The organism is Idiomarina sp. PL1-037, from assembly GCF_034422975.1.
Lineage (GTDB): Bacteria > Pseudomonadota > Gammaproteobacteria > Enterobacterales > Alteromonadaceae > Idiomarina.
In genome coordinates this window covers 342,910-573,595 of sequence record NZ_CP139873.1, presented here as the reverse complement: position 1 = coordinate 573,595, position 230,686 = coordinate 342,910, and the positions used below count along the sequence as shown (strand labels likewise).

Genomic DNA, 230,686 nt, shown 5'->3' with positions numbered 1-230,686 from the left:
TACGCCACAGTGAACGGGCCTTGGGCTGCTTTATTATTGCCACCTCGCTTACCGACAAAAACGCATGGGCTTTGTACACCGAGTGCGCCACCAGATGCAGTAGGGCTAAGTCGTAATAACCCAGACCAATTTCCAGCAGCATAAGCCCCATTTGCGCGCTGGTAGACCAGGCTAAGCGCACTTTTATACTAATGCGGGTAGCCATAATAAGCGCGGCAAAGCAGCAGGACGCCGCCGATACCAGACACAGCAGCCACACCGCCGGTGCACTGTTGCTCCACAGCGGTACCGTTGCCAGCAGCAAAAAACCACCCAAGTTAATAATGCCGGCATGCAGTAAAGCAGAAACCGGGGTCGGCGCTTCAACCACCTGAATAAGCCAGCCGTGCAAGGGTAGCTGAGCGCATTTAATCAGTGCCGCCATAACCAGGCACAGCGCGGCAATGTGCTGAGAGAGGTGCGCAGGGGCAGTGCCGAACTGCTGCAAAGACGTGTCCAGCTGCAGACTGCCGGTTGTTAAGTACATAATAATAAAGGCCGTGCCAAGGAAGGTCTCAGAGCAGCGTGCCAGAATGAATTTTTTATGGGCCGCCAGTACGGCGCGGTCGCGTTCGGGGTAAAACATGAGCAGGCTGTGCAGCTGCAGGCTTATTGCCATCCAGGCGGCGAAAAACACAATAAGGTTATTGCTGACAATAAGAATGAAGACCGCTATAAGACAGCCAACCAGCTTGGTGACGAATGCGCGGCGGCGCGGGTCCAGCCGAAAGTTTCTAAAGGCGTAGCGCGTAACAACCCACGCTAATACTGCAACCAGCACCAGTAAAACCGGTCGTATGCCCGATAGTGTCAACCATTCCGCCATGAATGCGCCTCGTGTGTCTTGTTTGGAGCAATTATGGGCGCTGGCTTGATGTTAAGTAAAATAGATATAAACTATAAATTCATTCGTTTTAAGTGAACGGTTGGTAAGCCCGATGAATTATAAACACCTTTATTACTTTTGGCACGTGGCAGAAAACGGGCATTTAACCCAAACAGCACAGAAGCTTCATGTGTCGCAGTCGGCGTTGTCGGCGCAAATAAAGCAATTGGAAGAGTGGCTGGGTACGCCACTGTTTGAGCGCACAGGCCGTAAGTTAGTACTGACTCAGGCCGGGTACATTGCGCGCCAGTATGCCGACCGCATTTTTCACGAAGGTGAAAACCTGGTTAACCAACTAAAGCAAGGCATGGAGGGCAGTGATTTGGTTGTGCGCATTGGTCATGCCTCGACCATGTCGCGTAACTTTGTGGAAGCTTTTATTCATGAGTTGATACACCAGCAGGATGTTCAGTACCGGCTGCATTCGATGACACCCGACCAGTTATTTAACGAGCTGGCGGATCACCAAATTGATATTGCGCTGGCCAATACCAGTGTGCGCGGCAGCGATAAGCAACTGTGGCAAAGCCGCTTACTGGCGCGGCAGCCGGTGTCGATTATTGGGCCACTGGGGCGCGACATAGAACAGTTAACCGACGCGGCTTTGCGTGACAATAACTGGGTGTTGCCGCCGGAAAACATGCCGCTGCGGGCGGCATTCGATATGCTCAGTGCGGAATACAACTGGCAACCGCGGGTGCTGGCCGAAGCCGACGATATGGCGATGCTGCGCCTGTTAGCCAGGGATACCGGCGCGCTGGCGGTGATTCCGGACGTTGTGGTTCGGGACGAGTTGACCAGCGGGCAATTGAAGCGCTATTTAACCCTGCCCAATGTGTTCGAACATTTTTACGCCATAACTCTGAAGCGCCCGTTCGAACACCCCATGGTTGCCAAGCTGCTGCAGCGCTTTGTGTGATCTTGGGTATACCAGTTGAGGCCGGTTATACCCACCGTATGGGTTGGCGTCCGTGCTGCTGTAAATAGTCGTTGGTTTTGCGGAAATGGTTGGCGTCGAAGAACCCGCGATGCGCTGACAGCGGCGACGGGTGCGGTGCGGTCAGTATGCAGTGTTTATTGCCGTCAATAAGCGGTATTTTTTTCTGCGCGTGGGCGCCCCAGAGCAAAAACACCACATGATCGGTCGCTTCCGACACTCTCTTTATAACGGTGTCCGTAAAGGTTTCCCAGCCCCAGCTGGCATGGCTGTGTGCGTTGCCCTGCTCTACCGTAAGTACTGTATTCAGCAGCAACACGCCCTGCTCGGCCCAATGGGTTAAGTCGCCATGCTGGGGCAATTCCGCATCCGGGTAGTCTATGGCGATGGCTTTAAACATGTTGCGCAGCGACGGCGGAAACTTTACGCCCTCAGGTACGGAAAAACTCAAACCGTGCGCTTGCCCGGGACCGTGGTAGGGGTCCTGCCCCAGAATAACCACTTTGATGTTTTCCGGGTCGGTCAGCTTCATCGCGTTAAAAACATCCTCTTTCGGCGGGTACACCAGGGTGTCCTGCCGCGCCTGCTCTACGCGCTGCCACAGCTTCTGAAAATAAGGCTTCTGCTTTTCTTCGGCTAAAAGAGTGCTCCAGGGCATGATCTTCTTCCTTTGTTTTGTGTCAGGCTACAATTCCTGATAACTCAACTGTTTTACGTCGACTTCGCTTAGTAATTTAGCCAGTGGTGCTGAAAAATGTTCGGGGGTTTTCTGCTCTAGCTTCACGGCTATTACATTCTGTTTGTTGCTCAACCAACGGATGGTAAACAGAGTTGAGCTGACATCGCCGACATAAGTACAGGACTCGGGAAACTGCGGTAGCAGCAGTTCAAACCCAACCCGATTGTCAATATGCACCAGCTCCGGGTGCTTTTGTTTAAAGTGCTCAATATAGTTTGACCGCGGGTGAGCTTTTAACGCAATACGGCTTTTCTCGGTTTTGCGGCTGAAAATATCCACCATTCTGTCGAGGTGTTCATTCACGTCTTTATAGAAGGAATCACCCGTTAATATAATAACGTAATCGACATTCTTTAACGGCTCTATGTCGATATCTGCCAACGCCAGCAAGTTCTTATTAAACTCATCGAACTCGGGCAGTTTAAACGCCGCTTTTGAAATAGGCTCAACGTTCTTGTTCCGCAAAACTGGGTGTATCAGCTCCGGGAAGGTAGCGTGAATGGTCGATATCCACTTAGACGCACCTATCATTTGCGGGCTGCTCCACCACATGCCGTAAGCCAGCTTCTTCAATAAAGGGTCGACGTAGTTGTGCACGAAGCTGTGCATGTGCCGGTGGCCCAGATAGGTTTGGGTTCCTTCATCCAGATAATGGCCTTCAGCACTGTTTTTACCCCGGTTCGCCAGATGCATGGTGTATTGAAACTCGACACTACGATCGGAGCCGGTATAAACCCGTGACGGAGGCATTTCTTCAACCAGATCGGCCAGCCTTTTCAGCCGTGCTTTACGCTTACTGAGCTTACTTTTTATGTGCGCATCGCTGAAGCTAATAACGGTTTCAAAAATAGAGCTGTTTTCCAGCGCCTGCGTAAATAACAGACGATTGCTTTCAAGGTAATAATCGATAACCGCAACATTAATGTCGTCTTTATGACTCAGGGCCGTGGTGACACTGAACAGCAGGTGCAGCGGCGATGAAATAAAATAGTAATTAACTTTTTTCACGTTTGTCCCAGTCTACAAAAACTTTTTGTTTGGATATTGCCCAGAACGCTTCCAAGCGCAAGGTACTGATAAAACCCTCGGCGCTATTGCCCTCACCAAATTCTGACGATGGCTCAAAGCGTTTGGTTTTAAAGGTTTTTATGGCCTCTAAAATGGCCGGCGTCTGTTCTTCCACATTTAAGATAGACCCGGCTGTAGCCCGGCTTTGCTGTCTGCTGCCCAGGTTAATGGTGGGTATGCCGTAAAACGGCGCTTCGCGAACACCCGCGCTTGAATTACCGATGATCATATTGGCGTTTTTCAACAGCACCAAAAAGTATTCGAACCGAATACTGGGGTAAATGCGGAAACGCGGATGGTTCTCGCAGCGTTTTAGCTCCGCCAGAATGGTGTCGGTGCCGTGGTCGTTATTGGGGTACACCACCACAAAGTTTTCATCACTTTCCAGCATGGCATCAACAGTCGACTTGATGTTCGACTCCAGCGACTCAAGCTCGGTGGTCACCGGATGGTACATAAACACCGAGTAGTCTTTAAACGCAATGTCGTACTTTTCTTTTACCGTGTCCAACGACGGCAAATTCGGTGAATTCATCACATCGAGGTCGGGCGAGCCGATGGTAAAAATGGACGACTTAGCCTCGCCCAGCTGCACCAGTCGCTCCTGCGCTTCGCTGTTGGACACAAAGTGCGTGTGCGCCATTTTGGATATGGAATGACGGATAAGCTCGTCAATGGTACCCGACACCTCGCCGCCTTCAATATGGGCAACCAGAATGTTGTTCAGGCTACCCACAATGGCACCAGCCATGGCTTCTACCCGGTCGCCGTGAACCACAATAACGTCCGGGTTATTCTCGTGAATGTAGTCCGACAAACCGGTAATGGTTTTCGCCAGAACCACGTCCATGGTGTCGTTTTTGGTCTGATTAATGTACTTATAGCTCGAGGCTATTTTCAGGCGCTCGACTTCTATGGAAGTCATGCCGTAGCGGGACATCATGTGCATGCCGGTAATAAACAGCTGAACTTCAAAGTCATCCGCTTTATCGGTGACTTCAATTAAACTTTTCAGTTTGCCAAAGTCGGCACGGGTACCGGTTACGAAAAGCACCTTTTTTTCATTACTGAACATCCTCGGAGCGCAATTGAACATCGTTTTCTATGTCTTGAGCGGCGGTTTTACCCATTAAGTTTTCGTAGTCGTCGGCCAGAAACTGGCCAGTTCCCGGACGCTTAACCCATAAATTGTCCTGACTAAAGGTTTCGCCTTTTTTAATGGGCTTAATGGTGACTACGCTGGCGTAAGCAAAGTCGATGGTCACCTGCTCTTCAGCTACCGCGCCTTTCTGGCCGCCACGCATGGCTTTCATGCGCTTTGACTCCTGAATGAGCGAACGACACTCTTCGGTGTCCATAGAGCAGTTAATGTCCGGCCCGGTACGCTGTTTGTGGTCAGTAAAGTGGCGTTCCAGAATAGAGGCACCAACGGCTACAGCCCCCAGGCAGGCGAGGTTATCAATGCTGTGGTCAGACAAACCAACAACCGCGTCGTCAAAAGCGTCCTGCAACTGGTTCATGGCACCTAAACGGATCAGGTTATCCGGTGTTGGGTACACGTTAGTGCAATGCAACAGGGCATACTGCACGCCGTGCTTTCGGAAAATATCTACCGCTTTAGCAATAGACGGAATGTCGTTCATGCCGGTGCTGAGAATAATCGGCTTTTTGTACGACGCCACAAGCTCCAGCAACGGATAGTTGTTACATTCTCCGGAGCCAATTTTGTAGCCTTCAACACCCATACGCTCTAAACGCTCGGCGGCGGCGCGTGAAAACGGCGTACTGATGAATATGGCGCCTTTACTTTCGACGTATTCTTTCAGCTTGGTTTCGTCTTCTTCGTTCAGCGCGCAACGCTCTATAATTTCGTAGATAGACACATCGGCATTACCCGGAATGACTTTCTTCGCGTCGGCACTCATTTCGTCTTCAACCACGTGCGTCTGGTGCTTAATAATTTCAGCGCCCGCAGAGACAGCTGCGTCGACCATTTCATAAGCGGTTTTCAGGCTGCCTTCGTGGTTAATGCCTATTTCAGCCACCACAACCGGGTCGTGGTCGTAACCAATTTCGCGCGAGCCAATTTTCATTACTGGGTGTTTTTCCGGGGTGTTAGCCATGTTGCGCTTTCTCCATAATCTGTTCGGCAAGTTGCAGGTCACTTGCTCTGTCAATGTCGACAGACGCCTCTTCGCTCATAATGTAAGGGTAGACATTTTGGCGCGGAATACCGCCCCCAGCTTCAAAGGCTGCTGTACTAAATATATAAATGGCACCGTTGGGATGAACGGTACGAGGAAGGTCCTGACGGCGCATATAAGGCGCGTCCAGACTCAAAAGGCCCGATAAAGACCCGTCTGAATTCAATTTGTAAGCTTTCGCAGCAGAATGTGCCGGTTCAATAACACTTAAAACACAGTTGGCGTCGCTGTCCGCATAAATACGGTAGGCTTCGTCAATATGCTGTGCGGCTCTTAAAGGGGATGTCGGTTGCAGCAACGTTACGCTGTTAACCTTAAGCGACTGCTTTTTTAAGTAATTAATGGCGTGTTCAATAACCGGTTCGCTGCTGGTGTCGTCCTGTGCCAGCTCTGCCGGCCGCGGAATAACCTGAGCTCCGGCCTGCTTGCTGACCTCAGCAATGGCCGCATCTTCTGTCGACACATAAACGGCGTCAACCGACTCGGCTTTTTGTGCAGCCAGTATAGTCCAGACAATAAGCGGCTTACCGTTAAGTAACGCGATATTTTTCCCGGGTAGCCCTTTCGAGCCACCGCGGGCGGTTATCAATGCAACATTCATTCGTTTTATTGACCTGACGACTTAAAAATATCGCGTAGTTTATCACGTTCTACGGTGACTTAGTCTACCTGAGTTATTCGTCCCGGTATTTTTCAAACCAATGCAGAATGTAAGCGACTTTATTCATCAGGTTACTGGGCCGCGCGTAAATACCATGGCCTGAGTCCTGAATGCGCACCATAGCGGTGTCCACACCTTTCAGTTTCAGTGCCTGATAATACTGCTCGGTTTCGGACATGGGCGTACGGTAGTCGTTTTCACCAGTTAACAGCATGGTTGGCGTAGTCACATTGCCGACGTAGCTGATGGGTGAATACTTCATGTAATGTTCCATATTCTCCCACGGCAGACCCGGGAACCAGTACTGATAGAAAAAGTTATACATATCGGCAGTGAGCACAAAGCTGTACCAGTTAATGACCGGCTTAGCCACCACCGCGGCTTTAAAACGGTCGGTATGGCCGACTATCCAGGCAGTTAGCACGCCGCCGCCACTACCACCGGTAACGTAAAGCTCGTCTTTGTCGATAAAGCCTTTGTCGATAACCGCGTCTACACCGTCCATTAAGTCGTTGTAGTCGTGGCTGGGGTAGTTGTGGTGAATTTCATTAGCAAAGTCCGAGCCGTAGCTGGTGCTGCCGCGCGGATTAGTATAAAGCACCACGTAGCCTGCCGCTGCGAACAACTGAATTTCAGCCGCAAACCGAGGACCATAGTTGGTATGCGGACCGCCGTGAATTTCCAGCATTAGCGGGTAGTCTTTGTCTTTATCGAAACCCGGTGGGTAGGCTATCCAGCCCTGCAGGTCGATGCCGTCAACGCTCGATTTATAGCGAACTTCTTCTACTTTGGCTAATTGCTTGTGCGCCAGTGCGTCCTCGTTCAAACGAGTTAACTGTTGCACGTCACCGTCGTCCCACAGTGCCAGCTCCGCAGGACGCATTGGGTTAGAGATAGTGAACGCTAAACGGTCGCCTTTGGCTACGCTGAAGTCACCACCGCCGTATGGACGGGCATAAGACAGACCGCCGACTCTGTTGGTTAGTTGGCTATGCTCTCCGTCTAAGTCGGTGCGCGCCAGCTGTCCGACCCCGTTGTCGTCGTAGGTAAAGTACACACCCTGGCTGTCGCTGTCCCATTCAAAGCCTGTAACGCCGCGGTCTAAGTCTTCAGTCAGCAGTTCGACGTCGGAACCGTCTAAGTCCATTACGTACAAATTAGAGGCCTGAAAGCTCATTTTGGTGTCGTCATAACCGGTAAAAGCAATTTTTTCGCCGTTTGGAGACACTTTTGGCGAACCATCGGGCCCATCGCGCTCCGTCATTGCCGTGATTTTCTTGCTGCTTAGAGTTAAACGATAAATTTCGCTGTTAACCGGCTGGCGAAAAGCGTCGTCACGACGGTTTGCCGAGAAGAAAATATGCTTACTGTCCGGCGACCAAGAGAGTTGCCCACCGTGATTAAATTCTTCGTCTGTTAGCTGACGTGGGGAGCCACCGGTTGCCGGTATCACGTAAATTTGCTGGTGTCCGTCTTTGGCGTAACCACCGCCGTCATAGCGATAGTTGCCTTTGTCGATATATTTAGGCGCAGCAGTCCAGTCCGCACTCTCAGGTTTGCCCGGCAAGCTGACCGGTGCAGGCTGTGATTTCGGCGTAAACATGGAAAACGCAATTTGACTGCCATCGGGTGACCAGCTCAAGCCTGACGGTGCTTGCGTTAACTGGGTAACCGCCGCGCTGTCACCGGAGTCGACCCAATAAATATGAACCTGCGGCGAGCCGGTTTCGGTTGAGACGTAAGCTAAACGGTCGCCACTGGGTGACCATACCGGCTGGCTTTCACTGCCCTGGCTGCCGGTTAACGGCCGAATATCACCGTCTGGCAGGCTGGCCCATAAGCGCCCGACTTTGCGGTCGTTATTTATATCCATAGACTGACGAACAAAGACCGTCCACTCGCCGCTGGGGTGAATGGTCGGTGATGATGCGTATTCCAACGTAAAGATGTCTTCTAACTGGAGTTTTTCCTGGGCTGCCGCTGTGCCCGAAAGCATCAGCGCAGCCGCTGTTATTATCCATTTTTTCATTGTTTTTCTCCCCGGAAATTGCATAAACCTGACGCATGGAGCCTGACATTTATGTCAGGTGAGATATTGTTCCTGACATAAATGTCAGACTACAAAAACTAAAAAACCGCCTCAGTAGAGACGGTTTTATCGTAATTCACACCTTGAATCAATGTACTAGAACGCGTACGAGAAGCTAACTGACGCATAATCGCGGTCGGACAGCGGATCCAGTTCTTCGTCAGAGTACATGGTGTAGCCTAAGCTGACTTTGTACGTTGACAGATAATCTGCAACCAAATTCAGACCCAAAGACTTCCGACCTTCAATGAAATTACTGTTTGTCGAGTAACCATTCACATCATGATTAAACTGAATAGTCGGGTTCAGACCCCAGCCCTGCCATACGTTTGAGTACTCAAACTGGAAGCGGGTGCGGTAGCCCCAGGACGTTGACGTTGCAAAACCTTCGCAGTTGCCCACCCGGCTTTGCAGAAAACCAGCAAGTTTTCCCTCACCAGCTTGCTCAGCCGCACCAATTAACGGGTTCATGTCAGTTTGAGTTAAGCACTTACCGTATAACGGCAAGCGTCCGTAGCGCTGTTCCTGAAGCCCCGGCAGGTCGTGTACGCTGTTCATGGCCAGTTCGCCCACGAAAGTCATGCGGTCAGAACCCCACAGACGGTCAACGAAACGCACAAAACTCACCTGAGCCTGGCTAACATCTAAGCGGTCATAGCCATGTGCAACTTCTTCACCGCCTATGGCCACGTTATTAAAGCGGTCAGAGAACGTACTTGGCACGTTAGGTCGCAGACCCGTGGTGAGCAGTTCAGTGGTATTAATTTGCACCGGCACACCGTCGCGGTAGCTGTATTCACCCGCGATGGTCCACAAACCAATGTTTGAACTGAAGCTCAAGCCATAAACACTGGTGTCTTCAGGGTATTCAAGTACTAACCGTGGACCATCAATTGGATAGCCGTTGCTATCAGGTGAGGACCAGGTAAAACCAAGGTTTAATGGTGATACACCCTCTTCACTCGGACGTGGATCCACTGCCCAGTTATAAGCCGAAATAATAGGCGTGTTGTTATGCAGGTTCAGGTAATAAACACCAAACTCTGTGTCTAAGTCCATTGAGTAGTAACGCAGGTTTGCACCCCACTGACCACTGTCTGAGGCTTCTAAAACAGGATTGCTACCAATATAAGCGCCAGCTTGTACCGACTCAAAGTCGCTTAGGTAACTGTCAGGATCTCCCGGAATACCCTCGACTGGGTCGCCTGGAATCAATTGAGGGTTAAGCGTCACTTTACCACAACCGGGGCCACCGATAATATCAACGCTTGAGAAGTAAGTACCGCAGCCATCCAGCTTGGTGTTGTCCCACTCGTACTGGTAAAAAGCTTCTAAGTTCAGCGTATTGGTTAAACCAATGCTGGTGCTGAACATACCAACCGGCAGCAAAGCTTCTTTAACTTCAGCGCCCGGGCGGCGTGATGCGTTCACGTCTAACGGGTTAATGTCATTAATGCCGTTGAAAACAAAGGTACTTTCGCCCCAGCTTAATACCTGACGCCCCAAACGTACGTTAGTTGGCATGCCGCCTAATTCAAAGTTGGCATAAACGAACGCATCGAGTAATTCGACACCTTTGCCCTGCGAGTAATTGTCAAAGATATCGTCGTTTAACTTGGTGTCAGGGTAGTAATTATTACCGGCATGGCCATGCGGCATGTTTTCTTCCGAAACCACATAGTCGTACCAATAGTTGAAACGAATAAAGGCACCGTGGTCGCCACCATCAATGCTTAAATCGTGTACGCCTTTAAAAACCGATGACACTAAGTCACCTTTATCGAAGTTCAGGTTGCCGTCGTCGCCGACACTGGAGCCCGCCGTGCCTCCGGCCATGTTACCCGGGTGTACAAGGTTGCTCGCCTGATCTTCCATACGCCACGAGGCGCCGTAAGACAGAATAGAATCGAATTTAATTTCATAATCGCCGACTTCGAAGTCAGCTGCCTGGCTTGGTACTGCGAAGCTCAGTGCAATGGCCGTAGCCAGAGGAAGTTTTTTTAGCATAGTTGTTCTTCTTTTCATTGTGAGCCACCTAATCTTTTTAACTTGTTTGGCGGTTATGTCTGAATCATGTCCGATGAGTTAAAAATATGCAAGTATATGAACACGAAAATATAACAAGTTGTCAGAAAAAGTGCGGGGAAATGTCGCTACTGACGGCTAAAACTGCGCGCCAGCAGCGATTTTTAACAGCTAAATAGAAGTTAAATTTTACTGTTTAATTCCGGTAGTACGTCGAACAAGTCGGCGACTAATCCGTAGTCTGCTACCTGGAAGATAGGCGCTTCTTCGTCTTTGTTGATAGCAACAATGACTTTAGAGTCCTTCATACCGGCTAAGTGCTGTATAGCACCACTAATGCCAACCGCAATATAAAGCTGCGGCGCAACAATTTTACCGGTTTGACCAACCTGCATGTCGTTTGGCACAAAACCCGCGTCTACCGCAGCGCGTGATGCACCCACTGCAGCGCCTAGTTTGTCGGCTACGTCTTCCAGCAGGTGGAAGTTTTCGCCGTTCTGCATACCACGACCACCAGAAATAACGATTTCTGCCGATGTCAGGTCAGGACGCTCAGACTCTGCCAGCTGCTCGCCGACAAATTCCGATTTGTCGTTGTTAAAGACCGAGTCGATGTTTTCAACGTCGCCGCTACCGCCTTCTTCTGCGACAGCATCGAACGCCGTTGCACGAACAGTAATGACTTTTATGTTGTCTTCTGACTGCACAGTGGCAATGGCGTTACCGGCATAGATAGGACGCTTAAAGGTGTCTTCGCTTTCTACCGAGATAATGTCAGAAACCTGTGCTACGTCTAGTAGTGCAGCAACGCGCGGCATGAAGTTTTTGCCGGTGGTTGTGGCCGGCGCCAGAATGTGGCTGTAGTTTTTGCCTAAATCGGCAACCAGTTCGCTGATGTTTTCAGCTAATTGATGCTCGTAAGCTTCATTGTCGGCCAGCATGACTTTTTTCACGCCGTCGGCTTTTGCTGCGTTCTCAGCAACGGTTGAGCACCCTTTACCGGCAACCAGCACCTCGATGTCGCCACCGATTTTCTGTGCAGCGGCTAACGTTTTCAGGGTTGATGGATCAACCGCGTTATTGTCGTGTTCTGCTACCACTAAGATGCTCATAATACTTTCGCCTCGTTTTTCAGTTTGTCGACCAGCTCATCTACGTCAGCTACTTTCACACCGGCACTACGTTCAGCAGGCGTTTCAACTTTCAGCAGCTTAATAGTGCGCTTAACTTCCACACCCAGCTCGTCCGGGCTTGTGGTTTCCAGCGGCTTACGCTTAGCTTTCATAATGTTTGGCAACGACGCGTAACGCGGCTCGTTCAGGCGCAGGTCGGTAGTGACAACCGCCGGAAGATTCAACTTAACCGTTTGCAAGCCGCCGTCGATTTCCCGAGTGACATTAACAAAACCGTCGCCTACTTCCACTTTAGACGCGAAAGTACCCTGTGGCATACCGGTTAAGGCGCCCAGCATTTGGCCAGTTTGGTTGTTGTCTGAGTCGATAGACTGTTTGCCCAGAATGACCATGTCAGGGCTTTCTTTCTCTACGACGCCTTTTAAGATTTTGGCAGCAGATAAAGAGTCTGGCATGTCGTCGGTTTCAACCTGAATGGCACGGTCAGCGCCTAATGCTAAGGCGGTGCGAAGCTGCTCCTGCACCGCTTTAGGGCCAATAGAAACAACAACCACTTCGTCTGCAGTGCCCGCTTCTTTCAGGCGCACGGCTTCTTCTACCGCAATTTCACAGAATGGGTTAAGTGCCATTTTGACGTTTGCCAAATCGACATCGGACTGATCTGGTTTAACACGCACCTTGACGTTGTAGTCAATGACGCGCTTAACCGCGACAAGTATCTTCATGTTGCCTTCCTTTTTCTGGAATGTTCTGAATGTTGGTTTTTATTATGTTGCCATTATCCTAGACTGGCGTCGATCTCACAAGTTATGGGAGAATAAAACTCTATTTCCGTAAGGGAGAGTTTACATGGCCAGCTGGGAGCAGCTTTTTCGTCACTTAGTTCAACAAGCCAAAAGTCTACCAGAATATCCGCAGGAATGTCGTGATGACGATCATCTGGTGGGTGGCTGCGAGGCTAAAGTATGGCTGTGGCTGGATACTTCTGACCCGCAAGCGGTCGTTATTCGCTTTGATTCTGAGTCACGCATTGTGCGCGGCTTACTGGCGCTGCTACAGCAGCGGCTGGATGGCTGCTCAGTAGCGGAAATAGCGGCCTTTGATATTGACGCCTTTTACCGCGCCGAAGGCCTCGACAACGCCCTAAGCCCTTCGCGCAGCAACGGCCTGTACCAGGTAGCCAAAACCTTGAAGTTGCGGGTTATTGAGGCGTGAGAGAGCGCTGAGGTTATAGTAACTACTGCGGAGGACGCCCGTGAATACATCCCTGTAGGGCTTGGGCAGCGCCATCCTTGGCGCTGCACACCTCCGCAGTAGCTCCCATAACCGTCGGGCGCGCTCACGATACCTTCAATGTACGGCGCTTTAACCGAGCGGATCCCGGAACCAGGCCAACTTTTAGTCCAAAAGGCTTAAACAGTCTATTAATGACATCACTAGAATAATTACCCAAGTCATTTTCCACTTCCGAAACGGTCTTTCGGGAAGTTCTTGTGAGCTTGGCATAGTCGCTTTGATTCATTGCAGTAATTTTTTTTCTAAACTCCTGCAACGCTTGTCCCTGGCTTATTTCACCCTGTAATAGCTGTAGCGCAATGCGCTCAATAAGAGCTTCTCGCTCTTCGCCGCTAAGCCGGTTATTTTTGCTCATAGCAGCCCCCAGCGTTTCAGTTTTTCTGGAATATTTGCCAGTCCGACTTTGGGCATGGTCATAATACTGTCTGGAACGCCCCGCTTTCTTAATCTGCTTTCCAAGCCAATAAGTTGCTCAGCCGTCGTATTCAGGTCACTGAGCAATTGTTCAGGTTTTATTAAGTCAGAAAGCTCCTCGCAGATGGCGCTAAAGTTATATTCGCCGCCGCTTTCCATTGGCTCTCCCCAAACGGTCGATCTTGGTACACCTTCGGGGTCTGCTCGCATTGGAGCAAAATCATAAATTGGAGTGAGCTTTATGCCGCTTTCATCTCTGAAAAATGCCGTGTTGCGACCGTGATTATCCGAGTTACCAAAAGCGATATTCAATAGATCCCGCCGTACCCATTCGGTTACGAACGCCTCTACATTAAAATAAGCTCCCTGCTCTTTCACCATGTATGAGTTTTCAATTTTGCTGACTAACTCACGTATTACATCGGCATGACGAAGACGTACACCGGGCGCTCGCTTTAATATTGAATAGACAGACTCCATAGCCTTACGAGTAACGACGCCATTAACAGCTTCAACGTCGAAACGAGGAAGCCAAAGTGACGGAAAGTTATCTCCTTCTTCAAGCCTCATCTGTTCGGTTGCTATGGTGCTAACTCCTATTTCCTCGAGCTCGCAATAAAAGTGATATTCCGCGCGCAGGATATCGCAGTCAATTTGCTTTCGTTGACCCCGGGGAAATTTCACCAGATAAAATGCGTCCTGAGTATTGGTTCCGTCTTGAAACGTATCTATCCAAACTTCGTCATTATTATTGCATCGCAGCAACAGTTTTGGCGCTTCCCCGCCCGGCTCGTTCAGTAAAAGTTAACATGGCTATGTCCTGCCATTGGCTTTGCAAATAAGCCTGTATCGTCAGACTATTCATGAAGCACCTGAAGTTGAGTGATATTACACTCAAAATAGACAAATAAATCTATTTTTGCAACCTATACCACGCAAAAGGTTATTTTTTGGATGTCAACCGCTTCAATAACGTAGCAGTAGCTTGCATGGCGAAGCTGCAGGTGACCACCATGGCGGCACCGAAGCCGGAGCTGCAGTCCATGCGCATGGTGCCGGAGCCGGGTTTTTGCAGTGTGACTTCACCTTCTTGCTCACCGGAAATTATTGGATAGCGCAGTTGCTCTTCGGAATAGACACAGTCGACGCCCCATTTACGTTTGGGGTTCTTGGAGAAGCCGTAGTCGCGGCGCAGTTGTGAGCGTACTTTGGCCAGTAACGGGTCTTGTTTGGCTTTGGCTAAATCACCGACACGGATCATGCCAGGGTCTATCTGCCCACCGGCGCCGCCACACACTACTAAGCGTAGCTTGCGGCGTTTACACCAGGCCACCAGCGCCGCTTTGGTGTTAACGCTGTCTATGGCATCGAGCACGGCATCGGCGCCGGTCAAGTATTCTTCAAAGTTTTCCGGCAACAAGAAGTCATCAATAACCTTTACTTCGCAGTTGGGGTTAATGCTTTTCACTCGCTGTGCCAGTACTTCTGTTTTGAGTTGCCCAACAGTGTCATCGGTAGCCGGCAACTGACGATTAATATTGGTGGTGCAGACATCGTCTAAGTCAATGAGTGTGAGCTTGCCAATGCCGGTGCGCGCCAGTGCTTCCACCGCCCAGGAACCAACGCCGCCAAGCCCGGCGACCACAATGTGTAACTGCTGAAAATGCGTTAACGACGCTTGCCCGTATACACGGCTTACGCCGCCAAAACGCTGATCAGGTACTGCTTCACTCATGGCTGGGTTGTTCACTCACATCGTAAATAATAATGCCCACCTGGTGCACTTCACCACGCGGGTTCTTAAGCGGAATTAACGTGACGTTTTGATACATCCATTCACTTTGGCCGCTAATTGGCCGGCTGTGACGAAAACGAAACACATAAGGGCGCTGCTGCCAGGTAATAAATACCCGCGAACTTAACTCTCGCACCCGGTCAATTTTACGCTGAAACCAGACCTTTTCGATACCCGGACAGCAATGAAATAAATTTTTATCGCGCACTTCACTCGGACGCAGGCCGCTGTGGTTCTGCATAAACTCGTTCCACATCTGAATGTTATTGTCGTTATCAATAACCACAATACCAACATCAATAGCGCCCAAAATGCTCAGCTTGCTGTGCAGTTCGTCCATATCGTCTATCATTCGTCGTCTCCCTGAAGCCAATGAGCCAACTGCTGGTCAAGAATTTTCACCGCGTCGGCAGGGAATAACAGCAGTAAATCGAAGGCCAGTTTGTGTTCCGGCAACTGATAACCAATTTCTATTGCAAGAATTTTCTGCCAGCGATGTTCGCCGTGCTTAATCAATTCCTGCATTGACTGATGTTCGCCTAGGAGCACCGGCTGCGAAGCCGCAAATTCCACATGCAACTGCTGGCCTAAGCCGTTTAAACACGCCGAGGACAAAATGGACGCGACATCCATTAACGATTCGATGCGTTGTTGCTTAATTGAGCCACTCTCGCCAAACTTAGCCCCCAACAGCTTGCCAATATCGTCAATAGAGGCCTCATTGAACAAGGTTAGTGCTTCGCCCAGTATACCGCTGCCGGAAAACCCCTGACTTACCGCCGCGACCTGCTTGTTTGTGTCGATAGACTCTATTGCCATGTGCAGTTCAGACGGAGCAATGAAATTGACGTTAGGCACAGGCAGTTCAATAAAAGTATCCAGCACCCGGGCTAAATGGTCACCGGCTTGTCCCATAGCAACGTTCGATACTTCACGGTACACATCCAATGGATTCGCCGGAGCCTGTGATGTTTCATCGGCCAGTTTCAGCTGACCGGCGGCCGGTTGGTACAAACCAAACTGCTGCAACAGAGTTTGTATGTCCTCTGGCTTCATCGGTTTTTTCACAAAAGCCATAGCGCCCAGAGCCTGAACGCGCTTTTGAGCCTCGGGCTGAATGTCGCCGGACACGACAATAACCAGAGTTTCTAATTGCTCTTCTTTTATTGCCTGAAGGGTTTCATAACCGTCTTTTACCGGCATGTTTAAGTCCAGAAACAGTACTTCAGCACGGCCTTCGCGCACGCACGTCAGCGCCTGCTCGCCATGCTCCGCCTGGTGAACCTCAGCATCCCAGTCATCTGGCAGCGTACGCAGTAGCTGCTTACGCGCCATTTTGGAATCATCGCACAGAGTGACTTTTAAGGTCATAGTTCAAGGCTCCCGACCATTGGTGAATGCTTTTATTCTAGCGCAGGCCACAATCTGACGCGAATGCACCAGTTGTTATATTGCTTCGTGAAGTAGCCTGACCTTAGCGTCAGACTACACGGCGAATGGGTATTTAATGGGTTCGTGGCACTGGTAACCGCTGACGGTGAAATCGTCTTTGCTGACCCAGGTTTCAATGTCTTCCAGAGATTTAATGTCTGGGTTTATGTGAAGCTGAGGCGATGGAAAAGGTTCGCGTTTCAGTTGAACATCACGCATTAACTCTAACTGGTTTTCGTAAATGTGAGCGTTCACTATCTTGTGGTAGGCCTTGCCTGGCTTGTGACCGGTAATTTGTGCCACCAAAGCTAAAAGAACAAAGCACTGAATTTGATTAAAATTAAGCCCCAAAGGTACGTCACAGCTGCGTTGGTACGACGTCAGATACAACGTGTCACCTAACAGCGAAAAGTTGTGGGTATGCATGCACGGACGCAAACAACCCAGTTCAAGTTCGCCTGGGTTATAGAAGGTCACGATTTCTCCACGGTCATCAATGCCTTTCGACAGGTTATTAATAACCTTTTTCAACTGATCTAAGTGGTTTCCATCCGGCTTTTGCCATGAACGCCCCTGCACGCCGTAAACGCGTCCCATGTCGTCTTCGCCTTTGCGATTCGGGTTATTCAACCATGCCTGGTTTTCGTTGGCATTGGCGTCCCAGGTTTTGCAGCCAATATCACGGAATTGGGCGGCGCTGTCGTAGCCTCGCAAGTACCCTAGAAGCTCAGCAATAGCCGACTTGTAATAGCTTCTCCGAGTGGTAATTAGCGGGAATTGGTTGTTGGCAACGTCGTATTCTAAATCAGCGTTTATGACCGTCAGGCAGTTAATGCCTGTACGTTCATTGTTAACCCAGACCCCTTCGTCGACAATGCGTTGGCACAGTTGTAAATATTGTTTCATTTTTTATGCAGAATCATCTCGTGCGTAATGTTTTATATCGTACCTGATGCTGTAGCCTGATGCTATTGCATCAGACCGTAGGCGATTGTTTCTTGGCGCGCACCATCAGAATGATACCCAGAATGATCATTGGCAGGGTCAGCCATTGCCCCATGGACATACCCAGAGACAGCAGGCCTAAGTGCGCATCGGGTTCGCGGAAAAACTCTACTATGAAACGAGCCACGCCGTAACCTAACAGGAACAGTCCACTAACCGCACCAACGCCACGGGGTTTGCGCTGGAACCACAAAATAACGGCAAACAGCAATAAGCCTTCAAGCAAAGCTTCGTAAAGCTGCGATGGATGCCGCGGCACTGGCCCACCGCTGGGAAAGTATATAGCCCACGGCACTTCTGCCGCACGCCCCCAAAGCTCGCCGTTAATAAAGTTACCAATGCGTCCAAAAAATAGTCCCATAGGCACCAACGGCGCAACAAAGTCGCCTACCTGCAAAAACGAGCGCTGTTTTTTGCGGGCATACAGGTACATAGCCGCAATAACACCCAGCAAGCCACCGTGGAACGACATACCGCCTTCGTGAATGTAAAACAGGTACAACGGGTTATCGATAAAGTAGTCAAAGTGATAGAACAAGGTATAACCAATACGGCCACCCAGAATAACGCCAATAAAGCCCCAGAACATCAGGTCGCTGAACTCTTCTTTGCTCCAGTTGGGGTCTGTTTTGGTCTGACGCATACCCCAAAAATAAGCGAAGGCAAAAGCCGCTATATAGGCAAGGCCATACCAGCGAATGTCCAAAGGTCCCCAAATATGAAAAAGAACAGGATCAATGGCGGGAAATTGCCAATAGTCATTAGACGGCACTGCTTGTACTCCCTGCTTTATGGTTAATTAAAAATAAGTTGTATAGCGACCAGAATTAAAAACGCCGCAAAAACGCGCTGTAACTGTTTCACTGGTAATTTGTGCGCCAGTTTAGCACCCAGTGGGGCGAATAACACCGACGCAACGGAAATCCCCACCCAGGCGGGCACGTGAATTAAACCTAGAGCGCCGGTTTCCCTACCCGACAACCAGCCATTTAAAATAAACATCACGACCGAGCTGCAACCGATAACAAAGCTGCCGAGCGAGGAAATAGCAATAGCCTGGCGTACCGGCAACCGCATGCGACTTAAAAACGGCACAGTCAGCGCACCGCCGCCAATACCAACCAGCCCAGAAATAGTACCAATAATGTAACTGCCCAGCGCCACTAACCGTTTGGACACCGACGTTAATGGCTCACCGGTTTTCTGCGGCAACGCCATACGAAACGCGAGTGCTATTAGCACCACGGAGAAAATGATTTTTAACCAGTCAGGGTCAACGACAGTCACCAAAAAAGCGCCCGTCATTGCACCAACAGACAAGCCCGGCAACACTCGAATGAGCCAGAACTTTTCCATCAAACCATGCTTCGCGTGCGCGCGCGAGGCACTGGCGGTTGTCATACAAATAGTGGCCAAGCTGGTGGCGATAGCGCTGGGCACAACCAACTCCGGCGGCACGCCAATAATAGGCAGTAAATAAATGAGCAGCGGCACAATAACCAGACCGCCGCCAATACCCAGCAGGCCGGCTAATAAACCCGCTACGGCTCCGCCCCCAATACACCAAATCCAGGTGGTGAGTAACATGCTTATTTCCCTGCTCTGACAAAACCACCGAGTCCGATGCTTTCCAGCTTCTCGGCAATCATTTTGCGAATTTGACCGGGGTTACGTGCCTGCAATGCCTTAGCCAGCATCACGTTCAGCGTGCTGGAGCGAACATTACGCAGTATCCAGCGCACCCGGTCGACGTTGTAGCTGTTCATGCTGAGCTGCCGATACCCCATGGCAACCAATAATAGAGCACCGCCCGGGTCACCAGCCAACTCACCACAGACACTAACGGGTTTGCCAATTTCTTCACAGCGCCGGGCAATTTCATCCAGACTGGCTAATACTGCAGGGTGATAGGCGTCGTAAAGGCTCGCAACCCGGCGGTTATTTCTGTCCACCGCCAGTAAATACTGCGTGAGATCGTTACTGCCAACCGAGAAAAAGTCGACTTTATTCGCCATAGCCGACAACTGATAAATGGCGGCAGGCACTTCAATCATAACCCCCAGTTGCGGCTGAAACAGGTTAACACCCACTTCGCAGCCTTGCTCTTCGGCCACCTCAAAATACGCTTGTTTAATAAGCCGCGACGCTTCGTCTACCTCGCTGGTACTGGTTATCATCGGTAGTAAAATACGTAAATTGCTCTTGCCAATACTGGCCCGCAGCATTGCACGAATTTGAACGAGAAAAATCTCGGGATGGTCCAGTGTTAACCGTATGCCGCGCCAGCCTAAGAATGGGTTATCTTCTTTTAGAGGAAAGTACGGCAGTGGTTTATCACCACCCACGTCCAGGGTCCGCATAACGACTGGCTGATCAGGGAATTGCTCCAGCACCTCCTGATACATTTCGGTTTGTTCGTCTTCGGTGGGCAGCTGGTCGCGCATCATAAATGGAATTTCAGAGCGGTACAGGCCCACGCCATCTATGTTCAGCGTTTTCAGATAGTCGTGCGTAACGTCCAGCCCGAGATTCAGATGCAGACTGACGCGCTGACCGTCTTGCGTTTCTGCCGGCAAATGACTGTGCTCAGTAACAATGTCGCGCAGCTCTTGTTCTTCTTCAGCTAACTGATGAAACTGAGTTAATACCTGCGGTGGCGGATCAACATAAATCTCACCAGTGTAACCATCCACAGCCAGCAACCGGTCCGAGAAGAAATGCAGTTCAATGTCGTCGACACCCAGTACCGCCGGAATGTTCATGCTGCGCGCCATTATGGCGGCATGCGAGTTACTGGAGCCGTTTAAAGAAATAATACCGGCAATTTGTTCGTGTGGCAGCTCAGCCAACATTGAAGCAGTGACTTCGTCGGCGATAAGAATAAAATTGTCTGGCAACGGCTTGCGTTTGCGCTGACGGTTTTGTAAGTGCAAGAGCACCCGTTGGCCTATGTCACGCACATCGGTGGCGCGTTCCTGCAAATAAGAGTCTTCCAGAGCCTCGAACTGAGCAACAAACTGCTCGACCACATATTTCAACGCGGTCTGGACAGCCCACCCCTCTCGTATCGTATTTTCTACAGCATCCCCCATGCTGGCCGCGTCCAGCATGCCCTGATACACCTCAAATATGGCCAACGTGTCGTCAGGAACCTGACCTGCCATACGTCTGGACAGTTCTTTTAAGTCGGCACGGGTACGTGCAACTGCCTGACGGAACTTGCGAATTTCGTGAATGGGTTTGTCAGAGCGCCGCGGAGTCACCTCATCTATACGCGCCTCTGGTCGAGACACATAAGCCTCTCCCACGGCCACACCCGGCGAGCCAGGCAGACCTCTTAAGCTGTGTATCCAGGGTGAGTGCTCACTGACCAGTAAGCCTTTAGCATCGGCATGCGCTATAACTGCCGCCAGCTGCGCTGCCAGGGTGACAATAAAAGCTTCTTCTTCACGACTAAAACTGCGCGCCACACTTTGATGCACCACCACAATGCCCAGCACTTTACGGCGGTGAATAATAGGTGCGGCTAATAAGCCCTTATAAATATTCTCGTTGGTGTCGCTGAGCTTTTTGTTGGCGGGATGCATACTGGCATCGGCAATGTTTAACGGCTCTTCTCGTTGTGCCGCTAGACTGATAATGCCTTCGCCAAAGTCGACCCGAACGGGGTTGCCGTCCTCGGCGCGGAGGCCGTCGCTGGCCGCCATAACAAACTGACGCTGGTCGTTGTCGGCCAAAAATACACTGCAACTGTCGGTTTCTAAGGCTTCGCGCACCTGACTCACCATGGTAGTTAATGCCATGTTGAAATCAGGCGCTTTATTGACGCCCTGGACTATCCTTTGCAGTGTAACCAACATCATTTTTAACGTTTGCGCCTGTGCTGACGCCCTCCCGAAGCTCGAAATGGCATCGCCTGAGTGGCAAACTCTTTCATCACCCGACGGTAAACATCGCGCTTGAAGGATACGACCTGCCGTACCGGGTACCAATAACTGACCCAGCGCCAGCCATCAAATTCAGGGTGGCCTGAATGTAAAACATCTACGTCTTCTTCACGGCATTTTAGCCGTAACAAAAACCACTTTTGCTTTTGTCCAACACACATGGGCCGTTGTTCACGTCGAATTAAGCGCTTTGGCAAGCGATAACGCAACCATTGACGGCTGGTGTACAGAATTTCAACCTGCTCTGGCTTTAACCCGACCTCTTCGTAGAGTTCGCGGTACATTGCCTGTTCAGGGGTCTCGCCTTCGTGAATTCCTCCTTGCGGAAACTGCCAGCTTTGCTGGTTAATTCGACGAGCCCAAAATACCTGCCCATGCCCGTTACAGATGACGATTCCTACGTTTGCCCGGAACCCTTCTGCATCTATCACGCGAGCATCCTCAATTATTCTCTGTTACAGTGGATTCTTCCATAAAGCCCGGTTGCGGGCAAATGCTGATTCACTATTTACGAAGATTTAAGTCATGACCGACAAGCCACAACGCCCTCAGTCCATAGATGAATTGTTTCAGCGCGCAGCGGCTTTAGCCGGCCGCTCTTTTGCAGACTTGGCCGCCGAAAGCGGGTTGCCAGTACCTAAAGACCTGCGCCGTGACAAAGGCTGGGTGGGCCAGCTGCTGGAGCTGCAACTGGGCGCCACCGCAGGTTCTAAACCCACGCAGGACTTCCCTGAACTGGGTGTTGAACTCAAAACTCTGCCGGTAACGCCCGAAGGTGAGCCGCTGGAAACCACGTTTGTCTGTACCGCGCCTTTAGTGAATATTCGGGGAGTCCAATGGGACACTTCTAACGTACGAAATAAATTACAACAGGTATTGTGGTTGCCTATTGATGGTCGCCGCGAAGTGGCGTTGGCGGATCGCGTGGTTGGCAGTGCCTTTTTATGGATACCCAGCGAGCGGGAAGAAGCCTTGCTGCGCACCGACTGGGAAGAGCACATGGATCGTATTGCGCTGGGTCAGGTAGAAAGCATCACCGCTCGCCAGGGCGAAGCCATGCAAATTCGGCCCAAAGCCGCAGACGGCTCGGCACTAACAGAAGCAATTGGTCCGGAGGGTACTATTATTGAAGTACGCCCACGAGGCTTTTATCTTAAGAAAGATTTCACCCGGCAGATATTGCAACGGATGTTTGCGTAATGTTTGTAGTCTGACGTTTACGTCAGGAGCTGTGTCTCACCTGACATAAATGTCAGACAACGTCTAGGAGGAACTATGCAATTTAATGTCAGCCCTCAAGCTAAACGCAACGCGTTAACCTTTTGCGGGTTGGCGGTATTGTTGTTTGCGCTACTGGTTTTTCTTCATCTGGTGCGGGATGATATTCCAGTTGGGCTTTCTGTGTTGCTCGGCGCAACCTCCGGCATATTTTTGTTGTTAGGCGTTGGTAAAGTGATCGAGCCTCCGGTGTCACTGGTGATCACCGAAGAAGGTATTCGTTATTTGCACCGCCGTGGACAATGGCAGATTCACTGGGAGAATATTATTCGTTACGACGTTCCCCGCGTGAACCGGGTGCTGGAACTTGAAGACGCCCCCTTTCTGGGGTTTCGGTTGTACCGAGTTGAAGAAGTACTGGATGATATTTCTCCCCGGCTGGCTTCTGCTCTTTTGTTCGAACAACGCCAACTGCTGACGATGGCGTTAAGGCACCAGGCGCCGGAGCGTGAAGACTATACGCCGTACTTTGATATTCCGGACAGTTACATCAGCCCCAACGGCACGGTTTACAAGGGGCTAATTGGCGTGTTTGGTAAGCGCATGGAACAAATGCGGGAGCTGCTTGGTTATGATCTGTACGTAAGTGCCAACGCGCTGGACCGCGATATTTACGACTTTAAAGCCCATTTACAGAAGTTGCAGACATCGCGTGCGTAGCCAGACGTTTACGTCTGGAGCGATACCTCACCTGACATAAATGTCAGGTTACGGGAAGTTAATGTCCTGGAAGGCTTCCACCATGGGCTTTTGGAAAAAGTAGCCTTGCATTAGGGTGATGCCGGTATCGCGCAGGTACTTGTATTCTTCCTCGGTTTCAATACCTTCGGCTATAAGCTGAATACCCAGCTCTTCACCAATTTGCTGAATGGATCGAACCAGAGTTTGCTTCACCTTATTCTGGTTAACATCACGAACGAGCTTCATGTCAATTTTCAAAATATCCGGCTGAAAGTCAGCCAATAGATTGAGCCCGGCGTAACCGGAGCCAAAGTCGTCAATAGCGGTTCTGAAGCCTTCTTTACGATAAGCTTCGAACACATCTACCAGAAACTCCTGGCTTACAACCTGTTCCTGCTCAGTCACTTCAAAAATAATTTTATTGCGGTCGAAACCCGTTTTGCGGGCGGTCGCTAAGGTCATTTCCAAGCAAGTTTCGGGATCGTAAATAGCATTAGGCATAAAGTTGATACTTAAATTACCCGGTAACTGAATACGAGAGGCTGTCTCTATAGCTTTAACCCGGCAAGTTTGATCAAACGTGTACTTGTTGTCCTCAGTTACCTGTCCCAATATTCGTCCGGCGCCCTCGCCGTTTTCTCCGCGAACCAGAGCCTCGTGTGCAAATACACTTTTCCTGGAAATATCGACGATGGGCTGAAAGGCCATTTTTATGCCAAAATCCCAAAGGTTTTCGACAATCGCAAGATGAGCAAACAGACATAGGCTATCCTTAAGTTGAGTCTTATTGCTAAGTATCTTACTAAACCTAGCAGTTTTCAAAAAAAACGTAAAAATTAGAAGTGTCGATCAATAAAAATTGCGTTTTACCAAAAACACTGTATTAAACATCTGAAATTTATAACAAGGTAGTGCAATGACAACAATTGGCTGGCAAGAGTGGGGAGCGCTCCCTGAACTCAATATTAACCAAATTCATATGAAAGTCGATACTGGCGCGAAAACCTCGTGTTTGCACGCGTTCAAACTTGAACCTTTTGAACGCGAAGGACAAGAATGGCTGCGTATTTTTGTTCACCCAGAGCAAAACTCTTTACACGAGCACGTTTGCGAAGCGCCGGTATTTGATAAACGTGAAGTGACCGATTCAGGCGGTCATACCGAAATCCGTTACGTGATCCGAACCCGGTTACAACTGGGTACGGTTGACCAGACGGTTGAACTGACATTAACTAACAGAGACACGATGAAGTTCCGTATGCTATTAGGCCGACAAGCCATGCGCGGACACTTTACCGTGGACCCACAAGCCTCTCACTTATTAGGAGAAGAGCAATGAGAATTGCGATTTTATCGCGTAACGCCTCGCTTTATTCAACCCGTCGTTTAGTAGAAGCGGCTGAAAAGCTTGGCCATGAGGTTGATGTACTGAACCCACTTAGATGTTATATGAACATCAATGCGCGTGAGTCATCCATCCATAAGCATGGCAAGGAACTGCCTCACTACGACTGCGTTATTCCACGAATTGGTGCCTCAGTGACCTTTTATGGCACCGCTGTTTTGCGCCAGTTTGAAATGGTAGGCAGCTACCCGTTAAATGAGTCGGTTGCTATTTCCCGTAGCCGTGACAAGTTGCGTTCATTGCAACTGCTTTCGCGAAAAGGCATCGGTCTGCCGACAACCGGTTTCGCCAGTCAGCCGCAGGACATTCCTGACCTAATTGATATGGTTGGCGGCGCACCGCTGGTCATTAAGTTGCTGGAAGGTACTCAGGGTATTGGTGTGGTATTAGCCGAAACCCGTCAGGCCGCTGAAAGTGTTATTGAAGCCTTTATGGGTCTGCACTCCAACTTTATGGTGCAGGAATACATTAAGGAAGCCGGTGGCGCGGACATTCGCTGCCTGGTGATTGGCGACAAAGTCATTGCTGCCATGAAACGTCAGGCAAAAGCTGGTGAGTTTCGCTCCAACCTTCATCGTGGTGGCAGCGCGTCGTTAGTTAAGCTCACCCCGGCAGAGCGCGCGACGGCAGTGAAAGCAGCTAAAACCATGGGCTTGAACGTGGCCGGTGTAGACATTTTACGGTCTAACCATGGTCCTTTGGTTATGGAAGTTAACTCATCGCCCGGGCTGGAAGGAATTGAGCAAGCAACCGATAAAGACGTTGCCTCGCAAATTATTACCTTTCTTGAGAAAAACGCCAAAGCGCATAAAACCCGCACCAAAGGGCAGGGATAAAATGAACGGTTTTGAACTGGCAGGACAATGGGTAGAACCCGGGTCGCATCAGCATATTACTCTGCCTGCGTTGCGGCTGTATAACGACGCACCGCTGGACTTACGCATCGATGTGTTTCATGGCACCAAGCCCGGCCCCGTGTTGCTGGTTTGCGCCGCCATTCATGGTGATGAGCTAAACGGCATTGAAGTTTGCCGTCGTTTAATTAATACCACCGACGCCCGCACGCTGAGCGGCACGTTAGTTGTGGTTCCTATAGTGAACTTGTTTGGTTTTATTCAGCAGTCTCGCTACTTGCCTGACCGGCGTGACTTAAACCGCTGTTTTCCCGGCTCTGAACGTGGTGCTCTGGGCAGTCGCATGGCGTACTTGTTCAGTGAGGAGCTGGTCAAGAAGTCGACCCATATTGTCGACTTACATACAGGGGCAATTCACCGCAGTAACCTGCCGCAAATTCGGGTGGACGTTGAAAACGAAGACGCTCTGGCAATGGCGAAGGCCTTCAGCACACCCGTTATTCTGCATTCGAAAGAGCGCGACGGCTCGCTAAGAGCATTAGCCAACGAACTGGGTATTCCCTTAATTTTGTACGAGGCCGGTGAAGCACTGCGTTTTGACGAAGCATCGATAAGTGCCGGCGTTATTGGCGTACAGAATGTCATGAAACACTTAAAAATGATGAAAGGCCGACGCCGTGGCCGTCGTATCACCCCCGTCCTTGCCCGCCGCTCTACTTGGGTTCGGGCAGAACGGGATGGCCTTATTATTCGCAAAGTTGAGCTGGGGCAAACCATTCAGAAGCAACAAGTATTAGCCTTGAGCGTTAACCCACACGGTGGTGACGGTGATGCGATTGAATCTCCGGTGCGAGGCATTATTATAGGCTGTAGCAATATACCGGTGGCTAACGAAGGCGAAGCGTTATTCAATGTTGCTCAGTTTGACAAAGACGCCATGTCGGACGCTACCGAAAGTGTCGATTCATTTACGGAGGTTTACGAGAACAAGCCTTATGAGCAGTCATTCAGCACCGATTGATTTTAGTCGCGGTCTGCGCCATTGTGATAACCAGCACGGCCTGTATCGGGAAGTGCTGAACTGTTATCTGGAACAGTTTGCTCCTTTGCTGAATACAGAGGACTTGTTAAGAAATGTGGAGACTGCGCACTTACAGTTACATACGTTAAAAAGTTTAAGTGCTACTATTGGCGCGGCTGACTTGAGCCTTTTGGCTGCACAACTTTTCAAAGACTGGCAGCATAAGACGCAAAAGCAGCGGACTGAAGCCGTTACACAAGTTAACCTTGAATTAGCTGAAGTGAACAAAAAAATAGCAAGCTACTGTAATGAAGTTATCCCGGACGATTAAAGTTGATACAAAAAAGGGTAAACATTCGTTAAAATAGCCCGATAAAAATTATAATAACCGTTAGAGTACAGGCGTCCTATGTCCAGTCCGGTCACTTTCCGGGTTTCTGAAAGAGAGGTTTACATCAGCATTGACGCTGGCACCCCTCCTTCAGAGGTCAAAGTAGATAAACTTCAGAGAGCGTGGCAGGCCTCTAAGTTTTCGACTGCAAAATTACTTGATCCACAAATGCTGCTGCAAACTGCAACAAAGTACGCTCAGCATTACAGTAAAGACTCGACCAGCAGCATTCCCTTTCAAGTCGCTATTGCGGAGATTTTTGACGCTGATTTAACTTTACAGATAAGCGACGATGATATGACAGTCACTGCAAGCGGCATTGTCGGTTATGGCGGTGACGCACTGACGCAGGAATCTATCATTGCCAAGCTGAAGGAAAAGAAAATCACCTCCGGCATTCAGCGTAAGGCTATAGATGCCCTGGTTCAGCACACAAATGAAGCTCCTCCGGGTGCTGAGCTGTCGGTTACTGTAGCAAAAGGTAAACACCCTATTAATGGCAGCAATGCCAAATTTAAACCCCTGACAGACGATGCCCGAAAGCGCGTGCTGCGCCCTCAGTTGCGCGAAGACGGTACGGCAGACATGCGCGATTTAGGTGCTGAAGTCACGGTTGATCCTGACCACCCCCTACTGCAGAAGATACCTCCGAGCAAAGGTCGTGCTGGCTTTACTGTTTTTGGACAAGAGCTGGAAGCCAGAGACGGCGAAGACAGGGACTTTAAACCCGGTGACGGGACACATATCAGTGATACCGATGCCAATTTAATTGTTGCAGACCGGACCGGCATGCCCAGCTTTAACGAAAATAGCGTGCAGGTTGATGATGTTATGCAGCTAAGCAACGTCGATGTATCAACTGGTCACGTTAAGTTTAAGGGCAGCGTGATTGTCACCGGCAATGTCAGTGAGGGCATGAAAATCACCTGCACAGGCGACATTACGGTTGGAGGCTATGTTGACTCTGCCGAGCTGCGCGCCGACGGCAATATCACTGTGCGTAAAGGCTGTATTGGTCACCTGATTCAGTCAGGTGACAACGCCGGGCAGGACGAAGATGACGATGAATGGATACCCGATGTTTCCACCAAGCTTATTGCCGGAGGCTCCATCTGGTGTGCCTATGCCCAATATTCCTATTTTGAAGCGCAAACCGGAGTCAATACCGACAAACAGCTAACCCATTGCCATGTTATAACGAAGGGCCCCTTGGCCATTGGTGGTGAAGGCCGTAATGCCCGCGGCAAACTTATTGGTGGTACGATTGAAACCTGTGATCACATCTATTGTGGACAGCTTGGCGCTCCGGCTGGCACTAAAACCCGTATTTACTGGTCACTACCGCCTGCTGACCCTCAGTCGCTTGAGCACTTAAACAGTATGCGGACGCTGCTGGCAAAAACCCTGGCTCGGGTAAAAGTGGTGCAGCAAGGGCTAAACCGTTGCGACAAACTGGAAGATGGTGTGAAAAAACTGGAGTACCAGAAAAAGCTCAAAATTGAGTTACGCAAACTTAAGGTGCGCATTATTAACACCCGAACCAGTATAGACTCAGTACTGGAAGCTTTCGAACACCACCCGGTTTTGCGCGCTATGGTCAGCAAAGAAGTCTTCCCTGGTATTTTGTTTATCTTTAAAGAGAAAAGTCTGCGCATAAAAGAACGTCGAAATGGTACAATGTTCTTACTTCAGGACAAACAATTACGAGTAGACAGCTTACTCTAAGCCGTTAAATATCACTATGTCAGCTGCAATTTTATCCATGCTTGGACGTCAGTCCGGGCAACCCTGGGCTCATGGCTCATTACTGGTTATTCATCCGGGTGGTGGCGAGTTGGCTGCTTTACCGAATGCCTCAGCCTGGAGCTTTCACGCAGGTCACGCGGCCTGCTGGGAAGCGGCCGGGCGTCCGGTTTTTTGTCAAATTCAGCCACCGGACTTTAGTCATTACGACGGTATTTTATTTCTGGTAGCGAAGGAAAAAGAGCTGAACCAGTATTTACTGGAACAGTTAGCGTCATTGCCAGCCGGAACTCCAGTATGGTTTGCCGGTGAAAAACGCTCCGGCATTCAACCTTTAATGAAGCACTTGCCTGACTGGTTACAGCCAGCACAGAAACTGGCATCGGCAAACCATTGCCTGCTGTTTGCCAGTGAACGCAATGAGCAGGCTCATGAAAGCGCCTCGATTAAAGACTACGCCAAAACCATTCGTTTTGAGTTAGGTCAGCAACAAGAATCCTTTGTTACCTTGCCGGGCGTATTCAGCCGTGAGCATATTGATCCGGCAACCTTACTGTTACTGCAACATATTAACGATCTGCCTCAAGGTCGGGGCATGGACTTTGCCTGCGGCGCGGGAGTTATTGCTAAGCAGCTAGCGTCGGTGGCCACTGAACTTATGGCCTGTGATGTGAGCCCCATTGCCATTGCCGCCAGTGAGATAACACTCGCCGATGAACCAGTAAAAACCGAGTTGCGTTTAGCCGACGGCATACCGGACAATGCCGGACAGTTTGATTTCATTGTCAGTAACCCTCCGTTTCATACGGGTCAGAGAACCGACTATGAAATTGCCCGTGAATTCATTGGCAATGCTCGTCAACATCTTAATAAAAAAGGTGTTTTTAGAGTCGTCGCGAACCGCTTTCTGCCCTGGCCAGAGGTCATTGAATCGGTGTTTGGCAACTGCAGTATTATAGCCGATGATGGTCGTTATCGTGTTTACCATGCAACTTGTCGATAAATAAGCCGTTTTTTTGTTTAATCAATGCCCTTTTTATTAACGATTTGCTAACATTAGTAAGCATATAATTTTTTCAGAAACTGAGCCGTAGACTGAATGCATACCATTTCACTGAAGCGCATATTGATTTATATCGTGTTGTTGGTCACCAGCTTCGCGCTTCTCGTTGGTTTTACGGTTAATATTGTAAGTCAGGTTGCACAATATCAGGAATCATTGCATGAGCAGGCCTTGTCTTATTCCCGCATTGTGGCCGGCAACGCTGCCAGCAGCTTGGTTTTTAATGACAATGCGAACGAAAAACAACGGCTGAGTTCATTAGAAAACACCTCTTTTATTCAGCATGTTCATGTCTACAAAATGGATGAAACCAGTAACGAACTGACTTTTTTCTCAAGTTACAATAAAAAAGGCCTGCCCCCTATTCCGGCGCGGTTCGCTAAACTGGATAAGCTGACAACACCGCAAACTAACGATGATTACATTGAAGTTTCTCAGCCTGTGGTGCTGGACGACGAAGTCATAGGTTACGTGTATTTGCGCGGTTCACTGGAACAGGCCCGCTTATTTATGTGGCGCTCAATTGGTATTGCCAGTGTGGTTTTTGTACTGACTTTGTTACTTTGCTGGCTCATTACTTTGCGTTTGCGAAAAACCATTGTGACACCACTCGATGGAGTGGTAGACGTTATATCTCAGGTTGCCCGTGACAAGAATTATTCACTGCGTCTGGCACCATCAAAGTTGGTTGAGTTTGATATGATGGCACACGCTTTCAACACTATGCTCGACCGCGTGCAGCAACACATAAGTCGCCAGCGCCGGGCTGAAGAAGAAGCCAGTCAGTTAAATACCGAACTGGAACGTCAAGTTACCCAGCGCACTCAGGCACTAAAAGAATCCAACGGTGAGCTACTTAAAACTCTGGAACAATTACACCAGTATCAGGGACAACTGGTTGAGTCGGAAAAAATGGCGTCGCTGGGGGACATGGTTGCCGGGATTGCCCACGAAGTTAATACACCAATAGGCCTGTCAGTTACCGCTTCCACTTTGCTGCAGGACAAATTAACGATAATGCAGGAGAAATTTGACGAGAAACGAATTTCAACCTCAGAGTTTGAACGCTTTTTAAGTGACTGCGACGAAAACCTGCAAATTATTTACCGTAATTTGGGTCGGGCGGCGGATCTGGTGACCAGCTTCAAGCAAGTGGCAGTCGATCAGTCATCAGAAATTGATCGGGATATTCATATTCCGTCCTTCATGAACGATGTTCTTATTTCAGTTAAGCCCAGACGCCTGGACCCTGAGAAATTTCCTATTCGTATTTCATGCCCTGAAGGGCTGACTGTGCGCGCTAAAGCCGGGCCGTTAAATCAGGTATTGATTAACCTTATTGTCAATTCGATGCTTCATGCTTTTGACGGGTACAGCAACGGCCAGGTTAATATTAGTTTCACTATGCTGGGTGATGACAAGCTGGAAATGATTTATACCGACAATGGTAAAGGTGTTCCCAGTGACATTAACCGCAAAATATTTGATCCTTTTGTGACCACTAAACGAGGTTCCGGTGGCAGTGGGCTGGGTCTCCATTTGGTCTATAATTTAGTGACTCAGGTACTGGGTGGTAATATTCACTTCTTTAGTGAAGAAAAGAACGGTGTGGAGTTTATTGTCCGTTTTCCTGTCACTTTGGTCGGCAATGCTTGAAAAATCTCAAACAAAAGTCATAATATAACGTCATAACTTTTATAAATATAAGTTCAACACCGCACGAACAGCGACGAACTTTCCGGGAAAATCAACGCTTATGAATGCCAGAATACTGATTGTTGAAGACGAAGTTGTTACGCGCCAGACCCTCACACGTCTATTCCAACAAGAAGGCTACGAAGTTTTTGATGCTGCTGATGGCCTGCAAATGGAGAACATCATGCGTCAGGAGCGTGTTGATGTCGTCATTATGGACGTCAATTTGCCAGGTAAAAATGGTCTGGAACTTGCTGAGTCATTACGCGAAAGGGACAACATAGGGTTAATTTTCTTAACGGGTCGTGATAGCGAAGATGACCGCCTTTTAGCATTGGAGTTAGGGGCTGACGACTATCTTATCAAACCTTATAACCCAAAAGAGCTGACCATTCGCGTGCGCAACCTGTGCCGTCGCATTGAAGCCTCGCGTTCAGGCAGTCCGGTTGAAAACAACAGTGTTGAATTCCAGTTCCATGGCTGGCGTTTGAACAGTGACAGTCGCTGTCTGTACTCACCGGAAAATCAAATGTTCCGTTTACCGAAAAGTGAGTATCGTGCGCTGGAGTTATTTCTGTCTAACCCGGGCCGTATCCTTGACCGTGAAACACTGGTTAAACGTATGCTGGATCGCGAGCTTCGCCCGAATGACCGTACTGTAGACGTTGCTATTCGTCGTATTCGTCGGCATTTCGAGTCTCACCCCGAAACGCCGAACTTAATAACCACCATTCATGGTGAAGGCTATCGCTTTATCGGCGAGGTTGATCAGCAAGCTCAGTGATGATCAGCTAACCAGGCATCAATTTGGCGTCGATGCGGGATGACCGCATCGGCCCATTCAATTAATAAACGTTCGGCTACCGGCCATTCCCAGTCTTCTTTCTCAATCTTTTCCATTAACTTAGATAACTCAGTTAAACCGACTGAACCGCAAGCCCCTTTCACCTTATGTGCCTGTTTGCGCAGCTCGTCTTCGTTCCGATTTTTCGCAGCCTGATGCAATAATTGCGCATAGCTTTGAATAATACCGTCAAAAGTCGCCAGCGTTGAATTCACGCCTTCAATACCTAAGGTATCGACGTATTGTTGTAATAGCTCAGTATCTATCGCCGATTTTTCTGCCATCTTTTAATGCTCCACCAATCCAAAACTCTATCGTCGGCGTATTCTTGTTTTGAGTCAACCACTGTGCAGACAGAACCGATTAGGGCAATCGGTGTCACCTGGTGAAATTCTGCGATATAATGCCCACCTTTAGACTGAGCCTCATTGATCAAGATCAAGCAGGCCGGACAATATTCACGACACTTGGAGTTCACAACGAATGCCAACAGTTATGCCCGACGTAGCCAACCAAACGCAGGCCCAGACAGAGGGAGCTCTCGATTGGGTTGGCATGAGCAACATTGAAGTTCCATTGATGGTATCGGCAGCCGGCGTACCAGAACGCCCGGTAGCGGCTAAAGTCGAAGCTTTCGTCAATCTGAAAAACCCGAAAACCAAGGGTATCCACATGTCTCGCTTGTATCTATTGCTGGACAAGCTGTCGACCGAAGGTGAGCTCAGTCACGATACTTTAAAGCAACTGCTGAATGACTTTATTGAAAGTCATAAAGACATCAGTGACCAAGCCTTTATCAAGTTTGATTTTGACTATCACCTGCGCCGCAAATCGTTGATTAGCAAAAAACAGGGCTGGAAAGCTTACCCAGTGAGTTTAACCGGTCGCTACGATGCCGGTCAGTTAAAGCTGGAATTGTCTGTTGATGTGCCTTACTCATCAACTTGCCCTTGCTCTGCGGCTTTAGCGCGTCAGTTAATTCAGGATGCCTTTAGTGAGAAATTTGCCGGTCAGGAGCAGGTGGACGCCAGTGTCATGCACGAGTGGTTAGGCTCTACCGAAGGTATTGTTGCCACACCACACAGCCAGCGCTCAATTGCTGAAGTAAAAGTCGCCCTAAGTGACAGTGTTAATGACTTTCCGATTGTAGAACTCATTGATGCCATTGAAGCGGCTCTTAAAACACCAGTACAAGCCGCCGTTAAACGTGAGGACGAACAAGAGTTCGCACGACTAAATGGACAAAACCTGATGTTCTGTGAGGACGCATCGCGCCGTTTACAACACCAGTTAAACCAAATGCCAAACTTCCGTGATTTCTGGTTGCGGGTAAATCACTATGAGTCGCTGCATGCGCACGACGCGGTGAGTGTCACGACCAAAGGTGTTCCCGGCGGTTACTCAGCCTAATCGGGTTAAATAAATTCCATAAGCAGCCATAGCTGGCACAGCTTTTGCTTCACACCTCACAGAGCGTCAATTTTCTGATGAGGTGTGAAAAATGGAAATTATTCTGTTGTTGTTTGTTGTGGTGTTAATTGCGGTGGCTATTATTGCCAGCCGAATGTCTGAAAACTATGTGCCCTACCCCTATAAGCTAAAAGATGTAGCTTTGTGCACTGCTCAGGAAGATCAGTTTTTGACACTATTGGAAAAGTCCGTCGGCGACAGCTTCCGCATATTCACCAAAGTTCGTTTAAGCGACATTGTTACCGTGCGCTCAGGTTTATCTTCTACCGCACGCAAAGATGCCCACACCAAAGCCAGCCAACGCATTCTTGACTACGTATTGTGTGACATTCACACCATGCAGGTTAAAGCTGCTATAGAGCTGGAACCAGGTCAGTCATCACTTAACCAGCAAAAGCGTAACTTGTTTTTGAAAAACACCTTGGCCGCTGCCGGACTACCTTTCCTGCGCTTTAAAGCGAAGCCCGGTTATCGCGTTGCCGAACTGCACGACTACATTCACGGTAAAATTCGCCAGTCTGAACATGTGCGCGCTGCAGTACCAACGAATAAAGATAAGAATAACCAGCCGATTGCCGCTTAACTTTCTCCGTGGCAGTATAGCTGCATGAACACGGAACTTTTAACCGACATTTTATTATCACCTGTTGCTCTGGCTCTGCTGGCTTTGCTGGCAGAGCGCTGGTTTCCCTGGCCAGAGCAGTGGCATCCCTTTGCCGTTTTGCGGCTAATGGCCGCCTACATGAGCGGCAAGGTTAACAAGCCCAAGCGCCCTGTCGGTCAGCAGCGTCTTGCCGGTTTTTTAGCCTGGTTAACTATGTCGCTGCTGGTGCTGCTGCCAGCGGCTATTGTCTTTGCCGGTGCTGAAGTGGAACTTGCCATTGGCTGGCTTATTTTATTGGTCAGTTTGCGTCAGCAACCCGTTATTCATGCCGTACGCTTAGCAGACAGCCACTTACAACGTGGGCGTAAAAATGCCGCCCGCGCCTGGCTAAGCCGCATAACCTGGCGCGACTGCGATTTACTGAGTGAACACGGCATTGCAAAAACCAGCATCGAACTGCGCGCGACCAGTATTCTGGAACATCGTTTTACTCCGTTACTGTTTTGGTTTGTTGGCGGGCCACTGGCGGCACTCGGAGTACGAACCCTTTCTGAACTGACTCAGGTGTGGCCGGTTGCACAGGTAAAATACCGACAGTTTGGTCTTGCAACGCACTGGCTTCACACCATAACGCATTTCTTACCATCCTTTTTACTGGCCCTTGCAGCACGGTTTATAGCGCTATTTCAGCGCAATAAGTTCAAGCTGCAACCGTTAAAGCGTAACCCTTTGTTCTCTACAGTTTTGCTCAGCTGGATACAAAGCTTCAGCTATTGCCATCGGGTAAGTTTAGGAGGGCCTATACAAGTGCAGGGAATTCGTATTTCAAGACAGCGTTTTGCCGGACGGCCCGCGGAGCTTTTAATACCCAGAGCTTCCCGCTGGCAAAGGCAATGGCAGGGCTTTCTTGTTACTTGTCTGGTTATTACATTTTTTGCCCTGTTGATTTATCGACCCTGAGTAACTCATCGGGTATACTACCCGCCTGATAAGGCAACCATTTAATACTATGAAAACCATTGATGTAATCGGCATTGGCAATGCGCTGGTGGATCAGGAGTTTGAGGTCTCTGAGGACTTCCTGCAGAAGCACGATTTAAAAAAAGGCATGATGGAGCTGATTGATGAAGACGCTCAAAACACTCTGATTGCAGAACTAAGCCAGCTGGGCGAGTTGAAAAAGCAAAGCGGCGGTGGCTCAGCCGCTAACTCGTTAGTGGCTTTCGCTCAATTTGGCGGCAAAGCCTACTACTGCTGTAAAGTTGCTGACGACGAAGCCGGCATGTTTTACCGTCAGGATTTGGAAAGAATAGGCATAGAAACCAGCCTTCACCAGCAGAAGAACCAAGGCACGACTGGTCGCTGTCTGGTAATGGTGACTCCTGATGCCGAACGCACCATGCGGACTCATTTGGGCATAACGGCCGATTTATCTACCGTTGAAATTGACGACCATGCCATTGCAGCGGCAGACTACCTTTATATAGAGGGTTATTTAATTACCTCAGAAATTGCGCGCGGCGCGATTCAACATGCGAAAAAGGTAGCCCGGGAAAACAATACAAAACTGGTTATGACCTGCTCTGATCCTGCCATGGTGAAGTTTTTCCGCAGCGGAATTGATGAAATTCTGGACGGTGGTGTCGATTTAATGTTCTGTAACCGTGAAGAAGCAGAATTATTAACAGGTAAGGACGATCCTCAGGCCGCTTTATCCGTATTATTAGAGCAGGCCGACACGGTTGCTATTACCTTAGGTAAAGACGGTGCTGTAATTGCCAACCGCGAACGCCAGGTGCATATTCCGGGCGTACCGGTTGAAGCCATTGATACCAATGGCGCTGGTGATATGTTTGCAGGTGCTATGCTTTATGGCTTAACGCGTAATATGTCGCTGGAAGACGCGGGTCGTTTAGCCAGTCATGCGTCTGCTGAACTGGTCACAAAGTTTGGCGCCCGACTGAGTAAAGACCGACAACAGCAATTAATTGAGCGTGTTATGAACGCTCAAACGGCTTGAATTTACTGAAAAATTCACTGACAGAAATCACTGAAAAAGAGAGTCGCTATGAGTGCAGAAGATTGGCAAGATTATAAAGTAGCAGATATTAGCTTAGCCGAATGGGGCCGCAAGGAAATTGCGATTGCTGAATCTGAAATGCCGGCGTTGATGACTATCCGCCGCAAATACGCTGACAGCAAGCCGCTGGCCGGCGCCCGTATTATTGGTTGTATCCATATGACCATTCAAACAGCCGTGTTGATTGAAACATTGCTTGAACTGGGTGCCGAAGTGCGCTGGTCTTCATGCAACATTTTCTCCACTCAGGACCATGCTGCTGCGGCTATGGCTGCTGCCGGTGTACCGGTATTTGCCTGGAAAGGTGAAACCGAAGAAGAATACGAATGGTGCTTGAAGCAGACTTGCCATAAAGACGGCGAGTTGTGGGATGCCAACATGATTCTGGACGATGGCGGTGATTTAACCCTGATGATCCACGATGAATTCCCGCAGATGCTGGAAAAAGTTCACGGCATTACTGAAGAAACCACCACGGGTGTTCACCGTTTGCTGGACATGCTGGAAAAGGGCACTTTGAAAGTACCCGCCATTAACGTGAATGATGCCGTCACTAAGTCAAAAAATGACAACAAGTACGGCTGCCGTCACTCATTAAACGACGCGATTAAACGCTCTACTGACCACTTATTGTCAGGCAAGAAAGCTCTGGTTGTTGGTTATGGCGACGTAGGTAAAGGTTCTGCCGCGAGTTTACGTCAGGAAGGCATGATTGTTAAAATCAGCGAAATTGACCCAATTTGCGCCATGCAAGCCTGCATGGACGGCTTTGAAGTGGTTTCTCCTTACCTTGAAGGTAAAAATACCGGTAACGGCGAGAACATTAACAAAGACTTACTGGGCAATACCGACCTAATTGTGACCACGACCGGTAATATGGACGTTTGTGACCGTCACATGCTGGCGGCACTTAAGTCTACCGCTCTGGTTTGCAACATTGGCCATTTTGATAACGAAATTGATACGGCCTTTATGCGTAAAAACTGGCGTTGGGAAGAAATTAAGCCACAAGTTCATAAAATTTACCGTTCAGACGACGACAACGATTACCTGATTCTGTTAGCCGAAGGCCGTTTGGTCAACTTAGGTAACGCAACCGGTCACCCAAGCCGTATTATGGATGGTTCATTTGCTAACCAGGTACTTGCTCAAATTCACTTGTTCGAGCAAAAATTTGCCGACATGGAAATTAAGAAGCAGGAAGAGTATCTGCGTGTAGAAGTTCTGCCTAAGCAACTGGACGAAGAAGTTGCGCGTTATATGGTGCAGGGCTTCGGCGGAGTTATCACTCAGTTGACAGCAGATCAGGCTAACTACATTCATGTTGATGCAGAAGGTCCGTTCAAGACAGACGAGTACCGCTACTAATGAGCGATATCATTTATCGTAAAATAACGGCTGCCGATATGGCGGCCGTTATTGATCTGGCCAACGAAGTTCATGGTGAAAATTACCTGAATGAAGACAGCTTTCAGAAGTATTTAGCCGGCGGAACCGCCGGTAACGTTCAGTTAAACTGGATAGCTCTGCGCGCCGATACCCCTTTAGGTATACGGATTACTCTGGCGCCCGGACAATGGCCAATTGATGATTTTTGCACCCCAGACGCCTGGCCCATTCCTGCCGAGAAGCTGTGCTACTTTAAGTCCGCCGCCGTGTCGGAAAAAGCGCGCGGCCTGGGTATAGGCAAGGAACTGTTATTCCGTAGTATCGATGCCGCCAAAGAGCTGGGCTGCCGTGGTGGTTTAGCGCACATTTGGATGCAGAGCCCCAATAACAGCGCCTATGAGTATTTCACTCGCTGTGGCGGAGAAATGATTAAACAACATGAAAAGCGCTGGTACAAAGCCTCAGTAGAAGACGGCTACTACTGCCCTGTGTGCGACGGCACCTGCTACTGCGACGCCGGCGAAATGCTGCTGAAATTCGATACGTAAGGCGGCGGTGAAAGAGCGCTGAGGTTGCATGGGCTTGGGGGCAGACTGCTCACTTGTTTCGCTTGAGCATTGAAGGCCTCTGTGGCGGAGACGCGACGAGCTCATCCATGAGGGCTTGACGAAGGCCATCCATGGCCTTCGACACTCCACCACAGAGGCCTTCAACACTCTTAACGCTCACAAGTGAACAATCTGCCCCTTTTTCCTCCCTCATAACAGCTTAAGTTGGCTTTTTACCTGAGGCGGGAGATAGTGAGCGCGCGAACGGTTGCATAGGGCTATTGTGGAGGTGTGCAGCGCCATGGATGGCGCTGCCCAAGCCCTACAGGGATGTATTCACGGGCGTCCTCCACAATAGTCCTTGTAACCTCAGCGCTCGCTGTCTTCCTTCTCCGTTTTTATAGGTGGGTGATTATGTATGATCCTTTGGTTGATGCGCCTCCGGGGCCTCATGATGCTCCTGAGCCGAGTTACTGGCAGCAGCATACGCAAGCAGACTTCCCGGAGTGTGTTGATGCGCCGGAGAAAGTGGAGTTTGCTGTTATTGGAGCTGGGTACACGGGTTTAAACGCTGCCCGGGTTCTGGCTGAAAACGGACATTCTGTTGCCGTTTTTGAAGCCAACCAACTGGCCTGGGGTTGTTCGTCGCGTAATGCTGGTTTTGTGATGAAAAGCACCGGCCGACTGGGCTTGTCGGCCTGGGCTGAACGCCTGGGTACTGATATTGCGCGAGGCATTGCAGGCGAACATCAAAAGGCACTTCAACTCATTGAAGAAACTTTGCGTTATTGCCCGGAGCAGTGCCAGCGCCAAAACGGTGGTTATCTGAAAATAGCGCACAAACCTGGCGCCATTGGTCCGTTAAAGCAACAATATGAGCAGCTCAGGCAATTTAACCAGCCGGTGGAATGGCTAACTCAACAGCAATTAAGCAACATTATTTCAAGCCCGCAGGCGCACGCTGCCTTACGCTTCACTGACTGTTTTGCTTTGAACCCCATGTTACTGGCGGCAGCGACGGCTAGACGGGCCACCGCTGCGGGCGCACAGTTAGTTGAACACAGTCCGGTGACTAAAGCCGTGTCGCTTGGCGGCAAAGGCGTGTACCTGCAAACCGCGAAAGGCGCTATACGCGCTCGTAAGCTGTTGGTTTGTTCTAATGGCTATACCTCAGGGCAGTTACTGCCGGAGCTTGCCAGCCGCTCGTTACCGGTGCTCTCAAGCATTATTACTACCCCACCTCTGAGTGAAGAGCAGGTTGAGAGCATTAAGCTGTCACCCCGGTATGCCATAATGGATACTCGTATTCTGAAGTACTACTTCCGTTTACTGCCGGATAACCGATTGTTGTTTGGTGGTCGTGGTGCCATTCAGGGGAAAAATGCCGCCAACCCGGTTTATGCTAAACGCTTATTGCAGGCCTTGCACCAAACCTTTCCGCAACTGCGGGGAGTGAACAAGTGGGAGCATTTCTGGAGCGGCTGGGTCAGTGTGTCACTCGACGATTACCCGCGAGTAGGCAAAGTAAAGGCTAATATCTACGCCAGCATGGGCTACTGCGGTGCCGGTGTCAGCTTTACCGCCCTGGCCGGCCAACGACTGGCAGAAGCCGCCATGGAACAACCCCTGCCAGAACTACCTTACTACCAGTCTCAACTAAAGCCGTTCCCACTCCCCCGCTTCCGCCGTCTGGCCCAATGGCTCTACTACCACTACGGCCGCCTACGCGACTGAGCAGGGACGGGGCATGCTGCTCACTTGTTTCGCTGGAGCGTTGAAGGCCTCGGTGACGGAGACGCAACGAGCTCATCCATGAGGGCTTGACGAAGGCCATCCATGGCCTTCGACACTCCGCCACCGAGGCCTTCAACACCCGTAACGCTCACAAGTGAACAGCCTGCCCTTTTAACCTTTCTCATAACGGCTCAGATTGGCTTTTTATCTGAGGTGGAGGATAGCGAGCGCGCCGACGGTTACATAGGGCTATTGTGGAGGTGTGCAGCGCCATGGATGGCGCTGCCCAAGCCCTACACGGATGTATTCACGGGCGTCCTCCACAATAGTCCTTGTAACCTCAGCGCTCGCTATTCAGCTCAGCTACAAGCCGAAGACGATTTTTTCGCTTTTGAGCATTCGGGCTATGTATTTCATTAGCAGCAATGCGGCTGCCAGAGTGGCTATTGCGCTGATTACTGTTCCCATTACATTCACGTTCTCGCCGCGTATCAGTGACAAAAATGCCTGATGCTGACCGGTTAGTGGCAGGTAGTAGAGGATCGGGTTTTTAAGTCGCGCAAATTCCACACCAAAAGAAGCCGCCATTGGAATGACCAGTAAGAAGCTAATATAAGTCTGTGCTTCTTTGAAGTTTTTAGCGCGGAAGGACACGAACAATTGCAGCGCGGTCGCAAGCAGAGCCAGCGGCACCAGCAGAGCGAACATCAGTACCATCATACCCACGCTAAAGTTCACGTTCATGCCAATTTCGTGCAGTGGAACGTAGGCAAATATAATGGGGATAAGCACCAGCGACAGTATCGCCCCAAATAGTGAGAAGGTTGTTGCGGTCAGAGCTTTACCGGTAACGATGTCCCAGGTGCTTAACGGTTGACTCAGCAAAAACTCAAGCGAATTACGTTCACGCTCACCTGCACTGATATCGATAGCGACATTCATACCAGACCAGAACACGGACAGAATAATAAACACCAGTACACTGCCCATAATCAAGGCCGCTTTTGAGCCCCGGGTTGCTAAGTCTTGCTTTTGCAGTTGTATTGGTTGCACAACACGCGGATCAACTCCCCGTAATGTCAATCGGTAAGCCGCTATTTGACTCGAGTACGCCTGCACTGCCTGCTCTACACGCTTAATTTCGGTTTGCTGCTTTTGTGCCGACCAGTCAGCGCGCAAGGTGACCTCTACCGGTTCGGCTTTACTAACGCTTTCCTGCCAGTTTTCAGGCAAAGTAAGGACTATAGGCGTTTCGGTTTTTGCCCATTCACCCTGTTTCTGGACGACTCCTCGTTCGTTAAGAAAATCAACCAGCTGAGGTGCGTTTTCTTCACCTTCAATAGTAATTTCAACGTCCGCCGGATCGGTCAGCTGCGTTATTAAGAAAAAAAAGGCTACCGCCATTAATAAAGGTCCGAAAAACGCATAAGACATTGCCGCTAAAACAGAGCGTTTATCACGGATAGCGTCCCGGAATTCTTTTTTCCATACAGAAGTTAATGCACTCATCAGGCTGCTATCCCCTCGTCGGTACCGATAATTTTAACGAAGGCATCTTCCAACTGTTGCTCGCCGGTCATGTCACAAAGTTCCTGTGGTGTTCCTTCAGCTGCAACTTTGCCTTTTGCCATAACCACCACTCGGTCGCATAGCGCAGCAACTTCCTGCATAACGTGGCTGGAAAACAAGATACAGGTGCCTTGAGCGCGTTGTTCGCGCAACACATCTCGTAAAATTCGGGTACTCATAACGTCCAGACCTCGACTGGGCTCATCCAGAATCAAGTGCTTCGGGCTGTGTACTAAAGCCTGAGCCAGTGCAACTTTCATCCGCTGGCCTTGTGAAAACCCTGCTGTTCGGCGGTCTGCAAGCTCTTTAATATCCAGTTTATCTATCACCTTCTCAACCGCCTGCTTTTGCTCCATGCCTTTTAGCCCGTGTAGTCCGGCGAAATAAGCCACTTGCTCGCGCACGGTTAAACGTTCGTATAAGCCAAACTTATCAGGAAATATGCCGAGGTTACGGCGTGCACCAATAGGATTCTGGTTGGCGTCAACACCTTCAATTTCTGCCTTGCCGGTATCAGCCTGCAATAGCCCGTAAATAATACGAAGACACGTGGTTTTTCCTGCACCGTTGGGTCCGAGAAGACCGGTAATTTCGCCATCTTTTGCCTGAAATGATAGAGAATCCAGCGCTTGCACATTTTTAAATGTTTTTGTCAGTGCATCTACGTTTATCATTATTTATAGCCCCGCTGCATTCTGGTTCAGTACAAATGGCTTAAGTCTTTGTTCTTTTAAGCAGCCGCCGTCAATATTTTCGACAGAACCTTGCTCGATAAAATCGGCAATAAGCTGATTAGCGCAGGTATGACTGGCAATAGTATGTCCCGCGTTAGGTGCAACCAGGTGTTTACTGTTGGGTAAAGTTCTATGAGCTATTTCTCCCCATTCTGGAGGCGTCACCGGATCCAGCTCTCCCGATAACAGTAAAACAGGTTTATCACTGACAACAGGATCGGACCAGTAAGCAGGGACACTTGATGACTGCCAGCCCGCACACATATCAACAAAGGCATCACCTGTACGGCTACCAATAAACTGATTGTTACCGTCCTCGGCAAAAAGCTCCGGAGTCGCCCGGGGTAAATCTTCGCCACACACAACCGACAGCATAAGTCCGAGGTAAATACTGTTCTGCGACATAGTACCGCCCATCAAACCCAGTATGGCGTGGTGGCTTCCTTCAGCTGCAGAATGAATGGCGTAGGGCAATAGTTGACGAGTATTGGGGTGATATAAGGCAACACGGATAATTGAGCTGAAACGTCCGGGGGTCAGTTTTATCTCAAGCGGCTCAAATGAGAGGGGGTCACGCGTTTCCAGCAGTATATCCCCGGTTTCCAGCTCATTCATAACCTCATAATATTCTTGCTCTAGGTTAGGGAACTTTTCGTGACATGGGCTTTGTTCGGAACAATCCTTGAGCATTTCGTCAAACGCATCGGCTCCGTGCTGACCAAAAGGCCCAATGATTACCTGAGGCGGAGCCACAGCATCCAGGGTAGCCGTGCGAACTGAAGCAGGGGCTTCACGTAAATAGGTTAGACCGACGCGGGTTCCATAAGACCCGCCATAAAGGTTCAGTTGCTCTATACCCAAATGTTCACGTACCCGTTCAAAGTCTTTTACGGCGTTAACGGTATGATATTGCGTGGTGTCTGTATCGGGGTACTGCTCCTGACACTCGCGACTCAAGGCTTTAAGATCCTGCTCATCGTCAGCACGTATCAACTCATCCGGACGCTCAATGTCACATTCAAGCGGATGACTTTTGCCCGTACCGCGCTGATCAATTAGAAGAATATCGCGTTTCTGACGCACGGCTTCAAACATACGCGCTATCATTGGAGTTAATTCAGTAGCAGCCTGACCCGGCCCACCGGCCAGAATGAGCATAGGATCGGCTTGCGCTCCCTCCTGAATAGCCGGAAGAATAGCGTAATAAATACCAATATGTTTGCCGTCAGGCTGTTCGTAGTTTTCTGGAACTGAAACTGTGCCACAATGCAGTTTCTCTTGCACACCAGGTAAATAACAGCTCGAAGCTTCATTTGATGTTGTCTGTGCCTGACCACTAAGCGGCACCAGACCCAGTAGCAGTAGCGATAATGCCATCCATTGTTTCATAGCGATTCCGTTTATATATGCAACGGATCTATTGTCGTAGAGAACAGGGGAGAATTACAAGGTAAGTCACTGATTGATTTGTTAGAAGATGTAAAAAAAGCCCGCAAAAAATTGCAGGCTTTTAGAAAATAACTTTGTCGGTGCTAATTACAGGCCAGCGCGATCTTTAATTGCTACAGCAATTGCACTGCTGCCGTGACCGTTAGATTGCGCCCATTCGTAGTCGCCAGAAGCTTTCAGTTCGTCTACTGACAAACGACCAACGATGAACTCACCAATGTCTTGTGAACCGTTAGCCATGGCAAATTGCAATAAGCTTTGACCGTTGCACTGAATGCCAGTGTAAATATCACGCACGCGTACACGAGCATCACGTAATTTTTTACGCATACGCATGGTGTCATCACCTTGCACGTATGTGCATAAGCTTAAGGCTAATTCATTTGCCTCTGCGCTTTTTGAAAAAGTTACGCCTGTTGCCGCAACGGCAGCCATCATGGTGCCTAATACAATTGCTTTCATCTAAAACCCCATCACAAGATTGTTCAAAAATTCATCAAGATGATACTACGAACTCGAGCTTGCTGCAATGGCTTAAAATTCAGGTAAGTTACTGAATTTATAACTTCTTATTAACTTACCTTGTCGAAAATAAGAGTACTAAAGTTATGGGTGTTACGTTCATCAGCGGCAAAGTTTTGCCGCTCTACCTCTTGCCAGTCGCCGACTTCATGATAATCGGGGAAATAGGTATCTCCCTCAACATTTAGTTCTATTTTAGTAACATATAGTCGGTCTGCGAGGGGTAAAAATTTTTCATAAATTTTTCCTCCGCCAATCACCATCAGCTCATCAACCGGTCCTGCAGCGGCGATTGCCTGTTGCACCCCTGACACCCAAACCACAGGGCTGTCCTGATTTTCCGAACGATCCGTTCGACGGCTTAGAACGATATTCTTACGACCGGGCAAAGGACGACCAATTGATTCGAAAGTTCTGCGTCCCATAACAATTGGCTTACCCAAGGTAATTTTTTTGAAATATTGCAGCTCGTCCGGCAGGTGCCATGGCATTTTGTTGTCTTTTCCGATAACCCGGTTATCGGCCATAGCCACCACGAGTGATATTTTCATTCGGCGATACCCTTAATGCTTAGCCTGACGTTTACGTCAGGCTACTTCTGATAAATGACTTCGACGTCGTGATCATCATCATCGTCGTCATCTTCATCGTCCAGTTCTTCTTCCATAACTTCTTCGTGATAGGTGTCCCACATAAACTCGACGGGATCAGCCTCTTCCTGCTTTTCTGTATCAGGCGCAGGCAAGGTTTCCAGATAGGACATAACTTCACGACAAAGCGCATCACTGCCTCGCCCTTCCAGCGCAGCAATTTGGAATACCGGACCGTCCCAATCTAATGCTTTAACCAGTTCATCAACTTTTTCCTGAACTTCTTCATCCAGTAACAAGTCGACTTTATTGATGACCAGCCAGCGTGGCTTTTCTGCCAGCTTAGGACTGTATTTTTCCAGTTCATTGATGATAATGCGCGCCTGCTCAGCAGGGTCGGTTTCATCAAACGGTGCTAAATCGACCAGGTGCAACAATAAGCCACAACGCTCTAAGTGTTTCAGGAATTGTATGCCAAGTCCTGCGCCTTCAGCCGCGCCTTCAATAAGGCCCGGAATATCGGCAATAACAAAACTTTGATGCGGCGCGGGACGCACAACACCCAGGTTTGGTATCAGAGTCGTAAATGGATAGTCGGCTACTTTAGGTCGTGCAGCGGAAACCGAACGAATAAAAGTCGATTTACCGGCATTAGGCATACCCAGCAACCCCACATCAGCCAGCAACATCAGTTCCAGCTTTAGCGGGCGTACCTCACCAGGAGTGCCGTCGGTTTTTTGTCTTGGAGCGCGGTTTATACTGCTTTTGAAACGTGTATTACCCAGACCATGGAAACCACCTTTGGCCACCATCAAACGCTGACCGTGTTTCGTCAAATCGCCAAGAACTTCGCCTGTATCGATATCGGTAGCCCGGGTACCTGGAGGAACTGGCAGCACTATGTCGTTACCACGTCTGCCCGTACAGTTTTTACCCATACCGTTTTTACCGCGCTCAGCTTTATGAAAACGTTCAAAACGATAGTCGATAAGGGTATTCAGGTTTTCATCTGCCTGCAGATAAACGTCACCGCCGTCGCCACCATCGCCGCCGTCAGGGCCGCCTTTGGGAATATATTTTTCGCGACGGAAACTGATACAACCATTACCACCGTCACCCGCGTCTACGCGGATTTCTACTTCATCAACGAATTTCATCGCAATCTGCTACTTATCACTTGTCGAATACTGTGCAAAATTCTAGCACATATGAAAAAGCCCCGCCGTAAGGCAGGGCTTTCAGAACCGAAACTTTTCAGTTTATGTTCGCGTTATTAATCAGTAATAACACTCACATATTTACGGTTTTTGCTGCCCTTCACTTCAAAAGACACTTTGCCCTCTGAGGTTGCAAACAATGTGTGGTCTTTACCAATGCCAACGTTACTTCCAGCATGGAACTTAGTACCACGTTGGCGAACCAGGATGTTGCCTGCTAATACAGACTCACCACCGAAGCGCTTAACACCGAGACGTTTACTCTCTGAGTCGCGACCGTTTTTAGTAGAACCACCAGCCTTTTTATGTGCCATGTCGTTACCCCTTAATTAGCTGTTGATACCAGTGATTTTCACTTCCGTGAACCACTGACGATGGCCTTGTTGACGGCGAGAATGCTTACGACGACGGAACTTAACGATTTTAACTTTATCGCCACGACCGTGATCAATCACTTCCGCTTTCACTTTACCACCGGATACGAACGGAGCACCGATGTTTACATCGCTGCCGTCTGAAACCATCAAAACCTGGTCGAATTCAACTACATCACCGGTAGCTGCTTCCAGTTTTTCCAGGCGGACGATTTGGCCTTCAGACACACGGTGCTGCTTACCGCCACTTTGGAATACTGCGTACATATTATTCTCCACAACCCTATTGGGCATCCAAATTCAAATCAGGGCGCGAATTGTACGTAATCCCGCCATCGATCGCAACCCTTAATTTGAACTTAAAAGCAGCGCCGCTTAACGCGGATTGAGTTTCCGCTCCGCTATAAATAGTGTACCATCTGTTTTCCGTTAAATTTTGTAAATAAACAGATATCTATGATCGATATGCAGTCCATTAACGCATTAGCCAAAGACGATATGCTTGGCGTTAATGCTTTAATAGGTGAACAACTTCAATCGGATGTTGCCCTAATTAACCAGTTAGGCCTTTACATTGTCAACAGTGGTGGTAAACGCTTACGCCCACTGCTTGCCATATTAGCTTGCCGGGCCCTGGGTTATGAAGGTAACGATCACCGCAAACTTGCGACAATTATCGAGTTTATTCATACCGCGACCCTGCTGCACGACGATGTCGTCGATGAGTCGGAACTGCGCCGCGGACGTAAAACCGCCAACGCAGTGTTTGGTAATGAGGCCAGCGTTCTGGTTGGTGACTTCCTTTATACCCGCGCTTTTCAGTTAATGGTCGACTTAGACTCCCTGCGGATACTGCGTATTTTAGCGGATGCCACCAACGTTATTTCTGAAGGTGAAGTGCTGCAGTTAATGAACTGTAACGACCCCGATACCTCAGAAGCCAGTTACTTTAATGTCATTTACGGTAAAACCGCCAAGCTGTTTGAAGCTGCAACAGAGCTGGCCGGCGTATTAACCGCACAAAACGAAAAAGTAACGCAGCAACTGGCCGATTACGGTCGTTATTTGGGTACCGCATTTCAGTTGGTGGACGACCTACTGGATTACACCGCGGACAGCGAATCGATGGGCAAAAACGCCGGTGATGACCTAGCAGAAGGTAAGCCGACACTGCCGTTATTGTACGCCATGTGGCACGGCAACGAAGTAGAACAAAAGCTGATTCGCGAAGCCATTGAACAAGGTGACGGACGTGAGCACTTACAAACCGTGCTAACTGCAATGGAGCGCACCGGTGCATTGCAATACACTCGCGACAAAGCTTTAGAAGCCGCCGAACAAGCGCGCGAGTCCCTAAGCGAACTGCCGGACTCCGACTACAAACAAGCCCTGCTCACTCTAACCCACCTGGCAGTCGACCGGGTAGCTTAGAGGAAGGAAATGCCTTGGGGGGATCGGGTTCTGTTTCGGAGGACGCCCGTGAATACATCCCTGTAGGGCTTGTGTAGCGCCATCCATGGCGCTACACACCTCCGAAACAGAACCCTTCCCGCTTTAGGCATTTCCATTTAGCATCGCCATCCATGGCCTTCTACACTCCGCCAGAGAAATCTTCAACACTCGTAACGCTCGCAATCCAACAGCCTGCCCCTTTTAAGCATCTTCTAGCCTGATAATTAAAAAACTAACGCTGTGTATCAATTGGAATATTTGAGCGTACGTCTAGCTGGAAAAATATTGGGGAAGGTCAATATTGGCGAAAAGCCGTTGCAGGATTATCTGGAGAAAGTGCTGAGATAACTTTCAGCAAATAGCGTGGAAATGTTGGGGCGGCTATTACAGGAGCGTCGAAGGCCAGGGACGGCCTTCGTCGAGCGCTCATGGATGAGCTTGTAGCGTCTCCTGTAATAGCCGCCCCAATATTTTCAAAAGCGGATTACTGAAAGTTTTTTCAGCTTAGCTGGCGAAGTCGATGCCAGTTTGGATGTCGCCTTTCAGTCCATCTAGCATGTCGTCCATGCATTTTTGTTCGAATTCACTTAGCTTGCCGTAAGACAGAATTTCTTCGGCGCCATTTTTGCCTAAGCGTACTGGCTGTGCGAAGAACTTAGCGTTGTCGCCAGGGCCTTCTACGTAGGTGCATTCAATAGTGTCCTGACCTTGTAGGCCTTTCAGCAGTGACAGGGCAAAGCGTGCTGCTGCCTGACCCATAGACAGGGTTGCTGAACCGCCGCCAGCTTTAGCTTCGACAACTTCAGTACCGGCATTCTGGATACGGTGAGTTAAGTCTTTGATTTCTTGTTCAGTGAACTCAACGCCTTCCACCTGAGACAGCAATGGCAGAATAGTTGTACCACTGTGACCGCCAATTACCGGAACTTCTACGTTTTCTGGGTTCAGACCACGCAGTTCGCCTACAAAGGCTTCTGAACGAATAACGTCAAGTGTGGTAACACCGAACAGCTTACGCTTGTCGTAGCAACCCGCTTGCTTCAGTACTTCAGCAGCGATTGGAACGGTGGTGTTTACTGGGTTCGTAATGATACCAACGCAGGCGTCAGGGCAGTTGTCTGCTACGCCCTGTACTAAGTTTTTAACGATGCCTGCGTTCATGTTGAACAGGTCAGAGCGATCCATACCTGGCTTACGTGGTACGCCGGCAGGAATTAATACAATGTCGCTGCCCACTAATGCTGATGCTAAGTCGTCTTTACCGAAGCCTGTTACTTTCACGTCGGTAGGGATATGACTTAAGTCAACCGCCACACCTGGAACTACTGGCGCAACGTCATACAACGACAATTCTGAACCTGCTGGTAATTGGGTTTTCAGAAGCAATGACAATGCCTGGCCGATACCACCGGCCGCACCTAATACGGCTACTTTCATCTCAGACTCCGTTTTTGTTGGTCAATTTAAACTGCTTAAAAATGCAGGATTTGGGGCAAAACTGTACTCTTATATCAGTAAAAATACAACTTTGCCCGATACATATTCAGCACTCGAATAGCGCATCTTTATGCAGTACACTGTCCATAATTATAGCATGGAAACAGCATAGGAATTTGACACTCAAATGGTGCAGGACACGTTACTCGAAGCTTTTAAAACCTTGCTCCGCGAAGAGCGGTACGGCTCGCAGGGAGAAATTGTTAATGCCTTGAAAGCCGAGGGCTTTGATAACATTAGTCAGTCTAAAGTGTCGCGCATGTTGAGTAAGCAAGGAGCGGTTCGTACCCGCAATGCAAAGCAGGAAATGGTTTACTGTTTACCACCTGATTTAGCCGTGCCTTCCACCCGGGCGCCATTAAGCCAGCTTGTACTGGATATTCAGCATAATGATGTAATGGTCATTATTCGCACAAGTCCGGGGGCTGCCCAGTTAATTGCCCGGTTGCTGGATTCCGTCGGTAAAAAAGAAGGCGTGCTAGGCACTATTGCCGGCGACGACACGATTTTTATTGCACCGCTTAAAGTGGCTGATATTGAATTCACTCTGCGAAAAGTACGTGAGCTGTTCGCAAATCAGGCGGTGCTGCCCTCTTCATAGTCCACTATGTCTTCGGCAACTTCTTTGTTCGCTTCCATAAAGCGCATTGAAGGAACAAAAAAACCGGAGCTGGATACGGCTTGTGAGTAATCAAGTAAGGGGTCGTAAGCCCCTTGTTCGTCGGCGTAATAACGGTTCTTTAGCCACTGGACAACCCTTTTAGGCGAATGGCTAAAATACATGGCCAGAAGCCCCTGTTCGCGCAAGTCGCCCCACGGCATATTCTGCCGTAATAGTGGGATGGGCTGTTCGCTACTGTCAATTAAACGACTTTTCGCGGCGTGAGTGACACCTTCTATTTTGGCTTCTGATAGACGTTCACCGGATACTTTCTCACGCCCCATTAACTGCTCCTGCGTTTCCGGGCCTAAATAGTCCCAACGACGCAAGTCATGCCGAAACTTCTGCACGAATAAGTAGCTGCCGTCGACAAAGTCGGCGTCGTCCTGTACGTCAACTAACGCGACTTTACGCTTACGCATCCCCCGCGGGTTATCCGGTGCATCTATAAAGCCGGTTAAGTCGCGGCCGTCCAGATAACGGAAGGAACGGATTTGTTCAGCCACTTCAATGTCGTAGCCGAACCATTCCATCAGCGTGCGCCCGGCCAGATAGTTAGCATCGAAACGGTCACAGCGAATTTGTATGACAAGATCATAGGGGTGTCTAGGTGCTTCACGGTCTCCATCGCTAAGCTCAGGAAAAGCCTGCAAGTGTAGCGGTCGCTTATGGGGATAGAGAATATCCCAGTAGTCTGCCCCTATCCCAACAAAGCCTGTTAACATGCCTTCAGAGAAACGGGCGTCAAGATCGCGTAAAATAGCTGGAAAACGAGCTAACTTGCGACGTAAACTTTCTACGTCGTCGCTCATGACGTGACAAAACAACGTCAGACCATGCAGATTAGGTTCCGCGTAGACTCCTGACTGAGCTTTATCCACCCTATTCTCCCGTTTAACTGTTATTTTTGTGGGTTCGTTCTATTCGCTTTTACATTAATTAGCGCAAGAGGCATTATAGAATGCCTGTATTCGTTATGACACCGCAAGGAAAAATCATGCGTAATCTGATACTTATTTTTGGTTTGCTGGGCGTTACAGCCTGCACCACCACAGCTGATAACCAAACCCAGCGTAGCAGCACACAACAACAAAGTGCTGCTGCTGAGTTTCATCAACTGGCTGACACTATCTGGGAAGAACTGAATAAGTCCAGCGATACTGAGCTGACCGATATGTCACCGGAAGCGTTAGAAAAACGCTACCAACAACGCTCAAAGTGGCTCGAACAGCTTAACGCCGTTAACCTTAACGCGCTTAGCCGGGATGACCAAATCAATCATGCGATGATCCATTATACGTTAAAAAACAAAGTGGATGAGTATCGTTTTAAAGCACACTACATGCCATTAACGGCAGAAGGAAGCTTCCACAGTTCTTTAGCTTTTATGCCATCGTACACTTCGTTCTCTTCAGCTGAGGACTATCAAAATTACATTGCGAAACTGCGTTCAATTCCACGTTATATGGAACAACAAACGCATTGGTTACGTAAAGCGATAGAGGAAGGTTATACGCAACCAGCCGCTGCTATGGCTGGCTTTGAAGAAAGCATACTGGCCTACATTGTACAAGATGCCGACCAAAGCGTGTATTTCTCGCCATTTTCTGATCAACCGGGTTTTATTAATGACCAGCAGTGGAAGCAGCTAAAAGAAGATGCGTTAACCGCTATTGATCAGCAAGTTATGCCGGCGTATGACGACTACTTTAACTTTATGGTCACAGAGTATCTGCCGAACTCTCGTGAGAGTGTTGGTGCCAGCGAGCTACCAAACGGCGATGCTTTCTACCAGAACAGAATTAAACATTACACCACGCTTGATATGAGCGCTGACGAAATCCATGAAATTGGATTGCAGGAAGTTGCTCGTATTCGCGGCGAGATGCTGGAAGTTATTGAGGAAACCGGTTTTGACGGTAACTTTGACGAGTTTGTCGACTTTTTACGTACAGATGACCAGTTTTACCCGGAAACTGCAGAAGAGTTATTGGAGTATGCCGCCTGGATAGCGAAGAAAATGGACGGTGAACTTCCAAAACTGTTTAAAACCTTACCCCGCCAGCCTTACGGTATAGCACCGGTACCTGCTGAGATCGCCCCCAAATACACAACCGGCCGTTATTCAGGTTCAAGCCGGGATGACCGCGCGGGATTCTACTGGGTAAATACCTACGCGCTGGACCGCCGTCCGCTTTACCAGATGGAAGCCTTAACTCTGCACGAAGCAGTACCGGGACACCATTTACAAAGCGCTATAGCGAACGAACTGAAAGACTTACCGGAATACCGCCAGCAAACTTATATTTCCGCTTTTGGTGAAGGCTGGGGTTTGTACTCTGAGTACCTGGGTCTGGAAGCCGGTTTCTATGAAGACCCTTACAGCAACTTTGGTCGTTTAAGCTACGAAATGTGGCGTGCGGCGCGCTTAGTGGTGGATACCGGTATGCATGCCAAAGGCTGGAGCCGTGAGCGAGCAATGGAGTTTATGGCCAATAATACTGCGTTGTCACTTCATAATGTGAAAACCGAAATTGACCGTTACATTACCTGGCCTGCACAAGCCCTTTCGTACAAGCTGGGCGAACTGACCATTAAGCGTTTGCGTGCAGAAGCCGAGCAACAGCTGGGTAATAAGTTCGATATTCGTGAATTCCACGATGCGGTACTGGAAAACGGCAGCGTACCACTGAAAGTACTCGAGCAGCACATCAACAACTGGATTGCTGAGCAGAAATAACGGCATTGAACCATGAGTGCTGAGGTTACAAGGGCTTTTCCGGAGGACGCCCGCAAGTACTTCCCTGTAGGGTTTGAGCAGCGCCATCCTTGGCGCTGCACACCTCCTGAAAAGCCCTTATAACCATCGGCGCACTCATTATTCACTGCCTAAATCAGCCTATTTTTAAGGCTCAAACTTCTTTGTTCCAACCTCACACCCTAATCTTTCTTTTGCTTCACTAAGAGACAGCAAGTTCTGGTTTCGGATATCCCGCTCAGCTAGATTCATTAGCTTAAGTGTGGCAATAGCTTCTTCGGCATTTAGTGATGCTGTGTTTTGCTTAATATGATGGATAGTTTTTATCTGCATAATTAACTCCTGCCAGACAAACTAAAGTATAGTCCATTAAGAAACGACCCGAAAATTAGGCACAAAAAAACCGCCGAAGCGGTTTTAGGTAAACTTATATGGGAATGAAAACACATTGTGGCCGGTAACAGGAAGTGTCTGGCGCCATGGATGGCGCCAGCCAAGCCTTACAGGGACGTACTTGCAGGCGTCTTCCTGTTACCGGTCATTATGTTTCCATTCCCCATCATTAAGCCACGTTGATGGTTGGGATGATGTTTTCCTTGGCCGCTTTTTCTGCGTCGCGGAAGGCATCCATCTGGTCGAAGTTCAGATATTTGTAGACTTCGCCAGCCATCGAATTGATGTCCTGTGCGTACTCCATGTATTCTTCCGGAGTTGGCAGGCGACCAACGATAGCACCGACAGCTGCAAGCTCTGCAGAAGTCAGGTAAACGTTTGCGCCATCACCCAGGCGGTTCGGGAAGTTACGCGTTGAGGTAGACAATACCGTTGCGCCTGGTTCTACCCGTGCCTGGTTACCCATACACAGTGAACAGCCCGGCATTTCCGTACGAACGCCGTTACGCTCATAAATGTCATAATAGCCTTCGGCTTCCAGCTGGGTTTTATCCATTTTCGTTGGTGGTGCAATCCACAAACGCGTGTTTAATGGGTCAGAGTTTTTCTCTAACAATTTGCCTGCTGCACGGAAGTGACCAATGTTGGTCATGCACGAACCAATGAAAACTTCATCGACGTTGTCGCCGGCAACTTCGCTGAGGAACTTCGCGTCGTCCGGGTCATTCGGGCAACAGACGATAGGCTCTTTAATCTCGTTCAGGTCAATTTCGATAACCGTTGAGTAGTCAGCGTCTTTATCTGCACGGGTCAGCTGTGGGTTTTCTAACCACTCTTCCATCTTACGGGCACGACGTTCCAGCGTACGCGCATCGCCGTAGCCTTCGTTTATCATCCAGCGCAGCATGGTGATATTAGAACGCAGGTACTCCGCAACAGACTCTTCAGACAAGTCGATAGTACAACCAGCCGCTGAACGTTCTGCAGAAGCGTCAGACAATTCAAAGGCCTGCTCTACAGTTAAGTGATCAAGACCTTCAATTTCTAAGATACGACCTGAGAAAATGTTTTTCTTGCCACGCTTATCAACGGTCAGGTGACCTTCTTTGATAGCAAACGCAGGAATGGCATGAACCAGGTCACGTAAAGTAATACCCGGCTGCATTTCGCCTTTGAAACGGACCAATACAGATTCAGGCATGTCCAGCGGCATAACACCGGTAGCTGCAGCAAAGGCAACCAGACCAGAGCCTGCCGGGAATGAAATACCCAGAGGGAAACGCGTGTGTGAGTCACCACCAGTACCAACAGTATCTGGCAACAACATACGGTTTAACCAGCTGTGGATGATACCGTCGCCAGGACGCAAACTTACGCCGCCACGGTTCATAATGAAGTCAGGTAAGGTGTGCTGAGTTTCAACGTCAACCGGCTTAGGATAAGCGGCGGTGTGACAGAACGACTGCATAACCAGGTCTGAGTTAAAGCCAAGGCATGCCAGGTCTTTTAGCTCGTCACGAGTCATAGGGCCAGTGGTATCCTGAGAGCCTACAGTCGTCATTTTAGGTTCACAGTAAGCCCCCGGGCGAACACCTTCCATGCCACAAGCTTTGCCGACCAGCTTCTGCGCCAGCGAGAAACCTTTACCGCTGTCTGCGGGTTGCTCTGGCTTACGGAATAAGTCTGATGGACCCATGCCCAGAGACTCACGTGCTTTTTCTGTCAGGCCACGGCCGATGATCAGGTTAATACGTCCACCGGCGCGTACTTCATCTAAAATGACACGGGATGCATAATCGTACTCAGCGATAACGTCGCCGGCTTCGTTCTCGATTTTGCCTTCGTATGGGTAAATAGTGATGATATCGCCCATGTTCATTTTTTCGACGTCGGCTTCAAATACCAACGCACCTGCGTCTTTCATGGTATTGAAGAAAATTGGAGCAACTTTAGAGCCAATACAGATACCGCCGGCACGTTTATTTGGTGTACCCGGCATGTCTTCGCCAATATTCCACAGTACTGAGTTGGTCGCAGATTTACGTGAAGAACCGGTACCCACTACGTCGCCAACGAAGGCAACCGGGTGACCTTTCTCTTTTAATTCTTCAATTTGCTTGCCTGCGTCAGTAATGCCTTCGCGTGGCATTTTGTACATCGCTTTGGCGTGCAGCGGAATGTCCGGACGAGACCAGGCATCCGGCGCCGGAGAAAGGTCATCGGTATTGGTTTCGCCAGTCACTTTAAAGACGGTAGCTTTAATTGATTTAGGCAGCTCGTCGCTGTTGGTGAACCATTCAGCATTGGCCCAGGATTCAACCACTTCTTTCGCCAGCGCATTACCGGCTTTCATTTTCTCTTCCACGTCGTGGAAAGCATCGAACATTAAGATGGTTTCTTTCAGCTCTTTTGCCGCCAGTTCAGCCAGCTGAGAGTCATCCAGCAACTCCACCAACGTGACGATGTTGTAACCACCGTGCATGTTGCCCAACAGTTTTACTGCGTATTCTTTGCTTACAACCGGACTTTCAATTTCGCCCTTAACTACGGCGCTTAAGAAGCCTGCTTTAACATAGGCAGCTTCATCCACACCCGGTGGTACACGCTCGGCCAGCAGCTCAACCAGAAAGTCTTCCTCGCCTGCTGGGGGATTTTTCAGTAACTCCACTAAATCGGCTACTTGCTCTGCGTTTAATGGCTTCGGAGGGATGCCTTCTGCGGCGCGCTCTTCTACGTGCTGACGATATTCTTTAAGCACTGATATTACCTCTCATTTGCTTGCATGAATTCTAGGCGGTTCATTAGTGCGGCGCATTATACGGATATTACTGTTAAATTCCCATGACACGGGGCTATAAAACAGATAATTCAGGGTATAAACAGGGTGAATGCGCCCGGGGTTACGGGCGCGGTACTCTTTGCACTATGGCGTACATAACAGGTACGACAAACAAGGTCAGTACGGTAGCAAAGCCCAGGCCGAACATAATGACCGTTGCCATGCTGGCAAAGAAGTCGTCAAACAGCAGCGGTATCATACCCAAAATGGTGGTGGCTGCCGCCATTCCTACCGGACGAACACGACTAACCGCGGCATCACTCAACGCCTGGGTTGCTTCTTTACCTGCGTCCAACTCAGCATTAACCTGCTCCAGCAACACCACACCGTTTTTAATCAGCATGCCGGAAAGGCTGAGAAAGCCAAGTAACGCCATGAAGCCAAACGGTTTGTCCAGCAGCAAGAGTCCCACAGTCACACCAATTATGGAAAGCGGCACAGTCGTCCACAGCACAGCGGCCTGGCGAATGCTGTTAAACAACAGCACGGTAATAATAAACATCACCAAAAAACCAAATGGTAAGGCGTTGAATAAGGCCTTTTCAGCATCGCCTGAAACTTCGTGCTCACCTCCCCAATTGAGCTCATAGCCCAGGGGCAGTTCAATAGCTTCAATTTGCGGTTTCACCCGTTCAAAGACTTGAGCGGCGGTTTCATCACGCAATAAGTCATGGTCAGCCATTACAGTAAGAGTACGCTTTCTGTCTCGCCTCAGTATCAATGGGTCCTCCCACTTAACTCCAATGGAGCGTACGACCTGAGCTAACGGCACAAAGCGATCAAACACCGGACTGTAAATTTGCAGCTCTTGCCAATTATTAAGATCGACTCTCTCTGACTCTGGAGCTCGTTGAATAATAGGCAATAGATCGGTCCCGTCTCGGTATACACCTATCCGACGGCCCACAAAATTGGCACGCAAAAGGTTATTCACATCTTCTTTGGTTATACCGGCTCGGCGCCCGGCGGCTTCATCATACTCCGGCCGTAACAATTTAGTTTGATTTCGCCAGTCTGAACGGATGTTTACTGCACCTTCATCCCGATCTAATAAAGCTTGTGCTTTTTTGCTGAGTTGACGTAACACCTCAATGTCTGGACCTGAGAAGCGAGCTTCTATTTTGGCAGGCGTTGCCGGACCAATTTCAACACGAATCAATTTATCTTCGACATCGGGGTGTTCACTTCGAATTCTTTCCCTGATGTCACGCATCAACGGTTCCATCGCTTCTTTATCTTCGACCCGAACGAGAAGTTGTGCGTAACTCTCATAACTTTTCTCTACCAGGTAGGTTAAGGTGAAACGCGGAGCGCCGCGCCCTACCGTTGTTGCAACTGAAGTGACTACCGGCTTTTCCAGAAGGTAGTCCTCTAAACGCTTAGAGTCTGTCTCGGTATGGCGAATATCTGTTCCCTGTGGATACCACAAGTCGACATAAAATAACGGCGTTGTCGAAGGTGGAAAAAATGACTGCTTGGCTTGTCCGAACCCAAGCACTGCCGCAACTAATAAAGCCAGCATAACAACCATGCTGATTATTCGATGGCGTAGGCAGGTCGATAAAACGGCTTTGTACCCTTTGTACACCGGGTGAGAAAAGGCATCATTTTTCTCGTCACCAATGTCTTTAGCCGAATATAGTCGGTCTGCCAAAAATGGAATGAGAGTAAGCGCAGTGAACCAACTGAGTAGCAGTGATATTAATAAAACCCAGAACAAGCTCCCCGCAAACTCGCCGGTCGCATCGGATGACAACCCAATAGGTGCAAAAGCAATAATGCCAATGACCGTCGCACCCAGCAAGGGCCACTGGTTTTGTCTTACAACACTGACGGCAGCATCGACTTTGCTTTTGCCCTTACGCATTGCCACCATAATACCATCAGCTATAACAATGGCATTATCGACCAGCATACCAAGGGAAATGATAAGTGCACCTAAGGAAACCCGCTGCAAATTTATGTTGGCTAAGTACATGAAAATAAAAGTACCCAGCACGGTTAGCAACAAAACTGTGCCAATTAAAAGCCCACTGCGGAATCCCATGGTCAGCAACAGCGCGATAATAACGATGGCGACAGCTTCGACTAAGTTCAGCAAAAAGTCGTCAACTGAATTCTCGACCTCATGTGGCTGATCGTAGATGCGATCAACCGACATACCTATTGGTTGTGCATACGACAGCTCGTCCAGCCGTTTCTGAATGCGCTGACCCACTTCAACCACATTCACGTTATCGGAAAAAGAAACCGCAACCCAAAGTGCTGCCTGACCATTGTAACGCACTACGTGTGAGGGAATTTCTTTAGCCTCGCGGTAAATTGTCGCAACGTCGCGCAAATAAATACGTTCCTCAGCGCCGGGGTTACTGATAACTAGCTTCGACATGTCCTCAACGTTCGCAAACTCGCCACTAGTGGCAATACGCAAAGCTTCTTCGTTTATTGTTACCCGTCCAGCGTCGGCTACTGCATTCTGTGTCTGCAACAGACCCGCAATACGTTTAGGAGAAATACCCAAATTAGCCAGACGCGTGCGCGACACTTCTACTACAACCTGCTCCTGTTGTTCGCCGGCCAGCTTCACTTTGCCTACACCATCGACCAGTACCAGCTCTCGTCTTAAAAAATCAGCGTAACGCTCAATGTCTTTATAAGAGTAATCGGGGCCCGTTATCGCCATCATTACGCCATAGACATCGCCAAAGTCGTCTCGGACAATGGGTTCACCTGTACCTGGTGGTAACTGGTTTTTTACATCGTTAATTTTACGACGCAGTTCATCCCATATCTGATCGAGCTGTTCTGTACGATAAATACTCTTCATCTCAACCGTTATTTGCGACAATCCGGGCTTGGAAATAGAGCGCACGTTGTCGACGTAACTCAATTCTTGTATCGCGTCCTCCAGCCGATAGGTGACTTCTTCCTCTACTTGCTGCGCTGAAGCTCCGGAATAAGGCGTAATGACCATTGCCTGTTTTATGGTGAATTTGGGGTCTTCAAGGCGACCAAGCTGAGTCAGGGCAATTAACCCACCTATCAGCAAGATGAGAAACAACATCCAGCTAGTGGTTTTTCGCTCCATACTGTATTGAGCTATATTCATCACAGACCCCGTTCGCGTTGCCATTCACGAACTTGCTGGTTTTCTTCCAGCTGATGAACACCGGCTGTTACAATTTTTTCGCCGGGCTTCAGTCCATTCAGGAGTGTCAGGCCTTCGTTTGTCATTGGTCCAATAACCACCTTGCGCTTTTGTACGCGCATGTTGTCGTCAACCACCCAAACATAAGCCACATCATCAGTGTCCGTGAACACCGCTTTTGAAGGAACTACCATACCAATGTTTGATGAGCGTAAGACTTCATTTATATCCACAATGACTGTTGCCGTCATACCGGGCAATAAATTGATATCCTCAGGCTTTGGTAAGGTAAAGATCACTTCATAGGCATTTGTCGCCCTATCTGATTGCGAGTTCCACTCCTTTAAATGAGCTGGATAAGTGCTGTCAGGAGCCGCATCAAAGCGAACTTCTGGTTGATAGTCGGCTTGCCTTTTTACTTTGGCAAAGATGTTTTCGGGCACATTAATACTGATATCCAGAGCATTGCTTATCTGTAAGACAACGATGGGTTGCTTTGGCTGAATATTTTCATAATTCTCAACGGCCAATTTAGCGATAACACCATCAAAAGGTGCCGTTAACTTGGTGTAGCGCAAATTTGCTTTGGCGGTTTCGTAATTTGATTTTGCAACGGCTAGCTGCGATTCAATTTGATCGAACTGTCCCTCTGACATAACCCCTTGATTCACCAAAACCTTATTGCGTTCGTACTGCGATAATGCCAGTTCATATTGAGCTTTTGCCTGGTTTACCGCCAGTTGGTAATCGGTCGGATCGAGACGAGCAATTAAATCCCCCTTTTTTACCTCCGTGCCTGGCCGCCCCGGTAGTTCAATGATCTCGCCTGCTACCCGAAAAGTCAGCTGGGCCACTTTGGCCGCCTCGACCACCGCCGGAAATTCACGTAACCGCGGACCGTCAGCTTCAGTCACTTGCATAAGCCGCGCCGGGCGCGCTTGTTGAGTATCATTAACTTGTGCTTGTTCACTGCACGCCGCCATAACAACAGCGACCAGAGCGATAGAAAAAGGTTTCAGCCAGCGCATGAATTTTGGTCCGATATTTTCAGGGAAATTTAATTGGAATAAGTTTACCGTAAGTACAGTTACAGTTATATTGAATTAAAATTAAAAAGACAATCATAAAAACTTAATGAATTTATCTCACCTAAAAATGATGATCACCGTAGCTCATCTCGGCAGTCTGCAAAAAACAGCCGAGCAGCTCAACCGCACACAGTCTGCGGTGAGCATGGCGTTGAAAAAACTGGAAGAAAACGCAGGGTTTGCTTTGTTTAACCGTGCCGGTTACCGCTTAGAGCTTACCGAGCAGGGACGACATTTTTTACGCCAGGCAGAAGAAGTTGTGCGCCAGCAGCAACGTCTGCAGTCGCTGGCGGAAAAACTGAAGCACGGTGCCGAGCCCCTGCTGACGCTATGTTATGACCATACCTGTGACAGCAAACTCTGGATACCCAGTATTCAGCACATTCAACAACAATACCCAGCGACCGAACTGCACGTAGACGGCGAGTCGCAAATGCGGGCACTAAAACGTATCGATAACGGCAGCGCCGACTTAGCTTTGTGCCCCTGGCTACCCCTATTTCGCCAGTACGGTGACTTTGAAACTCTACCGGTGGCACCGTTTGAATTAACGGTGGTGATGTCATCCACGCTGATGAAAGAGTTTGGCCGTGAGCCACAAAGCCGCCAAGATTTATTAGAGCTACCTATGCTGGTACCGCAGGATCTAGAGATAGGCATTAACCTGGACGCCGTGCTGCGTTTGCCAAGTCAGCAGCGCATAAGGGTAAATGAAGTGAATACGCAATTTGAATTGCTTGTCGCCGGTTTTGGCTGGGGCATTGTTCCCAGACACATTGCTCTGGAAGCTCTTGAGCAGGGCAAGTTGGTTGAGCTCAGCATTCCCGGATTCGTCCAGAAAGTGCGCCTGGAAATTCATTTGGTGCGCTCCGCAAACAGAACGCTGGGCCCGGCGGCTAATGCCATCTGGGAAAGTTTCGCCTGACATTTCATTTGGGGGAATTGCGCGCGTGACGATCACAGCACGTAGCCTGACACTTATGTCAGGTCGTAGCCTGATGTTCACATCAGGTGGGGTGCTTGGCGGGAAGCGAAATGCAAAATTGCGTCAGGTGCGGTGGCAGATAGTGGGCGCGCCCGACGGTTGCGGCGAGCCATTGAGGAGGTGGGCAGCGCCATGGATGGCGCTGCCCAAACCCTACAGGGATTTATTTACGGGCGCCCTCCTCAATGGTTCCTGCAACCTCCAGCGCTCGCTATATTCCACCTCACCTGACGTGAAAGTCAGCCTACGCACCATTATTTCCGGGCGATATAGAACACGGCTGGGATCACCAGCATGGAAATTAGCGGAGCTAATACCATACCGCCCACCATGGGAGCGGCGATGCGCTGCATGACTTCGTTACCAACACCGCCGCCCAGCATTATCGGTAGTAGGCCGACAATAATGGTCAGCACGGTCATGGCTTTGGGTCGTACCCGCAACAACGCGCCTTCTTCTACTGCCGCTTTCAACTGACCTTTGTCGTATGCCACAGCTTTCCAGGCATTGTTTAAATACAACAACATGACCACGCCGAATTCCGCGGCAACACCGGCAAGAGCTATCATGCCGACAATAACCGCCAATGACAGGTTGTAATCCAGCAGATAAATCAGCCATAAGCTACCGGTTAATGCCAAGGGTAAGGTACCAATCACCAGTAATGCCTGCGGTAGCGAGCGGAAAGTCATGTACAGCAACAACAAAATAACCAACAGCGTCAGCGGAATGATCTCTTTTAAGTCACTTTCCACCTGCTGCATGGCTTTGTATTGCCCGGTCCAGCTCCAGTTATAACCTACCGGTATTTCCATTTTAGCCATAGCACCGCTGACTTGATTAATGTAGTCGCCGACCGTGATGCCTTTCGCTGGTTCAATAAAGATCCAGCTGCTTAAGCGGGCGTCTTCGCTTTTCAGCATGGCCGGGCCCTGAGTCACCCGAATGTCAGCAACATCGGACAGAGTAAGCCATTGTCCGGAGGCCGATTTTACCGGCAGAGTTTTTAGCTTCTCGATATGGTCGCGTTGCTCCCGGGGATAACGCAGATTAATAGGAAAACGCTCATTGCCCTGCACCGATGTCGCAATATTGGCTCCACCAATGGCGTACTGAATATGATCGTGAATGTCGCTTTGGCTAATGCCGTAACGGGCCGCTTCACGCAGTTTCGGCTCTACTTCGATATAACGTCCACCACCAGAGCGTTCTGCGATGACCGAGCCTGTCGCTTCTTGTTCAGAAAGCGTCTCTTCAATACGGGTAGCCAGCGTTTCTATTTCACGAAAGTCACTACCGCTGACTTTAATCGCTAACGGGGTTTTAACACCGGTTGCCAGCATTTCAATGCGGGTACGAATGGGTTGCACCCAGGCGTTGGTCACACCGGGTATTTGCACCCGGTCATCCAGCTCAGCAATGATGTCGTCCACCGTTATTCCTTCACGCCATTCGCTTTCGGGTTTGAGGGTAATGCTGGTTTCTATCATCGTCATTGGTGCCGGATCGGTAGCAGTGTCAGCACGACCGACTTTACCAAACACACGCTCAACCTCGGGCTGCTCTGCAATGAGTTTATCGGTTTGCTGTAACAACTCACCGGCGCTTTCAACACTGATACCCGGCAGAGTGGTGGGCATGTACATGAGGTCACCCTCATGTAGCGGCGGCATCAGCTCGTAATTGAGCTCTTTATACGGGTGCCAGGCAGAAGCTGTGATTAGAAGGGCCAGCACAATAATGGTTTTAGGGAACTTAAGTGTAAAAGCCAGCAGTGGACGGTAAAGGGCAATTAAGCCGCGCGACAACCAGTTCTTTTCTTCGGCGGGTATTTTGCCTCGCACCAACAACGCAATAAGTACCGGTATCAGCGTTACCGCAATAATCGCGGCGGCGGCCATTGCCAGAGTTTTGGTATAGGCTAAGGGTTCGAACAGACGCCCTTGCTGGCCTTGCAGCACAAACACCGGAACAAAACTGACAGTAATGACCAACAACGAGAAGAATAGGGATGGGCCCACTTCACGACAGGCCTCATTAACGATTTTCAGCCGCGCAGAGCCTTTAGCGACTATCTGATGCCGTTCCTGATAGTTCTGCAGATGCTTATGGGTGTTTTCGATCATGACAATGGCGGCATCCACCAGCGCGCCAATGGCAATGGCGATTCCCCCCAGGCTCATAATGTTGGCGCTGATACCCAGCATGTTCATGATCCACACTGCGAACAGTACTGACAGTGGCAAACTGATAATGGCCACCACCGCTGAGCGTGCATGCCAGAGAAACAAAATGCACACCACAGCAACAAAAAACATTTCTTCTATCAGCTTGGTTGTGAGGTTGTCTGTCGATGCCTGAATCAGGCTTGAACGGTCATAGGTCGGAACTACCTTAACGCCCTCGGGCAGGCCTTGCTTCAACTCTTCCAGTTTGTCTTTAACTGCGGCAATGGTTTGTAGGGCATTTTCGCCATGACGCATGACCACAATACCACCCACGACTTCGCCGTCGCCATTGAGCTCGGTAATACCACGACGTACCTGGGGTCCAATACGAATATCCGCCACTTCCTCCAACAGCACAGTACCCTGCTGCTCTGAGGTGAGCGGCAAGGGAATTTTGCGAATGTCTTCGACACTTTTCAAATACCCCAGGCCGCGCACCATGTATTCAGCTTCGCCCATTTCAACCACAGAGCCGCCCACTTCGTTATTGGCCTGCTGAATGCTTTGCTTTACCTGATTCAGGGTAAGGTTATAACGATGCAAGGCTTCCGGCTGCAGCACCACTTGGTAGGTTTCAACCATACCGCCGACGGTGGCAATTTCTGCTACCCCCTGCACACTTTGCAGTTCCTGTTTTAAAAACCAGTTTTGCAGGCGGGTTAGCTCGCCCAGGTTGAGCTGGTTGGTTTCGTCGACCAATGCGTATTGATACACCCAGCCAATACCGGATGCATCGGGGCCTAACTCCGGCCGAACTTGGTCCGGAAGCTGGCTTTGTGCTTGATCCAGGTATTCGTTCACCCGGCTTCTGGCCCAGTAAGGGTCGGTACCGTCTTCAAAAATAACGTAAACGTAGGAGTCGCCGAAGAACGAGAAACCGCGTACGGAGGTGGCTTTAGGTACGGACAGCATCACACTGGAAAGCGGATACGTCACCTGCTCTTCCACTACCGCCGGCGCTTGTCCCGGGTAATTGGTTTTGACGATAACCTGAACTTCCGACAAGTCCGGTATTGCGTCCAGTTTGGTCTGCTGCAGCGACTGCCAGGCCCAGAAAGCCAGACCCAAGAACAGCAGTAACACCATCCACGAGTTGCGTATGGAGGTTTCGATGATACGAGCTAACATAAAACCTCCTAGTGGTTATGTTGTGGCGCAGGAGCGTCGTCGCGGCTATTCAGTCCAAGCCCTTGCAAGCTGGCCTCGGAATCCAAAAGGAACTGACCCGAAGTCACCACTGACTCACCTTCCTGCAGACCTTCTTCAATGGCAATTTCGTTACCAACCCTGAGACCGGTAGTTACTTCACGCACTTCAAATTCGCGCTCACCGAATTTAACCACCACACGATTATTCATGCCTGTAACAATTAAGCTGGCAACCGGCACAACCACAGTGTCTTTTACTGGCTTTAGTTCAATATGCGCCGTTGCCCATAAACCTTCGCGTAGCCGGTCAATGGAGTCGTTAACCGGAATGCGTACTTTGATGGTCTGGGTTACCGGGTCAACTTGTGGATAAATGTAGTCAATGGTGTTCATCCAGTGGCCGCCGGGAAAGTGCTCAGAAGAAATATGTGCCATTTGCCCGGTTTTTAACTGTTTGCTGTAACGCGCCGGGACATCGGCAAAGAACCACAGCTGATTGTCCTGAGTCAGGGTCAGTAATTTTAGACCGGGTGAAACGTACATGCCTTCCTGAATATCCAGGCTGGTAATATAACCGGACTCAGGTGCGTAATAGTCCACCACATATTCGGTTTCGCCACCTTGCTCCAGCGCTTTAATCTGTGCTTCAGTCATGCCTAGCAATCTCAGACGCTGCTGCCCGCGGCGTTTAAAGCTTTGCTGACGGTCACCGTTGCGGATATCTGAGAGTGAATCAAGTAACTGCAGATAGTCATCCTGTGCCACAACCAAGTCCGGTGCGTACAGACTGTAGAGTTTGTCGCCCTTCTCCACCCACTGACCTTCAACGTCGGCGTGCAGTTCTTCTACCCAGCCTTCTGCACGACTATGGATATGCCGCTGCGCAGATTCCTGCCAGCGCACCTGAGCCTGCGCCATGAGTTGCGGCTGTAAGTCTTTGCGAACTGCTTTTGCGGTGGTTACCCGAATGGCCTGCTGACTCGACTCTGACACGGTGAAGCTTTTTTCACTTTTGGCCTCACTCTCATTAGCCTCGCCCTTTTCATCATGCCCGGCGTGGTCCTGTTTAGGCTCTTTCTTAACCAGATCCATACCGCAAATTGGGCAGGTTCCCGGCTCGTCACGAACCACCTGGCTGTGCATAGGGCAGACGTATTCGGTGCTCTGCTCGAACGGATTTTGATTTTCTGAATGATTATGATTGTGTTCCTGAGCCAAAGTTAGCAATGGGATCAGGATTAATATAGCTATCCAATAACGCATGGTATTTCCTCGAAAACGGTTTAAGACGTAAAAACTGGGCTTAAACTGCGTGTTTCGGCGGACGTATCAGCGTTTCAGTAATAACCGGAAGATTTGAATAAAGGGGGTCGGCAGCGTGCGTGGATTCCGCCGGCGAAAGTTGTTTAAACGGATTTATCAACGCAAGTTGACCGGCACAATGTTGTTCGCACTGCTGGCAAAAGAAGCTTTCGCTGTCGCAGTTCGACTGCTCCATCGACCTATCGGACTCATCACAGCAGTCATGCTGTGGCATATCATGAGGTAGTGAAGCACTAACGGTGTCTGACGTCGGCATAGCATGAACTGCTGGTGAAGAGTAACTCCCCACCAGCAATGCTGTAACCAATATCCAGATGACCGTTAGTGTTTTCATAGCCCGCTATACTACCAGATAGTAACGCGGTTTTCAGGTGCAACGTACAATTCGTCACCTTCTTCAACATCAAAGGCTTCGTAAAACGCCGGAACGTTCACAACGGTACCGTTGACTCGATACACCGCTGGTGAATGCGGGTCACTCATAACCTGCTCGCGAATCGCGTCTTCGCGATACTTGCCACGCCATACCTGAGCCCAGCCAATAAATACGCGCTGTTCACCGGTAAAGCCATCAAGAACTGGCGCTTCTTCGCCGTCTAATGACATTTTGTACGCTTCGTACGCAATTGTCAGGCCGGCTAAATCGCCAATATTTTCGCCCAGAGTCAGGTCGCCGTTAACGTTAAGGCCTTCGATAGGTTCGTACTCGCTGTACTGTGCAGACAATTGCTGAGTCCGTTCCTCGAACGCTTTTTTATCCGCATCGGTCCACCAGCTTTGCAGGTTGCCGTCGCCATCGTATTTAGCACCCTGGTCGTCAAAACCGTGTCCCATTTCGTGACCGATTACCGCACCGATACCACCATAGTTAACCGCCATTTCGGCGTCCATATCAAAGAATGGAGGCTGCAGAATGCCGGCCGGGAATACGATTTCGTTACGTACTGGGCTGTAGTAAGCGTTGACGGTTTGCGGCGTCATTCCCCAGTCTTCTTCATCAACAGGACCGCCAATTTTGGCAATTTCTTCCTGATAATTGAACTCAGCGTAAGCTTTGTAGTTAGCAACTAAGTCAGTTGACGAAATTTCCAGTTCGCTGTAGTCACGCCACTTGCTTGGATAGCCTACTTTCGGATCAAACTTTTCCAGCTTCTCTAAGGCTTTTTCTTTGGTTTCGTCCGTCATCCATTCCAGGTTGCGAATAGATTGACCGTAAGCATCACGCAGGTTTTCAATCAAACCTTCCATTTTCTCTTTCGCTTCTGGCGGAAAGTACTCTTTAACGTAAACCTGACCCAGCACTTCACCTAATACGCTATTGGTTGCGTCTACTGCACGTTTCCAGCGAGGTTCCTGCTCTGGCGTACCACGTAAGGTTTTTCCATAAAATTCAAAACGACGCTGGCTGATGTCTTCGCTCAGCGCAGAAGCGTACTCGTTCACCAGACGGAAACTTAAATAGTCTTTCCAGGCCTGTAAATCAACGTCGTTAAATAATTCACCAAACTCTTCAAAGTAAGATGGCTGACGAATTACCATTTCTTCAACGTCAGATAAGTCGGACGTATCAATGAAACGTTTGAAATCAAAGTCTGCCAACATGTCAGCAACTTCATCGGCTGATTTTTTATTATAGGTTTTATTCGCATCGCGGCTTTCTACGCGGCTCCACTGAATATCAGCCAACTGAGTCTCTAATTTAAGAATACGCTCCGCGGCGTCATCGGCATTTTCAACGCCGACCATTGTCAGAATGTCCTCGGCGTATTCCTGGTAAGCGTCACGAAACTCTTCAAATTTTTCGTCGTCTTTCAGGTAATAATCGCGGTCCGGCAGACCAAGGCCTGACTGTGAAACATACATCGCGTTAATTTGTGGGTCTTTTGCATCCGGGTAGACATAAAAGCCAAATGGAATTGAAACGCCACCACGGAACATGCGTGCCATATGTTCGGCAACTGAGTCATAGTCTTCCAGTGCCTGAATAGCGTCTAAGTCGCTCGCAATTGGCTTTGCGCCCAGCTCGTTAAGCGTTTCAACATCCATATAAGCGTTGAAGAAGTCGCCAATTTTACGCTCGTTTGTGCCTGGTTCAGGGTTGGAAGAGGCAGCTGATTCAATGATGTCGCGTAAGCGCTTCTGATTTTGTTCACGCAAATCGAAAAACGAACCTACCGATGAACGGTCAGAAGGAATTTCTGTTTTATCAATCCAGGTACCGTTTACATAACGGAATAAGTCGTTCTGCGGTTTAACGCTGTGATCAAAGTTCTCAAGTACAACGCCCGAGCTCAGTTCTTGTTTTGCTTCTTCGGCTTGCTGGGTTTGTTTTTTTGACTCTTCCTGTTGCGGAGAACAGGCGCCCAGAGTTAATGCCATAGATACGCCAAGCGCTACAGCGGTTAATTTTTTCATCGGTTATTACCCTTTCTTTAGTGTTCGTTATTTTAACCCCACTAAACTAGCGCATTGTGAAATTCAGCGCAAAAAAAACGGCTGCATTCGCGATGAATGCAGCCGTTTTACCGATGATTTATCGTAACAAAATGTTACTTCTTCTTTTTCGCCTTAGGATTCGGCATATCGGTAATTGAACCTTCATGAAGTTCTGCGGCTAAGCCAACAGATTCATGCAAGGTTGGGTGTGCGTGGACCGTCAGCGCGATGTCTTCTGCATCACAGCCCATTTCAATGGCAAGGCAAACTTCACCCAGCAATTCACCGGCGTTAGTACCACACATGGCACCACCGATAATGCGATTGCTCTTATCAAAGATAAGCTTGGTCATGCCTTGCTGTGCGTTTGACGCAATAGCGCGGCCCGAAGCTGACCAGGGGAAAGTCACTGCATCGTATTCGATGCCCTGTTCTTTCGCTTCTTTCTCAGTAACACCGGCCCATGCAACTTCTGGGTTGGTGTACATGATAGAAGGAATCACTTTCGGTTCGAAGAAGTGCTTCTTACCAGAGATGACTTCTGCCGCCACATGCGATTCATGTACCGCTTTGTGCGCCAGCATAGGCTGACCGACGACATCGCCAATAGCGAAAATGTGGTCTACGTTAGTGCGCATCTGGCTGTCCACTTTGATAAAGCCACGGTCGTCAACGTTCACGCCGGCTTTGTCAGCGTCAATCTTATTACCATTTGGTGCACGGCCTACAGCTACCAGAACCGCGTCGTATTTGACCGGATCTTTTGGCGCTTTATCACCTTCAAAGGTGACGTAAACACCGTCTTTTTTCGCTTCAACGTTGGTTGCTTTAGTGCTTAACATCACGTTTTCAAAGCGGCCTTTGATCTGTTTGTTGAAGTTTTTAATGATGTCAGCGTCAGCTGGCGGTACTAACTGATCGGTCATCTCAACGACATCAACTTTAGATCCCAGAGAGGCGTATACCTGGCCCATCTCCAGAGCGATGATACCACCACCTAATAACAACATTTTCTCAGGAATTTCTTTCAGTTCCAGTGCGTCGGTGGAATCCCATACGCGGTCGTCGTCATGTGGAATGAACGGCAATTTAATGGCTTGAGAACCTGCAGCGATAATAGCGTTATCAAATTTAACTTCGGTTTCGCCGTCGTCGCCTTCAACTTTAATGGTGTTGCTGCCGGTAAATTTGCCGTAACCGTTAACCACTTTTACCTTGCGCATTTTTGACATCTGGCCAAGGCCACCGGTTAACTGGCCAACCACTTTTTCTTTGTGTTTGCGCAGTTTATCCAGGTCAATTTTTGGCTCGCCAAACTCAATACCTTCTTCCGCCAAGTGCTGAGCTTCTTCAATGTGCTTGGTCATATGCAGCAATGCTTTTGACGGAATACAGCCAACGTTCAGGCAAACACCGCCTAAGGTGCTGTAACGCTCAATCAAAACAACGTCCAGACCCAAGTCAGCCGCACGGAAAGCTGCTGAATATCCGCCCGGGCCCGAACCTAACACCACTACCTGTGTTGTAATTTTGTCGCTCATGTTAACCCCTTTTTTGTCACAGCCAGTTGAGCCACCGGCTGCGCTCAGTCAACGCTAAATGTGACGCTATTGTAGCGCGAATTTTTTCGTATTTCCTACCCCAATTGGTGCTTAAAGCACCAATTTGCGGATATCTCCCAGTACACCACTTAAATAGGCGGTGAAACGCGCGGCCTCAGCACCATCAATGACACGGTGATCATAGGACAGCGACAATGGCAGAGTCAGGCGTGGTTCAAACTCTTTGCCGTTCCACTTCGGTTTCATCTCGTTACGAGAGACCCCAAGAATGGCAACGTCGGGAGCATTCACGATAGGTGTAAAGGCTGTACCGCCAATACCACCCAAGCTGGAAATTGAGAAGCACCCGCCTTGCATATCGGTTGCTTTCAACTTACCGTCACGCGCTTTCGAGCTAATTTCAACCAGCTCTTCCGAGAGTTCGTAAATGCCTTTTTTGTCGACATCACGAATAACCGGAACCACCAGACCATTTGGCGTATCAACCGCCACGCCAATGTTCACGTACTTTTTCATGTACAGTGACTCACCGGATTCTGACAAAGACGAATTAAAGGTCGGGAACTCTCGCAGGCCTTTGGCACACGCTTTCAAAATAAACACTAACGGCGTTATCTTGAAACCCAAATCTTTCTTCTTAGCTACTTCGTTTTCTGACTTACGGAAGTTTTCCAGCTCAGTTATGTCGGCCTCATCGAACTGCGTTACGTGAGGGATAGTCACCCAGTTACGGTGTAAGTTAGGTCCAGATTTACGCTGAATGCGCGACAACTGAACTTCTTCTACTTCACCGAACTTGCTGAAGTCGACCTTCGGCGGATCAATTACCTGCAATCCACCGCCGCCCTGGCCAGTTGCGCCCGCAACGGCTTTCGGACGAGAGAGCTCGTATTTAACGAAATCTTGTACGTCTTCTTTCAGTATACGGTCTTTAGGACCTGAACCTTTAACTTGCGATAAGTCGACACCAAACTCACGCGCGACACGGCGCACAGCAGGCGACGCATGAAGAACACCTTCTTTACGGTCGCTACGCTGGCTTGGGTGATCAGGCACCGGAGGCTGGCGTTCACTGCTTGGCTTAACGCTGCTGCCACTGTCTTTCTCTTTGTCTTTTTTCTGGTCTTTGTCGTCAGACTTTTTATCCGACTTATCTGATTCTTTACCGGAGTCTTCACCAGATTCTGATTTCTCTTCTTTCGCTGAGTCTTCCTCTTCAGCTTCAGAGTCATCAGCGCCACCAGAAACTTTCAGCTTGGCAATAACCGAGCCCTGCGACACCTTGTCGCCGACTTCAACCAGCATTTCTTCAATTTCACCGTCTTCCGGGCAAGGCACATCCATGGTGGCCTTATCGGTTTCTAGTGTAATTAAACCGTCTTCAGCAGACACTGAATCGCCTTTGGACACCAGAATTTCGATGATTTCAACATCTTCTTCATCACCAATATCCGGCACTTCCACGTCTATGACTTTGCTGCTACCACCAGAAGATTTTTTCTCAGATTCAGAGTCTTTGTCTTTCTCCTCTTCCTCTTTCTCTTCCGATTCTTCAGCCTCGTCATCGGCTTCTTTATCGTCGCTTTCTTCCTCGTCGGCTTTATCGCTGGCTTCTTCAGAGTCTTCATTGTCAGAGTCATCCGACTCTTCCGAGTCACCGGAAGCTTCGATCATAGCCAGCACGTCGCCTTCACTGATGGTATCGCCAACTTTTACTTTCAGCTCGGTAATTTTACCGCCTGAAGATGCCGGAATATCCATGGAAGCTTTGTCACTTTCGACAGTGACGATACCGTCTTCCTGCTCAACGGTATCGCCTTCACTGACCAAAATTTCAATAACTTCTACTTCTTCGCCGCCCACGTCGGGGACTTTGAGTTCGATTTGATCGGCCATCTCAGTACCTCCTTATGCTAAACGCGGGTTCAGCTTGTCAGTGTCGATATCGTAGTCTTTGATAGCTTTAGCTACCACTTTCTTATCGATATCACCTTGGTCTGCCAGCTCTTTAAGTGCTGCAACCACAATATAATGCGGATTCACTTCAAAGTGCTTACGCAAGTTAGCGCGGCTGTCTGAGCGTCCAAAGCCGTCAGTACCTAATACCCGGTAAGAGGTTGGTACCCAGGCACGAACCTGATCAGCGTACAACTTAACGTAGTCAGTTGCTGCTACTGCCGGTCCTTTTGCCTTTTTCATGACTTGCGTAATGTAGGCTTCTTTTTCTTTCTTCTCAGGATTCAGCATGTTCCAGCGGTCAGTATCCAGACCGTCACGTGCCAGCTCATTGAATGAAGTTACGCTGTAAACCGTTGAGTTCACGTCATACTCTTCAGACAAGATTGTCGCGGCTTCACGTACTTGCTGCAAAATGGTGCCACTGCCTAACAACTGAACGTCGCCTTTGGCCTTATTCTTGGCCTTCACTTTATCCAGTTCGTAAATACCTTTGATGATGCCTTCTTCGACACCTTCCGGCATTTCAGGTTGATGGTAGTTTTCATTCATTACAGTGAGGTAATAGAATACATTCTCCTGGTCGCCAAACATGCGTTTCAGGCCATCGTGCACGATAACTGCAATTTCATAACCGTATGTCGGATCATAGCTAATGCAGTTTGGCACCGTGCCAAAGTGAACCATGCTGTGTCCGTCCTGGTGCTGCAGACCTTCACCGTTAAGCGTTGTGCGACCGGCAGTACCTCCGACCAGGAAGCCGCGGGTCTGACTGTCACCTGCGGCCCAGACTAAGTCACCGACTCGCTGGAAGCCGAACATTGAGTAGTAAATGTAGAACGGAATCATCGGCTCGTTATTTAACGAGTAACTGGTACCCGCTGCAATCCAGGACGCCATAGCACCGAGTTCGTTGATGCCTTCCTGAATCACCTGGCCTTTTTTATCTTCACGATAATAGGCAACCTGGTCTTTATCCTGCGGCGTATATTTCTGGCCATGGTGCGAATAAATACCCACCTGACGGAACAAGCCTTCCATGCCAAAGGTACGAGCTTCATCCGGAATAATTGGCACAATACGTTTACCAATTTTCTTGTCTTTCAGCAGCGCTGTCAGTACACGAACAAAGGCCATAGTTGAGGAAATTTCACGATCCCCTGAACCTTTCAGAACCGCATCAAAAGCTTTCAGTGCGGGCAACTCAAGCTCAACATCGCTTTCCGGACGACGCACTGGCATATAACCACCGAGCTTCTCGCGACGCTCGTTCAAATACTTCATTTCATCGCTGTCGTCGTCAAACTTGTAGTAAGGCAGGTCTTCCAGCTCTTTGTCTTCAAACGGGATATTGAAACGGTCACGCATGTGCTTAACTGCGTCTAAATCCATTTTCTTAACCTGGTGGGCAATGTTTTTACCTTCGCCCGCAGCACCCATGCCATAACCTTTTACGGTTTTCGCTAAAATAACCTGTGGCCGACCTTTGGTATTAGCGGCTTTATGGTACGCCGAGTAGACTTTTACCGGGTCATGCCCGCCACGGTTTAAGCGCCAGATGTCTTCGTCAGACAAGTTGGCGACCATTTCTTCGGTTTCAGGGTACTTACCAAAAAAGTTTTCACGGGTGAACTTGCCACCTTTGGCTTTAAAGTTCTGGTAATCACCGTCAACGGTTTCTTCCATTAACTGCTGCAATTTACCTTCGGTGTCGCGGTACAACAGCGGATCCCAGTAGCGCCCCCAGATAACTTTAATCACTTCCCAGCCGGCGCCATGGAAGTTACCCTCCAGTTCCTGAATGATTTTACCGTTACCACGTACCGGGCCGTCTAAGCGCTGCAAGTTACAGTTAATAACAAAGGTCAGGTTGTCCAGCTCTTCGCGAGCGGCCAGGCCAATAGCACCTAAGCTTTCTGGCTCATCGGTTTCACCGTCACCTAAGAAGCAGTAAACACGTTGCTTCGAGCAGTCTTTAATGCCGCGGTCAGTAAGATACTTAAGGAAACGGGCTAAATAGATAGCCTGAATTGGACCTAAGCCCATAGAGACTGTCGGGAACTGCCAAAAGTCCGGCATTAAGTTCGGGTGCGGATAAGAAGGTAAGCCTTTACCGTCGACTTCCTGACGAAAGTTATTCAATTGCTCTTCGGTCAAACGTCCTTCAATGAAGGCCCGGCCGTAGATACCAGGTGACACATGCCCCTGGATAAACAGGAAGTCACCACCATCGTCTTCATTTGGCGCACGGAAGAAATGGTTAAAGCCAACATCGTATAACATCGCCGAAGAAGCAAAACTGGCAAGGTGGCCACCTAACTCTTCGCCTTTTTGCGATGCACGCAACACCATCATGGCGGCATTCCAGCGAATGGCTGAACGAATGCGCGATTCCAGCGTCTGGTTACCCGGCATAGTGGGTTCCTGACTGGCCGGAATGGTATTCAGATATGCCGTGGTTGGCTTATACGGTAAATAAGCGCCATTGCGACGAGCTTTGTCGACCAGTTGTTCTAACAGATAGTGCGCTCTTTCCGGGCCTTCAGCCTCAAGCACCCCCTCAAGAGCGTCTAACCACTCTTGAGTTTCCTGCTGGTCGACATCTTTGTTTAATTCTTCACTCATAGCTATTCCTTACCTTTTTATCAATTCAGGAACGTCGTAGCGAACGTTGAATGCGTGACTGTTCTTTGCCTAAGTTTAACAATGTCTGTTCAATATAGGCTAAATGTTGATGACACGCATCCCGCGCTTGCTCCGGTTTACCGGCAACAATGGCACTAACCAGCTGCTGACGGTGTTGATTCAGTTTTCCCAGCAAGTCGTCACGACCCGCCAGTATTTCCAGGTTCTGCCTAATATTTTCGGCCAGTAATTCCTGCATGCCATGAATGACATGCAACAAAATAACGTTGTGCGAAGCCTCGGCAATGCGGTGGTAAAACTCCACTATTGCGTTGACCTGATCGTCGATACTGTTAGCCCGGCTATTCTCTAAGTCTTTTATACTCTCGGAAATCCGATCCAGATCGGCGTCGGTGCCTCTTAACGCCGCATAAAAAGATGAGATGCCCTCCAATGCATGACGGAACTCAAGCAAATCAAATTGCGACTCTGGGTGTTTGGCCAGTAATTCAAATAAAGGTTCGGTCAGTTGCTCATTCATGCTGTTAATAACATAAGTGCCTCCGCCCTGCCGACGCTCTAAAACACCTTTTGCTTCCAGTTTTTGAATGGCCTCACGCAACGATGGGCGTGACACATTGAACTGCTGAGCCAACTGACGTTCTGACGGAAGTTTTTGCCCGGCACCAAGTCGCCCATCCACGATCATCTGCTCAAGATGAGCGACAATAGTGTCAGATAATTTCGTTTGTTTTATGGGTAAATCCGGCATAACGGTAAATTGGTCAGACCAAATGATGCGGTTATTCTAAATCATTTACCCACTGAGCCCAAATTTTTCTCAGCTGGTACAACCTCTAGTTTACCCAACCCGTTAAGGTTAAGGCGGCAATAACACACACCCAGAAAACCTGCTGGCGACGCATTAAGCGCAACTGACAAGCAATGTGCTCGGTTCTGTCGTCGGGATGCTGAGGGCTGTCTTCTGCTTTGCTGGCGACATTAAACAGAAGTTTGTCCGGATCGGTCTGCGGGTTCAGACAGTGCTTGGCCCAAACCGGAAACGCCCGTGAAAAATGCCCCACAATTAATAAGCCAAACCCGGCTAAGCGAGCCGGAACCCAGTCTGCGAACCACATAAATTGCTGCCAGGGTTTAGCCGATTTCTGTTCATTTATTAATTGCTTCTCGGCATAACGCAGACTGGCGTATACCAGAGCGCCAAAACTGCCAAACAGCACAAAATAAAACATCACCGCAATATATTGCCGATAATTGATCCAGATTAACGTGTCACTTAACTGTTTTGGCTGATGATGCCCGGCAAATTCAGTTAATGCCTGTTGATGTTCATTTACCTGTTGTTCATCGCCCCGGTTTGCCGCTTTTAAATACGCTTTATAGCTTTTGCGGGCGGGCTGGCAATTCATTGCCAGCAGTAAAGACAAAATACTGACAATAAAGGTGACCATAAGGTTGTCCAGCAACACCACCAAAAAGCCGACAGCCAAAGCAGGAACCAGCAGGCGAACCAGTTGCAGTGGCTCACTTTCCCACTTTTCGTTTGTCAGCCGTGCCGCACTCCAGTGTTGCCAGCGTTCCAGAAAAAACGACCAGTGCAAAAAGGCCGGGCTGTGATACAAACGCTCAACGCTTAAAGCAATCAGCAACGCAATGAGAACCATTCATGACTCCTTATAAGGCATTTAAATAGGTTTGCCAGTCAAATTCACTGCCCGGGTCCGTTTTACGACCCGGGGCGATATCCTGATGGCCGACAATACGCCGGCGGTTTAGATTGGGATAAGTACCGATTAACGCCTTAGTGACTGCAATTAATTGTTCGTATTGCTCTTGAGTATAAGCACTGTGGTCGGTTCCTTCGAGTTCAATACCTATACTGAAATCGTTGCATCGTCTGCGCCCGCAATAACGGGACATACCGGCGTGCCAGGCACGTTTATCAAAAGGCACGTATTGCTCCAGCGTACCGTCCCGGCGGATCACACAATGGGCCGACACCCTCAGCCCTTTCAGGATAGCAAAGTCCGGGTGCGCATCGGGTTCCAGGTCGCCCATAAACAACTGGCGAATATAAGGTGTACCATATTGCCCTTCCGGCAGGCTAATACAGTGAATGACCAGCAGACTGACTTCAGCGCTTTGTGGGCGCTCATCGTAATGCGGGGACGGATGCTGCGCCGCAGTCGTTATTTTATGATTTTTTATCGGGTCGCTTTTCACAGGCTCAACAAAACGGTAAAGTTTGCCCCCTAGTATCCGTATTGTCTGTTAAAAGGTAAAGCCATCTATGAGCCAGCCCGAGCTGCAACTTGCTATTCAGGACGGTGTGCGCGCCGCATTGAAAGAAGATTTATTCGGCGAAGATGCCCGTTTAGATATTACTGCGCAACTGATCCCGGAACAAAGCCAGTCCCGTGCCAGCATTATTACCCGTGAAGACGCTGTCATTTGTGGTTGTGCCTGGGTTGAACAGGTGTTTCGCCAAATGGGAAATCAGGTGGAAATTGAATGGCTGGTCAAAGACGGCGATAAGGTAAAAGCCAATACGGAGCTGTGCCGCTTAAAGGGCCCCAGCCGTATTTTGCTGACCGGTGAACGCACGGCACTTAACTTTTTACAGACGCTATCTGCTACCGCGACCACCACTTATCACTACAGCAAATTGCTCGACGGTTATAAAACGAAACTACTGGACACCCGAAAAACCCTGCCTGGTATGCGTTTAGCACAGAAATACGCGGTGCGCTGCGGTGGCGGTGTGAACCACCGCATTGGTTTATTTGATGCTTACCTAATTAAAGAAAATCACATTTTTGCCTGTGGTGGCATTGCTCAGGCTGTAGCTACAGCAAGACGCCTGAACCCGGGTAAAACGGTGGAAGTTGAAGTTGAGAGTTTGGATGAATTCGCACAGGCCCTGAAGGCCGGAGCCGACGTCATTATGCTGGATAACTTCAGTATTGAAGACATTCAGCAGGTGGTACAGCAAAACCATGATAATGCCGGGCACAACGCGCAACTGGAAGTCTCGGGTAATATCACCGATGAGCGTTTGCCGGAACTGGCTGCCACCGGCGTTGATTTTATCTCCTCCGGCGCTTTGACAAAGAACGTCCAGGCAATTGATTTATCAATGAGAATTTCAGAAGATAGCTAAAAATGATCATAGATAGCCAATAACTTACAGAAAAATAGAATTTACTAATTCGCTCGGGTGAACCACAGTTCTGCTGTTCTTAAACAGGGAGCTGAATTATGCAGGAAGTACATTTTCACCGTTTGCCCGTTCGTCGTTTATCCGTTCTTCGTTTTCCAGGTAAGGGTTTTAGTCTTATTGAGATGATGGTCGTGGTGGCAATCATTGCCATCCTCTCGGCCATTGCCGTTCCGTCGTACACCTATTACACCCAGCAGGCCAAAGTCAGTAAAGCCTTAGCCCATGCTCAGCCGTTACAGTTGGGTATCGCTTTATGCTGGCAAATTGAGGGGCAGTTAAACCAATGCAATCAGGCCGGAAATAAAGGCATTCCCGGCTTACCGTCACCTCTACCCGATGAGCTCAGTGATCTCAGTCTGACCGAATCAGCCGCGGTGCGCTTAACTCTTAACTCGGTGAGTATTAACAATCAGCCACTGCAAATTGAACTGACACCCAACGCCACGAATACGCATTTAGACTGGAGCGTTTCCTGTTCCGATTACAGCGAAATGCGCTCAGTGGTGCAAAACTGTGAACAGCAGGTAAGCTACTAATGACTGATTTCGCCTGTTGTTCACTCACCCACCTGCCCGGGCAGATGAGTTCGTCGGAGAATGAGCACGACCCTTTTCTGCAGCAACATGGTTTGCTGCTGTTTGCTCAGGGGAAAACATGGCTCATTTTATTACAACAACCCGGATTTGCACCGGTCGACGAGGTATTGCTCAGCTTTTACAGTGATAAAAAAGTATTGCTGATTCGTGGCAAAGGCAAGCGACCCGGTATTCAACTGCCAAAGGACTCGGCTATCGAGTACGTTAATCAACTGCTGCTCTATTGCTCAGAGAGAGGGTTATCTGACCTGCATCTGCAACCTCTGAATCAAGGTGTTGTTGTCAGAGGCCGCGAAGCCGGACAGCTGCGCCGTTTAGATTTTATTCCGCGAGAGTTCGCACAGCAGATTTATTCGCGCATTAAAGTGCAGGCCAACCTTGACTTAACCGAGCAACGTCAGCCTCAGGACGGACGCTTGTCGGTGCAATCCGGTGATAATATGCAACTGGAATTCAGATTAAACTGCTGTCCGGTTATCGGTGGAGAAAAACTGGTGCTGCGGTGCTTACAGCCCACACGCAACATTCCCCCCTTACAGCAAACTGGGCTGCTGGAACAACAGTATCGTTGGTTTGCCCGCTGTTTAGAACAGAAGCAAGGCTTAATTCTGGTGACCGGCCCAACCGGTAGTGGCAAAACCTCCACGTTGTACAGCGCAATGAGTCAGCTGGATACTGAGCGCAGCAACGTTTGCAGTGTTGAAGATCCGGTAGAGGTCCCGCTACCGGGCTGCAGTCAGGTGATGGTCAATGCGCGCCAGGGGCTGACCTTCGCATCAATTCTCCGCGCCCTCCTCCGGCAAGACCCCGATGTCATCCTTATTGGTGAAATCCGCGATGCAGAGACAGCTAAAATTGCAGTTCAGGCAGCGCAAACGGGGCATTTAGTTCTGAGTTCACTGCACACCAACAGCTGCCTGGATACGTTAAAGCGTTTGCACTCCCTGGGCGTTAACCCGCTGGATATTCGCAGCTCATTAAAGCTTATCGTCAGCCAACGCTTACTGCCGGTAGCCGAAAGCTACAACAGAACCGAGAAAAAGCGGCAGGCAGTGTTTGAGATTGTGCCCTGGTTAGATACAGCAGAAAGGCTAATTGAGACATTAACCAGCTCACGAGCCTCCATTGACGATTTGCGTCATTATCTTAGCCAGTTCAACCTTCCCGACTTTTCGCAAGCGCTACAGCATTATATCGATAGCGGCTTAATCAGCCCTGCAGAAAAGGAGCGACTCAGTTATGAAAACGCTTAATTACTGCTGGCAGTGGCAGGCTGATAAGGCGTCCGGGCTGGTTCATGCAGACTCACTTTTGCAGGCTAAACAGTTGCTATCGCAACATCATATCCGTTGTACAAAAATAAAACGCTTATCTAAGCGCCAGAGAAAACTGAATAAACCTAAATTATCGCTCTGGTACACCTTGCTGCAACAAACCGCCAGTTTACTGGAGAGCGGACTGCCACTTTCAGAAGCTCTGAGGCACAGTATTTGCGAAACTAAGTCCAGAAGCCTGCGCTGGTTAATTGAAGATTGTATTCGCAATATTGAGCACGGCTTCTCGTTCAGTCGCAATTTGGACTATTACGAAAACTGGCTTCCCAAAGCTGACATTGACGCCATAGCCTGGGCCGAACAAAACGGACAGCTTGCCGATGCGTTACAGCAGTTACAAGAACTGGAAAAACGCCAGCATCAACTGAGAAAGCAATTAACCAAAGCACTGCGTTATCCCGTCATTGTATTAATAGTGGCTGCTGGTGTTTGCTTCATGATGATGGGCTGGGTTTTGCCAGCCTTTGCTGAACTCTTTGGTGAAGGCGAACTCCCATGGCTAACCGCTGTTTTATTGAATTCATCAGCACTTTTGAAAGAGCAGGCAGTTGTCATTTTCAGTGCGATATTCGTTGCGGCAGTTACTCTTTTTGCCGTTAAAAGCAAAGCTCCCCTGTTCTTTCAACGAACACTAGCGCAATTACCCGTTATTGGGCAATTACTTCAGGATATTAGACTGCAACAACTGTTTCACCGGCTCGCGGTAGCTTTGCGGGCTGGTATTGAAACCCGGCAAGCTATTCTCAGCACCGAGTCATCTTTGAGCTGGTTACCCCATAAGGCAGCTTTGCGTCACATTCATAAACAGCTAGAGTCCGGTAATGGTTGGGTCGACAGCTTCCGCTCCAGTACGCTGAACGAACCCCGCACTCTCAGTTTTCTTAAAGTTGGCGAGCAAAATGGTAAAATCGATAACGCCTTCGCCGCACTTGCCAATTTCAAGCGACAACGTTTTGAGGAAAACTGTGAGCGCCTGGTTGCGCTGGCAGAGCCCTTGCTGATGGTCGTTTTAGGCGGCATTATAGGTACTCTTTTGATCGCTATGTATTTACCGCTGTTTTCTATGGGGCAGCAGTTTCAATAACTAAGGAATAGAAGTATGGAATACTTGCTTGCTGCCGAGTCATTACCAACGCTGGTGGTCGCGCTGGCGCTGGGCGCCGTTATCGGTAGCTTCCTGAACGTAGTGATCACCCGACTGCCAATACAACTGGAACGCCAGTGGCAACATGAATGTGCCGAAATGAACGGTACGCCGGTTACCGAGCAGGACCGCTTTTCCATCGCGTTTCCGGGGTCACATTGCCCTGAGTGCAAGACCTCTATTGCCTGGTACGATAATATTCCGCTGTTGAGCTATCTGGTTTTGCACGCTCGCTGCCGCCATTGCCAAACCCCCATTCCGGTTACCTACTGGCTGGTTGAAATTATCAGTTGCGCGGCTTTCGGTCTGATAGGCTGGCATTTCGGGTTCACTCTACCGGCGCTGGTGTATGCTACGGTCTGTTCGTTATTGATTTGCCTGTTCGTTATCGACTGGCGTCATCAGTTACTGCCCGATCAGCTCACTTATCCTTTACTCTGGGTCGCTTTGCTCTGGTCTATCTCTGACTTAAGTGACATAACTCCGGCCTCCGCAATTATTGGTGCCGCAGCGGGTTATCTTAGTCTTTGGAGCGTGTTCTGGGCCTATAAGCTCATCACTGGCAAAGAAGGTATGGGCTATGGCGACTTTAAGCTGCTGGCGGCTATTACCGCATTTACCGGCGCGACTCTGTTGCCAGTCACTATTCTTGCCAGCTCGGTTTGCGGAGCCGTAATAGGTCTGATTATGTTGCGCCGGCACAGCCGCTCACAACCTATCCCCTTTGGGCCTTTTCTAATCGGCGGAGGCCTGCTGAGTTACTTTTATGGTATGGAGCTGTTGTTCAGTTACTGGCATTGGTTAGGAGGCGTTTAAAAATGACCTACGTAGTGGGTGTAACCGGAGGAATTGGTAGCGGAAAGTCGGCAGCCACAGCTGAGTTTGAAAGGCTGGGTGTAACCGTGGTCGATGCCGATATTGTCTCCCGTCAGGTGGTGATGCCGGGCAGTCCATGCCTGCAAGCTATTGCAGAGCACTTTGGTCGCGATCTGCTAACGGATAAAGGGGAGCTTGACCGCAAAGCTCTACGCCAAAAAATATTCTCTGCCCCCGCAGAAAAAGACTGGTTGAACAGCTTATTGCACCCAGCCATACGAGAGGAAATTCTGGTTCAACTGGAGCAGGCTAGCTCGCCCTATGTAATTTTATCAGCGCCGCTACTACTGGAAAATAATTTAGATAAGTACTGCCAGCGGGTATTAGTGGTAGATATTCCGGAAGAATTGCAACTGCAAAGAACCGTTCAGCGCGACGAGAGTCCAAAAGAGGAAATTGAGGCAATAATGAAAGCTCAACTGAGCCGTGAAACACGACGTCGTAAGGCGGACGATATTCTGAATAACGAGGGCAGTATCGATGACTTACGTCAGCAAGTTAACCAACTGCATCAGCGCTATCTTGCGGCAACCATTGCACAGGAAAAGTAATCCGCTATCATAGCAACAGAGTTCAACAATCGGCAATCGCATGACATCTACTGATAACGACAACATTCTCTATGAATATCCGCTTCAGGAGCGTATGCGAACTTATTTGCGTTTAGAACATGGCTTCGAACAGTTAAAAGCAAGCCGAACCTGTTTTGATGAACAGGCTGAGCCCTTTTTTAATGCCCTGTTTGCTGTCACCGAACTACTTGAGCGCTGTGACATTCGTACCGAACTGACGAAAGATTTAGAGCTCGACAAACAGCGTTTACAGAAATGGGAAGAACACCCCGACGTTGACCGCGACGCATTGCGAAGAACCATTAATGAAATTGAGCATTGCCTCAGCACGCTGCAGGATATTCCAAAGTACTTACGCCAGCTCAAAGACGATGCGCTGCTGGCAAGTATACGCCAACGGTTCAGCCAACCTGGCATGAGCGGCTTATTTGAATTACCGCAGTTACATTTATGGTTAAGTCAGTCTGCTGAAGAGAAGCAGCAACAATGCGAAAGCTGGAGTCAGACACTGGCTTTTGTCGAACTGGCTATTACTTTAAAACTCACCTTATTACGCGAGCAATCCGTTTTTGCGCCAATACAATTGCAAAATGGTTTCCTGCAGGAAAGTTCAGAGCAGTTACTTGCCATGCTGCGAATTAGAGTCCCCCGCTCGGCGAAGATTTATCCTGTCATCAGTGGGCATCGGCAACGATTTACGGTACGATTCATGCCCTTACCGGGGGAGAACAAAGAAACATCCCTGCACGATATTGAATTTGAACTCGCAAGGTGTAGTCCATGAGCATTAGTGTTAACTGCCCAACCTGCCAGACTCAGGTGGAATGGTCAGAAAAATCCCCTGCCAGACCTTTTTGCAGTGAGCGATGCAAGCTTATTGATTTAGGTGAATGGGCAAACGAAGAAAAAAGCATTCCGGGCGAACCCGTTGTCATAGCTAACGACGACTATAACGGTGACGAGCAGGACTATTAGTTCAGGTAATCGCTATTAGAATATGAGTTGCTGTATTAATAAGCGTTTAATGACTGCATAATGCATTCGACAATGGGCTGATTAGCTTCCGGAAACTGGAATGCATCCAGCTGGTTTTTATCAACCCAACACCAGTCCTGACCTTCTAACTGACGCGCTTCACCGCCGTAAGAAAGCACCCACCAGACATCGAGTAAAACTCGCTTGTCTTTGTACTGATGCTCTATGACGGTTAACGGTGCCATATCGGTCACATCAATACCGCACTCTTCTTTTAGTTCGCGCTGCAACGCTTGTTGGACATTCTCGCCAGCTTCGACTTTACCGCCGGGGAACTCCCACTTATCACCCTGATGTTGTTCAGGGTGACGTTGGGCGATAAAAATTTCGCCCTGCTCATTTTCAATCACGCCGACTGCCACGTGGACAGCAGGCGATTTTTGGGTTTCCATAAAAACCTATAGTTTACCGTGACAATGTTTGTATTTTTTACCTGAGCCACAAGGGCATGGTTCGTTACGGCCCACTTTTGCGCCTTTACGAACCGGTTGTCCCTGAGCACTATCAGAGCTTTTCTGAGGCTCTTCAGCTGCCGGGCCACTTTGCTCATGACGGAACTCACGTGGCGCGCTATCGGCAGCCTTACGTTGCTCGTCCACTGCATCGACATCTTCCTGAGCACGTACTTTAACCTTGCTCAGAATAGTCACAACGTCGAGCTTCAGGGCTTCCAACATCTCGGTAAAGAGCGCAAAGGCCTCTTTTTTGTATTCTTGTTTCGGGTTCTTCTGAGCATAACCACGCAGGTGAATCCCCTGACGCAGATGGTCCATTGCCGCTAAATGTTCTTTCCAGTGTTGGTCAAGGCTCTGCAACATAATGGATTTTTCAAAGCGCCGCAGAACTTCCGGTCCTACCACCTCTTCTTTCTCCTGGTAAGCTTTAACCAGCTGCTCCAGTACTCGCTCGCGCAACACTTCCTCGTGGAAATGCTCTTCTTCGTCCAGCCATTGCTGCAATGGCAGCTCTAAATGGAAATCACCACGCAGACGCTCTTCTAAACCTTTCAAGTCCCAGAGCTCAGCCAGAGACTGAGGCGGAACGTACTCACTGATCACAGAATTGATAACGTCTTCACGTATCGCAACGATGGTTTCAGAGATATCACCTTCATCCAGCAATTCATTACGCTGGTCATAGACAACACTACGCTGATCGTTGGCTACGTCGTCGTACTCAAGCAGTTGTTTACGTACGTCGAAGTTACGTCCTTCCACCTTGCGTTGCGCGTTTTCAATAGCTCGCGTTACCCAGGGGTGTTCAATGGCTTCGCCTTCCTTCATCCCCAGACGCTTCATCATGGTTCCAATACGGTCTGAAGCGAAAATCCGCATAAGTGGATCTTCCAGCGAGAGATAGAAACGCGATGAACCCGGGTCACCCTGACGACCAGAACGACCGCGTAACTGATTGTCGATACGACGCGACTCATGGCGTTCGGTACCAATAATGTGCAAGCCGCCAGCTTCAATCACCGCGTCGTGAAGTTTTTGCCAGTCTTGCTTTATTTTTTCAATTTTTTCGTTAGATGGCTCTTCCAGCTTTTCAACTTCTGCCATCCAGCTTCCGCCCAGAACAATATCGGTACCACGACCGGCCATGTTGGTCGCAATGGTCACTGTTCCCGGACGGCCTGCCTGAGCGATAATGTCGGCTTCGTGTTCGTGGAATTTAGCGTTCAATACCGCATGAGGAATTTTCTTTTTCTTCAACAGCTGTGACAAAAGCTCAGAGTTTTCAATAGAAACCGTACCCACCAACACCGGGCGCTTTTGCTTACGACACTCTTCAATGTCCTCAGCTATAGCTTCGTATTTTTCCAGTGTCGTCAGATAAATCAGGTCGGCCCTGTCATCACGAACCATTGGTTTATTGGTTGGCAGTACAATGGTTTCCAGACCATAAATAGACTGGAACTCAAAAGCTTCAGTATCGGCTGTACCGGTCATACCCGCAAGCTTGTTGTATAGACGGAAATAATTCTGGAAGGTAATAGAGGCCAGAGTCTGATTTTCGTTCTGAATTGGTACGCCTTCTTTGGCTTCTACCGCCTGGTGCAGACCTTCAGACCAACGACGGCCTTCCATTGTCCGTCCGGTGTGTTCATCAACAATGACAACCTTTTCGTCTTTGATGATGTAATCCACATCTTTTTGAAACAGATGGTGAGCTCGTAAAGCAGCATTGATATGGTGCAATAAACTGATGTTGCCGGCAGAGTAAAGCGAATCATCCGCTTCCAACATGCCTTTCTCTTTCAGTAGCTCTTCAATGTGTTCCTGACCATGTTCGGTAAGATGCAGCTGCTTGGCTTTTTCATCAATAGTAAAATCGCCGTCACCTTGTTCTTCTTCAGTGTCTTCTTTTTCCTGACGAACTAAGTGTGGAACCAGCTCGTTCATTTTACGGTACATTTCTGAACTGTCTTCAGCCGGACCGGAAATAATCAGCGGCGTACGGGCTTCATCAATCAGAATTGAGTCGACTTCATCGACCAAAGCGTAGTTTAATTCGCGCTGGACTCTGTCCTGTGGTGCAAAGGCCATATTGTCGCGCAGGTAATCAAAACCAAACTCGTTATTGGTGCCGTACGTAATATCGGCCTGATAAGCCGCTTTTTTATCTTCAGGCGCCATACCCGGAATGTTGAACGCAACGCTCAACCCAAGAAAGTCGAATAGTGGCTGGTTGAATTCAGCGTCTCGCTTGGCAAGATAATCGTTCACTGTAATAATGTGAACGCCTTTACCCGGTAGGGCATTCAAATAAGCGGGCAAAGTCGCTGTCAGCGTTTTACCTTCACCCGTTTTCATTTCTGCAATACGGTTATCGTTCAATACCATACCGCCAATCAGCTGTACGTCGAAGTGACGCATACCGAAAACCCGCTTGCTGGCTTCACGAACCGTAGCAAAGGCTTCGGGTAAAATTTTCTCTATTTGCTCACCGCCGTTCAGGCGCTTACGAAATTCCGTGGTTTTCTCTTTTAGCTCGGCATCACTTAACGCTTCGAACTCGGGTTCCAGCAAATTAATTCGCTCAACGTCTTTCTTCATAGTTTTGAGAATGCGATCGTTGCGACTACCAAATACTTTTCGAAACAGACTGCCTAGCATGAGATTGATTTATCCTGTGTTACTTTCCTGAACAACAAAAGCGGTACTTAAAGCACCGCCTACGTTCTAATTAAATTACCGAGTTATTTTGAGTCAGCTTTACGATACACAAACTGATTAGGGTCAATTTGACGGCCGTTGCGCAAAACTTCGTAATGAACATGCGGTCCGGTCGACCGACCACTGCTGCCCATTTTCGCAATTTGCTGGCCGCGGGTAACAACATCCCCTACTGAAACTGTTAATTCGTCGTTGTGACCATAACGGGTTTTTAAGCCACCACCGTGGTCAATTTCGACTAAAGTACCGTAACCGTATCTGTCGCCGGCCCAGGTAACAACACCGGCTCCGGTAGCAATAACCTTAACGTCTTCGTTATAACTGGCAAAATCTAACCCTTTATGCATAGCGGGCGTGCCATTGAAAGGATCTTTACGAACACCATACTGCGAAGACAACCAACCGTCTGAGATTGGGCGACCTGCAATATATGCATCATTATTAAGTTGGTGATTCATCATCACAGATTCAAGTAGCGATAGCTGTTTTTGTTTGTCAGAGATCTGCGACAACATATCTTCAATTTCAGTAAGGACATCGGTACCAGAACTGTGAGGAAGTTCAGCAACTTCTAGTTCTGGTCCACCAATAGGAAGTTCCTGATTAAAGTTAAACTCACCGTTGTCCAGATTAGCAACGCCGGCTAAACGCTCACCCAAGGCGTCCAGACGACGCATTTGAGCCCTTAATTCACCCAGGTAAACCGTCATGGCACCCAAGCGCTTTTGAGTGTCTTCTTTTAACCCTTTTAGTGCCTGCTCTTGTAAAACAAGCTTTTTCTGCTCTTCCGTAATTTTGTTCTGTGCCACCGCAGGATCAATCCCCTGATACTGCCATGGCTGCCAGGTAGCAAGGCCAATAAAGGCTGCAATGCCGACAAAGGAAAAAAATCGACGTCGACTTAACCGAATACGAAAACGTATTTTGGAGCCTCGATAAAAGACTGATAAACTCATCTGAACTCTCTTAATATTTGCCTACTACGCAATTATGTCACGACACCCGAAAACACCATCAGAATGGCTTCGTTCAGGTCAAAAAACCTTGTCGTCAACATTACGACATTATGCACAGTTTGCCGCCCAACTTTCGCATTGGCAACAATTGTTTCAGCAATCCGTTGATAAAAACACCAGTCAACACTGCCAATTACTGAATATCCGCGATGGTCAAATGATCATTCAGGTGGATAACGGTAGCTGGGCAACCAGGCTAAAACTTCAGCAAGCAGCCATTATAACGCATTTTCGCAATAATGCGACGGTCCCGGTACAGAGCCTTTCAATTAAGGTGTCTCCGTCAATGAACAGTTTTGAGAAAAATATTAAAAATCAGAAAGATTCGAGCAGCGCAGAGCGGCTACTGACAATGGCTGAGGGATGTGATGAGCCGTTGAAGTCGGAATTAAAAGCGTTGGCGGCAAAATTTACCGCCAACGATAAAGGTTAAGCTGTTGTTGTTGCTGGTGACCAAAAAGCGATAGGTGCCGTAGCCTGCTCTTCGTCAAAGGTCACAAATTCCCATGCTGACTGTTGCGCTAATAATGCCTGTAATAACTGATTATTCAGCGCATGCCCTGACTTGTAAGCACGCAAGTGACCTAAAATACTGTGGCCTCCCATGTACAAGTCACCAATAGCATCCAACATTTTGTGTTTTACGAATTCATCGTCGTAACGCAAGCCGTCACTATTCAGAATACGGAATTCATCCAGCACAACGGCGTTATCGAAACTACCGCCTAAAGCCAGGTTATTTTCCCGTAAGTACTCAATGTCTTTCATAAAACCAAAGGTACGGGCGCGACTAATTTCCTTGATAAAAGCATTAGCACTAAAGTCAATACTGACGGTTTGCCCTGTGTCTGCGATAGCCGGGTGTTCAAAGTCGATAGCAAAGTCGATACGGAAACCATCGTGGGGTAGCAGTTCCGCCCACTTATCACCGTCTTCGACACGTACCGGCTGTTTGATCCGGATGAACTTTTTCGCTGCTGCCTGTTCTTCAATGCCCGCGCTCTGTAGCAGGTAAACAAAAGGGTGCGAGCTGCCGTCCATAATTGGAATTTCATGCAAATCGACTTCGATAATCGCATTATCAATTCCAACGCCGGCCAGCGCAGCGAGCAAATGCTCGACGGTAGAAACGCGAACGTTTTCCTCATTGATAAGACAGGTACACAGCTGCGTATCACGCACCCAGTCGGCCCGTGCTGGAATATCCACCACAGGGTCAAGGTCCACACGACGGAATATCAAACCAGTATTGGCCGGCGCAGGGCGTAAAGTAAGGTTTACTTTATTGCCTTTGTGCAGCCCAACACCTGTGGTTGATATCGCTTGCTGTAATGTACGTTGCTTAATCATGGTACTTGCTCACCTACCTTTATATTCGGTTCGCCATGGCGAAAACCAAAGCGGCCGCATATTATACGACATTTGTCATGGTTCGATCAAATTTTACGCAGACTTATCAAGCATTACGTCAATTTAGTCGACCTGTTTTCGCAAAAAAGCCGGAATATCCAGGTAATCGAGTTCTTTATCCTGTTTAGCTTTGGCAGCGGGCTGACGTTTGGGTTCCGCTTTTGCTTCCGCTTGCAGCTCTTCCTGCTCCTCATAACGAGGTGCTGCCGCGCCGCGGTCTATATCATTACTCCGATAAGCCGGTTGCGGTTCACGCTTAGGCGCTGTCTGGTTCGTATTATTCACCAAAGAGATATCGGGCTTACGTTCAGCGCCAATACCTGTAGCGACAACCGTTACGCGCAGCTCATCAGACATTTCAGTATCGATAACCGTACCCACGATCACTGTTGCGTTATCGGAAGCAAAGGCTTTAACCGTATTACCAACGGTGTCCAGTTCTTCAATACTCATGTCCATGCCGGCGGTCACGTTAATCAGAACACCACGAGCACCAGACAAGTCGATGTCTTCCAGTAACGGGCTGTTGATGGCCATTTCTGCCGCTTCCTGCGCACGGTCTTCACCGCTGGCAACACCGGTACCCATCATTGCAGTACCCATTTCTTTCATAACCGCACGAACGTCAGCAAAGTCGACATTGATAAGACCCGGACGAGTAATCAGCTCTGCAATACCTTGAACCGCACCCAACAACACGTTGTTTGCTGCGCTAAAGGCATCCAGCAAGCTGGTTCCACGACCCATAACCTTAAGCAACTTCTCGTTTGGTATGGTAATTAACGAGTCGACACTCTGTGCCAGTGCGTTAATACCTTCGTCGGCTACGGCCATGCGCTTTTTCCCTTCAAACGGGAAAGGCTTTGTTACAACGGCAACCGTAAGAATACCCAGTTCTTTGGCAACCTCTGCAACAACAGGTGCTGCACCGGTTCCGGTCCCGCCGCCCATGCCAGCTGCAATAAACACCATATCGGCACCTTCTAGGTGGACTTTGATGTTCTCACGGTCCTCTTCTGCCGACTGACGACCCACTTCAGGATTAGCGCCAGCGCCAAGGCCTTTCGTGATGTCCTGCCCTAATTGAATGGTGACATCTGCCGTATGATTACGCAGAGCCTGCGCATCAGTATTGGCTGCAATAAACTGCACACCTTCAATTGATTCTTTTACCATGTGCTGGACAGCGTTTCCGCCGCCACCACCGACGCCAATCACCTTAATGACGGCTTCGCTTTCATAATTGTCCATCAGTTCGAACATAATAATTCTCCCTACCTGCTTTTAACGTGCTACCCCAAGTTAAAACTCACCTTTGAACCAACTCTGCACTTTTTGCCAGAGTCCGATCACGTCAGTTTTAGAGCTTTCTTTTTGTGACACAGCGGCATCTTCCTGCCCATACCGTAACAGTCCCACCGCTGTGGCATAAACCGGATCTTCGACGTAATCCCGCAGGCCTTTCATGGCCCGAGGAACGCCGATACGAACCGGCATTTGAAAAATTTCTTCGGCAAAATCGACGCAGCCTTCCATTTTTGCGCTACCGCCAGTAATCACCACCCCGGCAGCAATCTGTTCGTCTAAACCACTTTGCTGAATTTCGTCCCTGACCAGCTCAAGCAATTCCTGATAACGCGGCTCAACGACTTCGGCCAGCGTATGACGCGACATGACTCGCGACGGGCGCCCCCCCACCGAAGGTACCTCAATAGTGTCTTCCATGCTGACCATTTGTCGCAATGCACACGCATGCTTGGTCTTAATTTCTTCCGCGTGGTTGGTCGGCGTACGGAATATTTTCGCTATGTCACTGGTAACCTGATTACCCGCCGCCGGAATGACCGCGGTATGACGCAATACACCGCCCGCGTATAGGCAAATATCAATGGTACCGCCACCTAAATCGACCAGCGCCACGCCTAAATCTTTTTCGTCATCGGTTAATACTGAGATGCTGGACGCTAACGCTGAAAAAATCAGCTTATCCACCGACAGCCCGCAACGCTCAACCGCTTTTATAATGTTTTTCGCCATATCGTTTGCACAGGTAATAATGTGCACTTTGGACTCCATGCGAACACCCGACATGCCAATTGGGCTGCGAATGCTCTCCTGTGAGTCGATGACGTACTCTTGTGGCAAGACGTGTAAAATACGACGCTCTTTTGCAATAGGCACTGACTGTGCTGCGTGAATCACGCTGTCGACATCGTCCTGAGTCACTTCAGCGTCGTTAATCGGTACCATGCCACTTTCGTTCTGACAGGAAATATGGCGCCCGGAAATGTTCAGATACACCGAGGCCACACGACAGTCAGCCATAAGTTCAGCTTCATCAACAGCGCGCTGAACTGATTGAACAACCAGGTTAAGGTCATTCACACCGCCTTTGTCCATGCCACGCGAGGTCGCTGTACCAACACCGACAACGCTGATCTCATTATCAGGCAGCAACTCGCCAATAAGCGCTGTCACTTTGCTGGTGCCTATATCCAGACCTACAACCATATTGTGTTCCGATGTTTTTGACATAACCGTCTAACTCTCACTTTTTGCTTCACGCCAGGCCACTGCGGCCCCGGTGTCGTATCGTAAATCCACAGTATCGATTTCGTTGTTTTTACTTTTTTCGTGCTCAACGATGCTGGGAAACACATCGATAAACCGCTTAATTCTTTCTAGTGTGGCTTCCCGCCCCAATTTAATTTCAATTCCCTGTGCCAGAACGACGTTGACCGCAAAGCGTTCCGTTAATCTCAACGCTTTTATCTGAAAGCCATTAACTTCGAGCATTTGCTGCACCCGGTGAAACTCTTTCCAGGTCTCTTTAACCGCATTCTCCGGACCGAACAACTGTGGCAAACTGCTCTCTACCCTCGTTATATCAGCCCGAAAAACGTCCTGATGCTGATTGATAAGCCTATCGCCGTTCCACATGGCAACAGGTTTGTGCTCTGTCACATAAACCGATAGTTTATCCGGCCAAACCTTTCGAATAGAAACCTTTTGCACCCAGGGTAGCTGCTCTACCCGCCCTCTTAAATCATCCACATTTGCCGTGAAAAAGCTTCCTAACGGCTCCGCAGTCAGTGCCTGTCTTATCCCTTCACTTGCGGTGTAGTGCAAATCGCCTTGAACACTGAGTTCAGACAGCGGTACTTGTTGCTCGTCTGTCAGCACTTCGTTTAACTGATAGATACCAACCAGTGCCCCCGCAATAGTCAGGCATAACACCACCACACCTGACCAAAAGTTGACTGAGCGCAGGCGCTGTTCAGCGGCCATCGTTAGCGCTCCAGCGTTTGCGCTAAAATGCGCTCCACTAAGTCATTAAATTGTAAACCTGCAACTTTTGCTGCCATAGGAACCAGACTTTTCTCTGTCATTCCCGGTACCGTATTGGCCTCTAATAAGAACCACTCACCCGCGTTGTTGCGCATTACATCAATACGCCCCCAGCCGTTGCCTCCTATGGCTGCGAAAGCACGTTCAGCCAACGTTCGCAAACTTGCTTCGTCATCGTCATTTAGTCCTGCAGGACAATGATACTGGGTATCGTTTGCCTGATACTTGGCTTCAAAATCGTAAAACTCATGTGGCGTTTGCAGTCGAATAACCGGTAATGCCTTACCTTCTAATATGCCAATAGTATATTCCGCACCTTCAACCCACTGTTCGACTAAAAGGTCATCATCAAACTGTGCCGCATGCTGCAACGCTAAAGCCAGGCTTCGCCCGTTATCGGCAATGCTCATACCGATAGAAGAGCCTTCACGTGCTGGTTTTACAATCACCCGGCCACCGAGCTCCTGCAACATGGCTTCCACATTCACTTGCTCTATTTCAGCTTGCGTTACCACCCGCCAATTGGCGGTTGGCAGACCCAGTGAATGCCAAATTTGTTTACAGCGCACTTTATCCATACCCAGTGCACAGCCCAGAACATCACTGCCGGTGTATGGCATTTCCAGTATTTGCAATGCACCCTGCATGCTGCCATCTTCACCGCCGCGGCCATGCAAAGCGATAAACACGCGGTCAAACTTTTGCTCCACAAGCTCCTGCAAACTATGCGCTGCCGGGTCGAATGCGTGTGCATCGATGCCTTTTGCAACCAGGCCTTTTAATACCGCCATTCCGGATTTCAACGAAACATCGCGCTCAGCCGACGTACCGCCCAGCATGACAGCCACTTTACCAAAGGCATTAGCTTTCATGACTCAACACCTCAGTTGCAATTCGCTTGGCCAAGGCGCCAATATTTCCAGCGCCCTGAGTTAACAGCAAATCTCCCGGTGCCAAAACCGACTCAAGCACTTCGGGCATGTCATCCACGGTTGCCACATAAACAGGATCTATCTGTCCGCGCTGGCGTATGGAACGACATAATGAACGACTGTCAGCACCGCTTACCGGCGTCTCCCCGGCACTGTAAACTTCCAGCATCAGCAATACGTCAACCTGCGACAGCACGTTAACGAAATCTTCGTATAAGTCCCGTGTACGTGAGTAACGGTGCGGTTGAAATGCCATTACCAGACGGCGTTCCGGCCAGCCTTCCCGCGCGGCCTGAATCGTGGCAGCAACTTCTGAAGGGTGGTGACCATAATCATCCACCAGCATGACTTCGCCCGGCTCTTTGTTCGTGTCTTTATCTGAGATGACAAAGTTCCCGTAATGCTGAAAACGACGGCCGATACCTTCAAATTTATTCAATGCTGACTTAATGGCTTCGTCGTTAATTCCTTCATCTGTTGCTACAGCTACTGCGGCCAGAGCATTCAATACATTATGCTTGCCCGGCAGGTTCAGGCACACGTCCAGTGGTTTCAGCCCTTTACGTAAAATGGTAAAGCAGCTCTCACTGGCGGTCTGCTTATAATTTATTGCCCGTACATCAGCAGCTTCGCTGAAACCGTAAGTCATTGTCTGACGCCCGAGTCGCGGTATTAGATCGGCCACTACCGGGTCATCGACACACATAACCGCTAAACCGTAAAATGGCAGGTTATGCAAAAATTCAACGTAGGTGTCCAATAACTTATTGAAATCACCTTCGTAGGTGTCCATATGGTCCGCTTCGATATTCGTGACTATGGCAACCATTGGCTGCAAATGCAGAAACGATGCATCGCTTTCATCGGCTTCAGCAATGAGGTACTTACTGTTACCTAAGCGAGCATTCGAGCCGGCACTATTGAGCAAGCCGCCTATCACAAAAGTTGGATCGCGATCCGCTTCGGCAAAAATACTCGCAACCAATGACGTGGTTGTGGTTTTACCGTGCGTACCGGCTACCGCAATACCGTGACGGAAGCGCATAAGCTCGGCCAGCATCTCTGCACGACGCACCACAGGTACACGCAACTGGTGTGCTGCAACCAGCTCAGCGTTATCTGTCTTTATCGCACTGGATACCACGACCACACTGGCACCTTCGATGTTATTCGCCATATGCCCCAGAACCACTGTCGCTCCAAGGCAACGCAAACGATCGGTATTGGCGTTTTCGGCAATATCTGAACCCGAAATTTGATAGCCCTGGTTTAACAGAACTTCTGCAATACCGGCCATACCCGCACCACCGATACCAACGAAATGTATTCGCTGTACCCGGCGCATTTCCGGGACGTTCACAATAGTAAATGGCTGTGCGTTGGTTGCGGTCATGCTAGTCATCGCTCTTTTTATATTCCATACATTCATTCACCAGTCGTTGCGTTGCCTCTGGCATCGCACACTGGCGAGCGAAACGCGCCATTGTCCACAGTTGTTGTCTGTCATGCAATAAACGTTTTAACTGTCGTTTCAATGCGCCTTCCATTACTTCAGTTTGCGGCAATAAAACTGCCGCACCATGGCTTTCTAAAACCTTTGCATTAGCGGTTTGGTGATCATCCACAGCGTGTGGCAATGGCACCAGAATGGACGCGACACCCATTACCGCCAACTCCGATACGGTTAATGCGCCAGCGCGGCAAATAACCAAATCAGCACTTTTAAAAGCGTCGCCCATATCTTCAATAAATTCGGTAACTTTAAGCGTTTTAAGCACCGACGTACCCTGATAAGCCTTCTCAGTTGCCGCTCCGCGTTCAGCACCACACTGATGAACCACGTTCAGTTCGACACCTTCTAATGTTTTGACGGCTTCCGGCACCGCTTCGTTCAATACCTGCGCACCTAAACTTCCGCCGACCACCAATATATTCAAGACACCGTCTGCTTTTGAACTTTCTGTCTGTTCAGCCGCTTGTGCCAATAACCCCTTGCGCAGTGGATTGCCAACAACCGGATACTGCTGCCACTGCGGGAGGGCAACCGGCAGCCCCAACATAACTTTGTTTGCTCTGGGAGCTAACAACCGGGTGGTCATGCCCGGTATGGCATTTTGTTCGTGCACCACTAAGGGAATGCCCAGCAGTTTGGCGGCTAACCCCATTGGGGCGCAGACATAACCACCAAAGGTTGCCACTACCTGTGGCTGCAGCGTCTTCAGTAAACGCCGACACTGTAAAACCGCTTTCGCCAAAGTCAGTGGCATAAACAGCTTTCTCTTCAGCCCATGACCGCGAACCCCGGTCATGCTAATGCTGTGTAAAGGAAAGTTCGCGGCCGGAATTACCCGGCTTTCTAACCGACCTTCCTGCGTACCCAGCCAGTCAACTTGCCAGCCGTTGTCGCGCAGCTGCTCCGCCACCGCTAACGCCGGAAAAATATGACCGCCGGTGCCTGCTGCTGCTATTAAGACTTTATTCATTCGGCACCTCCGCGCGGTGCCACTTTGCGACCCAGCATTCGACGTTCATGGTCTATGCGTAACAGCAACCCAACGGCCAGAGCCGAGATTATCAGGCTGTTACCACCGTAGCTTACCAACGGCAACGTCAACCCTTTGGTTGGTAGTGCTCCGGACGCAACACCGATATTCACGAAAGCCTGGATACTAAACCAAATACCAATACCGTAGGCCAGATAACCACCGTAACGTTGTTCACGCATTAAGCAGCGGCGGCCAATAATTAAGGCTCGCCATACCAGCATTAATACGGTTGCAATAACCGCCAGCACGCCAAGGAAGCCCAGTTCCTCGGCAACAACCGCCATAATAAAGTCTGTATGCGCTTCCGGCAGATACTGTAATTTTTGAATGCTATTCCCCAAACCGACACCACTGAATTGGCCCTGACCAAAGGCAATAAGTGACTGCATTAACTGATAACCAGCACCGAACGGATCTTTCTCCGGTTCCAGAAAAGTGAGCAGTCGTTGCATTCGGTATGGCTCAACGATGATCAGTAAAATTAGTGCCAGCACGCAGGTAATGAATACCGCAAAAAACTGCCATAGCCTCGCGCCAGCTAAAAACAGCATGGCCACGGTGGTTGCCGACATGACAACCACCGTTCCGAAATCCGGTTGCATTAATAGAAGCACAGCGGCAATAAACAATAGCGCCAGAGGTTTGATAAAGCCTTTAGTCGCTTCTCTAACTTCGTCTTCCCGGCGGGACAAATAACTGGCCATGTAAATACAGAAGAAAAGTTTAGCAACCTCTGCCGCCTGAAAAGTAATTGGACCGATTTTGATCCAGCGCTGTGCACCGTTAACTTCATACCCCGCAACTAAAACCATTAGCAGCATAATCAACCCGAGCAATAACAGCTTACCGCTCTGTTGATTCCAGCTATTAGCCGGTACCCGTAAAGTTGCCAACATAACGGCTAAACTAATCAGGATATAAATGCCGTGACGAATGGCAAAATGGAACGGATTACCCGTTAAACGCTCTGCCGTAGGCAAGGACGCAGACGTGACCATAACGAAGCCAAAGGCCAGTAACGCCATTGCCAGGGTAAACAGCATACGGTCGTAAAGTGGCTGACTGGTTTTTGGTTGAAACCAGTTAATCAGCTTCTGCCAACGACTACCAACGTCAGAGGTCGGTATCTCAAGATTCAACTGTTCTTCACGCACTGTCGACATCAAGCGCCTCCACTGCATGACGGAAACTGTCGCCCCGATGTTCAAAATTTTGAAATTGGTCAAAGCTTGCACACGCAGGCGATAACAGCACCATGTCGCCGGTTTGCACTAAAGATGCAGCCAGCTCCACAGCCTGCTGTAAACTATTTACCTGCCGTGAACCGTTAAACAACTGACCAATGCGGGGGCCGTCCTCACCTATTGTTAGTAAAATATCAACCCGTTCCAAAGTCGATTGCAGTTCGCGGAAATCTGCACCTTTGCCGACGCCACCCGCTATTAGCAGTAAACGCCCGTTTATCGTTGGCCTCAGGCCCTCAACCGCTGCGGCGGTCGCACCAATATTTGTCGCTTTTGAATCATTAACCCAAAACACGCCGTTGTTGTTACTGACTAACTCACAGCGATGCGCCAGGCCTTTAAACTCTTTTACAGCGCTAACCGCGGCTTCAATATCAATATCTATTGCCTGACACAAAGCCAGGGCTGCCTGCACATTCACCAGGTTATGAATGCCCTGCAGTTGCAATTGATCTGCCCGCAGTACGACACTGCCACCGAAAGTCACGGCAACCGGTCCACTAACACGGTCGATATTTCCAGACAGCAAGCCAAAGTGTTTGGGGTGCGAGTCGTTACCGAAGGTCATTAACTTTCCGGTAACCGGATGTGGCCAGGTATCCTGCTGCTGACGATTCAGTATCCAGGTTTCGGCATGAGTAAAAATACGTTGTTTGGTTTTTACATATTCGTCCAGAGTGCAGTAGCGATCCATATGGTCAGCGCTGATATTGATAAGCGCTGCGGCTTTAAGCTTTAAGCTGGAAATTGACTCCAGCTGAAAACTGGAAAGTTCGAGTATCACAGCATCGGGCTGTTGATCCTCCAGCAGCAAATCGAGTACTGGTACCCCGATATTACCAGCGGCTGCCACTTTCTTGCCACAGTGTTCAGCAATGAACTCGACCATGCGAGTTACTGTGGATTTTCCATTAGAGCCGGTTACCGCCACTATCGGCAATGTTGATTCTTGTGCGAACAGCTCAACGTCACCAACAATTGGAATCTCTGCATCACGCGCCAGAACTATTGAGTCTTTACGTAAATCGATGCCCGGACTGGCAACGATTAAGTCGGCCGCCAGGGTGTCTTCTAATTCCCAATGCCGATTAAGCAGTTCGGTATCGCCCAATATTTGTTTCGCTTCTTCCAGACCCGGAGGGTTTTCACGCGAATCAAAAACCTGAATTTGAACCTCGGCGAACTTCTTATCCTGCTGCCGTTTATGTTGCAAATAGCGCAGCACAGACACCCCGGTCTTTCCAAGACCAAGGACAACAATGTGTTTTGTGTTCTGCCAGGCTATTTTAGTCATTATTTTTTAACGCAACTTCAAAGTTGCGAGTCCTATCAGTACAAAAATTAGCGACAATATCCAGAAGCGAACAATTACCCGCGGCTCCGGCCACCCTTTTAACTCATAATGATGATGAATAGGCGCCATACGGAAAATACGCTTACCCCTCAACTTATAGGAGCCCACCTGCAACATTACCGATACTGTTTCCATAACAAACACACCGCCCATAATGAACAGCACCAGTTCCTGTCGGACCAATATCGCGATAATGCCAAGTGCAGCTCCCAGCGCCAACGAGCCCACGTCGCCCATAAAGACAAGAGCCGGATAAGTATTGAACCAAAGAAACCCAAGACCCGCACCGACAATAGCTGTGCACACCACCAATAGTTCAGCGGTCAATGGTAAATACGGAATTTGCAGGTACTCAGCAAAATTCACGTTGCCGGAGACATAAGCAAAAATGCCCAGTGCTGCGGCCACCATAATGGTTGGCATAATGGCCAGACCGTCCAGACCGTCAGTTAAATTAACCGCATTACTGGTACCGACAATGACAAAATAGGCCATAAGTATATAAAGCATGCCCAACTGCGGCATCACATCTTTAAAGAATGGAACCAGAAGAGCGGTTTCGGCGCCCTGAGTACTGCTCCAATAAAGGTAAACAGCGGCGACGCTGGCAATGACCGACTGCCAAAAATACTTCCACTTAGCGATTAAGCCTTTCGGATCTTTGCGTACAACTTTGCGGTAATCATCGACGAAGCCGACGATACCAAAGCCAGTCGTAACCAATAAAACGACCCAAACGTAGCGGTTATCGAGATCGGCCCACAACAGTGAAGAACCCAGAACGGCTGCCAGTATCAAAACACCGCCCATAGTCGGCGTACCACTTTTGACTAAATGACTTTCCGGGCCGTCATCCCGCACCGTTTGCCCTATCTGTAGACGCTGCAAACGGCGAATTAATGTTGGTCCTAACCACAACGACAAAACCAGTGCGGTCAAAACACTGAGTATTGCCCGCAAGGTTAAGTAGGAAAACACGTTAAACGCGCTTTCAAACTGGGTTAGGTACTCCGCCAACCAAACTAACATTCGTGCTTATCCTCTGCGCTGTCACTAACCGTGACAGCCTGCTGTATTGCTGCAACAACGCGCTCCATATGTGCAGAGCGTGAGCCTTTAACCAGCACTGTGACAGCTTGCTTGCCAGTCTGTTCTGTAAGTCTTTGTAAAACAGACTCGACCAGCGACTGTAAGCTACCGAAGTGCTTGCCTCCGTGGCCGTTAAAGACCTCGCTGGCACTTTGACTGAGCACGCCCAGGCTATATAAGTTATCAATACCGCTGCCTATAGCATGTTCACCAATGTCCTCGTGGTAAGCTCGCGCATCGGCGCCCAGCTCACCCATATCGCCTAATACAAAAATGCGATAACCCTGATAACTTCCCAGTAAGTCCAGGGCAGCTTTCGTTGAGGCAACGCTGGCGTTGTAGGTGTCATCAATAATACGTAAGTGTTCACTCACTTTTATGCTTGTCAAACGCCCTTGAGCCGGCTCTACCGTTTGCAACCCAGCAACAATGTCATTCAGCGATATACCCAGCTCACTTGCCGCAGCTGCTGCAGAAATAGCATTAAGCACGTTGTGCCGACCGCTTAGTTTAAGCTCCAGCGGTTTTGTTTCTCCGCCTAAATGCAGAGTAAACGACGGATGCCCTTCGCCGTTCAGTGTTACGTCGCTGGCGTAAACGTCGGCGCTATCGCTCAAGCCAAAAGTCTTCCACTTCATATCGCTGCAAGCGCGTTGCCAGCAGGGATAAAATTCGGAGTCGCGGGGGGTAATGGCCGTTCCCTGGCCACCCACTCCACGGAAAATCTCAGTTTTAGCACGGGCAACCCCGTGTAAACTTCCGAAACCTTCAACATGGGCAGCGCTCACATTATTCAATATGGCGACATCGGGTTTGACCAAATCGGTGGTGTAAGCAATTTCACCCGGATGATTCGCACCCAGTTCAACCACTGCATATTTGTGTTTTTCCTGCAGGCGCAACAATGTAAGCGGCACACCAATATCGTTATTGAAGTTCCCCTGCGTGGCCAATACCGGATGACGAATAGATAAAATGGCCGCCAGCATTTCTTTTACTGTGGTTTTACCATTACTGCCGGTGACAGCTACGGTTTTCGGCGCTACCTTCGCTTTAATGGCCGCACCTAAGCACCCCAGCGCATGACGGCTGTTCTCGACAATAATCTGGCGGCACTCGCTATCCACTTGCTTTTCGCAAATAACGGCCGCTGCGCCTTTATCTATAGCCTGTTCGACAAAGTCGTGTGCATCAAAATTCTTACCTTTTAAGGCTATAAACAATGCGTCGGTTAAGTCTGTTCTAGTGTCCGTAGACACTGAATCAATTGTACAATCAGAGCCAATCAGGCGACCTTCCACCTGCTCCGCAATCCATTTCAGTGATACTGAGATCATGCGCAGTCTCCTTGCAGCCATTCGCTGACTACCGCTCGTTCGTTATAGTCAACGCGTTGAGTACCAATAACCTGATAGTCTTCGTGTCCTTTACCGGCGAGTAATACAACGTCATCTTTTCCGGCTTCCCGCATTGCGCGTATAACAGCCTCCCGGCGACCCGGCCAAGTCTTAACCTGGGTTTTATCCGCAATACCGGTCAAAATATCTTCAATAATTTTTTCCGCGGGTTCTGTCCGCGGGTTGTCATCGGTAACCACAACAACATCAGCGTAATCCGCCGCTACTTTACCCATTTGCGGACGCTTACCACGGTCACGGTCACCGCCGCAGCCGAATACACACCATAAACGGCCTTTGCAATGCAGCCGCAGCGCACTCAATACCTGATGCAGAGCGTCCGGTGTATGCGCGTAGTCAACCACCACCAGCGGCGACTGCTTATTATGGAAGGCTTCCATACGCCCGGGAACGGACTGCAAACTGCCACAGGCTTTGCCGATATCCGCAAGTGGTTTATTCAGTTTTAACAACACCGCAACCGCGCAAAGTAAGTTGTAAACATTGAAGCGCCCTAATAGGGGGGTTTCAATGACGCAGGATTCACCCTGCCAGTTTAAGCTGAACACCGAACCCTGCTCATGGAACTGAACGCCAGTCGCCTGCAGGCAGGGTTCATTGGGGCTGGCATTTAGGCTAACCCATAAGTCAGCTAAATCGTCTTGCTGCCACTGGCTTAACGTGTCGTCGTCGGCGTTAACCACTCGGTTTTGCACGCCAAAATCAGCAAATAAACGTTGTTTTGCGGCCACGTAATTTTCCATGGTGCCGTGATAGTCGAGATGATCCCGGCTGATATTGGTAATAGCTGCGCCAGCAAAGTGTAAAGCTTCAACACGACGCTGTATCAGTGCGTGTGACGATACCTCCATAGCAACCAGTTCTGCACCTTCAGCTAATAGGGTGGCCAGACGTTGCTGGACGGTAACGGCGTCTGGTGTGGTATGACGCTCCGGTAATAAACGACCAATAAGTCCGCTTCCGGTTGTACCAATAACAGCCGCTTCCATACCCAGGGCTTTTGCCAACTGCGCCATAATGTGGGTCACCGACGTTTTACCATTGGTACCGGTCACACCAACCAGCTTCATTTTTTCTGATGGATGCCCGAAAAAATTTCCAGCAATGCGTGAAAGGTGCTCGCGAACGCCACTAAAACCGACCACAACGACACCCCGGCGCTGCTCAATCGCCATTCCCGGGGCTTCAGCAATAATCGCAATGGCACCAGCATCAATGGCCGCATCAATATATGCGCGGCCGTCGGTTTCATAGCCCGGAATAGCGACAAAAACATCGCCATTAGCAACTTGCCGGCTATCGAGTTTTATCCCACTAACGGTAACATCAGGAATGGAGAACGACGCTGGCAGCATAGTTAGCAACTCTGCAAGTTTCATCATTTATCCCCCCCCAAAGCCCGCAGCGTGCACCTGCGTATCATCCAGGTTGTCCGGCGGTATATTCAGTAGCCGCATGGTTTGCGATACAATTTTGGAGAACACCGGAGCTGCGGCCGTGCCGCCATAATAGTCGTCGGTACCCGGTTCGTTTATAGTCACAACCACAACCACTTTTGGGTCACTAACCGGAGCTATCCCGGCAAATAGTGCCACATATTCATCACCGTAGCCGCCTGTTGCTTTGGTTTTTCGCGTTGTCCCCGTTTTTCCGGCAATACGGTACCCAGGAACTTTTGCTGCCGTGGCGGTTCCATCGCGAACCACCTCTTCCATCATATGCATTACGGCGCGGGTGTTATCCGGGTTGAAAACTTGCTCTGCAGGTAAAGGAGATTCCTGCCTGAAAATCGTCAGCGGTCGTTTTTTCCCGCCATTGGCTATAATACTATAGGCATTAGCCAGTTGCAGTGTCGTTGCCGACAAACCATAACCGTAAGAAAGCGTCGCCGTTTCAAACTCAGACCAACGTCTTCTATCACCCAGTATGCCGATGCTCTCACCCAATAAGGCGACACCTGTATCATTACCAAAGCCTGCGTCAGCATAGGTTTGCAGTAATGAGTCAATGCCTAAATCCAAGGCTATTTTAGTGACTCCAACGTTCGATGAATGTTTCAGAACTTCAGTCAATGACAGCTCGCCATAATTACGGGGGTCACTTACGCGACGTCCACCAATTCTTAACCACCCGGGACTGGTATCAATGCTATCGCCCGCTTTGTGCCGACCGTTTTCAAGTGCACTGAGAACCACCAAAGGCTTCATTGTTGAACCGGGCTCGTAACTGTCGGTAATTGCCCGGTTTCTCATCCTGAAAGACTGCAAATCCGAACGATTGTTAGGGTTGAAGGACGGGCTATTGACCATCGCCAGCACTTCACCGGTTTCAACATTAAGCACTACCGCCGAGCCTGAAGTTGCCTGATTGTAGCGCACGGCTTTTTTCAGTTCGGTATAAGCAGTTGCCTGAACACGTTGATCGATACTCAGTGTCAGCTGTTTTGGTTGTTGTGCATCTGTCTGGCTAATTTCTTCAACAACCCGTCCTTCTGCGTCCTTGCGATAAACTCGTTTACCCGGCGTACCGGTTAAATGTTCGTCGTACAGAAGCTCCAGACCTTCCTGTCCGGCGCCGTCAATGTCGGTTAAACCGATTAAGTGAGAACTGATCTCTCCGGTAGGGTAATAACGGCGTGACTCTGTTTTTAAATACACACCGGGAATTTTCAACTGCTTCACGTAATCCGCTTCTGATGGTGTCACTTTGCGTTGCAGATAGACAAAACGTTTTGAGGGGTCGTCCACCTTACTGACCAGTTCATTACGGTTCATGCGAAAAGTTTCAGCCAGAGCCTGCCAGCGACGCTCGTCTGCTAAAGCCTCGCGTTCGGCAATACGTTTGGGGTCGGCCCATACGGTTTCTACCGGGACGCTAACCGCCAATTCCCTTCCGTTACGATCAACAATCGTGCCTCGCTGAACCGCAACACTGGACGCCCGTAAACTGCGCATATCGCCTTGTAATGAGAAGGCATCGGGGCTTATCACCTGGATATAGGCTGCGCGTGCAATTAACACAGAAAATACACCGAACAGTAAGAATACTGCGGTGTAAAAGCGCCAACGCGTACCGGCTGGCTCAGTGTGCTTCTTGCGACGAGTCACTGCCATGAAACTAACACCTCCTGCTCTGGCTCAACGTCTCGCATACCCAGTTGTTCCTGTGCAATACGTTCAACCCGGCTGTGTTCAGTCAGCGCGTTTTGTTCCACCACAAGGTGCCGCCATTCACGGTCCAGAGTGTCCCGGTGCGACAATAAATCATCACGTTCGCTGGTTAACTGCCGATTCAAATGGGCGGTATAAACAATACCTAACGCATTACCAATAACCACCACACTGAGAAGCAAAACCCATTTGTGCTGCAATAAATCCTGTAGCAACATTTTCATCAGGCTGGGATAACGCTGCTTAGTCATTACGGATCCTCTTTGCTATGCGCAGCACAGAGCTGCGCGAACGAGGATTAACCTGCACTTCAGCTTTACCCGGCTTAATCGCTTTGCCGACTTTATCCAGCGCTTTATCTTTATTGCGTTCAGCTTCAGTTACCGGCAAGCCCGGAGGTAACTGCTTTCCTTCGCTGTGCTTGCGAATAAAACGTTTTACTAAACGATCTTCCAGACTATGAAAACTAATAACCACCAGTCGGCCGTCTTCTTTCAGACCCGACAGAGAAGCTTCCAGCGCTTGCTCTATTTGCTCCAGTTCGCGGTTAATGTGAATGCGAATGGCCTGGAAGGTCCGCGTTGCCGGGTGCTTATGCTTTTCTTTTACCGGACTGACGCGGGCAATCATCTCCGCCAGCTGCCTTGTGCGGGTAAAAGGCTTTTTCTCGCGATCCATCACAATAGCGCTGGCTATACGGCGGGCAAAACGTTCCTCGCCATACTCTTTAAGAACCCAACTGATGTCATCCTTTTCTGCACGATTAAGCCATTCGGCCGCGGTTTCGCCGCTGGTGGTGTTCATCCGCATATCCAAAGGGCCGTCTCGCATAAAACTAAAGCCGCGTTCAGCGTCATCTAATTGTGGGGAAGATACGCCAAGGTCAAATAGAATACCGGTCACTTGCCGGTTCAACTGCAGATCGTCAAGCACTTGTTGCAGGTTTGAGAAAGGGGTGTGGATAATTTGAAAACGGGGATCGTCGGCAAATGCAGCAGCCGCAGCAATAGCTTCAGGGTCCTGATCCAGAGCAATAACGCGGGCATCGTCACCTAATTTATTGAGTAGCGCGCGCGTGTGCCCACCACGGCCAAATGTGGCGTCAATGTATGTGCCTTGCGGATCAGTCGCTAATGCTTCTATCGACTCTTCCAGTAGCACCGAAACGTGTTGCGGTGACGTTGTAATCATTATAATGAAAAGTCTTCTAGTCGTTCGTTGAGAGTAAAGTCACCTTCGCGTTCAACATCCATATCCTGCGCCACTTGTTCGTGCCAGGCGTCTTCACTCCAAACTTCAAATTTATTCAGCTGCCCGACAAGCATCAGTTTTTTCTCTAAACCGGCGTGTTGTCTTAACGGAGCTGACAGGAGCAAACGACCGTTTTTATCCATTTCACAGTCGTCAGCGTGGCCTAAAAGAAGTCGCTGTAAGCGACGTTCTGCAGGGTTCATACTGGATAATCGAGTCAGCTTTTGCTCAATGATTTGCCACTCGGGGAGCGGGTACAGCAACAGGCACGGTTGCTTAATATCAATCGTGCAGACCATTTTTCCTTCACAGTCTAATGACAACGCATGACGGTATCTAGCCGGTATGGCTAACCGCCCTTTGCTATCCAGACTTAATGTTGTTGCACCTCGGAACATGATCCCACCTGATCATTGCGATCCACTATTATCCACAAATCCCCACAATGCTACAGTCTAGGTGTCTCTCTTTCCTACTGTCAAGAAAAAAGCTCTCTATTTGCCAGGCCCTGACGGTAAATTTACATTAAGCGATTGATGCAGCGCGTAAAATTACTTTTCCGTTAGAGCTCGTATGATTTTTGTGCGATACTCAATTCAGTTTTGGTGAGCAATGGTACTTAATGAAACGCTACTTATTCGTTATTTTTATCAGCTTCTGCGTTCTGGTAACCGGCGTTATCTGGTTTGCTGAGAATCAGCACTCGCAGGTGGTAGAGTCACGCAAACGAGTAGCTACCGAACGCTTAGGTAAACTCCGCGCCGCGCTGGAAGGTCAGATCAATTCCTCGTTAGCCACGGCTCGTGCGCTACAAGCCGAAATTAAGCTCTCGCCAGACATTTCCTCTGAACGTTACCGGCTGCTGATGCAAGAATTGATTAGCGGTGATGCACCAATACGCCATGTGGCGTTAGCACCTAATTTGATCATTGAGTTTGTCTACCCTCTGGCTCCGAATAAAGCCGCTTTGGGTTTTGACTACCGCACTTCCCCGGCGCAGTTCGAAAGCGTCCGGGAAGCCATTCAGAAAAAGCAAATTGTTGTCGATGGCCCGGTTAACTTAATACAAGGAGGTTGGGCGTTAATTGCCAGAGCCCCCGTTTTTATGAATGACAATAAGCTGTGGGGCACGATTGCCGTGGTCATTGATATAGGAGACTTGCTTGCCAGTAGTGGCCTGGACTCCGTCGACGACTACCTTTTCGCGTTAAAGAGAGAAGACGCCAATGGCGACCACCTGTTTGACTTCGGCGATGTGTCAATCTGGAACGAAGATTACGTCGCCATTGACGTGGCGGTTTCAACCGGCAAGTGGATATTAGCGCTGGCTCCCAAAAATACGGTTTGGGCAGGTCGCGGTAACATTTATTGGATCATTATTGTGGCCGGACTGCTTTTGTCCTTTTTAATGACCGCCTTTATGTACAATTTGGTGACGACGCAAAGCAGACTTCGCTCGGCTCTGGTTACCATTGACCATCAGGCGCATTTTGATTCGATTACTGACTTACCGAATCGACGTGCTTTTGTCGACTACCTTAACCAGTTAACGCAGAAAGGCCGGGAGCAGCACTTTGCCATTCTGTTCATCGATCTTGATCACTTTAAAGAGGTTAACGATAACCTCGGCCATGATGCCGGCGACGAACTTTTAGTCTCGGTTTCTGATCGTTTAAGAAACCAATTGCGGGGCTCAGATTTTATTGCCCGTATTGGCGGTGATGAATTTGTTGTCGTTATTAATCGCTTTACGTCGCATCAAGTAGTTAATGACCTTGCCGGCCAAATTAACCGACAGTTAAGTGAGCCTTTTAACTTACGCCAGAACCAAATTCAAACCACCTGCAGCATAGGCATTGCTCTTTACCCTGATGACGGCATCAAAGCATCTGAACTATTAAAAAACGCGGATCTTGCCATGTACGCTGCAAAAACCGCAGGGCGACGCACTCATTACTTTTTTAATGACGAATTAAGAGAACAAACTGAACGGCAGAATGCCATTCATAAACGCATGCGTGAAGGTCTTAAGCAGCATGAATTTTCTTTGGTTTATCAACCCATCATCGACTTCAGTAGCGGAAAAATCAGTAAATGCGAAGCTCTGTTGCGCTGGAAAGATGCAGACGGAAACATGATTTCGCCCGCTGAATTCATTCCGGTTGCTGAACGTACCGGGCTTATTCATGAATTAGGGCAATTTGTTCTGGAACAAGCCTGCGTTGACTGGGCGGTCGTACACAAGTCAGGTTATCCCATTGAGGTCTCTATTAACCGCTCTGAACGTGAACTTAACGATATGGAGTCAGCCAAACGATGGCTGTCCTGCATTAGTCAGCATGGAATACCGAATACCAGCATAACCTTTGAAATTACCGAGTCGCTGTTAATGAGTAATAAACAACGACAATTGCAAATTTTGCACTATTTGCGGTCTCAGGGAGTGCAGTTGGCAATCGACGATTTCGGTACCGGCTATTCCAGTATTAATTATCTGCAGCGGTATCCTGTCGATTATATAAAAATAGACCGTAGCTTTTTACATCAGGCACCTCAAAACAAGGTGCAAGTAGCACTGCTGGATGCGTTGTTGCAGGTAGCCAGGGCTTTGGATATTAACGTTATTGCCGAGGGTGTTGAAACCCGGCAACAATGGGAGTTACTGCAGCAACAACGATGCGATTTTGCACAGGGCTACTTTATTAGTGAGCCATTGCCGCTCAATGAATTATTGAAGTTTCTAAAAGACTGGCAGTTTTAAAACCCTAAAAAGGTGGAGAGCCGGCCGATAAGCCGGGTTCTGTCGTGGACAATCATTCATCTAGTGGTCAGGTTGCCCTGACCCTCAAGCAGTCTACCCGGGTTCAACGCGGGCCGCGCCAAAGAACCCCTATTTGACCTTGCTCCGGGTGGAGTTTACCGTGCCACAAACTGTTACCAGCTGCGCGGTGCGCTCTTACCGCACCCTTTCACCCTTACCTGTGCTGCAAGCAGCCATCGGCGGTTTACTCTCTGCTGCACTGGTCGTCGGCTTACACCGCCCAGGCGTTACCTGGCACCCTGCCCTATGGAGCCCGGACTTTCCTCCCCCTGTAAACAGGCGGCGATTGTCTGGCCAGCTCTCCGCGGGGGATTCTACGCTGCAGCAGGCATTAACTCAATCTTTGTTTCACTCATTCTTTTTATTCTCAAGCGCCCACTGGTAGAGTTCATTTTTCCGCTCATCATGAATTTTTGCGGTCATGGCTGCCGCTTTCTTTAACGGTAACTCTTCTAATAACAGCAGCAACGTGCGCTTAGCCGCTTCTCCCGGGCCGTCACGGACATCAGTTTCTGACTGCGCAGGTGCTATTAGCAAAACCATTTCGCCGCGCTGTTGGTTTGTATCGTCGGTTAAAACCTGCAGTAGCTCAGCCGCAGTGCCGCTTAAGTAAGTTTCAAACTGCTTGGTCAGCTCGCGTGCAAGTACTACCTGCCGACCACTGCCTAAAACCACGTTCATATCAGCCAGCGTATGCAAGATTCGGTGAGGGCTTTCATACACCACAACAGTCCGCGGCTCTGCTTTCAGAGCTTCCAGCTTTGCCCGACGTTGCTGAGGCTTGGATGGCAAAAAGCCTTCAAACGCAAACCGGTCTGTGGGTAGTCCAGCCGCAGACAACGCAACCGTAACAGCGCAGGCACCGGGTAACGCGATAACTTTAAGTCCTTGCTCCCTGCAACGATGCACCAAAACATAACCCGGGTCATTAATAAGTGGCGTACCCGCATCACTGACTAATGCCAGCGAGTCACCTTGCTGCAGACGTTCGATAACCGCTTCTACACGCTGTGTCTCATTATGTTCATGCAGCGCGAATACATCATTCTGTATGCCATAGTGCTGCATGAGTTTGCGCGTGTGTCTTGTATCTTCTGCAGCAATGGCTGCAACTTCGGCCAATGTCTTAACTGCTCTTTCCGTTATATCGCCTAAATTACCGATAGGTGTCGGTACAATATAAAGAATGCCCTGCTCTGCCATAATCAGTCTCTGTTTGTTTCCAACGTCAATGCCGTTTATAGTATCACCGAACAGGCACCAAAGCGGAACCTTACAGTGTTTAGAACTCATTCATTTGTACTTTTAGCTCTAATGGCATTACTGGTATTAACCCAGTGTACCTCGGCCCCTGAGCGTTCAGTGAAGGATCCTGCAAAGGCGGTAGGGGTTGCTGACCAGGAATTAAGCTTAACAGAAGAGAATTCAGCCAGTGACTGGTTACAGGAAGCCGATGCAGCAGCAAATGAAGTTGAGCAACACTCGGCTTTAATAAGAGCCGCTAATGCTTTTCAAAATGAACAACAGTGGCAACAGGCGGCCGCTATTCTTTCGCAGTTAAGTGCGCAAAAAATTACCCGTCACAGTCAAAAGTATTACCGCCTTGCGAGTGCCCGCTGGGCCGCAGAACAAAAATTTTGGTCAAAAGTAATAAAAGAACTGGAAAGTGTCGCCACTCAGTTTAATCAAAGAGAATTTCGCGCTCTTAGCCTGCAACTACTCTCACAGGCGGCCTATCAACAACAAGACTACTGGCAGTCGCTAGTCTGGCAAGTTGATGCTCAACGCTTTGCGGAACAGCCAAATACAGATACAGTCTGGTCCATTGCCCGACGGATTAAACAATCAGAGCTGCCGCAGCAGCGGCCTAATGACTTAGCCCTGGCAGGTTGGTGGCGCCTGGTCGATTATCACCGTCAGGCGATGGCTTCACCGGGCAGTCTGGAGTCTTACTTAAAGCAGTGGCAGCAAAGTTTCCCAAACCACGATGCTGCTACTCTGGTCGACGCTTGGCTTGAACCATCATTAAAGCCGTCAGAAGATGAACCGGAAGCCGGGCAGGCATCCCCTGAACTCAGCCTTGCAATATTACTGCCGTTATCCGGACGCTATAAACAGCAAGGCCAGGCTGTGCGTGACGGAATTATCGCCCGCACCGGTGAAATGAAAAATCTAAGAGTTGTTTTTATAGACAGCGAAACAGGCGATATTGAGTCTCAACAAAAACAAATACAGGAACTGAGCCCGGTTGGAATCATTGGCCCACTGCTAAAAGACAAAGTAGCAGCTTGGGTAGAGCAACCTCTTACGGGAATTCCTCAGCTTTACCTTAATCAGATAGACGATGAAGCGGCACAAAATTCACTAACCAATGTCTTTTTCGCACTAAGCCCTGAGAGCGAAGCTCAACAAGCTGCGCAGAAAATTAACAAGCAACTTCCCGGCCCAAGAAGTGCGTTGCTCATTACTGCCGATGGCTCCAGCGGGCGCAGAATGGTTGATGCATTCACCTCCAGTTGGGACCATGAGCAAGCTAACCAGCCCACTGTCTCCTACTTTTCTGAACGCGAAGATATGAAGGCTACGGTCGAGAAATCACTGGGGTTAACGGACAGTCAACAGCGTATTCGCGCAGTTAAAATTGCCGCCGGGGAAATTATTGTCGATGCGCAGGAGCGCAGTCGAAGAGACATTAGTGCTATTTACCTGCCGGGTAATCTACAACAGACACGTCTGTTAAAACCCTTTATTGATGTCAGTGTTTCCCCGTTTGCGAACCCCATTCCTGTTTATGCCAGCTCTGCTACCCATGAACTCAGAAATCGTTTAGGTGACTCAGATCTTAATGGCATCATTTTTTCCGACATTCCCTGGTTAATTGAGAGTCAAGGTAAAAACAGGCTCCTAAGTCAATGGCTTGAGTTACGAAATGGGTGGGATCTGTCGCTGGCTCGTTTAACCGCGATGGGTTACGACAGCGTCGCCTTGATTCAACGACTTGAGATGATGCAGCGCATGCCCGGATTGGTTTGGTCGGGTTTAAGTGGTGAACTGCACATTGATAATTCAGTAGTTCAGCGAAAGCTTATTTGGGCTACCTTTAGTAAAGGAGAAGTCACCTTAGCTAAGGAAGCAGACAATGCAGGAAGTCGTTACCGGTAAGCGCGCTGAATTGCTCTCAGCCGAGTTTCTGAAGAAGAATAACCTTACCATTATTTGCAAAAATTACCGTATTGACGGTGGAGAAATTGATATCATAGCCCGAGACGGTCATTACTGGGTTTTTTGCGAGGTGAAATTCCGGGACGATGAGAGTTTTGCAGCAGTTATTGAACAGATTCAGCCTCAGCAATGCCGCCGGATTCGACTTACCGCTCGTCACTACTTACTCAGTAATAATATCGATGAACATACTGCAGCTATACGTTTCGACGTAATTGCAATAGTAGGTCAGCCAACAAAAATTGAATGGTTTAAGGACGCATTCTGATTATGAATGACGAATTGATTAAGGCACTTTTTACAGAAAGTATACAAACACAAATTTCAGCGGTAGAGAGCCTGACCGATGAAATGGCCACAACAGTTGAACTGTTAGTTGCTAACCTGTTGAATGGCCAACGTGTATTCTGCTGTGGCGATAGGACGACAAGTATCGTTGCACAGCACTTTGCAAACCTCATGACCGAAGGCATGAAACTCGAGCGCCCTCCCTTTCCAGTACTGGCATTGGCTCTTGGTAAGCAGAAGCAGCTTGCAGCCCTTGGGCAGGCGGGTGATATTTTACTGGTCATAGCAGATAATCAGGGAAACGAGGAGCTGGCATCCCTAATGGAAACCGCTATCAGCCGCGATATGCTTATTATTGCTTTAACCGGCGAGGGTAACGACTCTGTTTCGGGACTGTTAGGTGCTAACGATATTGAATTAAGAGCACCCAGTTTAAATCCGGCTCGTATACTCGAAACTCAGTTGTTTATTGTCCACGGCTTATGTGAACAAATTGAAAACACGATCTTTCCGCAGGAGCACTGAAGCATATGACGTTATCAAAAACCGCTTTACCCGTCGTTTTTATCAGTTTATTAAGTTTACAGGGTTGCGCTGCGGTTGCTGTCGGAGCAGCAGCCGTAGGAATATCTTCAGCTACTGATCCGCGGACAATTGGGACACAAGTGGATGATCAGACTATCGAATTGAAAGCTAACGCTAAACTGGGAAATGACGAACAACTTGACGATGCTCGCGTAGTCGCTATCAGCTACGATACCAATGTTCTTTTGGTCGGCCAAGTTCCAAGCGAAGCACTGAAAAGAAGAGCTGAAGACGTTATCAAAGACACGAACGGCCTCAATAAAATTTTCAACCAGTTGCGCATTGGCTCTAAAGCATCAGCGGCTGTGCGCGCCGGAGATAGTTGGATAACCAGTAAAATCAAGCTCAAGTTCGCTAATAATAAGTCTATAGATGCCGCTAACATTAAAGTAGTGACAGAAAACGCTGAAGTATTTTTGCTGGGCCATGTGAGCCAGGCTGAGGCAGATGCTGCGGTAGAGGTTGCGAGAAACGTAGATGGCGTTGAGCGGGTAATTAAAGCACTAACCATTAAGCGTTAGTGCTTTGTATTGTTACTTAACAACTTTCAAGTTGGGCTTTTTCTTAGCTGGTTTTTGTTCAGCGTCATCGCCGACCGGCTCTTCTTCCTGGAGCTCGGGCATTTTATCCAGCTCGGGTTCCGCCTCAAACATCGCTCCGGCACCGTTCTCGCGGGCATAAATAGCTAAAGCCGCCGTCATAGGCACAACAACTTGCATTGGCTGCCCACCAAAACGTGCGCTAAAGCGCACTTCATGGTCAGCCAGCTGCAACCCCTGAACCGCTGTCGGAGAAATATTAAGTACGATTTGCCCTTCACTAACAAAGTTCTGAGGCACAACAGTTCCCACAATAGTTGCATCAACTACCAAGTGTGGTGTCAGGTCGTTATCAACTATCCACTCGTACAATGCACGCAGTAGATACGGTCTTTTCGGCGTCATAGTAAAACTCCTCGACGTCGATTAAATTAATTACGCGCGAGCTCTTTCTCTTCTTCTGTTAAAGAACCCTGGAACGTTTTACGTTCAAATAGGCGTACCATATATTGCTTAATTTCTTTTGCGCCCTGGCCTTCTAAATTAATACCATAGGCTGGTAGACGCCAGAGTAAAGGAGCCAGATAACAGTCAACAAGACTGAACTCTTCACTCATAAAATACGGCGTATCTGCAAAAATAGGTGCCAGAGAAAGAATGCCTTCTTTCAATTCCTGCCTTGCCTGAGCGTCACCTTTTTGAATTTTTTCAGCCAGACTATACCAGTCGCGTTCTATTCGGTACATCATTAAACGGCTCGTGCCACGGGCAACCGGATAAACCGGCATTAAAGGAGGATGCGGGAAACGCTCATCCAAGTATTCCATAATAATTTGAGCGTTATAAAGCACAAGCTCACGGTCAACCAGAGTGGGTTTAGCCTCTGGGTACGGATTAAGCTGTAACAGATCCTCCGGCGTATGCTCGTCGGTCACATAGGTAATTTCGACACCAACACCTTTCTCAGCTAACACCAGACGTACCTGATGACTTTTTAAGTCATCCTTTCCTGAATATAACGTCATTACTGAGCGTTTATTTGCTGCAACAGCCATTCCTTTCTCCAGATAATATCAACGGCAAAAGGGTGGCAAGCCACCCTTTCTTAAGTCGTTGTCTAACAGACTGATAAGACTCGATTATTTGAGGTCTTTCCAAAACTCTTTTTTCAGTAGCCATGCCAAAATGGTGAATACCAGCAGGAAACCAAAAACAAACCAACCAATGCGACGTTGTTCTAACAACATAGGCTCTCCGGTATAAACCAGAAAAGCGGTTAAGTCCAACATAGCTTGATCATATTCACTTTCGGATAGACGGCCGCTGCCATCGGTTTCAATACCGACGTACACTTCTTCCATTTCACCGTCTATCAGGCGCTCTTCATAGGTCTTCTCAGGAAGCCCCTGAAGCTCTTGCAATACATGGGGCATTCCAACATTTGGGAACACCGCATTATTGACATCGAAAGGACGGCTGTCATCTTTATAGAATGAACGTAAATAAGTGTAAATCCAGTCGGCGCCACGCACACGGGCAACGTTGGTTAGATCGGGTACCGCGGTACCAAACCAGTTCGCTGCTGCTTCAGGATTCATATTATTGGTAATTCTGTCACCGGCTTTGTCGCCGGTAAACTGCAAGTTTTCTTCGCCTAACTCTTGCGGAATACCAAGATCCTCAAAAGTGCGGTTATAGCGATGGTACTGCAGCTGGTGACAACCCAGGCAATAGTTCATGTATAACTGCGCGCCACGCTGCAGTGAGGCTTTATCGTGTAAGTCGACTTCGGCCTTGTCCAAAGGAACTTCAGGGCCCGCCGCAAATACCAGCGACGGAACCAAAGTTAGAAGAGCGATTAACAGTTTTTTCATTTCGACGTCACCCTTTCTGGTACCGGTTTAGTCTTCTCGCGCTTACTGTAGAACCAGAGCAGCCCGAAGAATGCAAAGTACAGGAACGTAAATATCTGCGCGAACACGGTCGCAACAGGTGTTGCTGGTTGCGTTCCCAGATAACCCAGTACAACAAAGCTGATAGCGAACACAGTCAAGTTCAGCTTATGCAACAGGCTACGATAGCGAATAGAACGTACTCGTCCACGGTCTAACCAAGGCAACAGAGCCAGGAAGACAATAGCAGCGAACATCAAAATAACACCAAATAGCTTGTCAGGTACCGCACGTAAAATTGCGTAGAACGGCGTGAAATACCATACAGGAGCAATGTGCTCTGGTGTCTTCAACGGGTTCGCCGGCTCAAAGTTAGGCGGCTCAAGGAAAAAGCCTCCCATTTCCGGATTGAAGAAAATAACGTAGCAGAACAAGAACAAGAACACACCGAACCCGAACATATCCTTAATGATGTAATAAGGGAAAAACGGAATAGAATCGACAATGTCTTTCTTGTTTGTAAAGCGCTCGTGGAACTTAAACTTCGGCTTTTCTTCGTCTGGCACAGAGCCTTTAGGTTTCTTAGTATCGATACCGTCAGGGTTGTTTGAGCCAACCTCATGCAGAGCAACAATATGCAGGAACACCAAAATAACCAGTACCAGCGGCAACGCAATAACATGCAGCGCAAAGAAACGGTTTAGCGTAGCCCCGGAAATAACGTAATCACCACGTATCCATAAGGTTAAATCATCACCAATGACCGGAATGGCACCGAACAATGAAATAATAACCTGTGCACCCCAGTAAGACATTTGCCCCCAAGGTAGCAAGTACCCCATAAAGGCTTCGGCCATCAGTACCAGGAAGATGAACATACCAAACAGCCAAATGAGCTCACGAGGCTTCTGGTAAGAACCGTACATCATACCGCGGAACATGTGCAGATAAACCACGACGAAGAACGCCGAGGCACCGGTGGAGTGCATATAACGCAATAACCAACCGTATTCGACATCACGCATGATGTATTCGACCGAGGCAAACGCGCCTTCGGCACTTGGCACGTAGTTCATGGTTAACCAGACACCAGTCAGTATTTGGTTAATTAATACGATGGTTGCCAAAAAACCAAAAACGTACCACATATTGAAGTTTTTTGGAGCCGGATACTGCGCCAGGTGGATGTTCCAGGTTTTGGTCATGGGGATGCGGGCATCCATCCACTCTACAAATCGCTTAAACATTATGCTTGCCCCTTATCTTCACCCACCAAAATGGTGTTATCGTCGATAAAATAATGTGGCGGCACGACCAAGTTCAGTGGTGCAGGAACACCTTGGAATACGCGCCCTGCGACATCAAACTTAGAACCATGGCATGGGCAGAAAAAGCCAGCCTCGACCCCTTCAACGTGCTCACCCATTCCACTAGAAAGATAAGATGGAGAGCACCCCAGGTGGGTACAAATACCGACCGCAACAAAGAACTCTTCTTTAATTGAGCGGTATTGGTTTTGTGCGTATTCTGGTTGTTGAGGTTCTTCAGATTCCGGGTCACGAAGTCTGTCTTCGATACTTCCCAGCTCTTCAAGCATATCTGGTGTACGACGTACTATCCAAACGGGCTTGCCGCGCCATTTCACGCGGATTATCTGACCAGGTTCAGCTTTGCGTATATTTACTTCTACGGGCGCTCCCGCGTTTTTCGCTTTCGCACTTGGGTTCCATGATGCTATGAAAGGAACGGCTACTGCTACCGCTCCGGCACCACCTACCACTGAGGTTGCGACAGTCAAAAAACGACGGCGGCCTTTATCTACAGGCGCATTGCTCATCCATCTATTCTCCAGTTTTGGACGCTCCACGATGCGTTGTCGCGAAGTCGGGAATTAGCTGCTGCTTTGTCCGCTTGTGCGGATTACAGAAAATGCTTTGAGATGATAATGAAAAGACACACTTTTTACAAGCTTAATAGCCGCCCTAATTGGTCTATTTCCATTTATTTTTGACATAAAAAAACCCAGCCGAAGCTGGGTTTTGCCACAAAAAACAAAGACGAATTAACGCTTTGAGAACTGTGGACGTTTACGTGCTTTGTGCAAGCCGATTTTCTTACGTTCAACTTGACGAGCGTCACGAGTAACGTAACCTTCTTTACGTAATGGACCACGTAAAGCTTCGTCGTATTGCATTAATGCACGAGTAATACCGTGACGAATTGCACCCGCCTGACCGGTAGTACCACCACCATTTACGGTAATGTACATGTCAAACTTTTCAGTCATTTCAACTAACTCTAATGGTTGACGAACAACCATTTGAGCCGTTTCACGACCGAAGTACTCGTTCAGTTCACGGTTGTTAATTGTGATGTTGCCGCTACCAGGACGCAAAAATACGCGAGCCGTGGAGTTTTTGCGACGACCAGTACCGTAGTATTGATTATCTGCCATAGTGTTCTTGCTCCGTATTATATATCCAGTTGTTTAGGTTGTTGAGCAATATGGTTATGCTCAGTACCTGCGTACACTTTCAGTTTACGGAACATGGCACGACCCAATGGACCACGGGGTAACATACCTTTCACCGCTTTCTGAATGACCATTTCTGGTTTCTTAGCAATCAGTTTTTCAAAGCTGATTGATTTGATACCACCCGGAAATCCAGTGTGCGAGTAGTACATCTTGTCCTGAGCTTTGTTACCGGTAACGGCAACTTTTTCAGCGTTAATGACGACGATGTAGTCGCCGGTATCAACGTGAGGTGTGTACTCAGGCTTGTGCTTGCCGCGTAAACGACGAGCGATTTCAGTAGCTAAACGACCTAAAGTTTTGCCTTCAGCGTCTACTACGTACCAGTCGCGTTTTACCGTTTCTGGCTTGGCTACAAATGTTTTCATTGTATAAAACCTACATTTTAAAAGTTCACGGACAGTAATTCCGGGCTTCCCCGCGAATCACAACAATAAAAAAACGATAAAAATCATTTAGTTATCTGCTGCGACCGCTGCATTACGTTATGTAACACAACGGACTGTAACGTGGGCTGCGCGGATTATAGGAAAAATGCGGTTAAAGATCACGCATTTTCTGAAATTTATGCTTTATGAGCCATTGCCAGATATTCCTGACTTTGCATTTCCTGCAATCGGCTAACACACCGACGAAATTCAAAACTCAATTGGCCCTCGGTATATAACGATTCAATTGCTACTTCGGCAGATAAAATTAGCTTCACCCGACGCTCATAAAACTCATCCACCAATGCAATGAAACGCCGCGCAGTATCGTCCTTGCCCGCTCCCATTTGTTCGACATTGCTGATAAGAACAGCATGGTAAAGACGAGCTATCTCCATATAATCGTTCTGGCTGCGAGCGGTTTTACAAATGGAAGTAAAGTCAAAGAACACCACATCGTCACATTCGGCTCGTACGTCAATATCCCGCCCTTCTATCTCAATAGCTTCTGACAAATACTCGTCTTTAGACTCTGGAGCCAGTTCCGTGAAGTACTTCCATAAATTTTTATCAGCCTTTTCATCCAGTGGCGAATGAAAAATTTCCGCCCGCGTAAGCGTTCTCAGGCGATAATCAATGCCGCTATCGACATTAACCACTTCGCAGTGCTGATTGATAAGTTTTATCGCCGGGATAAAACGCGCGCGTTGCAGCCCATTTTTATAGAGATCGTCAGGAACAATGTTTGACGTCGCTACCAGCACAACTCCCCTCTCAAATAGGTACTCGAACAGCTTGCCCAGCAACATGGCATCGGTAATGTCCTGCACGAAAAACTCATCAAAGCAGACAACTTGTGCTTCGCCGGCTATGTTATCCGCCACAATGCGCAACGGATCGCTCTGTTTATCCAGTTGCTTAAGTTCATTGTGAACCCGGTGCATAAAGCGATGAAAGTGAATCCGCCATTTGCGTTCAATTGGCAAACCGTCGAAGAAAGTGTCAACCAGATAAGTTTTGCCACGGCCGACACCACCCCAAAAGTAAATACCCTGAGGCCTGCTCGGTTCTTTATTAAACCACTTTTTCCAGCCTGGCAGAGTCTGATACTGATACCACGCAATAAGCTCATCATGCAGCCTTTGCAAATGTTTAACAGCGTTAAGCTGCGCTGCATCTTTCGAGAAATCATTGTGTTCTATATCATACTGATAACGTTCTAGTGGAGACATTTGCTGTTTGGACACTACCACTTCACCTCAGTTGGGATTATCCTATAGGCTGATATGTTATCATGAAGGTGAAGCGCAGCAATCATTCGCCGCTGCGACAGCTTGTTCAGGAGTTACTTATGAGTTGGATTATTGGAGTTCTGTTGGTCATTGCCGGTGCCGTCATTGGCTTTTTTGCGGCTCGTTACAGTCAGTCAAAAGGCCAGTCAGGCGATCTAGAAGAGCAAGTACAGCAGAGTCAGCAGCGTTTAACTGACTATCAGCGCGAAGTGGCCGAGCACTTTGCCACTGCAAACGCTATGGTCGAACAGTTAGCAGATACCCAGCAGCGTTTACAAAGCTACTTAAACCAAAGTGCCGAGCTACTGGAGAAAAGCGAGGGACAAAGTGATCTACCCTTTTTTGCAGAAGACACAATCAAGCAGTTGCGCGTAGCAAATTCGTTAAATAAAGATCATCGCTCTGGCCGTGACAGTTATAATGCCAATGATATGCCCCGCGATTATACCGAGGGCTCTAGCGGGCTCTTTTCGAGTAATTACGAACCAGAGCAAGAAAAACAATCCTCAAAAACCTCTTGAAACATTTTTAGAGTGAACTCATATAGCTAACAAGCGGTCTTAACTCACGACCGCTTGTTAGTGCTTTATTAAGGAGTCACTCAAATTATGAAAAGAGTCTTAGCATTATTCAGTTTACTCTTTGTTTTTAGCTTTACCCCAATAACGTCAGCTCAGGCTGGTATTCCTTTTTTTAGCAGTGACGACGAGCAACCCACTTTAGCTCCTATGCTTGAGGATGTTACCCCTGCCGTCGTTAATATATCGGTTAAAGGTAAGCGAGAAGTAAGACAGCGCTTACCAGACGCCCTGCGCTTCTTTTTTGGCCCGGACTCGCCACGTGAACAAGTCCGCGAAAGACCGTTTCAAGGGTTAGGTTCCGGCGTCATTATTGATGCCGACAAAGGCTATGTGGTAACGAACAACCATGTTGTAGACGACGCTACAGAAATTTTGGTTACCCTCAAAAATGGTCGTGAGTTTGACGCCAAAGTCATAGGCACCGATGCTCGTAGTGACGTGGCATTACTTAAAATTGAGGACGGAGAAGACCTTACCGCAATTGAGCTTGGTAAATCATCCGAGCTGCGGGTGGGAGACTTTGTTGTTGCCATTGGCAACCCCTTCGGACTCGGTCAGACGGTCACCTCGGGTATTGTCAGTGCTCTGGGGCGTGGTGGTCTTGGCATTGAAGAACTGGAAAACTTCATTCAGACCGATGCTGCTATTAACAGCGGCAATTCCGGCGGCGCTCTGGTCACGTTAGACGGAAAACTCATCGGAATTAACACCGCAATACTCGGTCCTAACGGCGGCAATATCGGTATCGGTTTCGCTATTCCATCAGACATGATGAACAACTTAGTACAACAATTGATTGAGTTTGGCGAAGTTCGCCGCGGTGTACTGGGGGTTCGGGGTAACGACTTAACTCACGATGTCGCTCAGGCACTGAATATTCCGGTCAATCGTGGGGCTTTTGTTTCACAGGTGGTACCGGGTAGTTCAGCCGCTGAAGCTGGTATTGAATCCGGCGATGTCATTATCTCAGTTGACGGCCAAAAAATCCGCTCATTTTCTGAGCTTGGTGCAATGGTCGGCTCGATAGGCTCGGGGAACTCATTAAAGCTTGGCGTGATTCGCGACGGAGAAGAGCAGTCTGTAAACGTTACCCTTGGTGCGCAGGACATGTCTGTTACAGCGGAGTCAATTCACCCTGCTTTACAGGGCGCTACTCTTGCGGCAACGGATGGGAATGGAATTGAAGTAGAGGAGCTTGAAGAACGTTCTCCTGCCGCCCGAATTGGCCTCGAGAAAGGCGATATTATTCAGGGCGTTAACAGAAAAGCAGTGAGGTCACTGTCGGAGTTGCGGTCAGCAATTGAAGATAACAGTGGCGTTATAGCTCTTAATATCAAGCGAGACGACAGTTCACTATTTATTGTGTTGCGGAACGCAAACTGACATTGTGACAGGCAGGTGGTATCAGTGCTATGCTGATACCACTTGATTTAACCGGAAGCTGGTATGCAACAACTTTCTTCAACTCTACGATTTTTATTTCAGTCAGTTGGCTTAGGCCTAGTTGTTGCGGCTATAGTGATTATCGCCAAGCCTTTCTGGGCTCAGTCTGAATCATTAAGACAAAACGGCAACGAAATTACCTCTTTTAATCAGGCCGTTCGAAAAGCAGCCCCTGCCGTCGTGAATATTTACAGCATGGGCGAAATTCAGGGCTCTTATTATCAACCTCAATCATCACGCGTATGGCGTTTAGGTTCAGGCGTTATTATGGACACTCAGGGCTATATTCTGACCGCCCATCACGTTGTCGATAACGTTGATAAAATTGAGGTCGCACTGCAGGACGGCAGACGCTATGCCGCTCAGTTAATTGGTAGTGACCGTTACACCGATTTAGCCGTACTGAAAATTGATGCAGAGAACCTACCGGTCATTCCGGTTCAGTCAACACGCCGCGTGCGGGTTGGTGATATTGTTCTTGCCATAGGTAATCCATACAACATCGGCCAGACAATTACACAAGGTATTGTCAGTGCCAGTGGTGGTCGGGTCGGTGTCAGCAATTCCTATTCCGATTTGATTCAAATGGACGCAGTGATCAACCAGGGCGCCTCAGGCGGAGCTTTGGTCAATACCGCCGGCGAGCTTATCGGGATTAATAACGCCCGCTATAATTCGGCGTTCGGAGACGGCGGCGAAGGCATCTATTTTGCCGTGCCTTATGAAAATGCCCGCAAAGTAATGAAAACGCTTATTCAGGAAGGCAAAGTGGTCCGCGGATACATTGGTATTAGCGTTAATCCTAACTTTAGCGAAGAACAGTCTCTGTCTGGCATATTAATAACAGAAGTCGAACGAAACAGTCCGGCAGCAAAAGCAGGACTAAAACCAAACGATTTTTTAATCGCTATTGGTGGCGACCCCGTTCGCTCTGCGCCGGAGGGCCTTGACCGGGTTGCGGGTAGTGAGCCTGGCACTGAACTGGAAGTGGAATTTTATCGTAATGAAAAACGAATGACGACCACCGTGACAGTGGCCGAATTACCCAGGTAATAAGTGAGAACGGCTACTAAGCCGTTACTCGTTCAATATCAGCACCTAAGCCCTGAAGTTTTTTCTCAATCCCTTCGTAGCCCCGGTCAATATGGTAGATGCGCTCGACAACAGTTTCGCCGGTCGCAACCAACCCCGCTATAACGAGCGAAGCAGAAGCTCGTAAATCGGTACACATAACCTCAGCGCCGGTCAGTTCATCGACCCCGTGACATAACGCCGTATTGCCTTCTGACTCAACATTTGCACCCATGCGTCGTAACTCAGGAATATGCATGAAGCGATTTTCAAATATCGTTTCGCGAATACCCGCAGTGCCTTCTGCAATAGCGTTCAACGCGCAAAACTGAGCCTGCATATCGGTTGGAAAGGCCGGGTGAGGAGCTGTAATAATATTCACCGCTTTAGGCCGCCCATGGCTCTGTATCGCTATCCAGTCATCACCTTTCTCAATTGTCGCACCAGCTTCTTCCAGCTTTTTCAATACCGCATCGAGGCTAGCCGGGTCAGTTTTCTCACAACGCACCGAGCCTCCAGTTGCTAAGCCGGCAACTAAGAAGGTCCCGGTTTCGATACGGTCGGGCATGACACTGTATTCGCCACCATGCAGCTTGTTGACACCAGTAACATGAATGGTGTCGCTTCCTGCGTCCCGGACGTCCGCGCCCAGGCTATTGAGAAAGTTAGCTAAATCAATGATTTCTGGTTCGCGAGCCGCATTTTCTATGGCCGTTTCACCCTCAGCCAGTACCGCTGCCATCATCAAGTTTTCAGTCCCGGTCACGCTGACCGTGTCGAGCAAAATCTCAGCACCCTGGAGGCGACCGTCTACTGACGCTTTAATGTAACCATTTTCAACGTCAATATGTGCACCCATTTTACGCAAACCTTCAATATGAAGATTCACCGGTCGCGCGCCTATCGCGCAACCACCCGGTAGCGACACTTCCGCTTTACCAGTTTTAGCTAATAAAGGACCTAAAACCAGAATGGAAGCACGCATAGTCTTAACTAATTCATAAGGCGCTTTGAATTGGTTAAGCGTGGTTGGGTCAATACAGACGCTATTATTATTCAGGTTACTGTGACTAATGCCCAGGCAATCTAATAACTCCAGTGTCGTGTCGACATCGTGAAGGTCGGGGACATTAGACAAGGTTATTTTTTCAGACGGCAACAGAGACGCCATTAAAATAGGTAAAGCCGCGTTTTTTGCACCTGAAATAGTGACCGAACCCGATAAAGGTTGGCCACCACGTATTTTAAATTTATCCATCAACTAACCAACAACCTTATGGCATCATTAATTTTTTATCACGCGCCCAGTCTTCCGGCGTGTAAGCTTTTATCGATACGGCATGGATTGAACCGTCGGCAATCAACGGGTTTAGAGGACCATACACGGCTTGCTGACGCTTTACCCGACTCATATCTTTAAAGTCTTCGCTGACAGCAATAATTTCTACATTCGCGCCTTCAGCTTTAACCAGGAGCTCTTCCAGAGAAAGCGCATCGTTCAGCAAAGTTTTCAGTTCTTCAGTATTCATTGTTATCTGCCGTTGGCTTAAAAGTTAATAAGACCGCCTAGCTTAACGAAAGCAGTGACTCAACGCCACTAACACGGGCAATTTGTTTTAGCTGCTCAGATGCCCCTATACAGGTTAGCGGCCCTTTGCCATCGCCAGTTAACTTGAGAATTTCAAGTAAAAAGGCAACACCGGCTGTGTCAATAACCTCAACATCGGTCAAATCAACCTTAATTTCGCTTCCCACCGGCCAGCTTTTGCGTTGTGTCCACAGTCTGGCGACACTATGACGAGTCAATGAACCGCTGAAAACCAGCGCGTTATCATCGCTAACTTTCACTGATGCTAACTCTGTCTGCTGAGTACTCATTAGAGACCCTCTGCCGGGTTTTCAACTTCTTCATCTGCCTTAATAGGCTCAGCCGCTTTCTTTTCAATCAGCTCGATAGTTTTATCAATGCCATTGGCACGAATAACCGAAGATATTTCACTTTGCTTACTGTTCAGCAGGCTGACACCTTCAACAACTAGGTCGTAGGCTTTCCAGATTTCTTCATCGGAGTCGTAACGTATACGAAAATCGAGACGAATTTCAGGACGCCCTTCTTCTTTAACTCGAGTGCGCACTACCGCTGAACGCGCATCATCCGCGAGATCTGCGCTCGGTTCGAAAGAAACCTTGTGCTTGTCCTCATCATACTGAGTAAAGGCACGCGCATAAGTTGCCACTAAATAGTCATAAAAAGCACGGTAAAAACGCTGGCGCTGTTCTTTTGTTGTGTCTCGTAAATAACGGCCTAATACTTTCTTCGACGCATACATGTTATCGACGTAAGGCATCATCTCGTCTTCAACGATTTCCTTTAAATAATTAGGGTTTTCGTCAATTTTTTCTCTGTCAGATGCAATGCGATCAAAGGTTTTTTCCGCAACTTCTTTTAACAATTCTTGCGGATCATCGTTACGAATTAAATCGGCTGACGCTGATGCGACCAATACTAAGGTTGCAAAAATAGCCATTATCCATTGTTTTACTGCCATGGGACTCTCCTTACCACTTAATCATTGCCCTGACTGAACAGGAACTGGCCTATCAGGTTCTCTAAAACCAATGCTGACTTAGTATCAGTAATGGTATCGCCGTCTTCTAGCGTGCCTACGCTGTCGTCAATAAAGCCAGGTTCAAGCCCAAGGTATTGCTCGCCCAGGAGTCCCGACGTCAGCACCGACAATGTGCTGGCCTCAGAAAACTTGTCGTAATCTTTGCTAATACTCATTGCTACACGTGGCTCGTAATAGTCGCCCGACAATGAAATATCAGTAACACGACCCACAACGACACCACCCACCTTCACCGGCGAGCGGACTTTCAGGCTACCAATATTGTCGAACTTAGCGTACAGGGTGTAACTGTCGCCCGATGTCGTCATAGTGCCGCTGGCTGCTCTTAATGCGATAAAGAACAGAGCCAAAATACCGACGACAACGAAAACGCCTACCCATAACTGTGTTTTTCTTGATTCCATGGTTATCCACCAAACATGATAGCTGTAAGAATAAAATCGAGTCCTAGAATTGCTAACGACGCAGTCACCACTGTCGACGTTGTCGCAGTGCTGATTCCCGCCGAAGTTGGTACTGCACGATAGCCCTTATACAAAGCTATCCAGGTAACAACGAAAGCAAATACAATAGACTTAATAACGCCGTTCAGGAGATCGTCCCGCCAGTCAACGGCTGATTGCATGACCGACCAGAAAGCGCCCTCATCAACACCCAGCCAGCCAGAGCCGACCAAATAACCGCCGTAAATACCAACGGCTGAGAACATCAGCGCCAGCAGTGGCATACTAACCACACCAGCCCAGAACCTTGGGGCAATGACACGACGTAGAGGGTCAACTGCCATCATCTCCAGGCTGGACAGTTGCTCAGTGGCTTTCATAAGGCCAATTTCCGCAGTTAATGCAGAACCCGCCCGCCCGGCAAATAGAAGCCCCGTAACGACGGGCCCTAACTCACGCAATAACGACAGCGCAACCATAGGCCCCAGACTTTGCTCGGCGCCATAATCGACGAGAATGGTGTAGCCCTGTAAACCCAACACCATCCCAATGAATAAGCCACTGACAATAACAATAAGCATCGACAGTACGCCGACGACATACATTTGTTTTATAAAGAGCGGCCAGGACTTAGCGGGTTGCGGCTTACCAATAATGGCGCCCATGAGCATAGCTAAGGCATATCCAATGCCCGCCAGGCTATCCAGTACCTGGCGGCCGATAGACCGTATAAACTGGATCATCCCTCGCCCCTTAATAAGTCCGTTGTAAAATCGTCATCTGAGTAATGGAACGCGACAGGCCCGTCGGGCGCTCCGTTCAAAAACTGCTTAATAATTGCCGTGTCATTATTACGGAGTTCATCCGGAGTTCCCTTGCCAACCACTTTTTTGTCAGCAATGACATAAGCGTAATCCGCAATCGACAACACTTCCTTTACGTCGTGCGATACGACAATAGAGGTTAAACCCAGAGATTCATTCAAAGATTTAATAAGCTTTACAATGACCGCCATAGAAATGGGATCCTGGCCGGCAAAAGGCTCATCGTACAAGATTAGGTCGGGGTCCAGAGCTATAGCCCTTGCCAGAGCGGCTCTACGAGCCATACCACCTGACAGTTCTGACGGCATAAGGTGGCGTGCGCCACGCAGGCCCACCGCCTCCAGCTTCATTAAAACCACACTTCGAATAATTTCTTCGGGTAAATCGGTATGCTCGCGCAGTGGAAAGGCGACATTCTCGTAAACCGACATATCAGTGAACAGCGCACCACTTTGAAACAGCATGCTCATGCGCTTGCGTAACTGATACAAGGCCTCGCGTTTTAACTGCGGGACTTCCTCTCCGGCCACTTTGATACTGCCGCTTTCAGGCTTGAGCTGGCCACCGATAAGGCGCAGCAGTGTTGTTTTGCCAATGCCACTAGGCCCCATGACAGCAACCATTTTGCCTTTCGGAACATCTAACGACAGGCCGTCATAGACTCTATGACTTCCATGAGCAAAAGTCAGATCTTTAAGTTCTACCAAGTTTGTCACGACAGTTTCCTGTTACGAGTTTACCAGTCTTAAATTTTAACGACTGTCGGTATTATCCAATACCGAAAAAGTGTTGCAAATTTTATCAGCGAATTGATTCTATTTCTGTCAATTCGTCGACAAGCTTCAGTAAATATTGTGCAAACTCTTCTCGCTCATGCACGCAGGCGTCACACAAGTTGAGTTGTTCAAATAAACGCGCACCATGAACCGCATAAAACAGCGTTTTGCCCACTTTGCTTCCGGCAATACGTTCCAGCCGCTGCAGCGTCAATGCTATATGTTCTTTTAACGGACCTAACAGCTCAGGGTTAGTCGCAGCGGCCGCCAACATGCCACTGCCTAACCGGGCGCATTCAGCGTCCGTATCAAGCGCTGCCAGTAAAATACTTTTTAATTCGCCTTTTGGGTCATTAGCAAACTGGTGATGATATTGCTCACGAAGTGCCTCGTAGCGTTCAACGCGGCGTTTTAACATAGCCTGCAGCAAACAGTCTTTGCTCTTGAAATGATAAAGCAAACCACCTTTGCTGATGCCGGTCGTCTGGCTCAAGGCGTCAAACGTCAGATGCCCTGCCCCCTCTGCAGCAACCAACTGATCAGCGGCATCCAGAATGACATCTCTGTTACTGGGTCGCCCTGCGCCTTTTTTCTCTACCATGGTGTATTCACTATTGCCTGCACTTACTTTATCAACCGTCTGGTTGGTATAGTAATTATTTTTGTAATAAAATACAAGATTTACTTGCGTACGGTAGGCAGAGTTGTACCGAATGACGTATTATACAGGGCAAAAGTGCAACGCCAGAGGCATGACAATGAAACAAGTCACCCAGAACTTTCGGCTACTGGGCGAGCAAGTACTGGATATCGAAAAAAAGGCGATTGAAGGTCTGTATCAATATTTGGATGAGAATTTCGATGCCGCCTGCCAAACCCTGTTTAACTGCAAAGGCCGCGTTATTGTCACCGGCATGGGGAAATCCGGCCATATTGGTGGAAAAATAGCAGCCACACTTGCCTCAACCGGCACACCAGCATTTTTCGTACATCCGGGCGAAGCCAGCCATGGAGACTTAGGCATGGTTGCGGCTCAAGATGTGGTCATTGCGATATCGAACAGTGGCGAAACAGCCGAAGTGCTGAACATTATTCCGGTCATTAAGCGTCTGGGCGTACCGTTAATTTCAATGACCGGCAAGCCCGGCTCTACTCTAGCCCGGCTGGCTGATACTCATGTTTGTATCGCAGTTGAACAAGAGGCCTGTCCGCTTGGGTTAGCACCCACGGCTTCTACAACAGCAACGCTGGTTATGGGCGATGCTATGGCGGTTGCCCTGCTCAATGCCCGCGGTTTTACCGCCGACGATTTTGCGCTATCACACCCCGGCGGCTCGCTGGGTAAACGCCTGTTACTGCGGCTACATGACGTTATGCACACTGGCGAGCGTGTTCCGACTATACCGGCCGACGCTATTATTAGTGATGCCTTACTGGAAATGTCGCGTAAAGGGCTGGGCATGACCGCGATAGTTGATGAAAACCAGCGCCTTGCCGGCATTTTTACAGACGGTGACTTACGTCGCATTCTGGATAACCGAATCGATGTTCATAAGACTCCGATAGCAGAAGTTATGACCCGCTCCTGTATTACTGCGAACGAGGATATGCTGGCCGCTGAGGCATTAAAACTCATGCAGGACCGAAAAATAAATGGGCTCATTATTACTAACGAAGATGGGCAGCCTTGTGGCGCAATGAACATGCATGATTTACTGCAGGCAGGAGTGCTCTAATGGAATGTATTAACACCTGGTACGGCGACATTGAAAAAAGCCTGTTTAAACGCTTTTCCGAGATAAAGCTGCTAGTGCTGGACGTGGACGGAGTGTTCTCCGACGGCCGCATTTATTTAGGTAACGATGGTGAGGAACTGAAAGCGTTTCACACCCGGGATGGCTTTGGCATGAAAGCACTGAAAAAATCAGGAGTCGAAACAGCGGTCATTACCGGGCGGACCTCACGCATTGTTGAACATCGCATGGAGCACTTAGATGTTGGCTTTATTTATCAGGGACAGAACGATAAAACAGCCGCTTTCGATGAGCTACTGACAAAGTTAGGCCTTAGCGCAGCGCAAGTGGCTTATGTTGGCGACGACACTCCCGATTTAGCTTTAATTAAAGCTGCGGGTCTGGGTATTGCAGTCCAGGACGCTCACGCATCGGTGCAACAGCAGGCCGATTATATTTCACGTTGTCATGGCGGACATGGTGCCGTGCGCGAAATCTGTGATTTAATCATGCTCAGTCAAGGGCAACTGCACCTGGCGACAGGAGCCAGTGTGTGAGTCAACGCGTTACTGTCATTCTCATTTTATTATTCGGTGCCGGACTATTGCTTGTCTGGCGCCCTTTTAGCGATGACGCTGACGGTAGCAACACGGCTACAACACGTACGATGCAGCCCGACTTTACCGCTTTTGGTCTGGAAACGCGTATTTTCGAAAGTGACGGTTTACTGGCTCACAAGATCAAATCTGAGAAGATGTCTCACTATAACCAAATTGGTCTGACCGAACTTAAACACCCGGTTTACACGGTATTTTCTGAGCAAGGCGAAGAGCTTTGGGAGGTCAGTGCCGAGCAAGGGACTTTCTACGACGACCAAACCCTGATTTTGGAGCACGATGTTGAAATCCTTGCTTTAGAGCCGGATACTCGCATCAAACAAGTGTTAACCGAGTACCTGATTATTGATTTGAAAAGTGAGTCAATGAGCACTGAACATCCGGTAAGCATTCACGGACCCCGACTATTAATTCGGGGTAACGGCATGACTGCGGACCTGAAAGCTGAACGAATGGAGCTAAAAAGACATGTTAAAACGATTTTCCAGCCTGCTGAGTAAACTCATCCTGGTTGCCTTAATACCGTCAGCGGTTATGGCTCAGGGTAAGTCTGACTTTAGTCAGCCAATGGAAGTAGAGTCGAGTAAAGAAGAGCTTGATATTAAAAATAATCGTCTGGTTTTGACGGATAACGTTATTATTCGCCAGGGCAGCCTATTAATTCGCGCAGACAGATTAGAAGCGTCCGCCAGCGAGAGCGCCAAACAAGCAGACATTTTTATTGCAGAAGGTACTCCTGCGACTTACAGCCAGACGCTGGAAGATGGCAATGAAATTAACGCAGAAGCGAAAAAAATAACCTACTTTCAGTCGGAACAACGACTGGAACTGAAAGGCGACGCACGCATATCTCAAGGCAGCAGTAGCTCCAGCGGCAGTTTAATTACCTATGATTTGGATAAGCAAACGGTAACGGCAAGCAGCTCAGGCGAAGAAGACAGCCGTGTTATCACTATTTTCACGCCAAAACCAAAAACTGACACCGACGAAAAAAATAACGAGAATCCTTAATATGGCAACTTTACGAGTCAAACATTTAGCCAAAAGCTACAAAAGCCGACAAGTCGTCAAAGACGTCAGTCTGGAAGTCAGTCAAGGACAGATTATTGGTTTGCTGGGCCCCAACGGCGCAGGCAAAACCACAACCTTCTATATGATTGTCGGTTTGGTTAATAGCGATAAAGGTCAAATTTTACTGGACGACAATGACCTTACCTTGCTGCCAATGCATGAGCGGGCACGCAGAGGTATTGGCTATTTGCCGCAGGAGGCTTCCATTTTTCGGAAGTTAACCGTGCGCGATAATCTGATGGCTATTCTGGAAACTCGTAAAGAACTATCAACCAACGAACGTGAAGAGCAACTTGATGCTTTGCTCGAAGAGTTTCATATTGGGCACATAGCAAACAGTCAGGGCATGAGCCTGTCAGGTGGTGAACGCCGTCGGGTCGAAATTGCCCGTGCCCTGGCAGCGGAACCTACATTTATTTTGCTGGATGAGCCTTTTGCCGGGGTGGATCCCATTTCGGTTATTGATATTAAAAAGATTGTTGAACATTTGAAACAACGTGGTATTGGTGTACTGATTACTGACCACAATGTTCGCGAAACATTGTCTGTTTGTGAACACGCTTATATTGTCAGTCATGGCGAGCTTATTGCAAGCGGCGATGCGGAAAGTATATTATCGAATCAACAGGTTAGAGACGTTTACCTCGGTGAGCAGTTCACCCTATAACGTGATACCGGGACAGTCATTATGAAGCAAAGTCTGCAGCTAAAAATTGGTCAGCAGCTGACCATGACGCCACAACTTCAACAGGCTATCCGCCTGCTGCAGCTTTCCTCGCTCGATCTTCAGTCAGAAATTCAGGATGCGTTAGACAGTAATCCATTGCTGGAGGTTGAAGGTGAAACAAGTAACGACGCCGACCAGTCTGAAACCCGCAACATTGAGGAAAGGGACGACAGTCAGCGGGAAACATCCGACGTTATAAAAACTCAGGAGATGCCTGACGAACTGCCGGTCGACAGCAGTTGGGACGACACCTACTCCAGTCATACCCCTGCCAACGGCGCAGCCTCCTCTGGTAAATCCTTTGACGGCGATTTTGAAGTCTACCAGGGCTCTACCAGCGAATCTCTGCAGGATCACCTACTCTGGCAGATGCAACTTTCTCATTTCTCAGAAGAAGACACCGCCATAGCGGAAGCCATTATCGAGGCCATAGACGACAACGGCTACCTAATGGTCGATGTTGATGAAATTATTGAAGCCGTGCGTCTGCCCGAAGTAGAAGCAGAAGAAGTTTGCATGGTGCTAAAGCGTATTCAGCATTTTGATCCAATTGGTGTCGGCGCTCGCAGTGTCAGTGAGTGCCTTGCCATTCAATTGCGGCAACTGAGCGACGACACTGAATACAAGCAGGTTGCTTTATGCTTAGTGACTGAACATATGGACTTACTCGGCAGTCGCGATTTTCGCACTATTCAGCGTAAACTGAAGTTATCGGAAGACGATTTACGCCAGACTATGCGATTAATTCAACAATTGCATCCGCATCCGGGCGAGCAAGTTGCACAGCAACCTGTTGAATATGTTATTCCTGACGTGGCCGTTACTAAAAAAAATGGTCGCTGGATGGTCGAATTAAACCCCGACAGCGTACCTAAATTAAAAGTGAACGAAGAATACGCCGCCTTAAGTAAAGCGGCAAAGTCAGTAGCCGACAGCCAGTACATAAAGAACCATACGCAAGAAGCTCGCTGGTTCATAAAAAGCCTGGAGAGCAGGAATGATACGCTGCTGAAGGTGGCTAATTGCATAGTACAGCGCCAGCAAGGCTTTTTTGAGCATGGTGAAGAGGCTATGAAGCCCATGGTACTGAACGATGTTGCTGAAACTGTCGATATGCATGAAAGTACGATTTCACGCGTAACGACACAAAAATACTTACACTGCCCAAGTGGTGTATTTGAGTTGAAATATTTTTTCTCAAGCCATGTCAGTACAGAGGGCGGTGGTGAGTGTTCAAGCACGGCAATACGTGCTTTAATTAAGAAGATGGTCGCTGCTGAAAATCGCAGTAAACCATTAAGCGACAGTAAGATTGCTGAACTGATAGCCGAACAGGGTATCCAAGTAGCAAGAAGGACAATTGCGAAGTATCGGGAATCGTTGAACATTCCATCATCGAGCCAACGCAAAAGTCTTTTATAACTTTGTTAACTGCAGAAGGAAGACGTTATGCAAATTAATTTGACCGGTCATCACATCGATATTACCGAAGCTCTGCGTGACTACGTGGACACAAAATTTGCCAAGCTGGAAAGACATTTTGACCATATAACGAATGTTCACGTCATCCTAAACGTTGAAAAAACGATTCAAAAAGCGGAAGCTACGCTGCACGTGAATGGCGGTGAGCTTTTCGCCGATTCAAAGCACGAAGATATGTACGCGGCCATCGACGGTTTAATTAATAAACTGGACCGTCAGGTGATTAAACACAAAGAGAAAATGAAACAACATTAATCCATGCAACTGAGTGAATTGTTAAGCGCCGACTGCACCAAGTGTGCAGTCGAGGGCGCAAGTAAAAAAAGACTACTTGAAACCATTAGTCAAATCGTAGCCCCTAAGCTGTCTGGCATTACCCGTCATGACATTTTTGAGAGCCTGTTAAACCGTGAACGTTTAGGCAGTACGGGAATTGGCTTAGGTATCGCAATTCCTCATGGCCGTTTACCTAATGCAAATCATCCGGTGGCGGTATTATTGACCCTAGACGAACCTATCGAGTTCGATTCTATTGACAACCAGCCTGTCGATATTATCTTCGCGCTTCTGGTGCCGGAGTCAGAGCACGAGAACCATTTACAAACATTGGCCACTGTGGCCAGAAGAATGAATGACAAAGACTGCACCCGCGCACTGCGCCATGCAGATTCTGACAAAGCGTTATATCAATTATTTGTGGGCGAAGGTGAACAGTCGCCATGCAACTGATCATTGTTAGTGGTCGTTCCGGATCAGGTAAGACAATTGCTCTGCGCGTACTGGAAGACTTAGGCTTTTATTGCGTTGATAATTTACCCATAAGCCTGTTGCCAACGCTGGTGCATGCAGTCATCGAGCAATATCAAAAAATAGCCATCAGCATTGATGTCCGCAATTTACCAGAGCATTCTGAAGAATTACTGGATTCTCTGAGCTTTTTGCCCAAAGGCGTTGAACCGGAAATTCTGTTTATTGACTCTGACGACAATACCTTGCTAAAGCGTTTTGGCGAGACTCGTCGCCTGCATCCGTTATCGCAAAAAGAACTGCCTCTGCTTGAAGCGCTTCAGGCCGAACATAAAATGCTTGAACCCATTATGGAGAGAGCAACCTGGCGCCTCGACAGCAGCGATTTATCTCTGCACCAATTAAGTGAACAGGTCACTGAGCGGGTGCTGGGACGAGCGGATAAAAAGCTGATTATAGTGTTTCAGTCTTTTGGTTTTAAGTACGGTTTGCCCAAAGACGCTGACTTTGTCTTTGATGCGCGTATTTTACCCAATCCGCACTGGCAACCTGAGCTTAAGCTGCTTACCGGCCTGGATACCGACGTGCAGATTTTCTTTCGCCAAGAGCCCTTGGTGACTAAGTTTATTTATCAGCTGGAAAACTTTCTAGATACCTGGCTGCCGCACTTTCAGCGCAGCAACCGCAGCTACCTGACCATAGCTACCGGCTGTACCGGCGGTCAACACCGCTCAGTTTATATTTCTCAGCAGCTAGCCGAGCGCTTTGAACAAAAAACTGTCAAGGTTCAGGTCAGACACCGGGAACTAAAAATCCATGGATAAAATTTGCAGAAAGTTAATTATTCGCAATAAACTAGGCTTGCACGCACGCGCGGCAACAAAATTAGCGCAATTAACGCAGGAATTCGAGTCGGACATTACGGTTACTCAAGGTGAGCAATGCGTTAACGCTGCCAGCGTTATGTGCCTGATGCTACTGGCCAGTCAACAGGGAAAAACTGTTGAAGTCTGTGCCGAAGGGAAAGACGCACAAGCGGCACTGGATGCCGTTAGCGCTTTGTTTGAAGATCGCTTCGAGGAAGACGAATAAGCATGATTGCTGAGCTTTCCGACAAAGAATATGCCATGCAGCGCATTCAGGAGGTTAACTCCGCGCTGTCTGATGGTATGTTCGTTGCTGCCCGCCGTATGCTGCATAATATGCCGGCATGCGATGTGGCATTGCTGTTGGAATCCTCGCCGCCCAAAAGTCGTTCCATTGTCTGGAAACTGGTTGACGTAGATGAACACGGCGAAATTCTTGAGGAACTGAACGAAGAGGTTCAGAAAGACATTATCCGTCAAATGGCACCGGAGAACCTTGCTGCTGCCACCGAAGGCATGGACACCGATGACCTTGCCTACGTCTTGCGTGGCTTACCAGAGCCAGTCTATCAGCAAGTTCTGAAGTCCATGGACGAAAGCGACCGCGAACGTGCGGAAACCGCGCTTTCATACGCCGAAGACAGCGCCGGTGGTATCATGAATACCGATACCATTACCTTGCGCTCGGACGTCACTATCGATGTCGTGCTGCGTTATTTGCGTCTTAAAGGTGAACTCCCCGAAGCCACCGATAAACTCTACGTTGTGGATCGTCATGAAAAGCTCATTGGCGAAATTACCTTAACCCAGTTGTTAACTATTGACCCTAGCCATCGCATTGACGAAATTATGTCGGCGGATATAACCACCATCCCAGTGACTATGGATGAGACCGAGGTTGCGAAATTGTTCGAACGTCATGACTGGGTATCTGCGCCGGTCGTCGACAATGAACAGCAGTTGGTTGGTCGTATAACCATCGATGACGTGGTCGATATTATCCGCGAAGACGCCCAACATTCCATGTTGAGTATGGCCGGTCTGGAAGATGACGAAGATACCTTCGCTCCGGTATTAAAAAGTACTCGCCGCCGTACCGTATGGTTGGCGGTAAACCTGGTTACTGCCTTACTTGCCGCTATGGTCAGTTCATTATTTGAAGACATACTGGCACAAATGGCTGTACTGGCTATTTTAAATACCATTGTACCCAGTATGGGCGGCATAGCCGGTAGTCAGACCCTGACACTGGTCATACGAGGTATGGCGCTGGGCCACATCGGCTCAAGTAATTCGCGATGGCTTATTGGTAAAGAGTTGGCCATTGGCTTTCTGAACGGGGCTATCTGGTCAGTGTTAATCGCTGCAGTCGTTGCGCTGTGGATGCAGAGCTGGTTAGTCGGCGGCATTATTGCCTTTGCAATGATGATGAACCTGGTCGCAGCTGCCCTTGCCGGCGCTACCGTGCCCCTTATTTTGAAACGGTTTAACATCGATCCAGCACTGGCAGGCGGAGTTATTCTGACGACCGTTACTGACGTCGTGGGTATTTTCGCCTTCCTTGGCTCAGCAACTTTGTTACTGTCTTAATTCCCTGTCTTTTTAATTGCCGGCAATACTCATTTGCTCTAATAACACCGAGCCGGTATGCAGTGCGTGGCGTTCATCGGTGTCATTACCTATGGCAACAATGTTCGCCAGCATGTCTTTCAAGTTACCGGCAATGGTCACTTCTTCTACCGGGTACTGAATTTCACCGTTCTCCACCCAGAAGCCGGCCGCTCCGCGCGAATAGTCACCATTAACCATGTTCACGCCCTGCCCCATCAATTCGGTTACCAGCAAGCCTGTCCCCATTTTTTTGCATAACTGCGCTAACGAGTTGTCCTGCTGTGTCACCCGCCAGTTGTGGATACCACCTGCGTGGCCGGTAGGCTGCATATCCAGTTTACGTGCAGCATAGCTGGTTAACAGGTAAGTCTGCAGCACCCCGTCGCTAATAATATCGCGATCTTTCGTAGCCAAACCTTCAGCATCGAACGGTGAGCTCGCCAGGCCACCGACAATATGCGGTTTCTCCTGAATGCTCAGCCATTCTGGCAGCACCGGCTTGCCTAAATGATCGAGCAGGAAACTGGACTTACGATACAAATTGCCACCGCTTATCGCACTGACCATATGACCAAACAAACTCCCTGCCACGTCAGCCCGAAAAATAACCGGCACTTTAGCGGTTGGGACTTTGCGCGCTCCTAAGCGCGACAGGGTTTCTGCGGCGGCTTCTTCAGCAACGCTCTCGGCAGATTTTAATTCGTGCATTTTGCGGGCAACCGAATAGCTCATGTCACGCTGCATTTTGTCGCCCTCTTTGGCTATCAAAACGCAACTGAGGTTATGCCGGGACTGTAAGTAACCGCCAATAAAACCGTGGCTATTACCATAAACGCGAAACCCCGTATGGCTGCCGTAATGCGCGCCGTCAGAGTTAACAATGCGTTCATCCAGATTCAGCGCATGTTTCTCGCAAGCCAATGCCTGCTTTATGGCATACTCTGCGCTCTGGTCACCCGGATGGCACAAGTCTAGATCGGGTACATTGGTCGCCATTAATTCTGCCGGAGCCAACCCATTGTACGGGTCCGGAGAGGTAAAACGGGCAATATCACAGGCCTTGTCGACTGCTGCGTTAATAGCCTGTTCCGACAAGTCTGTAGTTGATGCCGAGCCTTTTTGGTTGCCACGGTAAACACTGATACCCAGGGCCCCGTCCTGATTAAACTCTACGGTTTCGACTTCGCCCAGGCGGGTTCCCACCGAAATACCGGAACTGTGACTGATTGAGCATTCAGCAGAACTGACGCCTTTTGCTTCAGCCAGTCGCAGTGCTTCTTTAACAGCACTCTCCACCTGCTTCATTTGAACCTGTAAGTCACTCAGTTGTACTATCAAAAAACTCTCCTCACTGCTAAACTGACGGCTTTGTAGCGCTAATGAATCGAACTTATGCCGAAACGCCCAGCCGAAAACCCTGAACAATCTGACGACTTCGTCAGCAAGTCCCAAAAAAAACGCGACATGGCAGAACGCCAGGAGCTAGGGACTCAACTTGTCAATTTGACCGACAGCCAGTTAGCAAAAATGCCACTGGACGATGAGCTGCGCGATGCCGTTTTACTTGCCCGTAAAATTCGTAACAAGCACGAAGGCTACCGACGCCAGCTTCAATTTATTGGCAAGCTCATGCGCTTACGTGATATAGCGCCTATTGAGCAAGCCTTAAATAATTTAAAAAATGCGCATCAGCAGCAAACATCCATTTTTCACGAGATTGAAACAACTCGCGATAAACTGCTGCATGAAGGCGACGATGCTCTACAAGAATTCATTGAAGAGCACCCAGATGCTGACCGCCAAAAATTGCGTCAGCTTATTCGTCTTGCCGAAAAACAGCGGGCCGAACAAAAACCACCGGTTGCTGCCCGCCAGCTGTTTGTTTATTTACGTGAACTGCTCGGTTAATACTGGGCAACTCACTTATTCGGTACCGCCAACTGTCATTGAATCCAGTTTCAGCGTCGGTTGCCCAACACCTACGGGTAAACTCTGCCCGTCTTTACCACAAACACCGACACCTTCGTCCAGCGACAGGTCGTTACCCACCATAGACACCTGAGCCATAGCTTCTGGTCCGTTCCCAATAAGCGTTGCACCTTTTATCGGTGTGGTAATTTTACCGTCTTCAATTAAATAGGCTTCAGATGCCGAAAACACAAACTGTCCGGAAGTGATATCGACCTGACCACCGGCAAACTGCGGCGCGTAGATACCCTTTTTCACACTACCAATAATCTCTTCCGGGCTGCTTTCTCCGGCTAACATATAGGTATTGGTCATTCGCGGCATAGGTAAGTGAGCGAAGCTTTCACGGCGCCCATTTCCGGTCGTTGCCTGACCCATTAAACGCGCATTCATTTTGTCCTGCATGTAGCCACGCAGTATGCCGTTTTCTATTAATACGTTGTAACCACTGGGTGTGCCTTCGTCATCGATACTCATTGAACCTCGACGATCACTCAGGGTGCCGTCATCAACAATAGTACAAAGCGGTGAAGCCACTTGTTCGCCAATTTTACCGGAATAAGCAGACGAGCCTTTACGGTTAAAGTCGCCTTCCAGACCGTGTCCGACCGCCTCGTGCAGCAGCACCCCCGGCCAGCCAGAGCCCAGTACCACAGGCATATTACCTGCTGGTGCAGGTTTCGCTTCTAAATTCACTAAGCCCTGACGTACGGCTTCTTCCGCAAAACGCTGCCAACGGGCATTGCCGGACGCTTCATCAAGGAAAAATTCATATCCTACACGCGCCCCACCACCGGCACTGCCGCGCTCGCGGCGACCGTTTTGCTCGGTAATAACAGAACAGTTCAGACGAATTAGGGGGCGCTTATCGGTGGCCAAAGTGCCGTCTGTCGCAGCCACTAAAACTTCGTCGTAACTGCCACTCAGACTCACCACCACCTGGCTTACACGTGAGTCCTGTGCCCGCGCATGCGCATCGACTTTTTTCAGCAACTCAATTTTTTCGTCTTCAGATAAGGTATCCAGCGGATTCAGCGCTTCATAGCGCGACTTAGCCTGCACCGACTTCAGGGCTTCAACCTTTTTACTTTGGCCCTGACGCGCTATGCCGCGGGCCGCTTCACTGGTGCGCTGCAACGCATTCAACGTAATTTCATCGGCATAAGCAAAGCCGGTTTTCTCGCCCTGAACAGCGCGCACACCCATACCCGTTTCAATATGAAACGCGCCGTCTTTAATGATGCCATCTTCCAGCACCCACGACTCGTTGACACTGTGTTGTAAATAGATATCGGCAAAATCAATATCACCGCTGTACAGCGTGGATAAGGCCTTGCTTATGTCGTCTTGTGACAATTCGTAGTCAGTTAGTGTCATGTCTTTTGTACTACCTCAAATTGATTTTGTTGCGCCACCGGCATTTGTTTTCGTATGGGTTCAATATCCGCTACATCAACGCTGACAGAAACAACACCTTCACCCAGTTCCTGTTCTGCCAGTATTTCACCCCAGGGGCTGACAATAATTGAATGGCCGAACGTTTCACGACCATTTGCATGCTCCCCCACCTGACCCGGTGCCACGATAAAAACCTGTTGCTCAATGGCACGGGCGCGAACCAATGCATGCCAGTGAGCTTTTCCGGTAACCTGAGTAAATGCAGAGGGTAAAACAATGATTTGAGAGCCAGCCTGACGCAATGCGCTGAATAACTCTGGAAAGCGCAGATCATAACATACTGCCATGCCAACCACACCAAAGTCCGTTGCTGTCGTTACCACGTTACTGCCCGGCTGCGTCCACTTAGACTCACGGTACTCTTTGGTATTATCCGCCACATCAACATCAAACAAATGAATTTTGTCATAACGATTGAGAATGCCGCCATCGGGGCCGAAAAGAATGGATGCCGCAGAGAATCGTTCACCGGCGTCTATTGGCAGCGTACCGCCCACCAGATAAACCTCATGCTTTTTCGCTAAGGCGGCTAGCTGCTTCTGTACCTCTCCATCCTTGTAGGTTTCGGCCATCGCCAACTGAGCGCGGTCACCGGCACCGAAGCAGCTAAAGGCTTCAGGCAGCACCACCAGTTGCGGGCGTGTGGCAGGGAGTTGTTCCAGCAGTTTAGCAACAATGGCTAAATTATCTTGCGGGTCCGGACGACTGCTCATTTGCAGCGCCGTCAGTTGAACTTGTGTCATCGTCTGCCTCTGAATCGGTTGAGTTCTCTTCCAATTCTGGCAAATCAACCGGGCGGCTGTCACGTTCTATTTCTTCAACCACCGGTTCCTCAATAGTACCGGTGACCTGATAACGCAGACGCGAAATCACTTTTGCATCGTGCAGTACTTTGTCGATGAACAGCGCAGCCAGACCGCTGGGAGGGTTCACCATCCAGGCAAGAATAATTGGCAGGCTGGAGGTAACCTTCGGCGCATAAGTCAAATTATAATTCAGCTCGCCAGTTTTCATATCGGTCCAGCCGCGAATATCCATATCGCCAGCTGACCCTAGTAATCTTGCGTCGTTAGTATGAGCAACACCTTCGTCAATCTGGACACTACCGGTTAAGTCAGTAAAAAACATTCCCTGTGAAAAAATATCACGAAAATCTAAAGTCAGCTTTCGGAGGATACTGTCCAGGCTCAGCAGTGAAAAAATGCGCGCGCCGCCGTCACTCACTTCAGCGAGGTAGCCTTTTTCTAAATCCCAGGCGACTTCGCCATTTAACGAATTCCAGTCTGGTTGATACAAATGATCACGCCAGTTTAAATTAAAGTCGATAGCCGCAGCACTGTCTCTGACCGCCGTTTCCAGACCATAGTCACGTAATAAATCACCAAGGTCTCCAGCCTCCAAACGTCCGGAAAGCGCACTTAACGCTTGTTCGTCTGTGTAGCGCCAATAGCCCGTTAAAGCCAGCTCATCACCGCCTTTTTTAAGAGCCATTTTTTCTATACTGAAGCCATCTTCAAGCGGAGCAAGCACTAACTCAACTTCGCCTAATTCATGCTCGTCAATGCGACAACTGCGGCAGAAAAAGTTAAGTTTCGGAACTTTTTCAAGCCAGCCCCAGTCGGTCTTCCCGGTATTTTCCGGCAGCTCGACGTCGCTGCTTAACGCCAGGTAATCGGCTCTGACCGTTATTCCCTGCTGTACAAAGCTTTCCGGAATGGTCGCGCTTAGCACGGCGTTCTCAGCATCTACCCGCGCCTGCCAGACGGAGTCTTCCGGCCATACCTGAATGTCCGCCTGATCAAACTTCTGTCGTCCCCACTGTAGCTGAGGCGTTTCGATACGAATTGAATCGGGCAGCCACCCTTCGCCACGACCACCTTCAGCATCAACGTTTGAGTCCCCGGACAGTGCGTAAAGTACTGAGTACCATTGGCCTATATCGGCGTGTGGGAGCTGTGCGTTTATCGCGAACCCATTGGCCAGTTCGTTCGCAGAGTTGACCTCTCCAATATTCAGCCGTGCCTGTTGCCAGCCTCCGCTGCCTGGCTGCCAGCGGCTATCCCAGTTAAGACGCTGATCGATATTTGCCTGTAAACGCAGCTCATCTCCAGTACCATTAAGCTGAACAGCCAATTGCCAGTTATCACCAAAATCTTTTTGCAACGGCGCTGGCAGCGAGGTCTCAAGACCAGTCAAGTCAAACTGCGACTCCAGCACGACGCCGACATCGTCGTCGTTGAACGTTAACTCTAGATTAGCTTCGCCATTTACCGCACCGTAAAAAAACGGTTTCCACTGCGAATAAGGCAATTGCTTAAATAAAGGCTCGCTCTGCCAGTCCAGAGTTGTATTCACATTCAGTGAATAATCCTCGCCGTTAAGCCCTCCCGATACGTCGGTTGGTATCGGCATACCGTACCAGTTCAGACGCAGCCCTTCGGTACGTATCTTGCTGTTGTCAATTTTCAGAAGGCCCTCAGAAACCGTAAAATCTTGTTGTATCGCCTCGATATTGAGAGACACCCCGGCTAACGGCGCCTCGACAACAACATCAACATCTCGCGAGTCGTTTAGCGGTATATCCAACTGCAAAGAACCAGAAACCTTTCCGCTCGGATTAATTTGCATGAGCGTTTCGGTTACGCTGTCCAGCGGCGACTGCTCAAACACTGGTAACAACGACTCACCCTTTGCACTAACACCACCCTGAATTTGCAACCCCTGAGAAGCATCGGTTAAATCCTTAATCTGCGCATCAACCCAGGTTACCTGCACATCTTCTATATGCCCTGAATCTGTCGACATGAACAAGCTTCTGTTATAAAAATCGAGCTTTACCGGAGCATCGGCTAACGGCGGCCAGTCTGGCTGAAACCGGTAGGTTAAATTATCGAACTCTACCCGCGCATTGAAGACACCTCGGTTATCCTCACCCGGAAACTGCGTGACAGGTCCGCACCACAGTAACTCCATACCACGAGTCTGACCGGAAACTAAGGCTGTGGAAAGGTAGTCTTTTACTCCCTGCCCCATAATTGATGGCAGTAGCTTACGGGCCGTATCGACAGAAAAGCCCTGGGCGGTAGAAAGCAATAAATCAATTTGTGGTGTTGTTTCGCTGTCGCCGGACAAACCGCCACTACCGGTAAGATTAAAGTCGTCTCGCTGGAGTTGTAGCTGTTCTAAATTCACCCGCCAGTTGTCCGCTTGTAGCAACCAGGACCCCGATAAATTAAGCGTATCAATATCCCACGCTTGCTTGCTGGAAAGACTATTACCGGTAAAGAGAACATTGTCGCCTTCTACTTGCCATGCACCATGATTCGACAAGCTACTGATATTGACATCCAGACCATTAAAGCCCGGCCAGCGCGCATTCCCGTCCGCCGATAAGTTTTGGCTTTTTACTGACCATTGCTGGCCGGAGACAGGGTGCAGGCGATAGCGCAAGCTCGCTTTACCCTGTAAGCCCAGACTTCTTACCGACTCAGCTGTTTTATTAAACGGCAGCAGAGGCAGTAATGCGGCAATCTCATCAATCGCGATATCATTCACACTGATATCATGGGTGTCATCGAGTTGCTGCCAGGCAATACGCGGTAACTCCAGTTGACCTACTGAGGTATTCACCGTCATTGGTAAACTGTTGAGCAACCAGCCGTTTTCTTCCGGCCTCAGAACAATTTCACCTTCAGGTAACTGCAACCAGTTGAGTTCTTCTGAATGACTGTCTAACCAGGTAACGCGGTTGTCTCTTAACTTGACTAAACCTTCAAATAACTGGCCATTCCGAACATCAAGCCAACCGGTAAAGTTTACGTTTGAAGCTTGTACGTCAATCTCGCCCAGTTGCTCCTCAAGCCAGGGACTGATATCTACGTTCTGCGAATTGACATAAAACTGACCGTTAAATTCCGCCCAACGGTCGCCGCGCAAGTCGATAATGAAATCGAGACTGTTGGTCGCAAAATCCTCCATCCGGAATTGGCCAATCCCCTGGTGCTTTTTGCCTTCATTGCTCCACGACAGTCGGTCAATATCAATTTCTCGCGTTACGTCACGCAAGTTTGTCAGTAACAACTCACTATTATTCAGAGAAAACTTCTCTAATTGCTGCAGGAATAAGCGGTTTACGTAATCTAAATCTAATTTTTCAGCTTCGCTAGCTACCGAGAATTTGCGTATATCTACCGCTATGCGGGCGTCATTAAGAATAAACTGCTGCGCTATGAGCTGTTGATCCCTTAAGGTTTTCCAGAAGTCGAGCACTACATGAACCTTGCCAATGCGCACCTGCACAGGCGACTGCTCACGTTCCATCAAAACTAAATTATCCAGCACAATCGAAGGGCCTTCCCGGGTCCAGGCCATCGATAATTCGCTAATGCTCACGGGTTGCTGAAAACGGGCTTCCAGCTGTTGCTCAAGTGGCTCGGTCAAATCGGGCAGGTATGGCAGACTGTAACGCAATAAACTCAGGCCGACAGCAACCAGCACCAGCACAATAGCCAGCGTTAGCCAGAGTTTGTTCAAAATCCACGACAGAATCCGCATGCGTCTTACATCATTACTACGTCGAATTGTTCCTGATTATACAGAGGTTCGGTTTGTATTTTTATTTGACGCGAAACAAACAGTTCAAGTTCAGCCAGCGCATGAGATTCTTCATTAAGTAAAGCTTCACTTACCTTCGCGGATGCATAAACAACGAACTTATCAGCTTCATAAGCTTTATGAACCCGGACAATTTCACGCATAATTTCATAGCAGACGGTTTCAACCGTTTTCATACTGCCTCGCCCCAGACAAACCGGGCACTCCGAGCACAAAACATGCTCCAGGCTCTCTCTGGTGCGCTTCCGGGTCATTTCTACTAACCCAAGCGAGGTAAAACCATTAATGGTTGTTTTTGCGCGGTCTTTGCCTAACGCGTGTTCAAGGCTGTGCAATACCCGTCGCTTATGCTCCTCGTTCTTCATATCGATAAAGTCGATAATGATGATGCCACCAAGATTGCGTAACCGTAACTGGCGGGCTATCGACTGCGTGGCTTCGATATTGGTGTTAAATATGGTTTCTTCCAGATTACGATGACCCACAAACGCACCGGTGTTGATATCGACCGTGGTCATCGCTTCGGTCTGATCAATAATCAGTGAGCCACCGGATTTCAAGTCAACCCGACGATCCAGTGCTCGCTGCATTTCATTTTCAACATCAAACAAGTCGAAAATAGGCCGGTCACCGGTGTAATACTCAAGTACTTTCGTTAATTCGGGAATAAAGTCCTGAGTAAAGACTTTGAGCGTATCGAAGGTAACTTTGGAGTCAACCCGAATGCGCTCTATTTCTTCACCGACAAAGTCACGCAAGACACGACAGGAAAGATTCAAATCTTCGTACAACATACCCGCTTTGCGTTGAGATTTTTTTCGCGTTTTTATTTTCTCCCACAGCCGGAAAAGAAAGTCAGCATCGCCTCGCAGCGACTGCTCTGAAGCACCTTCTGCCGCCGTGCGAACAATGAATTTCCCGTCGCTTTTACTGACCTCTTCTGCCAGCTGCCGTAAGCGCTCGCGTTCCTCGCCTTCTTCAATACGCTGAGAGACGCCAACATGGTCGCTCTTAGGCATAAAGACCAGGTACCGCGACGGTAGGGTAATGTCAGTGGTTAAACGCGCTCCTTTGGTTCCGAGAGGGTCTTTAACCACTTGCACCATAATATGCTGCCCCTGATGCACTAATTCGGTAATGCTTTGCTGTGTTTTTTCGTCAGGCCGCGGTAAATCATCACCGTCCACCTGAACAACAATATCCGAGGCATGCAAAAAAGCCGCTTTATCGAGGCCAATATCAATAAACGCCGCCTGCATTCCCGGCAACACCCGTGATACCTTGCCCATGTAAATGTTGCCAACTAAGCCACGTTTTGCCTGGCGTTCAATGTGGACTTCCTGCAGGATGCCATTTTCAACAAGCACAACACGAGTCTCTGTGGGGGTCACATTCATTAGGACTTCAACGCTCATCGACTTCACCTGTCATTTCAAACATCCGCAACAACTGTTCAGTTTCATATAAAGGTAAGCCAACAACAGCAAAGTAGCTACCTTCAATACGTTTTACAAATTTCCCGCCATAGCCCTGAATACCATAGCCAGCCGCTTTATCATGAGGCTCACCGGTTGCCCAGTAGGCGTCTGTCTCTTCCTGGCTCAGCGCAGCGAACTCCACTTGCGTTGTTACTAAAGCCGTCTCGCTGGCAACCACGCTATGCCCATTCCAGCGACAAACACTCACTGATGTCAGAACCTCATGTGTCTGACCAGAAAGTTGTTTCATCATTTGACTGAAATGTTCATAACTTTCTGGTTTTTCCATCACCTGTCCCTGAAAACTTATCAGCGTATCAGAGCCTATCACCAGACAGGGAGTCTCCTGTCGTTGTGCCACTGCCTGAGCCTTTTCTTCAGCCAGACGAGTCACATAATCATTGGCATTCTCATTAGCCTCTCGTAGTTCCTGAATTTCCGGAACGTCACAATCGAAAGGACGATGCAATAGCGTTAACAGTTCTCGCCGACGGGGAGAAGAGGAAGCGAGTAGCAGGCGCATTAAGCAACTCCGAATTGACGACGGACTTTTCTCAGTAACGGAAACACCCATAACCAAAAAACAGCTGAGGTGAGCACTGGCCAGAAGTAAGAGAACGTAAATTCAGCGTCGTGCAAAAACACATTGGCTTCAAACACAACAAAGCGCTTAATAAAAATCAGTACGGCAATAACCAGCGCTTGCTGTATTAAGGCAAAATTACGAATACGCTGAAAATGACGTGCCGCAAAATAAGTAACAACAACCATACCTAAAGCATGCACGCCGACAATAGACCCCAGCAATATATCGCTCAGCACGCCGAGTACCAAAGCGGTTCCCATGTTTACCCGGTGCGGCAAGGCTATTATCCAGTACAGCATAACCAAGGTTGGCCAGTCAGGCCGAAAGGTATCGAACGCGGCAGGCATTGGCATGACCATAAAAGTCAGCGCAATAACGTAGGTGATCAACAACGTAATGAAGCCGGGTTTTATCACAATTATTCCTCGTCCTCATCAAAAATGGGCTGCTGCTCGCCGTCGCTTGGCCACAACAATAAAACGTTACGTACGCGGTCAAGCGCGCTGACGGGATCCGCTATCACTTTAGCAAAAGGGAGAGACTCATCCCTGACAATTTTTCGAATTGTTGCCACCGGATAGCCCTCAGGAAATATTCCCCCTAACCCCGAAGACATGAGAAGGTCCCCTTCTTTCAGCTCAGTGCTGTGCGGAATAAACATCAACTCAAGACGACCGATATCGCCTGTTCCCTGCGCCAATATGCGAATATCGCTGCGTTCTGAGCGCAAGGATATCGCATGACTCTGGTCCGAGAGTAACAAAACACGAGCGGTATTACCGCCTACGTCCTGCACCTGTCCAATAATGCCATGGCTGTCGAGTACGGGCTGACCTTCGTAGACTCCATTAAGCGTACCTTTGTTAATAACCAACTGCTGTGAAAACGGCTCGGAGGCAACGGCGATGACCTCGGCAACCATACGCCGGGCTGAATCGCGGGCGTCTGAACCAAGAAGTTCACGTAGTCGTTTATTCTCGTTCTGAAGAAAGCGGAGCTGCTGTTGCTCACCCTGTAACTCCAGAATAATCCGCTTAAGCTGCTTATTTTCATCACTTAACTGCGACGTGGTTTTTAACGATTCGGAGACACCGTCCAGCAACTGTTCTGGCAAAATAGCCAAATACTGAACCGGAGCCACCAACGAATTCAAAAATAACCGAACCGGCTTCATTGCCTGAAGCCGGTGGTCAATAAAGATCAGCAGAAACGAACAGGCTAGTGCGAGCACTAGCCTGGAGAGTAAGGATGGACCGCGGGCAAACAGCGTCTTCATGAATTACTCATAACTGAATAAATCACCACCATGCATATCAATCATTTCCAGCGCTTTACCACCGCCTCGTGCAACACAGGTTAGCGGATCATCAGCAATAATAACCGGGATGCCTGTTTCTTCCAGAAGCAAGCGGTCAATGTCTTTCAATAACGCACCACCACCGGTAAGAACCATGCCTCGCTCGGAAATGTCCGATGCAAGCTCAGGTGGAGATTGCTCCAGCGCAACCATAACGGCACTGACAATCCCCATTAAAGGTTCCTGCAAAGCTTCCAGGATTTCATTACTGTTAAGAGTAAAGGAACGCGGAACTCCTTCAGCAAGATTACGGCCACGAACTTCGATTTCTTTCAGTTCTTCGCCCGGGAAAGCTGAACCAATTTCGTGCTTAATACGCTCTGCTGTCGCATCGCCTATCAATGCACCAAAATTACGGCGAACATAACTAATAATTGCTTCGTCAAATTTATCGCCACCAATACGAACCGATGATGAATAAACCACACCGTTTAAGGAAATAATGGCAACTTCAGTTGTACCACCACCAATATCGACCACCATAGAGCCTGTAGCTTCAGACACCGGTAAGCCTGCACCAATAGCGGCAGCCATAGGCTCATCAATTAAGTAAACCTCGCGCGCACCGGCACCCAGTGCAGATTCGCGAATAGCACGACGTTCTACCTGGGTTGAACCGCATGGAACACAGACTAAAACTCTTGGGCTTGGCCGGAAATAATGACTATCGTGCACCTGCTTGATGAAAAACTGGAGCATTTTCTCGCACACATAAAAGTCTGCAATAACACCGTCTTTCATAGGACGAATGGCACGAATGTTACCTGGTGTACGACCCAGCATTTGCTTTGCTGCTGCACCAACGGCGGCGATAGATTTTGGCCCACCTGAACGTTCCTGACGAATGGCAACAACAGACGGCTCGTTCAGAACGATGCCTTCATCTTTGACGTAGATAAGCGTGTTCGCTGTTCCAAGGTCAATAGAAAGATCGTTTGAAAAAAGGCCGCGAATTTTTTTAAACATGAAGCGGTATATCCCTACTTATAAGCTAACAGAGTGACAGCAAAGAGCTCAGTAATACTCACTGAGCTCTTACAACACGGAATCCAATGTAGTTGGAGTTAAAATCTGACGGAAGTTCCATTTTTGTAGAAACTCTTGCCAAACTTGGCGTAAAGTTCCAGGCACCGCCCTTCACTACCACACCGTCATCGGTTTTAGCCCACTCCCAGACATTACCGACAGTATCGTATAATCCCCAGGGGTTACGATGAAAGCTCGCGACTGGAGCAGGGCGTATATTTGACCAATCTGTACCACAGTTACGACAGTTTGCTTTGCCATAACCGACATCATTTCCCCACCAGAAATCGGTTTCCGAACCGGCGCGTGCCGCGTATTCCCATTCTGCTTCAGTAGGAAGACTGTATTCAAATCCACTTTTCTGTGTAAGCCACTCAGCGTAGGCTTGTGCATCGTTAAAGCTGACGCAAACCACTGGTGAGCTTTGTGACTGTTTAAACCCAGGATTTTTCCACGTAAGTTTTTCGTTAAACTGCGGACGACCATTGCTCAGGCTTGCGCAAGTACCGTTTTTTTCAGCTTCGGTGACATAGGCCGTATCTTCCACAAAGTTACCAAATTGCTCAACCGTAATCTCAGTGTCAGAAATACCCAATGCGGTCGGAATTTCACGCGTTTCGGCCGGACGTTCGTTCGGTAAACCATTGCCGACCAAGTCGCCCATTTTAAATTTACCCGCGGGAACAACAACCAGTTCAGGACCACGAACATCGCGATACAGAATGTCCTGAATTTTTTCGCCACGAGTAAAGGAGTAATCAGATTTCTCTAATTCAGCACGAATAGCGGTAGCGTCTTTCAGTAAAATTTTCTCCGCGTAGGCAGAGTAACCATACTTAAGAATTTCAACCTGATGTTCACCGCCGGGCAACATTACTTCCAACGGCGTGGAACCATAGCTTACACCATCGATAACAACTTCATCATCATACACGTTAGAGCGTATGGTTAACGGGTGCATGACGGAGCTATCAACCGTTTCCTCATCACCCGCTTGCAGCTCCCCCGGCCGTTGCTCCGACGCACAATATCGCATATCAACGTTCAATAGCGTACAAGCCTGACTTTGGGGTAACTGACCACGCAGTTCAACCGCCAGTTTTACGCCGTAGTTACCTGCACCACTAAAGCCATTACTGACCGTTTTAGAACCTAAAATTTGTACATTCGGACTGGCTTTTTCAATGTTTTCGCGAGCGAGAGAGGCTTCACTTAAACCATCCAGAATGGTATCAAGATATTGTTTCGATGCTTTTTGCTTAGCCATGAGCTTGCCGCGATTTTCACACTGCCCCAGTGTTTCCTGGCGGTCACAGCTAATTGACTGACTCACTTCAAGTTCGCCAGTACGGTTAAACTCACTTTCTAAGCGATCGACACGAGCTAAATTGCGTTGCTCTTTAAGCGTTTCAATTTCATTAATAAGACTGTGTTTGCTTACACGCGCTTCTTCTACTTCGCGTGCTTTTTCATTAACCAGACTCACTTGCTGCTTAATGTCTGCTTTATTCTGTTGATGGGCCATAACGGCTTGCTTGTACGCTTCTTGGGCGCCAGCAATGTCGATTGTTGGGTCTTCCACCAAACGTTGGTAGCGGTCATTCATTTCCGCCAATGCTGATTCACGTTTCGCTTCCAGTTCGCTGTTGCGCTCACGCAAGTTTTGAAGCTTTTCCCGCAGGTTCCGCTCTTCTTGCTGAAGCGTGTTTACAGTACCAGAAAAGTTTTCAAAATCGCTCTCTAGAGTCGAAATTTGGTTAGCAATTTCTTCGACAGTCATCTCCTGCTGAGCAAGAGCCGTCGAGGCGAATGTCAATGTAGAGGCCATTACCAAGGCCAGTCGAGCCAATCGCATCATGTTTCCATTCCAAGCTTGAAAAAATAACAAAGCGGCGTAAAAGCCAAAGCTGTAGTCGCACTATCGTTATTGTAATAATTATGAGCGTTCGTCAACGCCCGCATTTTTCGTTTAAACTCTGCTTTATGCTATTTGCTTGTTAACAAAAGAGCAAGAGGCATTGTCATCGAATTGTCGATTAATCGTTATAATTCGTTCTACCAACCGACTTCCTGCCAGTAAATTTGGCGGTCGCTGCCGCGATAGATACCAATTAATGCTTCTGCTTGAGGATCATCATCTAAGTAACCATTGCCCACCCAGTCAAACCGTAAATAATCTTTAGCCCCTAAGTCATAATTAAAAATAAACTTTGACTGCTCTGTTAACTTTGTCCAACGAATAAGTTCTTCTGTTGAAAATACACTACCTAAAGGCAGTAATTGACCTTTTTTTAGTGTTTTTGAGTCAGGAATATCTGCCAACTCAGGGTTCGTATCTATAGTATTACCGTCCAGATCGGTAGCACTGAGCAAACTCACGGCATCACTGCGAAATTCGAAACAGTTATCCCAATCATTTGCAACAAATGATGCTCCGTTCCAGTATTCAACCACGGCCTCAACAGGCAAGGGATCTGTAGAACCACCGTAAATATTCTGCAAGCGTAAGCGGCCAAACCGAAGTTCTGCTTCATCAAATAAGACATAAGTGAAGCCTCCACTGCTGAGAGTGCCTCCTTCTATTGTTGAGTAATAATTATTACCCTCGCCATCGTTAATTTGAATGCCAAGCTGATAATCTTCTATCGGACCTTCAAAGTTATAAGGTTCGCTTTCGTCGTAGTTCTCTGCTCTTGGATAGGTAATAAAAGCATTATTTAAGCTACCAACCCCTTCTGTCCAATCCATCGTAAAATATGACGCGGCACTTTTTTGCGGCTGCTCGCCAACAAGCGTTTTTGTTAAATCCCCGAAACCTTTATATAGAAGCGTAACTTCATCAGGAGCTCGAACAGCTTCATAATTTTGGGTGATATCTCCATTTACATTTAGCGCTTCAAAATAAACCGTATTAGCTAATTCTTGCGGCTCTCCAATGTAAAAAAACGGCTGTCCACTCCCTCTGTTACAAATATTTGCAAACTCATTCGCATACATAACAAAACGAGCGGGTATAAAACGACCGATAGTCTTTGTGCCTGTAAAGTTACCCGGTGAGGCATGGTATTCAGGGAAGTATTTCTTACCTTTTACCTCTGCTACGATATTTACGGTACCAACTTCAGAATAGGTCACCGAATTAGAGCTATAATGTGGGTCAGAAACATCATCTGATCTACTAAATGTTGACTCTCCCTCCAATTCACCCAAAACGGCATCGCTTGTTGAGTGCGCATTTTCTTGTAGCTCTAACTCATAAGGCGCGCCAAAGTTTGGAGTTACTTTTCCGTTGGCATTAAGCGGTTCTAAATTTACCTTAAAAGCTTCTCCAGCTTTAGCTAAAACGCCATTTTGATATTCTATTCCGTCATCATCATTAGCAATAATAGGAGTAATTTCGATATCGTTTGGGGTCCAAACGAAGGGTGCAGACGTTCCCTTCAGTGTAGCTCCATTAGCATATTCAGCGCTTGCTGTCAGTGAAACGGCCCCCGCATCACCGTACGTCATGAAGAAGCCAGCTTCTGAACTTTCGAAATTTATCGGGACTGAAGTTAAATTATTTTTAACCTGCGTATAACCATTATCACTATCGTCTTTAATAAAAAAGCCGAGGTTGGGATCGTTGGCCGACGGGCAACTGGTGGGATTTACACACTGAAATTTAAGCCCGACATTCAATAGACTTTCAGTAAAATCTGAACAAGTTAGTGCGTTATCATCTGTCCGCACCGCACGTAAGAACACTTTTTGTTTATTAGGTTCTTTTGAATAATCTATTCCTGATATTTTACGACTAATCTCATTCAGCCCTTCACTGGAAGCCGGATCGCTAAAAATAAAACCGGCCTGTGTAAGTTCTATTTCACAATTTGTGGTCTCTACGCCATCGACAAAGCAACGCGTGGGGGCATCCAACGTTTTATCGGTCAGTACCACCGAGTAGGCACCCGCTGCATCTTTTACTATTGTCGTTTTGGCCGCTCCCCCTAGATCTAATGATTTAGCTGACCAGTCTGCAGTCTTTGACTCCGCTCCACCTTGCTGCAGTTCAAACGTTACATTGGCAGATTGTTGATAAATGTCGTCACAGTTATTATCAACACAGGCTACACCGGTAACCGTTGCTCCCGCGCACGAAACTACACTCCCTGGAAAGTCTAATCGATAATGGTTTACTGATTCTGATGAGGTACCATCACCACTACATACCTGAAATAAATCAAATTCATGAATATTGGTAGAGCCACCCGTACTGCCGGCAAAGCTGATATAGAATTGATTGGGAATTGCCGGCTGCAAATTTGAAATATCATTATTTTGGTACAATGAAATATAGTTATTACCCTGACCCGAGATGTCTCTCAACACTTCGACACTAACGGCGCTCGTGTCGGTATTATCGACCACAACTTTATATAAATGGCCTGGTTCAGGTCTATTGGCGGACGCATCGTCGATACCCGGACTCAATGTTCCAGAAGTGTCAATATACTGATACTCTTGACGGCCTGCTACCGCATCTTCGGCACCTCTCAAGGTTACGCTGTCTGGTGTACGCCCAATCCCGCCATTTCTGTCTTCGGTTGCATTTGCAAAATTGCCATAAGCATCAAAACCAATACCTAACCAACCACCATCGAAGCCAGGGTTACCATTGGAATTGGCATAACCTAATGAACCACCAAATTGGCCAGCATTAGCGGGGACTTTATCCGACAAGACCAACGCAATACCGTCCGCACCACTCCCATCATAAGCGTATAACCTGAAGGTTACTTCAACCCTACTCCCAGCGGCTGCCACCGGCTGCTTTAAGGTAATTGCCGTGGTTTGATTCTGCGCGTTCTCTGTTAACCTTAAGCGCGGTGAAGGGCTGCCAGAATTAATTATTCCTGGTACCGTATCACCACTTTCGATAACGTCCCAATCATCCGAAAATGATGTTTCATCCAGATCAGGTGCAAAGCACACTTGTCCTAATGTTTCACATAGTGAGGTTTGCTGAGCAACCGCCAGTAATTGACTGTCTGTCAGTGATTCATTGAAAACCGATAGTTCATCCATATCACCATCGAAATATCGAGTCTGATTAAAGTCATTACCAAGAATGAAGGGGCGGTCGTTGGTTGTTAATCCTCCGCCGTAGTTTTCCGTGGTCTTTGAAACCGTATTAAACTCATCATCAATTATTGTAATGCTTTGTTCGCCATCTTTATAGCGAATAGCGACGTACTGCCATACTCCTAAGGAAACCGCTGTAGAACTATTGAACTGTCGAATACCGCCAGATTCAGTATTCCACCACCAGTTAATAATCCCATCGTCACGAACATGAAACTCATAATTCGTATCTTTCGAAACAATCGTCATCAGGCTTGAGGAAGGGTTGAAGGTTGTAGGCTTAACCCAAACCCCCACGGTAAATTCTTCTCCCGTACCAAAATCGAGTTGGTCGTTTAAACCATTAGCGTCGTCATCAATTTGTATCGACTGACTTTGAGTGTAATCGAATTCGCCATAGCCACAGGTTCCCTCACCACTGAAATCCGTGGGTATTGCGGGAGTGTTATTGCTCCAGGCTACGCTGCTGGTTCCGTCAAACTCATTTCCGGAACTGTCAATGATCTGGCCCGGTGCGTTATTCCAAGGACCATCGTTCAGCTTCCAGTTGAGTAGCGAGGACAGTGGTTGAGGCGACGCAGCAGAACAAAATTGACCGCCATTCAAGGGAAACTCGGGAGCAACGTACGTTAAACTAGGTGGTGTCGGGCTGCCAAAACCACTTAAATAAAAACTTCCTGTGCTTACACTTATCGCACCTTCTATCTCTATTTGGTTATTCCCATTAGCTCCCCGCTGAATAAACAAAGTCCCGCCAACGTAGATGTAACCCTTAATAGTTACATTCCTCTCAATCGTCAAATCTCCCGTAACGACTAAAATAAATTCATCCGGAGTACCATCTATATTGATTTGTCGCTCCTCTTGGATGGTTAAATCCCCGTCAATATACACTCTCGATGTTGGGCCATTAGTATCATAATTTGCACCAACGTCAGTAAAGCCTCCAAATGGAGCTACACGAAGGTAGTCAATGGGTTGAAGTTGTTTTGGTAAGGGGTTTTGATTTTCTTTTTCCGGTAACTCGATGGGCTTGGGTGCTGAATTACCAGAATAAACTGACGCCTTAGGCCAAACATCTTTGCACTGAACAGCGCCGTTGTTACTTTGCGCATACAAAGACATTGGCGTTATTACAAGGAATAGAGCCAGAAACAAATAACGCCTCATTCCACCGTCCTCGTTTCGATCGCCACTTTGCGAGTGGTGATGGTATTTCCGGCTTCGCAGGTTCCTGTGGACTCAAGCCTATAATGCGTATCACCGCCAGAGTAATTGAATGAGTCGCAAACAACGTCGGAACGGCATTGGGATAGCCCACCGCCGCTGTAATTAACTGTGGTACTATTCACCTCCGAGCAGTCGGCGATATTATTGTTCAAAGGAAATAATTCGCTCATTGCGACTTGCAAACCACTTTGTGCCGCCATAAATGCTCGGTTACCATAAACCTCAACAACGGTTGAGTCAGAACTTGTACGGACTAACTGAGAGAGAACGCTGACTAACAACCCCAAAACAACGATCACGAAGATAGCAACAACTAATGCGCTACCTCGTTGACGGTGTGTTGAATAAAAACCATTAAGGTGCATTGGGAATATGAATCTCTTGGTTGAAGAAAAGCCGTTCACCAACAGCCGTTTCATACTCTAAGAATACGTGTATGACGTTATTTCGCAACAGCGTAGCATTCTCAACTTCGAAGGGAACCTTTGTGCCGGCGGACGTTAAGTTGATAACCCTCTCGCCGATGAGCTCGTTCGCCGAAGCTATTGGAGTCTGATTCCAGCCGTAATCGCTGTAACGCTTTATTTTACCATCCATTTGAACACAAAAACTTACGGGTGATCGGCCAACATAAAGACGCTGACGTGACGACTCTTCCGCAAAATAAAAACCGGATTCTAAAGCCACTGTAGTCTGTTGGCCAGTGCGACTTTGATTACTGTCTACCCGACTCCAGCGGCGTTCGCCGTCAGGTTTGTCCGGGTAAATAAAATCCGGACGGGTCGCGTAGATAAATAGTCGGTCGTTGTTTAACGATCCTGAATTGATACTAGTCCAGCCGGTCGCCATAGTGACTAACTCTAACGACTCAGGGGCGGAGCTGGTGAATGGTGCATTATAATAAGTACCCGCCACTTTAATGGGAACAAACTCCAGGCACTCGCTACCATCCGCTAACGTCAGTACACGCGCGCTATTGGGTACCGAATTACGTAATTCTCGCGTGATTCGCTCGATGGTAAAGCGACTCTGGTCAAGCAGCTTTACCCGTTCAGCACCAGTCACGTACATTTCTGACCCCAGGCCAACAAAACGAAAGCTAAAAATAGAAACTATCGATAACAGCACAATAACGATGACAAGCTCAATGAGGGTAAAACCATTATTCCGCATTACCAGTTACCTCTGCGCCCTGAGAACTCAATACGCTGATCTTGAGGAGTAATGATGACAATATCGATACGTTTTACCTGATCATCTTCAGGTTCACTTATTCTGACTTCAGCACCAAAACCACTGTAATAATTGGTATCGATAGCGTTACCAAAAATGTTTTCTAAATCGCTGTTATTGATACCCAGACAGTTAAAGTCGTCCACATCATCAAAGTCTTCACGCGTTTCCGAGCCATTTGTATTGGGAAGTGGGTTACCTGGACCGGCACAGCTTGTTGCAGGTGTGGTACAGGGACCGCCGCCCTCCCCACAACGTACAAGTGCGCTGTTATTTTCATCAAACTTGCGTGCCATGATTTCATTCATCAAACTTTGGCCGAGTTCGGCTGCGCGGACTTGCTGCCAGGGGTCCACCGTTTGACGGAATAGTGGCCCCATTCCTGCTGTTACGACCGCTACGACAATAGCAATAACAACAATGCCGATGATGATTTCGATAAGAGTGAAGCCTTTTGATTGCTTAACACTCATTAATGTAACCCTCTTTATTTATGCAGAGATCACGACTTGTACCTGAGCCCTCGGTAAAGGTAATAGTGCATCCACCACTACATTGTTCGGTTGGTCTGCCTAAACCATCAAAACCAATAGTTGCAGGTAAAGAGCCGGAGAATGAAAAGGTAACATTGTCGGCATTACTTATCTGCCGATTGTTCTCTTCGATAAAAGGAGGAGCGCCGAGGGTATTTTCTGATACGACAGAGGAGTAATTACCCGTAGTATCCTGCATAGCTTGTAACTGAATGCCGCGCAAAATACTCATTGCTTGTTGCCGTAAAACTTGGCTTTTTGTACCCGAGTTATCAAAAAAGACGGGGCCGGCAGATACGGCGAGGATACCGATAATCACCAGTATAATGATGAGTTCAATAAGTGTGAAACCCCGGAGTTTCATCGGAAGCTCCTAGTTTGCAGGTACGCACAAACGCACGCACCTACAAAGAAAATAGACTTAACAGTCAGATGTATCTGTTGTAATTACCGGAGGAGTATTAGCGTCAGCTGCATCAGCGTAATTTACCTGACAAGTTCCAGCGCTAGTCAAATCCGTACCTGTATCGTCTACTGATTCAGCTGGGGCAATGTAAATAGTGGTTCCATCAACTGTATAAACCCAGTCTTGCCCAGCAAAGTCATCTGTTGAGGTTGTGTCATAGGCACTCAAATTCGCGGCAGTAGCAATTCCTGCCTGTGTGGCTGCTGGGTAACCATTCACGGTAGCTACACCATTAACCGGCACGGGAGTAGCCGAAGTACCATCCAAATCATCATCGATAGCTGCTCTTGCATAGACTGTTTGGGCAGCGCCCTGTAAAGCACCTTTCAAACCTTTAACTGTAGAAGTACGAGCATCACTAGAAAAATTAATAAACTGAGGCGCAGCGGTTACTGCTAAAATCCCCAAAACGACAATAACGATGATCAGTTCGATCAGGGTAAAACCTTTTTGATTACGCATAATTAATACTCTCAATGGTTGAAAAAATTACTGGTTGTTGCTGTGAATACTCACGCCGCCATTACGTGGATTATAAACGAAAGCATTGCCTACTGTCAGATAATCATCACCCGATGGCGCGTCTGCTTCATTTTTTATGGTGTTACCTAAATAATAAACACACATATCGTTACCTGCTGCGCTATCTTGTGTTACGTAAGTAAAATAGCGGGTTTCGTTCAGGTTATTAAAATTGGTTGTGACCGTTGGCGCGCCCTGCAAAATGGACTGCATAACACTGACGCAGTCCGTTGCTACTAAATTTTCGTCGTGCGCATTTGCATTGTCACCACTCACCGGGTATCCCGTGCTTCCATCAACGTATAACAGAATTTGGTCCATGGACACTTCTGCGCCGGCTCCCGTTCCGTTTGCCCCTTTCGGACGACCGCTAAGTTCCCATTCGCCGCGCACAATGCCAACTGCACTGGCAAAACCACCGGCAACCCCTTCCAGGGCAGCGTCTTCAGCATCCGATGACACATCGGTAAACCGCGGAATGGCGGCGGCTGCCAACAGGCCGAGAATGACGACAACAATAATCAGCTCAATGATGGTAAAACCCTGCTGTTTTTTGCTCATTTTAGCTCTCATACTAAAACTCCAATAGAATCCATCTTATGACATTTCCTTAACACTTAACACTGGGTTGCCGGGTTATTTCCGAACAACCTGACCCCGGTCACTTTTATAAGTAAACCAAGGGCTTTGGTTAATTCTGTAATGGCAATTCCCGTTTTCTAATTCTGTATCTAAAGCACTGCCCGGCACATTGCTGCCCAAGCGCTGCCACAGCTGCAAACACCCCGGTTCAACAGACGGCCAGCCTTGCTCATTCATTACGACAGTGGTTTGCTGCGCTTTACTTTCATAAAGCAAAGCAACGTCTTTTGGTTTACCGCGCCGCATCCACTCAGTTCTGGCCAGCCAAAGCGAGTCAATAAAACGCGAAACCGCAATATCTAACTCGGTCTGACGCCATTTCTGCGGCTCTTCAACCAGTACCATTTTGCCGGCCACTGCGCCAAGTACCAACAACAACAATACCACCAGAATATTCTGCAGCCGCTGAATACCCTTGCGCTCATCCGTTGCGGCTCTGGTCATTATCGTCCCTGATACGCACTCATCATGTCCCACATTGGGGTAAATATGCCCAGCGCGAGAATCAATACCATAACCGCCACAACGGCTATCATTAATGGCTCAATACGAGCGGTTAAGGTTTTGAGATCGTAGTCGGTTTCGCGTTCGTAATATTCGGCGACCTCTAACAGCAAAACATCAACCCGGCCGGTTTCTTCACCAACCGATATCATTTGCAAAATTAATGGCGTAAACAGGCCTGACTGACGGGCAACTCGCGACAAGTTTTCGCCTCGTTCAATGCCGCGGCGCATTTCAATAATACGTTTTTCCATCCAGGCGTTATCCACCGCTTCGGCAACCAAAGATAAAGCCTGTGTCAGTGGAACGCCGGCTCCTATCATGACCGAAAAGCTGCGGGCAAAACGACCTAGCATAGAACGCATTAAAATGGAGCCAATAATGGGTGTTTTCAACTTTAGGCTGTCCCACTTCAGTCTTCCGTTGTCTGTTGCTATGTAATACCGCAGACCAAAATAAGCCCCGACCATTGCAATCAACAACATATGCCAATAGGCGACGAAAAAATTAGACGAGCCCAACAAGGCGCGGGTTGCCCAGGGCAGTTCAACATTAAACCGGCTGAACATAGAAGCGAAAGTTGGAATAACAAAAATGTTCAGTACAAACATGGCAATGACGAGCGCAATAAGAACAAAGCTTGGGTAGCGGGTTGCGGCTTTTATTCGCTTTCTGGTGTCTTGTTCTTTCTCTAAATAAACCGACAGCTGCTGAAAGGATTCTTCCAGCTGCCCGGTATTTTCGCCCACATGCACAATAGCAATGACCAGCCTGGGGAAAACACCCCGGTGCTGGGACATTGCTGTCGATAAATTACGGCCCTGCTCCAGTTGGCCATGCACATCCTGTAAAGTCTTACGTAAGCGCTTGTTCTGGGTTGTGTCTGCCAGCCCTTCAATAGCCCGCAGCATAGGAATACCAGCTTGCGTCAGCGAATACATTTGGCGACAAAATATAATCAGTTCGTCCAGCGACACTTTTTGCTGAAACGCAGACTTTAAACTTTCTCCAAAGCCGCTGCCCAGCAAAGAGAAGTTCTGGCGTTTTACCGAATGAATCGATAACGGCACCAAGCCGCGACGCATCAGTACATCGGCGGCATTGCGCTCATCACTGGCATCCAGTGAGCCCTGCTGCAACTGTCCGGCTTTATCCCGTGCACGATACCGAAACTGCATTAGATACTGTCCTCAACACTTTCTGCCAGAAACAATACCTCATCAACGCTGGTAACCCCCTCCCGAGCATAGTCCAGTGCCACTGTCGCCATGGACTGATACCCTGGGTGAGCTTTAGCCGCCGTCGCGAATTCGCGGGTATTCCCGTCTCTTAACGCATCCATCATTGCAGTGTTCATCTCGAGCAGTTCAAACACACCAATACGCCCACGGTAGCCGGTATGGTTGCATGTCTGGCAGCCCACTCCGCGTTTAAAAGAATAGCCCGAACTTCCCTCTTTCAAATGCTCCAGCCACTGACTTTCAGCTTCATCGGGCTGATAATCTTCGGTGCATTTATCGCAAACCCGGCGTACTAAACGCTGAGCCAAAATGCCGCGCAAAGCTGCGGCCACTAAATAAGGCGGCGCGCCCATATCAATTAAGCGCATGGCGCTGGTAATAGCATCATTGGTATGTAATGTGGATAAAACCAGGTGACCGGTAATAGAGCCGCGCAAACCTATTTCAACGGTTTCATGGTCGCGCATCTCACCCACCATGATAATGTCGGGATCCTGACGTAAGGTGGTGCGCAAAACCCGTGAGAAATCCAGCCCAATTTTACTGTTCACCTGCACCTGCGAAATACGCGGCAGACGATACTCAACCGGGTCTTCTACCGTAATCACTTTTTTGCCTTCGGTATTCAGCTCGCTAAGTGCACCGTATAAGGTCGTGGTTTTTCCCGAGCCGGTAGGCCCGGTTACCAGAAGCATGCCGTGCGGACGTTTAATTAAAGCCCGTATACGCTTAACAATAGCGTCAGGCATCCCCGTTTGCTCCAGCGACAACAGCCCGGCAGACTGATCCAGCAAACGCAATACACAGGACTCGCCATACTGAACCGGCATGGTTGATACCCGAACGTCGATACTGTGTTTGCGGATTTTCATATTAAACCGACCGTCCTGCGGCAGACGTCGTTCAGAAATATCCAGCCCGGCCATAAGCTTTAAACGCAAAACCAGGGCGTTTGCTATGTTGGTTTCATCTAATACGTTTTCCTGCAGCACACCATCCACACGTTGACGGATCCTTAATTTTCGGTCGTCCGGCTCTATGTGAATGTCGGAGGCTCTGACCTGCACTGCGTCTTCAAAAATGGACTGCAGCAATTTAGCTACTGTGGCTTCATCGGTGTCGTCATCAAGACTTAACTGCCCCAGCTCAAACTCACTGGTGTCGTCGTACTCATCTTGTAATTGGCTGGCAAAGGTTTCAATTTCTTTGGTGCGTCGATAAAGGTTATCAAAAGCCTGCATCAATTCGCCTTCAGGCACGACTGCCAACTCTACGTGACGCGGAGCAAGTAACTGATTTATCGCATCAATTGAAGACAAGTCGGCCGGGTCACTCATACCAACCAGAGCTTTTTTCTCGTCGGCTTCAATAACCAGAGCCCGGTGGCGACGCGCCTGAACTTCCGGAAGCAGCTTGAAGGCTTCTGGTGGGATTTTACGCTCTGAGATACTAATAAGCGGCAGCTTTAACTGTTGCGCCAGAAACTCGAGCAGCTGATGTTCCGAAATAAAGCCCAGGTCGGTTAGGGTTGCACCCAGTTTACGCCCACTAACATTTTGCTCTTCCAGTGCTTTTTGCAGTTGCTCTTCACTGATGATTTGCTCGTGAACCAGCAAATCACCCAGTCGCATTTTAAGACGAGGACGCTTCATTGCTCACCTGTTGATTCAGTTGCCTTTAATGTCACAATTTGCTGCTCAATAAAGTCGAGAGTCGGCTGATGCTTGATTCGCTTTAAAGCTGCCTTGTAGGATGCCACCGCCGCCTCAGGCGCAAATTCCTGTTGAGCCACCGCCTTACCTAAATACCAGCGGCCCTGCGCAGGTTCAGACTCAATAAGACGTTGATACGCGTCAGCCGCTGCCTTGTAGTCACCCTGCGACTGGGCCAACAACGCCTGTTTCTGGACATATTCCGGATAGGCACCAGCGTCTGGTGTCGCTTGCTTCAATAAGCTCAGCGCAGCTGCAGGCCGCGCTTCTTTTTCGAGAATACGGGCACTTAACAGACGAAACTCAAAGTCATCCGGGTTCAGCTTAAAACCGGCTTCCAGCGTTGTTAATGCCTGCGATACCTTATTCCGGCCAAACTGCAAAGCCGCCAGCTTTTTTCGCACCTCTTTATTTTCAGGTGTAACAGCAAGCGCCTTACGCCAATGGTCTTCTGCCGACGTTAAGCGTCCCTGTTGCTGAGCTTTTTGCGCTTTTTCAATATGTTGTGCGGAAATTTCTGCTGGCGAGAGCTGCACGGCTTGCTTACTAAACTCACCATTTTTTTGCGTCTCGCTTTCGGTCTCTTCAGCGGCCAAAACAGGCTCTTCTGGGAGGGGCTCTGCTTTTTCGGCTATTTCCTGCTCGGTTTCAGTAACCGTAACCGGCTCTAAGTCTCGTACCTCTATTTCATTAGATTGCTGCGAGTCAGTTTCAGAGCGAGCCGTGCGCTCAGCTGGAACTTTTATCACCGCAGTGTCAATAAGTGGCTTAACCCGTTCCTGCACTTTCTGAGCTTCAACCGGGTCACTCTCTGTTACCGTCATCGTATTTCCTGAACCCGACCGCCACCAGAAAATAACTAAAGCCAGAACAATCACCAGCATCAGCGCCAGCAACCATAACCCTAAACGATGGCTACTGCGGCGCTCAACGGCGCTACTCGCCGCCCTTTTCGAGAAGGGCTGTTGCCCCCGACGATCTAAATCTTTCAAAACTTTATTAATAACGCTCATAGCGAACCACCCATTTGCCAATAACTGAGCGCGGCTGCCACCAGAAAAAGTACGCACACAGACACAGTTACGGGAAGCCATACAGAGCGAGTCAATTCTGTGTCTTCAGTATCATTAACCGCTAACTTTAGGTCCCGCGTCGACAGTTGATGACGTCCTTCACCATAAGCCAGCAGCAGCATTTTATGACACAGCATGTTAATTAAACGGGGTACGCCACGGCTGCAACGGTGTAATCGCCGGACTAACTTCCAGTCAAATATCGGAGTGCCCTGATAACCGGCAACATCCATACGGTGCGCTATATAATCGGCCGTTTCACCCGCGTTCATGGCGGTTAATTTATGCGAAAAACTGATTCGCTGACGAAGTTGCCTAAAGGCTTTTTGTGACAAACGCTCATCCAGTTCCGGCTGACCCAGTAAAACAATATGCACCAATTTACGCCGTTCGGTTTCTAAGTTGGACAGTAAGCGCAAAGCTTCGAGACTTTTTTCCGGTAGCGCCTGTGCCTCATCAATGAGTATCACCACGGCCTGCCCGTTTTTATTTATATCGAGCAAGCGCTGTTGTAGTGCCCGCGCCAGCTGCTGCTGGTTGGTCATTTCTTCGGTTTCCAGGTCCAGCTCCTGAGCAATGGCCAGCCTCAGTTCTGCCGGGTCAAGGTATGAGTCCGGAACATAAGCGGTTTTAAAAAAGTCAGGAATGTCGTTTAATAAACGTCGGCACAGCAAGGTTTTACCGGTTCCGACTTCTCCGGTAATTTTAATAAAGCCTTCACCAGTTTTTAACGCCGTTAAAACCACCTCGAAAGCCTCGTGATGGCTGTTCAAGTCGAAGTAGAACTGCGTGTTCGGCGTTATCGTAAAGGGCAGTTCGCGTAAGCCGTAATGGTATAAGTACATACTACCTTAGTTATTGCTCTATATCCGGGAACCATTCCTGCAGCAGTTCGCGAGATCGTTTCAGTTCATCGCGCCAGGTATCAACACCCACCACAGTCGGTTTCAGTAATATAACCAGCTCTTTCTTTTCCTGGCGGTTGCGGCGGTTAGTAAATAACTCGCCCAACAACGGAATGTCACCCAGTAACGGGACTTTACCCACTTCCTCAGAATTTGTGGTTTGCATTAAACCACCCAGCACAACAATTTCACCATTGCGTGCTTTAACTATGGTGTCAGACTCCCGAATGTTGCTTTTAGCCAGTGGCAATACAGACTCTTTGCCAGACACTGTAATGACTTTCTCCTGTTCACTGGTTTCCACCACTGAGGGGTGAACATGAAGTATTACTTCACCGTCGTCACTTATCTGAGGGGTTACATCTAATGAAATACCGGAGAAAAACGGTGTAAACTCAATATCGGAATCAGACGATGTCAAATCCCCAACTCCCGATGTCGTGCGGCTGGTAACGTCGGTAACAAAATATTCGTCCTGGCCTATTTTTATAACGGCCTTTTGGTTATTTGATGCACTAACCCGAGGGTTCGAGAGTACCTGCACCGTACCTTGAGTCTGCAGCATTTCTATCATGCCGTTAAAATTATTGGACGGATCTTCGTAGGTTAGACCAAAGAGCCCGCCAATAGTCGCCGAAGTTGTGTTACTTGGTGTCACTCCGTTAAAGTCAACGCCAAAGCCAGTCCCGCTTGCCATATCACGCCAGTTTATCCCTTGTTGATAACCATCATTCAGGGTCACTTCAATTATACGGGCTTCCAGAATCACCTGGCGTTGCAGACGTGTTTCCAGTGTATCGATAAAGTCTCCAACAGCCCTTAACTTTTCAGGCGAAGCTGTAACGCTGACAATACCCGCCTGCGGTGAAAGCACCACATTACCACCGCCAATAATACCTTCAATGACGTCTTTCAGACCGCCCCATAAGTCGGTTTCTGACTGGGTATTAATGCTGGAGCCATTACCTTGCAACTGGTTCTGCTGACTGCCGCGACTGTAATCGCCACCGTTATTACCGAGCAGAGAGCTCCCTTCGGAACGAGTATTACTGTTGCTGCTTCCAGAATTATTTCGCGAGCCTTGATTACGCTCCTCGCTCACACCACCACCTGAAATTTCAGTCTGTGAAATACCAAAGCGGCGCAGCGACAGGTAATCCAGTGAGAATGTTTGAGTTCTTACCCCGGCTGGGTATATTTGAATAGTACGTCCGGCACGACGAACTTCAAAACCGTACATGTCCTGCACGGCATCCAGCGTCTCGTCTAAGGTCACGTCTTTCAGGCTTAACGAGATTTCGCCACTGACATTGGGGTGTACCAGAATATTATAAGGTGAATCTGCCGCTAACCCATAAAAGAAGGCTTTCGCGTCAACATCATCGGCCTGCAGCACAAACCGGGGCTCCTCGAGTAAGGCCAGTCCATCTTCTTGTTCTTTATTTGCCGTCTGATTTAAGAAGTTACTGACTTCTGCTGGCAGCTCTTTTTTAGCCTCTGTTTCTTTCTTCTCAGAAGCTTCCGGCTTCATTGCTTTATTGGCTTCATCTGGAGAATAGCTCGGTTGATAAGCACAGCCGCTCAGTGCCAACAATAACGCTCCTGCTGCAACTTTCTTCATTGTACCGCCCCCGGATTGCCTTTCTCGTTCTGTTTTATCGGCTTAAACAAAGTAATCTCTACTCTCTCGTTGTTTTTCTCTAAAATAACGCTGTTTGGGTTGACTGAGCTAACCCGAAAACCATCAACATTGTCGCCAGGCTTAACCCACTCTCCGTTGATTCGCGCTGACTGACTCTGGTCTGAATAATAAATTTGAGACAGTCTTATATTCTGTCCCCAGCTATCCATTTCCACTGAAGGCTGACTGGCAGTGAACGGAGGCTGAGTCGGGTCCCTCTCTTGCGAAAAAGTCGAAAGCGAAACCGTAAGCAATAAAAAAGTAATGACTCTAAGCACTGATAAACTCCTTATCCGTACTTAGCAGATACCAAACTATAGTTACTGTTGCTGTCGGGTAGTCGCCTACCTGATAGTCAAAGCGGGCCCACTGGACATTCGGGTATTCTTTTTGCAACGTATCCACAAAGTCGGATACCGCGAAAAAGCGCCCGGTAAATTCCGCCTGCACAGCATGTTGATAGAGTTTAATAGACCCGGTTTCAAATACGACGGTCGGCTCTTTAGCTTCTAAACTATCCATTCCCAGTTCTGAGGCAAGACGTAACACACTGTTTAGAAACTGTTTTCGTTGTTGCGCGGGCAATAAAACCTGGCTTTTTGAAAAGTCGCCTTTTGCCTGAGCTAACCGCTGCTTCAACTGCTTAATTTCCGCCCTGAGCGGAGCATCAATATCATTAGCTAACTGCGCCTGCACGTCCTGCTCTAATTGCTCAGACTGCTCTATTTGAGAAGCAATACGGGCATTTTCCACAGAAAGCGCTTTGCTCTGCTCCAGCGCTGGGGAAATAACGTAACTCATAAGCGGCAGGGTAATAATTAAAAAACCGGCCAGAGACAAAAGGGCTCGCTGTCTCCCGGGCATAGAGTTAAAGGTTTCTTGTGCGCGTAACCACCAGTTATTCATTGTTTGATTCGTCCTCACTGCTTCTGACGCTTTGCAGCAAAAACTGCTGATACCCCTGCTCACTGCGCTTAAGTTCAACAACCGCAAAACGCTTATTAGCCAGTAAGCTCGATTGCCCAAATTTATCCATCCATAGCACTAAGGCTTCACTGTTTAGCGCTTGCCCGTGTAAACGGATATTTTCGCCAGACATTGAAAAATCGGTTAACCAGATGTCTTCCGGGGTGATTTCTGCAAGTTCCTGTAAAAACTCACTAACGGATGAAGAGCTGCTTTGACGAAACTCTGCAATTTGCTGACTGAAACTTCTGGCGTCCTGCAACTCTTGTTGCAACTGCTGTTTTTCTGCCTGCAATTGTGGACTCGGCTGTCGTCGGGAAATTCTCTCGCGGCTGCCTTCCAGTTTATTATTTATCTTATTCAAAGTAGCCGACAAACGCTCATTCTTTTCAACAACCGCTGTCTTTTGCCACTGAGTAACACCAACCACAACGAGCAACAGCGCCAGCCAAACACCCAAAACAGAGCTTACCTTCGTTAAGGTGAGCCTCTGCTTTACAGGCTTTAGCTCGTTGCGGTACAGATTTACCCATTGCTTCATAAATCGCCCTCGACTAAAACACCTAAGCCCGCAAGATCGGAGTAGTCGCCCTCGCGCAGGTCAGCAGACCATAGCGGGTACTGGTACCTAGTGCACTCTACTGCTAACAGCTCAGCCAGGCTTTTTTCAAGAGCTTCCGGCGTCATATGTTCTACGGCGAGAATAATTCGGCTAATGGGAGCCTGTCGCAAATGACTTTCGAAATAATCGACCGAACGCTGTAACTCTGTTGCTAAAGGCTCTAAGGCGCCAGCTTCTATTTCGCTCTCTGTGTATTTAGACACATCGGTCACACCGCGTAGCAGGCGAGTAAACATCAAACCTTTTGGGGTATTAATTTGAGCAATGTAATTGCCCGCGGGGTTTTGATATAAAGTGAGTTCAGCGTGACTCTGAGTCTCGGCTAGGCGGGGTAGCGCCAATTCCGTAATTGCGATATCCGTTAAGCTCAAATCATGCTCATTAAATAACTCAACCCAGGGCATTAAAAAGTTTTTGTTCGCCGCAACTGCAACCAGTTTATCCTGACCGGATGGCTGCTCGGGAAACTCATAATAGTCGGCAATGATTTCTTCCGCCGAAAAAGAGACTAAATCGCTTAACGTATATTTTAAGCTTCCTGAAATTTCAGCGGGATCCAGAGCGGGCCGATCAACTTGAACAGACTCGTATAAGTCCGTTCCTAGCAACAAAGTAACGCTTGCGTGTTTTAATGACAAACGCGAATATTTTCCCAGCAGAGTTTCTGCGTGTTTAACTAAGCTGTCCTGCTGCACTTGTTCATGATCGTTAACAATCAGCTCAGGAGCTTTACCTGACCCTTTTACAATAAGAAGACGGACGCTGTTTTGCGTTACCTGAAAGCAAATGCGGTGATCATTTTCTTTTTGCTTTGAAAGTCCTAGCACTCAACAACATCCTTTACTCTGTTTAAAACCATGTTAACAGAAACTTTGCAAAGCTCACCACAAAAAGCACTTGTCTGAAGTTCTTTATGATCTTTGTCATAACTCATTTCTTGCGACGCAACTTTAAGGGCTAGCCACGCAGTTTCCATTGCAAATCAGCCCCAGCCCAATATGGCACCATAGGGCCTGTTGCCGTGTCTACCGTTTCAGCAACGGTCCATGGCTGCTGAACCAGTTCAATGGTCTCAGTATTGCGGGGCAACTGATAAAAGTCAGCACCAAAAACACTGGCAAAATTCGCCAGTTTATCCAGCGCGTTATGCTGACTAAAAAATTCAGCATACAGCTCAATTGCAGCTGGAGCTGAATAACAACCAGCGCAACCACAAGCCGTTTCTTTACTTGCCTGAACATGCGGGGCTGAGTCAGTGCCGAGGAAAAACTTAGGGTTACCGGATAATGCCGCCTGTTGCAAAGCCTGCTGGTGTGACTGGCGTTTTAAAATTGGCAGACAATAGTTGTGTGGACGGATACCACCGACCAGCAAGTCGTTACGGTTCATCAGTAAATGTTGTGGGGTCATTGTTGCTGCGACATTACTGTTGGCATTTTCGACAAACTTAACCGCGTCGGCGGTTGTAATGTGCTCCAGCACGAGCTTTAACTGCGGGAAGCGCTCGGTTATCGGAATTAAATGCCGCTCAATAAAGACTCGTTCGCGGTCAAAGATATCGATGTCGCTGTCGGTGACTTCACCATGCACCAGCAAAGGTACCTCATGCTCCTGCATAGCTGCCAGTACCGGAGCCAGAGCTTCTACCGACTTCACACCAGCGGCTGAATTTGTAGTGGCTCCTGAAGGATAGAGCTTGAAACCAATAACGTGCTCGTTTGCAGCTGCTTCAGCAATTTCTGCTGGGGTCGTGTCTGCCGTGAGATACAAAGCCATGAGAGGATTAAAACTCATGCCAGCAGGGATCTCGGCCAAAATTCTTTCACGATACTCTATAGCGGCTGCTACGGTGGTTACCGGAGGTACAAGATTTGGCATAACCACGGCACGATGAAACACTGCCGCAGTTGCAGGTACGGTAGTTTGCAACATAGCACCATCGCGTAAATGCAGGTGCCAGTCATCAGGTCTTGGAATTGTTAAGCTTTGCATAGTCACTTCTGGCTAAAAAATGAGAAACTCAGTATACCATCAAGTGCCTTCGCTAAAACCCATATTCCGTACTCTATTTAACCGTTTTAGCACAGCCCCATGGCTTCTTTCCAGTGTTTACGACAACAGGAAACGTAACGATCATTGCCACCAATAGCTATTTGTTGCCCCATGCGTATCGCATTGCCCTGTTCGTCAACCCGCAATGACATGGTTGCTTTGCGACCACAGTGGCAGATGGTTTTCATTTCCACCAGTTTGTCGGCGATAGCCAACAACACCGCGCTGCCGGGAAAGGCGTTGCCAAAAGCGTCCGTCCGAATGCCGTAACACATTACCGGAATGTTGTCGGTGTCGGCCAGGCTGGACAGCTGCCACACCTGCTCTTCACTTAAAAACTGTGCTTCATCAATTAACACGCAGTCAATTGCCTGTTGCATGTAGCGAGCCCGGACTACGGCAGATAAATCTGTCCGATGGGTGAAAGACACCGCATCGCGACCAATACCTAATCGGGATGCAATACGCCCTTTACCTGCCCGATCATCTAAAGCTGGCGTCATTAGTAAGACATGTTGTTGGCGCTCTTCGTAGTTGTGCGCCACTTGCAATAACGAGGTGCTTTTGCCTGCGTTCATTGCCGAATAAGTGAAATAGAGAGAAGCCATTTTGTTCTATTTTTTTAAGTTAATGTGGTCAGATCTTGGCAGAGATTAGCACGATTTTATGGCATTATGGGACAAAGCAACCTTAAGGCAGGAGTTCTCAATGCAATATTCCCCCGAATTTATCAAAGCCATTCCTAAAGCTGACTTGCACTTGCACCTTGATGGCAGCCTTCGTGCCAGCAGCTTAATTGATATGGCTAAGCGCGCTGATATCGAACTTCCAAGCTATACCGAAGAAGGCCTGTTTGATCTGGTATTTAAATCACATTACAACAATTTGGGTGAATACCTAAATGGGTTTCAGTATACCTGCGCCGCTTTGCGTGACTTAGAAAACCTGGAGCAAGCCTCTTATGAGTTAGCCGTCGATAATCAAAACGAGGGGGTGAATTACATTGAGGTACGCTTTGCTCCTCAGCTACTCATGGATCCGGGTAAAGGCGTTACGTTTGATACCATAATGCACGTAGTCAACGACGGCTTGTTGCGCGCGAAGAAAGAGTACAACAACCGCACCGATGTAAAAAATGGCGATAAACCACCATTTGACTACGGCATTATCAACTGCGCCATGCGGATGTTTGGTAAGAAAGGTTTTTCCCCGTATTACACACAAATGTTCCAGCTAATGCGTGACTTTGAACCGATGCAGGTTATTAAAACGGCCGCAATGGATTTGGTTCGCGCCAGCGTTCGTATGCGTGACGAAGAAGGTATGCCAATTGTAGGGCTGGATATTGCCGGCCAGGAAATTGGTTACCCGGCGGGTGAGTTCAAAGAAGTATACGAATACGCGCACGAGAACTTTCTGCTGAAAACCGTACATGCCGGAGAAGCTTACGGTGCCGAGAGCATTTTTGAAGCCTTAACCAAATGCCATGCCGACCGCTTAGGTCATGGTTATTCCTTATTCTCTCCTGAAATGACTCAAGACCCGTCTATTGAAGACCCTAAAGCTTATGGTGAAAGCCTGGCCTCTTATATTGCTGATCGCCGTATTGCCGTTGAAGTTTGCCTGACCAGCAACCTGCAAACTAACCCGGATATTGGGGACATTAAAAACCACAACTTCCAGCACATGCTGGATAACCGCTTAGCCACCATTATTTGTACTGATAACCGTCTGGTTTCTCGTACTACGGTCAGTAACGAATATCAGTTAGCTGTGGATAATTTTGATATTTCGCTGAAGCGCCTGAAAGATATTGTCGCCTACGGCTTTAAGAAAAACTTCTTCCCGGGTCGCTACGTAGAAAAACGCGATTACGCTAAGCAAAACCTGGAGTATTTCGACAAGGTGGTTAAGCAGTTTGGGCTGGAATAAACTGAAAAAAATAAAAAAGGCTCCAGCAAGGAGCCTTTTTTATTGCCTGGCGCTTTCTAACATTGTTTCCCCTTAGAAGGGAATGTCGTCATCAAAATCGTTGTCAGGTGAAAACGGCGCGGGTTCTGCCGGTTTTTGTTGTGACTGTTGATTTTGCTGCTGCGCTGGCTGAGGTGCAGGGCGCTGTTGTTGCTGTGATTGCTGTTGTGGTTGACCACCACCGTAACCACCGCCTTGCTGCTGACCGCCACCAAAACCCTGGCCTTGTTGTGGAGCACCACCCTGAGGACCGCCACGAGAATCCAGCATTTGCATTTCGTTAATGACCACTTCTGTCGTGTAACGCTCTACGTTGTCCTGGCCTGTCCATTTACGGGTTTGCAAACGCCCTTCAACATAAACTTTAGAGCCCTTTTTCAGGTACTCGCCGGCAATTTCTGCTAAGCGACGATAAGCCACACAACGGTGCCATTCGGTCTGTTCGCGCGGTTCGCCTGTTTGCTTATCTTTCCAGGTTTCACTGGTCGCAATCGACAGGTTGGCTATCGCTGTGCTGTTTTGGGTATAACGAACCTCTGGATCAGCACCCAAATTACCAATTAAAATTACTTTATTTACACCGCGACTGGCCATTAGATTCTCCTGTTCCTTGTACGCGTTACAACTGCTTTAAATGATTAAGCGGCCGATGCTTCTTTAAGCAACTGATTAACCGCCTTTTCATCGTAATGTTTTTTATCAACTTTTAAGTAAGTGGCCTGATCTTCTTCAACCCATCTAGCTTCCGTAACGCCGGTTACGGTAAGTAACTGCTCACTTAGCTTGGTGGCCTTGCTTTCAGTTAACCCCGGCAATGATAACGAGACGCTGGTGACTCCTGCGGGGTTAACCATGACGAAACTGATTAGCAACCAACATACTAGCAAGATCAGGCAGAAAACAACAACGCCAGATATCCCAAAAAATTGTAAGACGGAGCCACCCAAGGCCCCACCGACAAAAGAGCCTAGAAACTGACCTGTTGAATAAATACCACTGGCACTGCCTTTGCTTCCCGCTGGAGCAACTCGGGTCAGTAACGAAGGTAAACTGGCTTCAATAAAATTAAAGCCGGTGAAAAATATCACCAGAGCAGCAACCAGCAGCCAGGCGTTTTGCCCCGCTATGGCAATAATTAACAGCGCAACAATTAAGGTAATAATAGAAAACCGCAACCATTGCACAGAATTATTATTACGCGAACTGCTGATAATCATTGGCACCATGAACAAAATAGAAGCCGCCAGCGTGGGTAAGTAGAACCAGGCGTGAGTTTGACTTTCAAAACCCGCATTTTGCAGTTGCATAGGTAAAGTCACAAACCAGGCCGTTAAAATAGCGTGTAACACAAAAATACCGCTGTTCAGGCACCACAGCTGTTTGTGTTTAAGCAAGTGGCCCAGTTCAGACAACACGGGTAAGGATTCACGCCTGGCAGAGGTTGTCACCACTTTGGGTACGCTCAGCAACAGCACCAGAATACCCAGAACGCCACTGGCGGCGGTAAACCAGAACAAACCCGAAAGACCAATAATATCGCCCAATAAAGGCCCGGCTACCAGCGAAATGGCAAACGCCAGGCCAATGCACATACCAATAGTGGCCATCACTTTCGGTCGTTGTTCGTCACGCGATAAGTCAGCTGCCAGCGCCAGAATAGCAGCCGCAATAGCGCCTAGCCCCTGTAGCGCCCGACCAATGGATACACCGAATAGAGTATCGGCCTGAGCGGCCACCACACTACCAAGAATAAAGACCAGCAAGCCACCGACAATAACCGGTTTTCGGCCAAGGCGGTCAGACAGCATGCCTAACGGAATTTGCAACAATGCCTGTGTCAGGCCGTAGGCACCCAGAGCAATACCGACCCACAGCGGCGAGTAGTCAGGGTAGTCTTGTGCATAAACCGCTAAAACTGGCATGATCAAAAACAGCCCTAACATCCGTATACCAAACACAGACGCTAATGCTAAAGCGGCTTTTTTCTCTGTTTTATTTAATTTTTGAGGCGTCATTTCACTGCTTTTATATCAGTAACATGATAAATGATGCCGTTATTGTACCAGATGCCTAACACTGTGCGATAATAGCGTTTTGTCGTCAGTCATTTACTGAACAACAGACGGGAATTATGGATACTATCGAAGTACGCGGTGCGCGCACGCACAACTTAAAAAATTTCAATCTGACTATCCCCCGCAATAAGTTGATTGTGATAACCGGCTTATCCGGTTCGGGTAAGTCATCACTTGCTTTCGATACCCTATATGCAGAGGGGCAGAGACGCTATGTTGAGTCGCTGTCTGCCTATGCACGTCAGTTTTTGTCGCTGATGGAAAAGCCTGATGTTGACAGTATCGAGGGTTTGTCTCCGGCTATATCGATAGAGCAGAAGTCAACGTCGCATAATCCGCGTTCGACGGTCGGTACCATTACGGAAATTTACGACTATTTACGTCTGATGTTCGCCCGGGTGGGTGAACCCCGCTGCCCGACTCACGACGTACCGCTGGCGGCGCAAACCGTATCGCAGATGGTCGATAACGTGCTGGCGGCTCCTGAGGGCGAAAAGCGTATGTTGCTTGCGCCCATTATTCAGAACCGTAAAGGCGAACATTTAAAAGTGTTAGAAAACCTCGCCTTGCAAGGTTATATCCGCGCTCGTATAGACGGTGAGATATGCGATTTAAGCGATCCTCCTACATTAGAGCTGCAGAAAAAACATACCATTGAAGTGGTGGTTGACCGCTTTAAAGTTCGCGAAGGTATGGAGCAGCGTCTGGCCGAATCTTTTGAAACCGCACTGGAACTCAGTGGCGGAACGGCTTTAGTGGTACCTATGGACGGCGACGGTGATGCCGAAGTGTACTCGGCAAACTTTGCCTGCCCGCATTGTGGTTACAGCATGCAGGAACTGGAGCCACGGTTGTTTTCGTTCAACAATCCGGCTGGCGCCTGCACCACTTGTGACGGTCTGGGTGTCGAGCAGTTTTTTGATCCGGCCAAAGTTGTTGTTAATGCAGAACTGTCGCTGACAGGCGGTGCAATTCGCGGCTGGGACAAGCGTAATTTCTACTACTACCAAATGCTGCAGTCTCTGGCGAAACACTACGAGTTTAAATTGTCGCAGCCTTTTAACGAATTACCCGATAATATTCGCGAAAAGATTCTGTTCGGCAGCGGTAAAGAAGAAATAAAGTTCACATACATGAACGACCGCGGCGACAAAGTGGTCAGAGCGCATCCGTTTGAGGGAATTATTCCTAACATGCAGCGCCGTTACCGCGAGACTGAATCACAGGCTGTGCGCGACGAGTTGTCCAAATATGTAGCGACACAACCCTGTAAAAGCTGCGGTGGTACGCGTTTACGCACTGAAGCACGTCATGTGTTTATTCAGGGCACGACCCTGCCGGAAGTTGTTGCCCAATCCATTGGCGACGCACTTGAATTCTTCCAGCAACTGAATCTGGAGGGTCAGCGCGCGCAAATTGCAGAAAAAATTCTGAAAGAAATTAATGACCGCCTGCGCTTTTTAGTGAACGTAGGACTTAACTATTTAAGTTTGTCCCGCAGCGCAGAAACCTTGTCCGGTGGTGAGGCGCAACGTATTCGTCTGGCCAGCCAAATTGGTGCGGGTCTGGTTGGTGTTATGTACGTACTGGATGAGCCCAGTATTGGCTTGCACCAGCGCGACAACGAACGGCTGTTAAACACTCTGACGCACCTACGTGACCTGGGTAACACCGTCATTGTGGTTGAACACGATGAAGACGCGATCCGTCAGGCCGACCACGTTATTGATATCGGTCCTGGCGCCGGCGTACATGGCGGTGAAATTATCGCTCAAGGCCAAGTCGATGACATTGTCGGAAGTAAAGACTCATTAACCGGCGATTACCTGTCCGGCAGAAAAGAAATAGAAATACCGAAGCAACGCCACAAACCTGACAAGCGCCGGTTAACCATTCATGGAGCCAGCGGGAACAACCTGAAGAACGTCGATTTCAATTTACCATTAGGTATTATGACCTGTGTGACCGGAGTATCCGGTTCAGGTAAGTCGACTCTGGTTAACAACACGCTGTTCCATATTGCGCACCGTGAACTTAACGGCGCGACAACGGGCGAACCGGCTCCTTACAAAAGTGTCGATGGCATGCAACTGCTGGATAAAGTGGTGGATATTGACCAAAGCCCAATAGGCCGTACGCCGCGCTCTAACCCGGCAACGTACACCGGTATTTTCACGCCCATTCGCGAACTGTTCGCAGGAGTTCCGGAATCACGAGCCCGAGGTTACAAGCCGGGCCGCTTCAGCTTTAATGTGCGCGGCGGTCGTTGCGAGGCTTGCCAGGGCGACGGAGTGATTAAGGTTGAAATGCACTTTTTGCCGGACGTTTATGTCCCTTGCGATATTTGTAAGGGTCAGCGTTATAACCGCGAAACGCTGGAAGTACAGTATAAAGGTAAAAATATTCACGAAGTGCTGGATATGACCATTGAAGATGCTCGAGAATTCTTCGAGCCGGTTCCGGCTATTGCACGCAAGTTGCAAACCTTAATGGATGTAGGCTTGTCTTACGTCCGTTTAGGCCAGTCAGCGACAACACTCTCCGGTGGTGAAGCGCAACGGGTCAAATTGTCACGTGAGTTGTCCAAGCGTGATACCGGCAAAACCTTATACATTCTGGACGAGCCGACAACCGGTCTGCATTTCCACGACATTAAGCAGTTGCTGGCAGTGATTCACCGTTTGCGTGATCACGGCAACACGGTCGTGGTTATTGAGCACAACTTAGACGTGATAAAAACCGCTGACTGGATCATCGACTTAGGCCCTGAAGGTGGTTCTGGCGGTGGTGAAATCCTCTGCGAAGGCACACCAGAAGATATTTGTGAAAATGAGCGCTCACACACGGCCCGTTTCTTAAAACCTATGCTTACACAATCTTAAAAGGACGCAATATGTTAACGGAAGACTTTAAAGTAAGATTTTATGAAACCGACGCCCTTGGGCACGTCAATAACACGGTTATACCGGGTTGGATAGAAACCGGGCGTTTGCCTATTTTTGAGTTCTTTGGAGAAATGTCTCCGAAAACACAAAGCTTAATTGTTGCACGACTGGAAGTTGATTACCTTTTACCTATTTATTTTGGCGGTCATGTCACAGTGAACACTTACGTCAGTCGTTTAGGGGGCAGCTCATTTGATATCACCACCGAAATTTGGCAGAAAGATAAAATGTGCGCTAAAGGTAAAACGGTATTGGTGTACTTTGACTTTCAGCAGGAGCGCTCTGTGAAGCTATCTGACGAATTAAAAGAACGCCTGTCCACCATCACGCACCCGGAGCATCCTCTTGACGCGTGATCTGGTCAGTGGCGGGCAGCAGATACATGCCCCGGATGATCTCAAAAGCTTGCTGGAGGAGATTCACCAGCAGGCAATGAAGATCACCGAAGGGCATGTTGCTGATTACATCCCGGCGTTAGCAGAGGTCGACCCCGAGCTCTGCGGACTCACTCTCGCCACCCTCGACGGGGAGGTGTTTAACGTCGGTGATACCCAGGAACAATTCTCTATTCAGTCCATCTCGAAGGTCTTTGGTCTTATGCTGGCAATGGAGCGCCTTGGAGAGGACTTGTGGGACAGAGTTAAAATGGAGCCCTCAGGTCAGGCTTTTAACTCTATCGTTCAGCTAGAGTGGGAAAAAGGTATTCCTCGTAACCCGATGATAAATGCCGGCGCTATTGTGGTCAGCGATGTATTGGTCAGTCGCTACTCAGCCAGTAAGAACGCTGTTTTAAGCCTGGTTCGCAGCCTTTGTGGCAACGATAACGTTTATGCCGACAACATTGTTCACCAGTCAGAAAAAGAGCATGGCCATCGCAATGCTGCTCTTGCTCACCTAATGAAAAGCTTTGGTAATATTGACGCAGAGGTTGATGAATTGCTGGATCATTACTTTTGGCAGTGCGCGTTGACCATGTCCTGCGAAAATCTGGCTCGCTCTTTTACGTTTCTTGCAAATGACGGAATTTGCCCTTTTTCCAAAAAGAAAATTATGTCGAAGCGAGACTCCCAACGCATTAATGCGTTGTTATCGACGAGTGGTATGTACGACCAAAGCGGTGAGTTTGCGTTTACCGTAGGTGTTCCCGCTAAAAGTGGTGTTGGCGGCGGCATGATTGCGGTTGTTCCTGACTTTGGCGTGATTTGCTCATGGAGTCCGAGGTTAAACAGCTACGGTAACAGTGCCCGTGGAATGTACATGGTGCGCGAGCTAGCGAACCGCCTGGGGCTTAGTGTTTACTAGCGCGTTATTGCTGGGCGATATATCTGAAACCGGTTCATATTAAACCGTTTAAAGAGTATTTCAAACTCCCCCTGTCGACCAAGCTCCCGCAGTAACCTCTGTAACGTATCTGCGCTGATATTTTTATTTTCGCCAACAAGTAAGTGCAGCTTATATTCCAGACTAACCTTTTCCGATAACAATAAGTTGCTTACCTTAATTTGACTTGAGCCTTGCAAGGCAGAAAGAAGCTCATCATTAATAATAGTAAGGTCGATTCGACCTCCTATGACCATCTGCAAATTTATAATTCTTGAATCTGCCAGGTAGGTCGTATACTTTTTCTTGATGGCATCTGAAGCCAGTAACTCCCCGCTTAACAGGTAATGATACCCCTTCACTCCACCTAAAGTTTTGCCATCAAATGAATCGAAAAACGACTGATCTCTCCCGTCTTTTTTAAAGGCTACCAACCTCTCGTTTCCTCTGACTAAAGGGATTGTTTTCTGAAACCCTACACCGCTTTTCTTCCAGCCCCAAAGGGGTGACTCGAAAAATATAACATCACAGCACCCTTTCGCGCTCAGAGCTTTATAGCGGCCGGTAGGAGGAATGACCTGAATGCGGAAATCATAGCTGTCCTGATGCTTATTCAGCAAGTTGATCAGTTCTCGGGTGAGATCTGTATTCAGTACATCGGAAAAGTAAGGTGGATGATCGTAGGCAGCAACATAGACTGGCACCTTTGCTGTGGCAGAACAGCTTAGTACCGTGAGAAATAGGACTGAAAAGTACCTGAGTAATTTCAATTTATTGGCTGACTATAACTTGTATACATTCCTCAATAGTTCATTTTTTGTTATTGAATGTCAATACTTGAACGGGCCTTCGGTTACTTTTCACGACACACGTTTACTGAAACATTATTGGCAGGCATAAAAAAGCCCGGCGAAAGCCGGGCTCTTAAAATCAAGCGGACTGCCTAGTCCATGATTTTTGATACAACGCCTGCACCTACGGTACGGCCACCCTCACGGATAGCGAAACGCAGACCTTCATCCATTGCGATTGGAGCAATCAAATCAACAACAAATTTCAGGTTATCACCAGGCATAACCATTTCTACGCCTTCTGGCAATTCTACGGCACCCGTTACGTCCGTTGTACGGAAGTAAAACTGTGGACGGTAGCCTTTAAAGAATGGCGTATGACGGCCACCTTCATCTTTGCTCAGTACGTAAACTTCCGCTTCGAACTTGGTATGCGGAGTAATTGTACCTGGCTTCGCCAATACCTGGCCACGCTCTACGTCGTCACGCTTGGTACCACGCAACAAGGCACCAATGTTCTCACCTGCACGACCTTCGTCAAGCAGTTTACGGAACATCTCAACACCCGTTACGGTTGTCTTGGTGGTGTCTTTCATACCAACGATTTCACACTCGTCGCCTGTACGCACGATACCGCGCTCTACACGACCTGTGACTACGGTACCACGACCTGAAATCGAGAATACGTCTTCGATTGGCATGATGAACGGCTTATCGATGTCACGCTCTGGCTCTGGAATGTAGTTATCCAGTGCGTCAGCTAATTCAACAATTTTCTTGCTGAACTCTTCGTCGCCTTCCAGCGCCTTCAGTGCTGAGCCCTGAACTACCGGCAGGTCGTCGCCCGGGAAGTCATATTCTGACAACAGTTCACGAACTTCCATTTCTACCAGCTCTAACAGCTCTTCGTCGTCTACCATGTCACATTTGTTCATGAATACAACGATGTAAGGAACGCCTACCTGACGTGAAAGCAGAATGTGCTCACGAGTCTGTGGCATTGGGCCGTCAGTTGCCGCTACTACTAAGATTGCGCCGTCCATCTGCGCTGCACCGGTGATCATGTTTTTTACATAGTCAGCGTGCCCTGGGCAGTCTACGTGTGCGTAGTGACGAGTTGGCGTGTCATACTCAACGTGTGACGTTGAAATGGTAATGCCACGCTCTTTCTCTTCTGGCGCGTTATCGATGGCTGCGAAGTCTTTCGCCGCACCACCATAAACTTTTGCCAAAACAGTTGTGATAGCAGCAGTTAGTGTTGTTTTACCGTGGTCAACGTGACCGATGGTGCCGACGTTTACGTGCGGCTTCGAACGTTCAAATTTTTCTTTAGACATGATATATCCTCAAACTTAAGTTAAAAGCCCGGCCTCGAAAGAACCGGACCAGACCTTACTTATTTAGCGTTACGCTCAGCCATTACCTTTTCAGCAATGTTGTTTGGTGCTTCAGAGTATTTCAAGAACTCCATAGAGTACGATGCACGACCCTGCGTTTGTGAACGCAAGTCTGTCGCATAACCGAACATCTCTGACAGTGGCACTTGAGCATTAACTGCTTTCAGACCACCTGGAGCTTCTTCCATACCATCAATAAGACCGCGACGACGGTTTAAGTCACCCACAACATCACCCATAGATTCTTCCGGAGTGATGACTTCAACTTTCATGGTTGGCTCTAACAGAGCTGGGTTCGCTTTTAATGCACCTTTCTTGAAGGCCATGCTACCAGCAATTTTAAATGCCATTTCAGAAGAGTCGACATCGTGGTATGAGCCATCATACAGAGTCGCTTTAACACCCAATACAGGATAGCCAGCCAAGACGCCTTGTTGCATCTGTTCTTGGATACCCTTGTCTACTGCCGGGATGTATTCTTTCGGTACAACACCACCAACAATTTCGTTTACGAATTTGTAAATAATGTCATCACCGTTATCGTCTTCTTCGATAGTCATTGGTTCAAGTTTAACCCAAACGTGACCAAACTGACCACGACCACCTGATTGACGTACGAATTTACCTTCGACTTCGACAGACTCACGAATTGCTTCACGGTAAGCAACCTGCGGCTGACCTACGTTACATTCAACTTTGAATTCACGCTTCATACGGTCAACGAGGATATCAAGGTGAAGTTCACCCATACCAGAAATGATTGTCTGGCCAGATTCTTCGTCAGTCTTAACACGGAACGATGGATCTTCTGCTGCCAGTTTACCTAAAGCAATACCCATTTTTTCTTGGTCAGCTTTGGTTTTTGGCTCTACTGCAACCGAAATAACCGGTTCAGGGAACTCCATACGCTCAAGTGTGATTTTATGAGCTGGATCACAAAGCGTGTCACCTGTAGTAACGTCTTTTAGACCAATCAGTGCAGCGATGTCACCCGCGCGAACTTCTTTGATCTCTTCACGGCTGTTTGAGTGCATCTGTACCATACGGCCAACGCGTTCTTTTTTGTTCTTAACTGGGTTAACAACACCGTCACCCTGGTTCAAGACACCAGAGTAAACGCGAACGAACGTCAAGGTACCAACAAATGGGTCAGTCGCAATTTTAAATGCCAGTGCAGAGAATGGTTCTTCGTCAGACGACTTACGTACGCCTTCAGACTCGTCATCCAAAATACCGGTAATAGGCTTAACTTCTGTTGGCGATGGCAAGTATTCAATAACAGCGTCAAGCACTGCCTGAACGCCTTTGTTTTTGAACGCCGAACCACAAGCAACCAAGCAGAGATCATTAGCCAGAGTACGAATACGCAAGCCTTGCTTGATTTCCGCTTCAGTTAATTCACCCTCTTCCAGGTATTTGTTCATCAACTCTTCGTTAGCTTCCGCCGCAGCTTCTACCAATTCAGAGTGATACTTTTCACAGTCATCAACCATCTCAGCAGGGATATCTTCATAAGTGAATGAAGTACCCATGTCTTCTTCGCTCCAGTTGATGAACTTCATTTTAACTAAGTCCACAACGCCGCGGAAGTTGTCTTCTGCACCGACTGGCAGCTGCATTGGAACAGCCTGAGCTGCCAAACGCGTCTTCATTTGGTGTACAACAGATAAGAAGTCTGCGCCTGCACGGTCCATCTTGTTGACGAATACCATGCGAGGAACTTCATATTTGTTTGCCTGACGCCAAACGGTTTCAGTCTGAGGCTGGACACCAGATGATGCACAAAGTACAACAACAGCGCCGTCGAGAACACGCAAAGAACGTTCAACTTCGATGGTGAAGTCAACGTGTCCAGGAGTATCGATGATATTTACACGATGCTCAGGGAACTGCTTGTCCATACCCTGCCAGAAACAGGTGGTAGCTGCCGACGTGATAGTGATACCACGCTCTTGTTCTTGTTCCATCCAGTCCATGGTGGCTGCACCATCGTGCACCTCACCAATTTTGTGAGACAAACCAGTATAAAACAACACACGTTCAGTTGTGGTTGTTTTACCGGCGTCTACGTGAGCACAAATACCGATATTACGATAGCGCTCTATGGAAGTTTTACGAGCCACAATAAACTCCTTCTAGGTTAACTGTGAATTACCAGCGATAGTGAGCAAACGCTTTGTTTGCTTCAGCCATGCGGTGAACGTCTTCACGTTTCTTCACAGCAGACCCTTTGTTCTCTGATGCATCTAGCATTTCAGCTGCCAGACGCTGCGACATTGATTTTTCACCACGGGTGCGCGCTGCATCAACTAACCAGCGCATAGCCAGTGCGTTACGGCGGACCGGACGAACTTCAACTGGAACCTGATACGTAGAACCACCAACACGGCGAGATTTAACCTCAACCATTGGGCGAATGTTATCTAAAATTGTATCAAAAACTTCCAGGCGATCTTTACCTGACTTCTCTGCCAGGATGTCCAATGCACCGTAAATAATTTTTTCAGCGACTGCTTTTTTGCCGTCAACCATGACGACATTGATAAATTTGGCCAACAACTCTGATCCGAACTTAGGATCTGGAAGGATTTTACGTTGACCTATGACGCGTCTTCTTGGCATCTCAATATTCTCCGATTAATTCAGGGTTTTACCCAAAACGTACGACAGTTTGGCCTTACTAACGGAGAACCGTTAAGATTTAGGCCGCTTCGCGCCGTACTTAGAACGACCTTGTCTACGGTCATTAACACCTGAGCAGTCAAGTGCTCCGCGTACTGTGTGATAACGCACACCTGGCAAGTCTTTTACACGACCGCCACGAATTAGTACGACTGAGTGTTCTTGTAAGTTGTGACCTTCGCCACCGATGTACGAAGAGACTTCGTAACCGTTAGTTAAACGAACACGGCAAACTTTACGCATTGCAGAGTTCGGTTTCTTTGGCGTAGTTGTGTAAACACGGGTACATACACCGCGTTTTTGAGGGCACGCTTCAAGAGCCGGAACGTTGCTTTTCACAACGGGCTTTTGACGGCCTTTACGCACCAGCTGATTAACTGTTGCCATTCATTACTCCTAGTTTAGTTGATGTCGCTTTTTACCACGTGTATAGAGCGTGAAAAATCGCTTTTTTCTGACCACTGAAAGTCAAATCCCGAAATTCGGGAGCGGAAATTCTAATGGTCATATTTTCGCCTGTCAAGGCTATACAAAAGAAGCCGGCACTTTTACAGTACCGGCTTCTGTACACGAACGTTAAAAACGTTCGCTAATTATTCTGCAGAATCGTCACCTGCAGAACTATTTCCAGCATTTAAGGCATCCGCAAGTTGTTGCTCAGCCTGCTCTGCAGTCATGGTTGGCTCGATATCAACATTCAGTTCATCCAGTCGACGCTGCATGCGCTCTTTGTGATATGAGTAACCCGTACCTGCAGGAATCAGACGACCAACAATTACGTTTTCTTTCAGTCCGCGTAAGCTGTCTTTCTTACCACCAACCGCTGCTTCGGTAAGAACTCGCGTTGTTTCCTGGAACGAAGCCGCTGAAATAAAGGATTCAGTTGACAACGATGCCTTAGTAATCCCCAGCAACTGACGTTCAAATATCGCTGGTTTCTTACCATCCGCTTCCGCTTTCGCGTTAGCGGCTAACACTTCTGACATTTCAACCATCTCGCCTTCCAGCAAGTTCGTATCGCCAGCACGTAAAATCAGTGCCTTACGCAACATCTGGCGAACGATAGTTTCAATGTGCTTATCGTTAATTTTAACACCTTGCAGGCGGTAAACTTCCTGCACTTCGTTAACGATATAGTTAGCCACTGCACTAACGCCACGTAAACGTAGAATGTCGTGCGGTGCTTCTGGACCATCGGCAATAACTTCACCTTTAGTCACTTGTTCACCTTCAAACACGTTCAGCTGACGCCATTTCGGAATCATCTCTTCGTGCTGATCACCACCATCTGTTGGTGTAATCAATAGGCGACGCTTACCTTTGGTTTCTTTACCGAAGGAAACCGTACCGGTTTTCTCTGCAAGAATCGCTGGTTCTTTTGGCTTACGCGCTTCGAACAAGTCAGCAACACGTGGCAGACCACCGGTAATATCACGAGTCTTAGAGCCTTCCTGAGGAATACGCGCTAAGGTGTCACCAATTTTAACCTCGGAATTATCTTCCAGGTTGATGATGGCGTTACCTGGCAAGAAGTATTGCGCAGGGATATCAGTACCAGCGATGTTAACGTCGTTACCTTTACCATCAACCAATTTAACCATTGGACGCATGTCTTTACCGGCACTGGTACGCTGACCCGTTTCCAGTACAACGATGCTTGAGAGACCTGTCAGTTCATCGGTTTGACGCGTCATAGTGACACCGTCAATTAAATCAACAAACTTAATGCGACCTTCTACCTCGGTAATGATTGGGTGAGTATGCGGGTCCCAGTTTGCAACGGTTTCGCCGCCATCTACTGAGTCACCTTCGCCTTTTTTCAAGACCGCACCATAAGGTACTTTATAACGCTCGCGCTCACGACCGTATTCATCAGTCAAAGTTAACTCTGTAGAACGTGACGTAATAACGTGCGCTTTATCGCTGTTAACAACCCATTTCGCGTTGTGCAGCTTAATTGTACCCGGGTTCTTCACCTGGATATTGTTTTCAGCTGTTGCACGAGATGCCGCACCACCAATGTGGAAGGTACGCATGGTTAACTGTGTACCCGGTTCACCGATTGACTGCGCTGCTATAACGCCAACGGCTTCACCTTGGTTGACCATATGTCCGCGAGCCAGGTCACGACCATAACAATGTGCACAAACACCAAAGTCTGTATCACAGGTAATAACCGAGCGAACTTTAACTTCGTCGATAGAGTTTTCTTCCAACAGGTCACACATTTTTTCATCAAGCAATGTGTTGCGTGGAAGCAACTCTTCTTCACTACCCGGCTTCATAACAGGCTCACAAAGAACACGCCCAAGTACACGTTCACGCAGCGGCTCTACAACGTCGCCACCTTCAATCAGCGGTTTCATGTAAAGACCTTCGTATGTGCCACAGTCTTCTTCCATGATCACAACGTCTTGTGAAACGTCTACCAAACGACGAGTCAGGTAACCTGAGTTCGCTGTTTTCAATGCCGTATCAGCCAAACCTTTACGAGCACCGTGCGTCGAGATGAAGTATTGAAGTACGTTCAGACCTTCACGGAAGTTAGCTACGATTGGCGTTTCGATGATTGAGCCGTCTGGCTTAGCCATCAAACCACGCATACCGGCCAACTGACGAATCTGCGCGGGACTACCACGAGCGCCTGAGTCCGCCATCATAAAGACTGAGTTAAATGATGCTTGTTCTTCGTCTTCACCGTCTTTGTTTTTAACGATTTCTTTCGACAAGTTATCCATCATTGCTTTCGAGACTTTCTCGTTAGCAGTTGACCAAATATCGATAACTTTGTTGTATTTCTCACCAGCAGTAACCAAGCCTGATTCGAACTGTTCCTGAATTTCAGCTACTTCTTCTTCTGCTGCAGAAACAATCTCTTTCTTAGCTTCAGGAATAACCATGTCGTTTATACCAACCGACGCACCCGATACCATTGCGTAATGGAAACCGGTATACATGATTTGGTCAGCGAAAACGACGGTATCTTTCAAACCAAGGTCACGGTAAGCAGTATTCAGCATACGACCAATCGGCTTTTTACCCATAGCCTGGTTGATCAGTTCAAAAGGCAGACCTTCCGGCATAATCAGTGACAAAATTGCACGACCACAAGTCGTATCACGCAATTCAGTTTTCGTTGTTCGAATGCCGTCGTCGTCAATGGTGGTGTCGGTAATACGTACCCGGACGCGACTATGCAATTCAACCTGGCCCGTACGATAAGCCTTTTCGACCTCGTTCGGATCTTTGAAAACCATGCCTTCGCCTTTACCGTTGATTTTTTCTTTAGTCATGTAATACAGACCAAGCACAACGTCCTGCGAAGGAACAATAATAGGGTCACCACTTGCCGGCGACAATACGTTGTTGGTAGACATCATCAACGCGCGAGCTTCCAGCTGAGCTTCTAAAGTCAGTGGCAAGTGCACAGCCATTTGGTCACCATCAAAGTCGGCGTTATAAGCCGCACAGACCAATGGGTGCAATTGAATCGCTTTACCTTCAATCAATACCGGTTCGAACGCCTGAATACCCAACCTATGCAGTGTCGGTGCACGGTTAAGCATTACTGGGTGCTCTTTGATGACCTCATCAAGTACGTCCCAAACCTCAGCTGTCTCTCGCTCAACCATTTTCTTCGCAGCTTTAATGGTTGTCGCTAAACCACGACGCTCTAATTTGCCATAGATAAATGGTTTGAATAATTCCAGCGCCATTTTCTTAGGCAAACCACACTGGTGCAGGCGCAATTTAGGACCGACGGTAATTACCGAACGGCCTGAATAGTCAACACGCTTACCCAGAAGGTTCTGACGGAAACGACCCTGTTTACCTTTGATCATGTCAGCCAAAGATTTCAGAGGACGCTTGTTTGACCCAGTAATAGCACGACCGCGACGACCGTTATCCAGCAACGCATCAACCGCTTCCTGAAGCATACGTTTTTCGTTGCGCACAATAATATCTGGTGCAGCAAGGTCTAACAGGCGCTTCAAACGGTTGTTACGGTTAATGACACGGCGGTACAAGTCATTAAGATCGGACGTTGCAAAACGACCGCCATCAAGCGGTACCAACGGACGTAAGTCTGGTGGCAGAATAGGAAGTACCTTTAAGATCATCCACTCAGGTTTGTTGTTTGATACCTGGAATGCTTCTAGTAGCTTCAGTCGTTTGCTAATTTTCTTACGTTTGGTTTCTGAGTTTGTCTCAGGCAACTCTTCACGCAGTTTTTGTACGTCGCCCTCGATGTCTACCGCGCGCAACAGATCCAGAACGGCTTCTGCACCCATTTTAGCGTCGAATTCATCACCGTGCTCTTCAAGCGCGTCTAAATATTCGTCTTCTGTCAGGATTTGACCCTGCTCAAGAGACGTTAAACCGCCTTCAGTAACAACGTAAGACTCGAAATACAGTACGCGCTCAATATCACGCAGAGTCATATCCAACATTAAGCCAATGCGCGACGGCAATGACTTAAGGAACCAGATGTGAGCAACCGGGCTTGCCAGTTCAATATGACCCATACGCTCACGACGCACTTTAGTCAGTGTAACTTCAACGCCACACTTCTCACAGATGACACCACGGTGCTTAAGGCGCTTGTATTTACCACACAAGCACTCATAGTCTTTTACCGGACCAAAAATACGGGCACAGAACAAACCATCACGTTCCGGCTTAAAGGTACGGTAGTTAATAGTTTCAGGTTTTTTCACCTCACCATATGACCAACTACGGATCATATCTGGAGACGAAAGAGCGATGCGAATACCATCAAACTCTTCTGCCTGATTCGTCGGCTTTAAAAGCTTCAGCAAGTCTTTCACGATTTATCTCCTGTCGGAGTTCAACCTACGGGGAGCGCAAGCACTCCCCCAATTTATTCCAGCAACAGCGTCTTAGTTCTGTTCTAGCTCGATATTGATGCCCAGCGAGCGGATTTCTTTCAACAATACGTTGAAAGATTCCGGCATGCCCGCTTCCATCTGCAAGTTGTTGTCGACAATGTTTTTGTACATCTTCGTACGACCGTTCACGTCGTCCGACTTAACTGTCAACATTTCTTGCAAGGTATAAGCCGCACCATATGCTTCCAATGCCCAGACCTCCATCTCACCGAAGCGCTGACCACCAAACTGAGCTTTACCGCCCAGTGGTTGTTGAGTAACCAAGCTGTACGAGCCAGTTGAACGTGCGTGCATCTTATCGTCAACCAAGTGGTTCAATTTGAGCATGTACATGTAACCAACAGTTACGTCACGTTCGAATTTATCACCAGTACGACCGTCGAATAAACGAATCTGACCTGACTCCGGTATATCTGCAAGTTTCAACAGTGCTTTAATTTCTTCTTCAATTGCACCATCAAATACCGGAGTAGCAGTCGGTAGACCAGCTTTCAAGTTACCAGCTAAGCGCATCACCTCGTCGTCAGTGAACTCAGTAATGTCTACTTTCTGACGGCTTTCGCCCAAGTCGTACACTTGCTGTAAAAAGTCGCGTAATTCAGAGATAGCACGTTGCTGTTTCAGCATTTTTTCGATCTTGCTACCAATACCGCGAGCCGCCATACCTAAGTGCGTTTCCAGGATCTGACCGATATTCATCCGCGAAGGTACACCCAGCGGGTTCAATACGATATCGACCGGGTTCCCTTCATCATCGTGTGGCATATCTTCCACAGGAATGATGGTTGAGATAACACCTTTGTTACCGTGACGGCCAGCCAGTTTATCACCAGGCTGAATACTGCGACGTACAGCTAAGTAGACCTTAACGATTTTTAGAACACCCGGCGCTAAATCGTCGCCTTGAGTGATCTTGCGTCGCTTAGTCTCAAATTTGGTATCAAAGTCATCACGAATTTGCTGATACTGTTCAGCAATTTGCTCTAATTGAGCTTGTGCGTCTTCGCTGCCTAAATCCTGAGTCAACCAGCTTGTACGATCAACGCTCGCCAGCTTCGCTTCGTCAAAGCCATTGCTTAACAACAAGTTGCGAGCCCGGTTATAAATACCTTCTTCAAGAATCTTGAATTCTTCTGTCAGGTCTTTCTTAACCTTAGCCAGCTGCATCTCTTCAATCGCTACCGCGCGCTTATCTTTTTCTACGCCGTCACGAGTGAATACTTGTACGTCAATAACCGTACCGTTAACACCATTTGGTACACGCAGAGAGCTGTCTTTTACGTCAGACGCTTTCTCACCAAAAATAGCTCGCAAGAGTTTCTCTTCAGGCGTTAGCTGCGTTTCACCTTTAGGCGTTACTTTACCAACCAGAATATCGCCGCCGTTAACTTCCGCACCAACGTAAACAACACCGGATTCGTCCAGCTTACCTAATGCAGACTCGCCAACGTTTGGAATATCAGAGCTGATTTCCTCGGCACCTAACTTGGTATCGCGGGCAACACAGTTTAATTCTTGAATATGGATGGTTGTCATTCGATCTTCTTGCGCTACGCGCTCAGAAATCAGAATCGAATCCTCAAAGTTATAACCATTCCAAGGCATGAAAGCCACACGCATGTTCTGACCCAGCGCTAATTCACCTAAGTCAGTTGACGGGCCATCAGCTAAAACGTCACCGCGTGTTACAGGTTCACCTGGGTTCACGGTTGGCTTTTGGTTGATACAGGTGTTCTGGTTAGAACGCGTGTATTTAGTCAGGTTATAAATGTCGATGCCCGCTTCACCGGGAACCATCTCTTCTTCGTTAACCTTAACCACGATACGACTGGCGTCTACGTAATCGACTACACCACCACGCTTAGCAACAACGGTAACACCGGAGTCAACTGCGATAGTGCGTTCGATACCAGTGCCAACCAGCGGCTTATCAGCACGCAATGTTGGTACGGCCTGACGTTGCATGTTCGAGCCCATCAAGGCACGGTTAGCATCATCGTGTTCAAGGAACGGGATCATACTTGCTGCGATAGAAACGATTTGCTGAGGTGCAACGTCCATGTACTGGACCTGCTCTTTACTCATCAGCGTAAATTCGTTTTTATGACGGCACGGTACTAAGTCTTCTGTCAATTCGCCTTTATCGTTCAGCCCTACGTTCGCCTGTGCGATAACGTAGTTGCCTTCTTCGATTGCCGACAAATAATCAACGTCGTCTGTAACAGAACCGTTCTCAATACGACGATAAGGCGTTTCTAAGAAGCCATATTCATTCGTACGTGAGAAAGTCGACAGCGAGTTGATTAGACCGATGTTCGGGCCTTCCGGCGTTTCGATTGGACACAAACGACCATAGTGCGTTGGGTGTACGTCACGAACTTCGAAACCGGCACGTTCACGAGTCAAACCACCGGGACCTAAAGCAGAGATACGACGTTTGTGCGTCACTTCTGACAATGGGTTGTTTTGATCCATGAATTGCGACAGCTGGCTTGAGCCAAAGAACTCTTTAACCGCAGCACTAATTGGCTTCGCGTTAATTAGGTCTTGAGGCATGGTGTTGTCTAAGTCACCCAGCGACAAGCGTTCTTTTACTGCGCGCTCTACACGTACCAAACCGACACGGAATTGGTTTTCTGCCATTTCGCCGACTGAACGTATACGACGGTTACCCAAGTGGTCAATGTCATCAACTTCATCTAAACCGTTACGGATTTCGATAAGCTTTTTCATGACTTCGACGATGTCTTCTCTGGACAACGTATTATCACCGCTTAAGTCTTCACGACCCAAACGACGATTAAACTTCATGCGACCAACGGTTGATAAATCATAACGTTCTTCGCTGAAGAACAAGTTATCAAATAAGGTTTCAGCAGCTTCGCGTGTTGGCGGCTCACCCGGACGCATCATACGATAGATTTCAACCAAAGCCTCTAAGCGGTTATTGCTTGAATCAACGCGTAAGGTCTCGCTCATGTATGGACCGTGGTCCAAATCGTTAACGAACAGCGTTTCAATTTTCTTGATGCCCGCTTCGCTAAGTTCGGCGATAAGCTCGAGTGTCAGCACATCATTCGCGTGACCAACCACTTCGCCAGTTTTCTTATTCGCGTAGTCTTTCGCTAATACTTTTCCGACCATGTATTCTGCCGGCACTTCCATCTCTTTTATGTCCAGTTGCTCCAACTGGCGGATGTGACGTGCGGTAATACGACGGCCTTTTTCGACCAGTACTTCGCCTTCGGCACCTTTGATGTCAAACTTGGCGGTTTCGCCACGCAGACGCTCAGGAACCAACTGCATTTTCACCTTAGTTTTAAGGATTTCAAAGTACGTTGTGTCGAAGAACATATCGAGAATTTCTTCGGTGCTGTATTCCAGAGCACGAAGAATAATGGACGCCGGTAATTTACGGCGACGGTCGATACGTACAAAAACGTTGTCTTTAGGATCAAATTCAAAATCCAACCAAGAGCCACGGTAAGGAATAACACGCGCGTTATACAGGACTTTACCTGACGAGTGAGATTTACCTTTGTCGTGATCAAAGAACACACCAGGTGAACGGTGGAGCTGAGAAACGATAACTCGCTCTGTGCCATTGATAACGAAGGTTCCGTTTTCTGTCATTAACGGAATTTCGCCCATGTACACTTCTTGTTCTTTAATGTCTTTAACTGTACCGGCAGCTGCTTCTTTATCAAACAGCACCAGACGCAGTTTCACACGCAATGGTGCTGAGTAGGTAATGCCCCGGATCTGACATTCTTCAACGTCAAACGCCGGCTCACCCATGTGATAACTGACGTACTGTAGTTCCGCAGTACCAGAATAACTGGCAATGGGAAAGACCGAACGAAAAGCCGCTTCCAGACCATTATTGGCTTCTGGATCGACTTCAATAAATTTCTTAAATGAATCAAGCTGCATAGACAGCAAATAAGGAACTTCTAAGACCTGAGGTCGTTTACCGAAATCCTTACGAATACGTTTTTTTTCAGAGTAGGAGTACGCCATGGGGTTCCTCAGCTAGCTGATTGATGACCCTAACCAACGAGTGGTTCGATGGTTAAAAACAGATGAATCTTTTATCTGTCGATCCCGTTGTTATCTTTTTTCGCTAATCTGTATCCAACGTCGGGCAAAATGATACAAGCGATACAGCGCAAAAGGGCTGGTGGTTAATCAACCACCAGCCCAAGGCCTAAAAGGCCATATGTCGTACAAAAGTTAAATTACTTAACTTCAACTTCCGCACCAGCTTCTTCAAGCTGCTTTTTCAGCTCTTCAGCTTCGTCTTTGCTTACACCTTCTTTGACTGCTACTGGTGCAGACTCAACCATAGCTTTAGCTTCTTTCAAGCCAAGGCCAGTTGCGCCGCGAACAGCTTTGATAGCGGAAACTTTGTTTGCGCCAGCTGCTTTCAGTACTACGTCAAATTCAGTTTGTTCTTCAGCTGCTTCTTCGCCACCTGCTGCTGGAGCAGCTACTGCTACTGCTGCAGATGCGTCAACGCCGAATTTCTCTTCAGCTGCTTCGATCAATTCAACCAGTTCCATTACTGGCATTTCAGCGATCGCGTTTAAGATGTCGTCTTTAGTCAGAGCCATTACTCTAAACTCCTGGGTTTATAATTACAAAAAATGGTTAAAAAACCAACGTATTATTTAGCGTCTTTAATTGCTGCCAACGTTCTAACGAACTTGCTAGGTACTTCGTTAACTGTTTTAACGAATTTGCTAACCGGTTCTTTGAAGGTGGCGAGCAATTTAGCCAGTGCTTCGTCACGAGTCGGAAGTGAAGCAACTGCGTCCAATTTTTCTGGACCCATAATGCCGTTACCGATTGACAGAGCTGTCACTTGCAAGTTCTTGTTTTCTTTTGAGAAGTCTTTGAACAAGCGAGCTGAAGCGCCCGGTGCGTCCATAGAAAACCCATAAACAAGAGGTCCTTTAAGTGCATCACCCATGTCGTCAAACTGTGTGCCTTCAAAAGCGCGTTTTGCCAGTGTATTTCGTACAACTTTAACGAAAATACCCTGCTCACGAGCTTTCTTACGCAGCGCAGTCATATCGGCTACTTCGATGCCTCGATATTCAGCAACGGTGACGGCTAGCGCATTTGAAGCAACGTCGTTAACTTCCTTAACGATGGCTTTCTTTCCGGCTAAACCAATTGCCACTGATATCACCTCGTTTTCAATTTGGGACCGAAGTCCCTCGTTACAATTAGGTGGGATTAAACCCACCGCGTTGTCACGGTGATTCTCTACCCAGAGAGCCTGAGTCGGATATCACCATCTGCGTAGGAAATTAAGTGCCACTACTCAATCTTCTGAGATTCTCGCGGTACACCTACGGTCTTGGACGGGAGCCTTGTTTTGTTGCACATTAGCAACTCCACGGCAGCTCCAACCCATAAACCATTACATTAACCGAACTGATGCGAATTAAACCGCTGCTACAGTTGCCTGATCAATGCTCACACCAGCGCCCATTGTTGTAGACAGGCTAATGCGTTTTACATAAACACCTTTAGCTGAAGAAGGCTTAGCTTTCTTAAGAGCCGCCAACAAAGCTTCAAGGTTTTCTTTCAAGTTGTCGTTATCGAAGTCAACCCGGCCGATTGTCGCGTGAACAATACCGTTTTTGTCATTACGATAACGAACCTGACCAGCTTTAGCATTTTTAACTGCTGTTGCTACGTCTGGAGTTACTGTCCCCGTTTTAGGGTTAGGCATCAGACCACGTGGACCTAAGATTTGACCTAATTGACCAACAACACGCATTGCGTCAGGTGATGCTACGACTACGTCGAAGTTCATTTCACCTTTCTTAACTTGTTCTGCCAAGTCTTCCATACCAACGATGTCTGCGCCGGCTTCTTTCGCCTTTTCTGCATTGTCGCCTGAGGTAAATACAGCAACACGAACATCGCGACCAGTACCGTTTGGCAGCACAGTAGCGCCGCGAACGTTTTGGTCAGATTTACGAGCATCAATGCCTAAGTTTACTGCGACATCAACACTTTCTGTGAATTTTGCTGTTGCTAACTCTTTTAACAGAGTAATAGCTTCATTCACATCGTAATCGCGGGCTTCAACTTTCTCTGCGATCATACGAGCGCGTTTTGTTAATTTAGCCATTGATTAGCCCTCCACGTTCAAGCCCATCGCGCGAGCAGAGCCGGCGATAGTGCGTACAGCTGCGTCCATATCGGCAGCAGTCAGGTCTGGTTCTTTTGTTTTCGCAATTTCTTCTAACTGCGCGCGAGTGACCGTACCAACTTTTTTGGTGTTCGGCTCGCCTGAACCACTTTTGATACCAGCCGCTTTCTTCAATAAGAAAGACGCAGGAGGCGTTTTGGTAATAAATGTGAATGAACGGTCTTCGAATACTGTAATTTCGACAGGAACCGGTGCGCCTTTTTCTAAGCTGTCGGTCTGTGCGTTGAACGCTTTACAGAATTCCATGATGTTCACACCGTGCTGACCCAATGCAGGACCAACGGGCGGTGACGGGTTAGCTGAACCAGCAGCTACCTGTAATTTGATAATGGCCGATACTTTCTTCGCCATGGTAATTACCTCTGTTGTGGGTTTAACGCCTCGTAACTTTTCAGAGGAAAGTTACTCCAACGGCTTCCCGTGAAAAAAGGACGCGAATTATAAGTGACTTCACGCCATAGATCAATCTTTCTGTTGGTGCTTTTTTGATCAGGCTTTTTCTATCTGACCAAATTCAAGCTCAACCGGTGTCGCCCTGCCGAAGATAGAAACCGATACAGTGACCCGGCTCTTCTCGTAATCCACTTCTTCAACCGTACCGTTGAAGTCAGCGAAAGGACCGTCGTTAACACGTACAACTTCGCCCGGCTCAAATAAGGTTTTAGGTTTGGGCTTGTCCGCTGAGTCTTGTAGACGATCCAAAATGGCATCGGCTTCTTTCTTTGAAATTGGTGTAGGACGGTCGCTACTACCACCAATGAAGCCAAGCACCCGAGGTACGCTCTTAATCAAGTGCCAGGCGTCTTCGTCCATATCCATTTCGACTAAAACATAGCCCGGAAAGAATTTACGTTCACTTTTACGACGAACGCCGCCGCGCATTTCTACAACTTCTTCTTTAGGTACGAGAATCTCACCAAATTTATCTTCCATACCGTGCATTCTGATATGTTCTTTCAGGGACTCAGAAACTCGTGCCTCGTAACCGGAAAAAGCTTGTACTACGTACCAACGTTTCTTATCGCTCATGGTTAAATCTCCAACCCGGTTAAGAAGCCAACGACACGTACCAGGATGCCGTCAAGGCCCCAGAGAATAAGTGCTACTATAACGGTCGCAACAACAACGATAAGCGTTGTTTGAGTCGCTTCCTGACGCGATGGCCAGACAACCTTTCGAACTTCGGTACGGCTTTCTTTCGCAAACGACAAAAAGGTTCTTCCTTTCGTAGTCGTACTAGCAAAGAAACCTGCTAAGGCAACTAAAAAAACCACAGCAATAGCACGGTATAAGACCGACACTTCTTCTGTGTAATAATGATTACCGCCAATAGCAACAACTAAAAGGGCGATTGCGATTATCCATTTCAAACTGTTCAACGAACTGCTTTGCGTCTCGTTATTTGCGCTCATTCTTTAATCCTAGTTGCGACCGGTCTTCGCTTTGAATCAATAAAATCTGGCAGGGGCGGAGGGATTCGAACCCCCAACCGTCGGTTTTGGAGACCGCTGTTCTACCAATTGGAACTACGCCCCTAAATTTTCCTACCCTACAATCGGTGCAGGATTGGACGCGGTATTATACCTATTATGCTTTTTGACGCAAGTCCAGCCTCGCCCTTATCCACCCTATCAGGCATAAAAAAAGCCCGGCGAAAGCCGGGCTCTTAAAATCAAGCGGACTGCTTAGTCCATGATTTTTGATACAACGCCTGCACCTACGGTACGGCCACCCTCACGGATAGCGAAACGCAGACCTTCATCCATTGCGATTGGAGCAATCAAATCAACAACAAATTTCAGGTTATCACCAGGCATAACCATTTCTACGCCTTCTGGCAATTCTACGGCACCCGTTACGTCCGTTGTACGGAAGTAAAACTGTGGACGGTAGCCTTTAAAGAATGGCGTATGACGGCCACCTTCGTCTTTGCTCAGTACGTAAACTTCCGCTTCGAACTTGGTATGCGGAGTAATTGTACCTGGCTTCGCCAATACCTGGCCACGCTCTACGTCGTCACGCTTGGTACCACGCAACAAGGCACCAATGTTCTCACCTGCACGACCTTCGTCAAGCAGTTTACGGAACATCTCAACACCCGTTACGGTTGTCTTGGTGGTGTCTTTCATACCAACGATTTCACACTCGTCGCCTGTACGCACGATACCGCGCTCTACACGACCTGTGACTACGGTACCACGACCTGAAATCGAGAATACGTCTTCGATTGGCATGATGAACGGCTTATCGATGTCACGCTCTGGCTCTGGAATGTAGTTATCCAGTGCGTCAGCTAATTCAACAATTTTCTTGCTGAACTCTTCGTCGCCTTCCAGCGCTTTCAGTGCTGAGCCCTGAACTACCGGCAGGTCGTCGCCCGGGAAGTCATATTCTGACAACAGTTCACGAACTTCCATTTCTACCAGCTCTAACAGCTCTTCGTCGTCTACCATGTCACATTTGTTCATGAATACAACGATGTAAGGAACGCCTACCTGACGTGAAAGCAGAATGTGCTCACGAGTCTGTGGCATTGGGCCGTCAGTTGCCGCTACTACTAAGATTGCGCCGTCCATCTGCGCTGCACCAGTGATCATGTTTTTTACATAGTCAGCGTGCCCTGGGCAGTCTACGTGTGCGTAGTGACGAGTTGGCGTGTCATACTCAACGTGTGACGTTGAAATGGTAATGCCACGCTCTTTCTCTTCTGGCGCGTTATCGATGGCTGCGAAGTCTTTCGCCGCACCACCATAAACTTTTGCCAAAACAGTTGTGATAGCAGCAGTTAGTGTTGTTTTACCGTGGTCAACGTGACCGATGGTGCCGACGTTTACGTGCGGCTTCGAACGTTCAAATTTTTCTTTAGACATTGCAGCCTCTCTAACAAAATTCTTCGGTGTGTTACCTAAGCTAAAAAGCATGACCGAGGTTTATTAGGGGCCTAGATTGAAATGGTGCTGATAGGCGGATTCGAACCGCCGACCTCACCCTTACCAAGGGTGCGCTCTACCAACTGAGCTATATCAGCACTGACGGAATGTGGAGCGGGTGGCGGGAATCGAACCCGCGTCATCAGCTTGGAAGGCTGAGGTAATAGCCACTATACGACACCCGCAAATTCACAATTTTATGAGGCCACTTCAAAACCAAGGAAATTGCGTGGTGGAGGGGGCAGGATTCGAACCTGCGAAGGCTGAGCCGTCAGATTTACAGTCTGATCCCTTTGGCCACTCGGGAACCCCTCCCGTGTCTTGCAATTTAAATTGGTGCCGGCACCAAGAGTCGAACTCGGGACCTACTGATTACAAGTCAGTTGCTCTACCAACTGAGCTATGCCGGCACCACCGGTTAGGTGGAGCGCATTCTATGGTACTAGATTTGATAGTGCAATAGGTGCGCGTAATTTTTTTAACTTTTTTGTTCTGACTGGTCAGTTTTTATCTACATCGAATAAAAACTGACCTTATTTTAGGGATCTACAGTACTTTTTCTTACTGCCCAAATGGGTGACGTAAAACAATGGTTTCTTTACGATCAGGCCCTGTCGAAATAATATCTACCGGCACACCCGTTAACGCTTCAATGCGGGCAATATAAGCTAAAGCTTCTGGCGGCAACTCTTTATGCTCCGTTATGCCAACAGTGCTTTGTTGCCAGCCCGGCATTGTTTCATAAATAGGCTCTACCACTTCATAGTCTTCCGCAGAAAGCGGCGGATGCTCTGTCACACTGCCGTCGGAAAGCTGATAACCAATACAAATCTTTAATTCGTCAAGACCGTCTAGTACATCTAACTTCGTTAAGCAGAAGCCACTGATAGAGTTGATTTGTACTGCCCGTCGCATTGCTACAGCGTCTATCCAGCCGGTACGACGTTTACGACCGGTCGTTGCACCAAACTCATGGCCTTTTTCACCTAAATGCTGGCCCACTTCGCAATCAAGTTCAGTCGGGAAGGGTCCACTGCCTACGCGAGTAGTGTAGGCTTTGACAATGCCTAACACATAATCAATATAACGAGGACCAAAGCCAGCTCCTGTCGCAACGCCGCCAGCCGTTGTATTGGAAGAGGTCACATAAGGGTAAGTACCATGGTCGATATCCAGCAAGGTACCCTGCGCACCTTCAAACATGATTGATTCACCATTTTTACGTGCTTTATCGAGTAAGGCAGGTACATCAATTACCATAGGTTTCAATACTTCCGCGAACTCTTCACATTGCTTAAGTACGGTGTCGAAATCAATTGCGTCGGCTTTGTAGTATTCAACTAAAGAAAAGTTATGATAATCCACCAGCTCTTTTAGTTTTTCGCCAAAGCGCTTCATATCAAATAAGTCACCAACGCGCAGACCGCGACGGGCAACTTTGTCTTCATACGCAGGACCAATGCCACGCCCCGTTGTACCAATGGCTTCTTTACCGCGCGCACGTTCACGTGCCTGGTCAAGAGCTACATGGAATGGCAGAATTAATGGACAAGCTTTACTGATACGCAAACGGTCAACAACTGGAACATTTCGTGCTTCCAGCATTGCCATTTCTTCCATCAGTGCTTCGGGTGATAAAACCACGCCGTTGCCAATAACGCATTGAACATTTTTGCGTAGAATACCGGAAGGAATTAAATGCAGAACGGTTTTTTCACCGTCAATAACCAATGTGTGCCCAGCATTATGTCCGCCCTGATACCGCACAACCATAGTGGCTTTATCGGTTAACAGGTCAACAATTTTACCTTTGCCTTCGTCACCCCATTGGGTGCCTAGAATTACAACGTTCTGACTCATGATTGCCCCGCGTAAAAAAAATCGGAGCGATCTTACCTTTAATCGGAGGGTTTGTACATCGGAGGTGAGCGCCTGATGGAAACATCAGACGCTCATTCATGATTACTCTTCAGTTTTTCCCATCATATTTTGTAAATAACGGAAAAAGTCACTGTTCGCATCAAGTACTAACATATCATTGCCAGAGCCAAAGGAACTGCCATAAGCTTCCATGCTGCGAATAAATGCAAAGAACTCTGCATCTTTCTGATAAGCATCAGCGTAGATTTTCGCTGCCTGCGCATCCCCTTCACCACGTAATTCACGTGACTGACGTTTTGCATCAGCAAGCATTACCGTTACACGCGCGTCGACATCGGCACGAATAAACTCAGCCTGCTCTTTACCTTCAGAACGGTGTTCTGTGGCCACAGCTTTACGCTCTGCACGCATACGTTGATAAATCGACTGACTGACTTCATTCGGTAAGTTAATTTGCATAACACGAACATCCAGCACTTCAACACCTAAATCTGAAGCACTTTCTGATCCTTGTATTAACGCTTCACGCATTAACTCATCACGCTCACCAGAAACAATGTCAGAAATAGTCCGGTTACCAAACTCGCTACGCAAACCACTATTAATACGACGAGTTAGCAGAGCTTCAGCCTGGAGGTAGTTACCGCCATTTGTACTCAGATAGAAAGTAGAAAAGTCGTTAATACGCCACATAACGTAAGTATCAACTATCAAATCTTTCTTTTCACTGGTAACGAAACGGTCAGGATCGCCATCTAAAGTCTGCAGACGTGCATCCAGTCTTTTCACTTGTTCAATGAAAGGAATTTTAAGGTGTAAACCTGGTTCGAAAACCATAGCTTCACCGGTTTCTGCGTTGCGCTCAACCTTACCGAACTGGATTAAGATAGCGCGTTCGCCTTCCTTAACCACATAAACGGAGGAAAGACCCAGAACGACCAGGACCACAACAATAATTGCGATTAGGTTTTTCATTAGTTTCGACCTCCGCTACGGTTACTGCTGCGCGTATTTTGTGTCTCTGTTCCGCTGTTGGAGGAACCACCTGAAACATTTTCAGGAACACGCGCCGGAGAGAATGTATTCGTATTACGACCTTGCTTTTCGAGAAGCTTCTCTAGTGGCAAGTACATCATGTTGTTACCACCTTCAACATCAACCAGTACTTTAGGCGTTTTCGCATAAAGCTCCTGCAGAGTATCAAGATAAATACGCTGACGTGTGACCTCAGGTGCGTTTTCATATTGAGGCAGCAGCTCTTCAAATCGAGCAACTTCACCCTGAGCTTCAAGAATAATTTGCTCGCGATAAGCTTGCGCTTCCTGCAGCATACGACGTACCTGGCCTCGTGCCAACGGTTCTACTTCGCGGGCATAAGCTTCAGCTTCTCTAATGAAACGCTCTTCATCTTCCTGTGCTGAAATAGCGTCATCGAAGGCATCTTTAACCGCTTCCGGTGGTCGCGCTGGCAGCAAGTTAATATCAACCACTTGCAAACCAACTGAGTAAGGGTTCATCGTTTTTTCAAGCATTTCCAGCGTATTTGCTCTGACTTCTTCACGCCCACGAGTCAATACTTCATCCATGGTAGTGTGACCCACCACAAAACGTAAAGCACTGTCAGTGGCTCGTGATAAAACACCGTCGGCATTTTCTACGTTAAACAAGTACGCACGCGGATCAACAACACGATATTGAACATCCAATTCAACACGAACTACGTTCTCATCCTGAGTCAGCATGTAGCCATCGGTTTTATCTGAGCGGATATTATTTACGTCCACATGTTCTACTGAGTCAATAAATACCGGGCGCCAATGCAACCCCGACTCAACCAGTGAATGAAACTGACCGAAACGCAGTACAACACCGCGGTCTGCTTCTTTTACTGTGTAGAAACCAGCAATAAACCAAACAATTAATGCAATAATTGCGATAATGCCGACGCCTTTTGCCGGGATACCTGAACTGCCGCCCGAGCCGCCGCCTTTTTTCCCACCAAAACCGAATTTGGAAAACAGTTTGCGAACTGCTTCATCTAGATCAGGCGGCCCTTGATCTTTGCCACCTTGATTTTTCCATGGGTCACGGTCATTGTTATTACCGTTTCCCGGTTGATTCCAAGCCATTGAGTGCTCCAAGTTTTTAAGAAAACTGTTGCTATAAAAAATTCTATTGCTGCACGACTAAGTCGTCCAGTTGATCGCCATAAGCCTTGTGTAAACGCTGCCAGTCTACCGATGACATACGCACTTGCAACGCAAGTTCGCCGTTTTCGTTAACATCTTCCGATGTCACGCTATTCCAACGGTATAATGTACCACGTAATTTACCCATTGAGTGGGGGATTTTCAGCGTCAACTCGACCATTTGCGGGCCAAGTATCTGTCGTAAAGCCTCCAGCACTTCTTCAATGCCAAGATTTTGTTGCGCTGAAACCCAGACCCTTATTGGCTTTTGGTTATCATCGTAGTCAATTCGGGGTTCCGCACCCTCCACTTGATCTATTTTATTACAAATAATCAACTGTGGTACATCGCCAGCATCAATTTCTTCCAAAACCTCAGCAACCTGATCAATATTATTTTGCTGATGTTCGTCGCTGACATCAACCACATGTAACAATAAGTCGGCTTCCTGAGTCTCCTGAAGCGTTGCCTTAAACGCTGCAACCAAGTCATGAGGTAAGTGACGAATAAAACCAACGGTATCGGCCAGAATAACTTCGCCAATATCTTCTACGGCGAGGTTTCTCAGGGTCGGATCAAGTGTTGCGAATAGCTGATCCGCCGCATAAACCCCAGCTTCAGTCAGGCGATTAAACAACGTTGACTTACCTGCGTTGGTATAACCCACCAGCGACACTGTAGGAATGTCCGCTTTTTTACGAGCCCGACGCCCCTGCTCCCGCTGTTTCTGGACTTTTTCGAGACGTTTTAAGATATTTTTAATACGCCCCCGAATTAAGCGTCTGTCGGTCTCAAGCTGAGTTTCACCCGGCCCACGTAAACCAATACCACCTTTTTGTCTCTCAAGGTGAGTCCAGCCTCGTACCAAGCGTGTCGAGATATGACGCAGCTGTGCTAATTCAACCTGCAACTTACCTTCGTGGGTTCGTGCCCGCTGCGCAAAAATGTCCAGAATAAGACCCGTACGGTCTAACACCCGACATTTGCAAATGGCTTCTAGATTCCGCTCTTGCGTTGGTGATAACGCATGATTAAAGATAACAATGTTAGCGTCCAGAAGTTTTACCTGCTCGGCAATTTCTTCTGCCTTACCACTACCAACAAAGTACCTGGGGGTTGGGGAGCTCCGACTTGTCGTCATCACTCCCATCGTTTTCACGCCCGAAGAATCAGCTAAAAGTTGTAATTCGGAGAGATCTTCTCGGTCAACTTCTGCGGGTAAATCCACATGAACCAATATTGCGTAGTCGCCACCTTCATACCTATCGAACAAGTTGTTCAGACCTCTCTTTCATCATTAATCTTCTATTTCAGCCATATCTTCGCCAGCTTGTTGCGGCAAATAGTTTTGAGGAATACGCGCTGGTACAACTGTTGAAATTGCATGCTTGTACACCATTTGGCTAACCGTATTCTTTAATAAGACAACGAATTGATCAAAAGACTCAATTTGTCCCTGCAGTTTAATGCCATTAACTAAGTAAATAGATACTGGTATGCGCTCACGACGTAACGCATTTAAGAATGGGTCTTGTAAAGTTTGCCCCTTAGCCATCTTGGATTCCTTTTTATCGTTATTAATATCCAATGTGTAAATAGTAAGCCACAGCACTGCCAATTTGCAGTTCCCTGTAAAGACACACTAGACCAGTAAAGAATTTTTGCAATAAGAAAAACGTTAAGAATTACTCATTTAATCCAGATTTGGATCTGCGGCCTTAGTCATCTAATTTCAATCCTTACTATTAAAAATCTCTGCAGGCTGCTGCATCGCCTTTGTGACTTTCGCCTGCATATTAAGGTCGCCGGTCTCCAGCCAGTGCACTCCAGGCCAACCCCGCAGCCAGGTCATTTGTCTTTTCGCTAACTGCCGGGTAGCAATAATTCCGCGCTCACGCATTTCATCGTAGCTTAGTTCTCCGGCGAGATGCTGCCACATTTGCCGATACCCAACACTGCGTATGGACGGAAGGTCCGGATGCAAATCGGGTCTGGCAAACAAGGTTTCAACTTCTTCTTTAAAAGGTTGCGCCAACATTTGGTCAAAACGCTGCTCGATACGCTGATGTAAAACTTTCCGTTCAATTGGCGCTACCGCAAACTGATAAATGGGTTTAGTTAACTGACCATGACGCTCCCTGGTGAGTTCCGTCAGAGGTTTACCCGAAATTTCATAAACCTCTAAAGCTCGCAGAATTCGCTGAGGATCATTTCGATGAATACGTTTTGCGCTTGTGGGGTCAACCTTGTGCAGCCGATTGTGCAATTCAGCTAAACCTTTCTCATGCAGTTCGGCGGTCAACTTCTCACGTACGCTGGTATCAGACTCGGGCAAATGGGAAAGTCCTTCAAGTAATGCCTTGAAGTACAGCATGGTTCCGCCAACCAGCAAAGGCACCTTGCCTCGTTGCTGAATATCATCGATTAAAGTCAAAGCGTCTTTTTGGAAATCGGCCGCCGAGTAAGTTTCAGCAGGGTCGCGAATGTCCAGTAAGTGATGAGGAACTAAGCTTTGCTCTTCAGCGCTGGGTTTCGCGGTACCAATATCCATTCCCCGATAAATTAACGCAGAGTCGACAGAAATAATCTCGCAGTCCAGTTGCTCACAAAGCGCCAGCGACAACGCGGTTTTCCCTGAAGCTGTTGGCCCATAAATGGCAATAACGGCGTCCTTGCTATACATTATTCTCTCCGGGTAACGGCAACTTTTGAAACGCGTCGGTGCTTTCAGCCAATTGCGAACGCCACTGAATAAGCCAGTGCTCTGCCTGAGTCAGAGTGTACGACTCAAGGCCTGCAAACTGTGCCAACCAACGAGCCAGTTGGTCAGGTTCTGCTCTTTCACTCAGTAATGTTAAGAAATCCGTAAAACCACTCACCACATTGCCCTGACGTAACATTTCCGGCATTTGCTCAATAATTACCTGCTCACGCTGAATTTTATACACCACACCGCATTGGTTTAATTGCTGCTGCGGCCACTGACTTGCAGGCCCGGGCAGATCCGCCAGACTGATTGCCACAGGCACCAGTAAGGGCTGCCCGTTCAGCCCATCCTGCAATTGCTGAGTAAGTTTTCTGCTAACACATTCAGTGTGAACTTTGGCCAGATTAAGCCAGGCCAGACTGTCCTCATTCCGAATAAGGGCATAAACACCATTAAACACAGACAGTACACGCCAGTTTTGTGTCGCTTTTAACTTTGTCTCTGGCTCCGTGTTTAGCTTCGTGCCAGTATTACTATGATGGACCTGGGCAGCATTTGGCAACAACGAACCCGATGCTTTTCTCTCGCCAAGGAAGCTCCCACCTGACGCCCCCCGACAGGAGCCCGACGTGGCCCCTGATGACCGTTCTTGCGAGCTGTAAGAATGCTGGTGACTCATCACAGGTTGTTCGCTTTCTGTGGCAACCAGCTGGTTTAAAGCCTGTTCAATGCGGGTCAGAATAAAGTCATGCACTTGTCGCTGTCGGTGAAACCGAACTTCATGCTTTGCCGGATGCACATTCACATCAACTTCTTCTGCGGGAAGTTCAAAGTAAAGTACGAAAGTCGGTACCCGCTCGTTCGGCAAATATTTTTCATAGGCCTGACGTACCGCATGCGATAACAATTTATCGCGCATCATTCGGCCGTTGACAAAAAAGTGCTGAATATCCCCCTGATGCCGGCAATGCTCCGGCGGGACTAACCAGCCACTTAAATGGAAGTCACCATCAACAGCGTCAATTGCTGAAGCCTGCTCAGCAAATCCACCGCCGCAAATTTTCGCCAACCGTTGTAACTCCTGTTTTTCAGTCTGAGCAGGAGGAAACGCTCTTACCGATTTACCGTTGTGATTAAGCTGGAAGCCAATTTCAAAACGGCTAAGCGCAATCCGCTTTATAACATCATCTATGTGACTAAATTCCGTTTTTTCTGTGCGCAAAAACTTACGCCTGGCTGGCGTATTAAAGAAGAGATCCTGTATATCGACGGTAGTGCCGTCCGGATGCGCAGCTGGCTCAACAGTCACCTGCATGTCGCGACCTTCGGCCCACGCCTGCCAGGCCTCTTCCTGCTCTGGCGGCTTGGATATTAAGCGTAATCGCGACACTGAACTGATACTGGCCAAGGCTTCGCCCCGAAACCCCAAGCTACCAATGCGCTCTAAATCTTCCAGACTCTGAATTTTACTGGTGGCGTGCCGGCTCAGTGCCAGTGTCAGTTCCTGCTTAACAATACCACCGCCGTTATCACGAATTCGGATACGCTTGCTACCGCCCTGCTCAATATCCAGAATTAATTGCGTAGCCCCGGCGTCTAAAGCGTTCTCGACCAGCTCTTTCACCACCGACGAAGGGCGCTCAACCACTTCGCCCGCAGCAATTTGGTTAGCGAGTTCTATAGGCAATTGTTGAATAGCCATCAGCGACTCGGAATCGTCAGTTTCTGACCAATTTTCAGACTGTTGCTGGTCAATTTATTTTCAGATTTTATGGCTTTCACTGTGGTGTTATATCGCTGTGCCAGTACCGACAGAGAATCGCCCGACTTCACTGTGTAGCTAAAGTTGCTTTGGTTTGCCAGGTAGGTGTTATCTATTGGGTTACTAACAAAATAACGGCGAATACCATTATAAAGAGCCCGCGCCAGCTTTTGCTGATGAGCATTACTGGTTAACAGCTGCTCTTCACGCGGGTTTGAAATGAACCCGGTTTCCACCAACAAAGAAGGTTTATCTGGTGACTTCAAGACCGCTAGACTCGCCGCCTGGGGGGTCTTTTTATGCATTTTAGTTATCGTCGACATTTCATCGATAATATGCTTTGCCGCCGTGTAAGCTCCTGCGATGGAGCTGTCCATTGACATGTCTAACAACGTTTCAGCTAAATAAGGTTCATGCCCATTCTTACTTAGAATATCGGTGACCCCACCAAGCAACTCAGATTGCTGCTCCCGATTTTCTAACCAGCGACCCACTTCGGATTCTGCCCGGCGTTTTGATAAAACCCAAACCGATCCTCCACTGGGCTGAGGTGTTCGAAAAGCGTCTGCATGAATCGAAACAAAAAAGTCGGCTTTGGCGTCCCAGGCTTTTTGCGGTCGTTCGTTAAGGCCAACATAATAGTCTCCGGTTCGAATCAAATAAGCCTGCATCCCCGGGTCGTCGTTAATTAACTTAGCCAGGGCACGGGCAATACGAATAACAACGTGTTTTTCGTAGGTTCCGCGCGGACCAATGGAACCTGGATCATCGCCGCCATGCCCGGCATCAATAGCCACTGTCACGCGTCTGTCTTTTAATTCAGAAACGGATTTAGCCGGCCCGCTACGCTCAATAGACTTACCAGGTAAGTCAACGACCAGTCGGTCTTTATATGACTCATTAGCCGGCAAGGTAAAAAGGTTAGCGTCGCTTTTGGAGTCCAGCTCAATAACAATACGGGTACTGTTAGCGTTTTTAGGTGAGCTTGTGCGAATTTTATCGACCAGCAGCGAGTCTTCACCCAAGTTCTCCAAACCAGTTTTTAACGAAGTATTGTTAAAATCAATAACCAGTCGGTAAGGTTTTTGCTGATATAGAGTAAAGTAAGAATAGTCGGGAGTATCCGACAAGTCGAAAACCACCCGCGTTTTATCCGGAGATGGCCACACACGCACACTGTCTACACTGTTGTCGGCCCATGCCCACAAAGGAGCACAGGCAAACAAAAACACCCAAAATCGCTTCATCATAATGTTTTAATTATTTTTTTTCCGGCATCTGTTAGCGCACTGAAAGTGAGTTTACGACCCGTACCAGCATACTCGATTCTTATCTCAATGTCCGCACTGGGAAGCCAACCATAGCCTTTATCAGGCCACTCTATAAAGTTTAACGTATCTTCAGAAAAATAATCGCGAATTCCCATAAATTCGAGCTCTTCCGGATCGGCCAGTCGATATAAATCGAAATGATGAATACGCCAGCCTTGCAACTGGTAGGGCTCGACAAGAGTATAAGTCGGACTTTTCACCGCCCCTGAATGCCCAAGAGCCTGAATAACACCGCGACAAAACGCCGTTTTACCGGCACCTAACTCACCTTGCAGGTAAACCACTAAAGGGGCCTGTAAAGCTTGTGAAAATTTCTTCGCCAGCGCTAACGTTTCCTCTTCGTCAGCCAGTTCACATTGGTGTACCTCAGTCATCATCGCTTCCATATCCATTCACCAACTGTCGTATATAAGGCAACAGATCCGAAGCTAAGGTTCCCCTCTCGCCATCTTTTCCTGCCTCTTCGCCCGCTATAGCATGCCATAGGCTACCCGCAATCAGCGCTTGTGCCGGAGCCATTCTTTGTGCCAGCAAACCCGCGATCAGTCCGGTTAACAGGTCGCCCATACCGCCGGACGCCATTGCCGGAGAACCTCGGTCAATCAAACACCGTCCTCTGTCAGTTACCAACAAAGACCCCGCACCTTTCAATAATATCTGTGCACCGTATTTTTCGCGCAGCTTTGTTGCCGCAGCAAAACGGTCCGACGCGACTTCATCGGTCGTCATTTGCAGTAACCGTGCAGCTTCACCAGGGTGTGGCGTCAGTAATAACTTGGACGAACGCAGAGGGTTGCTTGCTAACAGGTTTAGACCGTCGGCATCAATAACTTTCAGCACATCGGTTTCCATCACCTGCGAAAAAAGCGCCTGACTCCAGGAGCTTTGCCCCAACCCGGGCCCTAGAGCAACAGCAGAAGCTTCTCGCAGCAGTGGCTTAAGAGCATCGGTATCTGTTATGCCATGCACCATAGCTTCTGGCTGCGCGGCCGCAACTATGCTCTGCACCTGAGGATGACACGCCACGGACACTTTACCGGCTCCCGCACGCAACGCCGACTGCATTGCCAATATCACGGCTCCGGACATGCCCGGCTGGCCACCGACAATTAGCACATGCCCTTGTTCACCTTTATGAGTGCAGCGTGAGCGCGGTGCTAGCCAGCCGCCAACCCGCCCTGCATTAACTCTGAACCAGTCGGCTTCGTTTTGCTGTTTAAACGTGCTGCCAATACCTAAATCTTCAAGTTTTAGCTCACCCGTATGCTCTTGAGCTTTTCCGGTAAGCAACCCGCGCTTTAACGCCACAAGGCTGACAGTCAAATGAGCTCGAACCGCCGCTCCGGGCACGTGGCCCGTATCTGCATCTACTCCCGACGGCACATCCACTGACACCACCGGCGTCCTGCTGCCATTCACTCGCTGCACCCAGCTTACCGGGTCGCCCTCAAGTGCACGGTTCAAGCCGAGACCAAATAAAGCATCAACCAACACATCAAATTGCTCAGGCGAGCAATCCAACAAGGGCTTTTCACTTCCGCCTTGTTCACGCCACGCAGCGCGGGCTTTGTGTGCGTCAGACTCCATTGGTTCCGGCAAGTCAATGTTGGGTTTAAGCGCAAAAACTTGCACCTGGTAGCCCGCTTTCTGAGCCAGCCTGGCGACAATATAGCCATCGCCCCCGTTATTCCCTTCACCACAACAAACCGCAATGCGAGCCGGTGCCGGAAAGTACGACTGCATCTGATGAAAAACGGCTTTTCCTGCTGCCGACATCAGTTGCGTCATGTTCATTGAACAGGCTTCAGCGGCTTTCTGTTCGCCCTGCTGTACTTGCTCAACGCGATAAAGACAGTTGATATAACGGCTGCCGTTGGTGTCTGTCATAATGGCTCCCTACAATTTGTTTAGTCTGGCTTAAATACCCCAATGACCTGATCAAACTGACGCTGGCTACCACCACCCTGCTCTTTAGGTTCACTAAACCGGTGCTTACATTGCACGCACTCAACTTGTTCGGTATCGTTTTCGATAAAGAGCATGAGTGTGTCCATGGCATCACATTTGGGGCAAACGGCCCCGGCAATAAATCGCTTCTTTTCTCTAGCCACAACAGCTCCTGTGTTAGAATTGTGAGCAGAACGCGTCTATGATACCGCAGCTGAACAGCTGTACAAAATGAAGAGTAGTTTATGATCCGTGCTGAAGCTATCACCTTATTGCGTGGCGGTGATGTTTTATTTGAAGACAGTGACTTACAAGTATTCCCTGGACACCGCGTTGGCTTAGTGGGCCGTAATGGCTGCGGCAAGTCCTCGCTATTTGCCATGCTGCGTGGTGAGCTGAGTGCCGACAGCGGTAATATTCACCTGCCGGCAGACTGGCGCATTGCCAGCGTAGCCCAGGACACTCCGGCACTGGATAAGTCTGCTATCGACTACGTAATGGACGGCGATACCGAGTTTCGGCAGCTGGAAGCGCAACTCGCGCAGGCCGAAAGCGATAACAACGGCGAAGCCATTGCCCACTGTCACGACAAGTTGGCTTCCATCGGGGCCTATGATATTCAGCCCAGAACCGCCAGCCTAATGGCCGGTCTTGGGTTTACTCAGGAACAACTGCAACAGCCGGTAAAAGCCTTTTCCGGTGGTTGGCGTATGCGGCTTAACCTGGCACAGGTACTCATAGCCCGCGCCGACTTAATGCTGTTGGATGAGCCAACCAACCATTTGGACGTTGATGCCATTTTCTGGCTGGAAAGCTGGCTAAAACAATACGACGGAACGCTTTTGTTGATATCGCACGACCGGGATTTTCTCGACTCGGTCACCACCGACATTACTCATATAGAGCACAAAAAACTGAACAGCTACCGCGGCAACTACTCTTTATTTGAGCGGCAGCGCGCCGAACACATCGCTCAGCAACAAAGTGAATACGAAAAAGCTCAGGTTATGCGTCAGCACTTGCAGGCTTACGTCGACCGTTTCCGCTATAAAGCCAGCAAAGCAAAACAGGCGCAAAGTCGTTTAAAGGCTATTGAGAAGCTGCCTAATCAGGCACCATTGCGCGCTGAGAGTGGCATCGACTTTCATTTTTTAACACCTGAAAAGCTGCCTAATCCGCTGCTGACGCTGCGCGACGCCAAAGCCGGCTACGGTGACACCACCATTCTCGAAAAAATTAAGTTAAACCTGGTGCCCGGCACCCGGTTGGGCTTACTTGGCCGAAACGGCGCCGGTAAATCGACACTGATTAAACTGCTGGCGGGTGAATTGGAACCGATGGCAGGTGAGCGATTGGTTAACCCGGGTCTCAGCATTGGTTATTTCGCCCAGCATCAGCTGGAAACTCTGGACTTAGCGGCATCGGCTCTATTGCACTTGCAGCGCATTGATAAACAAGCGACTGAACAAAAGCTGCGTGACTTTCTAGGTAACTTTGGATTTTCCGGTGATCAGGCCACCCGCTCGGTTGAGCCCATGTCTGGCGGTGAAAAAGCGCGTCTGGCTTTAGCTCTCATTATCTATCAACGTCCTAATTTACTCTTGCTGGATGAGCCAACCAACCACCTGGATCTCGGTTTACGGGACGCACTGGTTGCAGCTTTGCAAGAGTATGAAGGCGCGCTAATTGTGGTTTCGCACGACAGACATTTGCTGCGTACCACAGTAGATGAGTTTTGCCTGGTTGCCGACGGCAAAGCAGAGACCTTCGACGGTGATTTAGATGCCTACCACGACTGGTTGCAGCTACAGGCCGCTAACGACAAACGCAGCGAGCAACCCGCTACCCGCCAGCGCGATGATCGCAAGCAGCAAAAACGAAAAGAAGCCGAGGTACGACAAAAAACCAAGCCTTTACGTCAGCAAATAGAGAAGGCAGAAAAGACGATTCATTCTCTGGAACTGAAGCTAGCCGATATTCACGAGCGACTGAGTGACAGCAGCCTGTATGACGATGCCAATAAAGCCAAATTACAAAAACTATTAGACCAGCAGGCGCAAGCGCAAAAAGACCTGCAACAACAAGAAAACCTCTGGATGACAGCAGAAGAAGAGCTGGCAGAATTAACCGAAGAGTTGCAGCAAACGGAGGATAAATGATTATTCCGTGGCAGGAAATTGATCAGGAAACACTAAACAATTTAATGGAATCTATTGTACTGCGCGAAGGAACCGATTACGGCAGTCAAGAGCTCAGTTTCGAAACAAAAGTCGAGCAACTGAAGCAACGTCTGAAGTCCGGCGAAGCCGTTATTGTTTACTCTGAACTGCACGAAAGTGTCGATGTGGTCAACAAAGACAGCGTTACCGGAAACGAGCCTGACGGGCAATGAAGATCTCTTCCCAAGGTACTCTTTGGTCACCCAGAACTAAAAAGTTAGGATTCAGTAAGCTAACCGTGCGGTTGTAGGTAATAGGTTCAAAGTTCTCATTCACTATGCAACCGCCAGCTTCTCCAACAATGACTTGAGATGCGGCGGTATCCCATTCGCCGGTAGGTCCCAGCCGTAAAAAGCAATCGGCTTTCCCTTCGGCAATAAAACAGGCTTTCAGTGAACAGCTACCCGCTGGCAATGACTGAATATCACGCTTTGTCTGCAAGCGGTTAAACACAGGCTCTCGTGCCTGCTGACGACTAATGGCAATAACAATAGGGTCAGCTTGTGGGTCTCTAAACTTGCGCACGCTTATGCTCTGCTTTTCGTTCTCTTTCTGTTTAAAAGCGCCGACTCCTTTTTGGGCATAGTAAAGCGTTTCACCGACCGGCCAGAAAATAACGCCAATGACAGGCTCGTTGTTTTCTACATAAGCAATGTTGACCGCAAAGTCCCCGGAGCGGGAAATAAACTCTTGAGTACCGTCTATCGGGTCAATAATAAAATAGGCCTGCCATTGACGGCGCTCATTATAGTCCTGATGTTCGCTTTCTTCAGAAATAACCGGAATATCAGGGAATGACTGCTTGAGTCGATCTTCTATTAGCTCGCTGGCAACAAGATCTGCGGTCGTTACTGGAGAGTCGTCTTTTTTCTCGGCCGTTTTATAGTCGTGCCGCTCATACATTGACAAGATAACGCCACCTGCTTCGCAGGCTATCTCTTTCAATCTCTCCAGCATTGCCTCTGCCACTACGGTGCCTCACTCAAATTACGCAAAAGCATTAACAGCGCCGCAACACTGCGCGCTTCAGAAAAGTCGGGTTGAGCCAACAAGTTGTCAATATCGCCTAATGGCCAAGTCACTTTTTCCAGCGGCTCAGGTTCGTCACCCGGCAAGCTTTCGGGGTATAAGTCGCGAGCTACGAAAACACTCATTTTGGCGGAGAAAAACTGAGGTGCGAGAGACACTTCCATTAAGAAGTCAAGTTGGCGGCTACCATAACCCACCTCTTCTTTTAGCTCGCGCTGAGCTGCTTCTTCCGGGCTTTCACCCGGGTCAATTAGACCCTTAGGGAAACCTAATTGATAGTCGTGAAGGCCTGCTGCGTATTCCCGTATCAGTAACAAAGTCTCTTCATCCAAGTAGGGGACAATCATAACTGCCCCCCGACCACTGCCTTTCATGCGCTCAAACTGACGCTGCTCGCCATTGCTAAATTTAAGATCGACAGCTTCAATACGCATTAAGCGACTTTGCGCTACGACACGACGTGCCAGAATTTGCGGGACTTGTTTTTCTTTACTCATACAACGGTTCCAAGTCATTGTCTCTCTTTACTATAACGACTCTGCGCACAGAAAACAGTGTCAATTTACGCTTTTCTTATACAGTGCTACTATCTAAAACCCGTACACCGGTTGTGAAGCGAGAAATATGACTGCAATAAAGCCTGAAACCGAAACTGAATTCGATGTCGTCGTCATCGGTACTGGCCCGGGCGGCGAAGGCGCTGCAATGCAATTGGCCAAAAGCGGCTACAACGTTGCCATAGTAGAAAAGCATAAGGCCCTTGGCGGCGGTTGCACGCATTGGGGAACCATTCCCTCCAAAGCCTTACGACACTCCGTCAGCCGCCTCATTGAATACAATAATAATCCATTGTTTTCCGGGCCAGGCTGGCAGAGCGGTATAACTTTCAGTCACATATTGCACTATGCCGAATCGGTTATTCGTAAACAGGTGAAATTGCGCAGTTCGTTTTACGACCGTAACGACGTTACTGTGGTGCACGGTACCGCTTCTTTTTTGGATAAAAACCGTATTAGGGTCACTAAACTGGATGGCTCCGTCGATGATTTGATCACAAAACATGTCGTTATCGCCACCGGTTCTCGCCCGTACAACCCGGAAGACGTAGACTTTTCGCATCCGCGAATTTACGACTCAGACAAAGTACTGTCTTTGTCTCACGAGCCGAAAACCATTCTGATATACGGTGCCGGTGTGGTAGGCAGTGAATACGCCAGTATTTTCCGGGGTATGGGCGTAAAAGTGGACTTAATAAACCAACGTGAACGGCTGCTTTCTTTTCTGGATGCGGAAATTTCAGATGCGCTGAGTTATCACTTGCGCAACAGTGGCGTTGTCATTCGTCACAACGAAGAATACGAAAGCATTACCGGACATGACGACAAAGTGGTGCTGAAAACCAAGTCTGGTAAGACCATGGCTGCCGACTGTCTGCTTTTTGCTAATGGTCGTTCCGGCAACATTGAACAGCTTGACTGCCAGGCGGTGGGTCTGGAACCCAACTATCGCGGCCAGCTGGAAGTAAATGAAAACTACCAGACCAGTGTCGATAATATCTATGCGGTCGGCGACATTATCGGTTACCCCAGCTTAGCCAGCGCAGCGTACGATCAGGGCCGGATTTGTGCTTCCGCTATTATTAACGGTAATTGCGACAAAGCACTTATCAGCGATATTCCTACGGGCATTTATACCATTCCGGAAATTAGCTCGGTTGGCAAAACCGAAGAAGAGCTGACTGAAATGAAAGTGCCTTATGAGGTGGGTCGTGCGCAGTTTAAGCACCTTGCACGGGCACAAATTTCCGGTGCTGATGTGGGCTGCCTGAAGTTGTTATTCCACCGCGAAACGCGCGAGCTGCTGGGACTTCACTGCTTTGGCGAGCGAGCTTCAGAAATTATCCACATTGGTCAGGCTATTATGGAACAAAAAAACGGTGGCAATACCATCGACTACTTCGTCAATACCACCTTTAACTACCCGACTATGGCGGAAGCTTACCGAGTTGCAGCGCTTAACGGTATTAACCGTCTGTTGCTATAACCAGGGCTATTGCCGTTGCTGATTCAGCGGCAGCTCAATACATACGCATAAGCCGCCTCCCGGGCGGTTTTGCAGTTTTATACTGCCGTCGTGCCGGTCGACAATACGCTTAATAATAGCCAGCCCCAGACCGGAACCAACACCACCACGCGCTTTATCGCCTTGAGTAAAGGGTTCAAATAATGTCGCCTGCTGCTCCTCGGGAATGCCCGGACCATCATCAGTTATCCTGAACCAAACACGCTTTTGTTTCTTATCGTGCCCGGAGCTGACCACCGCCTGACTTTTACCGTAACGTTCGGCGTTTTCCAGCAAATTAATAATGACTCGCTTCATAGACAAGGGGCGTAACCAAACTCTGGGCAACGTGCCTAAATTAAGCTCAAACTGCTTTTGCCAGTTATCCGGGACATTCGCCACAGTTTGTTCTATCAGCTCATTCAGTGACTCCCTGCTACTGGACTCCTGCTGATCAAGACGAACATAATCGATAAACTGATCAATAATGTCGTTCATGTCGTCTATATCTTCAATAATGCCCTGAGCCAGACCGTCTTCGCCCTGTGGCATCATTTCCGCAGCCAGACGAATGCGAGTCAGAGGGGTTCTTAAGTCGTGAGAAACACCGGCCATTAAAAGGTTACGGTCATTTTCCAATTCGCGGATACCGCGCGACATTTGATTAAAAGCGCGGGTCACAGACACAATTTCTGTGGCACCTTTTTCAGAGAGCTGCTCAGGGAATTCTCCCCGACCCACTCGTCGGGCAGAATTCTCCAGAGCTTTTAACGGTCGGTTTAACCAGTTAGCAAATAGCATCCCCCCAAACACGCTCAGCAAACCAATGAGTACCAGGTACATTACCAATGGTGAGAAGCGCCCCTGCTGCATACTTTCCAGGGGCACGCGTATCCAGAAGTCAGGCGCACGCGGAGGTTTTACCCACAAATAGAATTTATTGCCCTGAGCCACCCGCACCTGGGCTTTGCCACCCAACATATTGCTCATGTCATCCGATAAATAACCATAATAGGTTGAGTTACCTAAGCCCTGCTTCTCGGCAGCTTCATCATTAAAGACTTCGATGCCGGTTGCTTCAGCATAATTGGTCATCAGTTCCCGCTCGGTTTCAGCCAGATGCTGACGGGGGATAAACATGGTGCGGATGTGTTTAGCAACCAATTCATTAATTTGTTCTATCGAGGGTCTGACAACATAATTGCTGACCATCACATAAGAAACAAGCTGATTGATAAGCAACACCAGAGCCAGCAGCGCTACCGTGCGGGAAAACGCTGACTTGGGAAAAAATTTCATCAGGACTTCAGCTGACCATCCGGCACAAACACGTAGCCCAGACCCCACACCGTCTGAATATATCGGGGTTTGGTCGGGTCCGCCTCCAGCATACGTCTTAAACGAGATACCTGAACGTCAATCGAGCGCTCAAGCGCGCTGTAGTCACGACCACGAGCCAGATGCATTAACTTATCGCGCGAAAGTGGCTGTCGTGCGTTATTGACGAGAGCTTTGAGTACCGCAAACTCACCACTGGTTAGCGGCATAGGTGTCTCGCCACGAAACATTTCTCGAGTGCCCAGGTTTAGCCTGAATTCACCAAAGGTTATTTCCTGATCTTCCTGCGAGGGAGCACCCGGGGCTTCGGTACCTCGCCGACGCAGCACCGCTCTCACCCGCGCCAGCAATTCTCTAGGGTTAAAAGGCTTGGCCAGATAATCATCAGCACCGAGTTCCAGGCCGATAATACGATCAACCTCGTCACCTTTTGCAGTGAGCATAATGACGGGCAGGTTGTTTCCTTCGCTGCGCAACCGTTTACAAATGGAGAGCCCGTCTTCGCCCGGCAGCATTAAATCCAGTACTAATAGATTAAAATTCTCGCGAGTCAGCAAACGGTCCATTTGTTCAGAGTCCTGCGCAACCCTTACCTGAAAGTTTTGCTCAGTAAGATAACGCTCCAGCAAGCTTCGCAGCCGAGCGTCATCGTCTACCACTAAAATTTTTAATGTTTCCTGCATCATCAGTTTTGTTTTCCAAGCTGGCATGCTCCAGCTATAAAGATACACCGCTTGCCTGGTTTATAGAAGTCGGCTTCTGTTAGCAAATGTTTCAGTTAACGATTCCAGTAACGTTGCATTTCAACGTACAGAAACGAAGCCGTCCAGGTAATTAAAACCAGCCCTGTTAAGCCTTCTACACCAGTTAAGAACCTTAGAGTACCGGATGGCTCAATATCACCAAAGCCCACCGTAGTAAAAACCGTAAAAGAAAAGTATAAGGCATCTATAAAGCTGCCGTCGAAATTGCCGACTAACGTGCCAAACCCCTCTTCGTGATGCATAACGTAATAAGCGAGCGCAAAGAAACCAACTTCGACAGCGTGTGCGATTATTGCAAGCATAACCCCAAACATCAGTCGAATTTGACTGAACATTTTCATTTTGGTTATTACCCAACCTATTCGGCTTAGCGCCTCATAGTGAAAAATCACGGTTAAACCAACGATAATTGAGTTACACAGGAAAGAAATAAGCATATTGTCGTTTGCCCCACCAGGCAGCGGATAAAGAAAACTGTGTTAAATGGACAAGATTGTCCCAAAGCCAGAAACAACTCAAATAGTATTTAGGGCGTTAAGGCTATAGAGCTCCAACGCCCTGCACTAAACTTACTTCTTACGAAGATCTTGTAGAGCTTCATTCATCTTAAACAGAACAATCAACAGCTCACACCAAATTCTTGCACCAATAGCTCCACCTGCGGCAGTAAGTAACCCCATAATAAAGCTCCCAAAGGTAAAACCTTCGTATCCAGCAAACATAGTACCTATACCACCAATAACCGCAGCCAGAAGCAAAAGCCAGTATACAAAGGTAATGATCTTCGGCGTCAGCATATTGTTAAAAAATAGAACGTCTTTCATTTTTATCTCCTTATTATTTTAGCGTAAACAGCTTTTGTAGTAAGAAAAGAATAAATCGACAGAGTTTACGCAATGCCTGATATCCTTTTCAGAACAGAAACTATCTACTTGATATTAATCGACTTAGATGAAGTTCACAATATCCGGCAACTACTGTTTACAAAAGAAGATGATAAGTCGCACAGCATTGACCTTTTATTAACCGACTTTAGTAACCATATAAGCTGAAACACAACTTAGTAAAGAGGGAACTCTATGACGACTTATAAAGCAATAAAACTGATTAAACGCCCAGAGCCGGGCCCTGTCTTACCTGATATTTTTGAAGTAACAGAAAAGGAGCTCCCAAAAGCAGGCTCTGGTGAAATATTAATTAAACAACGACAAATGTCGCTGGACCCTGCCATGTTTGGCTGGATGAGCCCTGATACCGAGAGCTACATACCGCCGGTTGAATTAAACACGGTAATGCGCAGCTCAGGTGTTGGAGAGGTTGTCGAGAGTAACCATCCTGACTTCGAAGTCGGCGACCGGGTTATGGGCATGATGGGCTGGCAGGAATATGCACTGAGCGATGGTAAGGGCATTAACAAGGTTCAGGCCGACGTACCTGACGAGACCGTACTCTCAGTATTCGCTTTACCGGGGTTAACCGCTACTCAAGGGTTACTTAATGTAGGCAAACCTCAAAATGGAGAGACCCTTGTAGTAACAGGTGCTGCCGGCTCAGTAGGCTCAATTGTGGGTCAAATAGCAAAAGCCGAAGGCCTCACAGTGATAGGAGTTGTCGGCAGCGAAGAAAAAGCCAACTGGATTGTTGACGAACTTGGCTTTGACGGTGCGATTAATTATAAAACTGATGACTTGCGCGACCAACTGACTAAACTGACCCCTGATGGCGTAGATTTATACTTTGAAAACACCGGTGGTCCCATTCAGGATTTAGTGGTTGAACGCATGAACGCGCACGGTCGTGTGGTGGTTTGCGGCATGATAGCCGACTACGATAAAGAAGTACCCAGCCCCGGGCCAAGTTGGGTGCCTGTTATTAAAAAGCGCCTGACAATTCAGGGCTTTACCATGCCCGATCACTTCGACCAAATTCCAACCTTGCTGCAACAACTGACGCCTTACGTTATGTCCGGCAAGATAAAACATCGTTCGCATATTCTTGAAGGGTTGGAGTCAGCCATTGAGGGACTGAATATGTTCTTTACCGGCGACAATAAAGGCAAATTGATTGTGAAACTGTAAACCGTTGAAAAAACACCTATAGTTTATTACAACCAGCCTTTTTGATGAGCGATGCGAGCAGCCTCAGTCCGGTTGCTCGCATGCAGTTTATTGATTGACTCAGAAAGGTAATTTCTCGCGGTACCTGGAGCAATAAATAACTGTTCTGCGATGGCTTGAGTGGTTAATCCCTGACTTGCCAGACGTAGTGCTTTACGCTCTTTTTCTGTCAACGGGTCACGCTCTCCAAGAGCCTGAAGAAGAAGCTCATTACTTATCACTTGCTCACCCATACAAACCCGTTGCAACGACGTGATCAGTTCATTAATGGGCGCATCTTTTAGTAGAAAACCACGAACACCTGAATCAATAGCTCGCCTAATATAACCGGCTCGGTTAAAGGTGGTGATAATCACCGAACGAAGGTTTGGTTGTTTCTGCTGCGCCCACTGAACTAGCTCAAGCCCGGAAAGGTTAGGCATTTCAATATCGCTCAGCAAAACATTGTAATCACATTCTTGTAATTTTTTTTGAGCATCAACGCCATCCAAGGCTTCATCAACATGGTAATCAGACTCCAGTCGCAACAAACTTGCCAGCGCAGTTCTCACCATGGTTTGATCTTCAGCTAAGAGAATTTTCATACCTGTTGCTCTGCGAGTTTTGGTAAGAGGAGAGCCACTTCACACCCTTTGTTTGCTGATATTGCCACAGAGCCCCCAAGCTCTTTCATCCGCAACTCTACCCCTTTCAAACCGTTTCCAGAACTAACTTCATGGCAATTACCATTGTCGGTTACTTTAATATGGTAGGTGTTTGCTGTTTCGTCAAAATGAATCAAGCATTGTTGACCATTGCTGTGACGAATAATATTGGTTACCAATTCGGTTATTGCTAACACCAGTGAGGTTTCCCGTTGCTCATCTATTATCGGCGGTGTACCGGTTATCCGAGTACTGAAGCCTCCGTCAGCCAAACGCTGCTCAAGTCGTCTCAGCTCAAGCTGTAACCCTCCATGCTTGTACCCCGAAACACTCTGCCGCACCTGCGAAAGAGATTCACGAGCAATTTCACTCAGCTCTACTAACTGCTCAGATGCTTCATCATAACGCCGCTTAGAAAGTTGTGCGTTGGCAAGATCAGATTTCAAAATAATACTGGAAAGCGTATGACCCAAAATGTCATGCAAGTCCCTGGCTATCCGCTCCCGTTCAACACTGGTCGCTAAATGCTCGATCTCTTCAGCATCACGTTCTTGCTCTTCAGCATGTTGCTGTCTGAGTCGTTCAACCCGGCCAAAAATAGAGACAGTAACAACAATGACAATGCCGTAGGGCAAAAAGAGAGCCCATCTGGTTCCAGGACCAAAATGGAAGGCGGCTAAGGTAAGAAGAATGCCGGTAACAGCCACGAGCGCAACCCGCCAGTTATAAGCAAAACCAACAAAAAAACCCGCGTAACTAAAAAGAGCAATAGACCCCGGGTTTAGCGGTGTCACTGCGCAAGCAATAATGTACATGCCAAGGATTGGCCACAGCATTTGCTCACGCGGCACCGAATAACAACAGTAATAAAGGCCAATAAAAATCAACATCGCCGCCACCATGACGACAATTTCCCAAACCTGATACGGAAAAAGCACCATCGGTAAAATATAGAAACCGAGGTTAAAAAGGTAAATCCACGCATGTTTTTGTTCGCGTGCCCGCTGCTTATCTGACATACCGCTGCTCTTTGCTGTTCCTCATTTTTATTATGGCCGCTACAAAGCAAGCACACCAGTGACAAATGTCATTCCTAATTGATGACATACGCAACTACCGGTTCAAAGGCTGGCTGAATAGACTCATTAACAACGAATCAATGCACAAAGGCCGCCAATGAGTCCGATAAACCTTAAAATACAATCACTTAATAAACACTATGGCGCAAAAGCGGCGCTGACCAATGTCAGCCTTAATGCCTATGCGGGTGAAGTCATTGCCGTACTTGGAAAAAACGGAGCCGGCAAAACCACCTTAATTAACAGCATACTTGGCATGCATGATTATGATGCTCAGAATTTAGAAGTTCTGGGGACTCAACTCACAAGCCAGCATAGGCCATTAACCATTCGGCAGCGTGTTGGGGTCATGATGCAGCTTAGTACCTTAAACGCCAACTTGACCGTCACCGAACAACTGGATTTATTTTGTAGTTATTATCCGTCAGGCACCACCCCGGAGTTTTTGCTGGAGGAGTTTGATTTAACTGGTATTGCTAAGCAACGTTTCGGGAAACTATCAGGCGGCCAGCGCCAGCAAGTTCTGTTTGCCATCGCGGTGGCCGGAAATCCCGACTTACTTTTTCTTGATGAGCCTACCGTGGGTATGGATGTTGAAGCACGCCACTTGCTTTGGCAGAAAATTAAACAACGCCGGCAGCATGGCTGCGCTTTAGTACTGACCACTCATTACATTGAAGAAGCAGAGCGTCTTGCCGATCGTGTTGCTGTCTTGCGGGACGGTCAAATTATTGCACAGGGACGAGTCAACGAGATTATTGCCGATCACGGCTCCCTCGAATCAGCCTACTTACAACTTATTCGGGAGCCCTCTCATGCTTAATTCGGATATTTATTTAAAAGAAAGCCTCTACGACTTACTCAGCTTATGGCGCACGCCCGCATTCTTTTTACCTGCCATGTTATTTCCACTCGTGTTTTACGTGTTCTTCGGTATTGTCTTTAACTTTAGCGCGGCACAAGGCGAGTATATGCTGGTTTCATACGCCTGCTTTGGCATGATGGGTCCAGCATTATTTAACTACGCAACCGCTGTTGCTAGTGACAGAGCACAAGGCTGGCTTACGCTGAAGCGTGTTTCCCCCATGCCTCTTTCTGCTTATGTGGTCGCTAAATTCTTTAGCAGTTTGGTTTTTGCCGCCTGCATTGCCTTACTGTTGTTTATTACGGCAGCACTTTTTGCCGACGTGCAATTATGGCCATGGCAGTGGAGCCTGCTCTTCATTGTTCTGTTAGCAGGAACTCTGCCATTTGCCTTAATTGGGTTACTCATGGGTCTCTCCCTGTCCGACAAAGCGGCCCCTGCTGTCGTCAATTTAGTTTATTTACCCATGGCGTTTTTATCCGGCCTTTGGGTGCCGATTCAGTTTTTACCCGATACCGTGCGCTACATCGCTTATGGACTGCCGTCGTACCACTACGCTCAACTGGCACATGCCGTTATCGGTACAAATCAGGGTCATAACTTATGGCTACACGGGCTTTATCTTGTCGCTTTTTGTGGCGTATTAATCGCCGTAATTTATTGGCGTTATCAGCGACTTTCTCGTTAAAGATTAGGTAAATGAAGACTAAGGTTATTGCCCCACCTTTTATAGCCGTTATTGTTCTAAATATTAAACAAATAAAGGCCAACACATTATGACTAAAGACCCTCCTTACATAGAAATCAGTTTGTCTCATGCCCAATGAGTTGCCTTACAATTAACCCGCAAAAAACCGTAATACACTCATTAACGTGCTGTACGCAATGGAAGCTATGGATTTGGCGCGTCGAGGCCGGAGTAACTCAGAAATAACGATATTTCCACTTTGCTCTAACTTTGCGCGCCATAAAATTAAAGAAATCACCTTTAAGGAGTATGTGCTGTTGGAAATAACTATATTTGAACGGATAAATGGCAACAGCAGCAGAGATCGGCTGTATATCACATCGTCTCCATTAGAGATTTGAAACTGGCTGGTCAGGCGATCATAAGATACCAATATTTGCGTATCTGCCACCTGATGATTTTGCTGCTGAATTCTTTTAAACATACTTTTCCATTAAGTAATCTTAACAAACTCACCGCTCACCAGCGCTTTTAAATCTTCAGGGGCTAGCTCCATATCTAAGCCCCTACGCCCGGCGCTTATAAATACGGTGGGGTTATAAGTTGCAGAGGTATCAATTATGGTTCTGAGCCGCTTTTTCTGGCCAAGCGGACTAACGCCTCCCAGAACATAACCAGTAACACGTTCGACATCACTCTGAGCCGCCATTGCAGCCTTCTTTGCACCCAAAGCTTTTGCTATCAACTTAAGGCTTAACCTTGATGACACCGGAATGATGCCTACAGCCAGTTCTTTGCCGTCAAGACTGACAACTAAGGTTTTGAATACTTGCTCCTGCGGAACGGCCAACTTCTCGGCAGCTTCGTCACCATAAGATTCACTGGCCGGGTCATGGGAATATTCGTGTACTTTAAAAGAAATCCTACTTTTCCTGGCTATATCAATTGCGGGAGTCATTTCGGCCAACCTAAATTAAACTTATTTTTAACAAACCAGGGCGATAAATAAACTATTTTACTTAAAAAGATTGAATTCCCTATCTTTTTTGTTAATAGTTCGTTATGAAACCAAATGTACTTTCAGGATAGTTTCTATGACCAAGACCACGCTAATGATTCGCCAGCAAATTAATCTTGGGTTTGTAGTAGTCTTAGTATTAGCTCTAGCTGTTATTGTCACCGTTGTCGAAATGAAGGTAAAGCCGGATTTAATTTCCCAGCAGCAACGGCAGATATCGGTCAATCAAGCCGGGCTGTCTGATTTACTTACCGCCCGGCTGGATCAAATTGAATTGCTGACAAGCACATTAGCTCTGGCTGCCTCAGAACTTCCTAAAGATAAAGAGTTATTCAAACAACTTTTCCCATCCATTATTGATAACCACGGCGACTCGGCCATTTCCGGCGGTGGAATCTGGCCCGAACCAAATGCTTTTACCGACGGTGTTCAACGTCGTAGCTTTTTCTGGGGGCGCACTGACAATGGCATAGAATATCTGGATGACTATAACGTGCCCGGTGGCTCTGGCTATCACAATGAAAGCTGGTATAAGGCCGGCAAAGGAGCGCCTTCAGACAGCTGTACCTGGTCAGAAGCTTACATCGACCCTTTTACTCAAACACCTATGGTAACTTGTACTATTCCTATTCAGGAAAACAGCCGTTTCGCCGGAGTTGCTACCGTGGACATGATGCTTGACGGTATCACTGAAATATTCGAGCAGTACGGAGAAGATAATGAGGGTTATGTCTTTGCAGTTGATTCCGCGGGACAAATGATTAGCTTTCCACAGTCTTCAGTTCAGATTGTAAAAAACGACGACTCCCTAATGACAGCCAGTGAACTGGCGAATAAAGCGACATGGCTAGAAGAAACCCTCAATACTGCGGTCAACCTTGAGGGAACCGAAACAGTCGAACTGGAAGAAGACGCTATTTTAGATGAAGCCGCACACGTTGATCTGATAAAGCACCCACAAACCGGATGGACAATTGGATTAATTGTACCGAAAGACAGAATGACCGCAGTGGCTCAGGATATGGGGCTTTTCCTGATGCTGGCTATTGGTGCTCTGCTATTGGCCGTTGGCATTCTGGCGGCATTCTTTTTCCGTAACCTATTGGCTAAGATCCAACAAACGACCAAACAGATTCAAGGGCTTATCAGTGGAGGTACCGCTCAGGCTCTGGAAGTCAGTACCATGAACGAAATAGGCGAACTGCGACAGGCAGTAAATGCTTATGGTAATAAACTGAAATCGATACTCGATGAAATTCATAATGAATCGAACAGCCTGGTTCATGATGCCGATAAACTGAAGATATTCAGCAATGAGTTTCTGGATAAAGCCAACAGCCTGAGTGATGAAAACCACACGCTGGCGGCGGCAACTGAAGAGCTGGGCGCCAGCTCACAGGATGTCGCTAACTTCGCCGACGAAACCAAAGTTACCGTTGAAAGAATTCATCAGGATGTACTGAACAGTGGCCAGGAAATGGCACGCGCAACAACGACCATGCAAACTCTGGCCAAAGCCATTGCGGATGCGCAGCGGAACATTCTGAAACTGGATGAGAACAGCAAACAGGCTAACGGCATGTTGAGTGTGATTCGTGATATTTCTGAGCAAACGAATCTATTAGCGCTAAACGCCGCAATTGAGGCCGCTCGTGCCGGAGAAAGTGGTCGGGGTTTCGCGGTTGTTGCCGATGAAGTCCGCAACCTGGCGGCAAAAAGCCAAAGCTCAGCGGTAGAAATAGAAGCCGTGCTTAATCAGCTGCAACTAGGCTCCAAAGAGTCGGTCGCTTCCATGGAGCACGGGCAGAACCAAACCAAGAATGCCGTTGAGTCGACGGAATCCACGTCGGAACACTTGCAGCAAGTAGTTGAAGCTTTCTCTCAAATAACAGAAAAAGCCACCCAGATAGCCGAGGCTTCTGCCGAACAGCAAAAAGTGTCGAATGAATTGAGTCAGTTTGTTAATCGCCTGCAAGCACTTACAGCAAGTAACGCGGACGATTCAAATCACTTAAGTCAAATGAGCGAAAAAATTGACGCCATTGCTAAGAGGCTAAATGCAATGAATTAGAATTGCTCCTCCCCCCGGTCACTGTACCTTATTCTGTTGAGGGCATTATTTCCTAGGGAGTTCAAACCTATATTCATGACGAACCAGCGGCCTTTCAACGTCTACCTGGTAGGTTTCTACCAGTACCTGTCCATTATCAAAAATACTGAATACACGAAACATCGGGGTGTGACGAGTTTCGTCCGGTATTTTTGTGCGTTCCAGTGCCGGCATATGTAAATAATGAACTCCGTCAATTTGCTTAGAGTGGTTAACCCGCTCCATATCCATATGCAAGTCGCCCGATATCACTGCTGCTAAATTCGGTTGCGCAACAATGTCTTTAAACCCTTCATGCGTCACACCTTTATCTGCATTTTCAGGGTACACACCCGTTTGTGCACCATGAACAACAAGCAGTACCGGCTTCGGAGCCAGATGCTCTATTTGCTCCTTCATCCAGGCAATGCCTTCATCGCCAAAATCCCGGCCAAAATCCGGTGAAGCGAACACCAAAGCAACAGAGTCGTGCTCCAGAACGTAGCTTGGCTTTTCTATGGAAATTTTACCGTCATTCCACAAGTTCGCATATTTCAGGTAACGCTCTACTGTATCCCCATGCTCTTCATTGCCCATAATAGGGTAGAATGGCAGGCTCAGGCGCTGCAGAACTGGCGTCACATTTTCGTATTGAATGACTGTGCCTTTGTGCGCAATGTCACCCACGCCAACAACAAAATCCATAGTGCCGTCTTCCGCCAATTTGTTTACATCATCAACGGCAGCAGATACACCCGGGAATTCCGCTTTAGGTTTAGGCTCAGCGTCGCCCAATACAGCAAATTTTAATACCAGATTGTCGTCAGAGTGAGAGGCCTCAGCACCATTAGCAAAAGCGCTCGTTAAGCTCATGAATACTAGCAGGGAAATAACAGATAAAACGCGAATTACGGACATATAGCGACGCTCTTTGTTGGTGTTGAATCACGGGAGCGGATGCTATCGAATGAATGTGTCATTGGCGTGACAATTTGATGACAACCCATCAGACAAACGAGGCCGTTTTACTAACTAACGAATTTAGACATCGCGCAGCTCTGCGGTTGCTCACCCCCTTCAAGACCCGCTTTAACTCCTGCTCTATTTCGTTCTGGCAAGTTTTGGCTCGCTTTCAATTTACCTGTCAGCGTTTCAATTTCTATCTCTATACCAACAATAGCCTTAACTAAGCGGTCGGTGAAATCCTGAGGGGCGTCATCTACCTGCCACGGCTCATTCATTCCTGACTCATGCTGGTTTGTTAGTTTCGTTAAATGCTGCTTTAGCCAAGTTGCATCTTCAACAACCCTGGCTTTCCCTGCCGCATGCACAGCCAGATAATTCCAGGTTGGTACAACTCGCCCGGTTTCTGCTTTGGAGGGATACCACGAAGGAGAAACATAGCCACCCGGTCCCTGGAAAACGGCTAACACGCCAAAACCATAATCGCGAATATATTGGTGCAACTTTGCGTTGTCATCTTCCTCAAAGTGCTTCGGTATGTACATTTTTATGGTTTCAAATTAGTTTAAGTAATAACTTCTAAACCTTTTTTTTCGGCAATAGAAAGCATTTTAAGCGCCGCTCCGCGTGGCTTACTGTCGCCCTGCTCCCACTTCTTAACCAGTTTATCGCTGACATTCAGATATTGTGCGAATACGGGCTGTGATAACTTATATTTCAGTCTAAGAGCTCTAACCTGTTCAGCGGAAAATTCATGGACAGTGGTCAAGCATAACGCATCAAACTTGCGCATCGTTGTCTTATCTATCACACCCGAGTTTTTCAGACCCTTAGCCGTTTTATGAACAGACTTTAAAATATCACTCATAAATCACCTACCTCAATAAGCTCGCCCTCTTTGACAAGCTTACCTAACCGCTTTTTATCAAAGCTGATAAACATTCTAGCTAGCTCTTTTAAAGCAACCTTCTCTTTAGAACTGATATTAGTCTTTTTATTTTTCGCAAACACATAGAGAAAAAAGTACTTGTTACCTATAACAGCACCAACAATTGTTCTATACCCGCCGCGTTTTCCTTTATTGCTATAAGCCATACGCTTTTTATAAACATTACCGCCTAAGTCTGCATCAATAAGGCCTTTACTCATTCAATTCTAAACAGGGGAAACGTGAGCTAAGTCGTACTATCAAAAAATAGAGCGAACCATATAGTAAAAACGGTCATCTTCGCTACTCGCGCTAAAACCGTTACGCTGATATAACCGAACTGCGGGGCTACTTTTAAATACTTTCAACCGGAGTGTATTGACCTTCTCTTCCCTTGCAAGCTTTTCTGCCTGCGCGAGTGCCTGAGAACCAATTCCCCTCCCCTGATACCGCTCATCCACCTGCAAGTCTCGCAGGTGACAACCATCATCATCGAAAGACAGTCTGATAACGCCGACAGGTTCGCCCTCAAATAGAATGTCAAAATTCATCAGCTCACGCGTCATTTTCTCAATTTCAACGCTGTCCCACTCGACCGAATACTGTTCGTAGTATGAACGCATATTGGCAAGGGTTAGCTCTGCAGCGCTACTCAGGTTCCTAGCAGGACTGAAGGTAATTATTATGATTCCCCCTGTTTAAGTTACCTTGTATAACCACTCTTCCGTCAAGTACTTCGTTTCTACCAGAGCCTTTGCGGCGGATAACTCTTGCGGTAAATAGTCATCAACTTGGGTTTGATAAGCCTGAGTAAACTGATTCATAAAAGCGTCAATAATGGCGGTTCGGGTTAAGCCTGTCTGGCTACGCATAGGGTCAACTCGTTTATTGGCACTGGTAATGCCTTTATCCGAGAGTTTCTCACGCCCAGTACGTAATACCTGTAGCATTTTATTGGCGTCGATATCATAAGCGAGAGTCGCATGATGCACGACAACGCCATTGGCCAAGCGCTTTTGTGCTGCTCCGCCTATTTTTCCTTGCGCAGAAGCTATATCATTTAACGGTTTATAGTAAGCTTTAATACCAACCTCAGCTAATGCCGCCAGAACCCAGGCATCTAAAAATTCATAAGACTTTTCAATGCTCATGCCATCGACTAATGAGGTGGGTACCGTTAATGAATAAGTAATGCAATTACCGGGTTCCATGAACATAGCGCCACCACCTGTCGCCCGTCGTACAACTTGTACATTGGCGTCTTTCGCGGCGGCCATATCCACTTCATTTTTTACTGACTGGAAAGAACCAATCACCACCACAGAGTCGTCCCAGTCCCAAAACCTTAATGTTGGGCCTCGTAAACCTTTGGCAACTGAGTCCGCTATCACTTCGTCTAACGCGGCATGTTCTGCTGCGGGCAGTGTTACTGGTGGAATAAGAGTAAATTGATGATCAAGCCAGCTGCTCGCCTTACCTAAGGCTCGTCGTATAGCCGTAGCAACAGCTTCGGCGGAAAAACCAAACATCATTACATCGTCATCGAGCGCTTCATCAATTGCGGCAGCGAGCGTTTTATGGCTTGAGGTTTCGGGGAGTCCGGTTAAAGCCTCATTGATTATGTTTAGCGCAGAGTCAGGTTCTAAGAAAAAGTCGCCTGAAATACTGACCTCACTCAGACAGCCATCTTCTAAATTAACATCAGCAACGACTAATTTACCGCCTGGTACTTTATATTCTCCGTGCATGACTTCCCCCATTGATTCATCTCAGAATACTAACCCGTCCAAACTCTAGCGGTACATCACAACCCGGTTTCGGCCCCCACGCTTACCTTCATACAACATGTTATCTGCGCGTGTGATGAGGGCGTCGAGGTCGTCATCTTCTGCATGTGCTGCCGCAATACCTATGGTCACGCTCAAGCGCAGCTCGCTTAATTCGTCGGTTAATGACAATGCTTCAACATTCGCATTCAGACGCTCGGCTACGGCTTGCGCGTCGCTGGGGCTGGTATGCGGCAGGCCTACGACAAACTCTTCACCACCAAAACGTCCTATAACATCCTTGGGGCGTAACGACTGTTCACAAACCTCAGCTATTTTTGTCAAAATTAAGTCTCCGCGAGTATGGCCCCAGGTGTCATTAATGCGCTTAAAATGGTCTACGTCGATCATGAAGAGGCAAAACGGTGTTTTTTCTAACTGAGCTCGTTGCAACAGCGCTTCGGCCCGCTTCATAAAATGGCTTCGGCTATCCAGCCCGGTCAGTGCGTCCCGCTCAGCCACCATGCGCAATTGCAATTCCAGTGATTTCCTGTGCTTTATTTCCTTAAGCAGATCACTATTTTGATCACGCTCATCCTGAAGTAGAGCGAATTGCTTGCGTTGCAGAAATTCTATGCGTAATAAAGCACAGTAGCCCACAATATTGGCCATAATCAACAATAGCGCCAGACTAAGCGCATCGGTCGGAGAAATTCCAGCATAAATTATTGCAGACGCCAAAAAACCAACACTTAAGTAGAGACTCGCTAACGCCGCCACTGTAAGCAGGTTGGGAATAAGAAGATAGAAAGCCATTATCGCAACCACCACCGCAGTGATCTGGGTGAGAATACTTTCCGGGCGCAACGGAACAATCAGAATAATGCCCGTAGCCAGAACCCATAGCGACAAACCATGCAACCAAGTGTTTCGGGAGTAACCGCCCCAATGTCCGATAACGAAAGCCAGCACAATACAAGAGCTCACCACGGCTATGCGCATAGTAAGCAGCAAATAAAATTCGTGAGTTAATCCCAGCAGGTTGTAATCGGTAATGCCAAACATGGCAAAAACCGCCGCCACAAGAAGCAATGCAAGGCGGGACTCGAAACGTACCCTTGCTTTAATGGAGTTACGATAACGAGACTCTTTACCGGGATCGAAAAACTGTCCCGTCAGCCAATGCATGTCATATTGCTTTTTTTGTTGTGACAACGTTTTTTCCTGTCTAAACGGTAATTTTTTGCAGCCGGTAGCTTCTCATTCTGACCTTTTATTCACCGTTTTACTATATTACATATTAATCTTTTAACGCCTGAATTGACGTTTTGGTGTCACTAAGGTTCTCAGCCAACACGTCGAGTAGCTTCTGATACTCCGTCGACTTTTCTCCCAATTTGGTGCTATTTACCACATTTGCCAGTTCTTCATCTTCCTGCAGGCACTTATCCAAAATATCGGTTTTAGAATCCGCAGAGAAAAACTGAGTGAGTTCCCCTTCAATTATTTGCATCAGTTCTTTATCAGGGTCGGGTTTAGCCGGCAGCTCGCCGAGGTCCTTAACGATATTTTCAAACGGCTCAATAAAAGAGGCTCTTTCACTAGCAATGCTTTCAAGCTCGTTAGCAAGGTTATCATCCTCAACCACCTTCGCTATTTCACGGTAGTAATCCTTTGTCTCAATGACGAGCTTCAGAATCTCCATGCTATCGGCCTGATTATCTGTGCGTAATATCGACATATTATTCCTTGTTTTTATTTGGCACTGGCATATCGCCAACAATAACTTCAATCGCCTTTGAGATCACTTCAAACTCTGCCGGAGTATCGGTTTTAAACTCGCCATCGGCTTGAATCCTCTTGGGTCTGGAAGTTTTTATGCTAATTTTCCGGGCTTTTTTACAGACCACACGCTCGGCCGTTCGTAAATTACCGTGACGGAAATTTACCCCCAGTAATAACAACCGCCACCACCGTATTGGCTTCAAACAAAATACATTCAGTTGCCCATCCAGCAATGTGGAGTCTTCGTCAACAATATTTCCGCCACCATAAAAGCGACCATTCCCCACCGCCAGATGAATAGCTCTTACTGAGCCTTCCCAGTCATCGGCTTTTATAGTCACGTTAAAACTCTTATTACGCTTTGCGACGCTGGTAAATGCGCCTAGATAGGCAAACACGCCGAAATACTTCTTCATTTCTGATGTCAGCTCGCGAGTTACCTCTACGCCTAAGCCGACATGAGCAACATTTACAAAGTAATTACCGTTAACTTTTGCCACGTTTATGCGTTCTCGTTTGTCGTCAATAATAGCCTGTGCGGCAGCGACAACGTCCTGTGGCAGCCCCAGCGACCGCGCGAAATCATTCGCCGTACCCATAGGTAAAATAGCTAAGCTTTGTTGGCTTTTATAAATTGACTCTAACGCAGAGCTGATAGTTCCATCGCCACCAGCAACAATAATTGCGCCTTCTTGCTCACGGTTATTTTTAATGCAGGAAGCCATATGAGTTGCATTTTCAGTGACGCAAACCTCTACCTCAATGCCTGAGTTTCTGAGCAAATCGATAGCTTCTGTTAGCACATCAGAGTGACCGTCCCGGCTCTTCGGATTTACCACTAACAATGCATGTTGCAATGCCTTACCCCTTCCTAATTAAGTACTGCTTCCAATATAAGCGGTTTGCTCAAAGGCTGCAAAGCAGCAAAGTTTCACGTCTATCTTTATTATTTGGTATAATTTCTTATTCTATAAAAATAGTCATTAAACAAGGATGTCATATGCAATTTTTGTCACGCAAGATCTTTCTAGCTCTTGTCGGAATAATAGTCGTTTCTATTAGCATAGCGGCTCTTTTGCCTGAGAAAACAAAATTCCTCCGTTTTGAAGCTGATATCGGTAAAACAGAACAATACCGTTTAGATATGCGTACGCGGATACTAGATATAAATAACCGAGAGTGGCAAATAGCAGACACAGCATCCCTGCATAGCATATTACATTACCGTGTAGATAAGGTGGGCCCTGATATTAATGTTCGTGCCGTTCCCCAGGCA

At 48.2% G+C, this 230,686-nt stretch carries 221 protein-coding genes, 5 tRNA genes and 1 other RNA gene (2 of these 227 running past the window's edge); 64 read left to right on the top strand and 163 right to left on the bottom strand.

Translation table 11 applies throughout. The annotated features are described in order from the left end of the window. Window positions 1–865: the 5' portion of an NADH-quinone oxidoreductase subunit L gene (locus U0358_RS02730; RefSeq protein ID WP_322406936.1), read on the bottom strand. Its footprint begins 461 nt before the window's first position; the window shows 865 of its 1,326 coding nt (coding positions 1–865); its start codon is at window positions 863–865; its stop codon lies beyond the left edge, outside the window. A 112-nt stretch (window positions 866–977) separates the two neighbouring features. Between U0358_RS02730 and U0358_RS02725 the strand changes: the two genes are divergently transcribed. Then, window positions 978–1,844: a LysR family transcriptional regulator gene (locus U0358_RS02725; protein WP_322406935.1), complete on the top strand. Its 867-nt coding sequence runs from the start codon at window positions 978–980 to the stop codon at window positions 1,842–1,844. Between the two features lie 25 nt (window positions 1,845–1,869). Here U0358_RS02725 and ung read toward each other — a convergent pair whose 3' ends face one another. The 9 genes from ung to U0358_RS02680 all read right to left on the bottom strand — a co-directional run bounded on the left by ung (window position 1,870) and on the right by U0358_RS02680 (window position 12,506). Beyond that, a complete protein-coding gene (gene ung, locus U0358_RS02720; protein ID WP_322406933.1) occupies window positions 1,870–2,520 on the bottom strand; it encodes a uracil-DNA glycosylase in 651 nt (216 codons plus the stop codon). A gap of 27 nt (window positions 2,521–2,547) precedes the next feature. Continuing rightward, entirely contained in the window at window positions 2,548–3,609 is a 1,062-nt protein-coding gene (locus tag U0358_RS02715) for a polysialyltransferase family glycosyltransferase (RefSeq protein ID WP_322406932.1), read from the bottom strand. Next, on the bottom strand, window positions 3,596–4,723 hold the full coding sequence (gene neuC / locus U0358_RS02710; protein ID WP_322406930.1) for a UDP-N-acetylglucosamine 2-epimerase: 1,128 nt from the start codon (window positions 4,721–4,723) through the stop codon (window positions 3,596–3,598). Before neuC ends, U0358_RS02715 begins: the two co-directional genes overlap by 14 nt. Before the next feature lie 10 nt (window positions 4,724–4,733). Then, the gene (neuB, locus tag U0358_RS02705) at window positions 4,734–5,792 is read right to left on the bottom strand and encodes an N-acetylneuraminate synthase (RefSeq protein WP_322406929.1); all 1,059 of its coding nucleotides are present in this window, start codon (window positions 5,790–5,792) and stop codon (window positions 4,734–4,736) included. Then, window positions 5,785–6,474, bottom strand: coding sequence for an acylneuraminate cytidylyltransferase family protein (locus U0358_RS02700; RefSeq protein ID WP_322406928.1), 690 nt, complete (start codon window positions 6,472–6,474; stop codon window positions 5,785–5,787). The genes neuB and U0358_RS02700 overlap by 8 nt, the downstream gene beginning before the upstream one ends. Before the next feature lie 73 nt (window positions 6,475–6,547). Next, entirely contained in the window at window positions 6,548–8,563 is a 2,016-nt protein-coding gene (locus U0358_RS02695) for a S9 family peptidase (RefSeq protein WP_322406927.1), read from the bottom strand. A gap of 156 nt (window positions 8,564–8,719) precedes the next feature. Next, the gene (locus U0358_RS02690) at window positions 8,720–10,648 is read right to left on the bottom strand and encodes a DUF1302 domain-containing protein (protein WP_322406926.1); all 1,929 of its coding nucleotides are present in this window, start codon (window positions 10,646–10,648) and stop codon (window positions 8,720–8,722) included. A gap of 182 nt (window positions 10,649–10,830) precedes the next feature. Then, window positions 10,831–11,760 (bottom strand): electron transfer flavoprotein subunit alpha/FixB family protein, encoded by a 930-nt coding sequence (locus tag U0358_RS02685; RefSeq protein ID WP_322406925.1) that lies wholly within the window; start codon window positions 11,758–11,760, stop codon window positions 10,831–10,833. Next, entirely contained in the window at window positions 11,757–12,506 is a 750-nt protein-coding gene (locus U0358_RS02680; RefSeq protein WP_322406924.1) for an electron transfer flavoprotein subunit beta/FixA family protein, read from the bottom strand. The genes U0358_RS02685 and U0358_RS02680 overlap by 4 nt, the downstream gene beginning before the upstream one ends. Window positions 12,507–12,630: 124 nt before the next feature. Here U0358_RS02680 and U0358_RS02675 point away from each other — a divergent pair, with 124 nt between their 5' ends. Beyond that, a complete protein-coding gene (locus U0358_RS02675; protein ID WP_322406923.1) occupies window positions 12,631–12,996 on the top strand; it encodes a SufE family protein in 366 nt (121 codons plus the stop codon). Between the two features lie 124 nt (window positions 12,997–13,120). On the opposite strand, the gene U0358_RS02670 is transcribed toward U0358_RS02675, so the two are convergent. The 10 genes from U0358_RS02670 to rppH all read right to left on the bottom strand — a co-directional run bounded on the left by U0358_RS02670 (window position 13,121) and on the right by rppH (window position 22,100). Then, on the bottom strand, window positions 13,121–13,432 hold the full coding sequence (locus U0358_RS02670) for a hypothetical protein (RefSeq protein WP_322406922.1): 312 nt from the start codon (window positions 13,430–13,432) through the stop codon (window positions 13,121–13,123). After that, entirely contained in the window at window positions 13,429–14,256 is an 828-nt protein-coding gene (locus tag U0358_RS02665; protein ID WP_322406921.1) for a HipA domain-containing protein, read from the bottom strand. Before U0358_RS02665 ends, U0358_RS02670 begins: the two co-directional genes overlap by 4 nt. A gap of 178 nt (window positions 14,257–14,434) precedes the next feature. Continuing rightward, window positions 14,435–15,226, bottom strand: coding sequence for a tRNA cyclic N6-threonylcarbamoyladenosine(37) synthase TcdA (gene tcdA, locus U0358_RS02660; RefSeq protein ID WP_322406920.1), 792 nt, complete (start codon window positions 15,224–15,226; stop codon window positions 14,435–14,437). Next, window positions 15,219–15,638, bottom strand: a complete 420-nt coding sequence (locus U0358_RS02655; RefSeq protein WP_322406919.1) for a PAS domain-containing protein — start codon at window positions 15,636–15,638, stop codon at window positions 15,219–15,221. Before U0358_RS02655 ends, tcdA begins: the two co-directional genes overlap by 8 nt. Continuing rightward, window positions 15,635–16,657, bottom strand: coding sequence for a response regulator (locus U0358_RS02650; RefSeq protein ID WP_317497926.1), 1,023 nt, complete (start codon window positions 16,655–16,657; stop codon window positions 15,635–15,637). Before U0358_RS02650 ends, U0358_RS02655 begins: the two co-directional genes overlap by 4 nt. 114 nt (window positions 16,658–16,771) lie before the next feature. Then, entirely contained in the window at window positions 16,772–17,623 is an 852-nt protein-coding gene (locus U0358_RS02645) for a thymidylate synthase (RefSeq protein WP_322406918.1), read from the bottom strand. 70 nt (window positions 17,624–17,693) lie between these two features. Continuing rightward, complete coding sequence (gene lgt, locus U0358_RS02640; RefSeq protein ID WP_322406917.1) at window positions 17,694–18,494, bottom strand: prolipoprotein diacylglyceryl transferase; 801 nt, start codon at window positions 18,492–18,494, stop codon at window positions 17,694–17,696. 23 nt (window positions 18,495–18,517) lie between these two features. Next, window positions 18,518–19,309, bottom strand: a complete 792-nt coding sequence (locus U0358_RS02635) for a sulfite exporter TauE/SafE family protein (protein WP_322406916.1) — start codon at window positions 19,307–19,309, stop codon at window positions 18,518–18,520. A gap of 2 nt (window positions 19,310–19,311) precedes the next feature. Then, the gene (gene ptsP / locus U0358_RS02630; protein WP_322407454.1) at window positions 19,312–21,582 is read right to left on the bottom strand and encodes a phosphoenolpyruvate--protein phosphotransferase; all 2,271 of its coding nucleotides are present in this window, start codon (window positions 21,580–21,582) and stop codon (window positions 19,312–19,314) included. 5 nt (window positions 21,583–21,587) lie between these two features. Then, complete coding sequence (rppH, locus tag U0358_RS02625) at window positions 21,588–22,100, bottom strand: RNA pyrophosphohydrolase (protein WP_011233763.1); 513 nt, start codon at window positions 22,098–22,100, stop codon at window positions 21,588–21,590. A gap of 94 nt (window positions 22,101–22,194) precedes the next feature. On the opposite strand from rppH, the gene mutH reads away from it, so the two are divergent. Further along, a complete protein-coding gene (gene mutH / locus U0358_RS02620; RefSeq protein ID WP_322406915.1) occupies window positions 22,195–22,869 on the top strand; it encodes a DNA mismatch repair endonuclease MutH in 675 nt (224 codons plus the stop codon). Between the two features lie 75 nt (window positions 22,870–22,944). Next, window positions 22,945–23,607, top strand: a complete 663-nt coding sequence (locus tag U0358_RS02615; protein ID WP_322406913.1) for a DUF2982 domain-containing protein — start codon at window positions 22,945–22,947, stop codon at window positions 23,605–23,607. A 48-nt stretch (window positions 23,608–23,655) separates the two neighbouring features. Here U0358_RS02615 and U0358_RS02610 read toward each other — a convergent pair whose 3' ends face one another. After that, window positions 23,656–24,336, bottom strand: coding sequence for an EAL domain-containing protein (locus U0358_RS02610; protein ID WP_322406912.1), 681 nt, complete (start codon window positions 24,334–24,336; stop codon window positions 23,656–23,658). Window positions 24,337–24,544: 208 nt separating this feature from the next. Here U0358_RS02610 and U0358_RS02605 point away from each other — a divergent pair, with 208 nt between their 5' ends. From U0358_RS02605 to arcA, 8 genes are all read left to right on the top strand, one after another. Further along, complete coding sequence (locus U0358_RS02605) at window positions 24,545–24,967, top strand: ATP-dependent zinc protease family protein (protein ID WP_322406910.1); 423 nt, start codon at window positions 24,545–24,547, stop codon at window positions 24,965–24,967. Beyond that, window positions 24,964–25,869, top strand: coding sequence for a 30S ribosomal protein S6--L-glutamate ligase (rimK, locus tag U0358_RS02600; protein WP_322406909.1), 906 nt, complete (start codon window positions 24,964–24,966; stop codon window positions 25,867–25,869). Before U0358_RS02605 ends, rimK begins: the two co-directional genes overlap by 4 nt. A 1-nt stretch (window position 25,870) precedes the next feature. Next, on the top strand, window positions 25,871–26,908 hold the full coding sequence (locus U0358_RS02595; protein WP_322406908.1) for a succinylglutamate desuccinylase/aspartoacylase family protein: 1,038 nt from the start codon (window positions 25,871–25,873) through the stop codon (window positions 26,906–26,908). After that, entirely contained in the window at window positions 26,883–27,239 is a 357-nt protein-coding gene (locus U0358_RS02590) for an Hpt domain-containing protein (protein WP_322406907.1), read from the top strand. Before U0358_RS02595 ends, U0358_RS02590 begins: the two co-directional genes overlap by 26 nt. Before the next feature lie 78 nt (window positions 27,240–27,317). After that, a complete protein-coding gene (locus U0358_RS02585; protein ID WP_322406906.1) occupies window positions 27,318–29,024 on the top strand; it encodes a flagellar assembly protein A in 1,707 nt (568 codons plus the stop codon). Between the two features lie 16 nt (window positions 29,025–29,040). Continuing rightward, window positions 29,041–30,045 (top strand): class I SAM-dependent methyltransferase, encoded by a 1,005-nt coding sequence (locus tag U0358_RS02580; RefSeq protein ID WP_322406905.1) that lies wholly within the window; start codon window positions 29,041–29,043, stop codon window positions 30,043–30,045. A 96-nt stretch (window positions 30,046–30,141) separates the two neighbouring features. After that, window positions 30,142–31,761: an ATP-binding protein gene (locus U0358_RS02575; protein WP_317497912.1), complete on the top strand. Its 1,620-nt coding sequence runs from the start codon at window positions 30,142–30,144 to the stop codon at window positions 31,759–31,761. A gap of 100 nt (window positions 31,762–31,861) precedes the next feature. After that, window positions 31,862–32,584, top strand: a complete 723-nt coding sequence (gene arcA / locus U0358_RS02570; protein ID WP_317497911.1) for a two-component system response regulator ArcA — start codon at window positions 31,862–31,864, stop codon at window positions 32,582–32,584. On the opposite strand, the gene U0358_RS02565 is transcribed toward arcA, so the two are convergent. Then, window positions 32,578–32,928 carry an Hpt domain-containing protein gene (locus tag U0358_RS02565; RefSeq protein ID WP_317497910.1) on the bottom strand — a complete coding sequence of 117 codons (351 nt, stop codon included), beginning with the start codon at window positions 32,926–32,928 and terminating at the stop codon, window positions 32,578–32,580. The two genes, arcA and U0358_RS02565, sit on opposite strands and share 7 nt — an antisense overlap. 199 nt (window positions 32,929–33,127) lie before the next feature. On the opposite strand from U0358_RS02565, the gene folE2 reads away from it, so the two are divergent. The 7 genes from folE2 (at window position 33,128) to U0358_RS02530 (ending at window position 40,469) form a co-directional block, all read left to right on the top strand. Beyond that, a complete protein-coding gene (folE2, locus tag U0358_RS02560; RefSeq protein ID WP_317497909.1) occupies window positions 33,128–34,054 on the top strand; it encodes a GTP cyclohydrolase FolE2 in 927 nt (308 codons plus the stop codon). A gap of 91 nt (window positions 34,055–34,145) precedes the next feature. After that, window positions 34,146–34,697, top strand: a complete 552-nt coding sequence (locus U0358_RS02555; protein WP_317497908.1) for a DUF2726 domain-containing protein — start codon at window positions 34,146–34,148, stop codon at window positions 34,695–34,697. Between the two features lie 24 nt (window positions 34,698–34,721). Beyond that, entirely contained in the window at window positions 34,722–35,678 is a 957-nt protein-coding gene (locus U0358_RS02550) for a cobalamin biosynthesis protein CobD/CbiB (protein WP_322406904.1), read from the top strand. Between the two features lie 49 nt (window positions 35,679–35,727). Next, window positions 35,728–36,738: an adenosine kinase gene (locus tag U0358_RS02545; RefSeq protein ID WP_317497906.1), complete on the top strand. Its 1,011-nt coding sequence runs from the start codon at window positions 35,728–35,730 to the stop codon at window positions 36,736–36,738. A gap of 48 nt (window positions 36,739–36,786) precedes the next feature. Next, window positions 36,787–38,166, top strand: coding sequence for an adenosylhomocysteinase (gene ahcY, locus U0358_RS02540; RefSeq protein WP_317497905.1), 1,380 nt, complete (start codon window positions 36,787–36,789; stop codon window positions 38,164–38,166). Next, window positions 38,166–38,735: a GNAT family N-acetyltransferase gene (locus tag U0358_RS02535; protein WP_322406903.1), complete on the top strand. Its 570-nt coding sequence runs from the start codon at window positions 38,166–38,168 to the stop codon at window positions 38,733–38,735. Before ahcY ends, U0358_RS02535 begins: the two co-directional genes overlap by 1 nt. 414 nt (window positions 38,736–39,149) lie before the next feature. Continuing rightward, a complete protein-coding gene (locus U0358_RS02530; RefSeq protein ID WP_322406902.1) occupies window positions 39,150–40,469 on the top strand; it encodes an NAD(P)/FAD-dependent oxidoreductase in 1,320 nt (439 codons plus the stop codon). Window positions 40,470–40,832: 363 nt separating this feature from the next. Here the strand turns inward: U0358_RS02530 and U0358_RS02525 are convergent, their stop codons facing one another. From U0358_RS02525 to rplU, 8 genes are all read right to left on the bottom strand, one after another. After that, the gene (locus U0358_RS02525; RefSeq protein ID WP_322406901.1) at window positions 40,833–41,978 is read right to left on the bottom strand and encodes an ABC transporter permease; all 1,146 of its coding nucleotides are present in this window, start codon (window positions 41,976–41,978) and stop codon (window positions 40,833–40,835) included. Beyond that, window positions 41,978–42,712: an ATP-binding cassette domain-containing protein gene (locus U0358_RS02520; RefSeq protein ID WP_317497901.1), complete on the bottom strand. Its 735-nt coding sequence runs from the start codon at window positions 42,710–42,712 to the stop codon at window positions 41,978–41,980. Before U0358_RS02520 ends, U0358_RS02525 begins: the two co-directional genes overlap by 1 nt. A gap of 3 nt (window positions 42,713–42,715) precedes the next feature. Continuing rightward, window positions 42,716–44,161 (bottom strand): alpha/beta hydrolase, encoded by a 1,446-nt coding sequence (locus U0358_RS02515; protein WP_322406900.1) that lies wholly within the window; start codon window positions 44,159–44,161, stop codon window positions 42,716–42,718. A 147-nt stretch (window positions 44,162–44,308) separates the two neighbouring features. Next, the gene (locus tag U0358_RS02510) at window positions 44,309–44,683 is read right to left on the bottom strand and encodes a DUF3718 domain-containing protein (protein WP_317497899.1); all 375 of its coding nucleotides are present in this window, start codon (window positions 44,681–44,683) and stop codon (window positions 44,309–44,311) included. Between the two features lie 110 nt (window positions 44,684–44,793). Then, the gene (gene folA / locus U0358_RS02505; RefSeq protein ID WP_317497898.1) at window positions 44,794–45,294 is read right to left on the bottom strand and encodes a type 3 dihydrofolate reductase; all 501 of its coding nucleotides are present in this window, start codon (window positions 45,292–45,294) and stop codon (window positions 44,794–44,796) included. A gap of 41 nt (window positions 45,295–45,335) precedes the next feature. Next, on the bottom strand, window positions 45,336–46,490 hold the full coding sequence (gene cgtA / locus U0358_RS02500) for an Obg family GTPase CgtA (RefSeq protein WP_317497897.1): 1,155 nt from the start codon (window positions 46,488–46,490) through the stop codon (window positions 45,336–45,338). Window positions 46,491–46,606: 116 nt separating this feature from the next. Then, window positions 46,607–46,864 (bottom strand): 50S ribosomal protein L27, encoded by a 258-nt coding sequence (gene rpmA, locus U0358_RS02495; protein WP_317497896.1) that lies wholly within the window; start codon window positions 46,862–46,864, stop codon window positions 46,607–46,609. Between the two features lie 15 nt (window positions 46,865–46,879). Beyond that, on the bottom strand, window positions 46,880–47,191 hold the full coding sequence (rplU, locus tag U0358_RS02490) for a 50S ribosomal protein L21 (protein WP_317497895.1): 312 nt from the start codon (window positions 47,189–47,191) through the stop codon (window positions 46,880–46,882). A gap of 192 nt (window positions 47,192–47,383) precedes the next feature. Between rplU and ispB the strand changes: the two genes are divergently transcribed. Next, entirely contained in the window at window positions 47,384–48,355 is a 972-nt protein-coding gene (gene ispB / locus U0358_RS02485; RefSeq protein ID WP_322407453.1) for an octaprenyl diphosphate synthase, read from the top strand. 525 nt (window positions 48,356–48,880) lie between these two features. On the opposite strand, the gene mdh is transcribed toward ispB, so the two are convergent. Beyond that, window positions 48,881–49,813 (bottom strand): malate dehydrogenase, encoded by a 933-nt coding sequence (mdh, locus tag U0358_RS02480; RefSeq protein ID WP_322406899.1) that lies wholly within the window; start codon window positions 49,811–49,813, stop codon window positions 48,881–48,883. A gap of 187 nt (window positions 49,814–50,000) precedes the next feature. Here mdh and argR point away from each other — a divergent pair, with 187 nt between their 5' ends. Then, window positions 50,001–50,474 carry a transcriptional regulator ArgR gene (argR, locus tag U0358_RS02475; protein WP_011233732.1) on the top strand — a complete coding sequence of 158 codons (474 nt, stop codon included), beginning with the start codon at window positions 50,001–50,003 and terminating at the stop codon, window positions 50,472–50,474. On the opposite strand, the gene U0358_RS02470 is transcribed toward argR, so the two are convergent. Next, window positions 50,450–51,415 carry a Dyp-type peroxidase gene (locus U0358_RS02470; RefSeq protein ID WP_322406898.1) on the bottom strand — a complete coding sequence of 322 codons (966 nt, stop codon included), beginning with the start codon at window positions 51,413–51,415 and terminating at the stop codon, window positions 50,450–50,452. The genes argR and U0358_RS02470 overlap by 25 nt on opposite strands. Before the next feature lie 116 nt (window positions 51,416–51,531). Between U0358_RS02470 and U0358_RS02465 the strand changes: the two genes are divergently transcribed. Then, window positions 51,532–53,274 (top strand): DUF885 domain-containing protein, encoded by a 1,743-nt coding sequence (locus U0358_RS02465; RefSeq protein ID WP_322406897.1) that lies wholly within the window; start codon window positions 51,532–51,534, stop codon window positions 53,272–53,274. Between the two features lie 165 nt (window positions 53,275–53,439). Here the strand turns inward: U0358_RS02465 and U0358_RS02460 are convergent, their stop codons facing one another. From U0358_RS02460 to U0358_RS02445, 4 genes are all read right to left on the bottom strand, one after another. Further along, window positions 53,440–53,625, bottom strand: a complete 186-nt coding sequence (locus U0358_RS02460) for a hypothetical protein (RefSeq protein WP_317497891.1) — start codon at window positions 53,623–53,625, stop codon at window positions 53,440–53,442. Between the two features lie 229 nt (window positions 53,626–53,854). Beyond that, window positions 53,855–56,443, bottom strand: a complete 2,589-nt coding sequence (acnB, locus tag U0358_RS02455) for a bifunctional aconitate hydratase 2/2-methylisocitrate dehydratase (RefSeq protein ID WP_317497890.1) — start codon at window positions 56,441–56,443, stop codon at window positions 53,855–53,857. Between the two features lie 142 nt (window positions 56,444–56,585). After that, window positions 56,586–59,633, bottom strand: a complete 3,048-nt coding sequence (locus U0358_RS02450) for an efflux RND transporter permease subunit (RefSeq protein WP_322407452.1) — start codon at window positions 59,631–59,633, stop codon at window positions 56,586–56,588. Further along, complete coding sequence (locus tag U0358_RS02445; RefSeq protein ID WP_317497888.1) at window positions 59,633–60,700, bottom strand: efflux RND transporter periplasmic adaptor subunit; 1,068 nt, start codon at window positions 60,698–60,700, stop codon at window positions 59,633–59,635. Before U0358_RS02445 ends, U0358_RS02450 begins: the two co-directional genes overlap by 1 nt. Before the next feature lie 106 nt (window positions 60,701–60,806). Between U0358_RS02445 and U0358_RS02440 the strand changes: the two genes are divergently transcribed. Then, window positions 60,807–61,685 (top strand): LysR family transcriptional regulator, encoded by an 879-nt coding sequence (locus U0358_RS02440; protein ID WP_317497887.1) that lies wholly within the window; start codon window positions 60,807–60,809, stop codon window positions 61,683–61,685. A gap of 314 nt (window positions 61,686–61,999) precedes the next feature. Here the strand turns inward: U0358_RS02440 and U0358_RS02435 are convergent, their stop codons facing one another. From U0358_RS02435 to ampD, 10 genes are all read right to left on the bottom strand, one after another. Next, a complete protein-coding gene (locus U0358_RS02435) occupies window positions 62,000–65,101 on the bottom strand; it encodes an efflux RND transporter permease subunit (RefSeq protein ID WP_322406896.1) in 3,102 nt (1,033 codons plus the stop codon). An 8-nt stretch (window positions 65,102–65,109) separates the two neighbouring features. Continuing rightward, the gene (locus U0358_RS02430; protein WP_322406895.1) at window positions 65,110–66,384 is read right to left on the bottom strand and encodes an efflux RND transporter periplasmic adaptor subunit; all 1,275 of its coding nucleotides are present in this window, start codon (window positions 66,382–66,384) and stop codon (window positions 65,110–65,112) included. A 40-nt stretch (window positions 66,385–66,424) separates the two neighbouring features. Beyond that, window positions 66,425–66,778: a hypothetical protein gene (locus U0358_RS02425; RefSeq protein ID WP_322406894.1), complete on the bottom strand. Its 354-nt coding sequence runs from the start codon at window positions 66,776–66,778 to the stop codon at window positions 66,425–66,427. Window positions 66,779–66,789: 11 nt separating this feature from the next. Beyond that, entirely contained in the window at window positions 66,790–68,859 is a 2,070-nt protein-coding gene (locus tag U0358_RS02420) for a M13 family metallopeptidase (protein WP_322406893.1), read from the bottom strand. A gap of 134 nt (window positions 68,860–68,993) precedes the next feature. Further along, on the bottom strand, window positions 68,994–70,421 hold the full coding sequence (gene lpdA / locus U0358_RS02415) for a dihydrolipoyl dehydrogenase (protein ID WP_317497882.1): 1,428 nt from the start codon (window positions 70,419–70,421) through the stop codon (window positions 68,994–68,996). Between the two features lie 111 nt (window positions 70,422–70,532). Further along, window positions 70,533–72,338 carry a dihydrolipoyllysine-residue acetyltransferase gene (gene aceF, locus U0358_RS02410; protein ID WP_322406891.1) on the bottom strand — a complete coding sequence of 602 codons (1,806 nt, stop codon included), beginning with the start codon at window positions 72,336–72,338 and terminating at the stop codon, window positions 70,533–70,535. 12 nt (window positions 72,339–72,350) lie between these two features. Further along, window positions 72,351–75,023: a pyruvate dehydrogenase (acetyl-transferring), homodimeric type gene (gene aceE, locus U0358_RS02405; RefSeq protein WP_286823013.1), complete on the bottom strand. Its 2,673-nt coding sequence runs from the start codon at window positions 75,021–75,023 to the stop codon at window positions 72,351–72,353. Between the two features lie 25 nt (window positions 75,024–75,048). Then, a complete protein-coding gene (gene pdhR, locus U0358_RS02400) occupies window positions 75,049–75,795 on the bottom strand; it encodes a pyruvate dehydrogenase complex transcriptional repressor PdhR (RefSeq protein WP_317497880.1) in 747 nt (248 codons plus the stop codon). An 85-nt stretch (window positions 75,796–75,880) separates the two neighbouring features. Next, window positions 75,881–76,708 carry a beta-lactamase regulator AmpE gene (gene ampE, locus U0358_RS02395; protein WP_322406890.1) on the bottom strand — a complete coding sequence of 276 codons (828 nt, stop codon included), beginning with the start codon at window positions 76,706–76,708 and terminating at the stop codon, window positions 75,881–75,883. 10 nt (window positions 76,709–76,718) lie between these two features. Beyond that, a complete protein-coding gene (ampD, locus tag U0358_RS02390) occupies window positions 76,719–77,267 on the bottom strand; it encodes a 1,6-anhydro-N-acetylmuramyl-L-alanine amidase AmpD (RefSeq protein ID WP_317497878.1) in 549 nt (182 codons plus the stop codon). A gap of 67 nt (window positions 77,268–77,334) precedes the next feature. Between ampD and nadC the strand changes: the two genes are divergently transcribed. The 8 genes from nadC (at window position 77,335) to yacG (ending at window position 83,761) form a co-directional block, all read left to right on the top strand. After that, window positions 77,335–78,204: a carboxylating nicotinate-nucleotide diphosphorylase gene (gene nadC, locus U0358_RS02385; protein WP_317497877.1), complete on the top strand. Its 870-nt coding sequence runs from the start codon at window positions 77,335–77,337 to the stop codon at window positions 78,202–78,204. 98 nt (window positions 78,205–78,302) lie between these two features. Continuing rightward, entirely contained in the window at window positions 78,303–78,800 is a 498-nt protein-coding gene (locus U0358_RS02380) for a pilin (RefSeq protein WP_322406889.1), read from the top strand. Beyond that, window positions 78,800–80,113, top strand: a complete 1,314-nt coding sequence (locus U0358_RS02375; RefSeq protein WP_322406888.1) for a GspE/PulE family protein — start codon at window positions 78,800–78,802, stop codon at window positions 80,111–80,113. Before U0358_RS02380 ends, U0358_RS02375 begins: the two co-directional genes overlap by 1 nt. Next, on the top strand, window positions 80,100–81,278 hold the full coding sequence (locus U0358_RS02370) for a type II secretion system F family protein (RefSeq protein WP_317497874.1): 1,179 nt from the start codon (window positions 80,100–80,102) through the stop codon (window positions 81,276–81,278). The genes U0358_RS02375 and U0358_RS02370 overlap by 14 nt, the downstream gene beginning before the upstream one ends. Before the next feature lie 15 nt (window positions 81,279–81,293). Further along, a complete protein-coding gene (locus U0358_RS02365; RefSeq protein WP_322406887.1) occupies window positions 81,294–82,154 on the top strand; it encodes a prepilin peptidase in 861 nt (286 codons plus the stop codon). 2 nt (window positions 82,155–82,156) lie between these two features. After that, window positions 82,157–82,765, top strand: coding sequence for a dephospho-CoA kinase (coaE, locus tag U0358_RS02360; RefSeq protein ID WP_322406886.1), 609 nt, complete (start codon window positions 82,157–82,159; stop codon window positions 82,763–82,765). Window positions 82,766–82,805: 40 nt separating this feature from the next. Beyond that, complete coding sequence (gene zapD / locus U0358_RS02355; RefSeq protein WP_317497871.1) at window positions 82,806–83,570, top strand: cell division protein ZapD; 765 nt, start codon at window positions 82,806–82,808, stop codon at window positions 83,568–83,570. Further along, entirely contained in the window at window positions 83,567–83,761 is a 195-nt protein-coding gene (yacG, locus tag U0358_RS02350) for a DNA gyrase inhibitor YacG (protein ID WP_317497870.1), read from the top strand. The genes zapD and yacG overlap by 4 nt, the downstream gene beginning before the upstream one ends. 35 nt (window positions 83,762–83,796) lie before the next feature. Here yacG and mutT read toward each other — a convergent pair whose 3' ends face one another. The 3 genes from mutT to U0358_RS02335 all read right to left on the bottom strand — a co-directional run bounded on the left by mutT (window position 83,797) and on the right by U0358_RS02335 (window position 87,953). Continuing rightward, window positions 83,797–84,213 (bottom strand): 8-oxo-dGTP diphosphatase MutT, encoded by a 417-nt coding sequence (mutT, locus tag U0358_RS02345; RefSeq protein ID WP_317497869.1) that lies wholly within the window; start codon window positions 84,211–84,213, stop codon window positions 83,797–83,799. Between the two features lie 6 nt (window positions 84,214–84,219). Continuing rightward, complete coding sequence (gene secA, locus U0358_RS02340; protein ID WP_322406885.1) at window positions 84,220–86,937, bottom strand: preprotein translocase subunit SecA; 2,718 nt, start codon at window positions 86,935–86,937, stop codon at window positions 84,220–84,222. Window positions 86,938–87,020: 83 nt separating this feature from the next. Beyond that, on the bottom strand, window positions 87,021–87,953 hold the full coding sequence (locus U0358_RS02335) for a peptidoglycan DD-metalloendopeptidase family protein (protein WP_322406884.1): 933 nt from the start codon (window positions 87,951–87,953) through the stop codon (window positions 87,021–87,023). A 34-nt stretch (window positions 87,954–87,987) separates the two neighbouring features. On the opposite strand from U0358_RS02335, the gene U0358_RS02330 reads away from it, so the two are divergent. Beyond that, entirely contained in the window at window positions 87,988–88,446 is a 459-nt protein-coding gene (locus tag U0358_RS02330) for a DUF721 domain-containing protein (RefSeq protein WP_322406883.1), read from the top strand. Here the strand turns inward: U0358_RS02330 and lpxC are convergent. The 16 genes from lpxC to mraZ form a co-directional block, all read right to left on the bottom strand. Continuing rightward, window positions 88,443–89,363 (bottom strand): UDP-3-O-acyl-N-acetylglucosamine deacetylase, encoded by a 921-nt coding sequence (lpxC, locus tag U0358_RS02325; protein ID WP_322406882.1) that lies wholly within the window; start codon window positions 89,361–89,363, stop codon window positions 88,443–88,445. The two genes, U0358_RS02330 and lpxC, sit on opposite strands and share 4 nt — an antisense overlap. Before the next feature lie 123 nt (window positions 89,364–89,486). Further along, window positions 89,487–90,686 (bottom strand): cell division protein FtsZ, encoded by a 1,200-nt coding sequence (gene ftsZ / locus U0358_RS02320; protein WP_317497865.1) that lies wholly within the window; start codon window positions 90,684–90,686, stop codon window positions 89,487–89,489. Between the two features lie 39 nt (window positions 90,687–90,725). After that, window positions 90,726–91,958 (bottom strand): cell division protein FtsA, encoded by a 1,233-nt coding sequence (ftsA, locus tag U0358_RS02315; RefSeq protein WP_317497864.1) that lies wholly within the window; start codon window positions 91,956–91,958, stop codon window positions 90,726–90,728. A 6-nt stretch (window positions 91,959–91,964) separates the two neighbouring features. Then, a complete protein-coding gene (locus U0358_RS02310) occupies window positions 91,965–92,711 on the bottom strand; it encodes a cell division protein FtsQ/DivIB (protein WP_322406881.1) in 747 nt (248 codons plus the stop codon). A 2-nt stretch (window positions 92,712–92,713) separates the two neighbouring features. Continuing rightward, a complete protein-coding gene (locus tag U0358_RS02305; protein ID WP_322406880.1) occupies window positions 92,714–93,643 on the bottom strand; it encodes a D-alanine--D-alanine ligase in 930 nt (309 codons plus the stop codon). Continuing rightward, on the bottom strand, window positions 93,633–95,105 hold the full coding sequence (gene murC, locus U0358_RS02300; RefSeq protein WP_317498021.1) for a UDP-N-acetylmuramate--L-alanine ligase: 1,473 nt from the start codon (window positions 95,103–95,105) through the stop codon (window positions 93,633–93,635). Before murC ends, U0358_RS02305 begins: the two co-directional genes overlap by 11 nt. Then, complete coding sequence (gene murG, locus U0358_RS02295; RefSeq protein ID WP_317497861.1) at window positions 95,098–96,186, bottom strand: undecaprenyldiphospho-muramoylpentapeptide beta-N-acetylglucosaminyltransferase; 1,089 nt, start codon at window positions 96,184–96,186, stop codon at window positions 95,098–95,100. The genes murC and murG overlap by 8 nt, the downstream gene beginning before the upstream one ends. Continuing rightward, window positions 96,183–97,412: a putative lipid II flippase FtsW gene (ftsW, locus tag U0358_RS02290; protein WP_317497860.1), complete on the bottom strand. Its 1,230-nt coding sequence runs from the start codon at window positions 97,410–97,412 to the stop codon at window positions 96,183–96,185. Before ftsW ends, murG begins: the two co-directional genes overlap by 4 nt. After that, window positions 97,396–98,787 carry a UDP-N-acetylmuramoyl-L-alanine--D-glutamate ligase gene (murD, locus tag U0358_RS02285; RefSeq protein ID WP_322406879.1) on the bottom strand — a complete coding sequence of 464 codons (1,392 nt, stop codon included), beginning with the start codon at window positions 98,785–98,787 and terminating at the stop codon, window positions 97,396–97,398. Before murD ends, ftsW begins: the two co-directional genes overlap by 17 nt. Window positions 98,788–98,793: 6 nt before the next feature. Next, a complete protein-coding gene (mraY, locus tag U0358_RS02280; RefSeq protein WP_322406878.1) occupies window positions 98,794–99,876 on the bottom strand; it encodes a phospho-N-acetylmuramoyl-pentapeptide-transferase in 1,083 nt (360 codons plus the stop codon). Continuing rightward, window positions 99,870–101,273, bottom strand: a complete 1,404-nt coding sequence (locus U0358_RS02275) for a UDP-N-acetylmuramoyl-tripeptide--D-alanyl-D-alanine ligase (RefSeq protein ID WP_322406877.1) — start codon at window positions 101,271–101,273, stop codon at window positions 99,870–99,872. The genes mraY and U0358_RS02275 overlap by 7 nt, the downstream gene beginning before the upstream one ends. Next, a complete protein-coding gene (murE, locus tag U0358_RS02270) occupies window positions 101,270–102,736 on the bottom strand; it encodes a UDP-N-acetylmuramoyl-L-alanyl-D-glutamate--2,6-diaminopimelate ligase (protein WP_322406876.1) in 1,467 nt (488 codons plus the stop codon). The genes U0358_RS02275 and murE overlap by 4 nt, the downstream gene beginning before the upstream one ends. After that, window positions 102,737–104,467 carry a peptidoglycan D,D-transpeptidase FtsI family protein gene (locus U0358_RS02265; protein ID WP_322406875.1) on the bottom strand — a complete coding sequence of 577 codons (1,731 nt, stop codon included), beginning with the start codon at window positions 104,465–104,467 and terminating at the stop codon, window positions 102,737–102,739. Continuing rightward, window positions 104,458–104,775 (bottom strand): cell division protein FtsL, encoded by a 318-nt coding sequence (gene ftsL / locus U0358_RS02260; RefSeq protein ID WP_317497854.1) that lies wholly within the window; start codon window positions 104,773–104,775, stop codon window positions 104,458–104,460. The genes U0358_RS02265 and ftsL overlap by 10 nt, the downstream gene beginning before the upstream one ends. After that, window positions 104,768–105,715: a 16S rRNA (cytosine(1402)-N(4))-methyltransferase RsmH gene (rsmH, locus tag U0358_RS02255; protein ID WP_317497853.1), complete on the bottom strand. Its 948-nt coding sequence runs from the start codon at window positions 105,713–105,715 to the stop codon at window positions 104,768–104,770. Before rsmH ends, ftsL begins: the two co-directional genes overlap by 8 nt. Next, a complete protein-coding gene (mraZ, locus tag U0358_RS02250; RefSeq protein ID WP_322406874.1) occupies window positions 105,715–106,173 on the bottom strand; it encodes a division/cell wall cluster transcriptional repressor MraZ in 459 nt (152 codons plus the stop codon). Before mraZ ends, rsmH begins: the two co-directional genes overlap by 1 nt. Before the next feature lie 224 nt (window positions 106,174–106,397). Here mraZ and U0358_RS02245 point away from each other — a divergent pair, with 224 nt between their 5' ends. Next, a complete protein-coding gene (locus U0358_RS02245) occupies window positions 106,398–108,536 on the top strand; it encodes a putative bifunctional diguanylate cyclase/phosphodiesterase (RefSeq protein WP_322406873.1) in 2,139 nt (712 codons plus the stop codon). Window positions 108,537–108,548: 12 nt separating this feature from the next. Here the strand turns inward: U0358_RS02245 and rnpB are convergent. Together rnpB and rsmI are read right to left on the bottom strand one after the other, a co-directional pair. After that, window positions 108,549–108,898, bottom strand: an RNA gene (gene rnpB, locus U0358_RS02240) — RNase P RNA component class A. A gap of 46 nt (window positions 108,899–108,944) precedes the next feature. Continuing rightward, entirely contained in the window at window positions 108,945–109,799 is an 855-nt protein-coding gene (gene rsmI / locus U0358_RS02235; RefSeq protein ID WP_322407451.1) for a 16S rRNA (cytidine(1402)-2'-O)-methyltransferase, read from the bottom strand. 75 nt (window positions 109,800–109,874) lie between these two features. On the opposite strand from rsmI, the gene U0358_RS02230 reads away from it, so the two are divergent. The 4 genes from U0358_RS02230 to dolP are packed head-to-tail and all read left to right on the top strand — an operon-like array spanning window position 109,875 to window position 113,212. Further along, entirely contained in the window at window positions 109,875–111,758 is a 1,884-nt protein-coding gene (locus tag U0358_RS02230; RefSeq protein ID WP_322406872.1) for a penicillin-binding protein activator, read from the top strand. Further along, window positions 111,736–112,086 carry a YraN family protein gene (locus U0358_RS02225; protein ID WP_317497849.1) on the top strand — a complete coding sequence of 117 codons (351 nt, stop codon included), beginning with the start codon at window positions 111,736–111,738 and terminating at the stop codon, window positions 112,084–112,086. Before U0358_RS02230 ends, U0358_RS02225 begins: the two co-directional genes overlap by 23 nt. A gap of 2 nt (window positions 112,087–112,088) precedes the next feature. Beyond that, on the top strand, window positions 112,089–112,631 hold the full coding sequence (locus U0358_RS02220; RefSeq protein WP_317497848.1) for an SIS domain-containing protein: 543 nt from the start codon (window positions 112,089–112,091) through the stop codon (window positions 112,629–112,631). A gap of 5 nt (window positions 112,632–112,636) precedes the next feature. After that, entirely contained in the window at window positions 112,637–113,212 is a 576-nt protein-coding gene (gene dolP / locus U0358_RS02215) for a division/outer membrane stress-associated lipid-binding lipoprotein (protein WP_317497847.1), read from the top strand. A 12-nt stretch (window positions 113,213–113,224) separates the two neighbouring features. Here the strand turns inward: dolP and U0358_RS02210 are convergent, their stop codons facing one another. The 8 genes from U0358_RS02210 to zapE all read right to left on the bottom strand — a co-directional run bounded on the left by U0358_RS02210 (window position 113,225) and on the right by zapE (window position 119,315). Further along, window positions 113,225–113,635: a ClpXP protease specificity-enhancing factor gene (locus tag U0358_RS02210; RefSeq protein WP_317497846.1), complete on the bottom strand. Its 411-nt coding sequence runs from the start codon at window positions 113,633–113,635 to the stop codon at window positions 113,225–113,227. 26 nt (window positions 113,636–113,661) lie between these two features. Continuing rightward, window positions 113,662–114,285, bottom strand: coding sequence for a stringent starvation protein SspA (gene sspA / locus U0358_RS02205; RefSeq protein ID WP_317497845.1), 624 nt, complete (start codon window positions 114,283–114,285; stop codon window positions 113,662–113,664). Between the two features lie 84 nt (window positions 114,286–114,369). Then, on the bottom strand, window positions 114,370–115,104 hold the full coding sequence (locus tag U0358_RS02200) for a cytochrome c1 (protein ID WP_322406870.1): 735 nt from the start codon (window positions 115,102–115,104) through the stop codon (window positions 114,370–114,372). Beyond that, window positions 115,101–116,369 carry a cytochrome b gene (locus tag U0358_RS02195; protein ID WP_317497843.1) on the bottom strand — a complete coding sequence of 423 codons (1,269 nt, stop codon included), beginning with the start codon at window positions 116,367–116,369 and terminating at the stop codon, window positions 115,101–115,103. Before U0358_RS02195 ends, U0358_RS02200 begins: the two co-directional genes overlap by 4 nt. Further along, entirely contained in the window at window positions 116,369–116,959 is a 591-nt protein-coding gene (petA, locus tag U0358_RS02190) for a ubiquinol-cytochrome c reductase iron-sulfur subunit (RefSeq protein ID WP_317497842.1), read from the bottom strand. Before petA ends, U0358_RS02195 begins: the two co-directional genes overlap by 1 nt. A gap of 225 nt (window positions 116,960–117,184) precedes the next feature. Then, a complete protein-coding gene (rpsI, locus tag U0358_RS02185; protein ID WP_322406869.1) occupies window positions 117,185–117,577 on the bottom strand; it encodes a 30S ribosomal protein S9 in 393 nt (130 codons plus the stop codon). Window positions 117,578–117,594: 17 nt separating this feature from the next. Continuing rightward, window positions 117,595–118,023: a 50S ribosomal protein L13 gene (gene rplM / locus U0358_RS02180; protein ID WP_054489830.1), complete on the bottom strand. Its 429-nt coding sequence runs from the start codon at window positions 118,021–118,023 to the stop codon at window positions 117,595–117,597. Window positions 118,024–118,220: 197 nt separating this feature from the next. Then, window positions 118,221–119,315, bottom strand: a complete 1,095-nt coding sequence (gene zapE, locus U0358_RS02175) for a cell division protein ZapE (RefSeq protein WP_322407450.1) — start codon at window positions 119,313–119,315, stop codon at window positions 118,221–118,223. A 119-nt stretch (window positions 119,316–119,434) separates the two neighbouring features. Here zapE and U0358_RS02170 point away from each other — a divergent pair, with 119 nt between their 5' ends. The 3 genes from U0358_RS02170 (at window position 119,435) to U0358_RS02160 (ending at window position 122,452) form a co-directional block, all read left to right on the top strand. After that, window positions 119,435–119,896, top strand: coding sequence for a Z-ring associated ZapG family protein (locus U0358_RS02170; RefSeq protein ID WP_317497840.1), 462 nt, complete (start codon window positions 119,435–119,437; stop codon window positions 119,894–119,896). Window positions 119,897–119,983: 87 nt separating this feature from the next. After that, window positions 119,984–121,339 carry a DegQ family serine endoprotease gene (locus U0358_RS02165; protein WP_322406868.1) on the top strand — a complete coding sequence of 452 codons (1,356 nt, stop codon included), beginning with the start codon at window positions 119,984–119,986 and terminating at the stop codon, window positions 121,337–121,339. Between the two features lie 63 nt (window positions 121,340–121,402). Further along, window positions 121,403–122,452 (top strand): trypsin-like peptidase domain-containing protein, encoded by a 1,050-nt coding sequence (locus tag U0358_RS02160; protein WP_317497838.1) that lies wholly within the window; start codon window positions 121,403–121,405, stop codon window positions 122,450–122,452. 16 nt (window positions 122,453–122,468) lie between these two features. Here the strand turns inward: U0358_RS02160 and murA are convergent, their stop codons facing one another. From murA to U0358_RS02120, 8 genes are all read right to left on the bottom strand, one after another. Further along, window positions 122,469–123,728: a UDP-N-acetylglucosamine 1-carboxyvinyltransferase gene (gene murA / locus U0358_RS02155; RefSeq protein WP_322406867.1), complete on the bottom strand. Its 1,260-nt coding sequence runs from the start codon at window positions 123,726–123,728 to the stop codon at window positions 122,469–122,471. Between the two features lie 16 nt (window positions 123,729–123,744). Further along, window positions 123,745–123,999: a BolA family protein gene (locus U0358_RS02150; protein WP_011233669.1), complete on the bottom strand. Its 255-nt coding sequence runs from the start codon at window positions 123,997–123,999 to the stop codon at window positions 123,745–123,747. A 37-nt stretch (window positions 124,000–124,036) separates the two neighbouring features. Continuing rightward, window positions 124,037–124,348, bottom strand: coding sequence for an STAS domain-containing protein (locus tag U0358_RS02145; protein WP_322406866.1), 312 nt, complete (start codon window positions 124,346–124,348; stop codon window positions 124,037–124,039). After that, window positions 124,348–125,019 carry an MlaC/ttg2D family ABC transporter substrate-binding protein gene (locus tag U0358_RS02140; RefSeq protein WP_317497835.1) on the bottom strand — a complete coding sequence of 224 codons (672 nt, stop codon included), beginning with the start codon at window positions 125,017–125,019 and terminating at the stop codon, window positions 124,348–124,350. Before U0358_RS02140 ends, U0358_RS02145 begins: the two co-directional genes overlap by 1 nt. A gap of 17 nt (window positions 125,020–125,036) precedes the next feature. Continuing rightward, window positions 125,037–125,504 carry an outer membrane lipid asymmetry maintenance protein MlaD gene (gene mlaD, locus U0358_RS02135; RefSeq protein WP_317497834.1) on the bottom strand — a complete coding sequence of 156 codons (468 nt, stop codon included), beginning with the start codon at window positions 125,502–125,504 and terminating at the stop codon, window positions 125,037–125,039. 2 nt (window positions 125,505–125,506) lie between these two features. Continuing rightward, complete coding sequence (mlaE, locus tag U0358_RS02130) at window positions 125,507–126,283, bottom strand: lipid asymmetry maintenance ABC transporter permease subunit MlaE (RefSeq protein ID WP_317498018.1); 777 nt, start codon at window positions 126,281–126,283, stop codon at window positions 125,507–125,509. Next, on the bottom strand, window positions 126,283–127,083 hold the full coding sequence (locus U0358_RS02125) for an ATP-binding cassette domain-containing protein (protein WP_317497833.1): 801 nt from the start codon (window positions 127,081–127,083) through the stop codon (window positions 126,283–126,285). The genes mlaE and U0358_RS02125 overlap by 1 nt, the downstream gene beginning before the upstream one ends. A gap of 85 nt (window positions 127,084–127,168) precedes the next feature. After that, complete coding sequence (locus tag U0358_RS02120) at window positions 127,169–127,744, bottom strand: TetR/AcrR family transcriptional regulator (RefSeq protein ID WP_317497832.1); 576 nt, start codon at window positions 127,742–127,744, stop codon at window positions 127,169–127,171. A gap of 157 nt (window positions 127,745–127,901) precedes the next feature. On the opposite strand from U0358_RS02120, the gene U0358_RS02115 reads away from it, so the two are divergent. From U0358_RS02115 to mgtE, 11 genes are read left to right on the top strand one after another with little or no spacing between them, the layout of a single operon-like run. Beyond that, on the top strand, window positions 127,902–128,879 hold the full coding sequence (locus U0358_RS02115) for a KpsF/GutQ family sugar-phosphate isomerase (RefSeq protein ID WP_322407448.1): 978 nt from the start codon (window positions 127,902–127,904) through the stop codon (window positions 128,877–128,879). Continuing rightward, window positions 128,879–129,433 carry a 3-deoxy-manno-octulosonate-8-phosphatase KdsC gene (gene kdsC / locus U0358_RS02110; protein WP_322406865.1) on the top strand — a complete coding sequence of 185 codons (555 nt, stop codon included), beginning with the start codon at window positions 128,879–128,881 and terminating at the stop codon, window positions 129,431–129,433. Before U0358_RS02115 ends, kdsC begins: the two co-directional genes overlap by 1 nt. After that, window positions 129,430–129,993, top strand: a complete 564-nt coding sequence (gene lptC, locus U0358_RS02105) for an LPS export ABC transporter periplasmic protein LptC (RefSeq protein ID WP_322406864.1) — start codon at window positions 129,430–129,432, stop codon at window positions 129,991–129,993. Before kdsC ends, lptC begins: the two co-directional genes overlap by 4 nt. Next, a complete protein-coding gene (gene lptA / locus U0358_RS02100; RefSeq protein ID WP_317497828.1) occupies window positions 129,962–130,504 on the top strand; it encodes a lipopolysaccharide transport periplasmic protein LptA in 543 nt (180 codons plus the stop codon). Before lptC ends, lptA begins: the two co-directional genes overlap by 32 nt. Before the next feature lies 1 nt (window position 130,505). Next, entirely contained in the window at window positions 130,506–131,231 is a 726-nt protein-coding gene (gene lptB, locus U0358_RS02095) for an LPS export ABC transporter ATP-binding protein (protein ID WP_317497827.1), read from the top strand. Between the two features lie 21 nt (window positions 131,232–131,252). Continuing rightward, window positions 131,253–132,713: an RNA polymerase factor sigma-54 gene (locus tag U0358_RS02090; protein ID WP_317497826.1), complete on the top strand. Its 1,461-nt coding sequence runs from the start codon at window positions 131,253–131,255 to the stop codon at window positions 132,711–132,713. 27 nt (window positions 132,714–132,740) lie between these two features. Beyond that, window positions 132,741–133,028, top strand: coding sequence for a ribosome hibernation promoting factor (gene hpf, locus U0358_RS02085; protein ID WP_317497825.1), 288 nt, complete (start codon window positions 132,741–132,743; stop codon window positions 133,026–133,028). 3 nt (window positions 133,029–133,031) lie between these two features. Further along, complete coding sequence (ptsN, locus tag U0358_RS02080) at window positions 133,032–133,502, top strand: PTS IIA-like nitrogen regulatory protein PtsN (RefSeq protein WP_317497824.1); 471 nt, start codon at window positions 133,032–133,034, stop codon at window positions 133,500–133,502. Then, a complete protein-coding gene (gene rapZ, locus U0358_RS02075; protein WP_322406863.1) occupies window positions 133,493–134,344 on the top strand; it encodes an RNase adapter RapZ in 852 nt (283 codons plus the stop codon). The genes ptsN and rapZ overlap by 10 nt, the downstream gene beginning before the upstream one ends. Next, window positions 134,337–134,612: an HPr family phosphocarrier protein gene (locus U0358_RS02070; RefSeq protein WP_317497822.1), complete on the top strand. Its 276-nt coding sequence runs from the start codon at window positions 134,337–134,339 to the stop codon at window positions 134,610–134,612. Before rapZ ends, U0358_RS02070 begins: the two co-directional genes overlap by 8 nt. A gap of 2 nt (window positions 134,613–134,614) precedes the next feature. Then, entirely contained in the window at window positions 134,615–135,976 is a 1,362-nt protein-coding gene (gene mgtE, locus U0358_RS02065; RefSeq protein WP_317497821.1) for a magnesium transporter, read from the top strand. A 12-nt stretch (window positions 135,977–135,988) separates the two neighbouring features. Here the strand turns inward: mgtE and pmbA are convergent, their stop codons facing one another. After that, window positions 135,989–137,335: a metalloprotease PmbA gene (pmbA, locus tag U0358_RS02060; RefSeq protein WP_322406862.1), complete on the bottom strand. Its 1,347-nt coding sequence runs from the start codon at window positions 137,333–137,335 to the stop codon at window positions 135,989–135,991. 54 nt (window positions 137,336–137,389) lie between these two features. Here pmbA and yjgA point away from each other — a divergent pair, with 54 nt between their 5' ends. After that, window positions 137,390–137,905, top strand: coding sequence for a ribosome biogenesis factor YjgA (yjgA, locus tag U0358_RS02055; protein ID WP_317497819.1), 516 nt, complete (start codon window positions 137,390–137,392; stop codon window positions 137,903–137,905). Window positions 137,906–137,920: 15 nt separating this feature from the next. Here the strand turns inward: yjgA and tldD are convergent, their stop codons facing one another. The 28 genes from tldD to U0358_RS01915 all read right to left on the bottom strand — a co-directional run bounded on the left by tldD (window position 137,921) and on the right by U0358_RS01915 (window position 169,598). Further along, the gene (tldD, locus tag U0358_RS02050) at window positions 137,921–139,342 is read right to left on the bottom strand and encodes a metalloprotease TldD (RefSeq protein ID WP_322406861.1); all 1,422 of its coding nucleotides are present in this window, start codon (window positions 139,340–139,342) and stop codon (window positions 137,921–137,923) included. After that, complete coding sequence (locus U0358_RS02045; protein ID WP_322406860.1) at window positions 139,339–140,166, bottom strand: carbon-nitrogen hydrolase family protein; 828 nt, start codon at window positions 140,164–140,166, stop codon at window positions 139,339–139,341. The genes tldD and U0358_RS02045 overlap by 4 nt, the downstream gene beginning before the upstream one ends. Further along, the gene (locus U0358_RS02040) at window positions 140,108–143,977 is read right to left on the bottom strand and encodes a YhdP family protein (RefSeq protein ID WP_322406859.1); all 3,870 of its coding nucleotides are present in this window, start codon (window positions 143,975–143,977) and stop codon (window positions 140,108–140,110) included. Before U0358_RS02040 ends, U0358_RS02045 begins: the two co-directional genes overlap by 59 nt. 5 nt (window positions 143,978–143,982) lie before the next feature. After that, window positions 143,983–145,452, bottom strand: a complete 1,470-nt coding sequence (gene rng / locus U0358_RS02035; protein ID WP_322406858.1) for a ribonuclease G — start codon at window positions 145,450–145,452, stop codon at window positions 143,983–143,985. Then, a complete protein-coding gene (locus U0358_RS02030) occupies window positions 145,442–146,038 on the bottom strand; it encodes a Maf family protein (RefSeq protein ID WP_322406857.1) in 597 nt (198 codons plus the stop codon). Before U0358_RS02030 ends, rng begins: the two co-directional genes overlap by 11 nt. Continuing rightward, window positions 146,038–146,517 (bottom strand): rod shape-determining protein MreD, encoded by a 480-nt coding sequence (gene mreD, locus U0358_RS02025; RefSeq protein ID WP_322406856.1) that lies wholly within the window; start codon window positions 146,515–146,517, stop codon window positions 146,038–146,040. Before mreD ends, U0358_RS02030 begins: the two co-directional genes overlap by 1 nt. 2 nt (window positions 146,518–146,519) lie before the next feature. Beyond that, window positions 146,520–147,377 (bottom strand): rod shape-determining protein MreC, encoded by an 858-nt coding sequence (gene mreC / locus U0358_RS02020; RefSeq protein WP_322406855.1) that lies wholly within the window; start codon window positions 147,375–147,377, stop codon window positions 146,520–146,522. A gap of 3 nt (window positions 147,378–147,380) precedes the next feature. Continuing rightward, complete coding sequence (locus U0358_RS02015) at window positions 147,381–148,424, bottom strand: rod shape-determining protein (protein WP_317497811.1); 1,044 nt, start codon at window positions 148,422–148,424, stop codon at window positions 147,381–147,383. Between the two features lie 58 nt (window positions 148,425–148,482). Beyond that, on the bottom strand, window positions 148,483–150,342 hold the full coding sequence (locus U0358_RS02010) for a formylglycine-generating enzyme family protein (RefSeq protein ID WP_322406854.1): 1,860 nt from the start codon (window positions 150,340–150,342) through the stop codon (window positions 148,483–148,485). A gap of 197 nt (window positions 150,343–150,539) precedes the next feature. Continuing rightward, complete coding sequence (locus U0358_RS02005; protein ID WP_322406852.1) at window positions 150,540–154,778, bottom strand: LamG-like jellyroll fold domain-containing protein; 4,239 nt, start codon at window positions 154,776–154,778, stop codon at window positions 150,540–150,542. After that, on the bottom strand, window positions 154,775–155,203 hold the full coding sequence (locus U0358_RS02000) for a Type II secretory pathway component (RefSeq protein ID WP_322406851.1): 429 nt from the start codon (window positions 155,201–155,203) through the stop codon (window positions 154,775–154,777). The genes U0358_RS02005 and U0358_RS02000 overlap by 4 nt, the downstream gene beginning before the upstream one ends. Next, window positions 155,193–156,011 carry a PulJ/GspJ family protein gene (locus U0358_RS01995; RefSeq protein ID WP_322406850.1) on the bottom strand — a complete coding sequence of 273 codons (819 nt, stop codon included), beginning with the start codon at window positions 156,009–156,011 and terminating at the stop codon, window positions 155,193–155,195. The genes U0358_RS02000 and U0358_RS01995 overlap by 11 nt, the downstream gene beginning before the upstream one ends. Continuing rightward, window positions 156,011–156,544 (bottom strand): prepilin-type N-terminal cleavage/methylation domain-containing protein, encoded by a 534-nt coding sequence (locus U0358_RS01990; protein WP_322406849.1) that lies wholly within the window; start codon window positions 156,542–156,544, stop codon window positions 156,011–156,013. Before U0358_RS01990 ends, U0358_RS01995 begins: the two co-directional genes overlap by 1 nt. Further along, window positions 156,534–156,968: a prepilin-type N-terminal cleavage/methylation domain-containing protein gene (locus U0358_RS01985; protein WP_322406847.1), complete on the bottom strand. Its 435-nt coding sequence runs from the start codon at window positions 156,966–156,968 to the stop codon at window positions 156,534–156,536. The genes U0358_RS01990 and U0358_RS01985 overlap by 11 nt, the downstream gene beginning before the upstream one ends. 57 nt (window positions 156,969–157,025) lie before the next feature. Continuing rightward, window positions 157,026–157,532: a prepilin-type N-terminal cleavage/methylation domain-containing protein gene (locus U0358_RS01980; RefSeq protein ID WP_322406846.1), complete on the bottom strand. Its 507-nt coding sequence runs from the start codon at window positions 157,530–157,532 to the stop codon at window positions 157,026–157,028. A gap of 27 nt (window positions 157,533–157,559) precedes the next feature. After that, window positions 157,560–158,165, bottom strand: coding sequence for a prepilin-type N-terminal cleavage/methylation domain-containing protein (locus tag U0358_RS01975; RefSeq protein WP_322406845.1), 606 nt, complete (start codon window positions 158,163–158,165; stop codon window positions 157,560–157,562). A gap of 63 nt (window positions 158,166–158,228) precedes the next feature. Further along, window positions 158,229–158,678 (bottom strand): Type II secretory pathway component, encoded by a 450-nt coding sequence (locus tag U0358_RS01970; RefSeq protein ID WP_322406844.1) that lies wholly within the window; start codon window positions 158,676–158,678, stop codon window positions 158,229–158,231. Next, entirely contained in the window at window positions 158,678–159,916 is a 1,239-nt protein-coding gene (locus U0358_RS01965) for a type II secretion system F family protein (protein ID WP_322406843.1), read from the bottom strand. The genes U0358_RS01970 and U0358_RS01965 overlap by 1 nt, the downstream gene beginning before the upstream one ends. After that, entirely contained in the window at window positions 159,916–161,631 is a 1,716-nt protein-coding gene (locus U0358_RS01960) for a GspE/PulE family protein (RefSeq protein ID WP_317497801.1), read from the bottom strand. The genes U0358_RS01965 and U0358_RS01960 overlap by 1 nt, the downstream gene beginning before the upstream one ends. Next, window positions 161,628–162,704 carry a tetratricopeptide repeat protein gene (locus tag U0358_RS01955; RefSeq protein ID WP_322406842.1) on the bottom strand — a complete coding sequence of 359 codons (1,077 nt, stop codon included), beginning with the start codon at window positions 162,702–162,704 and terminating at the stop codon, window positions 161,628–161,630. Before U0358_RS01955 ends, U0358_RS01960 begins: the two co-directional genes overlap by 4 nt. Beyond that, on the bottom strand, window positions 162,701–163,609 hold the full coding sequence (locus U0358_RS01950) for an ExeA family protein (protein WP_322406841.1): 909 nt from the start codon (window positions 163,607–163,609) through the stop codon (window positions 162,701–162,703). The genes U0358_RS01955 and U0358_RS01950 overlap by 4 nt, the downstream gene beginning before the upstream one ends. A gap of 10 nt (window positions 163,610–163,619) precedes the next feature. Beyond that, on the bottom strand, window positions 163,620–165,290 hold the full coding sequence (gene mshL / locus U0358_RS01945) for a pilus (MSHA type) biogenesis protein MshL (protein WP_322406840.1): 1,671 nt from the start codon (window positions 165,288–165,290) through the stop codon (window positions 163,620–163,622). Then, window positions 165,287–165,628, bottom strand: a complete 342-nt coding sequence (locus U0358_RS01940) for a general secretion pathway protein GspB (RefSeq protein ID WP_322406839.1) — start codon at window positions 165,626–165,628, stop codon at window positions 165,287–165,289. Before U0358_RS01940 ends, mshL begins: the two co-directional genes overlap by 4 nt. Continuing rightward, on the bottom strand, window positions 165,621–166,256 hold the full coding sequence (locus U0358_RS01935; RefSeq protein ID WP_322406838.1) for a Type II secretory pathway component: 636 nt from the start codon (window positions 166,254–166,256) through the stop codon (window positions 165,621–165,623). The genes U0358_RS01940 and U0358_RS01935 overlap by 8 nt, the downstream gene beginning before the upstream one ends. Beyond that, window positions 166,249–166,857, bottom strand: coding sequence for a PilN domain-containing protein (locus tag U0358_RS01930; RefSeq protein WP_317497795.1), 609 nt, complete (start codon window positions 166,855–166,857; stop codon window positions 166,249–166,251). Before U0358_RS01930 ends, U0358_RS01935 begins: the two co-directional genes overlap by 8 nt. After that, the gene (locus U0358_RS01925) at window positions 166,854–167,765 is read right to left on the bottom strand and encodes a Type II secretory pathway component (protein WP_317497794.1); all 912 of its coding nucleotides are present in this window, start codon (window positions 167,763–167,765) and stop codon (window positions 166,854–166,856) included. Before U0358_RS01925 ends, U0358_RS01930 begins: the two co-directional genes overlap by 4 nt. A gap of 130 nt (window positions 167,766–167,895) precedes the next feature. Then, window positions 167,896–168,930: a dihydroorotase gene (gene pyrC, locus U0358_RS01920; RefSeq protein ID WP_322406837.1), complete on the bottom strand. Its 1,035-nt coding sequence runs from the start codon at window positions 168,928–168,930 to the stop codon at window positions 167,896–167,898. 86 nt (window positions 168,931–169,016) lie between these two features. Further along, the gene (locus U0358_RS01915; RefSeq protein ID WP_317497792.1) at window positions 169,017–169,598 is read right to left on the bottom strand and encodes a thymidine kinase; all 582 of its coding nucleotides are present in this window, start codon (window positions 169,596–169,598) and stop codon (window positions 169,017–169,019) included. Between the two features lie 100 nt (window positions 169,599–169,698). Here U0358_RS01915 and U0358_RS01910 point away from each other — a divergent pair, with 100 nt between their 5' ends. Next, window positions 169,699–170,922 carry an adenosine deaminase family protein gene (locus tag U0358_RS01910; RefSeq protein WP_322407447.1) on the top strand — a complete coding sequence of 408 codons (1,224 nt, stop codon included), beginning with the start codon at window positions 169,699–169,701 and terminating at the stop codon, window positions 170,920–170,922. A 72-nt stretch (window positions 170,923–170,994) separates the two neighbouring features. On the opposite strand, the gene ssb is transcribed toward U0358_RS01910, so the two are convergent. Both ssb and U0358_RS01900 read right to left on the bottom strand, forming a co-directional pair. Next, complete coding sequence (ssb, locus tag U0358_RS01905; RefSeq protein ID WP_011233617.1) at window positions 170,995–171,555, bottom strand: single-stranded DNA-binding protein; 561 nt, start codon at window positions 171,553–171,555, stop codon at window positions 170,995–170,997. 44 nt (window positions 171,556–171,599) lie between these two features. Beyond that, complete coding sequence (locus tag U0358_RS01900; RefSeq protein ID WP_322406836.1) at window positions 171,600–172,976, bottom strand: MFS transporter; 1,377 nt, start codon at window positions 172,974–172,976, stop codon at window positions 171,600–171,602. 116 nt (window positions 172,977–173,092) lie between these two features. On the opposite strand from U0358_RS01900, the gene uvrA reads away from it, so the two are divergent. From uvrA to glsA, 3 genes are read left to right on the top strand one after another with little or no spacing between them, the layout of a single operon-like run. Further along, complete coding sequence (gene uvrA, locus U0358_RS01895) at window positions 173,093–175,918, top strand: excinuclease ABC subunit UvrA (protein WP_322406835.1); 2,826 nt, start codon at window positions 173,093–173,095, stop codon at window positions 175,916–175,918. A gap of 11 nt (window positions 175,919–175,929) precedes the next feature. Then, window positions 175,930–176,337, top strand: coding sequence for an acyl-CoA thioesterase (locus tag U0358_RS01890; RefSeq protein ID WP_317497788.1), 408 nt, complete (start codon window positions 175,930–175,932; stop codon window positions 176,335–176,337). Continuing rightward, window positions 176,327–177,283 (top strand): glutaminase A, encoded by a 957-nt coding sequence (gene glsA, locus U0358_RS01885; RefSeq protein WP_317497787.1) that lies wholly within the window; start codon window positions 176,327–176,329, stop codon window positions 177,281–177,283. The genes U0358_RS01890 and glsA overlap by 11 nt, the downstream gene beginning before the upstream one ends. On the opposite strand, the gene U0358_RS01880 is transcribed toward glsA, so the two are convergent. The 30 genes from U0358_RS01880 to U0358_RS01735 form a co-directional block, all read right to left on the bottom strand. Beyond that, entirely contained in the window at window positions 177,280–178,005 is a 726-nt protein-coding gene (locus tag U0358_RS01880) for a transporter substrate-binding domain-containing protein (RefSeq protein ID WP_322406834.1), read from the bottom strand. The two genes, glsA and U0358_RS01880, sit on opposite strands and share 4 nt — an antisense overlap. A 239-nt stretch (window positions 178,006–178,244) precedes the next feature. After that, on the bottom strand, window positions 178,245–179,429 hold the full coding sequence (gene tuf / locus U0358_RS01875) for an elongation factor Tu (RefSeq protein WP_317498843.1): 1,185 nt from the start codon (window positions 179,427–179,429) through the stop codon (window positions 178,245–178,247). A gap of 59 nt (window positions 179,430–179,488) precedes the next feature. Further along, entirely contained in the window at window positions 179,489–181,612 is a 2,124-nt protein-coding gene (gene fusA, locus U0358_RS01870) for an elongation factor G (protein ID WP_322406833.1), read from the bottom strand. 28 nt (window positions 181,613–181,640) lie between these two features. Continuing rightward, window positions 181,641–182,111 (bottom strand): 30S ribosomal protein S7, encoded by a 471-nt coding sequence (rpsG, locus tag U0358_RS01865; RefSeq protein WP_011233610.1) that lies wholly within the window; start codon window positions 182,109–182,111, stop codon window positions 181,641–181,643. Between the two features lie 72 nt (window positions 182,112–182,183). Then, window positions 182,184–182,558 carry a 30S ribosomal protein S12 gene (gene rpsL / locus U0358_RS01860; protein ID WP_011233609.1) on the bottom strand — a complete coding sequence of 125 codons (375 nt, stop codon included), beginning with the start codon at window positions 182,556–182,558 and terminating at the stop codon, window positions 182,184–182,186. 206 nt (window positions 182,559–182,764) lie between these two features. After that, window positions 182,765–187,000: a DNA-directed RNA polymerase subunit beta' gene (gene rpoC / locus U0358_RS01855; protein WP_322406832.1), complete on the bottom strand. Its 4,236-nt coding sequence runs from the start codon at window positions 186,998–187,000 to the stop codon at window positions 182,765–182,767. Between the two features lie 72 nt (window positions 187,001–187,072). Continuing rightward, on the bottom strand, window positions 187,073–191,101 hold the full coding sequence (gene rpoB / locus U0358_RS01850) for a DNA-directed RNA polymerase subunit beta (protein WP_322406831.1): 4,029 nt from the start codon (window positions 191,099–191,101) through the stop codon (window positions 187,073–187,075). A gap of 218 nt (window positions 191,102–191,319) precedes the next feature. Then, complete coding sequence (rplL, locus tag U0358_RS01845; RefSeq protein WP_317498815.1) at window positions 191,320–191,694, bottom strand: 50S ribosomal protein L7/L12; 375 nt, start codon at window positions 191,692–191,694, stop codon at window positions 191,320–191,322. Window positions 191,695–191,747: 53 nt separating this feature from the next. Further along, window positions 191,748–192,266, bottom strand: coding sequence for a 50S ribosomal protein L10 (gene rplJ / locus U0358_RS01840; RefSeq protein WP_011233605.1), 519 nt, complete (start codon window positions 192,264–192,266; stop codon window positions 191,748–191,750). A 267-nt stretch (window positions 192,267–192,533) separates the two neighbouring features. Beyond that, window positions 192,534–193,229 carry a 50S ribosomal protein L1 gene (gene rplA, locus U0358_RS01835; protein WP_317498814.1) on the bottom strand — a complete coding sequence of 232 codons (696 nt, stop codon included), beginning with the start codon at window positions 193,227–193,229 and terminating at the stop codon, window positions 192,534–192,536. 3 nt (window positions 193,230–193,232) lie between these two features. Then, entirely contained in the window at window positions 193,233–193,661 is a 429-nt protein-coding gene (rplK, locus tag U0358_RS01830) for a 50S ribosomal protein L11 (protein ID WP_011233603.1), read from the bottom strand. Window positions 193,662–193,799: 138 nt separating this feature from the next. Continuing rightward, window positions 193,800–194,339: a transcription termination/antitermination protein NusG gene (nusG, locus tag U0358_RS01825; RefSeq protein ID WP_317498813.1), complete on the bottom strand. Its 540-nt coding sequence runs from the start codon at window positions 194,337–194,339 to the stop codon at window positions 193,800–193,802. A 2-nt stretch (window positions 194,340–194,341) separates the two neighbouring features. After that, complete coding sequence (secE, locus tag U0358_RS01820; protein ID WP_317498812.1) at window positions 194,342–194,722, bottom strand: preprotein translocase subunit SecE; 381 nt, start codon at window positions 194,720–194,722, stop codon at window positions 194,342–194,344. A 47-nt stretch (window positions 194,723–194,769) separates the two neighbouring features. Then, window positions 194,770–194,846 (bottom strand) — tRNA-Trp (locus tag U0358_RS01815). 149 nt (window positions 194,847–194,995) lie between these two features. Continuing rightward, the gene (tuf, locus tag U0358_RS01810; protein ID WP_317498843.1) at window positions 194,996–196,180 is read right to left on the bottom strand and encodes an elongation factor Tu; all 1,185 of its coding nucleotides are present in this window, start codon (window positions 196,178–196,180) and stop codon (window positions 194,996–194,998) included. A gap of 82 nt (window positions 196,181–196,262) precedes the next feature. Continuing rightward, window positions 196,263–196,338: transfer RNA gene (locus U0358_RS01805), tRNA-Thr, on the bottom strand. Between the two features lie 12 nt (window positions 196,339–196,350). Then, window positions 196,351–196,425 (bottom strand) — tRNA-Gly (locus tag U0358_RS01800). A gap of 45 nt (window positions 196,426–196,470) precedes the next feature. Next, a tRNA-Tyr gene (locus U0358_RS01795) sits at window positions 196,471–196,555 on the bottom strand. A 19-nt stretch (window positions 196,556–196,574) separates the two neighbouring features. Next, window positions 196,575–196,650 (bottom strand) — tRNA-Thr (locus tag U0358_RS01790). A 151-nt stretch (window positions 196,651–196,801) separates the two neighbouring features. Then, entirely contained in the window at window positions 196,802–198,100 is a 1,299-nt protein-coding gene (locus U0358_RS01785; protein WP_317498787.1) for an adenylosuccinate synthase, read from the bottom strand. A 102-nt stretch (window positions 198,101–198,202) separates the two neighbouring features. Continuing rightward, window positions 198,203–199,096: a protease modulator HflC gene (gene hflC, locus U0358_RS01780; protein WP_317498786.1), complete on the bottom strand. Its 894-nt coding sequence runs from the start codon at window positions 199,094–199,096 to the stop codon at window positions 198,203–198,205. Next, window positions 199,096–200,250: an FtsH protease activity modulator HflK gene (hflK, locus tag U0358_RS01775; RefSeq protein WP_317498785.1), complete on the bottom strand. Its 1,155-nt coding sequence runs from the start codon at window positions 200,248–200,250 to the stop codon at window positions 199,096–199,098. The genes hflC and hflK overlap by 1 nt, the downstream gene beginning before the upstream one ends. A gap of 43 nt (window positions 200,251–200,293) precedes the next feature. Continuing rightward, complete coding sequence (gene hflX, locus U0358_RS01770; protein ID WP_317498784.1) at window positions 200,294–201,583, bottom strand: ribosome rescue GTPase HflX; 1,290 nt, start codon at window positions 201,581–201,583, stop codon at window positions 200,294–200,296. 24 nt (window positions 201,584–201,607) lie between these two features. Continuing rightward, entirely contained in the window at window positions 201,608–201,865 is a 258-nt protein-coding gene (gene hfq / locus U0358_RS01765; protein WP_011233595.1) for an RNA chaperone Hfq, read from the bottom strand. A gap of 177 nt (window positions 201,866–202,042) precedes the next feature. Further along, window positions 202,043–202,993 carry a tRNA (adenosine(37)-N6)-dimethylallyltransferase MiaA gene (gene miaA / locus U0358_RS01760; protein WP_322406829.1) on the bottom strand — a complete coding sequence of 317 codons (951 nt, stop codon included), beginning with the start codon at window positions 202,991–202,993 and terminating at the stop codon, window positions 202,043–202,045. After that, window positions 202,986–204,719, bottom strand: a complete 1,734-nt coding sequence (mutL, locus tag U0358_RS01755; RefSeq protein WP_322406828.1) for a DNA mismatch repair endonuclease MutL — start codon at window positions 204,717–204,719, stop codon at window positions 202,986–202,988. The genes miaA and mutL overlap by 8 nt, the downstream gene beginning before the upstream one ends. Then, the gene (locus U0358_RS01750) at window positions 204,719–206,029 is read right to left on the bottom strand and encodes an N-acetylmuramoyl-L-alanine amidase (RefSeq protein ID WP_322406827.1); all 1,311 of its coding nucleotides are present in this window, start codon (window positions 206,027–206,029) and stop codon (window positions 204,719–204,721) included. Before U0358_RS01750 ends, mutL begins: the two co-directional genes overlap by 1 nt. Next, the gene (gene tsaE, locus U0358_RS01745) at window positions 206,026–206,484 is read right to left on the bottom strand and encodes a tRNA (adenosine(37)-N6)-threonylcarbamoyltransferase complex ATPase subunit type 1 TsaE (protein ID WP_322407446.1); all 459 of its coding nucleotides are present in this window, start codon (window positions 206,482–206,484) and stop codon (window positions 206,026–206,028) included. The genes U0358_RS01750 and tsaE overlap by 4 nt, the downstream gene beginning before the upstream one ends. Further along, entirely contained in the window at window positions 206,477–207,997 is a 1,521-nt protein-coding gene (locus U0358_RS01740; protein ID WP_322406826.1) for an NAD(P)H-hydrate dehydratase, read from the bottom strand. The genes tsaE and U0358_RS01740 overlap by 8 nt, the downstream gene beginning before the upstream one ends. Before the next feature lie 20 nt (window positions 207,998–208,017). Continuing rightward, window positions 208,018–208,221, bottom strand: a complete 204-nt coding sequence (locus tag U0358_RS01735; protein WP_011233589.1) for a YheV family putative zinc ribbon protein — start codon at window positions 208,219–208,221, stop codon at window positions 208,018–208,020. Window positions 208,222–208,302: 81 nt separating this feature from the next. Here U0358_RS01735 and U0358_RS01730 point away from each other — a divergent pair, with 81 nt between their 5' ends. Then, window positions 208,303–210,216, top strand: a complete 1,914-nt coding sequence (locus tag U0358_RS01730) for an ATP-binding cassette domain-containing protein (RefSeq protein ID WP_322406824.1) — start codon at window positions 208,303–208,305, stop codon at window positions 210,214–210,216. Next, window positions 210,213–210,449 (top strand): YheU family protein, encoded by a 237-nt coding sequence (locus tag U0358_RS01725; RefSeq protein ID WP_011233587.1) that lies wholly within the window; start codon window positions 210,213–210,215, stop codon window positions 210,447–210,449. The genes U0358_RS01730 and U0358_RS01725 overlap by 4 nt, the downstream gene beginning before the upstream one ends. Here the strand turns inward: U0358_RS01725 and cysQ are convergent. After that, entirely contained in the window at window positions 210,421–211,233 is an 813-nt protein-coding gene (gene cysQ / locus U0358_RS01720; protein WP_322407445.1) for a 3'(2'),5'-bisphosphate nucleotidase CysQ, read from the bottom strand. The genes U0358_RS01725 and cysQ overlap by 29 nt on opposite strands. An 11-nt stretch (window positions 211,234–211,244) precedes the next feature. Beyond that, window positions 211,245–211,802, bottom strand: a complete 558-nt coding sequence (gene nudE / locus U0358_RS01715; RefSeq protein WP_317498778.1) for an ADP compounds hydrolase NudE — start codon at window positions 211,800–211,802, stop codon at window positions 211,245–211,247. Between the two features lie 127 nt (window positions 211,803–211,929). Between nudE and sthA the strand changes: the two genes are divergently transcribed. Further along, on the top strand, window positions 211,930–213,348 hold the full coding sequence (gene sthA / locus U0358_RS01710) for a Si-specific NAD(P)(+) transhydrogenase (protein WP_322406823.1): 1,419 nt from the start codon (window positions 211,930–211,932) through the stop codon (window positions 213,346–213,348). 6 nt (window positions 213,349–213,354) lie between these two features. On the opposite strand, the gene envZ is transcribed toward sthA, so the two are convergent. From envZ to U0358_RS01690, 4 genes are all read right to left on the bottom strand, one after another. Continuing rightward, the gene (gene envZ / locus U0358_RS01705) at window positions 213,355–214,665 is read right to left on the bottom strand and encodes a two-component system sensor histidine kinase EnvZ (protein ID WP_322406822.1); all 1,311 of its coding nucleotides are present in this window, start codon (window positions 214,663–214,665) and stop codon (window positions 213,355–213,357) included. Continuing rightward, window positions 214,665–215,414 carry an osmolarity response regulator transcription factor OmpR gene (ompR, locus tag U0358_RS01700; RefSeq protein WP_322406821.1) on the bottom strand — a complete coding sequence of 250 codons (750 nt, stop codon included), beginning with the start codon at window positions 215,412–215,414 and terminating at the stop codon, window positions 214,665–214,667. Before ompR ends, envZ begins: the two co-directional genes overlap by 1 nt. A gap of 68 nt (window positions 215,415–215,482) precedes the next feature. Beyond that, window positions 215,483–215,809, bottom strand: a complete 327-nt coding sequence (locus U0358_RS01695) for a potassium channel family protein (RefSeq protein ID WP_322406820.1) — start codon at window positions 215,807–215,809, stop codon at window positions 215,483–215,485. 228 nt (window positions 215,810–216,037) lie between these two features. Next, complete coding sequence (locus U0358_RS01690; RefSeq protein ID WP_317498773.1) at window positions 216,038–216,292, bottom strand: DUF4282 domain-containing protein; 255 nt, start codon at window positions 216,290–216,292, stop codon at window positions 216,038–216,040. Window positions 216,293–216,547: 255 nt separating this feature from the next. On the opposite strand from U0358_RS01690, the gene U0358_RS01685 reads away from it, so the two are divergent. After that, complete coding sequence (locus tag U0358_RS01685; RefSeq protein WP_322406819.1) at window positions 216,548–217,546, top strand: NADP-dependent oxidoreductase; 999 nt, start codon at window positions 216,548–216,550, stop codon at window positions 217,544–217,546. Window positions 217,547–217,572: 26 nt separating this feature from the next. Here the strand turns inward: U0358_RS01685 and U0358_RS01680 are convergent, their stop codons facing one another. Continuing rightward, window positions 217,573–218,169 carry a response regulator gene (locus U0358_RS01680; protein WP_322406818.1) on the bottom strand — a complete coding sequence of 199 codons (597 nt, stop codon included), beginning with the start codon at window positions 218,167–218,169 and terminating at the stop codon, window positions 217,573–217,575. Then, the gene (locus U0358_RS01675) at window positions 218,166–219,248 is read right to left on the bottom strand and encodes a sensor histidine kinase (protein WP_322406817.1); all 1,083 of its coding nucleotides are present in this window, start codon (window positions 219,246–219,248) and stop codon (window positions 218,166–218,168) included. The genes U0358_RS01680 and U0358_RS01675 overlap by 4 nt, the downstream gene beginning before the upstream one ends. Before the next feature lie 157 nt (window positions 219,249–219,405). Here U0358_RS01675 and U0358_RS01670 point away from each other — a divergent pair, with 157 nt between their 5' ends. Next, window positions 219,406–220,131 (top strand): ABC transporter ATP-binding protein, encoded by a 726-nt coding sequence (locus U0358_RS01670; RefSeq protein WP_322406816.1) that lies wholly within the window; start codon window positions 219,406–219,408, stop codon window positions 220,129–220,131. Beyond that, a complete protein-coding gene (locus U0358_RS01665) occupies window positions 220,124–220,861 on the top strand; it encodes an ABC transporter permease (protein ID WP_322406815.1) in 738 nt (245 codons plus the stop codon). The genes U0358_RS01670 and U0358_RS01665 overlap by 8 nt, the downstream gene beginning before the upstream one ends. A 151-nt stretch (window positions 220,862–221,012) precedes the next feature. On the opposite strand, the gene U0358_RS01660 is transcribed toward U0358_RS01665, so the two are convergent. Together U0358_RS01660 and ybaK are read right to left on the bottom strand one after the other, a co-directional pair. Next, window positions 221,013–221,345: a hypothetical protein gene (locus tag U0358_RS01660; RefSeq protein ID WP_322406814.1), complete on the bottom strand. Its 333-nt coding sequence runs from the start codon at window positions 221,343–221,345 to the stop codon at window positions 221,013–221,015. A gap of 9 nt (window positions 221,346–221,354) precedes the next feature. Beyond that, complete coding sequence (ybaK, locus tag U0358_RS01655) at window positions 221,355–221,819, bottom strand: Cys-tRNA(Pro) deacylase (protein ID WP_322406813.1); 465 nt, start codon at window positions 221,817–221,819, stop codon at window positions 221,355–221,357. A 136-nt stretch (window positions 221,820–221,955) separates the two neighbouring features. Between ybaK and U0358_RS01650 the strand changes: the two genes are divergently transcribed. After that, the gene (locus U0358_RS01650; RefSeq protein WP_322406812.1) at window positions 221,956–223,950 is read left to right on the top strand and encodes a methyl-accepting chemotaxis protein; all 1,995 of its coding nucleotides are present in this window, start codon (window positions 221,956–221,958) and stop codon (window positions 223,948–223,950) included. 45 nt (window positions 223,951–223,995) lie between these two features. Here U0358_RS01650 and U0358_RS01645 read toward each other — a convergent pair whose 3' ends face one another. The 9 genes from U0358_RS01645 to U0358_RS01605 all read right to left on the bottom strand — a co-directional run bounded on the left by U0358_RS01645 (window position 223,996) and on the right by U0358_RS01605 (window position 230,267). Beyond that, the gene (locus tag U0358_RS01645; protein ID WP_322406811.1) at window positions 223,996–224,841 is read right to left on the bottom strand and encodes a metallophosphoesterase family protein; all 846 of its coding nucleotides are present in this window, start codon (window positions 224,839–224,841) and stop codon (window positions 223,996–223,998) included. 155 nt (window positions 224,842–224,996) lie between these two features. Further along, window positions 224,997–225,476, bottom strand: coding sequence for an FMN-binding negative transcriptional regulator (locus U0358_RS01640; protein WP_322406810.1), 480 nt, complete (start codon window positions 225,474–225,476; stop codon window positions 224,997–224,999). Window positions 225,477–225,496: 20 nt separating this feature from the next. Further along, the gene (locus tag U0358_RS01635) at window positions 225,497–225,799 is read right to left on the bottom strand and encodes a helix-turn-helix domain-containing protein (protein WP_322406809.1); all 303 of its coding nucleotides are present in this window, start codon (window positions 225,797–225,799) and stop codon (window positions 225,497–225,499) included. Further along, entirely contained in the window at window positions 225,796–226,080 is a 285-nt protein-coding gene (locus U0358_RS01630) for a type II toxin-antitoxin system RelE/ParE family toxin (RefSeq protein WP_322406808.1), read from the bottom strand. Before U0358_RS01630 ends, U0358_RS01635 begins: the two co-directional genes overlap by 4 nt. A 39-nt stretch (window positions 226,081–226,119) precedes the next feature. Further along, on the bottom strand, window positions 226,120–226,482 hold the full coding sequence (locus U0358_RS01625) for a GNAT family N-acetyltransferase (RefSeq protein WP_322406807.1): 363 nt from the start codon (window positions 226,480–226,482) through the stop codon (window positions 226,120–226,122). Window positions 226,483–226,557: 75 nt separating this feature from the next. Further along, window positions 226,558–227,607, bottom strand: coding sequence for a lipoate-protein ligase LplAB (locus U0358_RS01620; RefSeq protein ID WP_322406806.1), 1,050 nt, complete (start codon window positions 227,605–227,607; stop codon window positions 226,558–226,560). A 45-nt stretch (window positions 227,608–227,652) separates the two neighbouring features. Next, window positions 227,653–228,840, bottom strand: a complete 1,188-nt coding sequence (locus U0358_RS01615) for a GGDEF domain-containing protein (RefSeq protein ID WP_322406805.1) — start codon at window positions 228,838–228,840, stop codon at window positions 227,653–227,655. An 85-nt stretch (window positions 228,841–228,925) separates the two neighbouring features. Beyond that, a complete protein-coding gene (locus U0358_RS01610) occupies window positions 228,926–229,366 on the bottom strand; it encodes a hypothetical protein (protein ID WP_322406804.1) in 441 nt (146 codons plus the stop codon). A 1-nt stretch (window position 229,367) separates the two neighbouring features. Beyond that, window positions 229,368–230,267: a lipid kinase gene (locus U0358_RS01605; RefSeq protein ID WP_322406803.1), complete on the bottom strand. Its 900-nt coding sequence runs from the start codon at window positions 230,265–230,267 to the stop codon at window positions 229,368–229,370. 143 nt (window positions 230,268–230,410) lie between these two features. Between U0358_RS01605 and U0358_RS01600 the strand changes: the two genes are divergently transcribed. Next, window positions 230,411–230,686, top strand: partial view of a hypothetical protein gene (locus U0358_RS01600; protein ID WP_322406802.1) — the beginning only. 1,353 nt of this gene lie beyond the right edge of the window; only the first 276 of its 1,629 coding nucleotides appear in the window; its start codon is at window positions 230,411–230,413; its stop codon lies beyond the right edge, outside the window.

Coding starts and splice junctions, on each gene's coding strand:
- U0358_RS02725 (WP_322406935.1), top strand. CDS start 978: ATGAATTATAAACACCTTTATTACTTTTGGCACGTGGCAGAAAACGGG.
- ung (WP_322406933.1), bottom strand. CDS start 2,520: ATGCCCTGGAGCACTCTTTTAGCCGAAGAAAAGCAGAAGCCTTATTTT.
- neuB (WP_322406929.1), bottom strand. CDS start 5,792: ATGGCTAACACCCCGGAAAAACACCCAGTAATGAAAATTGGCTCGCGC.
- U0358_RS02700 (WP_322406928.1), bottom strand. CDS start 6,474: ATGAATGTTGCATTGATAACCGCCCGCGGTGGCTCGAAAGGGCTACCC.
- U0358_RS02695 (WP_322406927.1), bottom strand. CDS start 8,563: ATGAAAAAATGGATAATAACAGCGGCTGCGCTGATGCTTTCGGGCACA.
- U0358_RS02690 (WP_322406926.1), bottom strand. CDS start 10,648: ATGAAAAGAAGAACAACTATGCTAAAAAAACTTCCTCTGGCTACGGCC.
- U0358_RS02685 (WP_322406925.1), bottom strand. CDS start 11,760: ATGAGCATCTTAGTGGTAGCAGAACACGACAATAACGCGGTTGATCCA.
- U0358_RS02680 (WP_322406924.1), bottom strand. CDS start 12,506: ATGAAGATACTTGTCGCGGTTAAGCGCGTCATTGACTACAACGTCAAG.
- U0358_RS02675 (WP_322406923.1), top strand. CDS start 12,631: ATGGCCAGCTGGGAGCAGCTTTTTCGTCACTTAGTTCAACAAGCCAAA.
- U0358_RS02670 (WP_322406922.1), bottom strand. CDS start 13,432: ATGAGCAAAAATAACCGGCTTAGCGGCGAAGAGCGAGAAGCTCTTATT.
- tcdA (WP_322406920.1), bottom strand. CDS start 15,226: ATGAGTGAAGCAGTACCTGATCAGCGTTTTGGCGGCGTAAGCCGTGTA.
- U0358_RS02655 (WP_322406919.1), bottom strand. CDS start 15,638: ATGATAGACGATATGGACGAACTGCACAGCAAGCTGAGCATTTTGGGC.
- U0358_RS02650 (WP_317497926.1), bottom strand. CDS start 16,657: ATGACCTTAAAAGTCACTCTGTGCGATGATTCCAAAATGGCGCGTAAG.
- U0358_RS02645 (WP_322406918.1), bottom strand. CDS start 17,623: ATGAAACAATATTTACAACTGTGCCAACGCATTGTCGACGAAGGGGTC.
- U0358_RS02635 (WP_322406916.1), bottom strand. CDS start 19,309: ATGTTACTCACCACCTGGATTTGGTGTATTGGGGGCGGAGCCGTAGCG.
- ptsP (WP_322407454.1), bottom strand. CDS start 21,582: ATGTTGGTTACACTGCAAAGGATAGTCCAGGGCGTCAATAAAGCGCCT.
- mutH (WP_322406915.1), top strand. CDS start 22,195: ATGACCGACAAGCCACAACGCCCTCAGTCCATAGATGAATTGTTTCAG.
- U0358_RS02615 (WP_322406913.1), top strand. CDS start 22,945: ATGCAATTTAATGTCAGCCCTCAAGCTAAACGCAACGCGTTAACCTTT.
- U0358_RS02610 (WP_322406912.1), bottom strand. CDS start 24,336: ATGGCCTTTCAGCCCATCGTCGATATTTCCAGGAAAAGTGTATTTGCA.
- U0358_RS02605 (WP_322406910.1), top strand. CDS start 24,545: ATGACAACAATTGGCTGGCAAGAGTGGGGAGCGCTCCCTGAACTCAAT.
- rimK (WP_322406909.1), top strand. CDS start 24,964: ATGAGAATTGCGATTTTATCGCGTAACGCCTCGCTTTATTCAACCCGT.
- U0358_RS02595 (WP_322406908.1), top strand. CDS start 25,871: ATGAACGGTTTTGAACTGGCAGGACAATGGGTAGAACCCGGGTCGCAT.
- U0358_RS02590 (WP_322406907.1), top strand. CDS start 26,883: ATGAGCAGTCATTCAGCACCGATTGATTTTAGTCGCGGTCTGCGCCAT.
- U0358_RS02585 (WP_322406906.1), top strand. CDS start 27,318: ATGTCCAGTCCGGTCACTTTCCGGGTTTCTGAAAGAGAGGTTTACATC.
- U0358_RS02580 (WP_322406905.1), top strand. CDS start 29,041: ATGTCAGCTGCAATTTTATCCATGCTTGGACGTCAGTCCGGGCAACCC.
- U0358_RS02575 (WP_317497912.1), top strand. CDS start 30,142: ATGCATACCATTTCACTGAAGCGCATATTGATTTATATCGTGTTGTTG.
- arcA (WP_317497911.1), top strand. CDS start 31,862: ATGAATGCCAGAATACTGATTGTTGAAGACGAAGTTGTTACGCGCCAG.
- U0358_RS02565 (WP_317497910.1), bottom strand. CDS start 32,928: ATGGCAGAAAAATCGGCGATAGATACTGAGCTATTACAACAATACGTC.
- folE2 (WP_317497909.1), top strand. CDS start 33,128: ATGCCAACAGTTATGCCCGACGTAGCCAACCAAACGCAGGCCCAGACA.
- U0358_RS02555 (WP_317497908.1), top strand. CDS start 34,146: ATGGAAATTATTCTGTTGTTGTTTGTTGTGGTGTTAATTGCGGTGGCT.
- U0358_RS02550 (WP_322406904.1), top strand. CDS start 34,722: ATGAACACGGAACTTTTAACCGACATTTTATTATCACCTGTTGCTCTG.
- U0358_RS02545 (WP_317497906.1), top strand. CDS start 35,728: ATGAAAACCATTGATGTAATCGGCATTGGCAATGCGCTGGTGGATCAG.
- ahcY (WP_317497905.1), top strand. CDS start 36,787: ATGAGTGCAGAAGATTGGCAAGATTATAAAGTAGCAGATATTAGCTTA.
- U0358_RS02535 (WP_322406903.1), top strand. CDS start 38,166: ATGAGCGATATCATTTATCGTAAAATAACGGCTGCCGATATGGCGGCC.
- U0358_RS02530 (WP_322406902.1), top strand. CDS start 39,150: ATGTATGATCCTTTGGTTGATGCGCCTCCGGGGCCTCATGATGCTCCT.
- U0358_RS02525 (WP_322406901.1), bottom strand. CDS start 41,978: ATGAGTGCATTAACTTCTGTATGGAAAAAAGAATTCCGGGACGCTATC.
- U0358_RS02520 (WP_317497901.1), bottom strand. CDS start 42,712: ATGATAAACGTAGATGCACTGACAAAAACATTTAAAAATGTGCAAGCG.
- U0358_RS02515 (WP_322406900.1), bottom strand. CDS start 44,161: ATGAAACAATGGATGGCATTATCGCTACTGCTACTGGGTCTGGTGCCG.
- U0358_RS02510 (WP_317497899.1), bottom strand. CDS start 44,683: ATGAAAGCAATTGTATTAGGCACCATGATGGCTGCCGTTGCGGCAACA.
- folA (WP_317497898.1), bottom strand. CDS start 45,294: ATGAAAATATCACTCGTGGTGGCTATGGCCGATAACCGGGTTATCGGA.
- cgtA (WP_317497897.1), bottom strand. CDS start 46,490: ATGAAATTCGTTGATGAAGTAGAAATCCGCGTAGACGCGGGTGACGGT.
- rpmA (WP_317497896.1), bottom strand. CDS start 46,864: ATGGCACATAAAAAGGCTGGTGGTTCTACTAAAAACGGTCGCGACTCA.
- rplU (WP_317497895.1), bottom strand. CDS start 47,191: ATGTACGCAGTATTCCAAAGTGGCGGTAAGCAGCACCGTGTGTCTGAA.
- mdh (WP_322406899.1), bottom strand. CDS start 49,813: ATGAAAGTAGCCGTATTAGGTGCGGCCGGTGGTATCGGCCAGGCATTG.
- argR (WP_011233732.1), top strand. CDS start 50,001: ATGGTGCAGGACACGTTACTCGAAGCTTTTAAAACCTTGCTCCGCGAA.
- U0358_RS02465 (WP_322406897.1), top strand. CDS start 51,532: ATGCGTAATCTGATACTTATTTTTGGTTTGCTGGGCGTTACAGCCTGC.
- U0358_RS02460 (WP_317497891.1), bottom strand. CDS start 53,625: ATGCAGATAAAAACTATCCATCATATTAAGCAAAACACAGCATCACTA.
- U0358_RS02450 (WP_322407452.1), bottom strand. CDS start 59,633: ATGAATATAGCTCAATACAGTATGGAGCGAAAAACCACTAGCTGGATG.
- U0358_RS02445 (WP_317497888.1), bottom strand. CDS start 60,700: ATGCGCTGGCTGAAACCTTTTTCTATCGCTCTGGTCGCTGTTGTTATG.
- U0358_RS02440 (WP_317497887.1), top strand. CDS start 60,807: ATGAATTTATCTCACCTAAAAATGATGATCACCGTAGCTCATCTCGGC.
- U0358_RS02435 (WP_322406896.1), bottom strand. CDS start 65,101: ATGTTAGCTCGTATCATCGAAACCTCCATACGCAACTCGTGGATGGTG.
- U0358_RS02430 (WP_322406895.1), bottom strand. CDS start 66,384: ATGCGTTATTGGATAGCTATATTAATCCTGATCCCATTGCTAACTTTG.
- U0358_RS02425 (WP_322406894.1), bottom strand. CDS start 66,778: ATGAAAACACTAACGGTCATCTGGATATTGGTTACAGCATTGCTGGTG.
- U0358_RS02420 (WP_322406893.1), bottom strand. CDS start 68,859: ATGAAAAAATTAACCGCTGTAGCGCTTGGCGTATCTATGGCATTAACT.
- lpdA (WP_317497882.1), bottom strand. CDS start 70,421: ATGAGCGACAAAATTACAACACAGGTAGTGGTGTTAGGTTCGGGCCCG.
- aceF (WP_322406891.1), bottom strand. CDS start 72,338: ATGGCCGATCAAATCGAACTCAAAGTCCCCGACGTGGGCGGCGAAGAA.
- aceE (WP_286823013.1), bottom strand. CDS start 75,023: ATGAGTGAAGAATTAAACAAAGATGTCGACCAGCAGGAAACTCAAGAG.
- pdhR (WP_317497880.1), bottom strand. CDS start 75,795: ATGCCGGATTTACCCATAAAACAAACGAAATTATCTGACACTATTGTC.
- ampE (WP_322406890.1), bottom strand. CDS start 76,708: ATGGTTCTCATTGCGTTGCTGATTGCTTTAAGCGTTGAGCGTTTGTAT.
- nadC (WP_317497877.1), top strand. CDS start 77,335: ATGAGCCAGCCCGAGCTGCAACTTGCTATTCAGGACGGTGTGCGCGCC.
- U0358_RS02380 (WP_322406889.1), top strand. CDS start 78,303: ATGCAGGAAGTACATTTTCACCGTTTGCCCGTTCGTCGTTTATCCGTT.
- U0358_RS02375 (WP_322406888.1), top strand. CDS start 78,800: ATGACTGATTTCGCCTGTTGTTCACTCACCCACCTGCCCGGGCAGATG.
- U0358_RS02370 (WP_317497874.1), top strand. CDS start 80,100: ATGAAAACGCTTAATTACTGCTGGCAGTGGCAGGCTGATAAGGCGTCC.
- U0358_RS02365 (WP_322406887.1), top strand. CDS start 81,294: ATGGAATACTTGCTTGCTGCCGAGTCATTACCAACGCTGGTGGTCGCG.
- coaE (WP_322406886.1), top strand. CDS start 82,157: ATGACCTACGTAGTGGGTGTAACCGGAGGAATTGGTAGCGGAAAGTCG.
- zapD (WP_317497871.1), top strand. CDS start 82,806: ATGACATCTACTGATAACGACAACATTCTCTATGAATATCCGCTTCAG.
- yacG (WP_317497870.1), top strand. CDS start 83,567: ATGAGCATTAGTGTTAACTGCCCAACCTGCCAGACTCAGGTGGAATGG.
- mutT (WP_317497869.1), bottom strand. CDS start 84,213: ATGGAAACCCAAAAATCGCCTGCTGTCCACGTGGCAGTCGGCGTGATT.
- secA (WP_322406885.1), bottom strand. CDS start 86,937: ATGCTAGGCAGTCTGTTTCGAAAAGTATTTGGTAGTCGCAACGATCGC.
- U0358_RS02335 (WP_322406884.1), bottom strand. CDS start 87,953: ATGAGTTTATCAGTCTTTTATCGAGGCTCCAAAATACGTTTTCGTATT.
- U0358_RS02330 (WP_322406883.1), top strand. CDS start 87,988: ATGTCACGACACCCGAAAACACCATCAGAATGGCTTCGTTCAGGTCAA.
- lpxC (WP_322406882.1), bottom strand. CDS start 89,363: ATGATTAAGCAACGTACATTACAGCAAGCGATATCAACCACAGGTGTT.
- ftsZ (WP_317497865.1), bottom strand. CDS start 90,686: ATGTTCGAACTGATGGACAATTATGAAAGCGAAGCCGTCATTAAGGTG.
- ftsA (WP_317497864.1), bottom strand. CDS start 91,958: ATGTCAAAAACATCGGAACACAATATGGTTGTAGGTCTGGATATAGGC.
- U0358_RS02310 (WP_322406881.1), bottom strand. CDS start 92,711: ATGGCCGCTGAACAGCGCCTGCGCTCAGTCAACTTTTGGTCAGGTGTG.
- U0358_RS02305 (WP_322406880.1), bottom strand. CDS start 93,643: ATGAAAGCTAATGCCTTTGGTAAAGTGGCTGTCATGCTGGGCGGTACG.
- murC (WP_317498021.1), bottom strand. CDS start 95,105: ATGACTAGCATGACCGCAACCAACGCACAGCCATTTACTATTGTGAAC.
- murG (WP_317497861.1), bottom strand. CDS start 96,186: ATGAATAAAGTCTTAATAGCAGCAGCAGGCACCGGCGGTCATATTTTT.
- ftsW (WP_317497860.1), bottom strand. CDS start 97,412: ATGTCGACAGTGCGTGAAGAACAGTTGAATCTTGAGATACCGACCTCT.
- murD (WP_322406879.1), bottom strand. CDS start 98,787: ATGACTAAAATAGCCTGGCAGAACACAAAACACATTGTTGTCCTTGGT.
- mraY (WP_322406878.1), bottom strand. CDS start 99,876: ATGTTAGTTTGGTTGGCGGAGTACCTAACCCAGTTTGAAAGCGCGTTT.
- U0358_RS02275 (WP_322406877.1), bottom strand. CDS start 101,273: ATGATCTCAGTATCACTGAAATGGATTGCGGAGCAGGTGGAAGGTCGC.
- murE (WP_322406876.1), bottom strand. CDS start 102,736: ATGATGAAACTTGCAGAGTTGCTAACTATGCTGCCAGCGTCGTTCTCC.
- U0358_RS02265 (WP_322406875.1), bottom strand. CDS start 104,467: ATGGCAGTGACTCGTCGCAAGAAGCACACTGAGCCAGCCGGTACGCGT.
- ftsL (WP_317497854.1), bottom strand. CDS start 104,775: ATGACTAAGCAGCGTTATCCCAGCCTGATGAAAATGTTGCTACAGGAT.
- rsmH (WP_317497853.1), bottom strand. CDS start 105,715: ATGATTACAACGTCACCGCAACACGTTTCGGTGCTACTGGAAGAGTCG.
- mraZ (WP_322406874.1), bottom strand. CDS start 106,173: ATGTTCCGAGGTGCAACAACATTAAGTCTGGATAGCAAAGGGCGGTTA.
- U0358_RS02245 (WP_322406873.1), top strand. CDS start 106,398: ATGAAACGCTACTTATTCGTTATTTTTATCAGCTTCTGCGTTCTGGTA.
- rsmI (WP_322407451.1), bottom strand. CDS start 109,799: ATGGCAGAGCAGGGCATTCTTTATATTGTACCGACACCTATCGGTAAT.
- U0358_RS02225 (WP_317497849.1), top strand. CDS start 111,736: ATGCAGGAAGTCGTTACCGGTAAGCGCGCTGAATTGCTCTCAGCCGAG.
- U0358_RS02220 (WP_317497848.1), top strand. CDS start 112,089: ATGAATGACGAATTGATTAAGGCACTTTTTACAGAAAGTATACAAACA.
- dolP (WP_317497847.1), top strand. CDS start 112,637: ATGACGTTATCAAAAACCGCTTTACCCGTCGTTTTTATCAGTTTATTA.
- U0358_RS02210 (WP_317497846.1), bottom strand. CDS start 113,635: ATGACGCCGAAAAGACCGTATCTACTGCGTGCATTGTACGAGTGGATA.
- sspA (WP_317497845.1), bottom strand. CDS start 114,285: ATGGCTGTTGCAGCAAATAAACGCTCAGTAATGACGTTATATTCAGGA.
- U0358_RS02200 (WP_322406870.1), bottom strand. CDS start 115,104: ATGAAAAAACTGTTAATCGCTCTTCTAACTTTGGTTCCGTCGCTGGTA.
- U0358_RS02195 (WP_317497843.1), bottom strand. CDS start 116,369: ATGTTTAAGCGATTTGTAGAGTGGATGGATGCCCGCATCCCCATGACC.
- petA (WP_317497842.1), bottom strand. CDS start 116,959: ATGAGCAATGCGCCTGTAGATAAAGGCCGCCGTCGTTTTTTGACTGTC.
- rpsI (WP_322406869.1), bottom strand. CDS start 117,577: ATGGCAGATAATCAATACTACGGTACTGGTCGTCGCAAAAACTCCACG.
- rplM (WP_054489830.1), bottom strand. CDS start 118,023: ATGAAAACATTTGTAGCCAAGCCAGAAACGGTAAAACGCGACTGGTAC.
- zapE (WP_322407450.1), bottom strand. CDS start 119,315: ATGTCTCCACTAGAACGTTATCAGTATGATATAGAACACAATGATTTC.
- U0358_RS02170 (WP_317497840.1), top strand. CDS start 119,435: ATGAGTTGGATTATTGGAGTTCTGTTGGTCATTGCCGGTGCCGTCATT.
- U0358_RS02165 (WP_322406868.1), top strand. CDS start 119,984: ATGAAAAGAGTCTTAGCATTATTCAGTTTACTCTTTGTTTTTAGCTTT.
- U0358_RS02160 (WP_317497838.1), top strand. CDS start 121,403: ATGCAACAACTTTCTTCAACTCTACGATTTTTATTTCAGTCAGTTGGC.
- murA (WP_322406867.1), bottom strand. CDS start 123,728: ATGGATAAATTTAAAATACGTGGTGGCCAACCTTTATCGGGTTCGGTC.
- U0358_RS02150 (WP_011233669.1), bottom strand. CDS start 123,999: ATGAATACTGAAGAACTGAAAACTTTGCTGAACGATGCGCTTTCTCTG.
- U0358_RS02145 (WP_322406866.1), bottom strand. CDS start 124,348: ATGAGTACTCAGCAGACAGAGTTAGCATCAGTGAAAGTTAGCGATGAT.
- U0358_RS02140 (WP_317497835.1), bottom strand. CDS start 125,019: ATGGCAGTAAAACAATGGATAATGGCTATTTTTGCAACCTTAGTATTG.
- mlaD (WP_317497834.1), bottom strand. CDS start 125,504: ATGGAATCAAGAAAAACACAGTTATGGGTAGGCGTTTTCGTTGTCGTC.
- U0358_RS02120 (WP_317497832.1), bottom strand. CDS start 127,744: ATGGTAGAGAAAAAAGGCGCAGGGCGACCCAGTAACAGAGATGTCATT.
- U0358_RS02115 (WP_322407448.1), top strand. CDS start 127,902: ATGAAACAAGTCACCCAGAACTTTCGGCTACTGGGCGAGCAAGTACTG.
- kdsC (WP_322406865.1), top strand. CDS start 128,879: ATGGAATGTATTAACACCTGGTACGGCGACATTGAAAAAAGCCTGTTT.
- lptA (WP_317497828.1), top strand. CDS start 129,962: ATGTTAAAACGATTTTCCAGCCTGCTGAGTAAACTCATCCTGGTTGCC.
- lptB (WP_317497827.1), top strand. CDS start 130,506: ATGGCAACTTTACGAGTCAAACATTTAGCCAAAAGCTACAAAAGCCGA.
- U0358_RS02090 (WP_317497826.1), top strand. CDS start 131,253: ATGAAGCAAAGTCTGCAGCTAAAAATTGGTCAGCAGCTGACCATGACG.
- hpf (WP_317497825.1), top strand. CDS start 132,741: ATGCAAATTAATTTGACCGGTCATCACATCGATATTACCGAAGCTCTG.
- ptsN (WP_317497824.1), top strand. CDS start 133,032: ATGCAACTGAGTGAATTGTTAAGCGCCGACTGCACCAAGTGTGCAGTC.
- rapZ (WP_322406863.1), top strand. CDS start 133,493: ATGCAACTGATCATTGTTAGTGGTCGTTCCGGATCAGGTAAGACAATT.
- U0358_RS02070 (WP_317497822.1), top strand. CDS start 134,337: ATGGATAAAATTTGCAGAAAGTTAATTATTCGCAATAAACTAGGCTTG.
- mgtE (WP_317497821.1), top strand. CDS start 134,615: ATGATTGCTGAGCTTTCCGACAAAGAATATGCCATGCAGCGCATTCAG.
- yjgA (WP_317497819.1), top strand. CDS start 137,390: ATGCCGAAACGCCCAGCCGAAAACCCTGAACAATCTGACGACTTCGTC.
- tldD (WP_322406861.1), bottom strand. CDS start 139,342: ATGACACTAACTGACTACGAATTGTCACAAGACGACATAAGCAAGGCC.
- U0358_RS02045 (WP_322406860.1), bottom strand. CDS start 140,166: ATGACACAAGTTCAACTGACGGCGCTGCAAATGAGCAGTCGTCCGGAC.
- U0358_RS02040 (WP_322406859.1), bottom strand. CDS start 143,977: ATGCGGATTCTGTCGTGGATTTTGAACAAACTCTGGCTAACGCTGGCT.
- rng (WP_322406858.1), bottom strand. CDS start 145,452: ATGAGCGTTGAAGTCCTAATGAATGTGACCCCCACAGAGACTCGTGTT.
- U0358_RS02030 (WP_322406857.1), bottom strand. CDS start 146,038: ATGCGCCTGCTACTCGCTTCCTCTTCTCCCCGTCGGCGAGAACTGTTA.
- mreC (WP_322406855.1), bottom strand. CDS start 147,377: ATGAAGACGCTGTTTGCCCGCGGTCCATCCTTACTCTCCAGGCTAGTG.
- U0358_RS02015 (WP_317497811.1), bottom strand. CDS start 148,424: ATGTTTAAAAAAATTCGCGGCCTTTTTTCAAACGATCTTTCTATTGAC.
- U0358_RS02010 (WP_322406854.1), bottom strand. CDS start 150,342: ATGATGCGATTGGCTCGACTGGCCTTGGTAATGGCCTCTACATTGACA.
- U0358_RS02005 (WP_322406852.1), bottom strand. CDS start 154,778: ATGAGGCGTTATTTGTTTCTGGCTCTATTCCTTGTAATAACGCCAATG.
- U0358_RS02000 (WP_322406851.1), bottom strand. CDS start 155,203: ATGCACCTTAATGGTTTTTATTCAACACACCGTCAACGAGGTAGCGCA.
- U0358_RS01995 (WP_322406850.1), bottom strand. CDS start 156,011: ATGCGGAATAATGGTTTTACCCTCATTGAGCTTGTCATCGTTATTGTG.
- U0358_RS01990 (WP_322406849.1), bottom strand. CDS start 156,544: ATGAGTGTTAAGCAATCAAAAGGCTTCACTCTTATCGAAATCATCATC.
- U0358_RS01985 (WP_322406847.1), bottom strand. CDS start 156,968: ATGAAACTCCGGGGTTTCACACTTATTGAACTCATCATTATACTGGTG.
- U0358_RS01980 (WP_322406846.1), bottom strand. CDS start 157,532: ATGCGTAATCAAAAAGGTTTTACCCTGATCGAACTGATCATCGTTATT.
- U0358_RS01975 (WP_322406845.1), bottom strand. CDS start 158,165: ATGAGAGCTAAAATGAGCAAAAAACAGCAGGGTTTTACCATCATTGAG.
- U0358_RS01970 (WP_322406844.1), bottom strand. CDS start 158,678: ATGACCAGAGCCGCAACGGATGAGCGCAAGGGTATTCAGCGGCTGCAG.
- U0358_RS01965 (WP_322406843.1), bottom strand. CDS start 159,916: ATGCAGTTTCGGTATCGTGCACGGGATAAAGCCGGACAGTTGCAGCAG.
- U0358_RS01960 (WP_317497801.1), bottom strand. CDS start 161,631: ATGAAGCGTCCTCGTCTTAAAATGCGACTGGGTGATTTGCTGGTTCAC.
- U0358_RS01955 (WP_322406842.1), bottom strand. CDS start 162,704: ATGAGCGTTATTAATAAAGTTTTGAAAGATTTAGATCGTCGGGGGCAA.
- U0358_RS01950 (WP_322406841.1), bottom strand. CDS start 163,609: ATGTACTTATACCATTACGGCTTACGCGAACTGCCCTTTACGATAACG.
- mshL (WP_322406840.1), bottom strand. CDS start 165,290: ATGAAGAAAGTTGCAGCAGGAGCGTTATTGTTGGCACTGAGCGGCTGT.
- U0358_RS01935 (WP_322406838.1), bottom strand. CDS start 166,256: ATGAATAACTGGTGGTTACGCGCACAAGAAACCTTTAACTCTATGCCC.
- U0358_RS01930 (WP_317497795.1), bottom strand. CDS start 166,857: ATGAAGCAATGGGTAAATCTGTACCGCAACGAGCTAAAGCCTGTAAAG.
- pyrC (WP_322406837.1), bottom strand. CDS start 168,930: ATGCAAAGCTTAACAATTCCAAGACCTGATGACTGGCACCTGCATTTA.
- U0358_RS01915 (WP_317497792.1), bottom strand. CDS start 169,598: ATGGCTTCTCTCTATTTCACTTATTCGGCAATGAACGCAGGCAAAAGC.
- U0358_RS01910 (WP_322407447.1), top strand. CDS start 169,699: ATGCAATATTCCCCCGAATTTATCAAAGCCATTCCTAAAGCTGACTTG.
- ssb (WP_011233617.1), bottom strand. CDS start 171,555: ATGGCCAGTCGCGGTGTAAATAAAGTAATTTTAATTGGTAATTTGGGT.
- U0358_RS01900 (WP_322406836.1), bottom strand. CDS start 172,976: ATGACGCCTCAAAAATTAAATAAAACAGAGAAAAAAGCCGCTTTAGCA.
- uvrA (WP_322406835.1), top strand. CDS start 173,093: ATGGATACTATCGAAGTACGCGGTGCGCGCACGCACAACTTAAAAAAT.
- U0358_RS01890 (WP_317497788.1), top strand. CDS start 175,930: ATGTTAACGGAAGACTTTAAAGTAAGATTTTATGAAACCGACGCCCTT.
- tuf (WP_317498843.1), bottom strand. CDS start 179,429: ATGTCTAAAGAAAAATTTGAACGTTCGAAGCCGCACGTAAACGTCGGC.
- rpsG (WP_011233610.1), bottom strand. CDS start 182,111: ATGCCAAGAAGACGCGTCATAGGTCAACGTAAAATCCTTCCAGATCCT.
- rpsL (WP_011233609.1), bottom strand. CDS start 182,558: ATGGCAACAGTTAATCAGCTGGTGCGTAAAGGCCGTCAAAAGCCCGTT.
- rpoB (WP_322406831.1), bottom strand. CDS start 191,101: ATGGCGTACTCCTACTCTGAAAAAAAACGTATTCGTAAGGATTTCGGT.
- rplL (WP_317498815.1), bottom strand. CDS start 191,694: ATGGCTCTGACTAAAGACGACATCTTAAACGCGATCGCTGAAATGCCA.
- rplA (WP_317498814.1), bottom strand. CDS start 193,229: ATGGCTAAATTAACAAAACGCGCTCGTATGATCGCAGAGAAAGTTGAA.
- rplK (WP_011233603.1), bottom strand. CDS start 193,661: ATGGCGAAGAAAGTATCGGCCATTATCAAATTACAGGTAGCTGCTGGT.
- nusG (WP_317498813.1), bottom strand. CDS start 194,339: ATGAGCGATAAGAAACGTTGGTACGTAGTACAAGCTTTTTCCGGTTAC.
- secE (WP_317498812.1), bottom strand. CDS start 194,722: ATGAGCGCAAATAACGAGACGCAAAGCAGTTCGTTGAACAGTTTGAAA.
- tuf (WP_317498843.1), bottom strand. CDS start 196,180: ATGTCTAAAGAAAAATTTGAACGTTCGAAGCCGCACGTAAACGTCGGC.
- U0358_RS01785 (WP_317498787.1), bottom strand. CDS start 198,100: ATGAGTCAGAACGTTGTAATTCTAGGCACCCAATGGGGTGACGAAGGC.
- hflC (WP_317498786.1), bottom strand. CDS start 199,096: ATGAAAAACCTAATCGCAATTATTGTTGTGGTCCTGGTCGTTCTGGGT.
- hflK (WP_317498785.1), bottom strand. CDS start 200,250: ATGGCTTGGAATCAACCGGGAAACGGTAATAACAATGACCGTGACCCA.
- hfq (WP_011233595.1), bottom strand. CDS start 201,865: ATGGCTAAGGGGCAAACTTTACAAGACCCATTCTTAAATGCGTTACGT.
- miaA (WP_322406829.1), bottom strand. CDS start 202,993: ATGTATAGCAAGGACGCCGTTATTGCCATTTATGGGCCAACAGCTTCA.
- mutL (WP_322406828.1), bottom strand. CDS start 204,719: ATGGCTATTCAACAATTGCCTATAGAACTCGCTAACCAAATTGCTGCG.
- U0358_RS01750 (WP_322406827.1), bottom strand. CDS start 206,029: ATGATGAAGCGATTTTGGGTGTTTTTGTTTGCCTGTGCTCCTTTGTGG.
- tsaE (WP_322407446.1), bottom strand. CDS start 206,484: ATGACTGAGGTACACCAATGTGAACTGGCTGACGAAGAGGAAACGTTA.
- U0358_RS01740 (WP_322406826.1), bottom strand. CDS start 207,997: ATGACAGACACCAACGGCAGCCGTTATATCAACTGTCTTTATCGCGTT.
- U0358_RS01730 (WP_322406824.1), top strand. CDS start 208,303: ATGATCCGTGCTGAAGCTATCACCTTATTGCGTGGCGGTGATGTTTTA.
- U0358_RS01725 (WP_011233587.1), top strand. CDS start 210,213: ATGATTATTCCGTGGCAGGAAATTGATCAGGAAACACTAAACAATTTA.
- cysQ (WP_322407445.1), bottom strand. CDS start 211,233: ATGCTGGAGAGATTGAAAGAGATAGCCTGCGAAGCAGGTGGCGTTATC.
- nudE (WP_317498778.1), bottom strand. CDS start 211,802: ATGAGTAAAGAAAAACAAGTCCCGCAAATTCTGGCACGTCGTGTCGTA.
- sthA (WP_322406823.1), top strand. CDS start 211,930: ATGACTGCAATAAAGCCTGAAACCGAAACTGAATTCGATGTCGTCGTC.
- envZ (WP_322406822.1), bottom strand. CDS start 214,665: ATGAAATTTTTTCCCAAGTCAGCGTTTTCCCGCACGGTAGCGCTGCTG.
- ompR (WP_322406821.1), bottom strand. CDS start 215,414: ATGCCAGCTTGGAAAACAAAACTGATGATGCAGGAAACATTAAAAATT.
- U0358_RS01695 (WP_322406820.1), bottom strand. CDS start 215,809: ATGAAAATGTTCAGTCAAATTCGACTGATGTTTGGGGTTATGCTTGCA.
- U0358_RS01690 (WP_317498773.1), bottom strand. CDS start 216,292: ATGAAAGACGTTCTATTTTTTAACAATATGCTGACGCCGAAGATCATT.
- U0358_RS01685 (WP_322406819.1), top strand. CDS start 216,548: ATGACGACTTATAAAGCAATAAAACTGATTAAACGCCCAGAGCCGGGC.
- U0358_RS01680 (WP_322406818.1), bottom strand. CDS start 218,169: ATGAAAATTCTCTTAGCTGAAGATCAAACCATGGTGAGAACTGCGCTG.
- U0358_RS01675 (WP_322406817.1), bottom strand. CDS start 219,248: ATGTCAGATAAGCAGCGGGCACGCGAACAAAAACATGCGTGGATTTAC.
- U0358_RS01670 (WP_322406816.1), top strand. CDS start 219,406: ATGAGTCCGATAAACCTTAAAATACAATCACTTAATAAACACTATGGC.
- U0358_RS01665 (WP_322406815.1), top strand. CDS start 220,124: ATGCTTAATTCGGATATTTATTTAAAAGAAAGCCTCTACGACTTACTC.
- U0358_RS01660 (WP_322406814.1), bottom strand. CDS start 221,345: ATGTTTAAAAGAATTCAGCAGCAAAATCATCAGGTGGCAGATACGCAA.
- ybaK (WP_322406813.1), bottom strand. CDS start 221,819: ATGACTCCCGCAATTGATATAGCCAGGAAAAGTAGGATTTCTTTTAAA.
- U0358_RS01650 (WP_322406812.1), top strand. CDS start 221,956: ATGACCAAGACCACGCTAATGATTCGCCAGCAAATTAATCTTGGGTTT.
- U0358_RS01645 (WP_322406811.1), bottom strand. CDS start 224,841: ATGAGCTTAACGAGCGCTTTTGCTAATGGTGCTGAGGCCTCTCACTCT.
- U0358_RS01640 (WP_322406810.1), bottom strand. CDS start 225,476: ATGTACATACCGAAGCACTTTGAGGAAGATGACAACGCAAAGTTGCAC.
- U0358_RS01635 (WP_322406809.1), bottom strand. CDS start 225,799: ATGAGTGATATTTTAAAGTCTGTTCATAAAACGGCTAAGGGTCTGAAA.
- U0358_RS01630 (WP_322406808.1), bottom strand. CDS start 226,080: ATGAGTAAAGGCCTTATTGATGCAGACTTAGGCGGTAATGTTTATAAA.
- U0358_RS01625 (WP_322406807.1), bottom strand. CDS start 226,482: ATGCGTTCATACTACGAACAGTATTCGGTCGAGTGGGACAGCGTTGAA.
- U0358_RS01620 (WP_322406806.1), bottom strand. CDS start 227,607: ATGCACGGAGAATATAAAGTACCAGGCGGTAAATTAGTCGTTGCTGAT.
- U0358_RS01610 (WP_322406804.1), bottom strand. CDS start 229,366: ATGTCGATATTACGCACAGATAATCAGGCCGATAGCATGGAGATTCTG.